Source organism: Desulfopila inferna (assembly GCF_016919005.1).
GTDB lineage: Bacteria > Desulfobacterota > Desulfobulbia > Desulfobulbales > Desulfocapsaceae > Desulfopila_A > Desulfopila_A inferna.
Map to the genome: position 1 here is coordinate 346,028 of NZ_JAFFQE010000001.1, position 230,686 is coordinate 576,713.

Genomic DNA, 230,686 nt, shown 5'->3' on the forward strand with positions numbered 1-230,686 from the left:
GCTAACCGCCACCTAACAAATTAAAGTTACTGCATATTCTTTACGATCGGGAATATTTTCAGGAGAATGTATGCTCTGTATAATTGATATGCAAAACGATTTTGTGGATGAGCAAAAGGGAAAAATGGCAGTCAAAGGTACCGACAAACTCATCAATGGCATCGTCATAAAATATATGAGTATGATAGAAATGGAGATATTATCCTCTATACCATAAATCTGCATGGCAATATGGATGTAGATAACAGGAGTGATCAGGAAAAAGATTGGGGACAGAAAATTGCTGATCCACTTAATGAAATGTTACACAACAAAATCAGAATAAAAAAAACATATCATGCCATATTTCCAGAGCACATGATACACATAAAGAATAAGTATGGAACAAGTGATTGTATGAAAAAAATTGAAATAGTAGGCGTAGAATCACATATCTGCGTTTTATCCAATGCTGTTGTCTTCAGCAATGAATTCCCCAGTTCAAATATCATAATAAATAAAAATCTGTGTTTGAGTTCCGATATGGATTTGCACAATATGGCAATGGTAATCATGGAAAAGTTAAAAATGGAGGTAACAGATTAAGATGGAATTATCCCACGAAAAACTGGTAAAAATAACCTCTCAATTGATTTACTGGATAAAAAAGATGATTGTGAAAACAGGAGGAAATAAAGCTGTAATTGGTATTTCAGGAGGTAAGGACAGTTCCATTGTCGCCGCTCTTTGCGTAGAAGCATTGGGAAAAGAAAATGTTTTTGGCGTGCTGATGCCAAATGGTATACAAAAGGACATATCTTATGCTCATGAAATTTGCGAACATCTTATGATAAAGAAGATTATTGCTCCTATAAAATCCATGGTTGAACTTTATCATCATATTCTTTCTGCAATAGACAAAGAGATAATTAATGAAATATCAAATCAGACCAAACTCAATCTACCTCCAAGGGTCAGAATGACACTGTTGTACGCAATCGCGCAATCAATAGACTCGAGTAGGGTCATCAATACGAGTAACCTTTCTGAAGACTGGGTAGGATATGCTACTATAAATGGTGATACTGCGGGAGCTTTTGCACCTATAGGATTGTTCACTACTGATGAAGTAATTCAGATTGGGCGTTATCTTAAAATCCCGGAAAAGTTTATAATCAAACCTCCGGAAGATGGGCTGACAGGCAAGACCGATGAAGATGTCCTGGGCTTTTCGTACAATACCCTTAACAAATATATACGCGATGGAAAGATAGATGATCCCGTAGCCAAGAATAAAATTGATAAGTTGCATAGGGAAAGCAGATTTAAGTTCTCACCGATAGCAATGTTTAATGCCGATCTGCCTATCAATTTAAATTGAAAAAAAATTAAAATAATCGCAACGGTTCACCGGAATTTAGTTAATTCTTGAAAAAAGTTTGGGTGTTCAGAAACAGATTCTGTTTCCTTCCTTTTCATGAACGTTCTTCTCACCCTGCCGCAAAAGGTTATTAGCCAAACCATCGATGAGTGTCGGGGTCAAGGTCGAAGTGCCATTTCTCGCAGAATCTGTGAGGCATGGGACTGACGTCAAGAGTGCTGGGTTCACTTTCTATGCAGTCCTGACTTTCCTGTAAATTCCATTCAATTAAATCATCAAATCCCAGGAACCTATCCTTTCCCAGCCGTCCTTTCAGTATTTTCGAGTGCGCAATAAACTTGAACACAACAGATTAATTACCCAAAGCGGCACCCTCGGCCCTACTCACAAGATCAGCCGCTAAACCAAGATCTTTCCAATGCACAGTCTGATAAAATTTCCGCTGAAAATGGAGCAACTTTCCAGCGCCTGTTTTGGAGTCCGCTATTGACGATCGCCCACTCCGATGCGATACTGAGAACTAACTCTACCAGATGAAAGAGATGCAAAAGGGGGAATGATATGATTATGGTAATTGTTAAATTCAAACTACCTAAAAAAATAACAAGATATCAAGCACTCGAAACCTTCCTGGGTACAGCTCCAAAATATAGGGACTTGAGCGGTCTTATTCGCAAGTACTATTTCGTTTCTGAAGATAGGAATACGGCTGGTGGGGTCTACCTGTGGAAGTCCCGCGAGGAGGCAGATTGCGTCTATACAGAAGAATGGAAGGCATTTGTGCGCGGAAAGTATGGCAATGACCCTATGATTGAATATTTAGAATGTCCGGTGGTTGTTGACAATATATCGAATGAAATAATCTCTGACACTGCAACCCATTACTGCAGTTGGGGGGAGAGTGCATAAGTGGAAGAAAAGCTCAGATTACAAATCATCGAAATGCTCCATGGCGATATCAACAGCCGTGAAGATGCTCCCACTAATTACGATGAATTTAAGAGAACAGGGACTCTGGAGATCTTTCCAGAATATAAAAACGGGCTTGCTTCGTATTGATGCCGGTCAGACACCCTTGATGGCTCACCGATAATTGATATCAAGAAAAGATCAGCTGAAAAGTGATGACAAATTATCCAGGAACACTGCCCCTGCCAATCTAGAAAGTGGCGGCATAAATAACATGAAAATAGGAGCAATGATTATGCAGCAAAAAACAGCTTTTGAAGAAAACGATCTGTCACTGTTATCAGTAAAAGATCATGTAGGCACATTAACTTTAAATCGTCCAAAACAATACAATGCTCTATCAAGACCTATGATTGCCTCTGTTTCCACAATACTGGACGAAATCAATGAGGATAAAAATATACATGTAGTTGTTCTTGCAGCAAACGGTCCTGGTTTTTGTGCGGGACATGATCTGAAAGAAATTTGCAATAACAGGAATGAAGATTATCTGGAAGCCCTCTTTAATGAATGTTCTCAAATGATGTTAAAGATTTTAAAGTTAGACCAGCCTGTTATTGCAAAAGTGCATTCCATAGCAACAGCTGCAGGATGCCAGCTGGTTGCAACATGCGATCTGGCAGTTGCTTCAGAAAAAGCGAGATTTGCAACACCTGGAGTTAATATTGGTCTTTTCTGCTCTACCCCTATGGTAGCCCTTAGCCGTAATGTGAGCAGGAAAAATGCAATGGAGATGCTGCTTACCGGCGATATATTTTCATCAGAACATGCCTCAAATATCGGATTGATTAATAAGGTTGTAAAAGAGGATGACCTTGACAAGGCTGTTGAAGAGCTTGCACTAAAAATCGCTTCAAAATCACCTTTGACCTTGGCAATGGGCAAACGAGCTTTTTATAAACAGCTTGAATCCGGGATCTCCGACGCTTATGAGTATGCAGGTGCGGTAATGTGTCAAAACATGCTGACAAACGATGCCGACGAGGGGATAAAAGCTTTTATTGAAAAGCGTCAGCCTGAATGGACAGGCACCTAAGCAGCTAAAAAGGCAACGCTTTTCAGAAAAATAATTTTACAGTTCTCCCCTTTTATCAAGAGAGATTTGCTCTGCCAATATGTTTCCATGATGATAAGGCAATAGTCGAGATATTTCCTGAGTATACGTAATAAAACCTGTTTTTGCTATTAAATAGTCGAGATATTTCCTGAGTATACGTAATAAAACCTGTTTTTGCTATTATATTGGATGCTATACTTTCATTATTTTCGCTTTTTTCAATCTAAGGTACTACGACCCGAGGAAGTTCCGTCAGGAAAGGATTCTGAGTCTCCCGGCAATGCAGAAGAGAAGAATGACTGCCAAAGTATTCATAGTAAGTGAATCATCCTAAGCGTCGGTATTGTATGGCCTCGGCCACGTGCTGCTTTTCTATTGAGCCGGAATCATCAAGGTCGGCAATGGTGCGGGCGATTTTCAGTATGCGGTGGTACGCGCGGGCGGAAAGTCCCAGCCGTTCGACACTCATCTGTAGAAGACTCCTGCCTGTATTATCGATTGTGCAGTATTTTTCTACCATACTCGGCGACATCGCGGCATTTGACCGTGATCCCTTCAATTGGCTGAAACGAGCTTTCTGAATGGCATGTGCCCGGTTGACCCGCTGACGAATTTCAGATGACGATTCGGATTTAGCCGTTGTATTCATTTCCGAATATGGCAACGCTCCTATTTCCAGATGCATATCCATTCTGTCGAGCAGGGGACCCGAAAGTTTTGAGATATAATTTTGAACCTGCACCGCGTTACAGATGCATCTATTGCCTCTGTCTCCGTGAAAGCCGCAGGGACAGGGATTATATGCGGCTACCAGCAAAAAATCCGCGGGAAAGGCCAGGGACATATTCACCCTGGCGATTGTCACCTTTCTGTCTTCTAAAGGCTGTCTCAGCATCTCCAGGAGGCGTTTTCGGAATTCGGTCAGCTCATCGAGAAAAAGTACGCCGTTATGAGCAAGAGAGACCTCGCCAGGCTTGGGATAACTGCCTCCGCCGATCAATCCTGCATCGGATATGGTGTGATGGGGAGCGCGAAACGGCCGTTGCGAAATCAGGGCAACATCCTCCGGAAGCGTCCCGGCTATACTGTGGATTTTGGTCGTTTCCAGGGCCTCTTCGAAGCTCAATTGCGGTAGTATCGTGGTTATCCTGCGGGCAAGCATGGTTTTTCCTGCGCCCGGAGGTCCTTTGAGCAGAACGTTGTGATTTCCGCTTGCAGCTATCTCCAGTGCACGTTTTGCATGCTCCTGCCCTTTGACATCCGAGAAATCAAGAGAGGAATCTTCTTCATGGGAAAACGTGGTATCAAAACTGTTTTTATATGGCTCAATCTCCCTTTCTCCCAGCAGATATTCCACCGCTTCATAAAGGTAATGAATCGGGATCACCTCGATTCCATCGACCACCCCCGCTTCTTTGGAATTCTCGGACGGAACCAGGATTCCTTTCATTTGTTGATCTCTGGCGTTAAGCACAACAGGCAGCATGCCGCGTACCCCTCTCACCTTGCCGTCGAGAGAAAGTTCGCCGACAATGGAATAACAGCTTAGCTTTTCCGGGGGAATAAGTCCATTTGCAGAGAGGATGCCCAGAGCTATGGGCAGGTCATAGCCAGCGCCTTCTTTTTTGACGTTGGCCGGAGCAAGATTGACGGTTATGCGTTTGTTGGGAAAATCATACCCACAGTTTTTAATCGCTGCCTTTACTCTGTCTTTACTTTCCTTTACGGCTCCATCCGGCAGGCCGACCGTTGAAAACATCGGCAATCCACTGGCGATGTCGACTTCGATTTCCAGAGAGAGACCTTCGACTCCGATAATTATGCAGCTATTAACTTTCGCTAGCATGAGGACTCAACACTTTCCTTATCCAGTTCAGCTGGGTTAGGCCGGTACATGGCATTCACTTCTTCCGTATAATCCCCATGTCTTTTATTATAGATATACAGCGGCTTCAGGATTTGCACTCCCACCCCGCCGTTTTTAACACACTCAACCAGCACCAGTGTGGCGGAATCAGCCTCGGGATAACTGTAGACCAGTCTTATACGTTTGGGCTGCATTCTTTTGAGAACAAGGCAATGCAGCAACTCAGCCATTGATTCCGCCGGAAAAACCAGAGAAAAAACGCCCTTGTTCTTTAAGGCATATGAAGCTGCTGCAATTATTTCGCTGATATTGGCTGACGCCTGGTGACGTGCCAGATATTCTTCATTGCCACTGCTGGTCCTGCCGCTGCCGACTCGGAAAAACGGCGGATTGCAGATAATATGAGAAAACCATTCACAAGGAAAAATTATATCAATTTTTTTCAAATCTCCAGCTGTGATGGTAAACTTCGAGCTGAAACCGTTGACGGTACTGTTTTTCCGGGCGACTTCAACAAGGTTTTGTTGTAATTCTAAACCGTCTATCGAGAGTATCTGGCATTTTTTCCGATACAAAAGTATTAAGCCGAGGATGCCGCAGCCGCAGCCCAGGTCGAGAATTTTAGACTTTTTTAAGGCAAGAGAGAAATGAGCAAGCAGGACGGAGTCAATGGAAAATCTATATCCATTTTTGTTCTGGAAGCAGGTAAGAGCTCCATTGAACAGGGAATCAGCTGTCATCTCTTTGGAATCATCCATAGTTATTTAAATAAAATAGCGGAACATTTTCAATTAAAAGGTCAGGCGCTCAACTTCTTTCTGTTTTTCTCTGAAAAAAGCAGCTTTTCCTTTTCATTTTCATGGAGAATGATATGATATTTTTTAAGATTTCTCTCGCTTTTGCCACTACAGATAAAACAGGAAATTCCGGATAATGCAAGTGGTGCTTCCTTTTGTTTTCGGCGGCGGCAAATACACTATGAAAAATTCCTGACGCAGACCGATAATATTCCCGGTATATACTGGTATTATTATCGTAATGCAGTATAAGTGTGGTTTTGTAAGTACTACTACCTAAAAAAATGTTTACTGGTACTGTGATTTAAAAAATCAGGACATAAATTCAGCCGGAATTTTATCTCATAGAGATGAACTTCCGGTTTCGTTTCTATTTTGCAATGGAGTACAGCATGTTTGATATTTTCATTAAAACCCATTTTGCCGGAGCTCATCATCTCCGAGACTATCCTGGAGAATGTGAACTTCCCCATGGCCACAACTGGAAGGTAAAGGTCACAGTACGGGCAAAAAACGTCGATGAGATCGGCATGGGTATTGACTTCAAGGTACTTAAGAAGCATGTCAAAGAGGTCGTTGATCGACTGGACCATCGCGATCTCAATGCAATGGATGAGTTTGCCGTCCTCAATCCGTCGTCTGAGCATATAGCCATCTTCATTTTCAAAAATCTCGTGGAAAAACTGCAGCATGACCGCTATTTTCTCTACAGCGTCACAGTAATGGAAACGGATACTTCCGGATTGACCTATTATGGTGATAATTCTGTTTCCAGGTAAGTGGATTGTCAGAAAACAATTGGTAGGAAACTAAATTGCATTCCAACGTCTTGGGCAGAGACTTCAAATTTGATTTGACTTTTTTGGCACTCCCGGATTCTGCATGCTTTTGCTCTACTATTTGAAATTAATGCAGGCAATTATCCATGACATTGCAAGGTAGTTTTAACTTGTTGGGGTTTGCTGCACTCACCGCCAACCTACCCTTTCAAATTTCGATTGCGGCAATCCGGTAGATGGTGCTGACGTAAGGAAGTCCAGCGCTTTTGCTCATCGCTATCCTGTTGTTTTTGGTTCTTTTTGAAAGACATTCAGTTGGATGAATCTGATTTTTTTTATTTTGTGGTGTTTATTTTTCGTAGCTAAGAGCACTAACCCAGCGGAGCTGGATAAGTGCCTTGGCAGTAGAGGTGAGTTCACGGATGTGAATATATTTTTGGTTTTCTTGTTTTTGGGGTGGTTTTTCAGGAGTAAGGCACTAAACTTCAATCATATAATAATCTTATGAATACTTTATCTCAAATCCATATCGGTGTTATCGGCCTTGGATATGTTGGGCTCCCTCTGGCGGTTGAATTTGGAAAGAAATATCCGACTACTGGTTTCGATCTCAAGGAAGAAAGGATTATTGAGCTCAATAACGGCAAGGATACAACACTTGAGGTTGAGCCTGAGGAACTGCAGGAGGCACGTCATCTTCGGTTCTCTTCTGCAGCGGATGACCTCCATGACTGCAATGTCTTCATTATTGCGGTTCCGACACCAATAGATACTGCCAAAAGACCTAATCTGCAATATCTTCAAGACGCTTCAAGTATCGTCGGTAAGCAACTCAAGAGAGGAGATCATGTCATCTACGAATCTACTGTCTATCCCGGAGCCACCGAAGAGGTATGCATCCCAATACTTGAGGAAGTTTCAGGACTCAGACTGAACAGCGATTTTTACTGCGGCTACAGTCCGGAAAGGATTAATCCTGGAGACCGAGAGCACCGGCTCACCAATATTGTCAAGATTACCTCGGGGTCAAATGCTGAGGCCGCCGAATTTATTGACTTGCTTTATAACAGTATAATTGCCGCCGGCACTTTCAAGGCCAGTTCCATTAAAGTCGCTGAGGCCGCCAAGGTTATTGAAAATACCCAGCGCGATGTCAACATAGCTCTGGTCAATGAGCTGGCACTTATTTTCAATAAACTCTCCATAAATACCTCCGAAGTTCTCCAGGCAGCCGGAACCAAATGGAATTTTCTGCCGTTTCGTCCCGGCCTGGTGGGCGGACATTGCATCGGGGTCGACCCGTATTATCTCACCCACAAGGCGCAGCAGGTTGGCTATCACCCTAATATGATACTGGCTGGGCGCCGCCTCAATGATAACATGGGGCATTACATTGCTTCAAAAATAATCAAACTCATGGTGAACAAGGGGATTGATGTTTCTAAGGCCAGAGTTCTGGTTATGGGAATAACCTTCAAGGAGAACTGCCCCGACCTGCGCAATACCAAAGTTGTGGACATATTTCGTGAGTTGAAGGAATACGGCATAGATGTTGCCGTCCATGACCCCTGGGTCAGCAAAGAAGAGGCACTTCGGGAATATGGCATCATACTGACCGATACCCCGGATGAAAGGAGCTATGATGGTGTTGTTCTTGCCGTTGCTCACAGTCTGTTTGCTTCGATGTCGTTTTCTGATGTCAAAGCATTGTGCAGGGAGAATCACATCATTTATGATGTGAAAAACATCTTTCCGCATGATCTCGTCGACGGCAGCTTATAACCAGACCTGTTAACAGCCGGGCCATACCTTTTGGAAGACATCCCAGTTGTGAAAAAAAATTGATGGACTCGTAAAAAATTGCCAGCGATGTCAGATCGCTAGACAAAAAGTTCGATATACATGGTGCAGTGCCAAAAACCTGCAACACGGGGGATCGGGCTTTCTCGAAGTCGGAGTTTAAAACCCGTAGGGGTGCTTATCGCGACGCCATCAGTGTTTCAATTCGACCAGGGTGGCTCCCCAACTGCCTGCTTTTTCATCTGCCAGCTGATAGTTTTTGACGATAGCGCTCTTTTCCAACACCGCGTGAACACCTCGTCTAAGGGAACCGCTGCCTTTACCGTGAATTATACGAATATGGTAGATGTTTTTTTTGCGGCACTCTTTAAGATATTCCGGAATCAGCGAACCGATTTCATTCGGCCTGAAGGTATGCAGATCAAGGGTTCCGTCAATCGGTATCCGGATATGTTCTTCCATGTCGTTTTTTTCCGTCATGTCTCTCCCTCATATTTTTGAAAGTCATCGATGTTACCGAGATGGACTTTGGTCCATCACGGCAGCAATCAAGCCATCGTCCTGAATGCAAGTTCAGCAGCTTTAAGTGATGCCCCAGGCCCTCCTAAGGCATGCCGAATATCCTGGAAATCTTTTTTCATATACTGACGTACATTTTCATCAAAGAGGATTCGAGCAAGCTCTATTTCAACGGCTGCTGAAGTTACCTGGTCCTGAAGAAGTTCGGTAACCACGCTTTTGCCGGCAATAATATTGACCAGAGAAAAGAATGGTATATTGATCAAAAACCTCGCGACAAAATAGGTTACCGGATCAACCTTATAGGTTACGACCATAGGAATATCCAGAACAGCCAGTTCCAGGGTAACAGTTCCAGAAGCAGCAACCACTGCATCACAGGCAGCCATGGTTTCATACCTGTCTCCGGAGAGCACATGAATATCAAGCTCATTCTGATAGTCCTGCAAACCATTCTTTTGTAGATCTGCTATACTCAAGCTTGATGCAAGCGGAATAAGAAAAGCGATTTCCTTGGAATATTTAAGCTGCATTCTTCTGGCAGCCTCCAAAAAAACCGGTAGAAGAGAGGAGATTTCCTTTCTGCGCGATCCCGGTAAAATGCCGACCAGTGTTTTACTAAAATCAATGTTGTATTTTCGACAGAATTCCGAGCGTTCCATGTTGACATGTACGGCATCAAGAACCGGATTTCCGACATATTCTGCGTTTACTCCTTTATTGCACAGGTACTCCTCTTCAAACGGCAAAATGACCCCAGCCGTATTCACGTATCTGGCAAGCTGATTTACTCGCCTTTTGCGCCATACCCAAACTTTGGGAGTGATATAGTAAAATACCGGAATACCGCATCGTTCCGCCTCTCTTGCCAGGCGGATATTGAAATCTGCAAAATCAATAAGAACAAGGAGCCGGGGTTTTCGGGCGCGCATTTCTTTTTTAAGAATACGCAGGGCGGTTAGTATGTCCTTCAGGACAGAGAAGATCTCGGTCAGTCCCATAACTGCAAGTTTATCTGCGTCACAGACAACTTCAACGCCAGCCCGTTTCAGCTCCCTGCCGCCCATTCCGAAAAAATGGAGACCGGGCCTCCCTTCTAGCATCGCCTTGACCAGACCGGCACCATGCAGATCTCCGGAGGCTTCTCCGGCAACGATCATAACGGAATCAGATGCCGAATGTATTGATGTCATTATGTCGGCAGGTGTCAAATTCCCAGATAAGCCTTCTGTATTTCGGGATTTGAGAGTAAGGAATCTGCCGGACCTGTAAGGTTGATCACGCCATTTTCCATGACATACCCTCTGTCGGCAATTTGAAGAGCCTGATTGGCATTTTGTTCAACCAGAAAAATAGTTGTCTCACTTTCACTATTTATCTTTTTGATGATGCGGAATATCTGTTTGATGATTAACGGAGCCAAGCCCATTGAGGGTTCGTCAAGCAGCATAACCTTAGGACGCGCCATCAATGCTCTGGACATGGCTAGCATCTGCTGTTCGCCGCCGCTCAAGGTACCGCCATCCTGATGTCTTCTTTCTTTCAATATTGGGAAAAGTGAGAAGACATAGTCGATATCCTCTTTGATTCCGGTATTGTCCCTACGAAGAAAGGCTCCCATATCAAGATTTTCCTTAACGGTAAGCATTGGGAATATGTGCCGACCTTCCGGAACCTGGCTGACTCCCATTTTCACTATTTCATCAGGGGTATTTTTCTGGATTTGCTTGCCGTTCAACAGGATCCTGCCGCTTCTGCAGCCGACAATCCCTGAAATAGTCATAAGAATAGTACTTTTCCCGGCTCCATTGGCGCCAATGAGTGTAACTATCTCCCCTTTTGCGATCTCTAAGCTCACATCTTTTATGGCTAATATATTGCCATAGCCGGCCTGTACATTTTCTAATCTAAGCATACTACTACTCACCTAAATAAGCCCTGATAACTGCAGGGTTTGAACGAATTTCCTCGGGAAGGCCTTCCGCTATCTTCTTACCGTAATCGACAACATATATCCTGTCGGAGAGACTCATCACAAGCTTCATGTCATGTTCTATCAGTAAAATGGCAAGTCCTTCTTCGGAGATTTCTTTTATCAGTTTATCAAGCGCCAGCGTTTCATAAGGATTCATTCCGGCTGCAGGTTCATCGAGAAGCAGAAGCGAGGGTTCGGTAGCCAGCGCCCTGGCAATCTCTAGTCTTCTCTGGGCTCCGTAGGGTAGATTTTTAGCATATTCATTAACCACATTATCAAGTCCTACCTTTTTCAGGATTTGATAGCTGATATCCACCGATTCCTGTTCTTCCCGACGTGTTGCTCTGTTTCTGAAGACAGCACCAAGAATGAAGGATTTTGTGCGACAATGACGTCCGATCATCACATTTTCCAGAACTGTCATTTGAGAAAACAGACGAATATTCTGGAAGGTTCTGGCCAGGCCGTGTTCGGTTACCTTGTTGGGAAGAAGCCCCTTGAGATTAACCGGAGACCCTCCATTCCTCGGATTTAAATGAACATCTCCTTTGGTGGGGATATAGATTCCGGTAAGACAGTTGAAAAAGGTCGTTTTCCCGGCTCCATTGGGTCCGATAAGGGCGACAATTTCTCCAGAATTGACTTCAAGGTCAAGGTTGTCAAGAGCACGTATCCCGCCAAAGTCCATGGTCATTCGAGATACTTCCAAAATTGGCTTGTCCATCTATTTCTACTCGCCTTTATTGAATTTGTATGTTTTGCGGATGACCCCGATCATTCCCTGCGGTCTGAATACCATCATCATTACCAGCACCGCACCGAAAGCCAGCATTCTGTATTCAGAAAGCGCCCGTAAATATTCCGGCATCAGGATAAGTATCAAGGCTCCGACAATAACCCCGACAATCGATCCCATTCCTCCAAGTACAACGATGGAAAGTATGATTGCGGATTCGAGAAAGGTAAAACTTGCCGGATTGATAAATGTTGTTTTCGCAGCAAAAACGACCCCCATGAGACCGGCCCAGAAGGCACCAAGAGAAAAGGCAACCAGCTTGGTTTTACGTTTATCCACCCCCATTGCCTGACAGGCAATCTCGTCCTCACGCAAGGCTATCCAGGCCCTGCCCAGGCGTGAATCCTGCAGCCGGTTGACCACAAAGATAGTGATGATCACGGCAATAATCATGAGATAATAAATGTAGACCATGGCATCGTTCAAGGACAACTCTATGCCGAAAAAGCCAGGTCGTGGAATATTGGAAATACCGCTCGGCCCTTGGGAAAAATCACTCCAGTTCTCTAGAATAAGTCTGATAATCTCCCCAAAACCAAGGGTAACGATGGCAAGATAATCTCCGCGAAGCCGCAGAACCGGGTATCCCAGCAAAATACCGAAAAAGGCTGCCAGCGCGCCGCCGATTGGCAATGCTGCCCAGAAACTTATTTCGAAATGGTAATGGAGAAGAGCATACGAGTAGGCTCCCACGGCATAAAAAGCGACAAAACCAAGATCCAACAGGCCGGCGAGCCCAACCACTATGTTCAGACCGAGGCCAAGGACAACATACATCAATGCCGTCGTCATCACATTGGTCTGGTAGGTAGAGACAAGAAATGGAAAGACAACTGCCGCTGCCAGAACCGCCGCCGCCAGAAAATTCCTATGTTTGGGATTCTCCAGTATACGCGTGATCAGCGGAGCTCGTATATTTTCAATTGCAGCAGTTGTTGCAGTAGTCCCACCCTCCTTTTTACTGAGCATCAGTCGAAAAAGATAAGACAGAAAAAAACTACCCACGGCGACATAGAGCATATTCTCCCAGCGCCAGTGAACAATTCTCTCAAGTGGATCAACCTTGATAACCAGCAGCGGGAAAGTCAGAAAAACAAACCACAGTGAGGTCAGGAAACAGCGTTTAATTTCTTTTGCGGAAAACATTTTTTATCACGCTCACACTTTCTGTGTTTCAGATTTACCTAGGATGCCGGAAGGTTTGAATATCAGGATCAATACGAGGAGAGAAAATGCAAAGACATCCTCATAGTCGCTGGAAACGTATCCTGTGGCAAAGCTTTCGGTAAGACCGAGAACAAGGCTTCCTAAAACAGCGCCGGGAATTGAGCCGATACCGCCCAGAACAGCAGCAGTGAATGCTTTGATGCCGGCAATAAATCCTATGTAAAAGTTTATCTGCCCGATGTGAGTGGCTATGAGCAAACCGCCGATAGCTGCGAGTCCGGAACCTATTATAAAGGTAACGGAAATAACCCGGTTGATATTTATCCCGACTAGCATGGCCATTGTTTTATCCTGCGAAGTGGCTCTCATCGCCTTACCAATCTGGGTGTACTTGATCAGAAAAGTGAGGATTAACATGACAACCGTGGTGACAATCAGGATGATAATATCGGTGGAACCAACAATGTGGGCATATGGTTCCATAAAATCAAAATCAGGTATCAAGGCAGGAAAAGGCAGGAAATCTGAGGTCTGGGCCAGCAGTACATAGTTCTGCAAAAATATCGACATGCCGATGGCGCTGATCAGCGGAGAAAGGCGAGGTGCGCCCCTCAATGGTTTATAGGCGATTTTTTCTATTGTGTATCCGTAGGCGCTCGACCAGATTGTCGCAGCGACGCCGGCAAGTATGATGATGGCAAGGAGCGGGAAACCATATATTGATAGCACCGTCGCGACGACAAAGGAGGTAAAGGCCCCGATCATATAGATTTCGCCATGGGCAAAATTGATAAGTCCGATAATCCCATACACCATGGTATAACCTAGAGCGATAAGGGCATAAATCGCCCCTCGGGTCAGTCCACTGAATAACAACTCAACAAAATAATCCATAGCAGCCACAAAAAAGAACCTGGTACGATCAGCCATAAAGAATAACAATCGTACCAGGTGAGATTAGAAATAGATCAGAAAATTAGAGCTCTACAAAAACACCGTCCTTAACCTGATATACGGAGAAGCCGACACCAACGGCGTCTCCTCTCTCATCAAAATAGATATTTCCTACCGGTGTGTTGACTTTCTCAGTCTGCAGCGCCTTTTTCAATGCGGCAAGTTCAGTAGAATCGGCCTTCTGAATAGCATTGACCATGGCAAGAGCGGCAGCATAGGCATTCTCAAAGAATGCACCGGGATCAGCCCCAAAAACTTCCTTGTGTTCATCAATGGCTTTCTGGGACAGTGGGTTGTCGGCATTATCTTTCGGTCCTGAAGCGTACGCACCTTCGGCATCCTCTCCGGCAACCTTGATAAAGGTTTGATCTTTTACTCCATCATCAGAGATAAAAGCGGTGTCCAGTCTTTTTTTCTTCATCATGCTGATGATCTTGGATGCTTCCGGGTGGTAGCCGCCAAACATAACAGCTTCGGCGCCGGAACGTCTGATTTTCTGGACGATGGCGGAGTAGTCAACCGCGCCGGGAGTGACACCTTCGAAAAGGACAACTTCAGCCTTTCCCGATTCCTCAAGATACTGCCTGGCAAATTCAGCAAATCCTTTACCGTAGTCCCCTTTATCGTGAACAACTGCAATTTTGGTATAGCCAAGCTCGTTGAGTGCAAATTCGACATCTACTTTAGCCTGTGCATCATCAGGAGCAATTGTGCGAAAGAAGTTTGGATAATCGCCGCTTTTGGTGAGATCCGGATTGGTAGCCGAAGGTGACATAACAAGAATATCGGCATTAGTATATATAGGCAAAGCCGCCTTGGTTGCACCGGAGCAGATATGGCCAAGAACCACATCAACACCTGCGGAAACAAGCTTTGTCGCTGTATTGGTGGCTACCTCCGGCTTACAGACATCATCTTCGATGAGCAGTTCGATCTGCTTGCCGTTAATACCTCCCGCGGCATTGACTTTATCAACAACAAGTTTGGCGGCGTTGATGCTGGGCAACCCATAAGAGGCCAGGTCACCGCTGTGAGGTCCGGCAACTCCGAATTTAATTGTATCTGCAGCCATTACGGTTGCAGCAGCAGACACGGTAAACATTGCGGCAGCTGCAACTGCCAATAATTTTTCGCTCGTTCTTTTTTTCATACATTCCTCCCGAAAAAGTTTTTTGGTAGGCCCTCTATAAATGATGACATTTTTATAAACTGCAATTAAATATCAGGGCTGAAAAACTTGGCAAACCCAAGTACTCTCTTTTACAAATATTCCGCAAAAATGGAAGAGAAAAGTTCTCAAACCTTCAAATTTCCTGCTTTCTACCTGCCCAAATGGTTAATATTCTCAATTCCGTATTCATACTTCTCAAACCTATCGGCTTTATCTATGCCCAACTGATGCGCCTGAGGGCATTCCTTTTCAGCCGGGATATATTGAGGAGGGAGACAATCAAAGCACCAGTTATATCCGTTGGCAATATAGCTATGGGGGGGTCAGGTAAGACTCCTGTAGTTATTTATATTGCCGAATTGCTGCAAAAGCGGGGATACAGGCCCGCGGTTGTCAGCCGGGGTTATGGAGGAAGGGCCACCGGAAGGGTGAATATCGTCTCCGACGGCACTGCCCTCCTGCTCAATAGTGAGGAGGCCGGCGATGAACCACGATTTATAGCTGAGTCAGTACCGGGTATTGCCGTTCTGACCGGAGCCCGGAGAGCGGCACCCTGCCGTTATGCTCTGCGGCACCTCAACTGCAACATAATTATACTGGATGATGGTTTTCAGCATATGCGTGTCCGCAGAAACCTCGATCTTGTCCTCTTTAACGGATCAGCTCTCTATGAAAATATGAGTGTTTTTCCCGGTGGCCTGTTGCGTGAACCACTCTCTGCATTGAAACGGGCAAATTGTTTTATTATTACCGGCTGTGCCGAGGAAGACGCTCAAAAGATCGATCTGTTTACCCGATACCTTAAGCAAAACTGGGACGGAACCCCACACTACCACAGTCATTTTAAGCCTCATCGCTACATTGACAGCGAGGGTCACAGCTATTCTCTACAGCATATCGGATACCCGGTGCTGGCATTTTGCGGAATCGCCTCACCACTTCGTTTCCGCAGTTCGTTGGAGCAGCTTGGCGTCGAAATAGCTGCTTTTCGAAGTTTCCGTGATCACAAAAATTATACTGAAGATATAATCCGCAAAATCGAGCGGCAGGCAAAGCTTTGTGGGGCAAAAGCACTGTTGACAACTGAAAAAGATCTGGTGAAGTTATCTGGTTCATCTCTATCACTCCCTCTGTACGCATTATCAATGAAGATAGAAATCGATACGGCTTTTGATGAGTATATCACCTCTCAACTGCGTAGACATGATATTACTGTTGCAACAGGTGTGTCCAGTTCATAATGTATATTCGTGTTGGGCAAATGTGGTTATTCTACCGTCATGTGTGCTTTTTTCCACATAGCCATCAATGATGCTCATTTGCCACCTGAAGCTATGTTGCTGTATTTGGGTTAATTATTTCCGCAAACAGCAAGTACAAAAATTAGTACTAAATGGCCTATTTTTTGCACTATATGGTATAAAAGCTAGAAATAAAAATGATTTCATATAAGGGCCAGACAATGCATTACTCAATAAATCCTTTTCAACATACAGTAAAAAAACCTATCAGCTGCTGCGGAGTAGGGCTTCACTCCGGCAGGATGGTTAACCTTCATATCAAACCCGCTCCGGCAAACACCGGTATCCAGTTCAGCAGAACGGACCTTCCACGCAATAAACCCATTCAGGCGCATATGAACAAGGTCGTGAATACTCATTTAGCCACCACTATCGGTGAAGGCAATGCGACTATTTCGACAACGGAACATCTTCTTGCCGCCATGAGCAGTTTTGGCATCGACAATGCTGAGATAGAAATCGACTCTGCTGAAGTGCCGATCATGGACGGTAGCGCCGCACCATTTATCAGCCTTCTGAAAAATGCCGGCCAGGAGAGGCAGAATGAATATCGTAAAATCCTGAAAATTACCAAAGAGATATGCTACAAAGACGGTGACAAGGTCATTAAAATTTCTCCATATCATGGTTTTAAAGTTACCGGAAAAATCGTCTTCGACGACACCCTGATAAAGGACCAGACATATTGTTTAGAGGTCAATACTGAGCGTTTCATACAGGAAATCAGCCGCGCCAGGACTTTCGGCTATGTAGAGCAGGTCGAAGAACTGTGGGCTAATGGACTGGCTCTTGGCGGAACTCTTGAAAATGTTATCGCAATTCACTGGGATAGAAATTCCGTTCTCAATGAAGACGGCCTCAGGTTCGAAGATGAGTTCATCAGACATAAGGTTCTGGATATAATCGGTGACATGACACTGCTGGGCTGCCCTCTTCTTGGACATATACAGGCACACAAATCCGGCCACACCCAGCATCTTGCCTTCATGCAGGCGATAGCCGAGGCACCTGAATGCTGGGAACTGATCGAGTTGAAGAAAAATGGAAGTCACTCCGTACTTGATCAGGTTTTTTCAAGCACCAGAGCTGCAAGCGAATTGATCATGCCTTTTTTGAAGCACAGGCCTGTTGCTGCTATACAGTCTTCGTAAGAATTAATCCATAATCACATAGAAGAATCAAGAGTGGCATCACCGTCAGGTGGTGGCCGCTCTTTTTTGTGTTCTTTCAATGGTGATGGCTTCGAAGATGCCCGCTCTTCTGCAATATCTTGCTAATCGAACTTTTCAATTAGCCATACGGAACTTAATGGCGACTTGTGAAATATTCTCTTTCTTGACACGATGAAGTTAAACACTACTCGTTATTAGACTTGAATTTTTAAAAAAAGTAGCATACCCTCAATCTTTCCGTAATCGTTAACTCATTAATTTCAGTACCGACACATATGAACAGAGAGCTTAAAAGAATAGTCATTACAGGAGTTGGACTCACATCTCCTAATGCCGACAATCTTACGGATTTTCGTGCTAAACTCCTCAGGGGCGAGAGTAATATTCAGGAGATTGATCTTCGTTACTTCGGTAAAGCTCCGGCAGGAATTTGCTCCTTTCCTGAGACTAAATACAGGAAGAAAAAAGAGAATAAGAAAGGGACGAGAGCCGGTTGCATCGGAGTCTATTGCGCCAATGAAGCTCTGGTCGATGCAAATCTCGACCTCAATTTCTACGACAAGGCTCGAATCGGTGTTTATGTTGGACTCACCGAACACGGTACGGTTGAAACCGAACAGGAAATATTCAATATCAGCCAGTATGACTATGATGTCGCCTATTGGACGCATCATCATAATCCTCGCACTGTCCTCAATAATCCAGCCGGTGAAATCACCCTGAATATGGGAATCACCGGTCCTCATTATTCCATCGGTGCAGCCTGTGCCGCGGGTAATGCCTCCCTCATTCAGGGTGTGCAGATGTTGCAGTTAGGCGAAGTCGACATGGCATTTGCCGGCGGTATTTCCGAATCGACAGGGTCTTTCGGGATTTTTGCCAGCTTCAAGGCACAGGGAGCCCTCGCACACGCCGACGATCCCCGCCATGCCTGTCGCCCCTTTGACATCAGCAGAAATGGTATTGTTGTTTCCGAGGGAGGATGCATGTTTACTCTTGAAACACTCGATAATGCCCTGCAGCGAGGAAGTAAGATTTACGGGGAGATAGTCGGCTATGGCATGAATTCCGATGCCAGAGATTTTGTGCTCCCGTACGGTGAGCGTCAGAGTGAATGCATGATCCTGGCACTGCGAAAAGCGGACCTCGTTCCCGGGGATATCGACATCATCAATACTCACGCAACCGGGACACGTCAGGGAGATATAGAGGAATGCAAAGCAATCCGCAAAACATTCGCCGACTGCCCTTCTACATTTGCCAATAATACCAAGAGCATAATCGGTCATGCCATGGGCGCAGCCGGCGTATTGGAACTGGCCGGCAACCTTCCTGCTTTCCAGGACAACATGGTTCATCCCACCATAAATATCACTGAACTGGACCCTGAATGCAATCTGGATCATCTTGTAATCAATGAACCGATTAAACTTCCTTCGATTAAAACCATATTGAACAACTCCTTTGGCATGGTTGGAATTAACTCAGCAGTCATAGTGAAAAAAGTGTGATAAAAGTAAAAATATCCTCTTTTGAAAAAAAACCATAAAAAAGATGCCTCACTTGTGGTATATGGGAAGGTTCATTTTTAAAAATTCGAATTTCATAAAATTTTTATACTATTACCGATATTACTTTTCAGAGAATGTAACTGGAGAAACACATGACACGTGAAGCAATTAAAGAGCTCATATTGGAGATTATCGCCGACATTGACGAAGATGCTGAATTTGATGACCTGGAACCGGACAAACCGCTACGTGATCAACTTGATTTAGACTCTATGGACTTTCTCGATATCGTGATGGAACTGAGAAAACGTCATCAGCTGCAGATTCCTGAAGAAGACTATCCCCAACTGGCAACCTTAAACAGTTGCGCGAACTATCTCGAGCCGCTGCTAAAAGACGCTTAGCTTTGTGAAAGTACCTTTCCTGATTATCGGCGGCGGCCTCTCTGGACTGGCCGCCGCCATACGTTTTGCCCGATACTCACCCGATGTTCTCCTCATTGAAAAACATAATCGACCCGGTGGATTAAATTCCTACTATTACAGGAACAAGGCTCTTTTGGAGACAGGGCTGCACGCCGTAACCAATTATGCACCGCCCGAGAAGAAACATGCCCCGTTGAACAAGCTATTCCGTCAACTGAAAATGAGCAGGAAGAACTTCGAGGTGTATCCCCAGTTTTCCAGCGAAATCAACTTTTCAGAACATCAGAAGGAGCTATCATTTTCCAATGATTTCAGGGTAATTCAGGAGGAGATTGCGAGCAAATTTCCATCCTGCAGAAGAGGTTTCATGCGGATGGTAAATGAAATTGATCAGTTTAATCCTTTTGTCAGCGCACCCTTTCGCTCGGCTAAAAAATTTATTTTTGGTTACCTGAAAGATGAGCTCCTCACTGAAATGCTGCTGTGCCCCCTGATGTTCTATGGATCAAGTGTTGAAAATGACATTGATCTCTCCCAGTTTGTCATAATGTTTCGTTCAATCTTTCAGGAAGGCATGTTCAGGCCTGCCGGGACTATGAAATCATTCCTCGATAAGCTTTGCCTGCATTACGAAGAACTTGGAGGCAGTTTCATGCTTAACAAAGAAGTGGAAAAAATACGACACCAGGGCGGAAAAGTTCTGGGCGTGGAAATGAGAGATGGCCAATTCATTGAATGTGACTTTTTACTTTCCACCATAGGTCTCTCCGAAACATATCGTATTCTGGGGGAAAAGGACCCCTACGACAAGGAAAAGAGGCTTGGTTTTATAGAGTCTATCTTTCTCCTCGACCGGGACTGTCCGACTGCTACCAGCAAAACAATCATTTTTTTCAACCGCCAAAAAAGGTTCGATTATGTCAGACCGGAAAAGCCTGTAGATCTGCACAGCGGGGTTATCTGCTTCCCAGGCAATTTTCGGGGAAGGCCTCAGCAGGAATTTCTAGAAGTACGCTCAACCCATCTTGCCAATTACAGTCAATGGAAACGGATCTCCGATGATCGTGACCAATATCTTCAAACTAAGAGGGATACGGCACATTTCTCAGCTAAGGTCCTGGAGAAATTCATTGGAAATTTTCAGCAGCATGTTATATACCAAGACACATTTACACCACTGACCATAGAAAAGTATACGGCTAAAAAAGAGGGGGCGATATATGGATGCCCTGCCAAGATCAAAGATGGAGACATAGGTTTTACCAATCTCTTTTTAGCGGGAACGGACCAGGGTTTTCTGGGCATTATAGGTTCGATGCTCAGTGGTGTATCAATGGTTAATAAACATATTTTACCCCGAATGTGATGGCCTTACCTTCCGTTTCTCAAGTTGTAAATGAGATTCATATCTGATACATTTTTATCAACGCCAACCATTTGAACAACAGTATTTCTAATATTATTATAGTCTTATGCCTGTATCTTTCGATTCTCTTGATGATAAATATGATGTTGTAATTATAGGGTCCGGCCTGGGGGGTCTTACCAGCGCCAATAGAATGGCCTATTGTGGTCATAACGTTCTGATTCTGGAGCATCACCATCAGCTTGGAGGCCTGGCCACCTGGTTTAAACGGAAGGGACATATCTTCGACGTCTCCCTGCATGGTTTTCCCTATGGAATGGTAAAGACCTGCAAGAAATATTGGAATAAAGAGATAATGAACTCTATTGTCCAACTGGAGAATATTGTTTTTGACAATCCTCAGTTTTCACTCAGGACAACGTTCAACAAAACTGACTTTACACAACTGCTGGAAAAGAAATTTGAAGTTTCACCTGCTCTTATCGACGACTTTTTCACGACCATTGGCGGTATGAACTTCTACGATGATCAGACGATGTCCACCAGAGAGCTATTCGAGAGGTTTTTCCCTCAACGAAGTGATATCCATCGGCTTCTTATGGAACCAATCACCTACGCCAACGGTTCCTCGCTCGACGACCCTGCCATCACCTATGGAATTGTTTTTTCAAATTTCATGAACAAGGGAGTTTTCACCTTCGAAGGCGGCACCGACAAACTAATTAATATGATGGTCAAGGAATTGGAAAAAAATGGGGTCACTATAGCAACTCAAGCCAGAGTGGATGAGATTCTTGTTGATAAAAAAAAGGTCAAAGGCGTAGTGGTCAATGGAAAAACGATTAGAGCCGATACGGTAATTTCCAACAGCGGCATAACCAATACGGTATCCGACCTGATCGACAGAGATCATTTTTGCTCTGAATTTCTGGAAAGAGTTGATAACATCCGGGTCAACAATTCCAGTTGCCAGGTCTATTTCGGCATCTCCAGGGGAAATTCCATTGATGACATCGGTGATCTTCTTTTTACCTCCACCGCTGAACATTTTGACTCCGAGGAACTGCTAGACGTACAAACCCAGTCAAAAACCTTTTCTCTCTATTATCCGAAGACCCGACCGGGCCACGACAGATATACAGTTGTCGCCAGCATGAACGCCCGATATGATGACTGGGCGACGCTTTCCAGTGAAGAATATGAGCACCAAAAAGATGCTCTTATCCAAAGAACTACTGCTGATTTAAAACGATATATTCCCGATATCGAGAAGAAAGCCGATTGCATAGAGGCAGCAACCCCTAAAACCTTCAATCGCTACACCCTCCACACTGCCGGAACCTCTTTCGGCACTAAATTCGAAGGCCTGGATGTATCCAGGACTTTATTTAAGGAAATTTCCGGTCTTTTCCATGTGGGGTCCGTCGGCATTATAATGTCGGGTTGGCTGGGCGCCATAAATTATGGCGTTATTGTCGCCAATGACGCCGATTGTTACTTAAGAGGTATCGAGAGGAAATGATGTTTGACTTTCAAAATCGCAATGTACTCGTCAGCGGAGCAACCAGAGGAATCGGCAAGGCCATAAGTACATCCTTTCTCAAGTATGGTGCCCGGGTGATAGGGATTTATGGCGACAACACTGCTGCTGCCCGGAAGTTTACCGAAGAACTTGAAGAACTTGCTGAAAAATTTACACTGTACCAGTGCGATATCTCCAGTCAGGTTCAGGTGAAAGAGTTGTATCGAAAAATTGAGAATGAATTTTCCACACTTGACGTTCTTGTCAACAATGCCGGGATTCGGCGCGATAGCGTGCTTGCGCTCATGGATGCGGATGACTGGTGCAGGGTTATAGATGTCAATCTTACCGGTTCATTTCTGATGGCTAAAGAAGCGGTTCATCTGATGATGAAAAAAAAATACGGTAGAATCATAACTATCACTTCACCCGTTTCCTATATGGGTTTCGCCGGGCAGGCTAATTATGCAGCCTCCAAAGCCGGTCAGGTTGCCATGACTAAAAGTCTGGCCAAAGAGACCGCGCGAAAGAAAATTACCGTCAATTGTGTCTCTCCCGGTTTCATAGATACTGATTTCCTCAATGATCTGGCGGATGATCAGGTAGCTGCTTACAAGAAAATGGTGCCGATGCGCCGATTCGGCAAAGCCGAAGAAGTTGCCGATGCAGTACTGTTTCTGGCAACACCAAATGCCTCCTATATCAGCGGATCGGTGCTTGAGGTTAATGGGGGATTGTAAATCTAACCCAGCTGAACTCAGTGGCAGTTTTCCAGGAGTAAGGTGCTGAAAGCCAAGCAGTATCCGCTTCACGGCAGATATGTGTATCTTCAAGTATTTACCCTACCCCTGCCCCGCAAAAAGTAATACTGCTTTTTTATACAGCTCAGCTGAGTTACTAGTTTTTTCACCGATTTCTTAATTTTTGAAAGACAGCCGTATTGATCTTTTATCCAAAAAGATTAGAATGAGTAGGCATACAAAAAACATTTACTGATTTTCCTGCTTTATCAATACGTTCTACTACTTAATAGGAATAAACACGTGCAACTATCAATCATCAATATGATTCTGCAGGCCGGTCCGATTGGTCATCTGGTCATGATCATTCTGCTTCTTTTTTCTGTTATCTCATGGTCGATCGTCTTTATGAAAGTCCGGCTTTTCCGCAGGGTCAAACGAGAATCAACTGTCTTTCTTGAACAATTCTGGTCTTCAAACAATCTTTCCGAAGCCAATGAGATGGCAGATAATTATCCGTACAGCCCGGAAGCAGCCGTTTTTACCGCAGGTTTTAAAGAACTACAGAAAATAAATCGAATCCGTACCCGAAAAGAAACTGCTGAAGCCAAGGAGATCCTGGAAATGCAGCTGGCTACCATGGATAACTTGAAAAGAGCCATCCGCAAGGCTGAATCTGAGGAAATAATGGATCTTGGGAAATCCTTGCCATTCCTGGCAACCACTGGAAATTCAGCCCCTTTTATTGGTCTTTTCGGCACCGTCTGGGGAATTATGGCGTCTTTTCACGATATCGGGATACGAGGCTCTGCATCACTTGCAGTAGTTGCACCGGGCATTTCGGAGGCATTAGTGGCAACGGCAGCAGGACTTGCTGTTGCCATACCCGCTGTTATTTTCTATAATCATTACTCAAGCAAGCTGGTGGACATAGACAGCAACATTCAGAATTTTTCAACGGATTTTCTTAATCTGGTTGAAAGAGATCTTCTCGGACGAATTTCGTAATACATTTCCATAGCGAGTACGAGGGCAAAAAAATATGGCGTTAATCAGGGGCAATGGACATAAAAAGCTGGTATCCGATATCAACGTGACTCCCCTTGTCGATGTGATGCTCGTTCTGCTCATCATATTCATGATAACCGCACCGATGATGAATGAAGGACTCGATATCGATTTACCGGAAACGACGAGTAAGTCCCTGCGACAGGAAGAGGAACCGATCGTTGTTACCATAGACAAGAACGGCAAAATCTTTATCAGGGAAATCGATGTACCGCAGCCTCTCTTAAAGCAGCAGCTGCAGAAAGAAACCAACAAAGATAATCCAATCTATCTCAAGGCAGACAAAAACGTAGCCTATGGAACAGTTGTCGCTGTAATGGCCGATATTAAAGAATCAGGTTTCGACAAGCTTGGCATGATTACCCAACCTCCTGTTAACCAGGAGTAACATATTGTGTCCCAGGAAATAAAAGTGACATTCATTAACAATCACGAATGGAAGCTGCCGTTTAATTTTGCTGTGGGACTGCATATAGCAGTCATTGCAGGTGCAATATATATACCTCAGTTTTTTGATAAAAGTCCTCCTTTCCCGGATATTTACACTGTTGATTTAATAAATATCGAGTCACCTTCTCCTCAAAAAAACGAAGCTCAACCCGTGCCGGCCAAAGCGGAAATACCTCCGTCCGAAAGCGAACCGGTTAAAGAAAACAGTGCAGCCATTATAGAAACACCACCGAAGCCGGCTGAAAAGCCGATCGAACCGGTTAAGCCTGTTTCTATAAAGCCCTTGAAAAGAAAACTAGTCAAGAAGGTAGTCGATAATACCGCAGCTGTAGAACAGAAAAAAAAATTGGATGAAATTAACAAGCAGAATCTTGAGGAAGTGCGCAGGGCCGAGCAGTTGGCTGAAGAGGCGGCCCGGCTTGCCGCAATGGAGGCTGTCAACCAGCTCAAGGATATGCTCCGGGAATCTAATACGGCGGCCGTAGCTAATGACGCCCCTCCGCGGACTGCTGCAAGATCTTCGTCTTCCAACAGCGGTAATGTTCTTGAGAAGCAGTATTATTCATCTGTATTCAGTAGATTGCAACCGCATTGGCAACTTCCTGAATATAAACGCTGGGATCAGGATCTTTCGGCCACAATTGTGGTCCGGATTGCCCGGGATGGTTCCATAATAGAACAGTATTTCGAGAAAAAATCAGGGGACAGGATATTCGATCAATTTGTGCTAAAGGCTCTTCAAGACGGCTCCCCTCTGCCGCCGATACCTGCGGCTATGAAAACAAACAATCTTGAATTAGGCCTGCGCTTTATTCCCGGTTCTATTGAATAATATACTAAATGGCAACTATTATGAAAAAACCCATTCTTTACCCGCTTATCCTGGTTTTCTTGTTCTTTATCTCCATCCCGGCATCCCATGCCCAGGAGCGGGTTTATCTGGAAATCGGATCCGCGGATGTGCGTAAGATACATTTTGCCATCCCCTGGTTTCACAATCGGCAATCCAGTGGAGAGGTCAACAAACTCGACAAGGATTTAGCTGATACTTTAGCTAAATCTTTAAAGTTTCATGGTGTTATAGACATAATTCCGACCAGCACGTACAATGGTGTCCAAAATAGCGATTGGAAAGGACTTGGCGCTGATTTTACTGTGCTCGGTGTTTATGAAGCCACAGGCAACTCGATCAGCATGGAGATGCGGCTGTTCGATGTTGCCAGTGATCAGATGATCCTCGGCAAATCATATAACGGCAAACTCTCTCAGAGTAAAGAAATGCTTTTTCGCTTCTGTGACAGCATCATGCATGATCTCACAGGCTCCAAAGGACTTGCCGACACACAAATCGCCTTCGTCTCCCATGAGCGTGACGCTAAGCGAAAAGAAGTTTATCTTACTGATATTTTAGGTCGGGATCTACGCCAGGTAACCCGTCACAAGAACCTGGTAGTCTCGCCGCGTTTTGTTCCTACCGACGGCAAGTTTTTAACGTATACCTCTTACCATACCGGTAACCAGAATCTCTATATCACCGATCTGCGTCAAAACAAGACCACGCGTGTGCTTTCCCAGCGCAACGGCATGAACCTGGCTCCCGGATGGTTTCCCGATGGCAGCAAGATGCTTATCACTCTCTCCTATAAAGGGAATCCTGATCTTTTTCTCATGAATAGAGAGGGAAAAATTCTGGAACAGGTAACCGCAAATGTAGGCATAAATGTTTCAGCCACTATTTCTCCGGATGGCAACCGGGCCGTATTCGTTTCCGACAGATCTGGTCGGCCGCAGCTTTATCTTATGGACCTCAAGACCAGAAATACACAGCGAATCACCTTTACGGGTTCAGAAAATGCCGAACCAAGTTGGCACCCGACAGAAGATCTCATCGTCTATTCGAGCCTGAGAAACGGCGTATATCAAATCTGTACAAAAAAACCGGGACAGGGCGCACCATCTACCCAACTTACCACGGATTTGAGTCATCACGAATCTCCGTCCTGGTCACCCGACGGCAATCAAATAGTTTTTTCGAAACAAGACGGCAGAGAAAACAAAATCTACGCAATGATGAAAAATGGTTCTTTCCAACGGAGACTTTTTAATTTTCCCGGAAGTCAGACCTACCCACGCTGGGAAGTCAATTACTAATTATACAAACTTAAAAAAGCCATGAAAAAGAAACTTGCTACCTTGTTCGCCCTCTTAGCTCTTTCTCCTCTCCTGACCCAATGTGCTACCCAGGATGATGTCAGCAAACTGAATTACCAACTGCGAGTCGTTAACAAGAAGTTGGAGGACATGAAGATGGGAACCGTCGGTCAGATGCAGCAGAGGCAGGCCTCCTCTTCCAGTCGAATTGACGAGCTGCGCCAGGAGATACTGGTTCTGCGCGGACAGCTGGATGAAATGGCGCACTACAACCGACAACTGACGGAGCAGAATAAGGAGCTTGATCTATCGTTGCAGCAGTATGCCGAAACAATGAACACCGAGATAGAAAAAGAAATAAAGGCGTTACAGACAAACTATCAGACAAAAGAGGCCAAGCTAGACGATTTGGAGAAATCCCTGACTCAACAACAGAAAGTGCTGCAATCCATTCAGGAATCCCGCATACAGGAAGCCCGAAAAAAAGCTGAGGCTGCCGCTCTTGCCGCTGAAAAGGCCAGAGCGCGCGCCAAAGCCTCAAGTCAGGCTCTTGCAAGTAGTAATGGCCAGGAGGTGGTGTCGATTGACGCCAATAAGACAAAAACGGTTTATGGCAATTCTGCAGAGAGGAAACCCTCACCACAACCAACCGTACAACCAGAGAAAACCGATTCCTCCGCTTCAGTGTCACCCCCTGAATCAACACCTCAAGCGACTCCTGACTCTTTAGAATCGGCCGATAAGGCGTATGCCGATGGAGATTTTGCCAAGGCGTATGATCTCTATGAAAAATATGCCCTGGAGCATAAAACCGGTGATAAAGTCATTACAGCCAAATATATGATGGGGGAAAGTCTTTTTAATCAGGAGGAGTACGACCAGGCTATTTTGCAGTATCAAAATATTATCTCCAATCATCCATCTCATGCACGCGCCGCTTCAGCACTGTTAAAGCAGGGGATGGCTTTTGAAAAAGTATCCGATTTTGAGACGGCCAAGATAATATACAAGAAAATTGCGACTGCATATCCTTCCTCACCTGAGGCGGAGAGAGCCAAAGAACGAAGCTCAAAGATAAACTGACGGGATTTTGTCTTTGAAAACCAGACTCGACGAATTGCTTGTCCTGCATAAATTGGCGCCTGATCTTAAGACTGCCAGAGCACTCATAGGTGCGGGACAGGTATTCGTCAACGATACATGCTCCGATAAGGCCGGCAACCTTCATGATCTAAAGGATCGTATACGGACTAAGCAGGGCTGCAGCTATGTCTCCAGGGGTGGCCTTAAGCTGGAAAAGGCCCTCTCCCATTTTAGCCTTGATGTAGCTGAGATGATCTGCGCCGATATCGGCGCGAGCAGTGGCGGCTTCACCGACTGCCTGCTTCAGCATGGAGCAGGCCGCGTCTACGCTGTTGATGTGGCTTATGGGCAATTTTCCTGGAAACTGCGGAAGGATCCCCGAGTTGTAGTTGTTGAAAGATTCAACGCACGTAATCTCAGTAAAGACCAGATCACCGAACCGCTCGATTTAGCAGTCATCGATGCATCCTTCATTTCCCTGACCACGCTCCTTCCTCCTCTTCTCCCTTTGTTCAGGGAAAAAATTCGGATCCTGGCCCTCATCAAACCTCAATTTGAGTTACCGAAAGAACTTGTTGAAAAAGGTGGAGTTGTCAAAGATGAATATTCTCACCAACAGGCAATTGCTGGAGTCGTCCGGTTTTCTTCTGCCCGCAACCTTAAGGTGGAGGGAGTCATTGAATCTCCGATTCTGGGACCGAAGGGAAACAAGGAATTCTTGATTTCGCTTACCGGAACGGTAATATGAACAGTTTCGTAACTAGCAAAGAGCTAAAAACCAGCAGTTTACCCTGAACCGTAACTGTTCAGAGGTAAGCACCCTGAAGGGCATAAACTCCGACTCCGGATGTGCGCAGGTAAATCGCAGGCTCAGGCTCCGAGCAGCGCGGAAAACTATAGTGTGCCTCCGTTTTCAGGCTGATCGCGTACAGATGGGGTACTGCTGAATACTTACCCGGTTTATTTCTCCAGTCTCTTGATTAGATCCAGCGTCTGTTCGGCATCAAGCTGCTGCTCATCTTCAAGATTACCTTCGCTGATCGCTGTTTCGAGATTTTTTCTGGAAAGTTCCAGCTTACCGTGAAGAAGGTCGTACTTTCCCAGATAATATTTAGTTTCAGCCGATTTCCCCCGGGTAGCACTGAGTTTCCCCAGATTGAAATATGCTTTGTCATATTCCGGTATTTCGGCGATCACATCTTTATACAATTTTTCCGCCTCTTCCAGCAGACCCATTTGAAAAGCTACTCCGGCAAGGGAATGAGCTGCATACATATTTGATCTATCGTTTTTGTAGGCAGCGGAAAGCGTGGTGTATGCCTTTTCGGTATTGCCGCTTTCAAATTCAATGATGCCCCGGTCCACCAGAAGTACATTCTTTTGACCTATGGTATTTATGACTTCTTCGATTAATTTGAGACTGGAGGCATAATTGTTTTCTATACGATCGAGCTGAGCCAGGCCATATTTCGCCATGATAATTTCCAGTTCGTCGGCTCTGCTGCTTGAAAGAACCGATGAACAATATTCACGAAGATAAAAACTATCTTTTGTTTCCGCCATTATCCTGTATTTGAACCGCAAAAAATCAAAATTATTTCCCCTGTTAAAACCCTCAATCTCCTTCTTATCAGAACTAACCAGGGTTTGAACATAATCCAGACGTGCTTCAGGATTAGGATGAGTCAGAAGATACTGCGGCATCATACTGGATCGATATCGAGCTATCTGCCGCATGGTCTGCAGCATTTTAACCTGACCGTCGGGGTGCCGCTCCATCTTTTTCATCCAGTCATAGGCCAGCAAATCGGCTTCTTCTTCATCCAATCTGCTGAAATGCAGTGCAGCACTCTGCCCAGCGGCCATGGAACCGGCAAGGAGTGCCTCCGTCGCTGCTCCTCCACCCAGCGCAAGAGCGGCCAGAACAAGCCCCATAGTCGCCAAAGAGATCTTTTTCCCCTTGCCTATCCTTGAAGAGATATGCCTCTTGACGATATGACCTATTTCGTGGGCAATAACGGAAACAAGCTCGTTCTCGCTATCGACTTTTTCAATAAGTCCGCTGTTAAAGAAAATCAGACCGGATGGAGCAGCAAACGCGTTGAAATCCTTACTTTTTAATACAAAGAAGTGATAATCGAAAAATTGAACGCCGGCAACCTTGATAACCTCCTCTCCAAGTTTTTCAATATACTGCTTAAGATCGGGATCATCGAGAACCTCGAAGCTGGATCGTACGGTGTAGAGCAGTTTTTCTCCGACCTCACGCTCCTCCCCGATGGTGAAACCATTACTTCTTACCGGTAAAAAACAGACCGACACAATCAGGTAGCAGACCAGTAGAGTTCGTTGTAGTGTCTTCATTTTTCTTTTAACCAGTGAATGAGTTTATCCATGCCCTCTTCAATGGAGACAACAGGCAGATAGCCAAAGTCTTGCTGTGCTCTGTCATGAGAAAAATAATGTGATCTGGCCAGTTGCTCTGCCAAAAATCGCGTCATTTTAGGTTCTCCACCTCGACGCAACAGCCTATGAGTCGTTTCCAATAAAAAGCCGGTGGTCCGGGCGGCGGGTAAAGACACTTTCCCGGTGACCGGCGGTACGTCCATTCGTTTAAACAGATCATTGATCCATTGCCACATCCTTACCGGTCTTTCCTGGCCTATAAAATAAGCTTTTCCAGACGCTGAAGCAGATGATATCAGGTTTTGCGCGGCCAGAAAGTGAGCCTGGGCGACATTGTCAATATAGGTTATATCCACCTTATTTGTGCCGTCTCCGACAATTTTCAGCGTTCCCTTGCGACCTCTTTCCAGAAGTCTGGGGACCAGATGAGGATCTCCGGGACCCCATATCAGGTGGGGGCGAATAGCACATGTTTTCAATACTTCCTGATCTACCGATAAAACCAGTTTTTCCGCTATCGCTTTACTCTTTGCATATCCACAAAGAAATTGCGACGCATAGCGCAGATTTTCGTTGCCGTTGATAATATCCTCTCTATCAAAGACCACCGATGGCGTGGATGTATGAACAAGAGCGGGAATACCGTTGAGCAGACAACCATCTATAATATTTTGTGTTCCCTGAACATTTATAGTGTAATATTCCTGCCATTGCCCCCAGATTCCCGCCAGTGCCGCAACGTGAAAAACCACATCGCAGTTGGTAAGGTGCTGCAAGATAAATTCTCTGTCACATATGTCGCCACGAAAGCACCGGATGCCGAGGGCTTCGAGTTCAGGATATAGGCTCCTGCCGAGAACCTGGCATTCGACTCCCTGGCGCAACAGAATTTTAATAATGGCTTTTCCGACGAAACCACCTCCGCCCGTTATGATAGCTTTATTCATTTCCGGCCTGCTAGTACGTTTTCTGCCCACACCGCCAGTTTTTCTCGGAATATTTTGGCGTTGTGACGTATATCCACTGGAAAAGAATCATGAAAAAAGTAGTGTTCAATATCACATACGAGAACCGACTCTCCGGCCAGATTGACCACCTCCTTAAGGATTTCATCATCAGAGCGTTTACTGCTTTTCTCTTTTTCCAGCACCAGAACCGGTAATTTCTCTTCCCCCGCGCCGACACCGACAAGGGCGCTGCGGAATATATCAGGATGATTATTGACAATGGCTTCACATTGAATGGTATATTTAATACCGTTTCGGGTTTTGACCCGGTGCCCTTTCCTTCCACAAAACCATAATCTTCCTTTGCCATCGAGGAAACCCGTATCACCCATCCTATGCCAGAAAAGGTCGTTATAGCGTGTTTTAGCCATCCGTGTTTCAGTGTCGTTGTTGTCATAAGCACGTGTCACTACATCACCGCTGACCATAATTTCTCCGATTTCTTCGGGTCCAAGAATCATGCTTTCCTTTACTTCAGTAATAATATTATCCGATAATCGGATAATTCTGATGTCAATTCCGGGTAGTGGTCTGCCAACACATGTTCCTCTCCCCTGCCGTGTCTGATGCCAGGTCTCTCCGACAACCTCCTCAGCCTCGATAGAGACGATCGGCAGACTTTCAGTGGCCCCATAAGGTATATGCACTTCGGCTTCGGTTGGGAGAATTTTCTGAACTCGCTGCAGTAATTCACCTGAAACAGGGGCACCGGCCATGAGCACTTTTTTTAAGGTTGGAAGCTTGATATTTCTTGAGAGACAATAGGTGCTGACAACGTTCCATAGTGCAGGTGAACCAAAGGAATAGGTAACCTGATGCCGCATGAGTGACTTCACAAATTTTTCTGGATTCACCCTTGCCGGTTTGGTTGCATCCATATCCGGTATAACAGCACAGGCTCCAAGGGCTGTCGAGAAGAGGGCAAACAGCGGAAATGCCGGCTGGTCTATATCACCCGCAACTATGCCGTAATAGTTTTTGATATGCTGGAGTTGTGCGGCAAAAACGGAGTGCTCATAACGGACTCCCTTGGGAGGACCAGTCGAGCCTGTGGTAAAGATTATAGCGGCAAGATCATCCTTTGCAGGCTGATAGACTGGATACTTTTTTACTTTTAAAAGTGTAGCATTATTGAGATCGGACCCGAAAATTCCCAACGAATTACCTAAACAGAATTTCAGCTTGAGTGAAGAGAAATGTTTTTTAAAAAGTGACAGAAAAAAATGGGCCTTGGCGATCCCGATAAATACCAGAGGCTCAACACCTGAAACACAGCGCAGAAGATTTTTGTATCCCATTCCCGGGTCAATTAAAATGACGGGTGAACCTAGTTTGAACAAGGCGAAGGTTAAGCAGATGAAGTCTGCTGAAGGCTTGACCATCAGCATGACCCTGTCACCAGGTTTTACTCCGCTTTTCCTGAGATACCAGGCATATTGATCCGACCGTTTTTCCAATTCGGCAAAACTCAGGCATTTTCCGTTTTTGGCCTCAATAACACCTGCTGCATCACCTCTGAGCAGTACAGCTTCGCTGAGGCTACCGGCGATGTTATCTGTTTTTTGAATATTAGCTGACATTGAGATTGAAAAAAGAATTCAAGTGAGGCCTGATAGTTTCATATCCATCTTCGAGAATATAGTGGCCCAGATTGTCAAAATAGTGCGCCTCCGCATCAGGAAAAAGGCTTTTCCATTGCTGATAAAACTCCCTGGTAAAACAGAAATCCTTCCCTCCCCAAAGCACAAGAAGAGGGATCTTCCTCTCTTTTATACGTCCAAGACCTTCTTCGATTTCAAGCAGTGTTCCATAGGAGGGATGGGAGGCTTCCAGAGGAATATCCATTACGAATCCATGGACGGCAATGCGGTTCTTCCATGAATCATAGGGCCGCAGGTAATATTTTTTGGTCAGCCCGTTTATCGGTTTGACGACAGCCATAAAGGTCGCCGGCCAGGCAAAACCGTTCAATCCTCTCACCAAAAATTGACCAATTATCGGCCAGCGACAGAGAGCAATTCGAAATGGAATGCGTTGCGACCGAAAAGCCGCAGTGTTGAGAACGACAATTTTTTCGATTTTTTCGGAATTTCTGACGGCGAATCCCATCCCAATCGCTCCGCCCCAATCATGCACCATCAACGAGCATTTGTTGATATCTAGTGAATTTAGGAGCTTGGTCAGGTTCTCTATATGCCGGCTCAGGGTATAATCATATTCCTGAGGTTTATCTGAGTAGCCGCAACCCATGTGGTCCAGAGCAATGACTCGAAAGTTATTGCGCAAATGCTTTATGACATTCCTGTAGTAAAAAGACCAGGTTGGATTGCCATGGACAGCTACGATAACAGGACCCTGCCCTTCATCTATATAATGGAGACGATGGCCGTCAATCCTGGCGTAATGTGATTTGAAATTGTATTCAGGATGCAAAATTTTTAAAGTAGTCTTTGTAATAACGGCATTGCCGCCGGATTATGTAAAATTCAGGGCGAAGCTCCGGGATGGCAGGATTAAAAGTCAGATATACAAGGCGGGAGGCCGGATTTTCTTATGATATGACGCCATCTTGATTCAAAAAACCTGATTTCAGAGCGTTCCTCTTCTGATCGTTCCCAACTGTTATGGAGAATTTCAATGTCTATCTATATTTACAACAGCAAACTGAATAAAGTAAGCGGAAATTTCTCTTTTGGGGAGAAAAATCCATCTCAAACAGCAGCCGCCTGCTTTTTTTCACCATAATATCTCCAGCCGGTGCAGACCGGAAGTTAGGCCTATCACAAACTCAGATCAAGTAAAAAAATAAAAAAAACATTGATTTTCATCTGTGCCTATGATATCAGCGTAGATAACGTGTGATAAGTCCACATAAAAATATTTTTATTTCTGTGGTCCTATTCCTTAACGCATCATTTTAAATTGGTACAATAGGGACTGTAAAAAGCGCACAATTTTTATTATCCGGTCAAAAAGTGTATCGGATTGTTATCATGGAGTTCTACCAAGAACTGAGTACAAAAGGAGTTACAAAAATGGCAGAAGGAACAGTTAAGTGGTTTAATGATTCAAAAGGTTTTGGCTTTATCGAGCAAGATGGTGGACAGGATGTCTTCGTTCACTACTCCGCTATTCAATCTGAAGGCTTCAAATCCCTTGAAGAAGGGTCTCGTGTAAGCTTTGAAATTGTAGACGGCCCTAAAGGTCCTGCTGCTGAAAATGTCCAGAAAATCTGATAGCACTTAAAGACCTAACCCAACCCCTCCGGATTCCTGGAGGGGTTTTGTTTTGCACTTCAAAGATTCTTACAACATTCGAATAAATTCCACCAGGGTTCTGACACATATTCCGGATGGTCCTCCTCCGGGGATATATGATTTTTCGGTAAATCCCCAGGCGGTGCCGGCGATATCCAGATGCGCCCAAGGCGTCTCCCCCACGAAAGCGTGGAGATATTCTGCAGCAGTAATAGTTCCTGCCGCCTTGCCCCCGGTATTTTTAATATCCGCGACTTTCGAATCTATCTGTTTTTTATAGTCCGGTCCCAGCGGCAGTCTCCATAGAGGTTCACCACACTTTTTTCCGGCAAGGATCAATCTATCAGCAAGTTTGTCGTCGTTGCACAGCAGGCCGGTGTGATGATGGCCAAGCCCCACTATTACCGCTCCGGTAAGAGTTGCAAGATCGATGACATAATCCGGGGTATATTTTTCAATTCCATAAGCCAGAGCATCGGCCAAGATTATCCTGCCTTCAGCATCGGTATTAATTATTTCAGAGGTTATTTTGTTGTAATGACTAATAACATCACCCGGTTTAAGAGCGGCTCCACCCGACATATTGTCCGTTGCCGGAACAATCGCAATGACATTGCACTCGGGTTTTTCAATACCAACAACATTCATTGCTGCCATCACTGCTGCTCCACCGCACATGTCGTATTTCATATCCTCCATTCCCGCAGCGGGTTTGATGCTTATGCCGCCGGAATCGAAGGTCAATCCCTTGCCGACAAGAAGCAGCGTTTTCGCCTTCTTGGAAAAGTGATATTCCAGAACCACGAGTTTCGGAGGAATATCCGAGCCCTTATTAACGGCCAGAATTCCGCCCATTTGCATCTTAATCAGCTGTTTTTTATCAAAAACGGTACATTTAAGCTGATATTTTTCTGCGAGTTCCTCTGCTAATCTGGCAAAACTCTCGGAGGTCCAGCTGTTTCCGGGCTCGTTGGCCATATCCCTCGCCTGACAGACCGAGAATGCCGCAGTTTTTGCAAGGGTGATTGCCCTGCGCAAGGATTGGAGATTTTCTTCAGCGATTATTCTCAGTTCACGAATTCCCTTATGCCGCTCTTTTCCTTTTTTCTCGGTCTTATATTTTTTGAAGCTGTAGTCTCCCAGTAAAATACCTTCGGTGAGACCATACACTGCTGTGTGCAGTGCAGATTTAGAAGGCATCTCGCACGGAACCACACATATTTTTGAAGCCTTCACTTTAGTGGCGAAAGCGGCAATATTTCCGCCTGCTATTCTCATTTTCTCCTGTAGCTCTTCATCACCGATGCTTTTATTGATTTTTCCAACGCCAATAAAAATCGTTCTCTTGCCTGCCGTCTCAGTCTCGTTGTCCTGGTCGTAAGCTAGCAGAACATCGTTCTCTTCCCCTTTGAAATCACCAAGGTCACAGGCCTTTTTCAAAACCTCGGACTGTAATTTGGTAATATGCGGTTTGTCCTTGGTTTTCTGACCAATGCAATACACCACTAAATCGGAGGCGTATTTTTTATTTACTTTCGAATTGATTACTATTTTTGTATTCTCCATATCTCTCCACTCCTTGGTGGTTAGTTCGTTTGGTAAGCCTGCCGAAAGCAATTAAGCCATAAAATTATAGAGAAAAACTATAATATCATTTTCCAGGTTGTCTCGATATTTTCATTTCAATGTTTTTAAGTTACAGTAGAATACACATGTTTCCCATGTCTTTCAAAATTCTGCCTACATAAACCATTTATGTGCTATTTACTATATCACCCGCCTCTACTGATTATTGAGAGTGGCAGAGCCCGGAACCATGCTTTATTACTTTAGCATGCATCTTCTGATAGTTTAGCCTTAATAGATACCTAAGTCATAGGAGAACTCCAGTGCTGAGCACCCTGATTATAGCTGTATCACTTGCAATTATAATTTCGGCTTTTTGTTCCATCTGTGAAGCTGTCTTATATTCTATATCTCCAAGCCAGGTAGAACTTCTCAATAAAACAGGACGTTCCTCCGGTATAATTCTGAGAAATCTTCGCAGGGATATAGATCAACCGATAACTGCAATTCTCACTCTCAACACGGTTGCCAATACGGTCGGAGCAGCTTTTGCCGGTGCTGCGGTAGCTAAACTCTATGGGGCTCACAGCGTATTATGGTTTTCTGCCTCTTTCACTCTCTCAATTCTTATCCTCTCCGAGATTCTCCCAAAAACCATAGGGGTCACATATTCCTTCAGACTCGCCCCATTGATTGCCATGCCGCTTTTCTGGATGGTATTTATGCTGAAACCGATAATATGGTTATGCCGATTGATAACGCGCCTCATCCCTCAGCAGCATTCAAAAGACAATATTTCAGCGGAAGAATTGCAGGCCATAGCCTCTCTTTCTTTACAATCCGGAGAAATAGACGTCGATCAGGCCAGAGTTATCAATAATGTGCTCATTCTGCAAAGTAAGATGGTCCGTCAGGTGATGACCCCAAGGACGGTAACTTTTTCTCTCAATGAAGACAACACCGTTGCAGAAGCAATGGAGCAGATACAACGACTGACAAGCCACAGCAGGGTCCCGATTTACAGCGGGGAGCCTGATAACGTAACGGGAATCATCATGCCGAAAGAGGTATTATTGGCAGCCGCACGCCAACAGTTCGACCAACGCCTCTCCTCTCTTAAGCAGTCCGTACATTTCGTTCCGGAAACAGCACCACTCAACCGGATACTCATAGATTTCTTTGACCGCAGACAACATCTTTTTATTGTCGTTGATGAATATGGCTCAATGACCGGGGTCATATCCATGGAAGATATCCTGGAAGAAATTGTTGGCCGGGAAATAATAGATGAATCCGATAGGGCTCTGGATATGCGGGAACTTGCGAGAAAGCAGACGCTGGAATCGATGAGACGGAGAAAAAATAACATTTGATGGAATCTGAAATAGCTTAGTTCAAAGAGGAAAGTTCCACTTGAACAACCATTTCATTTTTGTTCCTTTCAATGGTTACCGGCACGTTTTCGCCGATCGTATGGGTCTCCAGGATGTCTTGGATGTCATTAACCGTTCTGACCGGCTTTCCATCTATTTCCTTGATAATATCACCTATGATTATATCACCGCCATATTGCCTGGTTGGGCGAAGACCGGCCCTTTGAGCTCCGCTGCCTTCATTGACCCCGACAATTATCAGCCCTTCTATCCCGAGTTGACCGGCAATCCTGTTGTCGGTCAGTGAAACGCCGAGACCCGGTTTGATCAGGCGGCCATCTTTAATCAGTTGGGGAATGACCTTGTTTACCTCTTCCACCGGTACGGCGAAACCGATCCCTGCATAGGCTCCTGATGGGCTGAAGATTGCTGTGTTGATCCCTATCAGCCTTCCGGCACTATCCAGCAGAGGGCCTCCGGAATTTCCCGGATTGATGGCAGCGTCCGTCTGAATGACCCCATGAATGACCCTGCCGGTAATGGCCTTTATTTCCCGGTCCAGCGCCGAAATAATACCTGAAGTCATTGTCTGGTCGAGACCGAATGGATTTCCTATGGCAAAAACTTTCTGGCCTACCAGCAATGTTTCCGTTTCCCCAATGGGGATAGGCCGAAGCAGGCGCTCTGGTGCCCTGATCTGCAATACAGCAAGATCCTTGTCCGGAGCAGCGCCAAGGAGAACGGCATCCCATTGCGATTGGTCCGACATGGTAACCTGAATAGTGGTAGCATCACTGATAACATGAAAATTAGTCACAATTCTACCGCTTTTGTCCCAGATAATCCCGGACCCGGTCCCCTGGGGGATCTCTACGGCATTGAGTGAAAACAGATTTCTGCGCAGGGCCTTGCTTGTTATATAGACAACCGAAGACGAGGTATTTTTGAATATCTCAATGGTGTTGCTTTCATCCTCGGCCAGATCACCTCGTGCCATTACTGCCCGGGGTTCGGCATTTTCCCGGTTGATCCGCTCAAAGGGATTAAAGAGGAACCACAGACCGAGGGCAAAGACCAGCAGTAAAGCAAATGGAGATACCCTCCCGGTTGATCTATCTCTTTTCATACTATTATCTTAAAGAGTTCATGGATTAGAGATCTAAAAAGAGCTTTGCCACCCAGAAATAGACAAAAACTCCGATGATATCAATGGAAGTGGTTACAAACGGTCCGGTGGCAATGGCGGCGTCTATATCAAAACGTTTTAATATCAAAGGAATAAAAGCTCCGACTGTTGCCGAGACAACCATACAGGAAAATATTGATATCCCCACAACCAGGCCAAGCAGGGGCGGATTCGAATAGATAAAGAAGGTGACTATGCCCACCAACGAACCATACAACACGCCGAGAATAAGCCCCACCCTCAATTCCTTGAAGATGACCTTGACGAATTCGTTCATGTTGATCCTGCCGGTGGCGATGCCGCGTACAATGATAGTTGACGATTGTGTAGCGATATTACCGCCCATCCCCATCACGATAGGTATAAAAGAGGCCAGCGCCAATACCTTGATGAGCTCGTCTTCAAAGGCGCCGATAATGATCATTGCCATTATTCCGCCGACCAGTGAGGCAAAGAGCCAAGGTGCCCGGAGAAGAGCACTTTCCCGTGTTGATTTGAGAAGTATTTCTCTATCCTTACCAGCACCCGCCATTTGCAGAAAATCTTCAGTGGCCTCTTCACGTATGACATCAATAATATCATCGACGGTAACAATTCCTACAAGGCTGTAGGATGAATCCACCACAGGAACCGCGAGAAAATTGTACTGCGAGACGATATGAGCCACCTCTTCCTGGTCGGTATCAGTATTTACCGAAATGACCTTGTCGTTCATGATATTTTTAAGCTGCCTGTGAGGAGGATGCATGAGCAGTTCCCGTAGAGAAACCACACCGGATAACTTCCCTTCCCCATGGGTAATATACAGATAGAAAACCATCTCTTTTTCTTCACTGCGCTTCTGCACAAGTGAAATAGCATCTCCCACTCCTAATTCTTCATCCAGACTCATATAATCAGTGGACATCAAGCCACCGGCAGACTGAGGATGATACTGCAGCAGCTCATCGACTTCTTCCCGGTCCTTTCTCTCCATGTGCTTGCGGATATTGTCAGCTACCTCGTCCCGGAGCGCTTCAAGAAGATCAACGGCATCGTCAGAAGGCATATTGGTTACGACGTCGGCCATAAACTGTGCGGGGAGGCCTTCCACCAGATCAATCATGATCGACTCATCCAGCTCGCTGAGAAATTCACCTACCAGTTCCGTCTGCGCCACAATTCCAAAAACCTTCTTCCGTTCATTTTGGGAAAGGTGACGAAATACCCACGCTATATCGGCGGGATGGGTTTTGGAAATGAGTTTTCGCAGATGACCGGTGGCATTACGCCGATTCAGGCGTCTCACCATATCGAGTATGACGATTCCCTCATTGCCAATGAGTTCTTTTTTTGCTTTATCTTCACCAGACATAATATTTTCTGCCTTGCCGGGGCTCCGGAATTGAATTTTTGATCAGCTGTAGTATACTCAATGGACCGACTATACAACACCTATTTCACCTGCACAGTCAAATTGAATTCGCCAAATTTTTTTTCTCTTACTTCCTTTTTTTACACATTCATGAACCAAAAAGCCCGAAACTCCGAACTGGAAAATATCTTTACAGAGGCGGTAGCCTTTCACCAGAGTGGAAATCTTGAAGAAGCCTGCCGCATGTACTTAAGTATACTGGCAATACATGATTCTCCGCTGGTCAATTATAATCTCGGCCTTGCCTACTATGAACTCGAACGGTACGAAGATTCATGCCGATGTTATACAAAGGCCCTTGAGCACGCTCCGGAGGAAATAGACGTCCTCTACAATTTAGCACTCAGCTTAAAACAACTCAATCTGTTCGACGAAACTATAATCACCTATAAAAAAATCCTGTCGCTTAATGCAGAGGAGATTGACAGCCTATACAATCTGGCTTGTTGCTACAAGGATACACACCAGGATGACAAGGCCATTGCCCTCTATCTTCACGTTCTCGATCTTGATGAAAACAATCAGTCTGCCTTAAACAATGTGGCTTTTCTATATCACAAAAATGATGATTATTTCAATGCGAAGAAATATTATTCGCGACTGCTGCGTATAAATCCAGAACACCATGGAGCACGACACATGCTGTCCTCTCTTCATGGAGAGAATCGTCACTCTGCACCTCCTGAATATATCAGAGAAATCTTTGACGCCTACTCTGCACATTATGATATAAGTCTGGTATCCAAGCTCGAGTATTCCGTTCCCTCGAAACTACGGCAGATTTATGACCACATAAGCGATGGTCGATCCCGCTCACTGGCCGGTCTCGATCTGGGTTGCGGTACAGGTTTGGGAGGAGAAGCTTTCGCAGGGCTATGCTCAACGTTTACAGGTGTTGATATCTCTGAAAAAATGATCGAGGTAGCCGCCGGAAAAAATATTTATTCAGCTTTATACATCTCGGAAATTCATGATTTTCTCGAGGATTGCCTGGACAGATATTCGCTCGTCCTGGCTACTGATGTTTTTAATTATATAGGAGAGCTGCAATATACTTTTGAAGCGATAAATAAAGCGGCACAATCAGGCGCATGTCTTTGTTTTTCAACTGAGATTTCATTTGGCAGCGGCTATGATCTCAGAAAAACCGGACGCTTTGCCCATTCTCCTGAGTATATTCAAAACATATGCCGGCTCACGGGCTGGAAAATTTGCAGCCAGGAAAAAAACAACCTGCGTAAAGACAAAGGCAGGTGGGTTGAAGGAATACTCTACCTGGTGAGGAAATAAATCTGCTATTGAAAGAAAGAACTGCGCTGGGCAATCCAACATATCAGAAGACCTGCCGCCATGGCAATAAAACCGACATAGCGCAGCTGAGCTGCAGGTATTTCACTCAATTTCTTAAGCCACTCCCGCATCGCTTCCGGTGCGGCAGCGTAGGGTAATCCTTCTACAACCAGAACCATTCCTATGAGTAAAATGAGGAGCTTCATAAGCCACCTCTACCAGGAAGGACAGAAGATTACAAGCAAACTTTACGATCATCTTCCTTGTTCGAAAAAGACCAAATTGCATTGCTTTTTCAATACACACCTAATATTATGCTGAAGTAAGGTGATGGCCTCGCGAGAATCACGTGCGGGCATAAACTCCGACGGTATCATCGAGAACCGGCTAAAACGAGCATGGCGGTATTAGATTACCCCCTGAACAACAAAAGTAGTATTTTCAGATTTACACTGGATCAAATATGCCATTCATAAGGACGTAGATACAAGCAGGTACGCTATACTAATACAAGAAACGTATGGTGCCGCACCGGCAGCCATCAAGCTCTGTAAAATTTTTCTCATTCAAATTCTTCCCATTCCATATAGATGACAACTGCTAAAAATTCAAAATACAGTGAATCCGGGGTCGACATAGACAAGGGAAATGCCTTCGTCGAAAAAATTAAAGACGTTGTCGCCTCAACACACCAGCGGGGAGTACTTAACGACATCGGTGGCTTTTCGAGTCTCTTTGCGATTGATACCGAAAAATTCAAGCAGCCGGTACTTGTCTCGTCCACCGATGGGGTCGGTACCAAACTTGCCATAGCCCAACTCTGTGGAAAGCACAATACCATTGGAATCGATCTGGTCGCTATGTGTGTCAACGATATTATAGTCGGTGGCGCCACCCCTCTCTGTTTTCTCGACTATTTTTCTGTGGGAAAACTCGATATAGAGATAGCCGCTGAAGTTGTGGAAGGCATCGCTGAAGGATGCCGACAGGCCAAGTGCTCGCTAGTAGGCGGTGAAACAGCTGAAATGCCGGGACTTTACAAGTCAGGCGACTATGATCTCGCCGGTTTTACCGTCGGGATCGTTGATCGCGACAAAATTATTGATGGTTCTGGAATTCGGGTTGGGAACACCATAATCGGTCTTTCCTCAAGCGGACTTCACTCCAATGGTTTTTCCCTGGTGCGAAAAATCTGTTTCGAGGACATGAAACTGAGCGTCGACGATCACATTTCAGAGCTTGGTTCGAGCCTGGGTGAAGAACTGCTCAAACCCACCAGGATTTATGTACAGTCGGCACTCAATGTTGTCAAAAACTACACCGTCAATGGAATGGTACACAACACCGGCGGCGGTTTCATAGATAATGTACCGCGCATTTTACCCAATGGGTGCAAGGCCGTCATCGATCGCTCAAGTTGGGAAGTTCCTCCAATTTTTACTTTTCTCCAAAAAAATGGAGAGGTCCCCCGCGATGAAATGTATAGGACCTTTAATATGGGAGTCGGTCTGTTAATTATCGTAGACCGGGACCAGGCAAATGATATTCTCCACCGTTTCGAGGCAATGGGAGAGACGGCGTTCATCATAGGAGAGATAGCTTCACGGGATGGCGAAGAGCCACAGGTTGAACTGACAAATTAGCAGTTAATCTGTAACTATTCAGCAGCACACCATCTGTCTATCATCAGGACGTCCTTTTTAGCTAACCGCCCTGATCGTGGGCATATGGCGCACGGCTAAACAGTTACAGACAGTGGGTGGCCAAATAATGCGGAGTTACCTGAATAGTTAAGTTATTTAATAATACAGGGCTTTAGCTTCGAACACATCTGCTCTATAAATAAAAATGGGACCATGCCCCTTCAGGCTGGTCCCATTTTTATATCTCTTTCTTTACTTCTCGGAGATCAGCCGCCGCAATCGCTCTTCTCCCCTTTCATCTTCTGCAGGGCATGCGGAATGGCCGGCAAAACCACCTCGATATTTTCAATAGCGGCCTTCTTACTCCCAGGCAGATTGACGATCAGGCTTTCCTTACGAATGCCGCAAATACCCCTGGAGATAACGGCATTGGGTGTTTTGGCGAAACTCACCGCGCGCATGGCTTCCGCCATACCGGGGATTTCCTTGTCAATCACCTTGCGCATGGCTTCAGGGGTTATATCAGTTGGGGAAACACCGGTTCCTCCGGTGGTGACAATAAGGTCTATGCTACGATTATCAACCAGATCAACCAGTGTCTCAACAATTCTACTTTCAACGTCAGGGATGATCATATACTCATCAAGAGAATATCCCTCATCCTTCAGAATTTGCTGAAGCGCTGCTCCGCTGGTATCTTCTCTTTCTCCGACTGCGCCTTTATCACTCATCGTGATAACGGCGCAGCTGAATTTGTCGGCACCTTTTCTCATAAAATTGACATACTATAGTTTCCCAGACGGCACGCGCACATTGAGAGCCCCCTGGAGTCGGAGTTTATACCCATCAAGGTACTTAAGCAGTTACAGTTCAAGGTAAACTGCTGATTTCTAGCCCTTTGCTGAATAGTTACCATTATTCTTGAGATGAGGCGGCAATAATCTTTTCCGCGATCATTCCCGGAACCTCTTCGTAATGGGAAAATTTAATCGAGAAGGATCCAAGACCTCCGGTCATGGAAGTAAGATCGGTGGCATATGTTTGAATTTCCGCCATGGGCACCTGGGCATTGATGATTTCATATTTCCCATCGGAATCCATACCCATAACCTTGCCGCGGCGGGAATTAAGATCTCCCATAACATCGCCGACATTATCCTTACCTACTTTTATGGTGATGTCCATGATAGGTTCAAGCAGGACCAGTCCAGCCTCCTGAGCACCTTTTTTGAATGCCAGAGACCCGGCAATCTTGAAGGCCATTTCAGACGAATCGACATTATGAAAGCTACCATCCACCAGCGATGCTTTTATATCGACGACAGGGTACCCGGCCAGAACCCCTTTTTCCATGGCCTCCTGGATGCCTTTTTCCACTGCGGGACGATATTGCTGTGGAATCACGCCACCCACTATTTTGTCCTCAAAAACCAGACCACTTCCCGATTCGACCGGCTCAATCTCAATCCAGCAGTCTCCATACTGTCCCCTGCCGCCGCTTTGTTTTTTATGCTTACCCTGGACTCGGGCTTTGCCCTTTATTGTTTCCTTATATGGCACCTTTGGCCTGGACAGCTCCATCTCAACGCCATATTTTCTTTTGATTTTCGAGGCGAGAATCTCCAGGTGTATAGGACCGACTCCGGAGATCAGCACTTCTCCGGTGTTCTGTTCCCGGGAAAGTTTCAGAGTAAGATCCTCATCCAGCATTTTGGTAATAGAAGAAAACAGCTTTTCCTCATCACCTTGTTTGGCACTGACTGCAAAAGAGATTACCGGTTTCAATGGTTCCAGTTCCGGAAAAACAATGAGCGCTGAAGGATCACATAAACTGTCACCAGTTACCGTCTCCTTAAGTTTAGCTACTGCTATGATGCTTCCGGGGCCTACGCTGTCGACAGGCTTTTGATCTTTGCCTTCAAGCAGATAAAGCTGCCCGAACCTCTCCGAGGTCTTTTTACTTGAATTATAGAAGGTATCACCGGAGAGCACGCCGGAATACACCCTGAATATTGTCAATCGTCCTGCATATGGGTCAGCCATGGTCTTAAACACAATGGCTGAAAATTTTTCATCCAGTGAGGGCTCTCTTGAAACAATCTCCTCGTTCTCCGGATTGATTCCTTCAGCGGCAGGTCTGTCCGCCGGGGAGGGCATAAGCTCAATAATAGCATTGAGGAAGAGCTCTGTTCCCTTATTCAAAGTAGCGGCGCTGACGGTTACGGGAGCAATTTCGGACGTGGCGATTGCTTTTCTCAAACCTGCCAGCAGTTCTTCTTTGGTGAGTTCGCCTTCTTCGAGAAATTTCTCTATCAGCTCATCATCAGTTTCAGCTACACTTTCCATCAGGCTTTCCCGGTACATTTCGACGTCATCCAACATCTCCGCCGGAATATCGGTTTCAGTGACCTTGCCGCTGCCACCCTCATTAAAGAGATATGCCTTTTGCCTGATGATATCCACGATTCCCCTGAAGTTGTCTTCGGCTCCTATGGGAAGATGAATCACAACAGGATTAACAGGTAGTTGGGCCTTGATTTCGTCGATAGCTTTCTCGAAATTAGCTCTTTCACGATCCATCTTGGTAATATTGAGCAGACATGGCAGTTTTCTCTCTGCAATAAAATCTGCGAATTTTATTGTCTGCCCCTTGACGCCGAGAACTGCACCTATGGTAAAAACAGCGCTATCACAAACCTTGGTGGCAAACAGTGTTTCGTTAAGAAAATTGTCATCGCCAGGAGTATCAATCAGGAAAACCTGATGCTTTTTCCAGATGTAATTGTGAAAAGAATTGTTGATGGAGATATTTCGATTTATCTCTTCCTCCTCATAATCCATTGCCGAGGTACCGCTGTCGACCTGTCCCAGTCGGTTGATTTTTCCTGCAGTATATAGCATGGCTTCTGCCAGTGATGTTTTACCGCAGTTCCCATGTCCCACGATTGCTATATTCCTGACCATATTTATATCCTGCATGTAAATCTCCTCTAAAATAGACAGCTCTGCAATATTATTACAAGATTTGTTCAGTATTTAACAGAATGTTAACCTCTTATAAGAAATCCAACTAAACATATATTCAGTTTCAGCGAGCAAAGTCAAGCTTGTTTGAAAATATGCCATCATTTAAATACGTTTTCTCCGGGATGGCTGAACTTTTATTATTTCATGGATGATTTTATGGAATTCTTTACCAAGAATATGTATGTTTGGAGCCCCAGCCATAATCATTGTGCAGAAAAAGATAAACAAACCCGTGAAACGTATGTCTAAGGACAATACTACCATTGCCAAATCAGCCGGAACTGTCGGTTTTGCCGTCATGCTTAGCCGGATTCTAGGCCTTATCCGGGAGCAGGTCTTTGCCGGATTCTTTGGTGCGGGAACCGCAAACGATGCTTTTGTGGTGGCCTTCCGGGTTCCAAACCTGTTGCGGGACCTTTTCGGGGAAGGAGCTTTGTCCGCTGCCTTCGTTACCGTTTTCTCCGACTATGACCAGAATAAGACCAGAAAACAGACGTGGCAGCTTGCCTCCATCGTCCTGATTTTTTTTGGATGCGCACTCAGTATCATAACCCTTGCTGCGATATTGTATTCCGATGTAATTGTCGGTTTGCTCGCCCCCGACTTCGGTCTTATTGCCGGTAAAGAGGAATTGACCATACTACTCACCAGAATAATGATGCCATTTCTGGTTCTCATTTCTCTTTCTGCTGTTGTAATGGGCATCCTCAATACAAAAAATAAATTCTTTATCCCTGCACTTGCTTCAAGCTTTTTCAATCTGGGCTCAATACTCGGAGGTGTCAGCCTGGCTGTAATCCTGCCGAAATGGGGGGTTCCCGCAATTGTCGGCATGGCGATAGGAACCCTCATCGGCGGCCTGCTGCAGCTCGCCGTCCAGATTCCTGCTCTAATGAAATGCGGCTTTCGTTTTTACCCTCATCTGAATTTTCGTGATCCCGGGCTCATCAGAATTCTGAAGTTGATGATACCGGCTGTCATCGGCCTTTCCGCAACCCAGATAAATATATTTATAAATACCAATTTCGCCGCATCCTGCCCGGAAGGCTCAGTTTCATGGCTCCAGTATGCCTTCAGACTTGTGCAGTTGCCTATCGGGATATTCGGGGTGGCTATAGGAATTGCCGCAATGCCGCTTCTTGCCAGATATTCAGCCAACAAAAACCTCGACGGCCTCAGAGAAACTTTTGTATCATCACAGATAATGGTGCTGTGCCTGACCATTCCGGCTGCTGCAGGTCTCTTTTTTCTGTCCGAGCCTGTCATCAGACTGGTATTTGAACGTGGCGCGTTTACAGCATATGACACCATTGCAACGGCTCAGGCTCTTTCCCTCTACTCCATAGGCTTATTTGCCTATTCTTCCAACAAAGTGCTTGTTCCTGTTTTTTACGCCCTGGGAAAAACACGTTATCCCGTCATCGCAAGTTTTATCACCATCTGCACAAACATTCTCTTTATCACACTGACTATTGAATATTTTCAGCATAGAGCCATCGCCCTGTCAGTTTCCATTACCATGTTTATCAACTTTATTTTTCTCGGCGCGATATTGTACCGGGAATTACAGGGTTACTCCATCAGGTATGTCGGTTTTGCGATACTGAAAATACTCTTTGCAACCTCTATTATGTCCCTTTTTGTAGTGCTTTTACGGGATCTGGCATCTTCTCCTCTTTCAGGAAATCTGTGGCAGAACTCTGTCTCTCTGTTTGCCATCATTTCCGTAGCGGTGGTGCTCTATTCCAGTCTTATCTGCCTTCTCAAAGTAGATGAGTTTACTCAGGTAGTAACCAAAGTGAGGGCAAGATTCATCAAGCATCATTAAACGATTGGATTTATGCCTGTTTTTCTTCAAGACGTGCCTGCAGCTCCAATACCATTATACGTAATTCTTCCAATTCACTCTTTCGTACCAGATCCCTGATAATCAGCTCTTCCAACTCATTTTTACGGACCAGTTCCATACGATTTAATGCCTTTTCTACATATCGATCAACTTGTTTCTCGAGTCCGTCCATGGTCTTCTCTCCGTACTCGAACATTTCCGCGACAAATTTTCTGCCTTCCTCTTCCGACATGTTGCCCTTATCGATCATCTCCTTGGAAAGTTCCTCAAGCTTGTCTTTTGAAATTGCAGCAATTCCAATTCCGGTCAGTAGTGTTTTTTTGAGTAAGTCTTTCATTGCATTTTCCTCTTTTCTGAATAGTTGGCGGAGCGTTTTTTCTCATAGGCTGTGCTTCTCTTTAACACCTTTTACTTACAGATTTTTCAGCGGTTCATGCGCTTCAAAGAATCTTTCAGCCTGTTCAATAGCCTGCTCCATGGAAGTACTTTTTTGAACCGAACATGCCAGCTGATGTCCATACAGATATGATTCGGCAAAATAATGGGTGAACTGTTTTAACCTCCCCAGGCGCCGTTCTCTGGAAAATCTAAGCTTTAAAAGTGTTGAAAATCTCCGGTATATGTCTCGCAGAACAACTGGATCGCACTGACCATCAGAGAGTAAAGCACTGATTTCTGCAAATATCCATGGTCTGACTGCAGCACCTCTACCTATCATCAAACCATCCGCTCCTGAAATATTCAAACAGTTTTCAGCATCTTCCACAGTAAAAATCCCGCCGTTGGCAAAAATAGGAATGCCAATGCAGTTTTTGGCTTTTGCAATCCACTGCCAACGCGGTTTTCTACAGAATTTTTCGCGGTTCAGTCTGGCATGTATACTTATACAGTCGGCGCCCTCGCCTTCAATGATCTTGCAAAGCTCGAGGTACTTTCTTTCATCAAGTGTTTCGCCAAGACGGATCTTTACGGACAGAGGAAGATCCGTTGAACTTCTGAAAGCTGCAATAATCTTTCTGACCGCAACCTGGTCTTTCGTAAGCGCGCATCCTGCTCCTCTTTTGCGCAGCCTGGGAGCGGGACACCCGAGATTAATATCGATCCCCTGAGCACCTAGGCGGTGCAGTTTTTCAACGGCAGGGATAACCAGCGACTGGTCATGCAGAAAGAGCTGATAGAAGAGAGGATATTCAGCTGCCGATCTGATAAGGCTCGGGGAAACGCTTTCGTTATCCTGGGGTAGTCTTTTGGCGGAAAGCATTTCCGTAAAAAAAAGTCCAACTCCACCAAGCTCGGAAAGAAGACTTCGCAAAGCGGAATGAGACAATCCCACCATCGGGGCAAGAGCAAGAGGCGGATCGATCTTTAAATTTCTCAGTATTATCGGAGGAAGTGGGCTCACGCTGTAAGTCTGTTCATTAAAGATAAGATGGACTCTGCGCTAAGTGCAGACTTCGAAAAAGCTCGAAGTAACAAGTTAGTATCTGGAGCGGCGATGTAACAGCATATGCGATACGACGAAAGGGCCACTTCAGATCCACAACGACGCAGATCGAGCCTTGCGGATCCATCAGTAAAGTTAGTCTCGTAAAAGGTTGCCACGATGTGATGGCTGGATTAACGTCATCATTAAAGGAAACCTCTAATTTGCCGGATTGAGTACATCCGTAAGCTGATACTGTTCAAGTTCAGTATAGAATTTCACATGAACGGAAAATTCCTGGGCTCTCTCCTGCCGGCAATAAACCCCGACAACCAAACCAAAGCAGGCGATGGTTTCTTTCCCGGTGGAATTGAACTTAGATATAATTTGTCTGCCAAGCATTAAATGCGCATTTTCCCTGTTGGATATCCGTATTGAAAAAGAGAAACCACCTCGGGAAATATCCATCATTTCACCTTGAAAAGCGCGTCTTCCACCACTGTTTCCGTAAGGATCAAGTAATATGTTTTTTACTGGAATTCTGGATATATATCTCGCACAATCCCTTCTATCACTGCCTGATATTCTGACCAGCTCAGGGACGGAGTTCCTTGCCCGGCAAAACTCGAAAAGCTTTTTTTCAAGATGGTCAGCAACCTCTGCGGCTGACATAAAAATATCCCTTCGCAGTACCTGCATTCGGCTATACTTCAGGGCTTTTATATTCACTGTCCAAACAGAAGCTGAAAAAAAGGGATCAAGGCCGATAACGTCGCCGGGCTTCAAACGTTTTAAAAATGTTTCATCGCGCCCACTCCTGCAACTCAGCTGCACGGAACCCTCATTGAGAAAATAAAGACATGGGTCTATTTCTCCGGCAGATACGATTTTTTCATCTTTGTGGTAATCTTCATTTCGCCAGGAACTCAGAAGGTGATCTGATTCACAGTCTGATAGGCTTCTCAGCAGTTCTTCCCACAGCTCTAGCTGAAGTCCCGACACTGGCAGGTTCTTCTCCTCCTCTATGATTTCTGCTGCCCGAATAACATCCGGCAGCGCATCTGGGTTGATGTCAAGCAATTTGTCCCGAAGCATTTCGGCTGCCTGAAAATCTTTTTTACGTGAAAGATCGACGATTTTTTTATACACCAGTGAGCTTGCTTCTTCGACCTTTCCTGCCCGCAGCATAATTTCAAGTTTTTCCAGAAAACCATCAATTCTCTCTGATTCTCGTGCTTTTCCATGAAGTTCAAGGCCATAGCTCAGCACTTCAGACTCAGCCTGCTCTTTTTTTCGGTGGCGTATGCATGGTTCCAGGTAATTTATTGTCTCCTTGAGGGTACGATAGAGTTTCGGGGAGTGGTCAGACTCGCCGGACAGTTGCCTGAGCAGCTGTATAACTTTATCATAGGGATATGATCTTAGTGTTATGCAGGCCGCGTAGAGTAATTCTTGCCGCATTGCAACCGACAATGCAGACCGCGTATTGATCAGGTCGATCAGGCCGTCGGCCGTTTCCTCACTTCCATATACACTCAACTGCATTATCAGCTTAAGTTTCACCTCATCCGCAACCACAGGCAAAGCCTGGCTTAGACGCTTTTCAATTGTCTTGCCCCCAAGTCTGGCAATACAACTTACAACCTGTTGCTGAATGCGGATATCCGGATGAGCGAGATAGCCTTCGATCATCCGGTAGTAGTCAGGATTGCCCATTTCACCAATTAGCACGATAAGGTTTTTTACTGAATACCAGGAAAGATCCATTTCTATGAAGGCGTTCAGCGGCCGGACTAAATTTTCCCCAAAACCTGCTATCAAGCCAATCAGAAGAAAGTGTTCTCTTTCACTATTGCTGAAAACAAGCCGGTTGAGAAGATAAACCATGGCATTGTCACCGAGGCAATGCAGATGGCGAGCTGCAGATATTTTTTGGAGCTCATTTCCATAGCTGTACATCCGGAGGATACTCTCGAGGATATCTTTTGCGGCAATGTCGGAAAAAATGAGAAAAACAGGAACTGATCCACCACTGCTGTCAGTGTAGCTGGTGTTTCGCAGTTCCCATAGGAGGGAAATAATATTGTCAAAATCCTGCCACAGATTGCTGTGAGCAAAAATCCAGCAGGATTTTACGAAAAACTCGGCCATATCTGCAGTGATCCGGCACTCGCCTTGATTTTTTTCGAGTTCGGAGACATAAAGAGAGCACAAAAACTGCATCAAACGGATATTGCATTCCTTTAGAGAACATTTACAGACTTCACCCAATATGGCCTGGGCAACTGCACCGTGCCTGGCATCAGACAGATTGCTGAAGAGACACTCCAGAATTAACTCAGGCTTCTCTTTTTCTGTAGTATTTTTGTACCATTCAAAAAGATAGGGAGGCAGTTTTCCGGTGAACTCATTGTTTCGAAGAATGTCCAATCTTCCCCGTTGAAGATCCTCGAGGCCGTGCTCAAATCGGAGTAATGCCCTTTTTCTTTCGGCTTCTTCCAGGAGGCGAAAAGCTTTTTGTTTGGCATCGTCATTGTGCAGAGTGTTTGTATGCATCAGCGCCAGGAAGATTGATTGTATTTGAGAACTGAATAGTCCCTTTTTTTGAAACAATTCTGATCGTTTTCGCTTTTAACTATATATCTGATAAGCAAGTTTTGACAAACGTTTTTCTCATGGAGAGTTAAATCCTTGCGATTCATGCTGCCGCAGATAAAAAAAGGGCCCTGACACATCAGATGTCAGGGCCTTGGAAAAGAAAATTCGATATACTCCGAATGCTGGAAATAGTTACTTATACCGATTTCTTAGTCTGTATCTTTCCAGGAAATGCTCATTTCAACAATCGCCTAATCGACAGGCTCTCCAAATGGATTGAGTCCCTTGGCTGCAGCGACATCTACCGTAACGTAAAGGGCCACATTCGTACTGCCAAGAAATCCGCCGAATCCTTCAGAGAGTGTCACCATGCAGGTTTTATTAGGCTTGATGAATGCCAGCATAGTGCTTTCATAAGAAGCCTCTCCAACGAGTTTCCATTTATTGTTTGCCATGGAACCTTTAATGAAGTCTTTTAGTGAATTGAGCTCAAGTCTTCCGCTATAGTGATATATGCCTCCGGTAAATGAATCTGTGGTTATTGCCATGCTTTTGGAGCTGTCCCACTTAAGATCTGTGGGTAGAACAATATCCGAGTGACTGGCAATATTGTTGGTAACAGGAGGTGCATCGACATCCATTGAAGTTTCAGGTGTTGTAGAAGCACAGCCGTTTACCAGCACTGCTGTGATGAAAAAGAAAAAACAGACATAACACTTGCGAGATACTGTGCGACTCATATTTATCCTCCGATATTGATATTTCAAATTAACATAATTCCTTATGTGCAGGATACCGATGCTGCAAAAATATTTGTGTATCATACTATCTTAAGATAGCATGATGTTCATCAAAAATCTGATAAAACTAAAATGTCTTCAAGGACGAATTTACCGGGCATATTGAAATGTATGGTTTCTATGCGCCGGCTTATAAGGTAAACTATGGGACTGAAAAAAGACTCCTGCTGTCATTTGACATCCTGGCAACATTTAAGTCCAACATTCTTTCGAGATTGAAACTTTAATTGATAGTATATCATGGAAATAATCAGAGAAACTCTTTCCTACCCTATACGGCTTGGACAATTCCTGAAACTGATAAATGCAGCTCAGGATGGTTTTGAAGCCAGAATCCTCATTCAGGAAGGAAAAATCCGGGTGAACGGCGAGTTGGAGAAGCGCAGAGGCAGAAAGCTGCAAAAGCAGGATATGGTGGAAGTATCCGATGGAACTACCTACCTGCTGCAATAATTATGCAACGCATTTTCCATTCCCAAAAATCCCTGTGCTGTAAATTCACTTCTTCCGCATGGAGCCGAAACACTGCTGGCTAAATCAATGTGTTGTCCTGTTCCGATTCATGTGGACTCGGTAGCCGGCATCTTTGCACTGCCGGATTAAACACTCAACTTCTGCAAAAAATATCATTTATGATACTCTCTTCCAGTTTTTTCTCCAGAGCTTTTTATGCCTGTTCTCCCCTGCTGCTAGCCATTGTGCTCTTTCCCGGTTATGCCGGCGCTTTTTCAGCTGATCAATCTTTTGACATCTTCTTCTCAAATTCCATCGTCGGAAAGTTGGAGAGCTGCGGTAGCTGAGGTGCAGCAAAATTGGGCGGTCTGTCCAGAAAATATCATACAATTCTTACAATGTCAGAGCAGAGAAATGAGCCATATCTGTTGCTTGACGCCGGCAATGCTCTGTTTGATTCCAAAATCAGCAGAGAAACTGAGTCACGGGATTCTATAACAGCAAGAGCTATTGCAGATATTTATACAAAAATGCAGTACACCGCGGTTAATGTCGGTCCAAATGATATCGCGGCCGGTATTCCTTTTCTTCTTGAGCTTGATAAGGTGCCATGGATTTCAGCGAACTATTTCAATTCATCCGGTGAGCCGGTTTTTCAACCATATATCATCCGGAAGTTCGAAGGTCTGTCAGTAGCCGTTCTGGGGCTGGCACCTCTCCCGGATAATTTGCCGGACAACTATCATTATCAGGCCTGGGCGGATGTTCTACCACAACTCATTACGCAGTTAAGGGAAGAAGCGGATTTTATCATCCTGCTCTCTGCATTGCCTCAGCAGGAAAATGAAACAATCGCCCGGAGGTATCCTCAAATCAGAATCATCCTCAACGCCCTGATTTCCAATAGCAATACCTATCCTAGGCTTATCAACAATGCAATCATTGCTCAAACGGCGTATCAGGGTAAATACCTGGGACACATTGCCATCTCTAATGGAAAAGGGGCTCCATGGCAATTGAAGGACGACCAAAGCAAAAAGCGACTCGAGCAGCGGATAAGGGCTCTCGATTCCAGGATATCCAGACTGGAGAGGATATCCTCACAGGCAGAGAAAAAGCCGTCTACCATTGAAATATTATCTGCAGAGCGGCAGAAATTGAGGGATCAGCTGAAAAGGCATGACTCCGTTCAGGAGGGTTCTTCTCCGTCTATCTATTCAGCAGAATTTACGGCTTTAACCGCCAATCTTCCAGAAGAGAAAGGGATCAGTAAAATCGTGGCTGCGGTTAAAAGAGAAATCCAAATCTTCAATAATGAAAAACGCAAGGAAAATCGAAAAAGATACCAGCAGGAACAGTAGCAAAAACTCTCTGCTGGAAATCAGGGCGGTGAAAAAGCACCATAAGACTGATATGGGTTTTTTAAAAAACCTTTATTAAGCCCGCAAACAAACCGGAAAAAAAGACAAAAAAAGAGACTGCCCAATACAGGGCAGCCTCATTTCACTTCAAGGTATTCTTAATTCTTAACAGCCAAAAGCCTTCTGCAAATTAGGCACGGTCTGTTTTTTGCGGCTCATCATACCATCGATCCACATAGAGGTTCCCGCGAGTTTGCCGTCAAATGCCTTTTCTATCAAAGCAGGATCATCTGAAACAACTACCAGGTCTGTTCCTTCCTTAACTACGTCGGTAAGCATGAGCAGAACGGAATGGCGTCCATCTGCTTTTATCTCCTTCATTGCTGCAAGAAGATCCTCGCGGATGGCGGCTACCTGATCAAGGGTAGCGAGTTCCAACTGGCCGACTCCTACTTTGCTGCCCTTCATGTCGAAATCTTTGTAATCACGGAAAAGCAGATCTTTGGCAGGAACACCGTCTACTGATGACTTTGCTTTCAGCATTGCCATGAAAAGTTCTTCGGTATCTTCAACGCCGGCAATCTTCTTGAGTTCGGCAACAGCGGCTTTATCATCGTCGGTGCAGGTAGGTGATTTGAAATTTACGGTGTCGCTCAGGATGGCTGCCAGCATGCCACCGGCAACATCTTTGGGGATGTCGATGCCGGCATCTTTGAACATTTTATTCAATACGGTACCGGTACATCCCACCGGCTCATTTCTAAAAAGGATAGGATTGTTAGTGGTAACATCACCTATTTTATGATGGTCCACTATAGTTACTACATCTGCATCGCTAATATTCGCAGGAGCCTGGGCTTTATCACTGAAATCTACCAGGGCCACTGTTTTTCCGGCAGCATCGGTGATTTCTTCCGGGACGGCAAGACCAAACCTATCAAGCACCATTTTTGATTCAGGATTAAGGGCGTCTGCGGTAGACTGCATGCAGGCTTTAGCGTCCTGTCCCTGGGCGTTCAACAATGCAGCAAGACCGATGGCAGCCGTTACGGAATCGGTATCAGGGTTTGAATGTCCAACAACACAAATTGTCATGGTTTTTCCTCCGAATAAAAGGTTCAATAAAGTTTTAATATTTCAATTACTCACTGAGTGAATAATCATTCATTACTTTCAATTTCTAACCGGCTAGATTAGTTCCTCAATGAAATTCAGTCAAGAATAAAAAATGTCCCGCTTTCAATTCCTGAAGAATTCTTTCTCTTTAATTCTTTCTCTTTAAAACCGGGTGGATCAGCAAGATCAAAGAATTTATTCACCTGCAGGCGATCTTTGATGACAGAAAAGTCCAGGTGCGTTATACATTCAGATACAATGTCTCTTTATCCTCCAGATCATCTCTAACCTTCAATTATGAAAGTCAAAAAAACTGAAGGCACCGAAAAAAAATCCTCTACCGGAAAATCGAGTATATCGTTTCAGGTTATCACCATTGTCGTCATTATGGCAATGGCGCTTCTGTTCTTTTTCTGGCATCAGAAAAACTTCAGGGCCGTTACGGAAAACGAGGATAACAATAATCCTCTCACAGAGGAAATATCTATTCCAGAGCAAGTCGTCTCGATGGACGTCACTGAAGATGCTCGAGTTCCTGTACCTGATGCGGCCTCTTCCACCACGGCATCACTACCCACCTCTTCCGGCCCGGACGATGACGTAAAAGACATTCTCCCCGTTTCTGCCGAGGAAGCAATGATCGAAAACGAAGCTATCGCTTCTCTTCCTCAAGAGGATCCGGTGGGATCGGTTGATTCGACCTCGGCTACCTGTACAGAATCGGTTAAAACGATTCGGGAGTTTTATGCGCATCTGGATGAGCAGGATTATTTAAAGCAGTATAATCTCGGTCCTCAAAGTGAAGCTCATTTCACAGCTCTCGTTCAGAAATTGCTCGATAATCCTCCTGTGGTCAGCGGTGAAACGGATGATTTATATACAATTTTACAAAATACCGCCCATTTTTTCAGAATTATAGGAAAAAACAATATCCTGGCCCTGAAGGCGATACTGGATAGAGAAAGAAATCAGTTTGAAAATGTTCTCGCTCAATTTTACACCTTGCTGCACATTCCATCCTGTCCGGAACAGAATTTTAATCTTGAGGTTTCTCCGTCCCCGCTCTATGACTATGCCGGATTTTTTCTCAATACCATGGGGGGGAGATTGTATCTTTTCAGAAGGGACTCCATGTCGCGGATGGTCGTAAGCTATTACGCCATTATGCTGATAGACCAGGCTAACAAGAACGCCGGCAATCAGCATGGCATAGAACTCGATAGCGCCATTGATCAATTGATCGATGAAATTGAGTCTACCTCCAATACTCTGCAGTTGAAGAAAATCTATCTGGACAGGCTCTATACCCTGAAAGAAGAGTATCAATGAAAGATGGCGTCGTAAAAAACTGAACTCAACAATGAAACGGGTAAAGCAGTCTGTTGTCATAGCCGATATTGTATTGAGTTGTTTTTTGCAGTATGATTAATAGTTAGGCAGATAGATACCTTTCCTGCTAAAAAATCATTTTAAAGAACATATGAAAGCTACAAGCCTCAATAGCCAACTTTTCTCATATCTCGGTAAGGCGACAACTCCTTTTCATGCCGTCAAAGAAATATGCCTGATTCTCCAAAATAGCGGCTTCAGCTGTATCGATGAGAAAGAAGAGTGGGACATACAGCCCGGCAAACCATATTATTTCATACGTGATGGCGGATCCGTAATAGCTTTCAATATTGGAAAAAAAAATGACACCTCTTTTCGGATATTAGGTGCACACTCTGACAGTCCCTGCCTGCAAATAAAACCTCATGCGGATCTCTATGAAAAATCGTACCATAGAGTTGGCGTTGAGGTTTATGGAGGGGCGTTGCTATCATCATGGTTCGACCGCGAACTCTCAATAGCCGGAAGGGTCATTTTTCAGACAAAAAAGAATGAAATTGTTACCGAACTTGTAGATTTCAACAAAGCGGCAGCGATTATCCCCAGCGTTGCTCTTCATCTGGACAGGAAGGCAAATACCGAAAAATCCCTCAATCCTCAAACGGACATAACCCCCCTTATCGGCCTCACCGGAGATCCTCAACCCAGGCTGACTGAACAGGTAACGGAATGGATCAATGCCCAGCACGGCGAGAAAGTCGTCAATGAAATTCTGAGCTTTGATCTTTTCCTCTACGATTATCATAAACCCTGTTATGCGGGGATGAACAATGACTTTATCCTGAGCGGCAGACTTGACAATCTGCTCAGCAGCTTCCTTGCGGCAACAGCAACAGCATCCGCCGACAGGAACAATAGTTTTCTGTTTATCTGCAATAACCATGAAGAAGTTGGCTCAAATACTTCATCAGGCGCCCAGGGAAATATGCTGCTATCCCTGTTTGAGAGGATCTATCCCGATAATGAAAAACGTTATCGGGTCCTGGCAAATTCTTTTTTTATTTCTGTCGATAATGCTCACGCAATTCACCCAAATCATCCAGAGAAACACGATCCTTCACATGAAATATTTCTCAATCGGGGTCCGGTCTTAAAGATAAATGCCAGCCATAAATATGCCTCCACGGCCTCATCCAATGCCGTCTTCAAGTATCTTTGCCTTGAGGCCGGAGTTCCGGTTCAGGAATTCGTTATGCGCAACGACCTGCAAAGCGGCAGCACCATCGGTCCGATGACCGCAGCCAAGCTCGGTCTGAAAACTGTCGATATCGGAGCAGCGACTCTGGCCATGCACTCCGTCCGCGAAATGACAGGCAGCAGGGATCCTCATCTTCTCTTCCTGGTATTGCAGCATTTTCTTCTGTGTGACAACCTTCCTGAGATACAATCTAAATGAAAAACATGCCCTTCCAGATGGCCTTTCTGGGCTTTCTTTTCATCCTGGTGTTTCCCCTTTCAGCCATGGCCGAATTGTCAACATATGTAAAAAAATATAATGATGTTTCAATTTCCAAGGCTCAGCTGCAGAGGCTGGCTCAGTATGACCACCTTATCCGCTACTTCAGTAACTTTTCCTATTTCAAACCACGTTATAAGGTGAGTACCCACTTTATCAAAGCACTCATTCTGGCGGAATCAGGAGGCAATCCTTATGCCGTCTCACCCAAGGATGCACTCGGACTCGGTCAGATTCTCCACTCAACAGGAAAAGAAGCAGCAAGAAAGCTCTATAGCGACGGCAGAAATTTTAAATACATCAACAGTGACAAACTCAGAGACCTGCAAAAAGAAGATCTGTTTGATCCAGCTATAAATATTCTACTGACCTGTTATCTGATCTCTAAATACAATCACCTATTTGACGGTAAGCTGGATCTGGTGGTCTCCGCCTGGAATGCCGGCGAAAATGTCGACTCCCTCAAAATCGGTATGCCTGCTCCATACAGTGAAACCCATAATCTTATAGGAAAGGTGAACGGCTACTACATTTTCCTTTTGGACCAAAGGACCCGTTACTGAAACCACCCTGACGCTTTCATCATTATGGTGATTCAAAAATTGGACAAAAATTTCGTAATATAACAACGAGAACTCTGATTTCCTTCACTTTATTATTTTTAGACAAAGCTGCGACTCCGTTCTTCACGGTAAGGACATCTTGACAGAAGACCGGCGAAAGAGCATAGTTGTGATATTTTTTAAGCAGGCTCAATAAAGGTTTTCAAAATACGATAAACTCTTGGTCTGAAACGACGATTCGCCGTACCATCAAATATACAAGAACTGAAATTCAAGGGATATTATGAGCAACGAAGATAATAAAATTATCTACTCAATGATAAAAGTGAGCAAGTATTACGACAATAAACCGGTCCTAAAAGATATTTCTCTTTCGTATTTTTACGGGGCCAAGATAGGCGTTCTCGGGCTCAATGGTTCCGGAAAAAGTACTTTGCTGCGTATACTTGCAGGTGTGGATACCGAATACAACGGCAAAACCGTATTATCTCCGGGCCTGACAGTTGATTATCTTGAGCAGGAACCTCTGCTTGATCCAGACAAAACAGTACGTGAAATAGCTGAAGAAGGAGTAGCCGAAACGGTCCGTCTCATAGACGAGTTCAACACGATCAATGAAAAATTTGCGGAACCGATGTCGGACGACGAAATGCAGCAACTTATCGAAAAGCAGGCAGAGGTTCAGGAAAAACTTGACAGCCTTTCTGCCTGGGATCTCGATAGTAGACTTGAAATGGCAATGGACGCCCTGCGCTGTCCGCCTCAGGATACGCCCTGTAAGAATCTTTCCGGAGGAGAAAAGCGAAGAGTGGCTCTTTGCCGTGTTCTCTTGCGGAAACCCGATATCCTCCTTCTGGATGAACCGACAAATCACCTTGATGCCGAATCAGTGGCCTGGCTTGAACATCACCTCCAAGACTATGCCGGTACGGTTATCGCGGTAACGCATGATCGATATTTTCTCGATAATGTTGCGGGTTGGATTCTCGAGCTTGACAGAGCCGAAGGGATTCCATGGAAAGGCAACTACTCATCCTGGCTGGAACAGAAAGAAAGACGTTTGGCACTTGAGGAAAAGAAAGAAAGTCAGAGACAGAGAACTCTGCAGAGGGAGTTGGAATGGATCCGCATGTCGTCAAAAGGCAAACGGAGTAAATCGAAAGCGCGTATCAACTCCTATGACAAACTCATGGCTCAGGAAACTGAAAAATTGGTTAACGACCTTGAGATATTTATTCCTCCCGGGCCACGTCTGGGCAAGCTTGTGATCGAAGCAAATCAGGTAAGCAAGGGCTTTGCAGACCGCCTGCTCATTGACGCTATGAACTTTTCACTCCCTGCTGGAGGAATAGTCGGCGTTATAGGGCCTAATGGCGCCGGTAAATCGACCCTCTTTAAAATGATTACTGGAAAGGACGCCCCGGATAGAGGTGAAATACGGCTGGGGGATACGGTTAAGCTGTCTTATGTCGACCAGGAAAGGGATGCGGCTCTTGATCCCGAACAGACTATCTGGCAGAGTATTTCAGACAATCAGGATACCATCTGGCTGGGAACCAAGGAGGTCAACAGCAGAGCGTATGTAGGAAAATTCAATTTTTCCGGCTCCGATCAGCAGAAGAAAGTAGGCCTGCTATCGGGTGGGCAAAGGAACAGGGTGCACCTCGCCAAGATGTTGAAAGAAGGCGGCAATGTTTTGTTGTTGGATGAACCGACAAATGATCTTGACGTCAATACCCTGCGGGCACTGGAAGAGGCTCTGGAAAACTTCGGTGGGTGTGCCGTGGTCATAAGCCATGACCGTTGGTTTCTCGATCGCATAGCAACTCATATCCTCGCATTTGAAGGCGATTCAAAAGTCGTCTGGTTTGAAGGGAATTATTCCGACTATGAAAAGGATCGCAGGGCAAGACTTGGTGCTAAAGCCGACATCCCCCGCAGAATCAAGTATCGTCAATTGACCAGGTAGGAAAATAATTGATAAACTCCCGAGACGTAATGGTCGCACAGTTTTACTGCGACCGTTACGTTTGATGCTACAACTGCCGAAGCAACCGTAAAAGCTCCTCGAGTTCAACAGTTCTGTTCTGCGCCGTATCCAGTGATCCCTGCCTGCAGTCATTTTCAATATCGCTGGCTATTTCCCGTAACCCCTCTATTCCCAGGCTGGCCGCGGCACCTTTTATGGAATGTGCGGCTGCACATACCATCTCAGTGTTTTTAGAGCCAACACCTTTCTCAATGGAACGGTAATCTTTTGCAGAAGATTCTTTAAAGATATCGATAAGTTCCTGCAGAAGATCGCTGTCGTCCGCCGCCTGTTCCAGAGCAAAATCCCTATCCCACTTCAGTTTGTTCATCTCATCACCTTGTTCCTCAAGATATCTTGAAACCACCATCTGATGGAAATTATTTTTTAAAAAAAAGGAATGCCTGAATTTTTTTTATCCGGCTCAGCGGGGTTTGATGAAGGACTGATCGCAACTGGGAACCACGAGTTCTTCCTTTCCGATTCAGATCTCTCAATCCTTGCTGTGGGATAATTTCACTATCTCTTCAAAAGAGATCTTTCCCTTGCGAACCAGCGTCAATTCACCTTTTTCACAACCGACAATGGTAGAACACAAACCAGCTGGCGTAGCGCCGCCATCAATGATATGATCGATTTGACGGCCAAAGATGCGTGCGACATCGCCTGCAGTTGCAGCAGGCGGCTCTCCCGAGATATTGGCGCTAGTCGCCGTAACCGGCTTGCACCATAGGCTCAGCAGCCTTTTGACAATGGGGTCGGAAGAAACCCTGATGCCGATCATGCCGGTTCCCCCAGTCAGCAGTTGGTTGATCTTTTTTCCCGCAGGAAAAAGAAGGGTCAGCGGTCCCGGCCAGTATTTATCCATCAAGGGTACATAGCACTCGGGAATACCGGAGACCAACTGCGATAGCATGCCTTTATCTCCGGCCAGCAGGAGAATAGGTTTGTTCCGGTCTCTTCCCTTTATCGAGAATAATCTATGTACAGCTTTTTCATTAAACGGGTTTACACCTAAGCCGTAAAAAGTCTCGGTTGGGAAAGAGATAATTCCTCCCTGGCCGAGATACATAACCGCCTTGTCAAGCTCAAGGTCATCCTTTTTCTTCATTGCTTCTCAATTTGCCTGGCTTTCTCCTCTACCTCTTTTTCCATGGATTCTCTAAACTTAACAAGTTTCAGGGCAAGGTTAGGATCGGTCAAGGCAAGTATCCTAACTGCCAGTACGGCAGCATTTTTGGCTCCAGCCTTGCCGATTCCCATAGTGGCAACAGGGATTCCAGGAGGCATCTGCACTGTTGAGAGCAGCGAGTCCAGACCATTCAGGGAAGAGGAGTCAAGCGGAACACCGATCACGGGAATGTCGGTATGGGCCGAGATAACACCCGCTAGATGTGCAGCCATCCCAGCCCCTGCTATGATGACTTTGATACCACGTTTTTTGGCCCTTTCAGTCCATTTGACGGCACGAAGCGGTGTTCGGTGTGCTGAAGCGACAGTCATTTCGTAAGGAACCCCCATTCCCTGCAGGAAGGTGGCAGCCGCTTGCATGACCTGCAGATCGCTGTCACTTCCCATGACGATGCCAACCTGAGGTACGCTGAATTTCCGCTCGTCCCTGTTGAGTGCCTTGCCGCCGATGTCACGACGAAAATAGGATCCGGTCCAGCTAATCTGATCAACCGCTTTGTATGCTTTATTGATGGCATCCTCAAGATCCTTGCCGACTGCGGTTATGCCCAGGACCCTGCCGCCGCTGGTAACTGTTCTTCTGTTCTTTATTGCAGTGCCGGCATGAAAAACCTCAACACCTTGAACTTTCGAGCCTGCCGTCAGTCCTTTTATGACCTTGCCGGTCTGGTAACTTCCGGGATATCCGCCTGAAGACATGACCACACACACCGTGGGCCGAGGATCGATTTTCATTTCTATGGTGTCTAGATTACCGTCAATGCAGGCTTCAAAAATATCGACAACATCACTTTTCAATCTCATGAGCAGCGGCTGTGCTTCAGGATCCCCGAATCGACAGTTGAATTCGAGAACGGTTATGTCTTCACCGTCAATCATCAGTCCCGCATAAAGCATTCCCTTATAAGGCCGCCCTTCTTTTGCCAGTCCATTGATAGTTGGAAGCATCACCTGGTTCATCACAAAATCGGCAATTTCAGTGGTAACGACGGGAGCCGGTGAATACGCACCCATTCCTCCGGTATTAGGGCCTTTATCGCCGTCATAGATAGCTTTATGGTCCTGAGATGTCGGCAGGGGAAGAATGGTCTTGCCATCGGTAAAGGCAATAAATGAAGCCTCTTCGCCCTGCAAACATTTCTCAATAACAATCTTGTTTCCTGCCTCACCGAAGGCTTTTTCAGCCATAATCAGATCAACGGCTTCTTTAGCTTCTTCTATAGTATTGGCAACAATGACGCCTTTTCCCGCGGCAAGGCCGTCTGCTTTAACAACGATCGGTGCGCCCTGCTTCTCTATATATTTTTTCGCTTTTTTCTTATCCTTAAAGACCTTAAAGGGTGCTGTCGGTATATTATATTTATGTAGAAATTCTTTACTGAAGACCTTGCTTCCCTCAAGAATGGCGCTTTTCTGAGTGGGACCGAAAATCCGGAGGTCATTTTCTTCAAATAGATCAACGATGCCCTTAACCAATGAAGATTCCGGTCCGACAATAGTCAGATCAATTTCCTCAGCAATGGCAAAAGCGAGAAGTCCTTCTACATCGGTTGCAGCAATATCAACACATTCGGCAAGCTTCTTAATGCCGGCATTTCCGGGTGCACAGTAAATTTTTTCTACTTTGGGGCTCTGGTCAATCTTCCAGACAAGCGCATGCTCACGTCCACCTGATCCTATAACGAGTACTTTCATTGAGATGCTCCATCTTTTTGTGGTTAGAGCAACCTGCTCCCATATTGAATATGGATTGGCGTCGGAGCTCCGAATCGATAGTTTTACTTATGAATTAAGGTGAAGAAATATTTGATTACTATAGTAAGTAGAAATAGATCTATCAAATAGAATTTCTTATTACTTCTATTATTGACAAAAAACACGCAACGGTTTAAATCAATGAATGACCATTCATTTTTTTTTATCAACTTCCAGGTAATTATACAACCCCATCCTCCGGCTAATGAAGGCTGTTAACAAGCATGCAAAAATAATAACGGCTGCGACAAAGGTCTTTGCCAAAAAAGGTTTTTTCAATGCCAGAATATCCGACATTGCCAAAGAGGCAAAGGTGGCTGATGGGACGATCTATCTTTATTTCAACAATAAAATAGATATCCTTCTCTCTGTTTTTGAAGAAGTGATTGGATCAATTATCGAACAGACCCGAAAACTTCTTGAAGAAGAACAGGACCCCGGGAAAAAGCTGGAAATCTTCGTGATGAAGCACCTGACCACGATGAAAAAAAATAAATATCTTGCTGAGGTCCTGCAGATAGAGCTACGCCAGACCACAAAGCTAATCAAAGATTATCGTAATACGAAATTCAACGAATATATCGATATAATCGCTGAAATAATTATCCAGGGTCAAAAAGAAGGAATATTCCGTAAAGACATACTGCCTAATATCGCCAAGAGATCTATCTTCGGCTCTCTTGATGAAGTCTCAAGAGTTTGGAACGCCTCCCTCGAGACAAACTATTCTATTGAAGAAGCCGGTTGTCAGATGATAAAAATGTACGTCTCTGGAATTCTTGAACCAAACAATCAGCGATAGTAGAAAAACAGCAAGACAGTGACGTGGAGCAACACATTTCCACGCCTGCCTGTGGAATCGGTCCTGTTATGCGAATTCAGATCGATTGATCTCAATAACTTCAAACTCTCGGGTGCCTCCGGGTGTTTTGGTAATCACTTCGTCACCGACCTCTTTGCCGAGAATACTTCGGCCGAGCGGGGACATAACGGAAATCGAACCGTACTTCACATTTGCCTCCTCAGGTCCTAAGAGTTGATAGGTCAACTCTTCATCAGTGTCCATATCCAGAAGCTTAACCACCGTTCCAAAAACGGCTTTGTTGCAGGATACTTGTGAACAGTCGATAACTTCAGCCCGGGAAATCTTATCCCGCAGCTCCAGTATCCGTCCTTCAATATGGCCTTGTCTATCCTTGGCGGCATGATATTCGGCATTCTCTTTTAAATCACCATGTTCACGTGCCGTTTCTATCGCTCTTACAACATCTGCCCTCTCGACTCTCTCAAGACGCTGCAGCTCGGATTTGAGCTTGGCGATGCCCTTCTTTGACATGGGAATTCTCTCTATCATTATTACCTCTCCTATAAAAAAAATACCTGCATACCTAATAGCTTCAGGTTATGCAGGATAAATATTAATGCTACCAGCGATAAATCAAGGACAATGCTGCCCGGGTTTCCTCGTATTCGTCGCCATTTTGTCTTGTGAAGTTTCCTTTTAATAGATAATGCCTGTTTAGTTCAAGGAAAATATTCAAGTCAAATTCATGAATCTGCCTGTTATCCATCTCATATCCATAAGAATAATCGAAAGAACAGTAGCTTAATGGATCTTCAGGTCGGCTGTTAACATCAAAATAATGTTTAAAGTGAAGTGTGAAAAGGTGTTGCCAATAGTATTCAGGGCTCCAGTAAACACGGTCATCAATTCTGAATTCAGCTCCAAAATTATTGTCACGGCCGACATTTTCATCGGTATTCCTGATATTTTCGTAACTATATTTTATTTTAAACTGATTCATTTCCCCAAAAAGATGGTACATCGACCACAACTTGTATCGACTCTGTTCATTATTATCCGAATACATCCTGTAGCGGTAATCCGCTCCCAGAAACCATCGCGGAAATACATCATACTTCAGCCCGGTTTCAAGATCACGGGATATGATGGAATCTGTAACGGACCGAATCGAATCTTCAACAAGATCCTGTTCAAATCTTCCATACATTTCCAATGACTTATTCAAGCGCCTGATAAGTTCAAATTTATATAAAACTTCATTGGCTCCGGAACCGCTCGGCATATCCAGACCGAAACTTATATTAAGATCGACGGTATTTTCAAAATAAGTCGAGTAAGTCCCGATAAATCTGTCACTTTCTGGTTTGTAGGTATTGTTCCTGGCGGAATAGATGTTATGGAACAGGCTGGCGCTTATCTCCTGATCATAGGAAGGCATGAGCCATCCTTCAACCCCGAAAGAGTTCCTTTCCAGGTTGATATATCCGTCGCGTCCCTTGCGTGAGTCGGTATAAAAGGTCGTGGAAATTCGCGGTTGCCTTTTGAGCATGTTTGATTCGATGTACTCATCCAACCCAGGATACAGCGGTCCTCTCTCTTTCATCTGCTCGTAGAGTTCCGCCGCTTTTCCATAGAGTCCAAGTTTGTTATAGATATAGGCCAGATCAAAAAGGCTCTCCTGCGATTTCTCTTCCTCCAGCAACTCCAGATATTCTTTTTCTGCCTGGTGATATTGCCGCTGCTCCACGGCCTGTCTGGCGGAAAGCTCTTTTTGGATCAACTGCTGCCAGCGATATTTGCCGTACAGACTCGCAGCAATGTCATCCACGGGCTTTCCTATATTCTGAGCAAAAAAACCTGGCTCCATGACGGTTGAAAGTTTCTCCGGCTCCTCCGAATCCGAGAAGGACATCACCTTCCAGAATGGCTTTTTCAGAGGTGGAAGATGAAAGTTAATTTTTTCAACTTCCATCTTCTCCAGGAAAATCGTATCAACCGGAACGGCAAGAAGTGAGTCATATACTTCGATCGCCTGCTCTCTCTTATTCTGTGCCCATAATGACCTGGCAAGCAGCAGTTTTTTCCAGAAGTACATGTTTTCACTACTTTGATCCTCTGGTATAGCTGCAGTCTCGAGTCTCTTCTCCTCTACCTCTTCCTTTATCTCCACCTTTTCGACGACTTCCTCAAAATTGCCGCTCTTAAATTCAAGCTGGAGCTTGAGTTTGGCAAAATATTCCTGCTCAGGATATCCGGCAGCTATGGTGTTGACAATCTCCAGAGCTTCACTATGACGAGACAGCGATGAAAGCACTTTCACCTTCAGGATTTTAGCAGACAACGAGTCAGGAATAATCAGCAGCGCATTTTCCACATTCTTTAGAGCCTCGTTGTCCAGGGCATATGCATGGTAGATCTCCGACCTTTCCAGCAGGGCGGTAAAGGAAGTAGCGCCATTTAACGCAGAATTCTCATTTTCCGCAACTCTCTGCGATATAATATCACCAAGGACGAAAGCCTCTTCTACGGCCCATCCTAAACGATTCAACCGACTGACAGCCTCGAGACATTTCTTGTACATTTCACGATGAAAATACATCCTGGCCAGATACAGATCCGAGCGCCCGAGAAACTCTTTTCCTGCACTATACGTTGAATATCCGGGATGGCTTAAAACCAGGCGTTCTGCGTCACCATATTCTTCTTCACTGTTCAACAATTGGATTTTCAAAAAATGAATAGCTTCCGGCAAAGTTTCCTCATAATCCTCGAGATCGTCTATGCCATATCTTTTTGCCAGAAAATTAAGCCACAATTCCGCCTGTGATACCCGCCCTTCTCTCAAAGAGAGATCAATCAGCTTTTGAATAGCCCTGTCGGCGCTCATATCGCGCGCCAGCATTTGTCTCACTATCTGCTCTGCCTCAAAAACCAGGTCCTTTGCCAGCAGAGTATCGGCTCTATGAAAATATATTGTTGCCAGAGCTTCATTGTTGTCAGCAACCTTCAAAAGCTGGGAATACACCTTGTCGGCAAACTGGTACATGCCGCATTTTCTTAAAGCTTCTATATAGATGAGATTTAGGTCAATATATTGGAGAGAATATTTGTAACTCTGCGGAACATTATCCCAAATGGTTGTCACTGAATGTATCAAGCCAAGAGATCCGGCCAGACTGACGGCATCCCGTATGGCTCCAAGATCACTGCCATCATGTTTCAGGTAATCCATCAAAGTTGTGAGGCCTTGCTGTTCCTGTCCTCTCCGGATTTCAACATCTGCTTTGACAAGAAGGTATTTTTTGTTGCCATACAACCTTTTGTGCAACTCATAGAGCAGCGCATAAGCGCTGTCGAGGTCTCCACTCAAGCGGTATAAACCAGCCAGTCTGTAGGTGAGATCCAGGTTATCTCCGTCATGCTCATGAAGTATTTCCAGGACACGAATCTGCTGCCCGGTTTTCTCCTGCTCGTGGAGCAGGTCTGCCATCTCCAGGAATATCTCTTCCTTCTTCGAAGTAACCAGATCGAGGTCTTTCCACAACTGCCGGCCGGCATCATTTTCTACGATGGGAAGATACTGCCGGGCCAGTTCTCTGCGAATATCTCTGATGTTCAGGCGAACTGAACGATCCTGGGGAAAGCTGTTTGAATAGTGTTCATAATAAAGCAAAGCCTTATCGGGACGGCGCAGTTTTTTGCTGTATATGTCGGCTATTTGCAGAGCCAGATCCTTCGCTTTACTGTCTCGGGAATAGATCTTGATAAGATGAGGGAGTGCCTGATCGGGTTGTTCAGCCTTAAGATGATAGTCAGCTAAATTTTTATGGAACGGCAGATACCCCGGCTTAATCTCAATGTATTTTCTCCAGTATGGTGCGGCCTTTGCCGATAACCCGGGGTAATCATAAACCTGTGCAGCCTTATAAATATATTCGCTATTATCAGGGAAGTGCTCTACAAGCCGGTCATAATAAAAACGTGCTTTGTCAAGCAATCCTAATTTCGTGCTGATTCCGGCAAGATCTATAAGCAATGATGCATTGTTTTCCTGTCGTTGATACAATTGCTCCAGAAGCAAAAATGCACTTTGCTTATTACCTAACCCCTTAAACCCCTCGATGAGTCCTTTAATTGTCGCAGTCGAGAGAGGACCGCCGGGATCGGCTTCATATACTTGACCGAAAAACTCCACGGCTTTACTGAAATGTTTGTTTTCTAGAGCTGTAGTTCCCGCTGTGATAAGATATTCGAGATTGTCGGGTTCAAGCTCCAGCAATCCCTCAAGAGCTTGAGAGGCTTCATTCCATTGTTCGAGGAGGAGAAGGAGTTTGCAGTACTCCCATCTGGCTTCGACTATGTTCGGCTTTTCTTTTAATAAATTGCGATAGGCGTCTTTCGAGCTTTCAAGTTCATTAACACGAGCAAGTTGACGGGCTTTATCCCAGGTTTTTTTCCAGGATGGTCTGAGGGCACTCTGAGCTTCCGTTTCGATTTGAACTTGATGGATCGGTGCAACGGCAGGAACCGCAACCCTGGGGAATACAGCGCAGGCAACACTGAGTGCGAAAAAAAAATTGAGGAAGATACCGCTATCTTTAAAATTCACACGCACCATTGAGAAGAGTCTTGAATACTGAGTTTACGGGGTTTGCATCACTTTTGAACCCTTATACCATAAACCTGGTAAACTCTGCACAATATATCTTCTGCCTTGGGGTGTTTCCCAGGCGGTATCCTGATGACATATCTCCTTTGAGAAGGACTACTTCTCAGCTTCCCTCAAGAGGATATAAGTGACTGGCGATAGAGCGTCTAGTTTTTGTGTAAGCCTCGAGACGAATAACCGATCAATTTGGTCTAACCTGCAAAAAACCGTTATTCTCTGTGGTCATTATTGACGACGATTCTGTCTCCGTCGAAGAAGTCCACGATATCAGGCATTTCAACTTCAAGGTACTTTTTCATTTTCTTAAGCAGGTTTACTTCTATCTGACGAACTCTTTCGCGTGAAATATCGAATTTATCAGCAATGTTCTGCAAGGTCAGCGGCTCATCGGTCAGCAACCTTTCCTCAAGAATCATCTTCTCCTTTTCGTTTAGTTTATCCTTTAAGATTTCCAGAAGTTCACCAAGACGTAGCTGCATTTCCTTGCCGGCAACTGTGGACTCGATATTAGGACCTGAACTTGGGATGAAGTTCTTTTGCTCATCATCGGAATCAGATCTCACCGGAGATTCGAGCGAGACATCCCAGCTATCCATTCTCTGGCTCATTTCGACTACTTCTCTTTCTTTGACATTGAGACGCTGAGCCAGCAGTTTAGGTTCAGGATCAAACCCCTGCGCCTCGAGCAGCTTCTTTTCCTTATTCAGGGAAAAGAAAAGCTTGCGTTGGGCCTGAGTTGTTCCTATCTTAACAAGGCGCCAGTTGTCCATTATGAATTTCAGAACATACGCTCTGATCCAGTAGGCGGCGTAATAGGAAAACTTGACCCCTCTGTAAGGGTCAAATTTTTTGGTGGCCTGGACCAGGCCGACATTGCCCTCCTGGATCAAATCCATAAAATTCTGCATCCAGTATTTCTGGAAATCCATGGCAACCTTAACAACCAACCTGAGATTTGAAGAAACCAATCTGTAGGCGGCATTTTGATCCCCGGTTTCCTTGAATCTCGTTGCCAGTTCATCCGTCTCTTCCCGGGAAAGTAACTCATATTGGCTGATTTCCTGCAAATATCTGTGGAGTGCGGGATTGCTCAACGCCGGAAGATTCTCGTCGTCGGACATGGACACAAGCGGATTTTCCATTTCCCCTTCACTGTTAAGGGTGTAATTTTTTTCTTTTTTGGTTTTTGGCATATATATTCTACGGGTAACGTACTCCCCTCCATAAATGACTTTTTAACGATTTTATCTATGCATTATTGGTGTAAAAGATAAAATTGGACGTTAGTGCTATTCAATCCTACCATAATGAAGCCAAAGAAGAAAATTCTATTTTCTTCTTGCACTATTTGTGCTAATAATCAGGATTCTCTCTTCATCTTTTGTACCTTTGGAATTATCTTCTCTTTTTCATAAGAAAATATTATCGTGCATACTCATGTTCCAAGAGGCACTATTAAGGTCACCTTGAAAAATGGCCTTTTCACCCAATCTCTACGTTGTGCCGGGAAATTTTATTCTCGGAATATCAAAAGTTTGCCTCCGGTAAAATTTCCTGCCACGCGGGAGATCAGGCTTTTTATGACGCCATCAACTTTCCAGTCAGCCACCTAATTCTCAATACTCGAATGAACAACATCAGAAACTTCAGCATAATTGCCCATATCGACCATGGTAAATCAACTCTAGCCGACAGGATGATCCAGATGTGCGATCTCGTTACCGATCGGGAGTTCAAGGATCAGCTTCTCGACAGCATGGATATTGAGCGGGAAAGGGGGATTACCATCAAAAGCCAGACCATCTGTCTGCCTTATACAGCTGATAACGGCAAACAGTATATCCTCAATCTGGTTGATACTCCAGGACATGTCGATTTCAGCTACGAGGTATCACGGGCGCTGACCTCCTGTGAAGGTGCATTGTTGCTGATCGATGCCGCTCAAGGTGTTGAAGCACAAACCCTGGCAAACCTGTATCTGGCGATGGAAAACGATCTTGATATCATACCTGTTATCAATAAAATTGATTTACCGTCTGCCGAGCCTGAAAAAATTGCCGATCAGATAGAAGAAGATTTAGGACTTGAACGAGACCTTATCCAGCTCTGTTCCGCTAAAACCGGCCAGGGAGTCAAGGAAATTTTCGAGGCAATCATTAACCATCTTCCTCCACCTGAGGGTGATCCGGACGATAAGCTGCAAGCGCTCATCTTCGATGCAACTTACGATGCCTTTCGTGGTACCATAATTTCCTGCCGAATAATAAACGGTAAAGTCAAGCCAGGCGACACCATTGTCTTTATGTCAAACAACATCTCTCACCGGGTCGAGGAAGTCGGACTGTTTAAACTCAGGAAAGAACCGCAAAAGGAGCTGCAGGCCGGTCAGGTCGGTTATATAATAGCCGGCGTGAAAACCGTTCAGGATACCCGTCCAGGCGATACCATCACCCTGAAGAACGACCCCTGCCCCCGAGCTCTGCCTGGGTTCAAAGAGGCTCAACAGGTTGTCTTTTCATCTATTTACCCGATTTCAACAGATGAGTATGAGAATTTGGCGACTGCCCTTGAAAAGCTTCAGCTTAATGATGCCTCTTTGATCTTCCAGAAGGATTCTTCTGCCGCCCTGGGTTTTGGTTTCCGCTGCGGATTCCTGGGATTGCTTCATCTTGAGGTGGTCCAGGAGAGACTGGAAAGGGAATTCGATATATCGCTGATCCTCACAGTTCCTTCGGTGAAGTATCTTTTTCACCTTAATGATTCTTCAATAGTTGAAGTTGACAACCCGGCTCATTTCCCCGATCCCTCAGTCATTAGCAGAGTTGAAGAACCGTTTATCAAAGCAACTATACTTATTCCGGAAAAATACATGGGCGTAGTCATGACGCTTTGTATGGAACGTCGGGGGGAGAACACCAATTATCACTACCCGATGCCGGGAAGAATTGAATTTACCTGCGAACTGCCGCTCGGTGAAGTAATCTACGATTTTTACGACAAACTCAAATCAGTCACTCAGGGCTATGGGTCTTTTGATTACGAAATGCTTGATTACCGAAAGAGTAATCTGGTCAAGCTTGATATTCTGGTGAACGGCGAATGCGTAGACGCCCTTTCTCAGCTGGTTCACCGGGATAAGGCTCGAGCCCGCGGACTGCTGGCCTGCGAAAAGCTGAAAGAGGAAATTCCCAGACAGATGTTCAAGATAGCAATACAGGCCGCCATCGGAGGCACAATCATTGCCAGAACAACTATTTCGGCGCTGCGAAAGGATGTCACCGCAAAATGTTATGGCGGCGACATTTCACGTAAGAGAAAGTTGCTGGAAAAACAGAAGGCAGGAAAGAAGCGGATGAAAACCGTAGGAAACGTCGAAATACCCCAGAAGGCCTTCCTGTCGGTTCTCAAGTCCGATCAATGATCAATAGCCTTATCCGGCATCTGTGCTATGAGTGTGGGGAGTCATCGGGCGACGAAACAGGATCCTCTGTCAGAAACGCAGCCAAGGCATCTTTGAGTGCATCGGTTCCAAGACCTGATTTAGCTGAAAAGAGAATTCTCTCTGTTGCGGAAATACCCAGACCCGCATCAAGCAAAGCTGCGTTTCTGCTTCTCTGGTTGCCGGATAATTTATCGGCTTTGGTGTAGACGGCCAGGCAGGCTATGCCCTCTGTCCTCAGCCAGTCAAGAAGTTGTCTGTCGTGGTTCTTGGGAGGATGACGCAGATCGATGATGACCACCACACAACGCAGACTGTTGCGTTGTTCAAGATATTGGGCGATTAATTTCCCCCAGCTGCTCTGCATAGATTTAGATACTTTGGCAAAGCCATATCCCGGCAGATCCACCATATATACCTGGCCGTCGATCAGGAAGAAATTCAACCCCTGGGTTTTGCCCGGGGTTGAGCTGACCTTGACATAGCTTTTTCTGCCGAAAAGACGATTCAGCAGAGAAGACTTGCCTACATTCGATCTTCCGGCAAAAGCAAATTCCGGTAAATCCGGGGGAGGCAGCTGTGTTAATGAATGGGCACTGAGGAGAAACTCGGTCTCATGGTAATAGATCATTGGTTCTTTCCCATCCGTTTATATCACCTTGTTCAAGGAATATTCAATTATTCCTTCCGCTCCATTCTTCTTCAATTTTGGTATCAGATCACGTACCACGTCCTCTGAAATAACAGTTTCAACGGAGAACCAGTCCGTCTGGTAAAGATTGGCAATAGTAGGCGCATTGAGACTGGGAAGAATATCGACTATGCCCTGCAGTTTGCCTTCAGGTACATTCATTTTCAGACCCACGATTCTATCAGCCCGCAGTGAGCCCTGGAGAAGCATGGACATGTTCTCGATTTTCTCACGTTTCCATGGGTCATTCCAGGCATCCTTATTGGCAATGAACTGGGTATTGGACTCCATCAATTCATGGATAATACGCAGACCATGCGCCCGAATAGTGCTTTCGGTTTCGGTCACCTCGACCACCGCATCGGCAAGACCCGAAACGACCTTTGCTTCAGTCGCCCCCCAGGAAAACTCGATGTCGACATTTATATTTTTTCCCTTGAAGAAGCGCGTGGTGACATTGACCAGTTCAGTGGCAATTTTTTTCCCTTCAAGATCCTCCAGACACTGGATGTCGGAATTACCAGCCACTGCAATGATCCACCGTGTCGGTTTCCGACTTACCTTCGAGTACACCAGATCGCTGACTATCACCGCCTCTGACTGGTTTTCCATGATCCAGTCTTTTCCGGTAATTCCTGCATCCAGCATGCCGCTCTCTACATACCTCGACATCTCTTGAGGTCTGCATATGGAACATATCAGTTCCGGATCATCGATCTCCGGGAAATAGTTCCTGGCAGCAGGCTTTATCAGCCACCCTGCGCTTTCAAAAAGTGCAATGGTCGCTTTTTCCAGGCTGCCCTTAGGTAATCCAAGTTTCAACTGCTTCATGTTAAGCTCCAGACAATTATAGTTTTTTCGTAACTATTCAGTAGTTCAGGGCAAACTGCCGCTTTTTAGTACCTTACAGAATGTTTTCTTGTTTTTTTGCAAGAAAATAATCTGTCTCAAGGTTCTTATACCCTTAAAGGGGTACTGTAAAGGTCCGCTCAGCTGGGTTAGCTTCTTGCTGAATAGTTGCGGTTTATCTTTTAAAGGCCGATAACGGTATTTCAGTAAGAGTAAAATAAAACTGCTGTTGTGCTTTCAGCGCCTGCCTACGACAGTTTCCGCAACTATTTGGTATATACTTCGTCGGGATCAAAAATCAAATCGGCAATTACTTTCAGGCTATTGTTCTCAACCGCTCTGTAAAAGCAGGAGCCGTATCCCTTATGGCAGGCCGCGCCGCCAATCTGGTCAACCTTATAGACGACAGTGTCTCCATCGCAGTCGACAAGAATTTCGTGAATTTTCTGGATGTGTCCGGATGTTTCCCCTTTCATCCAGATCTTATTTCTCGATCTGCTCCAGTAATGCGCCGTACCGCTCTTGACGCTTTTCTGAAATGCTTCCTCATTGATATAGGCCAGCATGAGGATTTCACCCGTTTTATAATCCTGCGCTATAGCAGGAATAAGATTATCTTTATTTTTAGAAAAATCCAGATTTACCATTGCAACTGTAATCCTAAGCAAATGAAATTGATACCAGGAAAGGCCGACTTTCCTGGAGCACTGAGATATTTTTCCGAACGGAAGGCACTACATTATGCAGGTCCCTGTAATTTGTCAAGACTTGCCGTAAATATGTTATCCTCTGCTGCTATATATCTTTCCCGAAAGAATATTGCCGGACTTGCCGTTCATTTTTTTTATTTTATTAAAGTCTATAGTAGATTAAATGATACCTGCTAATTTACAAATCACTTTGGGCGAAAACAGATACCCGAACAACGATACAGTGGAGGAACATATGTCTGTCGTGAAAGAAGACTCTACAATCACCATCACCTATGAAGGCAAACTTGACAACGGTCATGTCTTTAAAAAAATTAATGAAGACGAGCCGCTCACTCTCAAACTGGGCAATCAGGAATTACCGCCGACTCTTGAAAAAGAGCTGGTGGGACTCAAGGAAGGCGAGTCGAAGACAGTGCGGCTATCCCCGGAAGAAGGTTACGGCGCCAGACAGAAAATATTGGTACAGGATCTGGGGCGGGAAACTTTTGGTGATAAAATTACACCTAAACCCGGAATGATACTGTCCTTGAAAGTTGAAAAAGATGGCGAGATGCATCAGGTTCCGGCAACGGTTATGGAAGTAACGGAAAAAAAAGTTGTGGTAGACTACAATCATCCTTTGGCCGGGCATCATCTTACCTATACCGTCACTGTTCTCAAGATTAAATAGCAATAACGCAGCCGATCAGCGTCTAGCCCCTCTTACTCCTGCCGGAGTCATCCCGTCGTGCCTTGCCATTAATTAAGGAATACCGGTTTAGGTATCCTGAAAAGGCTGAGGATCCCCCCGGACCTTCGGCAGGACCATCCCTCTTAAAATAGCCTCTGCATTTCCCTTCACTCTGATATTATTATTCTCAATCCTGTACATTCACACATCTGCATGTATAAAAAGCTACAGAACTCCCTTAACACTCAACACTATTAACGAGGTACAAGTATGCAGATTGAAGATGATGAAATACTACAGGGTTTTATTGAAGAATCTTTAGAGCATCTGGCCGATATCGAAAATGATCTTCTGGCTATTGAAGAAGCAGGGGCCAACATTGATGAAGATCTTGTAAACAAGGTATTTCGAGCTGCACACTCCATCAAGGGCGGTGCGGGTTTCATGGGTTTAAACGGCATCCAGGAACTCTCCCATGCCATGGAAAACGTGCTCGGAATGATCCGTGGCAAAAAACTCATTCCAACTCCTCAAATAATTAACATTCTCCTCCTGAGTTCAGATCAGCTTCGGGGAATGATTGAAGACATCCAAAATTCCAATGATGTCGATATATTTACCCATTTGGAACCGCTCAATGCCATTGCCGCCGGCACTTATAATCCTGATTCCTCGCCATCGCCGAAAAAAAGAGCTGCGGCATCCGCTGTTGACGACCAATCGACAACGGAAACAGAGCCGCTGCCGCAAAAGAAAACTGTCCTCCAGGAAAACGCAGGGGTCCAGTCCGTTCTTACTGATCAACCATCCCGGCAAATGGAAGCTTCTCGCAGTGAAGATGAAATTACCGCTGCTCAGGCCTCTGAAAAACAGGATGATGAGACAGTCGACAACAGGGAACCTGCTTTATACAATTCTCCGCAATTAGAGACTGCCTCGGTGAATGCAGAGAGTTTGGCTCAGGAATCGTCCTTTCACAAAAACAAAAGCCAGGGGGAGACCTCGCTGCGAGTTCATGTGAGTCTTCTGGATCAACTCATGAACCTTGCCGGAGAACTGGTGTTAAGCAGAAACCAACTCCTGCAGACTATCGGCTCGGAGGATTATCGCAATGCCGAGACGGTCGGTCAAAGAATAGACCTGATAACCTCGGAGCTGCAGGAAGCTATAATGCTGACGCGAATGCAGCCTATAGGTAATGTCTTCAACAAATTTCCCCGTGTGGTCAGGGATCTCTCCGGCAAACTCGACAAAAAGATAGATCTCACTATCGTCGGCAAGGATGTTGAGCTGGATAAAACCATCATCGAGGCGATAAACGATCCACTCACCCATCTTGTCCGTAACTCGGTAGATCATGGCATTGAAATGCCCGACGAGAGGAAGAAGCGGGGAAAATCGGAAAATGGACTGGTTATCCTCAAGGCCTATCATGAAGCCGGACAGGTTGTCATAGAAATCAGTGACGACGGCAAAGGGCTCGATGGTGAAGTTTTGGCGGCAGGCGCCGTCAAAAAAGGGTTGCTCACCCCGGAACAGGTTCAGGTCATGTCTGACAAGGAGAAGGTTAACCTTATCTTTCTCCCTGGATTTTCAACAGCCGAGAAAGTTACCGACGTATCCGGCCGTGGAGTCGGCATGGATGTGGTTAAGACGAATCTGGATAAACTCGGCGGGCATGTGGACATCATCTCCGAGGTGGGCAGGGGCACCACGATTTCCATTAAACTGCCGCTCACTCTGGCGATAATCCCCTGCCAGATAATCATGACCGGCGGCGAGAGATATGCCATTCCGCAGGTGAATCTGGAAGAGCTGCTGCGCATTCCTGCCGGCCAGGTCAAAGAAAGAATAGAGCGCGTCGGTAATGCCGAAGTAGTAAGGCTGCGCGGTAATCTTCTTCCTCTTATCAGATTAGCCGATGTCATCGGTATCGAAAGAACGTTCTTTGATGAAGAAGAAGGCATAGTCAAGCCGGACAGGAGAAAAATGATTTCCGACCGCAGGAGCCCGGAGCATCCAGCCTTCAGAGACAAAGGTGATTCAAAAAGAGTAGAATCCACAGATGATGATTCCCGGCAAGGCCGGAGCGGCAAAGACAGAAGGTATTCCGCTTCGAGTGCCCTTAATATCGTGGTTGTTTCCACCGGTGCCATGAAATATGGCTTGATTGTCGATAAGCTGCAGGACTCCGAAGAAATAGTCATCAAACCACTGGGCAGGCACCTGCAGCAATGTAAAGGATATGCCGGTGCGACGATAATGGGCGATGGCCGCATTGCTCTCATACTTGATGTCGGCAACCTTGCCCGTATGGCCAAACTGACCTCAATTGACGGCACCGACAGGGCCGGCGAAGTAGCTATAGCCCAGGAAGAATCCATTCGCGCCAAGATGGACAAACAGTCACTGCTGATATTCAGAAGCTCGGAGCAGGAACAGTTTGCCGTTCCGCTGAATCAAGTTGAAAGAATTGAGAAAATCAAACGTTCGGACATTGAGGAACTCGGCGGCAAAAGGGTTATGCAGTATAGAGGCGGCAGCCTTTCCCTGCTTACTATTGACGATGTTGCCATGGTTCAACCGCTGGCCGACTATGATAATCTTCTGGTGATAGTCTTCAATATTCGTAAAAGAACCGTGGGACTGCTCGCCATCGGTCCCATTGATGCCATAGAGATAGCTGTGGAAATAGATGATGTCACCCTGCGGCAGTCCGGTATAATGGGTTCCGCCATCATCGCCAAACATACAACTATGCTGGTCGATGTTTTTGATATCGTCCAGACTGTTTTTCCGGAATGGTTTGAGAACCAGCTGGTATTCGAAGCCGCAGGTGGTCCTGAACAGCTGCCCCCTACTCTGCTCATCGCCGAAGATTCCAATTTTTTCAGAAATCAGGTCAAAAGCTATTTGACTGAGGCAGGATTTGCAGTAATCGAGGCTGAAGACGGACAGATTGCCTGGGAACTTCTGCAGGAGCATGCCGATGACATAACCATGATAGTCACTGATATTGAAATGCCCAATATGGATGGATTTCAGCTGACCGAAAAAATCAAGACTGACCCACGTTATTCGCATTTTCCAGTTATTGCCTTAACAACCCTGGCCGGCGAAGAAGATGTTGCACGAGGTAAAGCAGTAGGCATCGACGAGTATCATATCAAACTGGATAAAGAAAGATTAATGGCATGCGTGCACGATTACGTAAAACGATATCATTGATCAGGCCGAGCCGGATTTACAGATGTTTTGATTGTCCGATTATAACTTCTTGAACGAGATAAAAATTATGAATGATAAAAAGATAGTTGAACTTGCAACATTTTATGTCGGCAACGCCCTGTGCGGCATGGATATCCTCAAGGTACAGGAAATAAACAAACTTATGCAGATGACCAAAGTCCCCCAGGCGCCTGAGTATGTGCTCGGAATTTTGAACCTGCGTGGTCAGATCGTCACCATCCTGGATTTAGGAAATAAACTCGGTCTTGGCGAAACCGATCTGTCGCAGGATTCCAGAAATATCATTGTCAACTCTACCGGAGGCAGTGTAGGACTACTTGTTCGGCAAATCAGCGATGTGGTTCAGGCTGATCTTACCAGAAAAGAGTATCCTCCGGCGAATATGGACGGAATTCAAGGGGAATTTTTTACGGGTGTCTACAAAACAGATACCAAGCTTATAGGCATTCTGGATGTCGATAAGGTTTTAAGTATAGAAGATTGAGGGCGTCGTAAAAATAAGCTCATACTTTCAGATCTTTAACTCGACATGTGAGGATTACCGCTTGTGGTAATTTTCGTAAGACTTTCGGTTCCTCCTCCCCCGTATCTCAACCGGGTTTCCAATGATTCCGGGCTGGTTGACGATTCAGCCTTTAAAGGAGCGATGGCAGAGGAATTTTTTATGGAAAAATATAGAATATGCTAAGGAAAAAATTACGGGTTCTCGTTGTCGATGATACCATTGTCTACCGAAAGGCTGTTTCCGATATCATGGAGGAACTACCGGAGGTCGAACTTGTGGGAGTCGCCCATAACGGCAAGATCGCCATGTCAAAAATCAGGACACTCAAACCCGATCTATTGACTCTGGATATTGAGATGCCGGTCATGAACGGGCTCGAAGTTCTGGCGGAAATCCAGAAAAACAATCTCAATGTCGGTGCCATAATGCTCTCTACCTTGACCTCTGAAGGCGGCGAGATGACACTGCGGGCTCTTGAACTCGGCGCCTTTGACTTCATTCTCAAACCGCAGAGCAAGAACCAGACGGAAGGAAAAAAGGAGATTAAAAGTCTTATTCATCCGATGATCAAAGCCTTTGCCAGATCAAGCCTGGCCTCGTCCCAGCTGCGCAAATCGAGTGTCTCAGCACCGAGCGGCAGGCCTCTGTTAAGAAGGCCGCTAGTGAGCGAAAGTATCGAAAGTGTAACCAGAGCGGAGGCAATACCATCTACCCATAGGGGGCGCTCCGAAATTATTGCCATTGGTGTATCAACAGGCGGTCCCAATGCTCTTACCCAGGTGCTTCCCAAACTTCCCGGCAATATCGGCATACCGATCATTATCGTGCAGCATATGCCCCCGGTGTTTACCAAATCGCTTGCCGCCAGCCTCAATAAAAAATGTGAACTCACCGTCAAAGAGGCTGAAGACCGCGAGTCCCTGCAGAATAACACGGTCTACATCGCACCCGGCGGAAAACAGATGAAACTGGTAGCCGGCGCGGACGGCCGCAACCGCCAGATTAAAATCACCAATGATCCACCGGAAAATTCTTGCCGGCCATCTGTTGATTACCTCTTCCGTTCAGTCGCGGATTACTATGTGAACAGATCAACGGCTGTGATCATGACAGGCATGGGCTCAGACGGAACTAAAGGCTTGCAGGTTCTCAGAAACAAGGGCTGTTTTATTATAGCACAGGATGAAAAAAGTTGCGTTGTCTACGGCATGCCTAAAAGCCCCATCGAAAGCGGACTTGTCGATATCGTTGCGCCGCTCGACAAACTTGCGGATGAAATATTGAAGACCCTCAAATAGTACATAAATCTTCATGGGATTTAAGTTAGAGCATGATAAAAATCACACCAAATGAGATAGATGCCATCTCTCGGTATATCTATGATATATCGGGCATATTTCTCGATAAGAATAAGACTTATCTATTTGAGACACGATTGAGCTCGATTGTTGAAGAGTTTGGATGCAAATCCTATTATGAATTGCATACCAAAGCAAAGGCCGACAACTCCAAAGTGATTGAGAGAAAAATAATAGATGCCATTTCAACCAACGAAACCTTGTTTTTTCGCGACAAAGGTCCCTTTGAATTGTTGCAGCATAAACTTCTGCCGGAAATAATAGATGCCAGAGCCCCAGGTTCATTAAATCTGAAAACGAACATAAAAATCTGGAGCTCCGCCTCATCCACAGGACAGGAGTTGTATTCGATTGCTATTATCATTAAAGAGCTGATTCCGGATTTGTCTCGATTCAACATCCGGCTGCTCGGCACCGATATCTCCGACAATGCGGTTTCTCAGGCGAGCTACGGTAAATACAATAAATTTGAGATTGAACGGGGACTTCCCCAGGCTCAGCTGCGAAAATACTTTCAGCCTGCCGGCGATTTCTGGAAGATTAGGGATGAAATCCGGGGCATGGTGAATTTTCGGAAAATGAATTTGATGGCTCCTTTTGTCGGCTTGGGAAAATTTGACATTATCTTCTGCCGCAACGTTGCTATCTATTTTACCCTTCAGGATAGAGTAAAGCTGTTCAACAAGATTGCTGACTGCCTCGCCGATGACGGCTTCCTGGTAATCGGCTCGACCGAATCACTAACCGGTGTATGTCCGCGATTCGTACCTAAAAGACATTTACGCTCTATCTTCTACCAGAAGAAATAAGGAGGTCAAAATCATGAATACCCTCTCTATCCTTGTCGTTGATGATGATCCTGTGATCAGACGCCTGTTGGAACAACGCCTCACAAAAGCAGATTACAACGTGGCTGTGGCTGAGGACGGCTTTAAGGCGGAAGAAATGCTGCAGCACAAACATTTTGATGTGGTTCTCACTGATTTGATGATGCCGGGCGGGATCGGCGGTATAGAAGTGCTCGAAATGGCGAAAAAAAAAGATAGCGACATCGAGGTCATCCTGATTACGGCTCACTCATCGGTGGACACAGCAGTGGAAGCCATGAAAAAAGGAGCGGTCGACTATCTGGAAAAGCCTATAAATTTTGATGAACTGTTCCTGCGAATAGATAAGATCATCAATATTAAGTTACTCATGCAGAACGCCAGAGATATCCATGAGGCTATGGGGGCTACCGAGCTCGCCGCTTCAGAGACAATTCAGCACCTGGAAATAATGGCTGCCAAACTGCAGCAGCGTCTCGATATGGTTGAAAATCAACTGCGCAGCACCGACCAGGATCCTGAATCGCGGATCAGCAACTCCCTGAATATTCTGGCCGGGCTTGAGTAGAATCGAAAGAGTCCGATCGGCCAGCTATTCTGATTCCCCCCTGTGTTTATCGGTGCCTGGTGTTTTTCATTCTTTTCCACTTCCAGGGGGCAACGGGCCGGCCTTTCCCCCACAAACCAGTGTGGGCGTTTCTGGCTTTTTTTTGCAGTCTTTTCCAAAAAGAACAGATCTTTTTGTTGCAGTAATAAACGTGAACCCAGGCATATCCTTTCTCCACCAACAGCCGGCTGACGTTTATATCCGAGATGTATACCTGCGCAATCTCTCTATTATATTTATCTAAATAGAGAGGTTCCAGATAAACTCTTTTGTTGAGCAATAATTCCTTCACGAAGGTTTTCGTCTCCCCTGAAAAGGGCTGATCCCATTCAGGCGTGTCGATTCCCCACAGCCGGATCAGCTTGGTGGTGTGACCACTTTTTATTACTATGGTGTCGCCATCCACTACTTTCACAACTCTTGCGGGATAACGGTCGGTCCGGATAGATGATGCCAGCACCGTAGAGGGGATTAATCCCTCGGAATATAAGCCAAGAGCAAGAAGTATTGAGAAAAGATAAAGAATATTACGGTTATCAAGAGCAGATAAAAGTACGAACATGTGTTTTCTCCTCAGGATATTTGGGAAAGCAACCAGGACCTAAAAATTCCGGAAATTTCAAAATATAAAAACACGATGCGGATATCATACCGAATTTATTTAACATCAGACAGGTCTTGAAACACAAGAACAAGAGAAAGATACGTTCCTTTTTTTAAAGTCATATGCTATATTGCAGGCCGAATGACAAATTAATGACACGCTCCCCCGAATAGACGGAATCATAACACCGAGCTGATGAGAATCAAACTTACCGAATCCGAAGAGGATACCCGGAATTTTCTTATAAATCTTCCGCTTTTTGATAGTTTCAATGTCGAGGAACTCGATACTCTCGCCAAACATATGAGCTATGTGCACCTGAAGAGAGGAGAGTATCTTTTTGTTGAAGGTGACAAGGGGAATTTCATGGGTTTCGTGGTTCATGGCGTGCTGGAGGTCCTGAAGAAATCTGAAACGGGAGAGAATATTGTCATTGCCAGGCTCACCCGGGGAAGCTCCATTGGAGAAATGGCCATCATTGACAAATCAACACGATCCGCTACGGTTGTTGCCGTACAGCCGTCAACAATGGTGACCCTGACGGATAGGGGTTTTGATATATTAGCCGATAAATCGCCGGGACTCGGCATCAAGGTCATTCAAAAAATCGCTCGTCTTCTCAGCTTGAATATGAGAAGAACATCCAGCAAGCTCGCAGATCTGCTTCAGAGTAAGTAGACATCGCCGGGTATTTGATATGTTTCCGTAGTGGGGAGAATTTAACGAAGCGCCAAGTCGCTTAGCACGTTTTTTCGAGATCAGGGCTCAATCCAGCTCAGTTGGTCTAGTTTACATCAAAAACTATTTTTCAAACGTTTTTCGCACTTCCCCTTTTCTCAGGGGGTAATGCTGTAAAGAATACACCTCTGCTGTGTTGGAATGATTATGAGTAGCAATTCTTCAGTCCTCTTCATCGACCAGAATGGACCGCACGTTGATGATCTTGTTTCTTCCCTGCGAGATTCCTTTGCCAATGCATTCCTGCATGCAGAGAATCCCAAAGAGGTTTTCGAGATAATTCAATCCAGACAGGTTGATGTGATTTTTCTCGATATCAACCTAAGTGACAACAAGACAGGACTGCAGGTTCTGAAGAAACTCACGGAAGCGGGAAAAATCCTGATTATAGCCGTCGTGCCTGAAGATGACGGCTATTTGAGGGCAAAGGTTATCGAGTTCAATCCTTTCTTTTATATCACAAAACCTTACGATCCCGCCGAAGTCCGCATTATTTTAAAAAGGGCTTTTGAAAAAGTTCATCATTTGCGCAAACTCAGGGAAAAACCTGCACTTGATAATTTTTGCGGCATTATCGGAAAATCATCTCCGATGACGTCACTGTTCGATTTGATTACCCGCATTGCCGAAGATGACTACGCCACCGTTCTTATCCGCGGAGAATCGGGCACCGGCAAAGAATTGGTGGCCAAGGCCATTCACAGCAAAAGCAATCGGAGAACAAGGAATTTCGTCCCTGTTAATTGTGCCGCCATCCCCGATGATCTCCTGGAGAGTGAGCTCTTTGGCCATACTAAAGGCGCTTTTACAGGTGCAAGCCAGAATAAACAGGGACGCATTCAGTATGCCGACGGCGGCACCCTTTTCCTCGATGAGATTGGTGATATGAAACCAACTCTGCAGGCTAAACTACTCAGAGTTATTCAGGAAAAAGAATTTGAGCCGGTCGGCGGACTTCAGGCAATACCGGTCGACACCAGAATCCTTGCCGCGACACACTGCGATCTTGAACAACTTGTGGCGCAAGGGATGTTCAGAGAGGATCTCTACTACAGGCTCAGTGTAATCCCTCTGAGCGTTCCCCCGTTGAAAGCAAGGAAAGAAGATATCCCGCTTCTCATCGAATTTTTCACAAATACCTATACCATAGAAAGAGGGCGGGAAAGGTTCATTTTTACGAAGTCAGCGCTGCAGTCTTTACTCCGCTACAACTGGCGGGGCAATGTCAGAGAACTGGAGAACCTGATTCAGCACATGTCGATTCTCTATACGGGAAAAACCATCGATAGTGAAGATCTTCCCGAGAAATATACTCTTGTGGAAAACCAGACCAACGAGGATATAAGCCATATTGTTCAACATCTATCCAATCCATGTCCACGGCCGGACATTACCGCGCCATTTTCAGGTTTTGATGACTTACAGCTGCACCAGCAAGTGGATTTTAAGGAGATGATAAGTGAATTTGAAACAAAGCTGATTCTCAGTGCCTTGCGCACTACGGGGGGAAACAAAAAAGAAGCCGCAAAGCTCCTCAACCTGAAACGCACCACCCTGTTGGAGAAGATCAAAAAAAAGAAGCTTACCCCCGACAACTGGTGTCTGTCGGGGAATGGGTAATTATTAAAGAGAGCACAGACTAAGAAAGTGCCAAATCATTTATTGGCGGAAGCTGGTAATTTACGTTATTTTTCAGGCAGCCAGCCGTATAATGTTGCTTTCGATTTTTTCCCTGATATCTTCACCCGCGGCAGGAACTAAAAGTATGTCGTGCACACCATATTTAACAGCTTTTATTACTTTTGATTTCGTCCATTTGCAACCTGCTGCAACAATAGGTGCCGAACTCATGGAGTTCACCTTTATGGTTATGCCGTAAGCCTGCTCGTTTACCTCCTGCATCACTATAAGAATAAGTCTCAGTTCGGAAGTGATATGGCTATGAATATTATCATTGAAAGAGATGCATTTTGAAACGACTCCGATGTGCTTTAACTCTACCTGAATCTTTTCAGCTTCAGCCGGATTATTTTGAATAATCAGGACTTCAATCGAGCCCGCCATCCCCTTACTCGAGGCCCGGGACTGTTCGGAATCTGGAGCAGGCTCGGCATTCCCATTATCGCCGTCGGCACCCTTACTCCTTGTGGTTTCCTCACTTGCCGCATTCTCATTTGCCAATATTGTGGAGATCTCTTCCAGCTTCAAGAGATCGGCGGGAAAAAGCATCGATAGTTTCCCATATTCCCGACCGGCTATCTCAAGGCTGCTGCTGCTCATATAATACTGTTGGCAAGGAATGACCTCATCGGAATCCGTGTCGACCTTCATGGGAGCAACTATCTCTAGTGCTTTTTTTACAAATCGAAGAGACTCGCTGAACTGTTCCTGAAAAACAGCGGTATAGACACCGGAAATTATATTGGCAATTTCACCATAAGCATCTTCTATATCCGGAGTAAAATCTTCTTCATTTACAGCTTCTTCGATTTCCGAAGGCGGCAGCATTATGAGAACGGAACCGATTCTCACGGCATCCTTGACGCTGACGAAGAGGAAAATTTCGCTCTCCTCCTCGGAAACAACATCCATATGAGCCAAAACCTGCTTGCCCATGGCCTCATCATGAAGGAATTCTTCCTTTGTTATACTCCTGTTGTCTGTTGATCCTAATTTTACCTCGATTCCCAAAAGGGCACTGACTTCTTTGGAGAGCGAATCTTTACACTGAGAAAGTAGTTTATCGACCAGCTTTTTCTTCTTTTTCAGATCGGCACTGCTCGTGACTGCCGTAGCCGGTTGCGGAGATTCCTTCTTCACCTCACCAGCGGCTTGCACCTCCTGGCTTTCCGGTGAGTCTACCTTTTCAACCGGGTCGTCCCCGAATGCAACTTCTGCTGCATTCTGTTTCCGGTCTTCTCCGATTTCTTCTGCAACTGCCGACTCATCTACAGGGACAGGGATCTCGAGGCCGAAAGGTTCAGCCGGAATGAGCACATCCAGGTTGCCCATCTGAGCTTCATCCAGCGCCATTACGGCTTTTACCCAATAGTACCATTGGTCCGGCAGGGGCTCATTCGACTCCACATCGACTTTAAGAGGAGCGATAACAACCTGCTCTTTCCTGACAAACCGGCAGTTTCTGGGATACATCTCCTCGAAAACCTTGGTATATGAACCTGCAATAATATTGGCAATTTCACCATAGGAATCTTCAGTCTCTTCCGTATAGTTTTCGCTCTTTATAACCTCTTCCAGTTCGGCAAGAGGCAGCATTATCAAGGTCCCACCAAGACGGATACCATCCTTGATTCCTAATATGATACTGCCGGTACCCTCAATTTCGCCGGTGATATCCATTTTGGCGACAATTTTCTTGCCAGACTGCTCAGCAAAATAATCTTCTTTGGTTATCAGCATGCTGGAGGGAGTGGAGACACAAAAATTCACCCCTAACAGGGAGCCGACCTCCTCCTGAACCCGTTCGCCGATGGTTTCGAGAATTTTATTGAGTTTTTGCTGTGCTTTCATCTCAGGGCTGGATCAATAATAGTGAGGTTGCTTGAATTCTCTGGTATTGTATCGGCAGGAATTGCTGAGAATTTAAGGATTTCTTCTTCCTCGGAGTGTTATCTTGAAGGGAAAGAGACTCGATGTTCATAGAATGAATCCTCTCGGCAAGGACCACCACAGACTGCCGATATACCAGCGGGCTGTTCATCTTCAGGATTCAATTTGCAGTTCAACACGGAATATTCCGCTTTCAGATTCAAAAAGAATGAGAATCCTCTCCGCACCTTTGATGGTATGGAAGCCATATTCTTTACCAGAAACAGTGGAGGGTAACGATAGGTTGATATCCCTGCCGTTTTCTGAAAGTATGGACTTCACGTTACCACCAAGCATATTGGCGATTTCACCGATTGCATCTTCCACATCTTCATTCATTTCATTAACTTCAATACCAAGAAAATTACCGGTAATGGCAAAAGCGACAGCATAAGGAATATGTACGGCCAGAACTCCCTTGTGAGTACCTGCAAGACCTACAACTCCGGTAATGGTATTTCCCAATAACCTGTTTTCTTCATTTACTTTTTCGGAAATGGTGATATCCATCATCACCATTGAAGTAAAAATCTCAAGGGTTGATTCAATGATCTTTTCGCGTAAATCCACAACTCCTCCAATATCAAGTGCCGCAAAGAAACTTTCTGTTTTTTCAATGAAACAGGTTGTTATTATGGCACCTGTCCGGCACGGGCCGGCTTTCTTATGAATTATCTGTTTTCCCCGCCTTTATAGCAGTGAAGATGTTTTTTATTAAAGTTTCCTGTAACTATTCTGCAAAGTACCAGAACCCAGCTGTTTACCTTAAACTGTAACTGGTTGGCAGTGCTTCCCGGTAAGGACCTTGCGGGCATAAACTCCGACTCCGGATATACCTTTGTTTCTCGGGCTGATCGCCTGCTGATGGAGTGCTGCTGAATAGTTACAATTTCCTTTTTAAGACTTTTTTACAGGTACCTCTTGGGGTTGGCTTATAAAAGCGGTCCAAGCACCTCATTGACCTTATCAGGCGTAAAAGGCTTCTTTATTGCCCCGACAGCACCCAGGGATTTGGCTTCACCGATAATATCATCACCGGTTTCCGTTGAAATCATCAGGACAGGAATATCCTTCATATTGTCTCTTGTGGATTTCTCCCGAAGAAAAGAGATACCATCCATATTCGGCATATTGATATCGCTTAAAACAATATCGACATGTTCGTTTTCCAACACTTCCAGGGCTTCAAGACCATCAGCGGCTTCAAAAATATTGTCAAAATCTATACCGGCCTGGCGCAACGATCTTCCAATTATTTTTCTCATTGTACTTGAATCATCAACCAGCAGAACATTCTTTCCCATTCAATCCTCCTGCACAATATGCTTTGTATTTATAGACGTTATTTACACGATGTTCTTTTTCTGTTTTCGGTTCCTTTCCTAAAAACCAATACATTAAATACCGGATTTCGAAAAAAAGAAAGCGAAGTTGCCGAAATGAATTCTGCGATAAAGAACCGTACGGCACAAACTCCGACTTCGAGAAGATTCGATAGTCCAGGCGCAGTCTTGAAACAACGTAGATCGAGCGCTTCACGAGTTCATCGATACAGATCAAAATGTATTTTATCTATATTATCAATAAGGACTAAACACCATGATCATGGATAAGTAATAGAAATCAGCCACTAAGCTTTGATAATCCCGCAAAATTTGTCCCGAAATCCCCCGGCGGCGAGATAAAATCAGATATTCAAGGTTTACTTTTTTCAAATCCTCCAAAAAAATATCTCAGATATTCAAATCAACAAACGCAAAATACTCAATCTTATTGGAACATTATTTGCAAAGCCCTAGAGCGATGCCTTAAATGAAACTTAAAATTGTTGCTCAAACTATGCGAAAATTCTTTCTATATATTCTGGCTGTTGTCATCTTTTCCCCACTCCAGTCGGGTGCCGTTGAAACTGAAATCCAGAAAATACGCAAGTTGGATCGTGGCGGAAGTACTCAAATTTACGTAACATTCGACAAGGTCCCTCAATTTTCCCATACGCAGCGAGGGAAGCGGGTCGATGTTATTCTTGATACCAACCTCTCAAATACCGAGCCCCTGGACTTTCCAGCCGACGACAAAGTTGTCAAATTTCTGACACAAGATAAAGATGGAAAAACAATACTCACCTTTTTCTTTCGTTATGAACCGCAAAAGGTAGAGACTTCCCCCTCTCAGGATAATTCTCTGGTTATTGATATTCTGCTGGGCAATGAATTCACAAAAGAATACCCTGAACTCACCTCAAGATTTGCAGGTCTCTCAGTAATTAAACGAAAGGATGCCGATTATACCAATCCATATGTTGCCAGCCCATATGCCGGAAACTGGAGATCATTTTTTTCACGATATGAGCCTGAAATACAGACCAGCGCTCCGTTAAAATATACCATTCCGCCTTTTCCGATTATCGATCTCATCCCGGATGTTCACAACAGTAATATGTTGCCGGCTGAATTTTTCTCCCTTTCCTCTCAGGGAAAATGGAAAGAAATGATCCCCCTTCTCCTGGAGCTGGTTGAGAGTACGGAGGATTTGATTACCAGAAAACATCTGGCTCTTGTTTTTGGAGAAATTCTCTTTCGAGCCGACGATTACGCCAATGCTTACCGGCAGCTCTATCTTCTCAAGGAAAGCTACCAAGATGAATACGTCGGCATAGCTGCCGCGTATCTTCTCGCCGCTTTGCGGGGTGAACATGAAGATCCCTACATAGCCTATTATCAATATGGTGAACTCGAAGATTCAATCAGCAATAGATTTCCGCTTTCACCATTTATTCTTTTAGCCCAGATTGAAACTGCACTCGCTACAGGTAAATTTGAGAGAGCCTATACCCTTCTGCAAAAAGATGATATCGCCTATCCTCCAAGACTCAAGGCCATGCGGGAATTACGCCAGGCCGATTACTGGTTCGCTACGGGGTCATACGTCAAGGCCTATGTCGGCTATCAGTTTTTTGAGGAAAACAACGTTCTTGAGGAGCAGCCATATTCTCTCAATGGATATTGCTACACCTTATACTCTCAGAAAAAATACCGGGAGGCGACCCAATGCTTCCATACCTTGAGTTCAATCATTCCGGGGCAAAGTCACCTGAGCAGGATAAGTCTGAAAAAGGCGCTGGCTGAGCTGCACTATAAGTCGGCCAGAGAAATGTATGTGACCTTTTCCACTTTGGAAGACACCTACTCCGGTACTGAAGTCGGCTACAGAGCCGCTGTCAAAAAAACCGACATCCGTTACCTCTCGCAGCCCAACTGGAGAACGACTAGTGCCACATATTATCGGAGACTTGCTGAAATGTCCGGCACCAGAGAGGTTGCTGAAGAAGCGGCTCTCAAGGAGGCGATAGTCTATTTTGAGCTTGGCGAAAACGAGCAGTGCATCGAACTGCTGCTCAATTTCCTCAGAAATCACCATGCCAGCAAACTTAAACAGACCGCCATGGCCCTTCTCATCGAAATACTGCCGAAACAGCTCGAGAAGCTTTTGGCTGAGGGCAACTATGTCGACGCCATTGTCCTGGCTAAGAAAAACAGGGAGCTTTTCCAAAACAGCTGGGTGGATATCGAACTGTTGAGCCTCCTCGCCAAATCATATCATGAACTGGGAATTTATCATGAAGCCGGAAAGCTCTATCTCTATTTATTGAAAATAGCGGAACAGGCGGAAAAGGAGAAATATTACCTGCCCCTCCTTTCCATCCTCTACGCCCAGGGAGAGCATGAACTGGTCGAAGATCATGTATTGCAGTACAACTACAATTATCCGAGCGGCAGTGACAGGCAGGAAATCTCTCTCATATATCTTCAATCTCTGGTGGCAGCCGGAAAAAGCGAACGGGCGCTTACCCTGCTCTCCTCTCCCCTGCCGGATGAACCCGAGGTCCAGGAAATTGCCGCAAGAGTTTATTTTAGCACAAACCGATATGCTCGAGCCATAGAAGTGCTCACTCCAGCCTGGAAATCCGGTGAGCTTCACTCAGATGACTCTCTTTTCATACTTGCTGAAAGCTTTTACCAGGAAAACCATCATCAAAGCTCGGAAGAGCTTTTTCTACGCCTCAAGGAAAAGACAAAATTTTTTGACCAGTCCCGACATAGATTGGCGATGATTGCCAGGGAAAGAGAGGAAACAGAGAAGTCTTTAAAGCTCTTCAGGGAAATTGTCGAAAAAGGGAATGACCCATTATGGAAAAAGTTAGCTGAAAAGGAACTGGAGTTCCATGAAATCGATAGACAATATTGATAGTAAACAAACTATTAGACACTAAACGTCGGAGAATACAATGAAGAGCAACTCGATATCTGATCAAAACTTTGCCCTATTGCAAAAAGTCCTGGATCTCCGTGCCGGCAATGAAAAGGTTATCGCTTCAAATATTGCCAACAGTGAAACTCCCGGATATACACCGTCCCGGTTCGAATTCCAAAAAGAATTACAACATGCAATCGACAAAGGATCATTTTCCCTGAAAACCACACATGCTTCACACATACCTGTCACACCCGGCAATGTAGGCGATGTCAACGGACGTATCATTAAGGAAAACAGCGACATCGGCATCGGTGATAAAAACGGTGTCAGCCTCGAGCAGGAGATGCTCGCTCTTTCCGAGAACGAACTCCTCTATGAGACTGCGGCGCAGCTCCTCAGTAACAAACTGACTTTAAGGAAATACATCATACAAGGCGGCCAGTAAAAAGGTCGTCAAGGAGAGAGTAATGGATATTTTTACATCTATGCAAATAGGCGCCTCGGCCCTTAAGGCCAACAGTATCAGGCTCAATACCATCAGTTCAAACCTGGCAAATATTGAGACCACTTCCACGCCTGAAGGCGGACCATACAAGCGTAAATCCGTCAATTTTCAAAGTTCTCCTCTTTCCTTCCAGGAACATCTTGATTCAAATCTCCAAACTACCATCCAGGGAGTAAAAGTGTCTGAAATCCTTGAAGACAAAGAACCGCCGCAAAAAGTTTACAGGCCGGAGCATCCCGATGCCGATGAAAACGGCTATGTTGCCATGCCCAATATCAATGTTCTCAAGGAAATGGTTGATATGATGTCGACAACGCGCTCCTACGAAGCCAATGCCACAACGATAAAATCAGCCAAACGCATGGCCATGAAGGCCCTGGAAATAGGGAGATAATCCATGGAATCCTCAATAATTGTCGGGGGCAAGCTCCCCCTTGCCCTGCCGAAGACAGACGGTATCGAGATAACCCAGGCTAGAGAAAATTTCGGTGAACTGCTCAGCAAAACCATAGAACAAGTAAACCAGACGAGTTTAAAGGGCGATATTGCCATACAAAAATTGCATACAGGAGAGGCAGAGAACCTACATGAGGTGATGATAGCCACGGCAGAGGCAGACATCTCCATCCGTATGCTTGTACAGATGCGCAATAAGGCATTGGAAGCCTATAATGAAATCATGAGGCTGCAAATATGATGGCGGCATAAGCGCCCATGCATCGAAGCCTCAAAGTTCGAAATCAAGATTAATTGACCCGGGATCATCATCTCAATAACAGTTATTTAACAAGGATTGACCGATGGCTGAAGAAACTTTACCCGCGGGAGAAACTACTTTACCGACAGCTTCATCCGAGCAAGCGATCGAAAGAAAGAATCTCACCACGCTCATCAAAGAGTGGCCTTTATCGAGGAAACTGGCCCTGGTGGGCGTCATTCTGATTTCCGTTACCCTTTTCGGCATTCTGATCTTTCAGGGAAAGAAGGCGGATTACCAGTTGCTGTACGCTAATCTGGCCGAGAATGATGCCGCACCTGTGGTTGCCTGGCTCAAAGGGGAAAATATCCCCTATGAACTGAAAAACAATGGCCGGAATATCTGGATTCCCGCAGCCATTCTTCACGAGACCAGACTTAACCTCGCCGGAAATGGTCTGCCGGCAGGAAACGGAGTGGGGTTTGAGGTATTCGACAAACAAAGTTTCGCCCTTACCGACTACGTACAAAAAGTAAACTATACCCGCGCTCTGCAGGGTGAGCTTTCCCGCACAATCGCCACACTGGAGCCGGTGGTCTCAGCCCGGGTTCACCTTGCACTACCTGAGAAAAGATTATTCAAGAATCAACAGAAGCAGGCGACAGCTTCCGTGATACTCTCACTGGCCAAGGGAAAAACACTGGATCAGAAGCAGGTCCAGGGCATTGTTCATCTGGTGGCCGGATCGATTACCGGTCTAACTCCGGAAAACATTACCGTAATCGATTCCAATGGCATGGCACTTGATGCCGGGCAGAAAGAAGATGAAGATAAATACTTCTCCGTTGATATGCTGGCGTACCAGCAGGAAGTAGAGCAGCGGCTGGAGATACGCGCTCAGGACCTGCTCGACCGAACCATGGGCAGAGATAAGGCAATGGTTCGTGTCAGCGCTGCCCTGGATTTCTCAAAAGTGGAAAAAACCGAGGAGCTTTTTGATTCAGAAGAACCGGTAATCCGCAGTGAACAGATAAACCAGGAAGAGAACGGCAAACCTGCGCCGGCCGGTATCCCCGGAGTTCAGTCAAATCTTGACGGCATCGATCCGCTTCAGGCTGAAGCGAGTTCCAATTCGAGAACCTCACGCACAACCAATTATGAAATCAGTAAGACCATCAGCAAGATAATAAACCCGGTGGGCACTATCAAGAACCTCTCCGTCTCGATTCTCGTTGCCGACAGGGTCGTTCCGGCGAGCGAAAATGCTGCGCAGACAGTTGTACCGAGAACAGACGAGGAGTTGAACTCACTGCAAACCATGGTAGCCACAGCACTGGGGCTGAACGCCGAACGCGGCGATCAGATCAATGTTCTGTCGATGCCGTTCACGGAAGCGCCCAGGGAAGTAATGGTCGCCGAAAAACTGCCGGACAATCTGCTTTATGAGTATCTCCCCTTTGTCAAAATCGGGTTGTTTGCCTGCGGTGCACTTATGCTCTACCTTCTGCTGGTGCGCCCTGTGATTAAAACGCTGCGCGGTGAAGTAAAAGAGCACTACAAGACCGTGGAAGCACTGGAACTGGAACAGCAGCAGACCGCCAAAGCTCTGGCGATGGAGAAACGCGAGGCGGAAGAGCTCATCTCCGAGGATCCTCTTGTGTTAATTCGCCGAAAGGTTATGGAAAACCCGACACCTGCGGCGCATATTATAAAAAACTGGCTCCAGGAAGCATAATACATGAGTATTGAAGATCTCAGTAATATTAAAAAGGCTGCCGTTGTCCTGATGTGTCTTGGTGAAGATGCGACCGCCAAGATATTTCAGGAGTTTACTGACGATGAAATTCGTCGGGTTACCAAAGCGATGGCGGTCATCGATCATATCCCCAGCGATGTCAAGGAAATGGTTGTGAACACCTTTCTCGAAGCCGAGAAAAAATATGCCGGTCTTTTCCTTAAGGGCAGTGACTTCGCCAAACTCGCGCTTGCCAAGACAGAAAACGAAAGAGCTGACGATCTTCTCGATCAGTTCATTTCGGGAACGGAATCACGACCGTTGGAAACCATTGCCATGATGCAGGCAAGAATGGTCGCCGGCCTCCTGGAAAAAGAGCATCCCCAGACCATCGCCCTCATCCTCTCAACGCAGCACGTACAGCATGCCGGCGAAATCCTTTCCTGGCTGCCCGAAGAATTCCAGGCCGACGTCGTTTATCGCATTGCAAAACTGGAAAAGGTATCGCCCGAGGTTATCTCGGGAATCGAGGAGGCCCTCAACAAGGAACTCGGCAGCAATATAGGCAGGGAGCAGCGGCAGGTTGGCGGCCTCGATAAAGTTGTCGATCTACTCGGCCACCTGCAGAACAATCTTGATGCCGATATCCTGGAGACTATAGAAGAAACCGATCCCGAACTGGCTGAAGAGATTCGCAAACGAATGTTCACCTTCGAGAATCTTGTCGGTCTGGACGGCAGATCTCTGCAGATGATCCTTCGGGAAGTAAACAATGATTCGCTGACCATGGCTCTGAAGACCGCATCCGATGAAATGAAAGAGAAAATCTATGCCAACATGTCCATCCGGGCCGCCGACATGATCAAAGACGATCTGGAAGCCATGGGTCCGGTGAGGCTGTCGGAAGTTGAAGCCATGCAGCAGTCGATCGTTAAGATCGCCATGAAGCTTGAGGAAGAAGGTAAGATTGTACTCAACAAGGTCGGAGGCGACGAATTTGTCTAAGGTGATCAAGGACTCAAACGGGTTTGTTCCCGTCAAAATAATCGCTGGCGAAATTGAGCGCCCCCCGATCTGGGAGGATCTTGCCCAACGGCTAGAAAGGGAAAGCGAGGAATCGATGCGGCAGGCCAGTCAAGACCAACCGGCAGACAACCGGGACTCAGGCACCGGTGCAGACGATTTCTCATCGTTCGATGATTTCTCCTCTCCGGAAACGGCGACTGAAGACTGTGGCGATCCGGACCAAGGGGAAATACAAGAGACCCAAACGCCCTCAATTGATATAGACGCTTTAACCGAAGAATATTTCAATAAAGGAGTACAGGCAGGTATCGAACGGATGGAAAGCGATTACGGCTCAAGTATCAGGACCCTCCAGTCGGCCTGCGAACGACTCAATTCCGTGCATGAAATCATCCTTAAAAACAGTCTTGAGGAAATGCACAACCTGGTTCTGAAAATTGCCGAAAAGGTTATCCGGCACTCGGTAGCTTCACAGGAAAATACTATTATCAGAACCGTGGATGAAGCGATTCAGCTGGCGGTAAAATCTGATGAATTCATCATTAGAGTAAACCCGGATGATTTTGAAACAATCAGCTCCCGTTCGGCAGATTTTATCAACGGCATAAACGGTCTGGAAAACATCATTGTAAAATCCGATCCGGCAATCGAACAGGGCGGCTGTCTTGTGGAGTCATGCAATTGCACGGTGGATGCAACAGTGGCAAGTCAACTGGAACTTATTTCAAGTGCAATCAAGCAGAAATGATAGGTGGTCCCATGCCATTAAAGCCATCCTCTCTTGAGAACCTGCAAACCATAAAGGTGTATGGCAAAGTGACCAGGATAGTCGGCCTGGTCATAGAGGGACACTGCCCGAATTCCACCATCGGATCTCTTTGCCGGATTTCCACTCTGGATAAGGATTCCGGAATATATGCCGAAGTTGTCGGATTTAGAGATTCCCGAGCCCTGCTAATGCCGCTGGGGACAGTTCGTGGCCTTGGTCCAGGAAGTACAATACGGGTCATCAGGGATGCTGCTACCATCAAAGTAGGCGATAATCTTCTCGGCAGGGTCATAGACGCCATGGAAGAGCCCCAGGATGGCTTGCCTGTCCCCCTGCTCAGTACGGAGATGAGCCTCTATGCCGATCCTCCCGGACCGATGGAGAGAAAAAATATAACCGACCCTCTCGATCTGGGGATCAGAGCGATCAATGGCCTGCTGACCTGCGGTATGGGACAGCGTATGGGAATAATGGCGGGATCGGGCATAGGCAAAAGCGTCCTTCTGGGAATGATGTCAAAATACGCCCGTGCTGACGTCAATGTTATTGCCCTGATAGGAGAGCGCGGCCGGGAAGTGCGTGAATTTATCGAACGGGATCTGGGAAAAGAAGGTCTGGCACGCTCTGTTATCGTGGTAGTTACTTCAGACCAATCCCCGCTTTTGAGAATGAGAGGGGCATTTGTCGCCACCACCATTGCCGAATTCTTCTGCAGGAAAGGCAAGAATGTGCTTCTGATGATGGATTCCGTTACCCGATTTGCCATGGCAATGCGGGAAATTGGTCTTGCCGTGGGCGAACCGCCGACCACCAAAGGCTATACTCCCTCGGTATTTGCCACCTTGCCCCGACTCCTGGAAAGGGCCGGACGTTTTCGTGACCAGGGGTCGATCACCGGACTCTACACCGTTCTGGTCGAAGGTGATGATATGACTGAACCGGTCGCTGATTCGGTCAGATCAATACTTGACGGACATATTGTTCTCTCCCGGGATATTGCCGCCAGAAATCATTATCCCGCAATCGACGTGCTCAACTCCGCCAGCAGGGTTATGCGGGATATTGTCACCGCCAGACACCTCGAACTCTCCGGCAAGGCAAGAAGCATCCTGGCCACCTACGCAGAGGCCGAAGATCTGATTAATATCGGTGCCTATACCGGCGGCTCCAACTCTCAGATCGATTTGGCCATCAGCAAGATCGAGGCAGTTAATTCTTTCCTGCAGCAGTCTTTTGACGAATCAACCTCGCTGGAAACCACCAGGGAAGAACTCGGCATTCTTCTTAATGAACGCAAGGGTGAGCAGCCTTTTCAAAAACGAAGAAAAAATGACCGCTGATTTCGACGGCTAAGCCATGAAGCCTTTTTCCCTGACCGCAGTTCTTCAATACCGCAGGCAGCTGGAAGATTCAGCTGCAACCAGACTCGTTCATGCTCAGCTTGAGCTCCAGGCAAAGCAGCAGGAGTATGACGAACTAGTGGACCGCTATACCAAGCTCCTTGCCCGCCTCGACCAATTACAGGACGGCGGAATTACGGTAGAGGATCTACTGCAATATGAGAATCATCTCAGCTGGCTTAAAGGACAGCAGAAAAAAGTTGCCGATGAGCTTCATTCAGCCACCGTGAAAGTAAGCCAAAAGCGGCGTCTTGTTGTTGACAGACGACGCGACAAAAAGATCCTCGAAAAATTGAAAGACAAACAGAATCGTGAATGGCGGCAGTATCTGGAAAAGAAAGAAGCGGCACAGCTTGACGAAATTGCAGTTCTAGCCCATGACCGCGATCAGCAGAAAACATGAACACTCAACCTTCACTCAACGAGATATTATGAAAATGTTCCGAGAGTTACAAAAGTATATATTCCTGACTGCATTGCTCTTTTTCATCTCGACCGTGCCCTGTGCTGGCGAGGAAGTTACTGATGATCAATCGTATCAGTCGGTGGAGGAAAGGCGAATATATGCGCTGATGCAGGAAGAGCGCGAAAAAGTCTTTCAGGAGAAGAAAGATTTAGAATTACGAGAAAAGGAACTAAAGACTCTGGAATTATCAGTCGATAAGAAGCTTGCAGAGATAGATAAAAGACTCGCTGAGTTAAAAAATATGCGCAACAAGATCGAAGCGCTGTTGGCGGAAAAATCAACTGAAGAGAAAAAGCGAATAAAGGATTTGAGCGCCATCTATGAAAAGATGGCTCCACAGCGAGCGGCACTTGCAATGTCCGGAATGGCTCCTAATCTGGCCACCGAGCTCTTGGCAAATATGAAACCAAAGGCAGCTGCCGAAGTCCTGGACATGCTGAACAAACAGACAACATCAGAACTGAGTACCGTATTTACAACCATACAAATAGAGTGAACTCATATGGAAGCATTCGCCGTCGCCCCCGCACCACCTCAAGCTCGTCCATCAAAGAGCAGCCCAAATACCGAGCCCAAAGACGGCGAATCCTCCTTCGCTCCCAAGCTAAGCAAGGCAATCGACGACAAAGCAAAGTTACAGGAAACTAAGGATCCCAGCACCTTTAAAAGCATAGATTCAAGCCCTGAGAAAACAACGGCGGCCAAGGAAGAGAGCAGAGACAGTCATCTCAACGAAGAAGAAGATCCTGCCGGAACTACTGAATTCAGATATCCAGATGAGTCAATACTCCCTTTTGATATACAACAGATTGGCAATGTGTTGCCGGCTGAGCAACCGCAAAGAGGAGTTGATGGCCGTCCTGCTCGGTTTTCATCTGCTGCTGCCGCCAATGGAATTTCCATATCGGGAAAGCACGAGTTCTCCACCCAGCCATATTCCCCCATTTTGCCTTCACCTGCAGATCGGGATGCCGTCATAAAACTCATTATACCCGCTGATCTTTCGACAAGAGCGGGATTACGAACTGGAGCGGGGAAAACAGCAATATTCAACTCATCCTCCATGGCTGTAAAACCTGTAGCCATGGCTCCTTCTCAGCCACTCTTTCAGTCACAGGACTCCGCCTCTGCATTGAATCTTTTGCAGATTAACGATTCCATCAGCATGTCGCGAGGGAATGAGCGGGTGCCTACCTCATTACTGCAAAACAATTTACCGCTGCCCACTGCGGAAATACCTTCGGGACCTGCCGCACCTCCCCTTTCAGCCGAAAAAATTATTGCAGGACTTACGGAAATACCTGTTCAGCTGAAAGGCACATCGTTGAGAGACAATGCCTTGTCACTGCGCCGTGAAATTAGCAGCCCTCAGCTTTTCGAGGCACAAATTCAGAACCTTGATTCAGGCAATTCCCGGAATAACCAGCAACTTCTTGACTCCGGCAGTGAAGCGCCGGCACAACCCACCCTTTCCTCTCCGATGAAATCAGGCGAAAATTCAGAATCATCCTTTTCACAGTCACTGAGCAATCTCTCAACGGACAAGAGCCAAAGTCTCGGTGAGACCATGCGTCCAGGAACTTTAATATTTACCCAGCCTGCCCATGAGAATGCTGTGCTGCAGCAGGTTGCACAGAAATTTCGAATCTCACCCAACCTGCAGGATTCAAAGCTGGTGTTGAAACTTCATCCTGCGGAGCTTGGCAGTCTGAAAATCGACATCCAGCTGAAAGATGGGGCCATCAGCGCCAGCATTCTGGCACAGTCTCAAAACGTTCTGGAGATACTGGAAAAAAATCTGCCTAGATTAAAAGCGTTAATGGAAGACCAGGGCCTTTCTGTTGGAGAAATTGCTATCAGCCTTGATTCCGATGTACCTGCGGATCATAACCTTTTTGAAGATCAACTCGCCCGGGAAAACACCTCCTTTTCCAGTCCCGACAACTCACGATCAGGGCTCTCCTTTGAGTTGGAGCAGGAGATTGAAGAGGGCAAGGTAGCCGGAATATCTTCTCAGTCTGGTGTAAACGTAAAAATTTAGGAGCTCCGCATGAGTTACATCAATAATCTGTTTCCTTCTCCGGCAACAACTCCAATCGCTGCCGAAGGTACCAAAAAATCAACCGATATCATGGGCAAAGAGGATTTCCTTACTTTGCTTGTAGCTCAGTTGCAGAACCAGGATCCCCTCAACCCCGATGATCCGACGGAGTTTACCTCCCAACTTGCACAATTCAGCTCGCTCGAGCAGCTTTTCACACTCAACGAGTCTATGGAAAATCTGGTTACATCCAATGCCAATGCAGACCGTTTTGCAACATTGCAAACCATCGGCAAAAACGTGGTCTATCATGACAGCAAGTTTGAATATGATGGAAACGGAGAAATTGAACTGGGCTATCAGCTTGACGGTGAAGTAACGCAGGCAGAAATAACCATTCAAAAGAATGGTGCCACGATTGCCGTTATTGATGGTACTGAACTGACAAAAGGGAATCATTTTCTTGCCTGGGACGGCATGACCGACTCCGGCACTCAAGCCGAGAAGGGATCATATACCTTTGCTGTTTCAGTGAAAGCGACAGAGGGAGAAAGTGTGGCTGCAGCCCCATTGATAAAATCCGAGGTAACCGGTGTTGATCTTACCGGTGAATATGGCGGCAAATTGCTGACCATGGCGGGTGAGGTTTCTTTTGCATCAATTCTCGGGGTCTACGACAAAGGCTATACCACCGATAACGAGGGCGTCGATGAAGGCGAAGGATAAGGTTATCCAGCTGGAAACCCTTAGAAATGAGGCAGGGAAAGACTCTTCTGCCGTTAAATACTTGATCATTGCAGTTTTCAAATAAAGATACATCGAAAAAATATAACATATCGCTGATTTACCTGAGATCACGGAAGAGAACCGGTTCAATTCAGCTAAAAACCTTTAACGGAAAGAGAAAATTGTTTTCTTGAAAACAGTGACGCTCAACATGGAGGAGTAAATTATGGGTATTTCAAGTGCACTGTACAGTGGTGTCAGCGGACTCAATACCAATTCTCAGGCAATGACAGTGATAGGCAACAACCTGGCAAATACCAACACGCTGGGCTTCAAAGGAGCCAGGACAATTTTTTCAGATCTGCTGTCCAGCACCATCAATGGCTCCGGCGGGACATCCCAGGTCGGACGAGGCGTCAATGTTTCCAAGGTGGACAATATCTTCAGCCAGGGAACTTTCGAGTCGACGGAATCCGGACTCGATGTAGCTATTGAAGGGGACGGTTTTTTCCTGGTCAGCGAGGTGGGCAACGACACCAACTACTATACACGGGCCGGTGCTTTCCGCTTTGATGAAAATGGATTTCTCGTCAACCCTGAAGGCTTCAGGGTCCAGGGAAAAAGATTTGATGTTGACGGTAATCTGGTAGCAGGAGATCCGGAGGATATTCGCATCGGCAATACCGGACTTATTGCCGGAAATATGACTACCGAGATGACGCTTAATACCAATCTCGATGCTGCTGCGATAGCGCCGGTGGGTGATTTTGATTATACCAATGCGGATACGTTTAACTATTCATCATCTACCCAAATATTTGACTCTTTAGGCGAACCGCATCTTGTTACAACATATTTTACCAAAGATGCGGTGGACAACACCTGGAACTGGAACTGGTCAGCGGAGGATGTCGACGGTAATCCAATGGGTTCGGATCTTACCGCCGGCGGTGCCGAACCTCCGGCGGGTATCATCACCTTCGCCAATGACGGCACAATGCTGGCGGGAGGTGGTCCAAATAATATCGGCCCTATCGACTGGGGTAATGGTTCCGATGCCGGCCAGGCGGTCGATATTACTTTTGACACAACTCAGTTTAACAGTGCATCTACGGTCATATCGCAGGTACAGAACGGATTTGCAGCAGGAAATCTGACCAGCGTGGACATAGATGGGAAAGGTGCGGTTATCGCTTCCTACTCCAACGGTGAACAAATTGCAGTGGCCAATCTGGTTCTCGGAAAGTTCAACAACCCCAACGGACTGGAACTGGTCGGGAATAACCTTTTCACAGCCAGCGATGCATCAGGGGTTGCCCGGGTAGGATTACCCGGCCCTGAACTCGGCAAGGTATTCACCAACTCACTCGAACAATCGAATGTGGATATGGGAGCGGAATTCGTCCGTATGATCACGGTTCAAAGAGGTTTTCAGGCCAATTCAAAGATTATAACCACGGTGGATGAACTTCTTGGAGAACTGATTAATTTGAAACGCTAAAAGTCACATTTTTGACACTACAGAAAGGGAACTGAGGTAAAAGTCAAATTTATCGAGGTTCCCTTTTATATTTTACCAAACATATTGGTTTATTGTTGTTTTATTATCTTGCGTCCAGTTTTTCAGCTATGGTACGAAAATCTTTTCTTTCATAAATAACCAAGTACGATATTTTATGAACAACTCAAATATGATCTAATCTTTTCTATCTCACCGATTTCGATGGAATTATTCTGTCTATATTTATATCTCTTCATTCTCTTGCTTCCTTTTTTCATGGAGGATGATCCTTCTCGTCAATTTCATCCAGCTCTGTCAGTATCTTCTACTGGAATGTTTATTGCACAGCCCTGCGTATCCAGAACGACTGAATCATATATCAGGAAAGAACAACAACATCTACTTGATAGCAAAGTAGTAATACAGAAACACGCATTCCGGAGGATTGTTTTTTGGATCTCTCAACCATATTAGGAATTGGCGCAGCTTTTGGCCTCATGCTGATGGCTATCCTCCAGGGAGGACCGCTTTCGATCTTTGTCAATGTTCCTTCCCTGATGATTGTTTTTGGAGGCACCGCCGGAAATACACTGGTCAATTATCCATTCAGTGATGTTTTTGACGCCTTCAATGTAGCCAAGAAAACCATCCTCTATAAAGAGCAGTCGATAAATAATCTTATCGTTCAACTTATGGAGTTTGCCAATAAAGCACGTAAGGAAGGTATTCTTGCTCTTCAGGGAGCCATGGAGAATATCAACGACGAGTTTCTGATCAAGGCCATGCAGATGGCAGTAGATGGCCAGGAGCCTGAAACCTTGAGAAACATGCTCAACACGGAGATCGAATACATCCAGCAGAGACATGAAAAAGGCGCCAATATTTTTCTCTCCATCGGCACCTACGCACCGGCCATGGGAATGGTGGGAACGCTTATAGGACTGGTGCAGATGTTGCAAACCATGGACGATCCGTCCTCCATCGGGCCGGCTATGGCCGTCGCCCTGTTGACCACCTTTTACGGCGCTGTCATTGCCAACGTCATCTGCCTGCCCATGGCCGGCAAACTCAAAATGCGCTCCGAGGCAGAACTGCTCACCAAGACCTTGATAATTGAAGGAATGCAGTCGATTCTTTCCGGCGAGAATCCTCGCATTATGGAACAGAAACTGCATGCCTTCATCGCACCTAAACTGCGGGAATCCACTTTCAAAAAGTAGGGTTTGACAATGTCTGAAGAACAGCAAAAACAAGAAGAGCAACGAAAACAGAAGCGGTCCTCGCCGAGTCGCGGTGCACCAATGTGGATGGTGACATATTCGGATCTGGTGACCTTACTGCTGACCTTTTTTGTTCTTCTCCTCTCCATGGCAAGTCTTGATCCGGTCCGCTTTACCCAAGCATCAAGTTCTCTTAAGGATGCCTTCGGAATGCATGCCAACCCGGCTCAGGTAGAATTTGAAATACCGGTGCTCCCCTCTCCTCCGGTTACAAAATTTTCGCCTATGCAAAATGAAATGACCGTCAAAATCTATAGACGCATCAAAACCAGGATCGATGCAGATAATCTTTCTCAGGAAATAGATATCATCAACAAAGACGGCGAAACAATAATTCTCCGGGTCAAGGATACCATCCTCTTTGATCCCGGTGAAACGAAGATATCTCCACAGTCATATCAGCTGTTGCGTTATATCGCTGACATAATACGTCCTTTGCCTTTACGGCTGCGAATTGAGGGACATACGGATTCACTGTCGGAGAGTGGAGCTGAACTGGGAGAATGGGATGTTTCGATGGCCAGAGCTGTTTCGGTTATGCGGTTTCTGAAAAAGGGAGCCCTGCTTCCCCTGGACAGAATGAGCGCCATAGGCTATGGACCCGACAAGCCGATCTCCATTAGCAATACTCCTGAAGGTCGAAGGCAAAACAGGAGGGTGGACTTTGTCCTCCGCGCCAAAACAGGTATGGATGCGGAAGAGTCTAGAAATCTGGAGACTCGGATTCCATTTTAGGAGTCAGATAAATGAAAATGCACATACAGGGACAAAACACCAATGGCTGAAAAAAAAGGGATACAAAAACAACCGGAAACTCCGGAATCCGGCGGCAGCAAAAAGCGCATAATAATAATACTGGCATCGATCATTCTTTTGATCGTTCTTATAGGTGCCGGAGTGAGCCTTTTTTTCTTCCTCAAAAGCGAGGGCGAGGAAGACAAAAAACCCTCTTCCGTCCTTGAGGTGCCTGTACCTGAGTTGCAGAAAAACACCAATATAGGCCCGATGATAGATATCAATGATTTTATTGTCAACATCATCAGCGCTGAAACCAGCCACTACGTCAAGGCATCATTTACTCTGGAGCTATCAAATGAAATAGTCAAAGAGGAAGTTGTTCAGCGTATGCCGCAGGTAAGAGACTCTATTCTTCTCTCCGTCGGTAATAAAACCTACGATGAACTTCAGGATCTTCAGGGAAAGAAGCAACTTAAAGCCGAGCTGGCCAGTAAACTCAATGCCATCCTGGTCTCCGGCAGGATTAATTCCATTTATTTCACTGACTTCGTAGTTCAATAATACATACCTCCTGGACGCCATTTTGGAAGCTATTCTCAGTAAAAAAGAAATCGCCGACCTCCTGAAAGCTATCAAACAGGGTCAGGTATCGCTGGATCTCGACAAGAATGGGCGAAAGCATTTCACTAAAGATTGTATTCCTCTGAATCTTTTCCAGGCAAATACCTTCAGCGATGAACTAAGCAGGCTGGCGAATTTCGACATCATTCTTGATAATTTCTGCCAGAATCTGGCGATTACCCTTACGAATAATCTGCAGAGAACCTTTTCGATCAGCAGATCGCAAATCGACTCTTCCCATTTTCTTGATTTTTTGCTTGAGAATAAAGATGTAGGAGCTATTGCGGTCCTCGATATCTCTCCCTTAAAACATGGAGCATTACTCCTGGTCGACTCTCACATGTGCTTTTCCATGGTTGAGATAATTTTGGGAGCATCTACGGAAATCGAACTCATACAGCCGAACAGGAAGCTAACCTCCATAGAACTGAATATCATCCAATCCATCATGCTCAAGGGATGTGATGATCTGGACAGGGCCTTTGCTCCCCTGATCAACCTCAAAACATCTTTAATCAAGGTTGAAAGCAACAGCCGAATGGTTTCAATAACCGATGCCGATGCCGAAATACTCATAGGTACTTTCGAGGTGCGCGTCGGCGATCAGACAGGTGAAATGAAAATCGTTTTTCCCCTGTCCACCATCGATCCTCTGCGGGAAGGTCTCAAGGACCTCCTCAATGTCAACAAAGCCAAACAGGGCATATGGACAAAGGTTCTCGAACAGGAGGCCTATAATATCTACTCTGAACTCATTGCTCAGTCGGGAACTATCTCGATGTCCGTCGGTGATGTCTTAGAAATGAAAAAGGGCGATACTCTATTTCTTGACTATAACCTGAACTCCCCTCTCAAGGTTCTGGTTGAGAACAAACATAAATTTTTCGCGATACCCGGCACACATAATGGCAAAAAAGCTATAAATATAACCGGCGTCAAAGATCAAGGAGCATAATTATGGAGACACCTAAGTCGGAAAAAAGATCTGCACGACCAGACCCGGAAGAGCTTAAGGAACTGCTGGAAAAGGAGTCCGATTCTGCCGATGACATGCCGCGCCAGGGCAATGGCTCACTCTCATCGCGCGGGCTGGATTTCCTCTACGATGTACCTCTGCAGGTTTCTGTTGAGGTGGGCCGGTGCAAGATTCTGCTCAAGGACCTGCTCAGCATGTCGGAAGGTTATGTAATTGAGCTTGAAAAGCTGGCCGGCGAACCACTTGACCTGTTCGTTAATTCGAGACTGATCGCTCATGGTGAGGCTGTTCTCGTCGGCGAGAAATTTGGTATTCGTTTAACGGATGTGGTCAGTACCAGCGACAGGGTTGAAAAACTGGGTTGAATATCATGTATCCACGAACTGTTACTATACCTTCCTTTTCATTCCTCGCAACCGTTGTCTCCAGCAGTTGTGCGCATGCAGCCGAATACGATGCGGTGAGCTCCGGCTTGCGCATGCTCTGGGGACTGCTGATCGTATTAGCAATAATGTTCGTGCTGTATACCTTGCTCCGCAAGCGCGTTTCTGCATTCCAGCAGCAGGGTAAAGGTATTATAAAGGTTATCGAAATCAAACATATTCCACCCAAAAAATCATTGCTGCTGATAGAGGTTCGCGGCAGGGAGTTCCTGGTTGGAGCAGGAAGTGATGCCATAACCACCATCATTCCTCTGCAGCATGGTGCATCCTTTCCCTCTATCCTTGAAAAAACTCAAGAGAAACGGCAGCATCCATGAAATCTTCAGCACCTGCTCTTTTCCTTGCGGCGATAACGCTTCTTGCTGTTATTGCGCTGCCGTCAATCTCTACGGCAGTCGGCCTGCCGACCTTGACCTTCGGTGTTGAAGACGCCGAGAGCACCACCCAGGTTTCAAGCGCTCTACAGGTTCTTTTTCTCCTCACCATATTATCGATTGCACCTGCGATTCTGCTGATGATGACCAGTTTCAGTCGTATTGTCATTGTTCTTGGCTTTGTCAGAATGGCAATGGGAACAAACAATATGCCGCCGACTCAGGTTGTAATCGGGCTTTCCCTGTTCCTGACCTTCTTTATTATGTCGCCGACCCTGAACGCGATTAACAACGAGGCCCTACAGCCCTATCTCAGCGAAGAGATCAGCCAGCAGGAAGCACTTGAAAATGCCCTCGAACCTATGCGTGACTTTATGTTTTCCCACGTCATGGAGGCGGAACTTGCTCTCCTCAGCGATCTGACCCTGGAAGCTGAGCCTCTAGACAAGGAGGATATTCCCACCATGACCCTGATCCCGGCGTTCATGCTTTCCGAGTTGAAGAGAGCCTTTCAGATGGGATTTATGATTTATATCCCTTTCCTGGTCATTGACATGATCGTGGCCTCGGTGCTGATGTCCATGGGGATGATGATGCTTCCGCCGGTAATTATTTCCATGCCCTTCAAGCTTCTGCTATTTGTTCTTATCGACGGCTGGGGCCTTGTCGCCGGATCACTGCTGAAGAGCTTCGGTTAGGAGTAACAAATGACATCTGATCTCGCTGTAAATGTATGCATGAAAGCCATCCAGACGATTTTTATGTGCGCCGGACCAATGCTTATTGCCGGCCTGATCGTTGGCCTGATAGTCTCCATTCTCCAGGCGGCCACCCAGGTAAATGAACAGACCCTTACTTTCATCCCCAAAATTGTCTCTGTTTTCCTGACGCTGCTCCTCTTCGGCCCCTGGATAATTAATACGCTGACAAATTTTTCTCTGGGGATCTTTGAGACCCTTGCCACGTTTTAAGGGATCCAGTGTATCTCGATCTCCTGCCGGTTGAACAGTTTCAGAACTTTGCCGTCTGCACTTCCAGAGTAGCCGGTTTTCTGACGGCAATACCGGTATACTTCGGAGCGCAGACACCGATGAGGCTGAAAGCAGGACTGGTCATAGCACTCTCCCTCGTCCTTTTTCCGCTGCTGCAGCCTTATGTTGTCGATGTAGATTTCAGACCACCGGCATTTCTCCTTCTGGTTATCAATGAAACCCTGCTCGGCATGATGATCGGTCTCATCGCTCGTTTTATCTTTATATCGGTCGAGTTTGGCGGCACTATTATCGGCTATCAGATGGGATTTGCGGCGGCAAATATTTTCGACCCTCAAAATCAGCGTCAGACCGCACTTATCTCACAATTCCAGAACGTATTTGCAATTTTGATTTTTCTTTCCCTGGACATACACCATTATTTCATCCGGACTGCAGTTCATTCCTATGAAGTTCTGCCCCCAGGAAATCTCAACTTCAGCGGCGAGGCCGTTCCCTATCTTGTCGAGCTTTCCACCAGGATGTTTATCCTGGGCGCTCAATTCAGTGCACCAATCCTCGTTATCCTGTTGCTGTCCGGGCTTATCCTGGGCATTCTCTCCCGCACCTTTCCGCAACTCAATGTATTCCTGCTCTCCTTCCCCATCAACATTGGTATTTCTTTCGCCGTCATTGGTTTGACTTTAGGACTGGTAAAGATCCTTTTAAGTCGGGAATTTGACATGCTGCCGGATCGAATGTTCTCCCTGCTGCAGTATCTCAATTGATGGCATCGCGATAAGCACCCGCGTAAGGGCATAAACTCCGACTTCGAGAAAGCCCGATCTCCGGCGTTGCCTTGTACATCGATCTTTTTATCTAGCTATCTGACATCGTGATGACTTTTCACGAATCCATCTCAATTGATTTAATACTACTTTTTTCCGTAATTTAATCTGGCGTTTTTCTTGCAGCTAGCAAATCTTGTCACACCATTAACAAAATGATCTATTTAACAAAACTCAATGAGTTTTTTATATGGCGGCAGAGAACCAGGCAGGCGAACGCACCGAAGAAGCAACGGCAAAACGGAGGAATGATTTCCGTGAAAAAGGCCAGGTTGCACAAAGCAAAGAAGTGCATACTGCCGCCATTTTCACCATTCTTCTTCTCTTTTGGGTTTTATATCTCCCCATATTTATAACTGAATTCACAACCATACTGACACTGATACTGGAGGCCGGCGCCGATATCATCATAACACCTGCCAAGACAATGGAGCTTGCTTTTTACCTGGCACAAAAGCTGGGTCTGCTGCTCGCCCCCCTCTTCGTCCTTGTTCTCATAATCGGTTTTTTTTCGTCTTTCTTCCAGATTGGCTGGCTTTTCACCACTAAACCGTTTCAGCCTGATATTAACAAGTTCAATCCCATTACCGGTGTTGGCAGAATCTTTTCTAAAAAATCCATCGTCGAACTGATAAAGTCTATTTTTAAAATCATATTAATAGGATGGGTCGCTTACTCCACTGTCGCCAATAATTTCGAACAGGCCCTCACTCTGGTGGACAGCAGCATCTCCGAGACCTTGAGATTTTTAGGGAGGACCGCAGGTGTTATTCTTGCCAAGGTCTGTGCCGTACTCATTCTGCTCGCCTTTATCGATCTCATCTTCGTCCGCTATGAGATGGAGGAGAAGATGAAAATGACCAAACAGGAGGTAAAGGAGGAACATAAGGAATCCGAAGGCGATCCTCTGGTCAAATCTCAGATTCGTGCTATACAGCGCCAGATGGCGCAAAAGAGGATGATGGCAGAGGTCCCGCATGCCGATGTCATTATCACCAATCCCACCCATATTTCTGTTGCTGTTCGCTATGATTCCGGCAAGATGGACGCTCCCGTCGTGCTGGCAAAGGGAGCCGGGGTCATCGCCATGAATATCCGCACGATAGCCAGGGATAACAATATTCCCATCATCGAAAACCCGCCTGTGGCTCGCTTATTGCATACTGTGGAGCTGGGTGCTGCCATTCCTGAAGAACTTTTCAAGGCAGTCGCTGAAATTCTCGCACATGTCTACTCATTGAAAGGAAAGAGCATATAATGGCAATCTCCGGCCTGCAGAACAGATTCAACGTCAACCAGCTGAAGTTTTTTGCGGGAAGAAGCAACGTTGTGGTATCGCTGGGTTTCGTTTCTATTCTGATGATCATGATCATCCCTTTGCCGCCGCTGCTCATCGATCTTTTTCTTTCGGCCAACATCACTCTGGCCCTGCTCATACTGGTCATCACCCTATATACCGTCAAGGCCGTGGAGTTCTCTATTTTCCCCTCCATTCTCCTTACCGCCACTCTATTCAGGCTCTCTCTCAATGTGGCCTCGACGCGCCTGATACTCCTCAGGGGAGATCAGGGACCGGAAGCAGCAGGAACTGTGATCCAGTCATTTGGCCAATTTGTGGTGGGAGGCAACTATGTTGTCGGAATTGTCGTCTTTGCCATTCTCGTTCTCATTAATTTTATGGTTATCACCAAAGGCGCCGGCAGGGTTGCTGAAGTGGCCGCACGATTCACTCTCGACGGTATGCCCGGTAAACAGATGGCCATCGACGCCGATCTCAATGCCGGACTTATCGATGAAGACCAGGCACGGCAGAGGCGGGAAGATATATCCAACGAAGCAGCCTTTCACGGCGCCATGGACGGTGCCTCGAAATTCGTCAAGGGTGATGCCATAGCTGGCATTATCATAACCCTTATCAATATTGGCGCGGGATTTGTCATCGGTGTCCTGCAAAAGGGCATGCCGATCGCCGAAGCTGCACAGATTTATACCATCCTGACCGTGGGGGACGGCCTGGTCGGCCAGATACCGGCGCTCATTATTTCGGCATCCGCCGGTTTGCTGGTCACCAGGGCCACCGGGAAAAAAGACTTCGGCACCGATCTTCACACCCAGTTTACCACCTATTCTATTGCCTTATGGGTCGTTGCCGCAATTCTGCTGATTTTTGCCTTGATTCCCGGTCTGCCCTTTCTGCCTTTTCTGGCAATCTCCATTTCGCTCGCAGCGCTGGCCTACTATCTGGATAAAAAGAAAGTAACTGAGGCGTTGATCCCCGAAGAGAAAAAAGAAGGACCTCCGGTACGCACCACCGAAAATTATGAAGAAATGCTCAATGTGGATCTCCTCGAGCTTGAGGTCGGCTACGGACTTATCCCCTTCGTCGATTCCAATCAGGATGGGGAATTGCTGACCCGCATTCAGTCAATCCGTAAACAGTTCGCTATCAACAATGGGTTTATTGTCCCTCCGATCCATATAAAAGACAACCTGCAGCTCAATCCCAATCAGTACACCCTCGCCCTGAAAGGCATTCAGGTTGCCGAAGCGGAGATTCTTCCAGGGTATTTCATGGCAATGGATCCGGGCATCGTTACCGAAAAGATTCCCGGAATAGACACGGTCGAACCGGCATTCGGCCTGCCGGCAATCTGGATCAGTGAGGATAAGAAAGAAAGGTCCCAGATAGCGGGTTATACCGTAGTCGACTGTACCACGGTCATGACCACGCATATTACCGAAGTCATAAAAAAACATGCTCATGAACTCATCGGCCGGCAGGAAGTACAGAACCTTCTCGACAATCTCCTGAAATCCTATCCCAAACTGGTGGAGGAGCTGGTCCCCGCTGTCCTCTCCCTGGGGACCATCATGAGGGTTCTGCAAAACCTGCTCAGGGAAGGCGTCTCCATACGTGATCTTCGTACAATTCTTGAAACAATGGCTGATTGGGCTCCTGTCACCCAGGATACCGATATTTTGACAGAATACGTCCGCCATGCCCTTTCCCGGACTATCTGTTCACAGCTTGTCGATAATGGCGTCATACCGCTGATGACCCTTGCCAAGGAGGTGGAGGATAAAATACAGCAGGCTATCCAGCATCGTGAGCAGGGCAGCTATCTTGCAATAGACCCGCCAACGGCACAGAAAATACTCGATGCAATCGGCGAGACAAGTAATGTTTTCCAGGGAGGCCATATGCCTACCCTGCTCGTTGCTCCGCAGATACGGCCTCATGTACGCAGTTTGACGGAGAGATATTATCCGGCGCTGACGATTATTTCTCATAATGAGATCGCGCCTGATTTGAAAGTTAAATCTTTAGGGACAGTGACGATCGATGCAAGTTAAGGTTTTTGAAGCCGCCGACATGGCATCCGGGCTGAGAAAAGTACGTCGGGAACTCGGACCCGATGCATTGATACTTTCAACCAGAACCGTGAAAAGCGGCAAGCTGGGACTCCTCGGCAAAAATACTCTTGAGATAACGGCAGCCATCGACAAGCAATGGCCGGAGCCTCCTCCGGTTTCGGGCAATTCGGCATCCCTTTCAAGAGCCGACAAAGCGTATCGTCATAACAGTCAAAACAGCAGCAAAAACGTAAAAAATACCGCTGAAAATGATGCCGGGCTCTCCCCTCACCCTGCTGTGGCAGCTTCAGGCCCGGGAGGCGGATTCGGCAATCCGACGGTGGATTCTCCGGCACTGCTACGTGAATTTGATGAACTCAGGAATATGGTCAAAGGCCTTGCCGGCGAAATATCACGGATCAGTTCCAGCGCTCCTCCACTAGAAACTCCAGCAGGCAGGTTGCCAATACATAACCTTGAGCACAAACTTCGTTCTTCCTCGAGCGGAAACATCGTTGAAGAGATTTTACTCAACCGGGGAATCACCAATGAGGCGGCTCGAATTATTTCCACATTCGCAGGTGAGCGCCTCAATGAGGCTGATCTGGCGGATGCCGGTAAGGTCTATGGGTTCCTGCATACTACCCTCGCCGATATATTGACGGTGAACACTCCCGACTTCAGCGACAACAGCACTCAGAAAAGAATGGCCTTTGTCGGGCCGACAGGGGTCGGCAAAACCACAACTCTGGCCAAAATCGCCGCCAAGTACCTGTCCTCGCAGTCGAACTCCATCGCCTTGATAACCATCGACACCTACAGAATCGCCGCGGTAGAGCAGTTGAAGGTATATGGTGAAATCATGCATCTTCCCGTAGAGGTGGTGATCACACCACAACAGCTTAAAGAGGCACTTGACAAACATCGCGGCAAAGAGCTTATTCTCATAGATACGGCAGGCAGAAGCCCGCACGATGCTCTGAGCATCATCGATCTGCAGAGTTTCTTGCCCCCCGAACTGGAGATAGACAATTACCTTGTGCTCTCCGCCACAACCCGTGACAATGAGCTATTGGAGGCATATGCCCAGTTCAATCAAATTCCTCTGCACAGCACTATTTTTACCAAGATAGATGAATGTTCCAGACTTGGCGTACTGCTGAATATTCAGGTTCAAAACGGCAATCCTATTTCCTATGTCACCAACGGACAAAGAGTACCCGAAGACATACTGGAAGCAGACAAAAACCAATTAGCACAACTAATAATTCCATCTCCCAACGGAATCGTACATGATTAATCAAAAACAATCATCAGCCGATCAGGCACAAACACTGCGGGCCATCAATACCGGAAAATCTGCGGAAAGCATCAGCCGAAGCAACGAGGCTTTCACCCAGGTATTTTCCATCACCAGCGGCAAAGGCGGTGTCGGAAAGACGGCTGTTGTCGCTAACACCGCCGTTACTCTGGCCAAGATGGGGAAATCGGTCCTTATTCTTGATGCCGATCTGGGGCTTGCCAATGTCGATGTGGTTTTCGGGTTGGCTCCCCAATTCAATCTTAACCATTTTTTCTCCGGTGAACACGAACTTGAAGATATAATGGTCGAAGGACCGTACGGAATAAAGATTCTGCCGGCCGGATCGGGCATACAGAACTTCACCAGGCTGGACGGGCATCACAAAATGAGGCTGCTGGACGGCCTCGACACCATGCATGAAGATTTCGATTTTGTGCTCATCGACACCGAGGCGGGCATCTCGGAGAACGTCACCTATTTCAACACGGCGGCCCAGGAAATACTGGTGGTCACCACCCCGGACCCGACCGCAATTACAGATGCCTATGCCCTGATGAAATTGCTCTCCACCCAGTTCCATGAAAAACACTTCAATCTCATCGTCAACCAGACGCAGAATGATGAAGAAGGCCTTGATGTGTATCGAAAAATCACTATGGTCGCCAACCGTTACCTTGATATCTCCATCGATTATCTGGGATCGATCCCTGTTGATAAACTAATGATCGACTCTATACGAAAACAGAAAGTCTTTGTTGACATGCATCCTTCTTCTTCCATTGCCGATGCCTTCTCTTCATTGGCTGCCCGATTGTGTTCTGAAAAAACAACGACGCAGCCAAAGGGTAATCTTCAGTTTTTCTGGAAGAAACTCCTTAATCTGGGCAACAGGGAGTAACTATGATTTATGCTAAACAGAAGCACAGCGAAGATAAGTCCAAGCTGATTCGGGATAATATAGAGCTTGTCGATATTCTGGTTGGACGTATGGCAACACAGGTTCCGGCATTCATGAATCGCGATGATATGCGCAGCGCCGGACTGATGGGCCTTATCGATGCCGCCAATAAATTTGATACTTCGAAGAACATACTCTTCAAAACCTTTGCGGAATACCGGATTCGCGGCGCAATTTTCGATGAGATGAGGAAACTTGACTGGTTTTCCAGAACCCTCAGAGACAAACAAAGCAGGGTCTCCAAGACCATGTCCTCCCTGGAGAACAAACTCGGACGCGACCCCAGCGAGGAAGAAATGGCCGGAGAAATGAAGCTTGGTCTGGAAGAATACCAGAATCTTCTCGGTCAGGTCTCCCACCTGGGCTGCGTCAGCCTGCACGAAGCACTGGACAACAGCGGAGAAGGACGTCAGTTTATTGATGAACTTGTTGATGAAAGCAAAGGCTCATCACCGGTCGATATTCTGGAAAACAGCGAAGTGACTGCCATCATTGCCGATATTCTAGGCAATCTTCCGGAAAAAGAGAGACTGGTCATTTCACTTTATTATTATGAAGAATTAACGCAGAAGGAAATTGCCGAAGTCCTTGGGGTATCCGAAGGGAGAATTTCCCAGTTGCACAGCCAGGCACTCATTAATCTGAAAAATAAGGCTCGGACACGGCTTCACTAGTAAGAATTCAGCTCTAACGGGAAAAAATTATCATGATCCATATTGATACGGAAATACTCCTAACCATCACTCTTTTTCTCTGTGCGCTTATTACCATTCGTTCGATGTATTTGAGAAGACTTCTCATCAGGGACAGGACGAAACTTGGTGAAGCCCTCACCGCCCTCGATTGTGCCGCCGCTGAACTGGAAAAACTACGGCAAATGCAAAAACGTTTCCAGAACTTCAAGGCAAACCTCAATCAGGCAGAACTCGCCACCAAAATCCAGCAGCCCCGTTTGGAGTTAAGCCGGAAAAACGGCGAGCTGCGCACTCCCGAGCGTTATCAATATATTCATTCACTGGCTGAAAAAGGAATAAACGCCTCCGATATCGCCTCCATCCTCACCATATCCAACCAGGAGGCCGACCAGCTGGTCGCTCTTGCCAATCTTTCCCGGAATTGAGTTTCTCTGAAACTCCCTAAAGCCGACATCCAATTCCCCGGAGGGGTAAAGTCGTATAACCGGTGGTTTCAACCACCGGACCTTGAGACGTTTACGGATAATTGATGTTCATTTCTCGTTTTTTATCACTGGTTTTGGGAAGTAAGGTACTAAAGATAACCCCTGTCCCTGCCGATATACTACTGACTCAGAAAAACCATCAACATCAACAGAAAAGGAAATCATGGTCTCAGGTAAATACAGCGCTCTCTCCGGTGCCATAGCACGAGAACAGAGTATCGCCAATACATCTGCCAACCTCGCCAATGTCAGCACCATCGGCTATAAAAAGACCCGGATGAGCTTCGAGTCGATCCTCAAGGAGGAGCAGCAGATCGCCGATACCAAAGGTATTAACTACAGCAGAGTAAAAGGGAATTATATTGATTTCTCCCAAGGTCCTCTGAAGGAAACCGACAGCCCTTTGGATGTTGCCATAATGGGAGACGGATTCTTCAAAATTCGCAGTGCCCAGGGCGACCTTCTCACCCGTAAGGGAAATTTTGTCCTGGACGATACAGGCAGACTGCTCACTGATACGGGAATGCCGGTTTTAAACAATGGCGGCGGTGAAATTTTCATCCGGGCCGAGGATACCGCTTCCATCGTTATCGATCGGGCCGGCAATATTACCGGCGTGGGTGCCAATGGCGAGCAAACTCCCTTCGGGCAGCTGGCCATCGTCGATGTTGACGACAAATCGCTCCTTGAAAATGAACTTGATACCGCTTATTCGGTACCGCCCGAAGCGCTGGAAATACCCGCCGAGAATTTCCGTATATCACAGGGCAGTCTGGAAGTTTCAAATGTTAATATGACCGATGAAATGACCAAGATGATATACGACAATCGCCTGTTCCAGGCTTACCACAGTGTCCTGGAGAGCTATTCGAAACTTGGTGAGAAACTTGAAGCGCTGGGCACGCTTGCCTAACCCGGCCAAAGAATGATGTGAGCTATTCACTATCGCAGACAGATACGAGAAAAGAGAGGAAATGATTCGATCACTCTATACCGGCACGACCGGCATGAATTCCCAGCAGTTGAATATCGATGTTATTGCCAATAACCTGGCCAACGTCAGTACTACCGGATTCAAGAAGTCCGTTAACAATTTCCAGGATCTGCTCTATGAAACCATAAAAGTTCCGGGCAGCCCGACATCGGCGGATACCGAATCACCCACCGGTATCATGGTGGGACTTGGAGTGCGGCCCTCTGCCGTTGCCAAGGTATTCAGCCAGGGAGAGCTGATCCAGACCGAAAATGAGCTCGATGTCGCCATCGAAGGCGACGGCTTTTTCCAGATAGAGCTTCCCAACGGCAACACTGCCTATACGCGTGACGGTTCCCTCAAGCGCGACAGTGACGGCAGGATCACCAACTCCAATGGCTATCCGGTGCTGCCCGCCTTGACCATACCGGAAGGCTCCAGACAGATCACCATAAGCGATACCGGTATTGTCAGCGTCGTTTTGGCAGGAGACAGAGAAGCCACCGAGGTCGGCACCCTGGAGCTTGCCGTCTTCACCAATAATGCCGGACTTTCCGCCGCAGGCAATAATCTCTATCTTGAAACCGGCGCTTCAGGGGCTCCCGCGGTCTCCAATCCGGGCGACGACGGTTTCGGTCTGCTCATCCATACATTTCTCGAGGGATCCAATGTCAATATAGTCCAGGAACTCGCCAATATGATCACTGCCCAAAGGGCTTACGAGATCAATTCCAAGACCATCCAGACTTCGGATGAAATGATGCAAGCCACAAACCAGTTGGTGTAATATGTTACTAAGATATTTTCTGATTTTACTTTTTCTCGCTATCGGCGTACCGGCCCATGCGCTGGAAATCTCTTTTCTCCCTAAAGCAGATGTTTCCGATAAATTTATAACTCTGGGAGATATTGTTGAATTCGATACGGATGATGATCTGACTCGTGCACTCGCCGACCAGGTAATTTCCAAATCTCCCGAACCGGGCGAGCAGAAATTTCTTCGTTCCGCGGATATCATCAAAAATATCATCCGCAAAACCACGCTGTCCAGATCGACTCTCTGGTCCGGGTCCGCGACAGTAAAGGTTTTTCGTCAGGGAGTGCGGATAGTACCGAAGATGATAGAGAACGAAATCGGCATCTATCTGAAGAATAATAAAAATCAATTGCCGGATGCAGATATTCGCTTTGTTTCAGGAGCAATGCCTCTCCCTTTTTCGGTTCCAAAAGGCGATCTCACCTGGGAAATCATTCCATCGAGCCCTTCCATTATCGACAGTACCCGTTTTGCCGTTATCATTCGGGTTGACGGCAGGGTGAGAGAGAATTTATCGATACCGGGAAAAATCGAGGCCATTGCTTCCACGGTGGCCGCTACCACTCCCTTGGAAAGAGGTGCAATTATCACCCCGGACAACATTCACCTGGTCCGCACGGATATCACCGAGCTTAAAAATCCCTGTCTCGACCTCCGCTCCATTCTCGGCAAGCGGTTGACCCGTTCGGTCAGAGCCGGCAATGTCATCAATACCTCGGATGTCGAGTTTCCGGCAATTGTCCAAAAAGGGCAGCTTGTCAAAATTTTCATCAGACAGCGCCGATTAGTTCTGACAGCTACCGGAATTGCCAACATGGACGGCAAGCTCAACGAAGTGATCAGGGTCCGCAATGCCAGCTCCAATAAACTTATTTATTGCAAGGTTACCGCACCTGGAATCGTGGAGGTTATTATCTAACATGAAAAACTATATTATCATTGCCGTACTGGTCCTGCTCACCTCCTGTTCAGCAAAAAACTATTCGGACCTGACCGAAATTCCCGAGCCTCTGGAAGAAATTCAGCATGCCGATGCTCAACCGCAGGGTAATGGTTCCCTGTGGTCGCATCGTACCGATTCCATCTTTGCGGATCATAAAGCCCGGAGCATCGGCGACATTGTCACCGTGACCATTTCCGAGCAGGCGAGCGCCACCAAGGAAGCAACTACAAGTTCCGGTAAATCATCAAACTGGAATGCCGGCATATCCAATTTTTTCGGGCTTGAAAACGCCAAGTTCATAACCGACAGCTCTCTCAGCCCTGATCTCACCAATCTGATCAATACCAGTGCCAGCAACTCATTTGACGGCAGCGGCAAAACAGTGCGCACCGATGATCTCCGGGCCTCACTGACAACCCAGGTTGTGGGCAGATACACCAACGGAAATTTAAAAATCCGAGGCGGCAAGGAAGTAACGGTCAACAATGAGGTTCAGGTCATATATATCACCGGAATAATCCGGCCTGTCGATATTACCGCGGCTAACACCGTCGATTCCGAGAAAATATTGAACGCACGCATCCACTACACCGGCAAGGGCGTCATTAGCGACAAACAGGAACCGGGGTGGCTTACCCGGGGTATCGACCATATCTGGCCATTTTAAGTAAATCGAAACCATTATGAAATTCACTCAATTTTCACGAACCCTGCTTATTACCATCACCATTTTCTTTATCGCAGCAACAGCCAATTCGGCGCGGATAAAAGACATCGCCAACCTGCACGGCGTACGGACCAACCAACTGATCGGATATGGTCTGGTCACCGGTCTCAACGGCACCGGTGACGATATGAAGAAGACCACTTTCACCCTGCAGGCCATATACAACATGATGGTAAGAAACGGTATTTCGATTGATCCCAAGGAACTTGACGGAGTCAAAATCGACAATATTGCCGCGGTGATGGTTACAGCCACCCTGCCGCCTTTTTCACGGCCCGGCAGCCGGATCGATGTGCTCGTTTCCTCCATGGGCGATGCAGACAGCCTGGCCGGCGGCACCCTGTTGATGACGCCGCTCAAAGGGGCCGATGACAACGTCTATGCCGTTGCTCAGGGACCATTGTCCATCGGCGCTTTTTCCTTTGGCGGAAAAGCCGCCAAAGCTCAGAAAAATCATCCGACCGTCGGCAGAATATCCAACGGTGCGATAATTGAAAATACCGTACCGGTAGAACTCGGCGAAGATGGAAAAATAGTCTATCAACTCAATAATGCCGACTTCACCACTGCCACCAGGATGAGCGATTCCATCAATCGGATTTTTGGTAAAAATACTGCGTTTCCCAATGATTCAGGCACGGTAATTGTTCATATACCGGAGTCTAACCGGGACAACGTCGTCTCCTTTGTTTCCGAAGTCGAATCCATTGAAATACTATCCGATTCCGTGGCCCGCGTGGTTGTAAACGAGCGTACCGGAACCATTGTCATGGGGAAAGACGTCAAGCTCTCCACCGTTGCCGTCTCGCACGGCAATCTCAGTCTTGTCGTCAAGGAATACGAGGACGTTGTTCAGCCAAATCCGCTTGGCGAGGGTGACACCGTCGTCACTCGGGAAACTTCGCTCGAAGTCGTCGAAGAAGAAGGCCGGCTTACGGTCCTGGATCTTCCCCATGGCGTGAGCATCGGCGAAATAGCGAGCGCCCTCAACGCCATCGGCGCCACTCCTCGCGATCTCATCGCCATATTTCAGGCAATCAAGGCATCCGGCTCCATGCAGGGTGAACTCATAATACTATAACTTTTTTTATATCATGAATCTCCAAATAGACCCGAGAATTACCCAGTCCGTTACACCGACCTCACCTTCGGTTGCCCCTGACAAGGCTAAAAACGATAAACAGCTTCGTCAGTCAGCCCGAGAATTTGAGGCTATATACATAAATGAAATGTATAAAGCCATGCGAAAAAACATTCCTGAAGGAGGCCTTCTGGAGAAATCCTCCGCCACGACAATGTTCGAGGAAATGCTGGATATGGAAATGGCGCGAAAAACAGCAGCCGGGAAGGGTATGGGAATCGGTGAAGCGATGTATGATCAGCTGAAAGGCAATATCAAATAACAGTGGTTGCCCAAGAATCTGCCCAGATTATCCGCCGTTTCTTTTTTCCTACCCCAGCTGAGCTGGACTCTTTACAGTACCGGTATAAGAACCTTTAGACACAAGAAAATAAATCTGTAAGGTACTAACCCCGTTAAGCCGTAAACGGCCGGGATAAGCACCATGGTTGTAGATGTAGTTTACTGATTTCAAATACATTTCCCGTCTTCTTGTATTTTTTGTCAGCTTTTGTGGAGTAAAGTACTAAAGTTTTCTGCAACAAAGCCGATATAATAAATAGAGAAATATAAAGAAAACATGCATGGATGCATGATTCTTTTTCGCAAGGAGGCGGCAGAGTGGTTAATTCTATCAGTAACAGCTTTGTGTTGGATGCGATGGCAGCCAACGCAGATCATCGCCCCCGGGAACGGGTAGATAAAAGAAGAGAATCCGGTTCACAAAAAGCAGCCATGGATACAGTAACACTTCAACAGAGCTCAACACCGGCCGCAACATACTCCACTCCTCTTTCTTCCGGAGAGATTGCCGATAAAGGCGACGAAATGCTCCGTAAACTTGTTACTACCCTGCTCGGTGAACAGGGTGCCAACTCTGTCATAGCCGCTGCTGATTCGGTGATCGATATAGGCGAAATCAGCCGGGAAGAAGCCGCTGAACTTATAGCGGAAGACGGCTATTTTGGTGTTGGACAGACATCGGATCGTATAGTAAAATTCGCCATAGCTATGGCCGGCGGCGATGCCGGCAGGCTTGATGCAATAAAAGAAGGTGTTGAAAAAGGTTTCAATGAATCCCTTGAAGCATTTGGTGGTTCACTGCCGGATATATCCCACACCACCTTTGCCGCGGTAATGGAAAAGCTTGATGCCTGGGCTGCTGAGGCAGATGGCAAATAAGCTCAAACAATCGGGTGACGATATGAGTATTGATTTTTTTGGAATCGGCGGACCGGGACAGATTGGTGATTTAAAGAATACACAGAAATCACAATCGGGAAAAAAGACGGAAGCCGTACAGAATCCGGACCAGGTACAATTTTCAGCAGTGCTTCAGGATGTGAACAAGGCAAAACAGTCTGAAAGCACCATAAGTGCGGAAAGAGCAGCAAAAGTGCAAGCTCTCAAGGCACAGATTGCTGAGGGTTCCTACAAACCTGATCTGCATAAGGTCGCTTCTTCCCTGCTGCAGTTCATTGTCGAGGAGAAATAATGATGAATGCCGGAACCACGCGTGAAAATCTGCTGGCACTGAAAGATGCGATCATCCAGGAGAGAGAGCAGGCAATAAACCTCAACCTTGACGGCATGTACACCGCCATGAAGGCCAAGGAAGATCTGATTCAGGTTCTGGCGCATGTCAAAAGCATCGATAAGGCCGACCAGCCGCTCGCCGAACATATCCGGCATGAAAACCGCAGGAATGCCTTTCTCTTTAAATCCACCCTCGGCTGGATAAGGGAGACCATGGAATTCTTCGGCAAGAGAACCTCGTCTTCAACCTATTCCGCAAATGCCGGTACCGTCTCTTCGGAAACAAACGGCAGATTGCTCTCGGGACGGATCTGATATGGGCGGTGGACTCTTTTCCGCACTCAATGCGGCGCGGACCTCACTGGAGGTCAACCAGAAGTCGATCGAGATAGTCGGCAATAATATCTCCAATGTCAATACCCCGGGATATTCCCGACAAAGCGCTACTCTTTCCACCTACCCCGCTGTCAATTTCGGGGATTTTTTTGTGGGTCAGGGAGTAAAGGTAAGCGATGTCCGCCGCGATCACGACGTCTTCGTCACCAACCAGCTGCGCGACAAGGTGGTCGACCTTGGACTCTTTAACGGCCAGACCCAGTCCCTTAATGAACTTGAGCGTATATTCAATATTTCAGAGGAGAATATCGCCACAGATGTCGACAGATTTTTCGACTCCTGGCAGGAGTTGTCCGCCAGTCCCAGCGATCTTGTTCTCCGGGATATCGTCATTCAGCGCGGCGAGCTGCTGTCCACCAATTTTAACAATACCGCCAACGATCTGCAGACCGTCAGAGAAAACATCAACGACACCATCGTTTCCAAGGTAAGCGCCATCAATTCCAAGATCGAGGAGGTTGCCGACCTCAATCAGACAATCTTCAATATTGAAATACGCGGACAGACTGCCAATTCGGCACGGGACAAAAGAGACACGCTGGCCAATGAGCTTGCTGCCGCTCTCGGCGCCGAAAGCTATGAATCGCCCAATGGCATGCTCTCGGTCAATCTGCCGGGAGGCCTGCCTTTAGTCCAGGGCACCGAAGCCATGACCATCGAACCGGTTTCCTCTGGCGCCGACATGGACCTGGTCCTGCACGCCGGCGGAGTAACGCGATCCATCAATGAAAGACATCTTGGCGGAGAATTCCAGGGAATGCTTGAAATGCGCGACAATTTCATCCCCGCACTTCGGGACGATCTGGACCGCCTCGCCTATGAAATCAGCAGCCAGGTCAATCTTCAGCATGCAGCAGGTGTCGGACTCGATGACAGCACCGGTCTCAGCTTCTTCTCCGGTCCCACTGCGGCATCGACAACGCCACCGGCCCCGCTGCCCGCTGATTACCTCAATGCAGCACGAAATATGTCCGTTGTACTGGCAGACTCTAATCAGGTCGCCGCCGGCATGGGCTCACCGGCTGCCCCGGGTGACAATCGCAACGCCCTGACTATTTCAAATATTGGAGAAACCTACCTTGTCGGCGGAATAGACGATTTCAACTCTTACTATGGCAAGATGACCTCCAGGGTAGGCATACGCACCAATCAGAACGAGCTGAATTTCCAAGGCTCACAGGATGCCGTCAACCAGCTCGAAAATATGCGGGACGGTTTGGCCGGCGTCTCCCTTGAGGAGGAAATGATCGATCTGATTGTCTATCAGCGGGGTTTTGAATCCTCAGCCAAATTTTTATCCACCATTGACGAGATGATGGGTTCCCTTATCAACATCAGACGATAAATTGCAGGTCGTACTCCTTCTGCCGCTCCACAGAGGTATAGCATATGAAAGTCACGGAAAATACAACCTACAGAATGCTGCAGACAAATCTCGACCGGATTACCGGCCGTCTGGAAGACTTGCGGATCCAGGGAGCAACCGGCATAAAGCTCAATAAGCCTTCCGATGATCCCTCAGCCATCCGTCCGGTGCTCACCACCAGAACGCAGCTTCGCACTACCGACCGCTACCTCGAAACGATGGGTGTCAGTCTTGATAAGATGCAGGCTACCGACGGACATCTGGCGCATGTGGAAAATATCCTGCAGCGCGCTAAGGAAATCGGCATAAACTCCGTTAACGAAAGCCTGAGCCCCCAGGATCTTAATACTCTTGCCGATGAAGTAAATTTCCTTAAAGACGAACTTTTAGACTCTGCCAACGGTGTCATTGACGGAAAATATATGTTTGCCGGATATCAGGAGCAGACAAAACCGTTCGTCGAAAATACAGGGTATACAGATGCCGGCTATGATCCTTTAGATTCACAGACGTGGCCGGTTTTTTATATGGGAGACGGCAACTCCACACAGCTGGAGATTACACCGGGAGAACTTCAGGAAGTTACTCTGACCGGTAATGAACTCTTTATGGGTATCAGCAACGTCTCCATACAAGCCCAAAGTAATACACCGACAAACGGTTTCGACTACCAGTCGGATAAAGGTGTCGATGTTTTCAGCGTGTTGCAGCGTCTGGAAGATTCCATCAGAGCCGGTAATGTCAACAATGCACCTCCAACCACACCAGGCGACGGCATACAAAAAGGTCTCGCCGATCTGGACCTTGCCGCCGATCAAAACAGACGCTTGCGCAGTCAGCTCGGCAACCGTGCCCGCCGGGTGGAAAATGCAATCCAGAGCCAGGAAACCGTGAAAGCCGATCTGGAACAGATTCTCTCCAGATACCAAGATGCCGACGTGATTGAGACTTTCAACGATATCATAAAACAGGAGACGGCTTTTAAGGCGGCGTTGAATATTACCGCTAAGGTATCAGATATCTCGATCCTCGATTATGTCTAGGCCCTTGAACATTATATAAGAAATTTGAGTAACACCCCGTTCTTTCCCAAGAACAAGAAAACATCTATAGGTGTTTATGTGCCTAGAAAAAATGATGAGCAAATCATTTGACTTCAATCTCCTGAATGGATAATATATCATAAAATAAGCTGCTGTAGTTACTAGCTATTCACTAAAAATTGAAATCGCTTTCGCTTAAGTGCGGATTGTCGTTCTTCCAGGAGAGGACCATGCTGGTTTTGACCAGGAAAGCCGGTGAGGGTATCGTCATAGGCGATAATATCACCATTAAAATCATAGAGGTAAAAGGCGGAGGGATCCGTATAGGCATCGATGCCCCCAAAGACCAGAAGATATACCGTCAGGAAGTTTATGAGCGCATATCGGCGGAAAACCGGGAAGCGGCGCTTCACTGGCAGCTTGATGACCTAGACTCGCTCATGCCTGCCCAACATAAAGACAATAAAGATAAAAAAAAGTAATGAAAAAAATACAGACTCGTTTCGGCAAAGTTGAATACGACCCGAATAAACTCCTCCACTTCCCGGCGGGACTGATCGGTTTTCCGAATCTTCATAATTTCATTGTCATGCCCAATAAAAAGGAAGGTCCGCTCTTCTGGATTCAAAGCGTTGATGATCCCGATATCGCCTTCGTCCTCACCGACCCGACCAATTTTTTTCTCGACTATTCGGTCATTCCCGAGGAAAGCGAAAAGAATCATCTACAGATAGGCTCTGCCGATGAATGTTACGTCGTCACGGTGGTGACCGTTCCTCCCGATCATACCATTACCCTCAATCTGGCCGCCCCTATCCTCTTCTCGCCTAAAAACAACAGAGCAATACAGGTCATTCTGGAAAACACCGAGTATAAAACCAAGACTCCTCTGCCCTCCCTCGACAAAAAAGAAGCCAGAGAGGCCAGGGAAGGAAATGGTCCCTGAGTCTATCCATCAGGGCTTACAGTACACACCGAACAACGAAGCCTCCGTGAAAATACACAGAGGCTTCGTTGCTAAAGAGCTGTTCTGTGGAGTTTATGATCAGGCTGTTCTGGTGATTTGCCTTGTGTGTTTCACTGAAGGAGTATACCCCGCTATCACGGTCCTGCCTTCATTCAACCTGGCTTGTTCCGATCTGGCTACCGCCACAACCGCCTGAAGCCGGGGCATAAGGGCTTCATTTCTCTCAAGGAGAGTATGAACTAACTGCATCCTTTCGACCAGCAGAGCGTTGTCCTGCCATTGTTGCGGATCATCTCTGAAATGAGAGAGCCATACCTCGTCATTTTTCCGTGCCGCCGACTGCATTTCTTCCAGTTCTTCGGCATAATGGCCTATCCCCGAATATTCGCAGGTATCGAGCATGCGCACAAGATTATCGGAGTGGCGCAATATGGCCGTGTACTGTTCGATGGAATATTGCAAACTCTGCTCTACACTTTCTTGTATCGTTTCCATAGCCACCACTTCCGGAATCACTATAAGGAAGCCGCAAAGCGCTCGCCGTGCTCATTATGGACCGCATGTTTTTCCAAGGCATAGATCTTTGCCGCCTCGGCCCAGGTTCCGCGCAAACCTGAGAGAAGATCCTCGACGGTTTCCAGCGCCTGACGATTATTTTCGCGGTTGGCCCGGCTAAGTTCTCGGACCATAAAGCCATAGAGCGCGTCAAGGTCTTCGGCAATTTTGCCTCCTACCTCATGGTCAAGGGTATTGGCAAATTCACAGACAATTGCCATGGTCTTGCTGATATTCTCGGACTTGTCCGCCATGCGGTTCTCGTCCATGGCCTTCATGGCCTGGCGACAGAATCGGATCGCTCCGTCATAGAGCATGATGAGAATACGCTCCGGGGTAGCATTCAGTATCTGGTTGTTCTGATATTGATTTACATAGGCATTCATATTATTAACCCTTATTCATCATATTACTTAATATGTTCATCTGCTGTGACAGAAAGGTACTTTGCGAGTTCATACCACTGATCAAGCTTTCCATTGCCGTAAATCTGGCTCTTAAAGTTTCCTCTTTCTGTTCCATGCGGGCCTCCAGAGAAAGGATCCGCTGATCAATCCGCCGCAGATTACTTTCAGTACTTTCCTTACGGCCAGCATATAAGCCGGTGGCCGTATCCGTCATTTGTTCAAGGTAAGTCGCAAACTCAGCACTGATGCCATCGCTGTCGGATGTGCCGGAAAATAGGCTAACTACCCCTTCATAAATATCGGTCAAAGCATCCGACAAAGCCGTGCTATTCACGGAAATCGTACCATCGCGCTGCGTCTCAAAACCGATCTGCGACAGTGAAGAGAAGGCGCCGCTTCCGCTTTGCCGAGAAACCAATATATCCTGTAAGTGCCTCTTTATTGATCGAAAAGCTGAATCATTCCCCCAATCGGCTGACTTCTGTTCGGCGATATAGTTGATAACACCGTTATACGCATCAACAAGTCCCTGAATTTTTTCCTTGGTTGCATCTTTGTCAACTGAGACATTGACCGTTGTGCTGACATTCTGGTCAGCTTTAAAGAGTTCAAGAGACAAACCAGGAAGGGAGCTGTCGACACTATTGCTGTCACTGTAGACATCGATGCCGTCAACTACGATATGAGCCTGCTGCGCCACTTGAGTATTCGTCATCGTCGGGTTGGTGTCGGTTCCACCACTCAGCCCGGAGCTGTCAAGTGAAAATGAATCGGAAACACTCTCCCCGGTCAAAATCAGGCGGTAGGGAGTCGCCGTGCCATCATTGATAATAGTCGCCTGAACTCCCAAGTCAGAATTATTGATAGCCTCGGCAATGCCCTCCAGGCTGTTGTTCGTGCTGTCGATTGTAATTGAGGTAGACACACCGGCGACTGTCAAATCCAGCGACCCCGTGCCGAAAGTTGCCGATGTTTTATCGGCATACCCCTGGCTGACATCCTTTTGCTGTTGAGCGAGATCAACAACCGTCACCTGATAAGACCCAACGTCCGCAATCCCGCTGGCCGTAGCCGACAGATAATCCTCGGTGCTGGTTTTGACGCTGGGTGAATTGAGTTCTGCTGAAGTATCTATTGCTTCGGCTTTGGCAAAAAACTCCTGCAGTTTTCCATCCAGTTTGGAAAAGACATCCAAACGGCTTTTAAAATAGGATTGATCGTTTTCCAGGCGCTTGATCGGCGAACGTTCGATCCTCATCAACTCGGATATGATGGCGTTCGTATCGAGACCGGTTGCAAGACCACCGAAGGTAATAGCCATGATTCTTCCCTCTTTTTTTAGCCCGAACCGTATTGCTCAGCTCTGTGTATCAACAAGATTTCCACGCAGGCCCTTCAACTGCTCGGCCAGTTCGCGCAGCTCTTCCGGCGGAATCTGACGGATCACCTCGTCGGTGTCCCGGTCGACCACCTTGACCACCATTTCACCTGCCTCGCTGTCATTTTCAAAGCGCACGCTGTACAGCCCGTCTTCGGTCAGCGCCTTGATCTGGCTGAGCAGTTCTTCCGGCTGAATCTGTTTCTTTTCCGGCTGATCGCTCTGGGGTTGTTCTTTGACCTGTTTGCGTGCGTCGCGCACCTGATCCGAGCCCTTGTTCAACTGGAACTGACCGGCATTCGGTAGATTGACCGCTTCAACATTCATATTTTTTTACCTCCCCCGCTCTTGGTAGGGAAAAACGGGGCCGGGAAACCCGGCCCCACGGATGTGCAACGTAGGGACGAACCGGTATGTTCGCCCAAGGGGTTGACCAGATTAACCCAGTAGGCTCAACGCGAGCTGTGGGGCCTGGTTGGCTTGGGCCAGGATCGACACCCCGGCCTGCTGCAGAATGTTCTGCTTGGTCATGTTCGAGGTTTCCTGAGCGATATCCGCATCCAGAATCCGCGAACGGGCCGAGGTCAAGTTCTCGGAAACATTGGAGAGGTTAGCTATTGTCGATTCGAAGCGATTCTGCACTGCACCCAGGTCGCCACGGATTGTATCGATCTGACCGATAGCTACGTCAACCAAAGAGATAGCTGAGCCAGCAGCAGCTCTTGTGCTCACACCTGTATCGCTTATGACCGTACCACTTCCAAGAGTAGCCGCATCCGCTGCAGTAATATTTACAGAAATTGTCTGGCTCTGATTAGCGCCAACCTGGAATACGGCTTCATTGCCTCCTCCTGAGAAAGTACCGTCTAACAATGTCTTGCCGTTAAAAGAAGTTGTATCCGCAATACGATCAATTTCACTGACCAGCTGGGCATACTCGGCATCAAGTGACAGGCGATCTGCATCCGTATTGGTATCGTTAGCCGACTGCACCGCCAACTCACGCATCCGCTGCAGAATGTTGGTGGTCTCTTGCAGGGCTCCTTCAGCCGTTTGGGCAAAAGAGATGCCGTCATTGGCATTCCGCACCGCCTGGTTCAGGCCGCGGATTTGCGCGGTCATGCGGTCGGAAATAGCCAGACCGGCAGCATCATCCTTGGCGCTGTTAATGCGCAGACCGGACGATAGGCGCTGCATGGATTTGTTGAGATCAGCTTGGGAAGTACCCAGATTCCGCTGGGCGTTCAAAGAAGCAATGTTTGTGTTAATGGTTAATGCCATGATGTTCCTCCATGAATGTTGTTTGCGGGCGTCCTTGCCCTGTTATAATGTTGTTGTGGAATCCTGCGCTTACCCTTTGACTTCACCTCCTTTCTGCGCTCTATTGATTCCATCTGAACTTCTTGTCGGCTGGTCCAGAATATTTCTTTAGATTTTTTTTATCGCTTTTTAATCAATTGATGAAAGATAGATTTTTTATCTTCAGTCTTGTACCTCTATATTATATATGCTATTGTTATTATCAAGAATCTCAATGATCTATTCCAATGTCTTAGCCTTCGAGCAGACTTCGGTTGATTCTGTAGAAAAAACTTTTTTCTGTAGTTTTGTCGCATGTGAGTCTACCTTTTTGTTCAGCTCTCAGTATAGTTTGTTAAATTAACTTGTCGGTATCAATCGACTTAACAAAAAACACGAAAAGGTCTATCTGCATTACCTTATTTTCTGATCAAATACGAATACTTGCTAATATCCGGCTAGACACTGGCAAGGATACGTTAAGAGTTGAGCTGAAATAACCGACTGCTGACAGGCTGAGGGAGGGAAATTGTGTCATTGAATTCAAAGAAAGTTCTGGTAACCGGTGCTGACGGCTTCATCGGCTCTCATCTGGTTGAGATGCTGATCGGCTACGGTGCCGAGATTCGAGCCCTGAGCTATTACAATTCCTTCAACAGCTGGGGATGGCTTGAAGAAGTGGACGGCATCGATGCGGTCGACGTTGTTTCCGGCGATATTCGTGATCCTTTTTTCTGCCGGAAAATAACGGCAGGCATCGATTATATTTTTCATCTGGCTGCACTGATTGCCATACCCTATTCCTACCAAGCGCCAGGTAGTTATCTTGAGACCAATGTCCAGGGAACATTGAACATCTGCCAGGCAGCCCTGGATAATGACTGTCAAAAAGTACTACAAACGTCGACCAGTGAAGTATACGGCACGGCACAGTACGTCCCCATCGACGAAAAACATCCGCTGCAGCCCCAGTCTCCCTACAGTGCGAGCAAGATCGGAGCAGACGCCGTTGCCATGAGCTATCACCACTCCTTCGGGCTGCCCCTGACGATCGTCCGCCCCTTCAATACTTACGGTCCCAGACAGTCAGCCCGTGCCGTTATCCCCACCATTATTACCCAGATTGCCACCGGAATGGAGGAGATCAAGCTCGGCGATGTCTCCCCGACCCGTGACTTCAATTATGTCAAAGATACCTGCCGCGGCTTCATTGAACTGGCAGGCTGTGATGCGGCAGACGGCAAAACGGTCAACATCGGCTCCAATTTCGAAATTTCGGTTGGAGAAACCCTGGAATTGATCAAAGAACTGATGAGCAGTAACGTTCGTTTCATCACCGAGAAGACCCGCCTGCGGGCTGAAAATTCAGAAGTCTTCCGCCTCTGGTGCGACAATACGCTGATCCGTGAACTGACAGGCTTCAAACCTGAATACGATATGCGCCGAGGCCTGCAGGAAACAATCGATTGGTTTACCAGGCCGGAAAATTTGGCACGCTATAAGGCGGAAATCTACAATGTTTGAAGACATCTTTGAATTTATCCGCGCACAGTTTGGCCATGCGGATTGTATCCCCCTGCACGAGCCTCGTTTTGCAGGAAATGAAAAGACCTATCTGAACGACTGTATCGACTCAACCTACGTTTCCAGCGTCGGAGAGTATGTCAACCGCTTCGAGTTGGCAGTAGCCGAGCTTACCGGCAGCCGCCATGCCATTGCCGTGGTCAACGGCACCCAGGGGCTGTTTGTGGCGCTCAAGGTAATCGGCATCGATACTGGCTGCGATGTACTAACGCAGTCACTGACTTTTGTCGCGACTTCAAACGCCATTCACTATAGTGGTGCCTCCCCGGTTTTTATCGATGTTGATAGCAAAACCCTCGGATTGTCACCGGATGCGCTGAAAAATTTTCTGCAAAAGCATACCGAAATCCGCAACGGCCGGCGCGTTAATAAGGTCAGCGGCCGAAGCATTGCTGCCTGCCTGCCTATGCACACCTGCGGACATCCCTGTCGAATAAGAGAAATTGCTGAGATATGCGCCGATAACCATATTGAACTGATCGAAGATGCGGCGGAAAGCCTGGGCAGTTTCTACGCAAATAAACATACCGGTCGCTTCGGTCGAATTGGCGTTTTGAGCTTTAACGGCAATAAAGTGATTACAACCGGCGGCGGCGGCATGCTGATTACGGACAATGAAGAGCTGGCGGACAAACTGCGCCACCTGACTACCACCGCCAAAGTACCGCACCAATGGGAATTCATCCATGACCAGATCGGCTACAACTTCCGCATGCCGAACCTGAATGCGGCTCTGGGCCTGGCACAGGTAGAACAGTTAGGTTCCTTTCTGGAAAGCAAACGGCAGTTGGCCAAACGCTATCGAGAGTTCTTTAGAAATAGCAAATTCACCTTTATTAATGAGCCATCGGGCTGCACGTCAAATTTTTGGCTTAATACCATACTGCTGCCAGACGAAAAACAGAAAATTGATTTTCTCGAACAAGCCAACCAGCATGGCATAGGCGTCCGTTCTTTATGGCGGCCCATGCATATGCTAAATATGTATAAGCATTGTCAACGGGACGCTCAGAGCAATGCAGAAGACATATATCGCCGTGGGGTTAATCTTCCCAGCAGCGTGAAAGGCTAACTAATGGATAAGATAATTTTAATCGGCGGCGGCGGCCACTGCACTTCATGCATCGATGTCATTGAGCAAGAGAATCGCTTCCAAATTGGTGGAATCGTTGATTTGCCGGATAAGATTGGTGAAAAACAACTCGGCTACCCGATCATCGGGCGAGACGAAGACCTTCCACGATTATCCGAAACCTATACGTTTTTTCTTATCACCCTGGGGCAGATCAAGACCCCGCAACGACGCATCGCCCTCTACGATTTACTGCTCGAACTGCAAGTCAGTCTGCCGACAGTTGTCTCCCCGCGTGCCTATATTTCACCTCACGCACACATTAATGACGGTACTATCATTATGCATAATGCACTGGTCAACGCTGGGGCCACAGTCGGTGCCAACTGTATCATCAACAGCTGCGCAATTATCGAACACGATGCCCGGATCGGTGATCATTGCCATATCTCGACCAACGCTGTTGTCAATGGTGGCGCAATAATTGCAGGAGAATCCTTTGTTGGTAGTGGTGCAGTAATCAGGGACAATATCCGAGTCGGGCGCCGTTCACTTATCGGCGGCGGAGCCAATGTTATGGAGGATGTCCCCGAAGACACGTTCTATACGGGAAGAAAATAGCAGCAAACATCAAGGAGACAAACGTTGGAATCGGTTTTTATCATCGCCGAAGCCGGAGTGAATCATAACGGCGACATTGAGCTGGCCAAACAATTAATTGATGTTGCAGCTCAATCCGGAGCCGACGCTGTCAAATTTCAGACATTCACCGCGGATGCACTCCTGAGCCATAATGCCCCCAAAGCAGAGTATCAGCAGCAAACGACCGATACCGCCGAAACCCAGTATGCAATGATCAAAAAACTGGAACTGGACCGCAGTTCCCACCAATTGCTGCTGGAGCACTGTCGCCGAAAAGGTATCATGTTCCTTTCCTCCCCATTCGACCTGGAAAGCATAACCACCCTTGATGAACTCGGGATTGAAATTTTCAAAATTCCCTCGGGTGAAATCACCAACCTGCCTTACCTCCGAAAAATAGGCAGCTTAAATAAATCGTGCATACTCTCTACCGGCATGTCAACCATTCAAGAGGTAGAAACAGCTCTACAAGTTCTAAGCGACGCTGGAACGTCAAAAGAATTGGTAACCGTTCTGCATTGCAATACCGAATACCCGACGCCCATGAGTGACGTCAACCTTCGCGCCATGCAAACCATGGCAGACCTGCTAGACGTTAACATTGGTTACTCAGATCACACTCTCGGAATAGAAATTCCGATTGCCGCCGTCGCCATGGGAGCGAGGGTCATTGAAAAGCACTTCACTCTCAGCAAAGACCTGCCGGGCCCTGATCATCAAGCGTCTCTTGAACCCCGGCAACTAAAAGAAATGGTCATCGTGATTCGCAACTTGGAGCAGGCACTGGGGGATGGGCACAAACGACCGACTCCGTCAGAAGAAAAAAACAAGTCAATCGTCAGAAAAAGCATTGTAGCAAAAAAATACATCAGACAAGGCGAAGTGTTTGATGAGGAAAATTTGACGACCAAACGGCCAGGCACTGGCATCTCACCAATGATGTGGGATAAAATAGTCGGAATCTCCGCTAACACAGATTTTCAACCCGATGAAATGATAAAGCTATGAAAAAAATCTGTGTCTTTACCGGAAGCCGGGCAGAGTACGGATTACTCAAGCCTTTGCTTGACGAGATTAAGCAAGATTCCAGCTTGAAACTGCTGCTCCTTGTTTCCGGAATGCACCTTTCAGCGGTATTCGGCAACACATACAAATTGATCGAATCAGACGGATTTAAAATCGACAGGAAAGTCATGACGCTCGACGATGGGGGCACCCCCCTTGCCACCTGCCGCTCAATCGCACATGGCATCGTCGGTTACACTGAAGCCTTTAGAGAGTTGCAGCCGGATATTCTCGTACTTCTTGGCGATCGGTACGAAACATTTGCAGCAGCAACAGCAGCTCTGGTTTCTCAGCTCCCTATTGCTCACATCCATGGCGGAGAAACAACCCAAGGAGCTATTGACGAGGCGTTTCGACACTCCATTACCAAGATGAGTCTTTTACATTTTACCTCAACTGAAAACTATCGACAGAGAGTTATACAATTAGGAGAACACCCGGATCATGTTTTCGATGTAGGTGCTATTGGACTTGAATATCTTGATAAAGGTGACTTTCTTTCAAAAAATGAATTAGAAGACGCTCTAAATTTCAGATTTGGCAAAAAGAATGCTCTGGTAACTTTCCACCCCGTAACTCTCGAACCAGGACGCGCAACACAACAATTCAGCCAACTCCTAGCAGCCTTGGACGACCTTGAGGAATTGAAAATTATTTTCACTAAAGCCAATGCAGATCCAGAAGGGCGAAATATCAACCAGCTAATAGATGATTATGTTATCAAAAACCCAAAAAGGACAATTTCTTTCACTTCTATGGGACATCAACGATATCTCAGCAGTATGAAAATAGTTGATTTAGTTATCGGTAACAGCAGCAGCGGTATAATAGAAGCTCCGAGTTTCGGCGTGCCAGTGATAAATGTCGGAAGCCGCCAACAAGGGCGAATCAAAGCAGCCAATATTATCGACTGCTTGCCGGAGCAGAAAAGCATTCTTGAAGCCTGCAAAAAAGGACTGAGTCAACAATTTAAGAATCTAGCTAAAGCGGTCGATAACCCTTATAGAAAGAAGGATACGGCATCTCAAATCAAAGAAATCATCAAAAAAACAAACGCTACCAAACGGTTGAAGTCTTTTTACGACATCCCCGCAAACACAAGCAGCTCAAAATCATGAGAAATTGCAAAAAAATAAGTATTCCCTCTCACTCCACAATCAAAGAAGCAATTGAAACTATTGATAAAGGAGTGATGCAGATTGCCTTGGTTGTAGATGATGATTGCCTTCTCGGCACCATCACTGATGGTGATATCCGACGTGCTTTCCTGAATGGTAGCAAGCTTAACGATAACATTGAAGGACTCTACAACACGTCCCCTCTTACCGGTAGGAATGATCAATCGCAAGAAGATCTGGTTCAACTGGCCCTGACCCGCGGCATAAAACAATTACCGATACTTGATGAGGATGGGCGATTAATCGGCATCGAATATATTGACGATTATCTGCGCGGACCGGAAAAACCAAACTGTGTGGTCCTTATGGCCGGCGGACTTGGGACCCGTCTGAGGCCACTCACCGCCGAAACACCGAAGCCGATGCTGACTGTCGGCTCCAGACCGATTCTGGAGACGATCCTGGACAGTTTTTCCCGTTACGGGTTCCGCAATTTCTACTTCAGCGTGAATTACAGGGCGGAAAAAATCCGCGAGTACTTCAAGGATGGCAGCCAATACGGTGCCAACATCTCTTACCTGAATGAAAAAGACCGGCTCGGTACAGCAGGAGCGCTCAGCCTGTTACCGCAGGATATCAGTGAGCCGATCATTGTCATGAACGGTGACCTGTTGACGAATGTCAACTTCGACCAATTACTCAATTATCACCTGCTGGCCAAAGCCGACGCGACCATGTGCGTACGTGAATACACTTTGCAGATCCCCTATGGCGTTGTCGAAACCGAAGGAGCCAGAATTCTGGGCATCGAGGAAAAGCCGACACAGAACTTTTTCGTCAATGCCGGAATATATGTCTTGAGTCCAAGTGCTCTGCAGTTGATCCCGCAAGAAAGCTATTTCGACATGCCGCAATTGTTTCAGTCTCTGGTTAAAAGCGATCGAAAGGCCTGCTCTTTTCCGATCACCGATTACTGGATGGATATCGGCCAACCAAACGACTTCGATCAGGCGAATTCGGAGTACGACGAGGTCTTTGATGTTTAAAGGACAGCGGATTCTGGCTCTGATTCCCGCACGTGGAGGAAGTAAAGGTCTGCCGGGGAAAAATATCCGGAACCTCCACGGCAAGCCACTGATCGCCTGGAGCATTGAAGCCGCCATGAAAAGCAACTATATCGACCGCATAATTGTCAGCACCGATTCTGCGGATATCGCTACCATAGCTGAAGAGTATGGAGCGGAGATTCCCTTCATGCGTCCGACTGAGCTGGCCGCGGATAATTCAAGCGGTATTGATGTCTGCCTCCATGCCCTGGAATGGTATTCCAACAAAAGCGATATTTACGATCTGCTGTTAATTCTGCAACCAACCTCTCCACTCCGCACAGCCTCAGACATTGATGCCGCAATCGAAACATTGGGCGCCAAACAGGCCAAAGCCGTGGTCTCGGTTTGCGAAACGGATCACCATCCCTGGTGGAGCAGTCAACTGCCGCAAGATGGGAACATGGAAAACTTCATACGCCCAGAAGTTTTGAATAAGAACCGGCAGGAACTGCCGAACTACTACCGACTCAATGGAGCTATTTATCTCATCGAAACGAAACTCTTAAGAAAAACACATTCATTTTATGGGCCCGATACCTTTGCTTACATTATGCCTCCAGAAAGATCGATTGACATAGACTCTCTTCCCGATCTCCTTTTGGCCGAGGCCTACCTTGCAAAATGAGATTTATGCATTGATCTGCGTGAGCAGTTGACGGGCAGCACGATTCGAAGAATCCTGCTCTAGAACCGCTTCAAACATCATACGAGCCCCCTCTTCGAGGTCCAGTTCAAGATAGCGACGACCGACTTTCAACATAACCGACAAATCAGTATCAACCCGTTCGAGATAATCTGCATATAAATTTAAAGACGTTTGATGCTCGCCAAAAATCCATAGCAAATCAGCATAATACGGTAAATAAGCCACTGAAATGCCAGCCAGGCACTCTGCGATTAACCGCGCATTATCTAAATCTTGATTCTGCAGTGACAAACTGAGCAGTCGTTTCAATGCTTCTTCAAGAACAGCCATGTCCTGGCTCTGTTCTTCCTGGGCATCAACAATATGTCGATATTCACACAGTGCCTGTTCTGGAGCACCCTCCAGTTCAGCCAGATACCCTTTTGCAAGGTGGGCAAGAGAGGCTGCTTCAGCCTCCTGAATATGATCTAGACTTTCAGACATGTGACGCAAATTATCCAGTCGCCCCTGCCTGTACATGGCCTGCAATTTTCCGCGGACCTGGCCCAGTTGAGAGAATTCACGTGCACGCTTCAAGTGCCCAGTCTCCTGCAAAAGCAGAATGTCCTCGAAGCTTTTCTCCAGCGTCTCAAGCAGGTGAGCTTCCTGAGCAGAGAATTCTTTATGGGGGTGTCTATGTCGCCAAACAAACGCACGACCCGGCTGAAAATCACTCCGCCACTGAGTAGCCAGCTTACTCAGGTCCGGGTCTTCTTTTTCCTCTTCAAGCCGAGATTCTAACCTGTTAGCGGCGTTACTGAGTATATCAACCAATCGATCAGCACTGTCTCGATATGCTTCATAGTAGATGCGCCCTATGCGTTCTGCATCCTCTTCACTCCAGTCACGGTCCTGGTCGCCCTGGGTTATTTTGAGAAATTCCCTGATGCCCAGTTTTTTGAGCAGCTGAGAAAAGCCCGCGTACTCACTGTTCAGCGTATTCTCAATACGATCCATCTTGATCCTATATTTACGATTACCCTTCTTCTTGCCTCGGCGACCAAAAAAGGCTTCATTGGCTCTCAATGCTCCAACAGATAGTTTACGTATGGCCCTTATACCTCTTTGAGCTTTTTCCAGCTCGGCAAGCATTGCCTCATAATGTTCGACACGTCTCTCAGACGTTTCAACAGGCAACCAATTGATTAAACTTTGGTCAGCTAGAGCTGAAGACATTTCAAAGGTAATATCCTCATGCGAAGTAAACTCAACGCATTTTATTTTCGTGGCACTATGACTCAAATTGACTATCTGGCAGCCATTATGCTTGGCTCCTTCAGCCTGCGCCTCAATCTGAGTTGCGGCAAAATGAAAATCGGGGGTTGTTTCCGCCGACCAACCACCATTTGTCTCAACCCATAATTTTCCCATACCTAGTTGAGGGCCAGCTTTGCGCTCATTACTGCCGGAAGCATGGGTATATCCTTCCCGGCTGTGACACAGGTCGACGCCTGCAAGGAGTATACGCGAAAACCCCATGTTTACAGCCAGGGCAAGGGCGCTATTGGTAACAGTCGGTCCGGGAGCATCGAGGAGATCTTTATTGAAAGTCGAGTCCCATGGCAGCCTGGGTCCTAGAAAAAGGCTTCTGCCACCCCATTGCCCCAATAAGGCACTCACGACATGATACTTGTGAACAAACACCGTTTTCTCTGACAGTTTCAACATCTCCTTACTGATATCAAAACTGATCATATTTGGATCAACAGAGACAATTATATCCGGTGAGAGATCGACTTCAAGCAACCGCCGGGCAATTCGCGAAACAGCAATAACGACCATTTTCTCGCGATTCTCTTGTATCCATGGCAGCACATCATCAAGAGAAGGCCCGCCGGCGAGAATGATTGCTGTCTGACCAGCGCATTTATTCAACAGACATGAAGCTGATGTTCGATTTTCCGGAAGGTTCTCAAACTGCCTCAAATGAAAAAGCTCTGCTCCCAGTTCGGCATTATGCTGCCACTGAATCTTTTCCAGCTCTTCCCGCAGTTGATTGGTTAGCTGAAGATAATCCGGTAAACGGCCGTCGGCCGCTGCAAAAGAAGGCGCAGTTTTTAAATTTCCGAGATATACAAAATTCCTGTATTCTATCTTCTCGGCACACTGAAGCCATTTATCGGGAGTCGTTATATCAATTTTTTTATGGAACCCCTTTTCAGGAATTATTTCCTCTAAGCGGTCATAAACCTGACCTGGTTCCACGAAAATATAATAACTCCCCTCAGGCAAACCAGACTCAACCAAATATTTTGGCAGCAAGCCACTGTCACTACCCGGGATGATATACAGACTGTTTTCTTGAAATAAATCCTGGTTAAAATGATTCTCATAAGAGGCTCTGGCACCAATTCGGTCAAAAGCAAAACCATTGACATCAAAAAGATATTTATCGCCAAACGAATTTTCCAAAAACGGCCCTAAAGTGTTTTCCATGTATATAAACAACCTCCTTCATATATGGGCAAATTAAACAATTTCCGCACCAGTTCTTACCCAAATAAATATTTTTTCAGTATGGTTTGCACAAAAGCTTTTCCGAAAGATCCTGTTCCACCAGTTACAAGAATAGATTGATTTGAAAGCATTATTTTTTTTGCCTCTGCTTATTACTGTAAATAATTTTTTATATGATTCCTATTGCTTCTATATTTTGAGCATCCTTCAGGTCGCATATTACCATAAAAAACTTTATAGATAAGATCCTCTTCCAATCAATAACTCCTTCGTCTGGAAGAAGATATGCAATCACAAAATGACGATTGAGTTATGAATGACAAACGATTCCGGTTATTAAAAATGTTTCTTATTTATTATCGGTTTATATTTCGAAATCCTTAGAATGAAATATTACTTAACTAACTTGAATTATATTATTCTCAATGCTAATGTATGGTGGTCGGGTGGAAGGAGATAATTTTATCTAAAAAGCTTTTTAAATAGCAGTTTATACTATGACCACCAACAAAAGTATTCTCCAGGATATTCCGGACTCAAAGCCTGTACGGGTTTTTCTTCCTCTAAAAAATGTCAGAGAGAGATACCGGGTACAGGGCGTTTACCAGAAATCGTCCGCTTCCGTCTTCAGTCTCTTTTTCAAACATGGATTACTGCCGGTGGAGAATATAGATACCTCCAAACCATGTATTGTGAATATTGACATGGGGGGGCCTTCGGTATCCCTTGAGGCCAATATTACCAAAATCGTCGACTCCCGGCAGCTTGTAATGACAGCAGTCAAATCGATGAGTCATGAGCAGATGAGGGAATTCTTCCGGGTTGACGCCGTCACCAGCGTTATCGGGCGGGCGTTTCTCTCTCAAGCAAAAGCAAACGACGGCAAGAGCTGGGTCTTAAAAGGAGCAACAATAGACATCAGTGGAAGCGGCATCCTGGCGAGTTTTCCCGAAAAACCTCCGGAAAACCAAACTATTCTTCTGGAAATTACTCTTCCGACCGACGAACCCCAAGTTGTTACCGCCCTGGCACGCCACGTCAGGACGGTGAAGACAGCCGACAAACAATATGACGTGGCCTACCACTTTGAAGAAATAACCACGGAAGACAGGGATAAAATAATCGGCTGCTGCCTGGAAATTCAAAGAAAGCTACTTCGTCTCAAGGTTAACGTTAAAGATCTTTAGTGACTTACATCTAAAAGGCCGGCGTTAAAATGGAAAACGAATAAATTAATTGGACAACTATGAGCTGCTCTCTATATCCAAGGCACTTATACCCTCTTTTAAGGTGCTGAAAATCGTGGACTCTTCATCTATAGCCAACATAGTCAATGCAATCAAGGGTAGCCAGCCGGCTATGATAAAACTGACCGTCAAGGGCGGTAATCAGCATCAGTATGAATGCACCTTCAAGGAGGACGAAGCGCCGAATTTCTTCCTGGTTTTTCCACCTGATACCCTGCCGGATGGTATTGCTTTGAAAGCGGAACATCTAGTTTCCATAGCCCAAAAATCGTCTTCCCTTTCTCTAAACACATCCATTATTGAGAGACAAAACGATACCTTGCGTTTAAAGGCTAATGGAACCCTTGATCCGGCAAGTCTCAGAGAATATTTCCGGATCAATACCAGTACCAAAATCGTTGCCTCCTACAGAACAAATTCCCAGCATAGTTCCTCCGCTGACTGGACTATCAGCGGACAGACCCAGGACATATCGGGATCCGGAGTGCTGGCGCTCTTCGGTGACGAACCGAAAAATAAAAATCATATCATTGTTGAAATCCTTCTTCCTCACCAGAATGTGACCATTAACGCGGTAAGCCATATCGTACACAAAAAACGCCTTCGCAATGGACGCTGGCAGGTTTCCTTCCATTTCGACACGATCTCCACTAAACATCGTGATTCAGTTATCACCTATTTGCTTGGTGTTCAGCGCCAGCAGCTGCGTGATAATGTGCGTGCGTGGGATGAATAGTGGCCGTTCATGTCAGGGGCTATTCCGCCTGAATCGACGAACTCGGTGATTTAATCCACAGGTTTCCGCAGGTATATAATTTCGTATTCCTGAGGATGCTTTCTGATACTGCGAGTTCCGGATCCATCAATCCAGTAAGAAATTGTTTTTTCCAAATAATCCAGGAGTGTGTCGGAGAATTGCAATTTTTCCTCAGATCAGGTAAGCGCAGACTCCGAGGCCTTTTCAGGAAATCAAGCACGGCCATATATTTAATATCGGAGTCTTCGCTTACCTGCGAGCATTGATTTTCTGAAAACAACGCCGAGATGGGCGGTAAGTGAGTGAGCTCACCTGCTCGATGAAGTCTGGGCAACGTCAAACAATCTCGTTTATCATTTTTCAAATGGTTTCCAATTGGTTGCGGAATTTTTGATGGAGAGACAACAATACAATCAATATCATTATTGGTTAAATAGCGATAGATGCCATATCCACAAGGACCAGCTTCGTATGCAAATCGAAGTACAGCTCCTTTCGATATGAGTTTGGGATAGCTTTATTTAATTGATTCATGTTGTTATCAATCTTTCCGTAGTATCTGACCTCACCAGTACTACCGTCATCAGCTATTCCAATTGAAATTGAGTTTTTGTGAACATCTAAGCCGATATTCATTATCATTTTTTTCAAGACCTCCCTCCTTGGTTTTGGCTCTGAGTTGGTTTTGTTGATTTCAACTTAACCCACGTTTTTGCAAGGAAGGCAGGTCTATTTTGCTTATGTGGTAACCATGATATCTAGTCCGGCAGTCTGAAGCCATCTAAGTTTCTGTAGTAGTCAGCTCTTCTTTTTCTTAACACATCGATCAATCCTGCCGATAGGAAAGTATGCACTCTATTTCTCCGCTCTCAGGAATTCTTCCCCTCGGTTCTTCCACTTCCGAATCGGGATCCAGAGGAAAGCACAGTCAGCCTCAACTGGGACAAACATTCAAGGCTGTCGTGGTTGAGACAAAGGGCTCATTTACGTTTATTCTCGAGATCGGCGGCAATAAAATTACCGCGCAGTCCCAGACACAGCTGTCGATCGGCCAGACACTTCAGCTCCAGGTGATGTCCACTGCACCGCAGGTGGAGCTTAGAATTTTAGGTGATTCCACCAATCTCCTCAGCGGAAAATCGATAACACTGCTGGGGAAAAATATCGACATCAAAGCGCTTTTCGAATCGCTGCACCAGGTCTCACCATCTCCCTTGAGCAACCTCAACTCATTAAGCAGACAAACGCTTGAATCCTATTTTCATTTCAATCAGGAGGGTTTGCTGGGCAAAGACGGCGGCGGTCTTTTAAAGAGCTTTATTGACAGACTCGGCCTGTCTTTTGAGGCGCTGCTCGCCAGAGGAGAGAAAAACAATGCACAGTTGACCTTGAAATCCGCACTGCTCGAACTGGCACAAGCCTTTAAGGGGGCCGGACACCTGGCAGAAAGTACCAACAAGCTCTTAAGCACCATCGAACTCTATCAGCTGATGCAGCTCCAGTTGGAAAAGGAAAATATCTTTATTTTTCCACTTCCTATGCCTTTTCTCGAAAAAGGTTATCTTCTTGTCGAGGATTTCCACAGGGAAAGCGATACCGACGATAGTGAGACCGACAATCGCTTTTCCCTACATCTTGCCCTGGAAGGGTTGGGCAACCTACGCATTGATCTCCTGCAGAGCAAGCAAGGTATCTACATCAAATTTATTTGTGATTCTAAGGATAAGCTGCAGTTTTTAGAACAATTCTCGAGCGATCTCCTGCCCGATGTAATCGACAGGAATACTCTGAAAATTTCATTTTCTCAAGAACATGTCGATCCGGCGGCAGATCTGTTGAGAAGACTGGTGCCGGAAGGTGAATCGATAGTCAATACCAAGGTATGATATATATGGAGAGAAAAAATATCCCCAAAGCCGTAGCAATTCTTTATGACGACGACAAAGGTGCGGCACCGAAAATTATCGCGGGCGGACAGGGAGTCATTGCCGGCAAGATCATAGAAACAGCGAGAGAGGCAGGAATCCACATCCAGGAAGACCCGGCTCTAGTCGAGCTGCTCTCCAAGGTACCGATAGGCGACGAAATCCCTGTCGAGCTTTACCAGACGGTTGCCGAGGTTCTGGCCTTTGTCTATAAGGTGAACCAAAAATATCAAGAAAAAATGGCTGACAAAGGGTATTAGCGAAATCGCTTTCCTTGTAAAACAGCTATAGTATCCTTACACTTATCCTATTAAAGATCGCCACATAGATGCGCCCTGCCGGCCGAGCTGCTGAGACTCAAAGTTACCCCTTGCTAAGGAGAGTACACATGGAAAGCGGCAACAGTGGAATTTTCTCCCCTTTCACCATCAAAGGATTCACTTTTAAAAATCGCCTTGGCGTTGCGCCGATGACACGCACTTCCGCAGACGAGGCGTCGATCCCGCGCCAGGACGTTCTCGATTTTTTAGTGCGGCGCGCCAGGAATGGTGCCGGACTGGTATATACCGAGGCGCTGGTCACCGATTATGAAAGCGCTCAGGGCTACCCAGGGCAAAGCAGGATCACCAACAGCAAGCAGATCGAGGCGTGGAAATCCGTTGCCGAAAAAATCCGGGAACATGGCTCCGTCGGCATCATTCAGCTTTTCCATTGCGGCAGGATAGCATATGAGGGTGTTAATCCGGCAAACCGGGTTATCGCTCCCTCCCCAATTTCTCCAGTCCAGGGTAACTCGCTGACCGGCAGAAAATATCCTCTTCCCGATGAAATGAGCAAGTTTGACATCGACCATGTCATAAACGGTTTTGTCGAATCGGCAAAAGGCGCCGTCGAAGCCGGTTTTGACGGCATTGAAATTCATGGAGCCCACGGCTATCTTATCAGCCAATTTCTTTCGTCATACTCCAATAAGCGGAATGACTACTATGGCGGTACTTTGGAAAATCGTTTCCGTTTTGCCTGTGAAATTATAGAGAGTGTCAAAGCAGTGGTCCCGGATGATATTCTGCTTTTCTTCAGAATTTCCAACTGGGGAATTGCCGATATGGAAGTCTCGCTCTTCGAGGACCAGGTTGAATGGCAGCAACTGATAACGCTGCTGTCACGCCAGGATATCGATGCCATCTCCGTTTCCGCCTATGATTTTCAAAAGAATGAATTCGGCACCGATTATACCATGAGTCAGCTGACCCGCCAGGTCACCGAACTTCCACTTCTCATTTGCGGAAAGATATATGACCACAGGACAGCCGAACTGGCCCTGCAGGATGCCGACTTCGCTCTCTCGGCAAAATCAATGTTATTGAATCAGCATTTTGTCGAAGATATCCGGAACCAGCGTGAGTTGAAACCATACAGTGCCAAAGATGCCGACATCGCCTATACCGGCGAAAAGCTTCTTTAACTTTGATGGCGTCGCGATAAGCGCTAGACTTCTAGAAAGCCCGGTCTCCCGCGTTGCAGATTCGGCCTACACTCCTGATATTTTCAATATATGATGGATCGTTCCAGGCAACTTCAATGACTTTTCTCGAGATGGGAAATATGACAAGCTCGTAAAAACCTCAAATATTTTCGGTATCCGTCATTCCGGGACCAGATCGGAGTCCGGGACCGGAATGACAGAGAGAGCACGTCGGGGGGTTTTATTAGTCCATCAAAAAGTGAATGGATATTTATATGCAGCAAAAAACACAATTTCAATTTTTATTACCGGCAATCCTTTTCTTGTTGCTGATCTCCTGCACGGGAACTGACAATCCTGTAGTTGAAATCAATGAATTTATTGCAGCTGCAGAGAAGAATTTCGAGAGAAAAGATACCGGCAATCTAAAGAAACTTATCTCAAACAATTATCATGATTCAAAAAATTTCTCCCGCCAGGATATTGCCCGGATTATTGCCGGCTATTTCCTCCGTCGCCCGAGCATATATGTATTGACGAATCCAAGAGAAATTTCGTTGGCAGGTAATCAAACTACCGCACGCCTGACGCTCTATGTGGCGGTATCCAGAGAACCACTGCTTGAAACAGATCTTGAACTGGTTCAGGCCGAACGCTATCGGCTTGAGGTGGAGTTGCAAAAAGAGGGAGGGGATTGGCTGCTAACTTCGGCGGCTTTAAATAGTATATCGGCCAACGAGTTTATCGACAGCTATAATTGATGGGCTCGTGAAAAGCTTATCTACGTCGTTATGGATCTGCACCCGTGTGGGCATAAACTCCGACTTCGAGAAGCCTGATATATGATTATCCCCGGATGATTTTTCGCAAGACTGGATCAAATCCTTCTAAAGCAATGCAGGCGAATCAAGTCCTTTCCGAGTTGTCTGGTGGTTGGATTGTTGGGGATCGCTACGCTCACCGCCAACCTACCTTTTTAAAAAAAAAAATGATCTTTGATCAATATAGCCCGCATTCTTTCTATATAAACGCAAAAAAGGGATACAGCATAATTGCTGTATCCCTTTTTTTTCTACTGGCGGGGCCGACGAGACTCGAACTCGCGACCTCCGGCGTGACAGGCCGGCATTCTAACCAACTGAACTACGACCCCGCATGTCGTATATTGTGGTGGGCGGAACAGGGCTTGAACCTGTGACCCTCGGCTTGTAAGGCCGATGCTCTCCCAACTGAGCTACCCGCCCGCTCATTCAAGCGTGGATGAGTATTTACCAATTAAGCTCATCCCCGTCAAGCAAAAAAGACAGAAAAAAATTAATGTGGTGTGTTCTGTGAAGCCGCTTCGATCTCACCATATACACTGCTGCCCGGAACATTTTTAAATAACGATTCCCCTTCCTTGACAACTATCGCATGTTCAAGCACTTCGTCCATATGATCGACAAGATCAATGGTCAGGCTCTTCCGGATGGTCGGGGCAACATCCTTCAGGTCACGTTCGTTTTCCTTGGGGATGAGAACATGGGTGATGTTGCCTCGTTTGGCGGCCAGCAATTTCTCGGTCAACCCACCAATGGGCAGGATCCTGCCGCGCAGGGTAATCTCACCCGTCATTGCCAGCTTATGCCGCACCGGAGCTTTTAACAGCGCCGAAACCAGTGTTGTCGCTATGGTTATGCCGGCCGAAGGACCGTCTTTGGGAATTGCCCCCTCGGGTACATGTATATGAATATCAAGCTTCTGATAGAAATCCACATCCAGGCCTAAAATATCCGCCCGGGAACGTACATAACTGAGAGCAGCCCTGGCCGACTCCTGCATGACCTCGCCCAGCTTACCGGTAATAATCAGTTTGCCGGTGCCCGGCATCAATGTTGCTTCAATCTGCAGCAACTCTCCGCCAACCTCGGTCCAGGCAAGTCCCGTGGTCAATCCAATGGAGTCCTTTTCCTCGGCGAGGCCATAGCGATATCTCGGCGTACCCAGGTGCTTGAGGACAGACTGTACTCCAATTCTGTATTTTTTGTCCTTGGCCTTCTTTTTAAGCCGGTCGCGCGCTATCTTACGGCACAGAGAGGCAATGGAACGCTCAAGATTTCTTACTCCTGCTTCTCTGGTATAGCGTCTGACAATTTCGAGGATGGCTCCCTCTGTCAGCTTGATATCGTCTTTATTGAAGCCGTTGGCCTCAAGCTGTTTCGGCACCAGATAGCCTTCGGCTATTTTCAGCTTTTCCTCTTCAGTATAGCCGCTGATGGAGATAATTTCCATGCGGTCTTGCAGAGGAACCGGGATGCCATGCAGACTATTTGCCGTGGTTATGAAGAAAACGCCCGACAGGTCATAGTCAAGATCAAGATAATGATCATTGAATGCGACATTCTGTTCGGGATCAAGAACCTCCAGTAGAGCAGCTGAGGGATCACCCCGGAAATCCATGGACATTTTATCTACTTCATCCAGACAGAAAACAGGGTTCGACACATTGACCTTCTGCATCGACTGGATTATTTTCCCCGGCATGGCTCCGATATAGGTTCTTCGATGACCGCGAATTTCAGCTTCATCCCGTACGCCGCCCAGCGAAAGCCGGACGAACTTACGGTCCATGGCACGGGCGATTGATTTGCAGATCGAGGTTTTACCGACACCAGGAGGGCCGACCAGGCAGAGGATGGGTCCTTTAATCTTCTTTACCTGGGTCTGGACGGCAAGATATTCGAGAATGCGCTCCTTCGGTTTGGAGAGTCCGTAATGATCTTCATCCAGGATCCTCTCGGCCGTGTTGATATCCAGATTGCTTTTCCCTTTTTTCTTCCAGGGAAGGCTGATGATCGCCTCAATATAATTCCTGACCACCGTGGTCTCGGCGGACATGGGCGGCATGGCCCGGAGCTTTTTCAGCTCCTTCAGGGCTTTCTCCCTGGCCACCGTCGGCATCTTCATCTTGTTGAGGGTTTCTTCAAGCTCGGTGATATCGTCCATACCATCCTCGCCCTGCCCCATCTCGGTCTGGATCTCACGTACCTTTTCACCAAGATAGTAGTTACGCTGGGTTTTACCCATCCGGGTCTTTACCTTGGCGTCTATGGTTTTTTCGAGTGCGGCAAGCTCAATCTCCCGATGGATGATTTCCAATATCTTCTCGATGCGTTCCTGTAAGGTTCGGCACTCAAGAATAGACTGTTTTTCTTCGGTTTTGATAGGGAGGTGGGCGCAGATTACATCGACCAGTTTTCCCGGCTGCTCGATTGATTCCAGAGACTTGATGACTTCCTTGGCAATTTTCTTGTTTATCGAGGCGAATTCGCTGAAATATTTCCTCAATTCCCGCTCATAGGCAACCACTTCCCTGGTAACTTCCTCCTCTTCTTCAAATTGACGTACTTCAACCTGAAAAAAGTTGTCATTCGGTACGAAAGAGACTATTTCTCCTCTCCCCTTACCTTCAACCAGCGCTTTGATAGTTCCGTCGGGAAGACGAAGAAGCTGCATCACCACAGCAAGTGTTCCCGTGGTATAGACGCCGTCTTCTTCAGGTTCATCAATGGTTGAATCTCTTTGAGTAACCAGAAAAATCTCGGTTCTCTTCTGCATCGCATCTTCCAGAGCCTGGATAGATTTCCTTCTTCCCACTACAAGAGGCGCAACCATATGCGGAAATACAACGATATCCCGGAGCGGCATCAGAGGATACAGTTTTGTGGTATTGTCATTACTGGGCATTACTTGATCTCCATAATATACTTACACCTGGGCATTTAAGCATTTCCTGCTATTTCCTCTTTTTCGCTCTTCTTATAGAGGACAACAGGATATTCACCATTATTTATCACCTGCTCACTGATCACGCATTCCTGGACATTCTTCTTGGAAGGTAGATCATACATCACCTCAAGCATCGCTGCTTCCATGACCGAGCGTAGTCCTCTGGCCCCGGATTTTCTCTTGAGCGCCTTGCGGGCGATGGCGGTCAGGGCTCCTTCCGTGAAACGCAGCCTTATATCGTCAAATTCAAAAAGCCTGGTGTATTGTTTGGTCAGAGCATTTTTCGGCTCCTTGAGAATACGCACCAGATCTTCTTCGAGAAGCTCTTCCATGGTGGCTATGACCGGAAGGCGGCCGACCAGTTCAGGAATAAGTCCGAATTTGAGAAGATCCTCCGGCTGTACGGCGGCGAGCAGTTCTCCAAGTTTTTTGGTGGATTCGCCAATGACATTGCTGCCAAATCCGATCGATTTTTTACCCTTTCTGCGACGAACTACACTCTCGAGACCGACAAAGGCGCCACCGCAGATAAAGAGGATATTAGTGGTGTCGATTTTGACCAGCTCCTGCTGAGGATGTTTTCTTCCCCCTTTGGGCGGAATGGAGGCGACGGTCCCCTCAATAATCTTGAGAAGTGCCTGCTGTACCCCTTCGCCGCTGACATCACGGGTAAGAGAAGGACTGTCCGATTTTCTGGCGATTTTATCAATCTCATCGATATAAATAATACCTCGCTCGGCTTTTTCTATATCATAATCGGCAGCCTGGAGAAGGTTGACCAGGATGTTTTCGACATCGTCGCCCACATATCCGGCTTCCGTCAGGGTTGTAGCGTCTGCCATGGAAAAGGGGACATTCAGGGTGCGGGCAAGGGTCTGCGCCACCAGGGTCTTTCCGGATCCGGTCGGTCCTATAAGGATAATATTGGACTTCTGCAGCTCTACCTGATCCTCACTCTTGGGAGCATCTATTCGTTTATAGTGGTTATGAACGGCGACGGATAGTACCTTCTTGGCATAATCCTGACCTATTACATATTCATTGAGGCGATCGTTTATTTCCCGGGGCTTCAGGTTTTTTTTGACAGCATCTGCACCATCATCAGTACTGTTTTCATCCTGGACGATCTCATTGCACAGATCGATGCATTCGTCACAAATGAAGACATCAGGCCCGGCGATCAACTTATTAACTTCGTCCTGATTTTTTCCGCAAAATGAACAATTGCATTCAGGCCCGCTTTTTTCCTTCTCACTCATTTATTTTTCCTCTGCTATTTCTTCTCGCTTATTGAGTACCTTATCAATTAAGCCGTAACTCTTTGCTTCGTTTGAGCTCATAAAATAATCACGTTCCGTATCTTTTCTAATTTCTTCGATAGGTTTTTTCGTATGTGAGGCCAGAATCTGGTTGAGCTCTTCGCGCATACGCAGAATTTCACGGGCGTGGATGTCGATATCCGTTGCCTGTCCCTGAAATCCACCCATCGGCTGATGAATCATGATTCTAGAATGCGGTAGAGAATATCTTTTACCGTCGCATCCCGCTCCAAGAAGCAAAGCGCCCATGGACGCGGCCTGGCCCATGCACAGTGTCGCTATATCACATTTGACATATTGCATTGTATCATAGATTGCCATGCCTGCGGAAACAGATCCACCGGGAGAATTGATATAGAACGTAATATCCTTTTCGGGATCATCGGCCTCAAGAAAAAGTAACTGAGCAATGATGACATTGGCAACCGAATCATCAACCACGGTTCCCAGAAAAACAATGCGCTCCTTGAGGAGACGGGAATAAATATCAAAAGCACGCTCTCCACGTGGGGTCTGCTCTACTACCATTGGTACCAGGTTCATTTTTATCTCTCCTTGAAACGACACGACTGCAGCGGTATCGAACCTGCTGCAGTCGCTTGTTTAATCAAATTCCAATCTCCGGGAAACGGAAACCAGAAAGCTGTATGATAAAGTCCGGAAGGATATGTATCAACTCCCCTCCGGTGTCTGTTCTTCTTCAACCGGAGCAGCTTCCGGTTCAATGTATTTCACCTCTTTACGCAGGAAATCGAGAACTTTTTCGTTGAGAAGTTCATTCATCAGGGGAAGCAAATCGTCACGGTTGCCGAAAAATTCTTTTACCTGGGCCACGGGCATATTATATTGATCACCAATGCGCTTGAAGCCACGATCCATATCTTCGTCCTTCAGCTTTATTTCCTCTTTCTCGGCAATTTTCTTCAGGATGAAATCACCGCGGACGCGCTGAGCGGCTACAGGTTCGTTACGCTGCGCAAGCATTTCCCGGTTGAGACCGGCTGCCTCAAGGTTCATACCGCTTTTCTCGAGTTGCTCTTCGGTCTGCTTGATCATCTGCTCTACTTCAAAATCAACTAGTTTTTTAGGAACCTCAAACTCGTTCTCTTTTAAAATAGCCTGCATTATCCTGTCAGTCAACTGGCCCTCGGCACTTTCCTCTCTCTCGCGCGTGAGTTTCTCGCGAATGGCAGTCTTGAGCTCTTCCAGGGTATTGAATTCCTTACCGACATCCTTAGCGAATTCGTCATCGAGCTCGGCTAGAATGCGTTCCTTGATGTCCTTTATGGTAACCTTGAACTCAATTGTTTTTCCGGCAAGTATAGGATTGGGATGTTTTTCAGGGAATTCCACTTCATGGCTTGCCTCCTGGTCTTTACTCATACCGACAAGCTTCTTTTCAAACTCTTCTCCCATCTGCCCGGCACCTACTTCGACGGATGTGTTTTCGTTCTTGACCTGCTTCATCGGGTTGCCTTTATGGAACCCCTGATAGTCAATGATCACGATATCGCCTTCTTCCGCGGGACGATCTTCGGAGGATTTCAGAGGCGCCATCTGGCGGCGCAGATTTTCGATTTCCTTGTCGACATCCTCATCGGTGACATCGGTTTGAGGCCTTTCAACTTCCAGTTCCTTGTAGCCTGTAACCTCGAACTGCGGTCGTACGTCTACCTGAGCCTCATAGGTGAAGGATCCATCTTCGTTATAAACATGGTTGAGTATTTCCGGATGAATAACCGCGTCGATATTTTCCTTTTCGATCACATCAAAATAGGTATCCTGAACAAGCTTCTCCCCTACCTCGGCTTCAACTTGCGGTTTATAGGATTTTTCAATGATCGAACGTGGAACCTTACCTCTCCTGAAGCCCTTCATCTTGGATTCTCTCTGCAGCTTGTCATAGGCTTTCTTAAGCTTCTTACGAACATCTGTCTCAGGCAGAGTAACTGTAACTTTTCTAGTAAGAGTTCCTATCTCTTCAACCTTTACATCCATCTGTTTTCATCCTTTTGACTGTGTTCTGCATAATCGTTTATCGGCATACGTAAGTTCGCTATGGGCGATCCGCCATACCGATCCGCAATACAGAAGTTATTTTTATGAAATAGTATTTATAATTCAGCCTGGTGCGAGAGGGGGGAGTCGAACCCCCACACCCAAAGGCGCTAGATCCTAAGTCTAGTGCGTCTACCAGTTCCGCCACCCTCGCAACTAACTGATTCTACTTACTTTTCACCTGAACAAACAGGTCAGTATAACATTTTATCATCATATTTGCGAAAACAAAATGGACTGGTCCCGAAAAAGTCTGACGCGCCAGGTGAATCATTTGTAATTCACAACTTTAGTCGAGTCAAGGTATTCCAAGTGATTAAATCAACGAATCTTCAGAGCGAAGCAAACTTTTCTATTCTCTCGGGCAGTACTTCTGCAGTAATCCACCATATCAAAATCTGATAATCTCATAAAAAGTTGTGACGATGCCATATGGCTGGATAAAAAGTACGATATATGTTTTTGGCAAGTACCTTCGCCTATACAGTTAAGCAGTTAAGTTCAACTTTTATACAGCGAACCGGGATTATTCGATTTTGGACGACTTTTCTTATTGCTTTCCAAGAAGGTCAAGAAGTGCTAAATTCTTGCCAAATCAGCAGTTAATGGATACTATCTTAATTTGCATTTGACGAACCTTCTGTTCTCATTGCTGATGATGCAAAGGTTAATTTCAGGCGATTATAGAGCCACCTGTTTTAGTATTCTCAGATTGTTCCTGTTTTTTGCAGGAAAAAAGACTCCGTCTACGAGATACTGATAAAAGCTCAATTGGGTTAGTTGAAAGGACAGTAAACCTAAACAGACATTTGACAAAAAAATCAGAGGTTATTATGGATTTCAAAAAGATATTGGCAGCACTTTCAATCTTAACGGCGGCACTTTGCAGTCCTGTAATCGGGGCCACAAACATGCAGGATTCATCCTCCAATCTCGACTGGCAGGTCCTCAATCAATGGCAGCTTCCCCAGAGCCCTGTTGACATAGTGCACTCGCTTGATGGCAAATACGTTTTTGTTCTCACCAGCGAGCATAATGTTCTTGTGTACACCGCCGACGGCAAACTGGAAGGAACCATACCGGTAGACAAAGGAGTGAATGCCATAGATATTGCTCCGAGGGCTGAAATGCTTTATCTGATCAATGGCGAAAAAAACAGTTTCACAACCATTTCCGTCAGCTTCATCAGAGAGATCAACACTGCCGGAGCCCCCATCCGCGGTCCGGAAAATGCCCCGGTAACCATCGCCCTGTTCACTGATTTCGAATGTCCATACTGCAGCAAGATTGAACCTTTGATTGCTCAGGTTCTTGAAAGGAATCCCAAAAATGTAAGACTGGCCTTCAAAAATATGCCTCTGCAGTTTCATAAATTTGCAGATCCTGCCGCACGCGCCGCACTCGCTGCTGAAAAGCAGGGAAAATTCTGGGAATTTCACGATGAACTTTTCTCCGCCGAAAAACTCAGTAACAAAGTTATTGAAGACATAGCCGTTAAATTGGATCTTGATCTGGAACAATGGAAAAAAGATATGGAATCCCCGGTAATCCGGCAAAAAGTTCATACCGACATCCAGGATGCACAAAAAGCCGGAGTTACCGGCACCCCCACCATTTTTATAAACGGTAGACTTCTGCAAGACAGAAGCCTACAGGGATTTCAGCGGATTATTGATGAAGAATTAGACAAGAAATAACAACGAACTTCCTAAGCTCGATCTATGTCGTTGTGGATCGAGCTTTCTCGGGGTCTGCGTCAAGTGGCAGAGTCCATCTCGGCAACTTCAATGAATTTTTACAAAATTATCAACAAATGACAAACGATTTCAGCTGTGATCTACACTTCTCGGATAACAGTAGTGCTGCATTGCTTTTTGGTGATTTGAACAGGAACCTTCAAACTATAGAAAAAGTCGCGGGCCTGAAGATAAATGCTCGCGGCAATGACCTTAATATTGTCGGTCAGGAACATGAGGTCAAGCTGGTCAAAGATCTGCTGCAGCAACTTTATGACATGATCGGCAAGGGTTATCCGGTATATTCATCGGATATCGCCTTTGGCCTGCGGATTCTCGAATCCACACCATCGGCAAAGCTTGATAAGATTTTTCTTGATAAGGTATACGTGACCACGCAGCACCGGGTCATATCTCCCAAGACCAGGAATCAAAAAATATATATAGATGCCATTCGCCAAAACGATATTGTCTTCGGCATCGGCCCCGCAGGTACCGGCAAGACCTATCTGGCTGTGGCCATGGCCGTTTCGGCCCTGGTCAATAACCAGGTCAGATCAATCATTCTGACAAGGCCGGCGATCGAAGCAGGCGAAAAGCTTGGTTTCCTGCCGGGGGATCTGGCCCAGAAAGTGAATCCTTATCTGCGGCCTCTTCACGATGCCCTTAATGATATGTTGGGGGCCGATAAATGTGCCGATTTGATCGAAAGAGGAATAATAGAGATAGCGCCGCTGGCTTTCATGCGCGGCAGAACGCTCTCGAATGCCTTTGTCATACTCGATGAAGCGCAAAACACCACCAAAGAACAGATGAAGATGTTCCTGACCAGAATCGGCTTTGACTCTCTGGCGGTGATAACCGGAGACTCCACCCAGGTCGATCTTCCCATACCCAAGCATTCCGGTCTTCTTGAAGCCAGGAAAATACTGAAGAACATAGCCGGCATACAGTTTTGCAGCTTTGCCAAGGAAGACGTGGTCCGCCACCCTCTTGTGCAAAAAATTATCGAGGCTTATGAAAACCGGAAGTAACGGGGTGATCGGAAAGTAAAGGGCAGACTTTTACAACATTGACAGTCTCATTTCTACAGGAACAATAACTTCAAAAATGTCTGTTGTTATCTCCAATCATTACGGCTCTAAACTGCCGTTGCCCGAAACAAAAATCCGGTACATTGCCGAGAAGCTATTAAGGGAGGTGGGCTTTGCCAGGCACACTCTCTCGATTTTGCTCACCGACGATACGGAAATACGCAGACTTAATCATACTTACCGCAATATAGACAAGGCGACAAACGTGCTCTCTTTTCCGTTTGCCGATGGCCTTGAAGAAGATCTTTCTGCGCTTCCCATTCAGGAGCTTGGCGATATCGTCATCTCACTGGATACGGCGGCAAAAGAGGCAGAGGAGTATGATCAAAGGCTGATTTACAGAATAGCCTGGCTGACAGCCCATGGCCTCCTCCATTTACTAGGCTATGATCACGAACGTTCTCCGAAAGACGCCGAGTTAATGTTTGAAAAGGAGAAGGATTTACTCGAAAAAGTGTTTATCAACAGGAGCCGAACAATGCCACAACTTGCCATCAATGTAGATCATGTCGCCACCATCCGCCAGGCTCGAGGAGGGCGGGAACCCGACCCTGTTTTTGCAGCTTCGCTATGCGAGCTTGCAGGCGCAAGTGGAATTGTTGTTCATCTAAGAGAGGATAGGCGCCACATTCAGGATAGTGATGTCTATCTCCTTAGGAAAACAATCAAGACAAAACTTAACCTTGAAATGGGCGCTAATAAGGAAATTATCGATATCGCCCTGGATATTGTTCCGGATATGATCACCCTTGTTCCGGAAAAACGGCAGGAGCTGACTACTGAAGGCGGCCTCGACGTTATTTCTCAGAAGAAAAAACTAGCCAGGGTGGTACAAAAATTCGCTGAGGCTGATATTCCCGTTTCCATCTTTATCGATCCCGATTCCGAACAAATACGCGCTTCTTATGATATCGGGGCCAAATATGTGGAAATTCACACCGGCCGCTACTGCGATGCCATCAATGAAGAACAGATGCGCCAGGAGTTTTTCTTCATTGCCGATGCAGCAGAGGAAGCACACCAGCTTGGACTTATCGTCAATGCAGGACACGGCCTGGATTACCGGAATACCGCTCTAATAGCAGCACTCGACACCATAGATGAGTTGTCCATCGGACATGCAATTATATCGCGGGCTGTTTTTACCGGACTTGAACAGGCAGTCAAAGATATGCAGATTATCATCCTGAACGCGCAAAGCCTGCAACTTTAGCATTATTTAAATCTCTAATATTTTGAAATCTACCATTGTGATGTCGGTCCATCCGATTTTGAACGGCCTCGGAATGATCGTGTGATGAGGATTCAGGGGAATAGAAACCCATTCATTGACAATCCCGGCTGGGCTAATCTTATTTGGCAAGAGCAAGTCCATTAATCGAATAAGGATAAATAATCCATTTTTATATGAGATTGAGATGCTCATCGATAACCTACTGTCTCGAATTGCATTGCTTTTGTTAGCTTTTCGAAGCACTCCAACTTCGTATATACAGTAGTCATCTTTACATGATGCAACTACTTTTACAGGAATATTGCCGGTGAACATAGATGCCAATCCTATTGCAGAAACAAGCCGCATTTACGTATAATGCAAGAATATTTGACAATTAAAAGCTCTATTATTCAAACAAAATTATCGTTTAATGTGGAGAGGAGAGTGCTATGGAAGCGACCCAGATGGACCAAATACACGAAGATATCGTAGAGACAATACGTGAACCCCTTTTGATACTGGATCAAGACCTCAGGGTGATCTTAGCCAGCCGTTCCTTCTATGAATTTTTCAAGGTAAAACCTGAAGAGACTGTGGGGCAGCTTATATATGACTTGGGCAACAAACAATGGGATATCCCAAAGTTGCGTGAACTGCTGGAAAAAATCCTTCCCCAAAAAAACCCTTTTAACAACTATGAGGTTGCACACGATTTCGCCAGCATCGGCAGGCGCACAATGCTGTTGAACGCCCGACAAATTGAACAAGCGATGGGCAAGAAACGGATCATCCTCCTGGCTATTGAGGACATTACCGAGCGTAAAAAGATAGAAGACGGCCTCGAAAAGACCCGAAAAGAACTGGCGATCATCAAAAAAACCGCAGATGAAGCCAGGGAATTTGCTGAGAGCATTATAAACACCGTGCGTGAACCCTTAATTTCCTTGGATCAAGACCTCAGGGTGGTCGCTGTCAGCCGTTCCTTCTATGAATTTTTCAAGGTAAAACCTGAAGAGACTGTGGGGCAGCTTATATATGACTTGGGCAACAAACAATGGGATATCCCAAAGTTGCGTGAACTGCTGGAAAAAATCCTTCCCCAAAAAAACCCTTTTAACAACTATGAGGTTGCACACGATTTCGCCAGCATCGGCAGGCGCACAATGCTGTTGAACGCCCGACAAATTGAACAAGCGATGGGCAAGAAACGGATCATCCTCCTGGCTATTGAGGACATTACCGAGCGTAAGCGGGCAGAAGAACAAAAGGACAGTTTAGTTTCGGATCTTCAAAAAGCATTATCAGAGGTAAAGACTTTGCGAGGTTTTCTACCCATCTGCGCTAACTGTAAAAACATACGTAATGATAAAGGGTACTGGGAACAAATTGAAAACTATATTCATGATCGCTCTGATGCCGAATTTAGCCACAGCATTTGCCCTGAGTGTGCAAAAAAGCTTTATCCGGATTTTGACTTATATACCACTAAGGAGTGATTGGCAGCACAACCAAGCTCATTCAGTCGACGCAAAAGTCCGCGCCGCTGATTTATTCGTTAACATTGCCACCTCGAAGTTCTGAATATCCTACCAGTACCTCTATTTAACCTTATTCCTGATAATGTAGGGACGGCTAAGCATAAAGAATTGCCCAGAAATGGAGCAACTGGCAACCCAAGATTTCCAAAGATTCCCTCTGATGTCTCATACCACCAAATAGATCTTGGGGTATACTAAAATTCTGGCGGTTCCCAAAAGCTCCTAACAAAAACAGGAGCAGCAATATGAAATTTTTTTAAGCAATCCCAGAGGCGGTATCACCGCACCAACTCCAAAAATTTCTTGAATGGGCAAAGAAAAGCAACTAGATTGCCGGACACTAATGGATAGAAGAAAGAAGATCGCATGATTATTTGGGCAAGATTACAAGCTCATGCGCTATCACATATCACCTACGATATAAAGAAGGACAATATGAAAAAGCTAGTTTTACTGTTATTTCCATTGATCACATTGTTTACGTTACAGCTGAGTGGAGCAAAATCTGAGCCATTGCATACAGACTACCCTCATTGGAATTTTGAAAACAGTAAAACATACAGCAAACTCGAAAGAATTAATTCCTTTATAGAACAAAACAGGAACAAAGAATTTCTGGCGATATTTGACTGGGATGGAACCATCTATAACGAACACATTCCTGTTAAGGAGTTGAATGACGCGAGATATTCAGGACAGGCTGCATATCATATTTGGACAGCAATAAACAGCGACGCCTTTCCTTTTAAACCTTTTCCAATGTTCTGGACTAAAGATGGCAAATTCGCTGAGAATGTAATTGAGAAGAACAATTTTCTTGAGGGGCATGCAAATGTAACAGCTAACGGTTACAGCAAGTTTACACAAATACCACTTTTTACCTCCGGGATGACTCCTCAAGAGTTCGAAATAACAATCGATGAATATCTTAAACAGTACAGGCCAGATCAATATGCTTTTTTGCCGATGCTCGATGTTCTACAAAAAATGCTGGATGAAGGTGTAAATGTTTGGATAATTACTGGAAGCAATCACTACTTTGTCGGTTATGTGCTCAAGTATATACAGGAAAATATAAAATATTCAGGTGATAAATACTATAATTTTCAAAGTATCCTCTCACCAACGGAAAAAAGTGTGATGCATATCGCCGGAAATGGCATGAAATTAATGCATAACAAGAGATTTTCCGCAGTATACGATAATACGTTTACTCAAAATCCTGAGAAAAAGCTTTATATCGTCGATAGGGAGGGAAAGGAAATTGTAGTCAAAAACCTTGAAAAATGGTCAAAGGCAAAAACCTTATTTGTTGCCGGCAACAGTGACGGGGATTTGTGGGATTCTGAGTATATTCTTGAGAGGAGCACCAAAGGTTTTGGAATTGCGGTGAACCCTACTCAGGGAAGTAAGCTTAGGAATTTTTCTAAGCATCATGAAAAACAGATAGTTTTGCTTAACGCCAAGGATTTATTATCTCAACAACAATAGGGATCTGCCAGGACCAATATTCTAAATGCCAAGATAAATTCTGGAAGGTTCACCGGCATCCCCGCCTTATCTTTCCGAGCAGGAAGAGAGGGGTGAAAAACGCCCACCTGGTGACCGTACCGCTGGGCAGAGGCGGCATCCAGGTAGCTATGAAAAAGGTAGTCGATCAACTCGGCATTAAAAAAAAATCTCCTGCCACTCGCTTAGGCACTCCTTTGCAACGCATCTGCTGGAGGCTGGCGTTGATTTCCTCGAGTTACAAAAAATCCTGGGGCATGTCTGTGTTCTGACCACATCACGCTACACCCATCTCACTTCAAAGACCAAAAACAACGCCTGCCAGGCGATCAACTCCCTGGTAGACACCCTTGATATCCGCTGGGGAGGTGCAAAATGATCCTCCTCTCTGCCATCATAGATGAATTTGAGAACGGTTTCCTTTCGCAATATAAAACTCTACTGCCCGGCCATAGAAAAGCCCTGCATACGATAAAGCGGTGCAGAAAAGAGCATGGTCCGCACATGCTGGCTAAGTGCACCGGTCATGATTGTGAGAGCCGGATGTATATTCCCCATTCCTGCGGGCACAGAAATTGCCCCCATTGCCAGAACCACGAAAACTGGCAATGGATCGAAAATCAAATGGAGAAACGACTGCCGGCTCCGTATTATTTTATGTGCCAAGGGTAAAATAAAATACGGCCTCCTTGTCGATCTCTCCCTCTGCCCAAATTTCTCCACCATGGCGTTTGATCACTCTGTGGACAATGGAAAGTCCGATACCCGTCCCGGGGAATCCACTTTCGCTGTGCAACCGCTGAAACGGCTGAAATAGCCTGTGGGCTTGCTCCATGGGAAATCCCGTACCGTTGTCGCGAAGGAAGAACACCATTTTTCCATTTTTTTGACAACTGCCAAACTCTATGTTTGCTTCAGCCTTTTTACCAGTATATTTCCAGGCGTTGTTAAGAAGATTAGCCAACGCTATGTTGATGAGCTGCGCATCCCCTCGCGCTTTGAGATCATTGGCAATACGAATTTCGACATGTCTTTCCGGATACTGCTGTCCAAGCTCTCTAGCCACGGCTTTGGCCATGGAACTCAGATCGATTTCCTGAATGACCACCTCTTGCCTGGAGATGCGTGACAAACGCAATATGTCATCAATCAGAATGTTCATTTTACCAGCCCCTGCGGTGATTCTCTGCAGATATTCATTCGCCTTGCCGTCCAGTTGCCCGGTATGGTTGCGCAAGAGGGAGCTGAAGCCGATTATGGCGCGCAGCGGAGCACGCAGATCATGGGAGACGGAATAAGAGAATGCCTCAAGTTCCTTATTCGCGGCTTCAAGGGCCTCCTCGGCTTTTTTACGCTCTGTAATATCATTTGCAGCGCCGAACCATTCTAATATCTCGCCCTTGTCGTCCAATAGTGGAACCGCCTGCGAATACACCCACCCTATAGAGCCGTCTGCTTTAATTATTCGATGTTCAAGTTTGAATACACCTCGGGTTCTTATTGCCTCATTTGTGGCTTTATATACCCGTGGCTGCTCTTCAAGAGGAATATATTCATGAAGCCAGTTACGGTTGTTATTGTCTGTGTCGGTGAGAAAATTTTGGCTCCGAAGTCGTCGCATTTCACTCCAATCGGAGTTCATAGAATATAAAACGTCTGAACTGGCCGCTGTCAGCGCTCGGAGACGCTTGTCACTCTCGCGTAGGTCTTCCTCTGATTTGCGTTGTTCGGTCAGGTCATGAACCGATAAGAAGATGAGCCTTTCTCCGCCGGCTGTATCAACCATCGTACCGTTGTAGGAAAAGACCTTTTCCCAGCCCTGGTCGCGCCGTCGGATACGCAGTTCGAGGCCGCGCAACGTTTCGCCTCGCTTTATCCGCCGCATTGGCCATTCGTCAAACTCCAGCAAGCGATTACCGTCGGGAGTCAGCAGGTCGTACGTGGCCGAAGTCTTTTCCAATGACTCGATGCCCTCTTCGGGGCGTGTGAAGCCATGCATTTTGCGTGCGGCCGGATTCCAATAGATAATCTGTTCGTCCTCGGAAGCAATGATAACACCTTCCTGGAAGTGCTCGAGCGCCAGGTTCCAGCGCTCTTCGCTGCGCTGAAGGGCCTCCTCAGCCTGCTTGCGTTCGGTGATATCCTCAATGATGGCAATTTCGTAGTCAGGGACGCCCTGTGCATTGCGCACGAGCGACAGTGTGAGCCTACCCCACACATGGTTTCCATTTTTATGAATGAAACGCTTCTCCACGATATAGCTTTCCAGTTCCCCGGCTGCCATTTTTTGAAAGGGAACAAGGTCCAGTGCGAGATCGTCTGGATGAGTAATCAGCGGCCAGGGGATTCGTTGCAGCTCTTCATTGGTATAGCCGAGCATCCGGCTGAAGGTGTCGTTTATCTCTATCCAGCGAGCGTCGTGGAAACTGACTCTGCCTATACCGACAGCTGCCTGCTCGAAGATGGACCGGAATTTCTCTTCACTTTCCCGAAGGACTTCTTCTTTTCGTTTAGGCTCGGTGATATCGCTCAAAACACTAATAAGCCGAATCACCTCGCCTTTGTTATTATATTCGAATTTCCCGAAACACTCTATCCAGCGCCACTGGCAATCATTGAGGCGTCTGATACGATACTTCCCTGTGAATGGAGTATGGTTCTGCACACTCGCCATGATCTCCTGATGGAGACGAGGTATGTCCTTGGGATGGACTACCTCGCGCTCAAAACGCTCACTGTCAACCGGTGGATCCTGGGGTGAAAGCCCGAAAATCTCGAACATCCGCTGGTTGTCCCAGATAGGCCTGTCATTTTGCACATCCCATTCAAAGACCCCGAGCTGGGCGGCGTCAGTAGCCAGGCGCAGCCGCTTTTCACGTTCCATAAGCATATTCTCGGCCCGCTTGCGTTCGGTAATGTCAAGATTGATTCCCACCCAGCAGTCGATTTCGCCATGGTCGTTATGCACGGGACGTCCGATAGCCAGTACGTGGCGCATAGAGCCGTCTTTTGCTCGAAAGCAGTGTTCCCGCTGGAAATCTTCTCCTGATTTTATACAGCGGAGCCAATGCTCTCGCGTTGGTTGGCGATCCTCCGGAGGTAAAAGCTGCAGCCATCCGAACTGCAGCAGCTGCGGCAGGGTCATGCCGGTCATTTCCAGGAATGAATCGCTGACAAAGGTGCACGCGCCGGCAAGGTCTGCCTGCCAAATGCCATAGGGGATGGCTTCTCCAACCGTGCGATAACGCAATTCGCTCTCACGCAGCGCCTGTTCGGCTTGTTTGAGTTCCTCGATATTCATTGCCACGCCAAACCACCGTACAATCAGGCCCTGATCGTCTTTGATTGGACGGCCGATAACCCTGAACCAAACATACAAACCATCATGTCTGCGAACCCGATACTCCAGGTCATAGAGGGATTTTCCAGTCACCGCCGACTGCCAGGCAGCCAACGCCCGCGCCTGATCATCTGGGTGAAGTAACTGGTTCCAGCCATCGCCGAGATGCTCGCTCGTGGGTACGCCGGTGAACTCCTCCCATTGTCTGCTCTGATAATCGCAATATCCGTCCGGGCGCGTGGTGAAGACCATTCCGGGAATTGATTCCAATGCCTGCCGGTGAAAGGAAAGGTTTTTTCGCAGATCCTGTTCCGTCTTGTTGTGATTCCCGCTGCCCCTGGCATAGCTAAATATATACTCCTTTCCTTCGAACACAGCATGATCAAGCACCAGCTCAACTTCGTACTCACTGCCATTCTTGCGATGATACGTGGTTTGCAGGATAGCGGACTTTTTCTCTCGCAGCTGCTGCCACTGCTGTTCAAACTGCTCCATCGTGAGGACCGGGAGCACATCATAAATGGTCATGTTCAGCAGCTCTTCCCGCTCGTAGCCCAGATTGTCGCAGGTGGCGGCATTGGCATAGCAGATCCTGCCGTCCTGGGTGAACCAGGTAATCATTTCAGCCGTCACATCTATAGAAAACTGAGTCAGTTTCTGCATTTCCATTGGTTCTGTAATTCTGAGAGTTCCTTCAACCGTAGATCGTGAGATGAAGTGGTGTCAGCGAAGGAAAGAGTAGATTGTTTGTTTTTTTCCAACGGGTTTGATGCCTCAAGACATATCCAATTTCCATCAATATATCAACTTAACTAGTTCACAAACTTAAATAGACAAGTACCTTGGCTCCTGACAATCGTCAATGATAAAGAACCCCATGAATCCGGAAACAGTTTGAGCCATTCAAGTTCGGTGTGAGTGGATATACGTGTCCGGGGCTTCCGGGTCTAGTCAAATGTTGATGTAGAAAATTAACATGTTTCCTGACAGGGTGGGACCGGCGAAACAAAGAGAGTTGATCGGAAAGGAAGTAACTGACAATTCAAGATTTCCAAAGATATTATCACAGCCCCTTTCAGTATTCATGCTTTCTACTGTTGCCGCTAACGGGCGAGGAGCAACCCACGCTCATTTAGGGGACACTTATCCATAAAGAGTTTCAATCCACCTGATTGCTTCTGTGTCATTTACCTTTCCTAGATACCGTTGAGTTGTCGAGAGATCCGCGTGTCGCAGAATGACTTTGCTGACAATTTCTATTGGAGTACCGGATCTGGAGGCATAGGTGGCTGCATGACGCCTGAGATCATGAGGCCGCAATGCTATTTGGACCATGTTACCTACCTTTCTCACCATCGTCCAAGCGGCAACGTAGGAAGTTGGAAAAATTCGTATATACAGTAGTAACCTCTATTTCTATTAAATCTACAGATGACTAAGATTGGTACAGGTAATCTACGTGTAGTCGTGATACTTATGATTCGGTATTTGCCGCCGCCACAATCAGATGTCCTTGAAGCTGAAGTGGACATTGCACCATGACACACATATCCGTTATCCATCAGCAGTGGCTAACCCCAGCAGCTCGGATATCTCAGGAGCTTTCCTTATTATCTTTTTATATCCTTTCGACCCTTCCACGTTTTGCAGGCAGATCAGTAATCCCGGGTTGGCCGAGCTATATCTCTTCCGGCAGATCATTTGCCTGGATACGGCAGGGCACAAATCTGTGCAGCGGGGTACCGAAACGATCGCGATTTGTGTTTTTGGTAAGACGGTTGACGTTCACTCCATAAACCTTTCCGTCATAGAGAAGCCCAAAGCCGTGCGGTATCATGACCGTTCCTGGTCGTACCTGCTCTGTGACCTCGAGCTCTCCTGTTTCGCTGCCGGCCTTGGTTGTTATGCGCAGCTGCTGACCATCAACAAGATTCAAATTCCTTGCGTCCTCAGGGTGAATGGCAATGGTACAGGCGCGTTTTCCCTCATTCCATTTCGGGTCTCTCATGAGGGTGTTGGCGTTGTACTGCATATGACGCCCTGCCATGAGAAGAAAAGGAAATTCATCTGTTAACGCTATTGCCTTTTGTTCCTGCTGTGGCGAAAGGGAGATTACCGCTGCTGCCATTTCTTCAATATATATTTCCATTTTTCGCGACCTTGTTCGCAGACCGGCCATCGGTTCTGCGGTGTCTGCGAGTCCGAGCCAGATTCCCTGCGGATTATCGAGAACGGCGCGATACATACGGTCTCCCTGGTCTGGTCCAGCGGCAAAGTTTGCCCGTACGCTATTTTCCTTGGCATCTCGCGGCAGGGTCATCAGCATTCCCCATAATGCCGCCTTGTTTGCGCTGTCCCATTGCTCACCAAGGGTTTTGGCAAGAATAAATGGCATAGTCTTGCGGATAGCTGGCTCCGCCGCAGTCCACTGCATGAGTTTTGTGCCAAATACAAGGCGACTTTTTTGCGCAGCTTGATGAACGTCTTTCGGGATGTCAGGAATCAGCCCCATTTTCTCTGCGAGAAGGGTAAAGATCTGTGCGGGTTCCAGGCACTCACCGGGAGGATCCAGGGCTGGTTGTCTCATCTGGAAAAACACTTCGGGATAGGTCCATGGAAAGAAGGTCCCATCCCAACATTCATAAAGAGAACGTGAAGGCAGCACGTAATGGGCAAAGCGGGCTGTTTCGTTCATGACGATATCGGTGACGACCAGTAAATCGAGGGCGGCGAAAGCCTTTTCATAGGCTGTAGTGTCAGGGTAAGCTCTCAGGGGATTACAGCCATTGACGAGAATTGCCCGTAAATGCTCCGGGTGATCATTCAGTATTTCCTCCGGTACAACTGCAGGCGGATAAAAACCGGCCGCAGCGGGAAACATTCCGGTAGCAACCGTGCGCCAGACTTTTACCGACCTTTCATCGGCATGTCCACCCATTGGCCGGATCATTCCTGGAATGACATTGCCTCCCCGAACTCCATAAACTCCGCACAATGCTGCCAGGATCGTCAAAAGATAGTAAGCGAGTCCGCTTTGCCTGTTCATATATATGCCGAGATCAGGGTGCATGCACCAGCGCTTAGTCGTCAGTAACCTGCAGAGTTTTTCGACCTGATCCCTGTCCAGCTGGCAGACCTCAAGCGCCGCATCCACCTCCAAGTCATTAAACCAGCCACGTATCGAAGCGAATCCCTCAACATGCTTCTGAATATACTCTTTATTCTCCCATTCATTATTGAGAATGATAGTAATCATGGCCTTGAGAAGCAGAGCATCCGTGCCAGGAGCAACAGGTATGTGTATGTCAGCAATCTGAGCTGTCTCGCTCTTTCTCGGGTCAACTACCACCAATTGTTTGTGGGGATCCTTGGAAATACTTCTGAGTACTCTCGGAGCCTGTGGCATCTGATGGCTCTGCATGCCGTTCCAGCCCCAGGCGACAAGCACCTCTGTTTCATGTTCATCTGGAATCGTCAGGATATGTTGACCACCAAACACACGTCCGTTGACCCACCATGCGCCACTGAATTCCTGCCCGGCGGAAGAATAAAAGTACTGAGAACCGAGCGCCCTCATGAGGCTGACACCGAACCCTGCTTCAAAATGTCCGCCCTGCATGCTGGCCCCCATATACGCTAAACTGCGTGGACCGTAGTCGGTACGAATCTGCAGGAGTTTGTCACTGATTTCCGCAATAGCCAATTCCCAGGATATTGGCACAAACTGGTCTCCAATTCGTTTGAGGGGCTGCGTCAACCTGTCCTTTTGATGTTGGTAATACATGACATTCATCCCCTTGCGGCAGACATATCCCTCGCTTCGTGGATTCTCCCTGTCCGGTCGAACTCCTGTCATCCTGCCATTATCAATGAGAATCTCCAGACCACAGTTTTGAGCGCAGAGTACACAGCTTGACTTTTTCCATTCTTTCATCGGCAGATCCTGTGAGCACGGTTAAGTATTATCCTTTTCATGACGGCTTACAAGTATGTTGATACTTTTGGTATACAGGTAAGATATCAGTTGCGTCATTTTATATAAAGTGGCATTTGTGACAAATATCGCGCAAAATGAGCCATAGGTGAAACTGTAAACAATGTAATAGGTCAGCAGGGAGAATTACTTGAAGTTTACTTTTCTTATAACGGAGGATTGTTTTTATTCGGGAGTAATCGGCTTGCTCGACACCTTTGGTATTGCCAATCTCTGGCATCAGAAACTGACAGGCTGTCGAGAAAATCGTTTTGAGGTGGAACTGGTTTCTGTCGATGACGGACCTGTGACTGGCAGCGGTTGTATCGAACTTAAGGCCCACAGAACTATTAAAGAAGCTGAAACCCCCGAATACATTATTCTGCCGCCGGTATGGCCATCGCCCAACATGGGCAGGCAACTAAATGACACAGTCACGGATTGGCTTGTGAGAAATAACAAAGTTGCAGTCCCCATTGCTGCCGTGTGCACCGGTTCTTTTCTGCTTGCAGAAACAGGTCTGCTGGATGGCCGTCTGGCAACCACGAACTGGCAGTTCGCGAGAAAATTTCAGCATCTGTTTCCGAAAGTGAGACTCAAGCCGGAAATGATTTTAACGGAAGACGATAGACTGATTTGTACAGGTGCTGCTACGGCCTACTTCAACCTGGCCCTGAGGCTCATTGAGCGGTATGGAACCGAAGATCTGGCAAAAGTGTGTTCAAAAGCTCTCCTTATCGAACCAAACCGAACGAGTCAGGCTCCGTATTTTCTTGAGCACCATAAGATAAAACATAATGATACTGATATAATGAAAGCTCAGGGGTTCATGGAAGACAATTATAGAGAATTAAAAGTAGTGAATGAAATTGCAGATTTTGTCGGCATAAGCTCCAGGCATTTCAAGAGACGATTCAAACAGGCGACAGGGTACTCGCCACTTACCTACCTCCAAGACATCCGAATCGAACAGGCAAAGAAAAAACTGGAGTCCACGATGGATAGTATCGAAGAAATAACCCAACAGATAGGTTATGAAAACACCAGCACTTTTCGTAGGTTATTCAAGGACAGGACCAGCCTGAGCCCCAGGGAATACCGAGACAAGTTTTCAAGGAGAATATGAATGGATACGTTACACAATTCTATTTACAAACTACTGAGAACAAAGATCGCATTATTGAACGTTTCCAGAGTACTTTTCAGATAAAAGAGAAGCAATATTGAGGTGTGAATTGGCAATATTAGAATATCAACATTGAGCCATGATTAGGACACTTCCTGGGAGGTTAAGACGGACCGGCTGACCACATGAATTGATCGAAAATGGAGTAACTGCAAAATAGAGCTTTCCAAAGAAAACATTAACCTCAGTCGTGAGATGGCATAGCTGAGCTTCTTCCTGAATTGGTAAGATAAGAAGTCCTGCAGTGTTATACAGTAAACTCGATACCAGTTGTAAAGAAAACTACTGGATCTTAGAGAATTTTATTCCGGAAGATTATTCTGTATTTCAAGGGAATGCTGTACATCCCGAAGATAAAGCGGACCAGTATTGCACATGGTGTAATACTGGTCCGAGGGAAGGGCAATAAGGAAAGCCGGTACCGATAGTGGACTCACTTCGGCCATACTTGGTAAAGAGACTGCAGGAGGTTTCGAAAGGTATGCTATGGACAACAAGGAGCGGAGCGCAGATTTACAGATCTGAAAAAAATTATAAAATTGGCCCGAGAAAGAGCAGGAATTGATAGACATATTTATCCACATTTGTTAAGACATGCTTTTGTTACTCACGCCACTCAATTAGGTGTAAATCTCCGCACTCTGCAATACGCAATGGGACATACGTCGAGCAAGACAACAGAGATTTATACCACATTGGGAGCAGAAGCTATAAAGCTGGAAATTACTGGAAAGTTTGGAAGGCTTTAATACCTTATTAAATTCGATCGACCGGAAACCCTTTGCCTGGGTGGTGGAATTGGTAGACACCCGGGACTTAAAATCCCGTGGGCTTTGGCCCGTGCGAGTTCGACTCTCGCCCTAGGCACCATAAGATAGTCCAAGAACTTCCATCAAAGTTTCTTAAAGCCTCATCCCGCAAGGGTTTGGGGCTTTTCTTTTGTTTCCGCCCTATTACATTCCTAAAATATCCATTGCCAGAAGTGTGCTCTGTCCCCGAGTCAGACCCCATTGTTTTTTAACGGCAGGATCAGGGAGAGCTTATTACGCTCCTTTACCAAGGAAGCCCCGATATGCTCGGCGAGAACATTTACTTCGGTATTGTGATATTCTTCCGGCACAAAACTCTCACAACCCTGATCCAGATGTATCATAACACCTTGAGGTACGGCTACGGTCTCAAGGTGCACCATGCTCCCCTCGGCACTTGCAACATACAATCGGCATAAAATCAGATAAAGGAGCGACTCTAAAGAGAGAAGGTGCGTCTGGACTTTGAGATTCGCAGGGCAGGTGTAATCTACTTTAATATTTTTCATAGCCGCATGACGTGCGGTCAGGGCGACGACAAGGGAAAGTACCTCGTTCAGGTCTGCCTGGGATATCGGAGAATCACCGCTGTGCGCGTATCTATTGAGGTTTTGGATAATTATATTCGACCTTGAGACCTGCCTCATGATGGTGGACGCGGCAGTCTTCACCCGCTGCGGCTCCATCCCTCCTTGCTGTTCGGCCATTGCAGCGAAGTCGTCGAGAAGGCCCGCATTTTCATTGATGATAGACAAGGTATTTTTTAACTCATGGGAAACTGCTGCCGATACCTTCCCGAACACCTTCAGGCAAATTTCATTTACTTCATCTTTCCTGTTCATGAGCTCTCACAGTTCTTTTGGGATCCCTACGAACTTTCGCTGTTCGTGAGACAATTTGATCAATACCGGTAACCCGAGGCTTCACAATCAATCTTCATCTCCGGCGGTTTTAGACCGATAGGCATCTTCGATCTTTTCAATCAGCCGGTTCAGGTCAACAGGTTTCATGATATAGTCGAAGGCGCCTAGCTCCATTCCTTCGCGACCGACGCCAAAGGAGCCATGACCGGTCAGGATTATCACTTTGACGTCGGCATAATCATCCTTTAGCCTGGCAAGCACCTCCAGCCCGTCAAGATCCGGCATTTTGAGATCAAGAAGCAGTACATCAGGATGCTCCTCCTGCACAGCCCTCAGGGTCGCCTCACCGGAATTGACCATTACCGTTTTGAAATTTCTCAACTCCAGCCGGGTAACGAGGGTGGAGGCAAACTCCACTTCATCGTCGGCTATCAGCACTTTTATATTATCTTTATTGCTTTCTATCATCTTCTTCACTTTGTAATGGTATGGTTATGGTGAATGCAGTCCCTTTACCGAGGTGAGATCTTACAGTAATGTCTCCTCCCAATTTTTTCACAAGCCCGTAGGTAATCGACAGACCAAGCCCTGTGCCTTTTCCCGTTTCCTTAGTTGTAAAAAAAGGTTCAAAAATTTGCGAAAGTACCTCCTCCCTGATACCGGGGCCGTTATCCTGAATGACAACGCGGACATCACCGGCAATTAAATGAGTAAGTATGGTAATTTCACCATCCTTGCCGATGGCGTCAATGGCATTGTTCAAAATATTGAGGAAAATTTGCTGGAGCTGTATACGGTCACTGACGATCTGTGGTAAATCATCCTGCAGCTGCAGCTCCAGGCGTATTCTATTATACATCAGGGAATTTTCCAGAAACTGCAGCACTTCTCTGATCACCTCATTTATATGCAGTTTTTCGACGTATACATCCGTGCGCCGGGCAAAACCCAGAAGCCGATGAGTAATAGCCTTGCAGCGATCCACACTGCCGTTGACCGCGGTAAGGCAGTTTTTTATGGTCTTCTTATGCTCGAAATCCGGTGACATCATGAGGAGATCCTCAATTAGTCCGGTTTTCTGATTGATTATGGCCAGTGGATTGTTAATCTCATGTCCGACCCCTGCTGCAAGTCTGCCTATGGAAGCGAGCTTATCGGTATGTTCCGCTTCTTTCATCATAGTAATTTGTATTTCATCCGCCTTGCGGATAAGAGTCGTTAGAAGAGTGACCAGAGTAAGAATGACAACAACACTGATTATCATGCATGCTAAAACAATGAAAATCACCCTGTTGCGGAAAAGAACCCAGTCGTCCTGGTGGATATACTGTTTTTTCATAAGAACGAGAAACCATGGAGTTTCCTCTATCTCACCAATGGCATAGAAGATATTTTCACCGGAACTGCTGATTCGATGAATGACGCCTGGAGTTCTCTCAAAATCAGAAGGAGAAAGTGTATTGCCATAAAATTCAGAGGATGTCTGCAGATAGCCATCCTCGTTAATCAGAAAAAGATCATCGGAGGCATTTGTTTTAATGGTATTGACAAACCGCTGCAGAGTTACGGCATCGATGGTGGCCCGCAGTATCCAGAGTTTGCGGATGGTTGGATCAAAATTGCTGACGGCAATGGCAAAATGGGGGACCTGCCTGTAGCCGGTATAGACCTGGCTGATATGAAGCCCTCTTTCGTATACCTGCTTAAACCATTGTTCCTGAGAATAGTCGGTTCCTAAAAGATCATACGGGCCGTGATACGCCTGCTGGATGCCCTGCTGATCGATGACGCCAAGGTCAGCGAAGAAAGGGTATTGCCGTTTTAATCTGGAGAAGAGTTCCTCGAGATTATTACCTGCGATCAATTCGGAGTAGCGATCCCGTCGTGCGGCAAACTGCACCACCGATTTAAGGTTTTCCACCAGCTGTTCAATGGATCTGATTGACCCATCCAGTTGCCATTCCAGTTGCTGATGTTCGTCTTTCTGAAGCAGATCCTTGAAATTATAATATCCCAGAACAGCAATGGTTATTACCGGTCCCATGGTAATGGTAATCATGATGGCAAAAAGTATCAGACGAAAGTGGCCATAGCTTCTTCTGTCCAGCCCCAAGTCGATGGAGCTTTTCATGGCTTTGGGAATAACTTTCTCGGCAAAAGCTGCGGATTTTTTCATAGCGCCAGGTCACCCTCGTCCTTCAGTATTTCCCCCTGATGCAGTTCACCGGCAAGAAATTTGTCTATTATGCTGCGCCAGCCGCCGATAATACCATCCAGCACCGCCACTTTTTTCCAGATCAGGAAATTATAGTGCAACTCCTCTATGCCGCCGCAAACCATATCGGAGATATTTTCCTCCACAATCATCTGACACAAGGCTTCTTCCGAAGGCCGCTCCATGATGATGGTTCTGGGATTACCGACCATTTTCCCCTCTTCAAAACGGACTATGAGAATTTCTGTTGCAAGATCGAAGCGAGGCGCAACATAATCTCCCTGTATCGGAATCAGCAGTTTTCGCATGCACCCTCCCCCTAATCCTGCAGCCCGTAATTTTTCATTTTACGCCAGAGTTTCATCCTTCCCCAACCCAGGCTTTCAGCGGTTCTGGTCTTGATTCCTTTATTCTCCTTAAGAGCATCGATGATCATCTGCCGCTCGATATCCCCCCAGCTCTCGCTGCTCTCTTCATGTTCCGGAACAACCACCCTCTCCTTCCACCTGCCAGGACCAGGCCGAGTTCCCTCGACTTCCGGGTGAGAAACATCTTCGTTCTGTTTTTCAAACAGATATGGGGGAAGGTGTTCTTTGTTTATCTTTTTACGTTTGCAGATATTCACCGAATATTCGACAATATTGCTCAGCTCCCTGACATTGCCCGGATAGTGATAATCAAGCAAGGGCTGCAGAGCATTGGGCGAGAACCCAACGATTGTCTTACCAAGTGCTCTGGTGAATTTTTCCCGAAAATGATCAAGCAGGTAGCGGACATCTCCTTCGCGTTCCCGCAGAGGCGGAAGATGAACCTGAAGAACATTGAGTCGATAGAAGAGGTCTTCGCGGAAGGTTTCCCTGCGTACCTGGTCTCGCAAGGATCGATGAGTTGCCGCAACAATTCTGACATCTACGCTGATCTTCTCCTCTCCTCCCACCGGCACAAACTTTCTGTCATCCAGAACGGTGAGCAGTTTCACCTGAAGCGATAAAGGCATATCACCAATCTCGGTGAGGAAAAGTGTGCCTTTGTCGGCGAGTTTGAACATACCGGGCTTATTCCGGGTCGCCCCGGTAAAAGCGCCTTTCACATGCCCGAATAGTTCTGACTCAAGGAGCCCTGAAGGCAGGGCTCCGCAGTTGACCTTGATGAAGGGAAAACGGGCTCTCGAGGATTTCATATGAATGATTTCAGCTATCTTGTCTTTGCCCGTTCCGGTTTCGCCGGTTATCAGCACCGAGGCGTCGGTCTGGGCCAGCAGCGGAATCATGTCGAAAACTTTCTGCATCTTGGGACTGTAACCAATCAGCTCGATGGCATCGTGATCACGCATCACCAGGTTTGTCTCTGACACCCGGGCGGATATATCCTCGGCGATCACCAGCAGGCCGCAGTTGACGCCGCCCTCCCGCCGCAGGATCGACACGGTATATTGCACCGGGATCTTGCGGCGATAACAGGTAAGAATATCCCCGGTGACCGAAACCGCCTCACCACTCTGCAATACCTGATTATACAGCTGGCAGCGGGAATTCCCGGTATTGCTGCGCACTACCAGCTCGCCGTGTACGCCTTTTACTTTAAGGGCGTCGTAGCCGGTTATCGCTTCCATTAGCCGGTTCATGGCAACGAGCCGGAGGTTCTCATCCAGGATCATTACCGGATGAGGAAATCCCTCCAATAAGGTGGCAATATCAAGGTCAACGGGTATTTTCATAAAGGTTTGACTTCTCAAGACAAGGGTATCGAAACCTGCATGCCCATCAACGGCCAGATCACCGTAACCGCCAGCCAGGTAACCAGCATCAATAAGATGCTTGCAGGAACACCATACATCACAAATTCAGCGGTTGTAAACTGCTTCGAACTATAAGCAATGGCATTGGGCGCCGCTCCGACAAGCAACAGGAAAGGCATGCCGGCAACAACCAATGAGGAAAAAAGGATCACTTCTCCTGTAACTCCCAGATAGGGTGCTATAACCAAAGCAACCGGCAATGATATGGCAATGGCTGCCACATTCATGATGAAGTTAGTCATTATCATAACAAAAAAAGCCATGCCGAGCACGAAAACAATGCCGGGGGCATCCTTAAAGAGCTGCAGCCAGTTCACCGCCAGCCATTTGGCAGCTCCGGTCTCCCACAGACAAAACCCTATTGACATCGCTCCTGCAAAAAGAAGAATAATATTCCAGGGAATCTCCTCCAGGTCTTCCAACGTAAGAATACTGAGGAGAAAGAAGGCGATGGTTGAACAAAGCATTATGCCCGTCTTATCAAGACCGGAAAGTGCGGGAATGAAATTCTTCAACGCAATTACCAGGATTGTAGCCAGAACCAACATCACCGTGGCAATCTCACTGCGACTCCAGGCTCCCAGCTCCGTATACATTCGACCGGCACGCTCTTTCAGACCTTCAATTCTGCTTTTTTCAGGACGGCAGAGTATCATAAAAAAGCCCCAGAGCAGAAAGACCATAAGCCAGCCAATCGGGAACATATACATGCTCAGCTCGAAAAAACTGATATCCACATTCATTATATCTTTATAGAAACCAAGTGCCACGGCTCCCCGGGCGGCACCCAGCAGGGTGATGATACTTCCTGCGCCCGCCACATACGCCATACCGATAAACAATCCCTTGCCGAATCTGGTTGGTCCTGTCTCCTCACTGTAGAGAGAATGAATCGTCATCAACAGCGGAAACATGGTAGCCGCAACCGCCGTATGCGCCATAAAATGAGCGAGAGCGGCTGTCATGACGAAACACCCCAGATAGATCATGCTGGTTCTTTCTCCGACTATGGAGAGCATCTTGTAAGCGAGCCGCTTGGTCAGTCCGGTCTTGGTAAAAACCATGCCGATGACGATCGAACCGAAAATAAACAATACTGAAGGATCCATGAAGTCTTTAAATGCGGCACTGGGACTTCGAATTAGAAAGAGGGCCTGCAGAGTTCCTATGGCCAGACTGGTGATGCCTATGGGCACTACTTCAAAAACCCACCAGGTGGCCGCCAAAGCAAAAATAGCCAAAGCTCCCTTGGCCTCCTTGTTGAGAACAAAATGCTCACCCAGGGGATCAACGGCATCGGGCCAAGGCGGACACCAGTAAATCAGGGAAAACAGACCAACACCTAACATTATAAAGAAGGTTCTCTTCCAATCAAAGGCGATTCCCTTTTCCTTCTCTTCTTTAACTGCAACCACTTCTAGGGCAGTTTCGTGTGATTGTGACATCATTTTCACCTTTTTGCAGGAGATATCGACATGGTTCAATTTACGATTTCAACTGGCTCTCTCCTGAAATCGCCGAACGCGAAGACGGAGCTATCCTCTACAGATGATGGAATATTTTCCACCAGCCGTTAAACCAAAACCGAGCTATGTTACCCCTAAAGTTAGTGCTGACCGCTAATGGTCACCACGCTTTACTCTTCAAAATCTTTTCGATCTCTTTCTTGGACTGTTTCCGCAAAACCAGGATCCGCTTATGTTTAGCCTCTTCTATTTTCTTCAACAGATCCTGCATATCTACAGGTTTTTCCAAATAATCCTCGGCGCCCAGCTTCATCGCCTCAATACTTGTTTTGACCGAGGCATGTCCGGTAAGGATGATTATTTCCGCCTCGGGATGATTTTCCCGAATTTTCTTCAGCGTCTCTAGTCCATCCATGCCCGGCATTGCCAGATCCAGCACAATGGCATCGAACTCCTGTTTATCCACCAGATCAACGGCATCTGCTCCTCTGGTTGCCCCTGTTACCTTGAGGCCACGGACCTCCAGTCTCTGGGAAAGGGTATGGATAAAATCTTCTTCGTCATCCACCAGCAGGACTTTTGCGTTCAAGTGTTTCTCCATATCAATTCGCTCCTCGTATCTGCTCCACTTTCTTTATTTGGTTTGAATCAAATGCATTGCCATGCAGTTTTTCATTGGCTTTTTTTATGGTTTCGGAGAGTTCTTCAATATCCACCGGTTTATTCATGTAGGCGAATGCTCCGAACTTCATGCATTTCTCCATATCCTCATTGGTGCCGTGACCAGTGAGAATGATCACCTCGACCTCGGGGGCCAGTTCTTTGGTTCTGCGCAGTACCTCGATACCATGCAGGCCCGGCATCTTCAAATCCAGAACCATGATGTCGGGACGGTCTTCTGCTATCAGATCAAGGGCGTCACTACCGTTATATACCCCATAGGTTCCAACATCGCGACTGATCAGGCGCTGCGCCACAGTCTGCACAAATTCCTTCTCGTCATCAACGAAAAGCACTTTTGAAGGCAATTCAAATTTTTGCCTGCGATAGATCGATTCATTATAGTCGGCACCTCTGGTCACATTCACCTGGCCTGCGCCACCGGCCTTTGCTGCCAACTCACTCAGCTCTTCGACCAGTCTGTTGAAGTTGTACACGCTCTTCTGCACCACAAGGTTTATTCTGCCCTCCTCTACGCTAACCTTTACCTTATGGCCATTGTTGAGGAGGATCCGCTCTACCTCGACTTCGATTTTGAAATCATCGATAGCCCGTTGAGATTCGGCAGTGCGCAGAACCGAAGTAGTATGGTATCGTTTGGTGATTTCATCGACCAATTCTTCCTGCTTCTTCCCCGCCGCAGGAATTACGAGGTCGTAGAGTGATTTATCATAAGCTTCTTTCTGAAAAAGAAAATCGGACCAGCTATAGGCACTGAAATCATGATTCCTTACTGCTCTTTTGGCCTCCTTCAGTGACATACCCTCCAGCACGGCGCGATCGATCCGAGACTGTTTTTTATTGACCACAAGCACCTTTAAAACATGTGCTATGCGTTGTGGAATCAGCAGGGTGAAAAAACCATGAAACAGATACGCGGTATGAGTATCCAGGACTTCGGCAAGAACCGAGCGCATCCTGTTTACCATGAGCTCTCGCTCCAGAGTAAACTGGTTGAATACAGATGTTTTTCCATACATCATTTCTTTTATTTTATCAGGATGAACGTTGTGCTCGGTCGCGGTATCGGCTATAAACTTTTCATCCGCATATATCTGTAATTCAAGGGCAGTAGAGAGTTCACCAATAACCCCGGCAACAGGAGTATATTTACAAGGAAACATTGCAATTGATGACATGATGGACCTCTTTGGGTAAAATTAAAAAACTTAATGTTTAAACCTGCATCAATTTGTCTCTTGTATTGCATAACGTGTGCCATAATTTTCCATAGAGATTAATTATATATTTCTCACTACTTAACCAATACAGCCAGCTTCCGGCGCACACGTAACAAAATGTATCACAGCACTGTACTGTATCTTTATGTATCGTTATGCACCTATGACAATACTTGCATCATATCAACCGATTCAGGCCAATTTCCCCTAACTTGACCTTTGTCTTTCAATTTTCTTCTCGGCTAAATATAAACCGGGGCAAGATGCAGTAAAACATATGCGGGGCATAGCAATTCGCGCATCGAAGAAAAAATACAACTACAACTGGAGCCTGCATATGATTCATGAAAACGATCAATGCGTCGATAGATGCGCTTTGCCAAACAGTTATAAACGGCCCGGCCCCATTACTCATTTAGATGAGTAATAAATCAAAATGGAATAATCCGTTTATGGTATGATTATTGCTGGCTCTTTAAATTGCAAGGAAGAATATATAAACCAAGTCTTACTCTGTCCGAAGCCTTAGAAATAGATTTACTAAACCGGTGATAATCACCCTGCGGTAGGCGCGACATGAAGACCAGATTCGGATCTAATACAGAATTGTTTGATCGGCTCATTCAAGTTCTTTTAATCTCCTTCGTCTTGATGGGTTTTCCAGAAGATATCAAGGCAGTACAAAAAACTTTGAGGATCGGTGTCTTAGCCACTAGAGGCGCAGAACAATGCTTAAACGATTGGACGCCCACCGCAGAATATCTCACCCGGCAAATCCCCGATTATCGTTTTGTCATCGTACCTCTTGAGCATAACCAGATTATTCCTAGCGTTAAAAACCAGCATGTTGATTTTGTCTTCGCCAATTCATCCTATTATGTGGAACTGGAGCAGGAATATGGTGTCAACAGGATTGCAACAATCAAAGAGATTCGACTCGATCGGGTTTTTTCGAAATACGGAGGCGTTATTTTCTGTCGCTCAAACCGCCGGGATATCAAAGCATTATCTGATCTAAAGGGGAAATCCTTTATGGGGGTTTCGGAAGGCTCCCTGGGTGGATGGCAAATGGCCTGGCGCGACTTACAGGAGAAAGGAATAAGACCGCATCGCGACTTCAGGAGTGTCAGTTTCGGAGAAACCCATGACGAGGTTGTCTATGCCGTTCGTGATGGTTTGGTTGATATCGGCACCGTCAGAACCAACACCCTTGAAACGCTCAGCGCTGAAGGTAAAATCAATCTCGAAGATTTTTTCATTTTCCCACCGCTCTTCGATCCGGAGGTCACACCCCCCTATTTCTGCTCAACCAGGGAATATCCCAATTGGCCTATGGCAAAACTCAAGAATACGCCCGACGAACTTGCCGAAAAAGTGACGGTGGCCCTTCTCGGAATGCAGCCGGATTCACCGGCGGCACTTGCAGGTGAATATGGAGGTTGGACAATTCCACTTAATTATCAGCCTGTCATAGAGGCGATGAAGGAGCTTCATCTGGGACCATATCAAAATTCCGGTCAGGTGACTTTTTCCGACCTATTGCGCCAGTACAGCCATTGGATAGTCTTCTTTTTTGTAATATTTTGCTCGCATGTGATTTTCACGCTTTTGGTTATGAAACTTAATCGCAAGATTAAATCTTCCCATTCCATCCTCAAGAAAGAAATGGAGCTCCATAAAATAATGGATAAGGAACTGGGGCTGGCCAAAGAACAAGCCGAGGCGGCCACCAACGCCAAAAGTCAATTTCTTGCCAATATGAGCCATGAGATTCGCACCCCGATGAATGGGATTATAGCCGCAACCGAGTTGGCCCTTGAAGAACCCGATACCGATGAAGTCAAGCATTACCTCCAGATTGTCCAGAACTCGGCATATACCTTACTCGGAATAATCAATGATATCCTTGATTATTCTAAAATCGAGGCCGGTCAGCTTGAACTCAAGGATCGGGTATTCCGGCTTGACGAGATGTTTGATGGAGTAATGGATGTATTTATCAATCAAGCCTCGGAAAAAGGGATAGAACTTTTGGTTGATATTGACAAGAATACACCGCGAATATTACGCGGAGACTCTTTGCGACTTCAACAAATCCTCACTAATCTGATTAGCAATTCCATAAAATTCACCGCCGCGGAAGGCACCATCATAGTCAGTGTCAGAGTCGCAGACAGCAACGAGGTACTGAATGATGACCAGGTAATGCTTTTCTTTACTGTAAAAGACGCGGGCGCCGGTATCTCCCCGGATTACCTTCCCCTGCTCTTTGAGCCGTTCACCCAGGGTGATGCATCATCGACCAGGCAGCACGAAGGAACCGGGCTGGGTTTGAGTATCTGTAAAAAATTTGTGACAATGATGCACGGAACAATCGGAGTAGAAAGTGTGTTGGGAGAAGGCAGTACTTTTTACTTTACCGTAAGGCTGCAAATTGCAGCGACAATACTCGGCAGCTTGTTCGAGGTGCCGCAGGATATCAGAGGCATAAATATTCTGGTTGTCGATGACTGTGCTGAAAGCCGAAGTATCATGTCAAAGATGCTGACCTCGCTGGATTTCCGGGTTGAGACCCTTAATTCCGGCGTTGACGTCCTGCGGAGGCTGGGGGCAGATGCCAAGGCGGCAAAAAATGAAGTGGATCTGATCTTGATGGATTGGAAAATGCCCGCCATGAGCGGCGTGGAGGCGGCTCATAAAATTCGCAATGATCTCGGTCTCAACCTGCCGATTATCATCATGACGGCATATCCGCGCGAAATACACAAAAGCGAAGCCGAACAGGCGGGAGCAAACGGCTTCCTGACTAAACCCATTTTACAATCGACTCTTTTCGATGCACTCATGGACGCTTTCGGCAAAAACGTTATTCCTAAAAATGGCGCTCAACCCCTCTTCACCACAAAAGCTTCCATTTACAAACATCATCTGAAAGGAAGCAGGATATTGGTTGCCGAAGATAATCCTACCAACCAGGATGTGGTCAAAGCCATGCTCAAAACCGCCGGCATCATCGTCACCATGGCAAACAACGGAGAAGAGGCCGTTGAAAAGGTGGAAAATTATGAGTTCGATGCAGTTCTCATGGATGTTCAAATGCCGAAGATGGATGGCTATCAGGCGACACAACACATTCGCTCCATGCCCGGCGGTCAGACCTTGCCCATCATTGCCATGACTGCGCATGCCATGAAGGGCGATGAAGAAAAATGTCTGGAAGCCGGGATGGATGGCTACATCGCCAAGCCTCTCAAGCAGGATCGTTTCTTTTATACAATTTGGCGTATTTTACAGAAAAAAGTCGCAAAACCGGATAGGCTCATTGCCGATGCAACATCCTCAGATATCGATCCCTCTAGTCAAGATAGCGAAATACCATTTCAAAAAAACAACATTAGTCCAGAACTGCTCCCTGGCATAGATATAGAGGGGGTGCTGCGATCAACCGGGCTGGCTTACCCGGCATTTGTGGAAATTCTCCTGGGTTTTTATCGGGACACGGAAGATACCTCCGCAAAAATACAGGATGCTGTGGAAAAAAATAACAGAGAAGATCTGCAGACCCTGGCTCATAGCCTGAAGGGCAGTGGAGCCAATATCGGGGCGGCTTCTTTGGCAAAGATGGCGCATGAACTTGAACAGGCCTACCAAAATCGCCCCGCCGCTGAAAATCTTGGTGAACCAGCCGGGGGACTCAAAAAGGAGCTTGAGCGGGTTCGAACAGGTATTGCTTTGTTGCCAAAAAAAGAAAAAGACCATCCTGAAAAACGCCCCAGTCTGCATGTGAAAAAAGATTTATCGGCTTTTCTCTCTGTTCTGGCGGAAGCCGTGGAACGAGCAGACCCTTCTGAAATTCTGGGAATTCTGACAGAGATCAGTAAAAACACAACCACACAGACAGCTTCAAACCGGCGTCTTTTTCTGGACCTGGAAAGGCACATTCGCCGCTATGATTACGACCAGGCCCTTCTCTCAATAGCAGATTTACAAAGGAGCATGGAAAATCAAAATGAATGAATCGCAATCTTTGATTCTAATTGTTGACGATAATGCAACTAATATAGATGTGCTGGTGCGGACTCTGGAAAAGGAACATCGGCTTGGAATTGCCAAAAATGGCAAAAATGCGCTCACCTACGCTATAAAATTTCAGCCGGATCTCATCCTTCTGGACATCATGATGCCTGAGATGAATGGCTATGATGTCTGTGCCAGACTTAAGGAAAATCCAGATACCAACGGCATCCCGGTTATTTTTATTACGGCCAGAAGTGCTATGGTTGATAAGACAAAAGCCTTTGAAATTGGCGCGGTCGATTATATTACCAAACCTTTTCATGCAGCTGAGGTCAAGGCCAGAGTAAAGACTCATCTCACCCTGGCAGAAATGAAAAACAGGCTCAGCCACCAAAATGAGCTGCTCGAGCAAAAGGTTGAGAAAAAGACCTCGGAGATCAAGGAAATGCTTCAGGGCAGTATTCTGAGCATGTCACTCATGTCGGAGATCCGGGACCCTTATACCGCCGGGCATCAACAACGCGTTGCCCAGCTGGCCTGCGCCCTTGCCAGAGATTTGGGATTATCTGCCTCAATTATTGAGGGTATTCGTATAGCCGCTATTCTCCATGATGTCGGAAAAATCAGGACTCCGGTTTCAATCCTGACCAGAACCGGGCAGCTCCTCGATGCTGAAATGGCGGTGATCAAAATCCATTCGCAGGTAGGGTTTGAAATCCTAAAAAATATCCCCTTCCCATGGCCCTGTGCCCAAATCGTTCTGCAGCACCATGAGCGGCTCGACGGCAGCGGATATCCTTTTGGGCTCCGCGATAACGATATCCTTCTTGAAGCAAAGATCCTGGCAGTTGCCGATGTAACGGAAGCGATCAGTTCATTCAGACCTTATCGACCCGCTCAGGGAATCGATGCGGCCATGAATGAAATCAAAAAACATCGAGGCACAACCTATGATGCCGATGTGGCTGATGCCTGTCTAAACCTCTTCCAAACAAGCTCATTTCAGTTTAACGATACAAACGACAGAGCCCTTACGCCGCCAGCAGATTCAACCATGTCGGTGTCTACAATTGTCGATTAAGCAGATGGGCTGAAAGAATCGAGAAACCTTAACGGTAAATCTACCATTCAGATAAATGAGCACCCGATTCAGCTGACAGATTGCCGGCTCGCCACCATCGGAAAGGAAAAAACCGCATGAATTTAAGCCTCAGATCAAGAATTATCTGCCTATTTTTCTCTATGGGATCAATAACATTGGTCGGAGGTGTCGTCATGCTCAGGTACACTCACCAAATCGACTCAACACTTCACGAATTAGTGAGAAAAGAGCTTGTCCTCTACCAAATCGCTGGAGACATGGAGCTTGCACTGGCCAATCAAAAAGGTTTCCTCACGTATTATCTCGTTGATGGAGATGGTAAATGGCTCGAGTCTCTGGGAAAATATCGCCAGGTTTTTCAACAAAGTCTCGACCAGGCATACCAATTGGAGCCCAGTGGAAGGCAAAAAGAAACTCTTGATCGTATTGCCATGAAATACAAGAGCTACATAGAGGCAAAGGATGTCGTAGTTGAGAATTATAAAAAAACCGCCTTTGGGGTTCAACCAAGCATATCGTACCTTCATGAGCAGCAACGGGATGTTTTTTTCCAACTCCTGGAACGCTGTCGAGCATTCAGCTTTGATCAATGGAAATCTCTTGTAGAAACGGAAAATATTACCATCCAGCGCTCCAGCAAATTAAGAGCAACGGTTTATGGCGCCATTATTCTTTTCATGAGCTTATGCGGGCTTTTCCTTTTTGTTCTCTACAAACATATTCTCGGCCCTATTCGCGGACTGGCCATTGAGACGGGAAGCTCGCCAAAGGAGAGCACCAAAGATGAAGTTGTTTCTTTGAGCCAATCCTTAAAAGGGATGATGAAGGATTTTGATGAAACGCATGATGAACTTGCGAAAAGCAGGAAACATCTTCTCCAGGCTGAAAGAATGGCAATGATCGGCGAACTGGCTGCCGGGGTCGCGCATACCATTCGGAATCCTTTCACTTCAATTAAAATGAGGATGTTCTCCCTGACCCGCACTCTTGATCTTGCCGACACCCAGCATGAAGATCTCAAAGTCATCTCTGATGAGATTGGCAGGATAGACAACATCGTCCAGAATTTCCTTGAATTCGCCAGACCGCCAAAACTCAAGCTGGAAGAATGCCGAGTCTCCGACTTGATTAAATCAGTAATAATATTAATGGAATACCGGCTGAAAGAGTACGATGCCGAGCTTCGTTATATCAGCCAACCGGATCTTCCCAGGATCATGGTCGATGCCGACAGGCTCAAGGAAGCGCTGGTCAATCTCATCACGAACTCCTGTGAGGCAATGGGTCGTGGCGGTATTATCGAAATAACGGAACAACTGGAGAGAGATCCCGAAATGGGACATATTGCCGTTATTACCCTGCGAGATAACGGCCCTGGTATACCGGAATCGATTCGCTATAAAGTTATGGCTCCATTCTTCACCACCAAAGAAGAAGGCTCAGGCTTGGGACTCAGCATAGTCAACAGGATCGTCAAGGAACACAGAGGAAAGCTGCTGCTCTCCCCATCATCCGAAAAGAACGCTGAATTCATCATTAAATTACCAGTAAGAGGATATATTCATGAGCCTGATACTCATAATTGATGATGACATTCAGCTGTGTCGAAGCTTTACCAAAATCTTATCTCAGGATGGTTATGCCACGGCAACTGCCACCAGTGGACAGCAAGGCATAGAGCGCGTCAAAAACCTTCAGCCGGACGTTGTGATCCTCGATATCAGACTGCCGGATATCTCCGGCATTGAGGTGTTCGGTAGAATTCACGAACTTTACCCCAAACTGCCTGTGATAATCATCACAGCCTTCGGCACCACCGAGACCGCAATCGGTGCCATCCAGAAAGGCGCCTATGATTACATCTACAAACCTTTCGATGTTCCGGAGATGCTCCTGCTTGTCGAAAAAGCCGTGATAGCCGGACGCTGCATGACCACCCCGGTGGAATTCAATCCGGTCCTGGAGAACCTCTCCAATCGTGAAGCATTAGTGGGGAGCAGCAATGAAATGCTTGAGGTATACAAGGCCATCGGCAGAGTGTCCTCAACCGATGCCACCGTCCTGGTCAGAGGGGAATCGGGTACAGGGAAAGAACTGGCCTCCCGGGCAATTTACAACCACTCCCTCCGCCTCGATAAACCCTTCATGGTAGTCAACTGTGTGGCCATCCCTGAAACGCTCCTCGAAAGTGAGCTTTTCGGTTATGAAAAAGGTGCCTTTACTGGTGCGACACACAGAAAGGTTGGCAAAATTGAACAGGCTCGGGGCGGCACTGTTTTTCTTGACGAAATAGGTGACATGCCCCTGAGTATCCAGTCAAAATTTTTGCGCCTCCTTCAGGAAAACAGCATAGAGAGACTTGGCGGCAAAGAACCTATTGACGTTGATGTGCGGATCATCGCCGCTACAAATAAAGATTTGGAAAGTGGTGTTGCAGCAGGAACATTCAGGGAGGATTTGTACTATAGACTTCGGGTGGTGACGATAACCATGCCTTCCCTGCGCAGGCGCAAGGATGATATCCCCCCCCTTACCCAGTATCTTCTGGCAAGGTTTTCAAACGATATGGCAATCGACAACCCGGGTATCAGCGAAGAAGCACTCCGAAAAATCATGAAATACGACTGGCCCGGCAATATTCGTGAACTATCAAATACTCTGAAAAAATCTCTCATTTTTAACAGGGGCGCACCTATATTACCGGAAGAGATTACCTTTCATGAATTGAGTCATACAAAAGACCAAAACCAGGAGAATGGAGACATAGCCGGTGTCCAGCAATGGATACGGGCGACACTTCTTGCCGGGAAAGAACATAAGCCCTATGATAGCTGCCTGGATCATGTCGCATCGCTTTTGGTCCGTGAAGCGTTAGACATAAGCAATGGAAATCGTTCAAAGGCTTCGAAATTACTAGGTATTACGAGACCGACCTTGCATGCAAAAATGGAAAAATACAATATTATCTGCGGATTTAACAGTCAGACATGAAAGACCTCATCGAGCTTCACCCTCAGCAGCGGGATTCAGCCGCGAACAGCCGTATCATTTCTTTCAACGATCCGATACTCGAGGCACTTTTCTCGATTACATGAATATTACCGCCGATTTCAATTTCGCCAATCCATTCATCATACGCATGGAAAACAATCTGAACGGCTGGCCTCTGCAGCAGAATTTCCTCAATCACCTTCCGGTCGCTAGCACTTAGCACTTCCGGATCAATGACAATGACATCAGGATAAAAAGCATCGGTTAAATTGCGGATAATCCCCAAGCCACTGCCCACGCATAAAACAGTATGTCCGTCTCTCTCCAGTTCTCTTTTTATAAAATCCCTGACATAATGGTTTATATCGGTCACCAAGAGGCGCAATTTTTGCGATACAATCATGCCTTATTCCTCCACTGAACAGCTTTTGCATTACTGTTTTAAAATTCTGGCGAATGCGAGCCTTGCCGGTCTCTCAAAATTTTGCACAAAGCGTTCCATATCTTTGATTATCGAAGATTTGGATCCCAAAGATATCCACACTGTGAAACTGTAAAGAGGGCATGGCACAAACTATGCAATAACAATATCAGTCACATGTACTTGACACGGTGAACAATGATTTGCTTTCCGATTGCCCTGATACCCAGGGTTTTCCAACGAGCAGAGGGAAAAATTCATGTCGAAAATGATGATCCAAAACAATGTCCATGAAACAATTATGCGGAACATTCCACTGGGATTTCTTATGGTTAATCGTGATGGCGTCATCATTGAATTTAATGAAGTGGCTGAAACTATCACCGGGTTTGCAAAATATGAAGTTATAGGAAAACCTCATTGTGATTTTTTTCATTGCAATTCAGGCGCTAATACCTGTCTTCTTCTGGAACCCGGATGGGACATATGTAAAAATATTGTAGAAACTGAAAGCAGTTTTTTTAATAAAAAAGGGAAGCAAATAATCATATCCGCAACAATCTTCCCTCTTAAGGATGATAATGGCAACTTTCAGGGAGCGGTGAAATTGTTCAGAGATATTTCCCGACGTTCCAAGATAGAAAGAGAGCGTAAGAATATTCTGGCGATGTTTGCGCATGATATAAAAAACCCTGCAATTGCCTCGGCTCTATTTGTCACCAGAATTCTAACGGATAAAGCCTGCGCACTGACAGAGTGTCAGAAGTCCTGCCTCGATATCGTCCACGAGAACATCACTAAAATTATCGATTACACAGATGACTTTCTGACATTCTCCTTATTTGATGAGAAGCAGTATCTTCCCGAGAAGAGGCCCTATGACATCGTTGCGGGAATACTGCAGGTAATTGAATCGGAAAAAGCTGCAGCGGAAAAAAAACAGGTGACAATCGATTTCAAACAACCGATGAAGCCGATAATAATCAGCGCGGATGAAAAGATGCTTGACCGGGTTATTTCAAACTTACTTGGTAATGCTCTTAAATATTCCACATCTGATGGAACCGTTACCATTTCAGTCATTCGACAGAACAATGGTATCCATCTCTCCGTAGCCGATGCCGGCATCGGCATTCCTGACCAATCAATTCCTTATATATTCGAACCGTTTTTTCGCGTTAACAACGGCTGTAGAGGGACTGGACTCGGTCTGGCTATCTCAAAAAGCATAATTGAAGCTCATAAAGGGCAAATATATGTTGAGAGTCGTTTGGGAAAAGGAAGCACATTTCATTGCATCCTCCCCGTAGAAGCAGCTTAACTCCCATAGTTTTTATAAAGTATATCGGTACCTCGAATCAGAGTATGTGTTCAGCTAAGTTTCCGACAGAAAAATTTCCCTTTATCCTATAGCCCCTCGTGTCAGCTTTTTTTACATAGTGTAAACCTGTCTGACGCTCCTTCTCCTGCAACTACTCCGATCCGGCGCCAAGCCCCCCACATCTACACACAACAATACATATACAACTGTAATAACGTACATTTAACATTAATTGTTTTTCCTTATCATATTGGCATATCAGTTGCGTATACCATTGTGGAGTGAGTGCAAAACACCTATAGCTTCAAAGGGCAGCGAACTATGCTTAAGGGTTGGTATTATAATAAAAAAAACGGGCAGCGGCTCCTCTCAGTCGGGGAGATAGCAGACGCCTGCTGTTGCTCGGTAGACAAGGTGGAGGATTGGTTTGCCGGCAAGTTACTCTATCAGACAGAAGGTGTTTATGTAGATTCCGGGGAAGTTGTAGCATTTCTGGTAAGAAACAGCATGCCTGTTTCTCCCGCCCTCCTGCCCCCGATATCGCTGAAGATACTTTTCATTTCGCCGGATGCCACCGAGATCGTCAATCAACAGGAGAACATTGACCTCCTTCTCAGTTACTTCAAAAGCAGGGCAAACATTCTCGTTGAGAATTCATCGGCCGGAAAATTTGCCGATCTGACAATCCTTACCTTCGTACCGGATGTTGTTGTTTATTTCTTACCTCTTCATGACAGGACGAGCAACAATACGCTGACACTCCTGTCAAGTTTCCCGGAACTCAAAACTATCCTTTTTGTGAATGACACGGATCGGAAAGCAGTGGAGAACGCCCACTCTATTTCGACAGCGCATCTTATCATCAGCAACACATTGCCCAGTGATCAAGTGACAGCACTACTTCGTTCAACTTTCGGCAAGGCCTGAGGATACGCCATGGAAAGGAAACAAAATTATTACCGAACAATCACCAAACGTCTTTTGATTATTTTCTTTTGCCTGAGCGTCCTGCCCATAGTCAGTGTCGGATTGAGTACCAAGAATGCAGTCGAGCAAACCAACATCATAAAACTCCAGGAGATTGCCGAAAGCACTATAGAGCATAGAACTGAAGTTATTTCGCTGTTTCTAAAAGACAAAATTCATCTTCTCACCATGATAGTCGGCCTCTATTCCGAAGAGTTTCTTTCTCAACAGGAGAATCTTGATCAACTCTTTCTGGCAGTGGCGCCGAAGGGAGATATCGTCGATCTGCAGGTTATTGATGTAACAGGAACACAGCATGCCTATGTGGGTCCCTACCGGGCTATGATCGCGGGTAAAAAATATGACAATTCACCCTGGTTCCAGGAAACACTCATCAGCGGAGTCCACATAAGTGATGTTTTTACCGGATACCGCAACGTCCCTCATTTTGTCGTCGCGGTAACGAATCCACTGAAAAATTATGTGCTCAGAGCAACTATCAACTCCAGTATTTTCAACGCATTATTGCTCTCAGCGCAATTAGGTCCACAAGGAGACGCTTTTATTGTCAACCGTAATGGCGAGTTTCAGACGCCAAGTCTGCAAGGAGCAGACAAGCTGACAGAAACCGAAAAGCAACTGATTTCTTTCGATGCTCCAAAAGGATCCATTGTTACCGCAACTGATGTCTATACAACGCGCTGGATCGACAACAACCGCTGGTTGATGATTATCAAGGCAAATATCACCGATACATTAGGTCATTATTTCGAAATCAGAAACCGCATCATCATCATTGTCGTCATTGTCTCGCTCCTGGCAATGGCTGGTGCGACTCTGGCAAGTTTCACCATTTCCCGCAATCTCGAGCGGGCAGACAAAGAACATGCCGCACTCAGCATGCAGTTTGCCCAGGTAGAAAAAATGGCAACTGTGGGCCGATTGGCTGCGGGTATAGCTCACGAGATCAACAACCCCCTGCAGATGATTACCAGCCAGGCGGGCTGGATCGAGGAACTGCTACCTGAAGAAAACCCGGGGCATATCAAAAATTACAGCGAATACACAAAAGCGGTGGAGCAGATCAAATATCATGTCCGCCGAGCCGGCACCATCACCCATCGACTCCTGGGATTCTCCCGAAAAATGAGCGACCAGAAAGAGCGCGTCAACATCAATGATCTCATTGAAGAGACAATATCTTTTGTTGAGCGGGAGGCCGAATATCACAACATAACCATCGTCCGGCATATGGATTACAACCTGCCCCCTACCATGACCGACGGACCTCAGCTCCAGCAGGTTTTCCTCAACCTGATCAACAACTCAATCGATGCCGTCGATCATAACGGAGAAATCGAGATACAAACCGGTCTCGACAAGGACGGTAAGCTGATCATTACCTTCAGCGACAGCGGGCCCGGCATAGCAGGTGAAAACCTGCAGCATATTTTCGATCCCTTCTTCACCACCAAGGATATTACCAAAGGCACGGGCCTGGGACTCTATATCAGCTACGACATTATCAAGAAACTGGGAGGATCTATTTCGGTTGCCAACGGAACCAAAGGGGGTGCCGTTTTTACTATCTTTCTACCCATCTTGGAGAGAAAAGGGATTCCCAACTGAGTGAAATCCATGAACCAATTGAGAATGTAATAAATTAACACGACCTTACAAGGAGGAAACCATGAAAGAATTCAATGTATTGGTAGTAGATGATGAGCAGGAGTTTCGAGAACTGACAGTCAAGAGACTGAACAAAAGAGGCATACAGGCCAAAGGCGCCGAGAACGGCCTCGATGCCCTGGAAATACTCGAGAAAAACAATCAAAACGACGTCATTCTGCTGGACGTCAAAATGCCCGGCATCGACGGCATTGAAACACTCAGGCAAATACGCGCAAAATATCCGCTGATGGAAGTCGTCCTGTTGACAGGCCATGCCTCGGTAGATTCCGGCATAGAGGGCATGAAACTGGGCGCATTTGATTACCTGATGAAACCAATTGAACTCGATCCACTGCTGGAGAAGCTTGGTGAAGCGTATGAGAAGAAAAGGATGCATCAGGAAAAAATTGAGCAGGCACAAATAAAAAAATTCATGTCCATGCCTACTTAACGCTTTTTAAAAATTGGTATTAATTATCCTCACGATAAAAATTTAAAGGGAGCACACTTGCCATGAACTATTGCAGGGAATTTTACCGGATGCTGATCAGCGGATCTCAGGCATATGCCCGCTGGGATCTAGAAACGTCAACCACTATACTAAAGAGTAAAAAACGACTTACTGTGTTGTTTCTTCTGCTTCTGCCTATTCTTATCGGCGGTATAGCAATCGCCGCCGGAGGAGACGGGCTGCCTGAAATGCTTGGTGGAAAGAAGGCCTATATGCCGTCTTTTTACACGAATACTATTTTCTTTGCCTCGATCTTTGTGGGGCTTTGTGCGGGTCTCATCACCGGTTGCATAGGCGCGGGCGGCGGCTTTATCATCGCGCCGGCACTGATGAGCGTAGGTGTAAAGGGTATTCTGGCCGTGGGGACCGATCTTTTCCATATCTTTGCCAAGGCCATTATGGGAAGTGTCCTTCACAGGAAACTAGGCAACATCAACGTTTCGCTGGCGATAACTTTCCTGATAGGATCGATCACCGGCGCAACCCTCGGCGGCATGCTGAACCGCTATCTCTACGACCTCAATCCTGTTCTCAGCGACCTCTTTATTACTTCAGTATATGTTTTCATGCTTGGCTTCCTCGCCTTCTACGCCATGGCGGATTATCTCAAAGCCAGGAAAGGCGAAGCATTGACGGAGGGAAGTCCCCAAGAAGAAGAAATTGCCCCGATGGGCAGGCGTTTGCAGTCGATCAATTGTCCGCCGATGCTGACTTTCGATGAGGGTATAACTCCTGGCGGAAGAAAAATTTCTGCGATCTTTCTGGTGATCAGCGGTCTGGTAGTCGGTCTCGCAGCTGCGATCATGGGCGTCGGTGGCGGCTTTCTCACCTTTCCCATCTTTGTCTATGGGCTTGGAGTTTCCAGCATGACCACCGTGGGAACCGATATCTTCCAGATAGTTTTCACCGCCGGGTACAGTTCATTGAGTCAATATGCCTTCTATGGGTTCGTTTTTTATACATTGGCCATGGGTATGTTGCTCGGGTCTTTGATTGGCGTACAGATCGGCTCTCTGGTCACCAAAGTGGTACCGGGTATCATGATCCGCGGTTTTTTTGCCTTGGCGGTCTCTGCCGGTTTTATCAACCGATTCTTCGCCCTGCCCGAAAAACTGCAGGGACTTGGCTACATCCAGATCTCGAAAGGAACCGGCGCCATACTCAGCACTGTCGGTAATATCCTTTTTTTCGCGGCAATCGGTGGATTCGCTGTTTGGGTGTTTTATGTATTTTTTACCAATCTAAAAAAACTGAGAGTGGAGGAGTACTGATATGAGTATGCAGAAAAAATTAAAGACACGCGGCATATTAATGCTTGTGAGCTTCTTTGTCTTACTTGGAATCATATTCAGCCCTGTTTTTCCAGGAAACGTCAATGGACTTGGTTTCATGGACAATTTGTTTAATAAAATTTCAAAAGGATCGGTCTATTTTATCCCCTCAGCTATCGAGAGCAGCGAGCAATATTCGGGGCAGGTAATCAATGTTGCTTTTGCCATGGATACGGAGCAGCAGGCCTCTGATACTGCCGAACTTTTCAAGGCGAGCGGCGCCGAAGTCAGTCTTTCGGGCACTGAACTATCGATTAAAGGTGATATGGGCCGAATTCTAAAAACCAGCCTGAATGATGCCAATCTCATGTTTCAAAATAAGGGAGCACCGCTCAATGAAGCTTATGGTTTTGGTGAGAAGCAGGTAATGTTTAACTGGTGGAAGGCTTTCGGCGGCATTATCAAAGATCTTAACAAGCAGAAGAGCTTTAAAGAGGCTAAGATATTTGATACAATACAAAAAAAAGCACTTGAACCTGCGTACAACTACTATGGAGTCGACAGCGGAAACTACAAGGATTATTTCTTCCTGATCGTCGCAGCGCTTGCCTTTTATGTTATCTATACTCTCTGGTATGGATTTGGTATCATGTACCTCTTCGAAGGTCTGGGTCTGCAGATTGGTCATTAAGGCAATGAACGCCCTTGAGAGTCTAAGCCCCCCCATAATAGGGGGAAAGAGGAAACAAAACCACTCTCATCCTGCGCCTTGTCCAAGGGGGATGAGAGTGATTCTACGCTATCCGATATCTACCCAGCCATTCTTTTTTTGTGAGGCAGAGTGACCATGAAGCTCAAGGTTGTTTCGTATTTTAAAAAACTACTGTCTCCTACTCAACTTACCCCGCAAGACCAGGAACAGCTCAATATCGCTTTTATACAACGCTACCGCCATTTCCGCAGCCTGTTAACAGCCAACAACAACGCCCTTCAGGCAATGGCTGACCTGGAGAAACTCTATTACAGCGGCGAGAGCTACCGGATGGCGGCGGTTCGATCAAAAATCACCACAATTCTGGTGAATGTCTTCAAGATGATCCGCAATCTGGTGGAGATGTCCAACGGCAGATATAGGACATTGGAAACAATATTTGAGAAAATCGGCGACGATATTGACCAAATCATTGAAAGGAAGCCTACGTTCAGGAAAGGGCCCTTTATCATCCCCCTGAATCAGGTAAGAACATCGACCCGGGAACAGACCGGCGACAAAATGGCTCATCTTGGAGAAATATCCCGCTTACCCTCCATCCATGTGCCACAAGGCTTTGTGATAACCGCTTCTGCGACTAGACATTTTCTCCCACCTGAACATATCACCGAGATAAACCGCCGACTGCAGATTCTCGAACCCGACGATCATGACGGTTTGTATAAAACCTGTGCCGAACTGCAGAAAATTGTCCTGGAGACCCCTCTCCCCGGCGACTTGGAAGAATTGCTGCAACACCATTACGCGCTCCTGGAAAAAACCGCATCGCCTGGTTGCCTGGTGGCCCTTCGCTCCAGTGCTCTGGGAGAAGATACCATCGGAGTCACCTTTGCAGGGTTGTACCGTACGGCATTGAATGTCGACAAAAGTCATCTGGGCGAAGCCTATAAACAGGTCATTGCCAGTAAATATGGCCCCAAGGCTATTGCCTACAGACGCAGGCGCGGATTCAGACACCAGGATATAGAGATGTGCGTGGGCTGTCTTGTCATGATTGATGCCTCGGTCAGTGGTGTGACCTATACGAGCTATCCCTGGGAAAACGGAGAGACAACCGTCAGGATCGTCGCGGCACCCGGCATCGCCAAGGGAGTGGTGGACGGCACGACCCCTTCCGATCTCTTTCTGGTCAGTCGGGAGCATCCGCATCCTGTTATCTGCTCGGAGACCAGGCAAAAGCAGCAGGAAGAGGGCAAGTTCCTGTCGGACGTTCCTCTGCTCTCCCGTGAGCAGCTTATAAAAATAACGGAAACAGCACTTCTTCTTGAATATTATTTTGAACAGCCCCAGGACATTGAATGGTCCCTTGATCACCGAGGAAAGCTCTACATCCTGCAAAGCAGACCGCTTGCGGCACAAAAAGAAAAAGTCGTGGAAGAGGATATACCTAACAAGACAATTATACCCGTTACCAACAATACACCATTCTTCCACGGTGGCCTTTGTGCGAGTGAGGGAATAGCGTGCGGCAAGATTTACAAAGTTGATTCCCCGGAAGAAATGAGCCGCTTTCCTAAAGGTGCCGTGCTGATGGTGGAGTATCCCGTTCCCGACTGGGCTCCCCTGCTTAACCTGGCCACCGCAGTGCTTGCCAGTAGTGGCACGGAAGCTGGACACTTAGCCACGGTGGCCCGGGAATTCGGTATTCCCGCCCTCTTCAGTCTTCCCGATATCGTGCAAACTCTGGAAAACGGCACCTTGATTACGGTTGACAGCACTGAGCGCACCATCTATCGCGGCTGTATAGAAGATCTGATCAGCAGAAAAAAACCAAAAAAGGATATCATGGCAGGCAGCCCGGTACAGCGTATCCTCACCGAAGCACTCCAGCATATCACACCGTTGAACCTCACGGATCCTGCATCGCTGAATTTTAAGGCATCCATGTGCCAGACACTGCACGATATCACCCGTTATTGTCATGAAAAATCGGTTTCCGAGATGTTCAAATTTGGTGAAACCTACAAGTTCGATAAAGGTATGGCCAAGCGCCTGGTTGCTCAGGTGCCGCTTGAATGGTGGGTAATCAATCTGGCCGACGGTTTCCGGGAAGGAATTGACGATTCGCAGAAGGCCGTCCATATCGATGATATTGTCTCGGAACCAATGCTTGCAATCTGGCAGGGAATCTCGGCCTTTCCCTGGTTGGGTCCGCCCGCCCTCAGCACCAGGGGCTTTGGCTCGATTATCCTACAGTCGGCAATGAGGCCTGACCTTGAACCGGCCATGGCATCAAGACTTACTATTAAGAACTATTTTCTCATTTCCAAACACTTCTGTAACTTCAACGTACGCCTTGGTTATCATTATGCTATGATCGAGTCATATCTCAGCGACCTTTTAACTGAAAGCTACATCACCTTCAGGTTCAAAGGGGGCGCAGCCGACTTGAGGCGCAAGACTGTGAGAGCAAGATTACTCGCCGATATTCTGAAAGAATTTGATTTCCGTGTTGAGCTGCGTTCCGATACCCTGCTGGCACGCATTAAGAAAAAGCCGAAAGATTTTCTGATAAAGCGGCTGCAAATTCTCGGCTATCTCACCCAGCATACCCGACAGCTGGATATGGTGATGAACAGAAAAAACGCGGTTGAACACTATAAAGAGAAATTTCTCGACGATATCAACATAATGTTATCCTCCATACCACCCTTTTCAGAAGAGGCATGACATGAACCACAAAATAATGCTTGTTGACGATGAGGTTGATTTTCTTGAAATACTATCCAAATTTTTCCGCAGGAGAGGCATCGACATGATCACCGCCGATTGCTGCCTGAAGGCCTTGGATTGGCTGGGAAAGGATGCCTTCGATGTAGTGGTGATGGACGTGAGTATGCCCGGAATGAACGGTCTTGATTGCATGATGGAAATGAAAGGAATACAGCCCAACCTCGAAGTTATTATTCTCACCGGTCATGCTTCGCTGCATTCAGGTCTTATCGGCATGAAAAAAGGGGCTTTTGACTACTGCCTTAAACCGATCGATTTCGATGAGCTGCTGGAAAAGATCATATTGGCCAGAAAAAAAGCGTCAGAAAATATGGAATAGCAGTGCCCAAAACCTGCAGCAATCACTTCCTCATTGCCCTCCACCACCTAACACAGGCATGATATTTGCTACAGTCAATAGTAATCCATTACACCATAAGAAAATGTTTTTACTTTCACCCGTTCAGCGGAAGGAGATGAGTTATGGTAGATATTAAAAGACTACTGGCCTGTGTCGATTTATCCGATTTTTCAAAAACAACCTTGGAACACGCTATTTTGCTCTCAAAACGGTTGGAGGCGGAAATCATCGTTTTACATGTTCTCAATGTCAGGGATATTGAGGCGGTGAGAATGGCAAGCGAATATTTCCCTGAGGTCGTCAATATGGAAAACTATATTGAAGACAAGAAAAGACAACGCTATCATCAGGTTGATGCCATGATTCACAATGATTTCCCAGAGGAACATCAGGATATGAAGATTCTGGTTCAGATCGGTAATCCCGTCGAGGAGATACTGGATGTCATACAGAATGAAAACATCGACCTCGTTGTTATGGCCAATAAAGGTAAAAGTAATCTGACACGAACTTTTTTCGGATCAATTGCAGAGAAAATTTTCAGACATTCCCCGGTACCTGTTATAAGTATTCGGAAACGTTCACAGTCCTTTCGAAGAACGTAATTGCCTCACTGTAGAAAGGCCGGCGGATTTCTGAAGATGACGAAATCCGCCGCTCCCTATGATTATCTGAAAACAGAATTTTCGGCATATTCTCCCATTTCACTGATCGGTAAAGCCTTGCTGAGATTTATGCTGAGTTCGCACGTACCCTCTTCGAGATTATTCTTTATCTGAAAATTACATCGTTTCCCCAGATTCAACATTTGACGGTTCTCTCTCAAGACCGTTCCCCATATAGTTTGAATTCCATACTGCCGCGCGATATCGATCAGATTGAGCAGGAGTTGCGCTCCGATCCCCTGTCCCTGCCAGGGATCCCCGACAATAACCGAAAATTCAGCATTGGAAATATCCGGATCGGCGATAATCCTCGCCACTCCCAGCATCTTTTCAGGAGAAGCGGAGGTATCAATGGCGACCAGGGCTATATGGCGGTCGTAGTCTATTTGGGTCAGTGTCGCCAGCATCTCCGGAGACAGTTCCTTAATGGAGGAAAAAAATCGAAAATAGACGCTGGTGGGTGAAAGGGTTTGAAAGAGGATTTGAAAGAGATCGGCATCCTCTGGCCGGATCGGACGGATTAGCAGATGCAGCCCGCTTCTGGTAGTGGTCCATAATTCATATTGTGCCGGATAGGGACTGATCACCAGATGCATGGGCGCAGGTTTCAGCGATGGCTGCAGACGGATTCTGGCATCCAGAGCCAGCAATTTTCCATCTTTCACTATCACGGGATTAATATCCAGTTCGGCAACTTCGGGTATATCTACCACCAGCTGTGCAATACTTTGGATTATTATTTCCAGAGCTTCCATATCAACCGGCATGAGATTTCTGTAGCCTCTCAGCAGCCTGGCTACTTTGGTCTCTTCAATAAGTCGTTTTATTAAACGACGATTCAGAGGGGGCAGGGCCAGAGCCCGGTCACAAATTACCTCGGTAAAGATGCCGCCCGTGCCAAAGACCACCACAGGACCGAAAGCCTCATCACGCTTTGCTCCGATAAGAAGCTCAAGATCCGGGTTCTCGATATATCGCTGAACCGAGACCCCTTCGAGTCGAGCATGCGGAGCATATTTCCCGGCAGAAGTAAGCATTGCATGATAGGCGGAGCGAGCCTGTTCTTCATCGTGAATATTTAACTGCACCCCTTTGACATCTGTTTTATGCGGTATGTCCGGTGAGAGTATTTTAAGCACCACCGGCCAGCCGATCTTTTGTGCCGCTGTAACTGCCGACTCCGCAGAATCCGCGCTGATAATCGTATTAAAGGGAATGTTGTACGCCTCTAAAATATCTCTTGCCTTTGCTTCTTCCAAAAATCCCTCCGTAGACAAATCGGTGGTCTGTACAATTTTGCGTACCTCTTGGAGGTGGCACTCAAAAGGCTGTTCGAACCGCGAAGGAATCTCCCTGAGCATTTGCACATTGCGGGAATGCTGCACCATATAGCTGAAGGCGTTGACCGCTCGCTCCGGTGTACTGTAGGTCGCCACCCCTGCGTCATTGAGCACCTGCACGGCGGATTCCACATCCCTCCCGCCCATCCAGACAGCGAAAACCGGTAGAGATCCTCCTTTAATCGAAGCAATTAGTTGGTTTGCCACCGCCAGTGGTTTGGTTATCGCCTGTGGTGCCAGAATAACCATGAGGCCGTGAACATTCCTGTCTCTCAGCAGAATATCAACGATCCGACCATATGTTTCTGCTGATGCATCCCCCAGAAGATCGACGGGATTACGCTTACTCCAGTGACAGGAAAGAATTTGGCTGCAGGCTTCAATTGTTGTGCTACTCAATTCAGAGGGCTCAAGGCCGTATTTGGCGATGGCATCAACAGCCATGACTCCAGGTCCTCCACCATTAGTAACTATCGCCATTCCCGGGCCTGATGGTTTTGGATATTTGGCCATCAGCTCAGCACAGTCAAACAATTCTTCGATGGTACGGACCCGCACCACGCCTGCGCGCTTGAAGGCCGCATCATAAATAGCATCCTCACCAGCCAGAGCACCGGTGTGCGAGGCCGCCGCCAACGCCCCTGCCTTGCTGCTGCCTGCCTTGAGCACAAAAATAGGTTTGACTCTCGAAATTGCCCGGGCTGCACTCATGAACTTGCGGATATTGGTCAATTGCTCGACATAGAGCAGTATGCTCTTCACCGATGGCTCTCTGCCGAGAAAATCTATCATATCGCCGAAATCCACATCGACCATCGAACCAATGCTGACGAAATGACTGAAACCGATTCCTTCCTTGAAGGAAAAATCAAGAATAGCCGTACAGACAGCGCCGCTTTGAGACACAAAAGCCAGATTTCCCTTTAGAGGCATGCCGGCAGCGAAGCTGGCGTTGAGATCGCAATGGGGAACCATCACTCCCAGGCAATTAGGGCCGATAACACGTATTCTTGCGGAAGAGGCTGCCGCTGCGATCTTTTTCTCAAGGGATGCGCCCGACTCTCCGGTCTCTTTTCCGCCCGCGGAAATCACAATCACAGTTTTCACCATAGCCGCACTACACTGCGCAATGATCAGAGGAACCTGCTCTATCGGCACCGCTATGAGAGCAAGATCCACAGGCTCACGCAGGTTATCGATGGCTGGTATCACTGCTCGACCCATAATTTGCTGATATTTCGGATTTACCGGAAAGAGATTCCCCTTATAGCCGCCCTCGATAAGATTCTTCATTAAGGCCATGCCTATTCGTCCAGGTTGATCACTGGCACCGATAACAGCAACGGAAGACGGGTGAAACAGTCTGTCAAGATTGTAAATGCTCATAAATCTGCTCCTGTTAACTCCATTTCAATAATTAAATAGAATTGGTTTTTACTGAGTATCAAACAGCGTTGTTCTAATTTGAAAGCATTTACTGCAGAAAGCATTCCCGATGACCACTTTAGTTCGTTCTTCCGATACTGCAATTCCGGCATATTCCAGATATTGTCCAAGCGCCTGGAAATGTGTCTTCTCCTTGAAAGCAAAAAAATCTTTACATACTGTAAATCATCCTGACACAAAGCAATCTCGAATATTTCACGAGTGAGGCAGGTTAATGGGCGAGGCGTCTCGGGCGAAGCTGTAGTATCTAACGCTAGATTTTTATAACGCAGTACATGATCCCGCCAGGCTCTAAGGAAGGGTTACAAAGCTTTTTTACTAACTGTTACCGTAAGTACCAATACATGTATCTTAAAATAACCATTTCATAAATTGTTCGGGAGACAAACTGTCACAATTCCGGCAAAGTTGTTGACATTTAAATATCATTACAGCAATGTAGAAAAAAATTCTTTTCCACGAGAGGAGGAAATTTGTCTATTACTCTCCTGATTGTCGGTCTTGCCATCATTTTTCATTTCGGTGCGGCTGTGATCGCGGTTCGCCTGATTACGATCACAGGCCATAAAATTGCCTGGCTTTTCGTCACTGCTTCTATCATTATCCAGCTCTTTCGAAGAGTGCTACACTGGTGGCATGAACTTTCCATGCCGGCGACCGGGTACTCGAATTTGTATGATATAATGGGGTTAAGTATCTCTGTTTCCATGTTTGTCGGTTTGGCCTTGATTGCACCCCTTTTCCGATCTATTCGCCAATCAGAAGAGGCGATGAAAGCTGCGATGGTCAAAGCCGAAGAGGAAAAGGCCAAAACGGAATCAATCATTGCCGCAATTGGTGACGGCGTCAGCATCCAGGATCGTGATCTCAGAATCATCTACCAGAATACCACCCATATTTCATATTTTGGCGCTCATCAAGGAGAGCTCTGTTATCAAGCATATCAGCATGTTGATGTTCCATGCGGGTCATGCCCGGTGTTGAGCTCTTTTCAGGAAGGAAGAATCCACACACCGGAAATGATTTTCCCGGGTAAAAATGGCCCATCATATTTCGAGATCACTACTTCTCCACTGAAGGATGCCGACGGGGAAATCATCGCAGGTATTCAAGTGGTCCGCAACATAAACCGAAGGAAAAAACTGGAGAGGGAAAAGGAGAGTCTTATTCATGAACTTCAGAAAGCCTTGGAAAACGTCAGGACTCTACACGGTTTGCTTCCAATTTGTGCCTCCTGTAAGGATATCCGCGACGACCAGGGATACTGGGAAAAGCTTGAAGAGTATATCGAAAATCGTGCCGAAGTAACATTCAGTCATGGCCTCTGCCCTAAATGTGCAAAGAGGCTCTATCCAGAGGTGTTCAAAGATAATTGACCACCAGCCTCTTTCTATATCGAAACAACCGACGGATTTCTCAACTAGTGTAAAAATCATTGACACCGCAGTTTTAAAAGAATGCGTTCATCCGGCGCATAATTATCAAACTCTCTGCAACGTTTACTGAAGATCGCTCACCACAATCTTAATCATCGACTCGGAAAAATATAAATTAACAAGTTATTATTATTGTCTTAAATCCACACAACTGGGTGAAACGATACTTCTCCACGTTTGTCGAAAGAAGCACATTTCTATCGACAAAACCCATTAGCACCATTTCCTCACAAAAGTGTTGCTCTGGCACAATCCATGCTTAAAAAGAAACTTGCGGAAAGATAAATAACTGCAACAAGCAAAGCGGTTGCGAACTCTTCAAGCGGATAATCGCCCAGGCATAAAACTACACTAACAGGTTTTCATAATGAGGCAGAGAGTTATAATGCAAGGAGATGCTCCCGCACGCAAAGAGGAGCGGAAAGAATCGATATCTATCACATTGGAACCCTTCTCCAGGTTTTTCCGCCTTGAATCGAACAGCGGCATACTGTTGCTTGCCTGTACGTTGATCGCCCTATGCTGGGCCAACTCCCCCTGGGCGCAGAGCTACTTTGCGCTACGTCAGACAGTTTTTTCCCTGCATCTTGGTGACATTTCTCTGGCACAGCCTATCATTCTCTGGATTAACGATGGCATAATGGCGATTTTTTTCTTTGTTGTCGGTCTTGAGATCAAGCGGGAGGTATTGGTGGGTGCCCTTTCCAAACCGGGACAGGCCATTCTCCCTATCGCCTCTGCTTTCGGGGGCATGCTGTTACCGGCCGGGATTTTCTGGATTTTCAATGCTGGGACTGAATCTGTGCACGGCTGGGGTATTCCCATGGCCACTGACATCGCCTTTGCCCTGGCCGTTTTGACCCTGTTAGGGGATCGGGTACCCGCCTGGATAAAGGTTTTTCTCACCGCCACGGCCATCGCTGACGACATAGGCGCCATCCTGGTCATCGCCCTTTTCTACTCCCACGGGTTTTCTGCCATTTGGCTGGCTGCAGGTCTAGGGTTCTGGCTGATGATGTGGGGCGCCAACCTGCTCTCCTTCCGGCACCCACTGGTCTATGCAATTGTTGGTTCCCTCATGTGGGCAGCTTTTCTCAAGTCCGGCATACATTCCACCTTCGCCGGAGTCTTGGCCGCCATGGCCATACCTTCCCGCTCACATACGAGACCCGACGAGTTTCTCACCAAAGGGAAACACCTGCTGCAGCGATTTGGGATGTGCTCTGTCGACGGGGCCAGCAACTCCCTCGGTAACAGGGAACAGTATGCTGTCCTGGTGGGACTGAAATCCGCCTGCTGTAAGGTAGAAACTCCTCTCCAGTACTTCCAGCATACTCTTCATCCCTGGGTGTCCTACATCATTATACCGCTCTTTGCCCTGACCAACGCCGGTGTCGACCTTTCCGGCATCGAACTGTCAAGCTTGATGCATCCGGTGGTGTTCGGCATCGGAGCCGGACTCCTCCTCGGCAAACAGGCAGGTATTTTTCTCACCGCCTGGGTCATGATCGGCTCTGGCCTGGCATCCAAACCGTCAGATGTGGAATGGCAACATATTTATGGAGCCGCCTGGCTGGGAGGGATTGGCTTTACCATGTCCATTTTCATCGCCACCCTGGCCTTTTCCTCGGAAGAACTTCTCGCTTTGGCTAAACTGGGTGTTTTAAGCTCCTCGCTGATTGCCGGTTTGATCGGCTGGCTCGTTCTACGCTTTACTGTCCCACAACGAATCAAAGAACAACCTGTACAACTGCTAAGCGATAACCTGAATTGAGAAGCGAACTATCGATTTCCAGGAAGTACCTGATATGGTGGTAACAGGAGAATGCCTGAATCTTTTTTTCGATGGTGGTTTAGAACCGACATTCCTGTCTATTTGCGGACTCGAAGCTATGCCTGGCATGATTCATGCTTAGTCACTTGCATATTGTTCTCTTGTCTTTTCGCAGGAAAATAATCTGTTTAAATTTCTTATCCAGCCTAGCTGGGTTAGGATAATTGATAGCTGGGAACACAGGTGAGCTGGAATGAATACTACCTTTTTGATCAGCCATGACAAAACCAATGCTCGAACAGGACGTGATCCGGCAATGTCTTTCCCATTCCTCCCTTTTCAAGGGCATAGATGAAAGGGCATTGCAGCCGATACTCGACTCCGCCCGCCACCTCGCCATCGATCAGGGCCGGTATGTCTTTCGTCAAGGCGAAAACGCCGAAGGATTTTATATGGTCATCGGCGGTGAAGCCGAACTGACCGTGGATCTGGAAAACGGTGAGCCATTGATAGTCGGCCGTATCGGGACGGGTGGTCATTTCGGCGAGACCTCCCTGCTGACCCACAGCCGCCACCACTCCGTCAACGCCAGAGCTTTAACCGATCTAAGCCTCGCATATTTTGACAAGGAAGTCTTCCATTCGTTGTTTCTGACCAATACCGCCATCGGACAGCAGCTTTGTGGCTCCCTTGCCCATCGTCTGCGTCTCTCCTTCCGTGATCACGCCGGCTTGGCGGTCTCACTCCGCAAGAGCCCAATGGGGTTCGGTCACAACCTTGATCCGACCTTTTTCGCCCCCTCCCCGTCCGAACCGGATGGACGAAAAGGCACCGTCAATGAACATCGGCTCCGCCTACCTGAATCAACCCTGTCGCGCCAGATAGTGAATGCTGTCAGGCGCTTTGGCGACAACCTTGAACCGGTGCTGCTGACAGGAGAAACTGGAACCGGGCGAAGAATGATTGCCCATGAAATTCACCGCGCCAGCGCCTGCAAAGCCGGTCCTTATATCGAGATGGATATCCGTGACATCGATCCGATGAAGCTCGAAGGAGAACTGTATGGGTATGAACACGATAGTCCGGCATTCACCCAGATAGCTCAGCTGGGAATTTTCGAGCGATTGCAAGGGGGGACGGTGGTTATCTATAATGCCGAAAACCTTGAACCCGATTTTCAACGGCAGCTGGCGGCCACCCTGAGAAAAAAGACCTTTACCAGGATCGGCGGGGAAGCCTTAATGGCACTGCGCTCCAGGATTATCCTGATTTGTACCGATGCTCACCGCCGTCAGGAGGGTTCGAACCGGCTGCTCCCCGGCCTCTTTACCCTGGTGGCGAAACAGCATTTCCAAGCGGCCCCCCTGCGCATGCACCGTCGCGATATCCCCCGGCTGGTCCACTATTATCTTAAACGTTACAATCGTCAATACGGCAGGCACATCACCCAGGTCGACGACCGCACCCTGGGAATGTTCATGAATTACGACTGGCCGGGCAATCTTACCGAAATGTCCAGTGTCATCCAGCGAGCCGTGATTCTCGACAGGAACAATGAGCCACTGACCGACCGGATGCTCCTGGGAGTACCGCGGTCGGAAGGCAAGTGGGAATTCAATCTGCTGCGCCTGCTCCATATTCGACGGTTTATCACCAGCCGGTATTTTCCGGCATTGCCCAGGGCAATAGTGGGCATATTCTTTCTCGTAGTGCTGATGACCCTGTTCTTCGGCCCGGAGAGTGGTGAGAAAAATATCGGTCTGACCCTGAGTTGGGTAGTTGGCTGGCCTCTTCTCATTTTCGGTTTCTTCTTTTTTGCCCGAACCTGGTGCAGTGCCTGCGGACTGTCCTTTCCCGGCTGGCTGGCACAGCACGTGCTCAAACCGCAACGCCCCACCCCTCAATTGATTAAGTACGCCTCCGGCTGGATCATGACTATTCTCTGCATCCTTCTATTCTGGATCGAAATCGCCTGGGACGCCTATCAGTCGCCCCGGCTCACCGCCGGTATCATTTTTGTCATCACCCTTGGGGCATTGTGCTGCAGCATGTTGTACAAACGGAGGGTCTGGTGCCGCTATCTCTGCCCGTTGGGGGCGATCAACGCCCTGTTTTCCATGCCCTCGATCCTCGAACTCCGGTCAAACACCCATGTGTGCATGAATCGCTGCACCGATCACCTCTGCTATACCGGCGGCGACGACAACGCAGGATGCCCGATGTTCCGCCATCCCTTTCTGGTGGATAACAACCGGGATTGCATCCTCTGCGGCCAATGCATAAAAAACTGCCGGCTCGATTCTATCCACCTCAACCTCCGCCTTGCCCCCCAGGAGCTTTGGAATCAGCAGTCACCGCGCCTGGAAGACAGTGTTCTGGTGGTGAGTCTGGCGGCGATATTTTTCCCCTTCACCATCCACCACAACTCTCCTGATGCTATAACAGGATGGCTGGCACTCCCCGACAGTCCCGCCCTTGCAGCCACAATCTTTTTTTTCGCCTGTATCCTCATATATCTCGGCGGCTATGCCTTTTTGTCGCGGATCATGGCACATGTCACCGCTAATACCACCAAGACCACTGCGTCCATCCTGGGATATGGTATGATCCCGCTGGTTCTCGGAGCCTTCATGGCCGCCCACCTGGAAATCTTTGTCGCCGGACTGGGCCTGCTGGCTGAGAATGGCAGGTACCTCATGGGGATGAGCGGTACCTATCACCACGCCCGCATCATCAGTCACGATGCAACCACCATCTTACAGCTGATCACTATCAGCGGCGGACTTTTAGCCTCGCTCTATGCCACAAAACGCATCATTATGCGTCTGCAGGGGACGCAGGAATATTCCCGGCAAACGTTCTGGCTCCCCGGTCTCCTGCTCTGCCTTTCTGCTGTTGCCTATCTCTATTTCTGCTGATTGAGCAAACGGCTAATGTGCTGAAGCGAGTTCCTCGGGATGTATATTGCGCAAGAACCCCCGCCGGATGCCCGCCGGCGCCTTTGTCTTTCCTGATTTCCCTGGCATACTTGTTGCGTAAGCTAATAGGAGAGCAGACGAGGGGCGATAGTGGTGAAATGCGCCGAATTGGTGGGCGAAAAAACCGGCCTCCAGTTCATCGACAGAGAAATCATAGAGTATATTGCAGGGAATGCGGAATTACGGCAATCCACGGTAGAGAATTTCGACGAACGACATCCCGGTGTCATGAGCAATATCGGAGCGCTGGCCTTTGGCGAGATCCTTCTCGATGGATGAATACCTGCGTCATCTCATTTCCACGGTCTACACCCTGGCCGATGACGGTCCGACAATTTTCATCGGCCGGGGAACACACCTGATCCTGCCTCGGGAAAGGGTTCTTGCTATCCGGATCATCAGCTCAAGGAAACAACGCATTCGACGGACTGCAGAACTCTTAGAGATCAGCAGCGGTTCTGCGGAGAAAAAAATTGCAGCCGAAGATAGGGTGCAGACAGATTTCTTCAAGGCTAATTTCAGGAAAACCTCTGCCCCGCCGACGGAATTCGACCTGATAATCAATCGTGATTCTTTCTCACGAGCAACCTGGGCCGCCGATATCATTGTCGAGGCCTATAAACTGAAATTCGGCGGCTGGTAGGAGAAGCGATTCCTGCTCTGGAAAAGACACCGGGAGCAGAAGATTGCTAATCACTGGACAAGAAAGTATGCTGAAGTGATCCTACATGACTGCTGGTGTAGTAGCAGGTTTGTGCTGCAGGTCCTTATAAAGCGTTTTTCCCGGGAAATACCTGAAGGGCATACGCGCATGTGCGGTTGTCTGCATATTACCACCGAAACAGCCAATCTGGCCCGCTTTCTGGTTTCAGGAGGCGCCGACCCGGTTCTCACCCTGGCACCATAAGATAAAAGCCCAGGCTGCGTTTTCCGAAACCTGGGCTTTTTTTGTCTCTTTACTCCGCTGGAACTTCCGGCCTGGCTACTGCAATTGCAAATCTTTCCGGCTTAAGATATTTTTCGGCATAAGCTGTCATCTCTTCCACGGTAATAGACGCATTGTCTTCTATTATCGTTGTCGGCCACTGCAGCTGTTCCGGATAGAAAAAAGATTGGGAAAGCACGGTATCGAGCCAGTAGCCGTTGGTCCGGATCCTGTCTCTCAACATAGTCATCAAAGGATTGCGGGCTCGCACCAGTTCCTCCTCCTGCACTCCGTTTTGCTGAAGTTCATTGCTGATCTCCAGTACCGCTTTCTTTACAGCTTCGATGTTTGCCTCATCTACAACTAATCGCGCATACATAACGCCGTAATCGGTGAAATACCTGCTTGAATAATTGTATACTGCCGGTGAATATGCCACTCCGAGTTTCTCACGAATGGCCAGACGTATTCTATCCTCGAAAATAGAGGACAGCATGCCCAGGCGACGGACAACACTCACATCTTCGAAGCCTACGGTTTCCCAACCAAAAACAACCAGGGAATTATCCAGCTGTGAAGGCACCTTGATTTCTAGATTTTCTCCTTCGGGAAAATCTATCTTTTCTTCCGCAGGCCGATAATGTTTGCCCTTGGGTAATGTTCCGAAGTACCTGTTGACAAGGTTTAGAATTTCTTCTTTATCAAAATCGCCAACTACGGAGATCCGCGGAGTGGATTTATCAAAAATAGGCATAATCCACTTTTCAATCTGAGGCAGCTCGACCTTTGATACCTCCTCCCAGGAAGGCATGCCGAATAAAGTATTGCCACCAGCGAAAAACGGCCTGATCCGGAGCTCTTCAGCCCCCCGTATATCCTTGGCCATCGAATCATACGCCTGCCTGTAAAGCACCATGGTATTGCGGTAGGCCTCCTCCCTCAACCCTGGATCCTTAAAGAGCGTATGCAGTGTTCCCATAAGAAGTTCCGCCTCTTCGGAGAGGGATTTTGCCGAGAAGACAAACTGGGTCGTTTCTATATCGAAGTTATACTCGATGGAGCTGCCGGCAAGTGCATTTTCTATGGCGGATTCCGTCAGCTTGCCGCTGCCGGACCTCGCTATCACCGATTTAGCGACCATCGCTAAGCCCGGTTGAGGTTCATCCTGCTGACCTGGGCCGAATTCGAGTCGCATTTCAAACTCATTTTCCTTGAAATCGGTCTTCTTCAAGTTGAGAACCACACCATTTTCATAGAGGTACGATTCCGCATCTATCTCGCTATAGATCCGCTTTTGCCACGGCTCCACAGGTTCCATTTCGAGAGCCGCATAGGGAAATACTTCTGCCTGGGGTTCGACATATTGGGCGACTTCATGCGCCTCGGCATCCTTATAAATACCAAGGATATACTGCTCCGGATTTTCAGATTCGATCAGGACATCCCCCATGACTTCTATCCTTTTTTCCCGACGGTCCATCAACCCCCTGAATGCCGAATTAATATCCGTAACATTAAAGGCTTCTATAGCAGGAACATATATTTCCCGTTCCTGTTCAGGAGATTGAAATACTCTGTTGTTGTTCAAATTCCAGGTTATCTGCTGGGCAATAGTCCTCGACTTGCGTCCCTGAACTTTTTGTGCCTGAGAGTCAAAATAGGAAACCAGTTCCCGTTTAGCAGTAGCGAGTTCTCCTTCGGTGATTCCGTACACAAGAGCCTGGCGCAGTACATTTTCCAATGTCCGCAGGCTTTCCTGCCAGCGCTCCCGGGAGGTAACGGCCGAAAGCCCGGAATAGCCGACCCTGTCAAGTAAATTTCCGGAATATGCCCGGGGGCGCGAAAACAATCCTGTTTCGCTCTCGGCGATCTTCTCCAGGCGCCGCTGCACAATCATTGTGGAGATATATTCTTTGAGTGATTGGATCTGGTATTCATAAGAATCACTCTCTTTTTCCTTGTCCCAATAGGATTCTATAGACATTTGAACATTGCCGGCATCGGGCTCAAAGTAATAAAAAGAATAGAGTCCTCTCTTCTCAAGCTCCCCAAAATCCGGACATTTCGGAGGCGCTCCTTCTTCCTCGATAGAGGTAAATCTGTCCGTTATAAGTTCTTCCACCTCTTTTTTGTCGATGTCCCCCACCACCACAAGGGTCATGTTCTCGGGTCTATACCACTTGTCATAAAAACTTCGGAGAGCCTCACCTGTGGCGGCCTTGATAGTTTCGACCTCACCGATGGGTTCTCTCTCGGCAAGAAGAGTCCCCTGCAAAGCATTTTTTCTACTGGCGACATTCATTCTATAGGAAACCGAATCCCTGGCTAATTTTTCAGCCAGTATAATTCCACGTTCATCCTCCACCTCGGGCTCAAGAAGGAGAGCCTCCCTGGCGTAATCGGAGATAACGAGAAAACCTTTTTCCAGTTCCACCTTTTCGCCTTTGGGCAGCACTATTGTATAAATAGTGCGATCATATCCTGTGGAGGCGTTGGTATCTGCGCCGAATGCCATGCCTAGTGACTGAAAGTATTCAACGAGTTCACCAGGTGAAAAATGTTTGGTACCATTGAAAAGCATATGTTCGAGAAAATGAGCGTAACCCTTCTCATCGTCATCTTCATGAATTGATCCGGCGCCAATGAAAAAATGAATGGCGACACGATCCCTGGGTGTGTCGTTATTCATAAGGATGTAGCGGAAACCATTGTCCAGCTTTCCGTGATGGACCGCTGGGTCGGGGGCCAGATCACTTTTTTCATGGGGCCAGAGCCGCGAGAAACATTCAAGTTTCGGGTCTTGGCCCAAACCGACAGGTACAAAAAGGGTTACACCTGTTCCAAAAAATCCCAGAAATATCAGGAAAACCGCAGCTAACCTGTTAAATGAATTCTTTTTAATCATTTTTTACCTTTTCTTAAGCTGATTAACAATGAAAGCGGACACATGCCGCCGGCGTTGTAGATCCTGTAAATTTTTTTTGCCATTAGGTCCGGGATCGGATGTCTTGATGACGGCTCCGGAACGACACGGCTTTGAAATAGTGTATATACGAAGACAATTTTTTCAATCTTGAGGAGGTCGCGATAAATACCCGTACAGACATAGACCGACTTCGAGGAAGTTCGATCTCCCGCGTTGCAGGTTGTGGAAACCTTCGAGATACTATCTTTATTGTCGAAGGCTATCTTAGAGCAACGCGCAACTTTTCCAGAGTCCATCTCAGCAACCTTGATGATTTTCTCAAGATATTATCAATCCCTGTTTACCGAAAAGGAAGATAATTAATACGGCGTCGGCTCTTTTTTGCTGACAGTTAACAGAACGCACTGCAAACTCCAAGATACAGTGACACCTCGAGTCATCACTTTTCAGGGTCATTACACCATTCATCGATGATTTCACCGACCGCACAACAAGTCATCATACTGATATTTAAATATATATTTCAATCTCTTTTAAAAACAGTTTCCGGCACATCCTTTGCTAATGCAGTGTAGTACTATTTGCGTTGGAGTTCGTCATCACTCCATCTCTGTTACTTTTTTTTTTATTTGAAGGAGGAAATTGAATGTTACAGGCAAAGGAAAATATGTCCGGTTATAATAACAAGCCGGTCTATATTATGAGTGGTTTGCTGCTCATCTACGGTCTCATTACCATGAGCGGTGCTTTGCTGCCCCTCATGCAGTCTTTGAGCACTCACAAGACCATGGATTTGCAAGTTTCCATGAGTCTTATCATTGCCGCAATCGGTATAACCGGGGCGGTAATCAACAGCGTACGCACCCCCGGCAAAACGCTGTTGGACAGGTTTTTTCTGCAACCGCTTGGCGGAGTAATCCTGCTGTTGGTGCTGGCGATGTTTATTCGCTGGTACGCCGAGCCCGCGGTTAAAATTATGAGTTCTTCGCTTGAACCTGTTCTTGGTTTCAAGATCTACAAGGTGCTCAATCTCAATTACGTCATTCTGGGTCTGCTGGTGGGTGTTATTGTCACCAACACCATGGGAATACCCCGTTTCGCAGCACCAGGTGTAAAATGCGCCCGCTTCGTCCTGAAAATGGGTGTAATTATGCTGGGAGCACGGTACAGCTTTGCCGAACTGGCAAAACTGGGTGTCTACTCGGTATGGCTGATCGGCATTTTTGTTCTCGGCACCGTTTTCGTGGTCCTCTGGCTCGGCAAGGTTTTTAAACAGCCCAAGACCATGACCGGCGTACTTTCTGCCGGCATGGGGGTCTGCGGTGTTTCGGCAACGGTTGCCGTAGCACCTGTAGTAAAGGCAAAGAGCGAAGAGATGGCATATACCATCGGTACAATCCTCTCTTTTGGGATAATCTGCATGTTTATCTTTCCGACGGTCGGTAAACTTGCAGGAATGAATCCGGTCCAGTTTGGTGCCTGGGCGGGAACAGGTATTCTCAACTCCGCACAGGTAGCCGCGGCTGCTCTGGCATTTAACGCTGTTGATATCAAAACCCTTAAAGTCGCTGAAATTTTCAATATAACCAGGGTACTTTTCCTTCCCATAATCGTATTGGTTCTGGCGACCTGGTTCGGCAAGGACAGTGGTCAGAAACTCAGCTTCAAATCAGTTGTTATCGATAAATTCCCCATCTTTATTCTCGGATTTCTGTTACTTTTCGGGCTTTCTTCGGCCGGGTTGTTCTCTCCGCCGCAGCATTACAAAGGAAAATTTATCGATGTGAGTTATAGTGACAGATCCCAGGTCACATCAGAAGAGTGGAATGCTCTGGATAGCGCTCTCGAGGAAGGAGTCTTTACCAACCTCACACCAGCGCAGATGGAAGCTGTTGAAGATCTTCACAAACAGCGTCAGATTGCCGGGGATTTTGAACAACGAGACAATAAGTCAGCCTTCCAGACTACCGGACGGCAGCGTATGACAGAACTTGAGAGCATACTCTCTGCAGTAAAAGCCAAGCAGATCGAACTTCCCAAAGAAGTAGTCGGTACCTTGAAACATGCTGTAAAACAGGTACATAAAACTTCGAAAACCGTCACGGTATTGACGGACTTTATGATCTGGTTCTTTGCTTTCGGACTTATCGGCCTGGGTATGCAGATCACCAAAAAGGCGATTTTTCAGGCAGGCGGATGGCCTCTTGTCATCGGCGGTATTTCCGGTGTGCTTAAAGCCGTTCTCTCATTCTTTGTCGTCCTTTGGCTCGTCAAGGATGTTGTTTTACATTGATAGGAGGAAAATAATATGACAAAAGATAATTTGAACAACAACGACAATAACGAGAATGTAGATGAACTGGAGGAAAGGGCATTATCGGTCTTCAGCAGTGAACGTGCTGAAGATCTAACTGCTCTGGTATTGTGTCTGATCACAACCTTTGGTGTGCTGCTTTTCACTAAGTGGCTTGTCTAATATCAACTGAGGCCGTATATTGTCTTTGATTTTAATGTATGCGGCCTTTCGATAACTTTTATCAGTCTGTCCGGGTCTTTTAAGTCCGGGCAGACTTATTATATTGAAAACAAATGTTTACATCAATATTACTTTGCAGTCACGGCAGTGAAGGAGCTCAGAAAGCGGAAAAATATGTCTTCGAAAAATTAATCCCTTCCTTCCCCGATGCCGAGATCACCCTTCTCACTATCATTGATAAAGACTGGAGTACCATGTCCAGCGATGACTGGCTCAACACCTCAACTACCAGAACCGTCTTCAAAGACTACGTTCAGGAGCAGCTTGGCCGGGAAATTGATGAAGACTGGCACCGGATCAGGAAAATCTACCCTACAAGCCAGGCCGCACGATTTATGAAAGTGGTCGGCGGCATCGAAGAGACGATTGCCGAAGTGGCGGCAAAACTTCACTGCGATCTTGTCGTGCTCGGCGGCATCAATAAAAAGCCGATGCGTCTTCTTTCCGTGACTATGCACAAGGGTCTGGCGGCTACTGTATCCAATGATGTGCTTCATCCACTTCTCCCCTGTCCGCTGATGGTCATCGCTAAATGATACTGAAAGAGTATGATTTCAACCTGCCCGTCCGGCAAAACGGCAAACCGCTGGACATCTCGGCCCGTCTCAACAGTGAAAACATGCTGCGGCTCAATCCGCACTGGAACTTCAAGAAACTGATCACCGATCAGGATGGTTTTTCGGCTGAGATTGTTGATCATGCAACCGACAAAGAATTTTCGCTCAAAGGTTCGCTGCAGCATATCTCCCCTCAGGACATATCACTTACTCTTGAAAACGGAGACATAACGTCAATCCGCATCAGCCCGGACGGCGACACCTTTAAAGCCTGCGTCACCTACCGCACCGAACAAATTGATGAGACTGTCGAATATTTCGTCATTATGTGGCTGCGCAGCATAAAGCAATACCTGCGCCTATATCATAAACGCACCATCAACACCCTGTTTTTTCGCTTTCTGATGAACCGCATAATTTTGACAATGAATCCGTCACAGCGAAAAATCTGCCTCATGCTTATTCGGCTTACGGTGCTGGAAGTTATTGTCATTGTGCTTATAATTGCGGGGTACTTTTTCTTCAGGGAATAGCGGCTGCAGCACGCGGTAATCCAGCAGTTAAGGATCCAAAGAGCTTTTACAAAATATTCCTGCGCCTCCCAGCCCGCAACTTATCAACCACACTGCAACCTTCCGCATATTCGTCACCGTGTATGCTCTATCTTTGATGCTTTCTCTGTAATTTCTGTTAAACTCTATCGAGCTAAGATTCACTAATTAAAAGGTGGCGTCGGAATAAGCACCAGTAGGGGCATGGACCGACTTCAAGGAAGCTCGATCAACTGCACCTGAACTTGCCATCTGACATCCGTGACATTTTTTTGGAGATATTATCACGGTAACAAAATAAGTTTTTCCTGCATATATTCTAAGAAATAGATATCTACCTGCTTTTCAGGCCTTTATTATTATGCCTCAATCAAATATCAAGAAATCCATGACCCTGCAATCCCGATTTCTCCTGGGTCTTGCCGCCATCCTTCTGTTTTTTGCCGCTGTTGCCTCCGGACTCATATACTTTTATCAGCAAAGGGCACTGCAGGAAGAAATTTACGAGAAATCCGGCCTGGTAATGACCACCATGGACGCAAATCGGAGCTATGTCCGGGAAGTGCTCCGCCCCAAAATGTATTCTCTTCTCGGTGAGGATGAATTCGTTCTTGAAGCCATGTCCTCTTCCTATATCAGCAGGAATGTCATGGAGCGATTCAGCTCCTCTCTTGAAAACTTCTACTATCGCAGAGTTGCCATTAACGCCAGGAATCCGGATTATGAGGCGAATCAGCTGGAACGGGAAATGATTCATTATTTTTCCGACAACCCCGGCGTTGAAGAGTGGCACGGTATAGTGAAAAAAGACGACGAAAAGCATTTTATGCGTTTTCAGCCTGTATATACTGAGGAATCATGCACCCGCTGCCATGGCGATCCAGCTCTCGCGCCTCAGGAAGTAATTTCTCAATACGGCGATAAACGTGGTTTCAACAGAGCTCCTGGGAATATTTACGGTGTTATCAGTGTTACCGTCCCCGTCGATATCAATCTCAACAGGATTAAGGAAATTGCCTTTTCCGTTTTTATTGGAGTTGTTCCTTCAATCGTTATTCTTTTTATCGTTATCAGTCTGTTCTTTAATCGCGTGATTGTGCAGAATCTCTCAAACATGCTGAATATATTCAGATCTAATCTTAAGGATGACAATACGGCCTTTTCTCTGCCCTCATCCGACTCAGTCGACGAGATCAGTGAACTAACAGAAGTAGCAAAAAATATGTCTTCGGCACTTCACCGGAATCAGCTTAAGCTGGAAAAATTTGCCAACGAAATTCTTCAGGCCAAAGAGAGGCTTCAGTCTGTTTTCGACGGTATCACCGATCCTGTTGTCCTCGTCGGCAGTGATCAGAGAATCAAGGTAGTCAACCAGGCTTTTTTGCAAAGATACGGCTTGAGTCTGGAGGAAGTTCTGGAAACCGGCATAGGGGAAATACATTCCACTGTCGACTGCCCTCTGACTATGTGTCCTGACATATTAAACATTCTGCCGAAAAATCCAGTTTCCAAGCAGGTTACAACGCAAGCTGGGGAAATATTTCTGATATATTTTTATCCGATACTCAATGAGCTTTGTCAGCCGGAAAGCGTGGTCTGCTACCTCAAGGACATTACCAGCCAAAAACAGCTGGAACACAAAATCCAACAGACGGAAAAAATGGTCTCACTGGGACAGCTTGCCGCAGGAGTGGCCCATGAGATCAACAATCCTCTTGGCGTAATTCTCTGCCATGTGGAACTTCTGGAAGAAGAAAATACCCTCACTGAAGAGGCGGCATCCGACCTTCAGATTATTAAAAAGCATGCCGGCAACTGTCAGAAGATCATTGCCGATCTGCTCAATTTTTCCAGACAGCGAAGCAGCATTAAAACCAGTTATTCGATCAATAACCTGATCAGGGAGGTTGTATCGATTTCCACGAACCAGCTGGAGCAGCAAAATATTGCCTTGGATCTTGAGCTCGATCGAACAGTTCCTGATATAAATCTTGACAATGACCGTCTCAAACAGGTCATTCTCAACCTTATCATTAACGGCGCGCAGGCTATAGAGGATGGCGGCAGCATTAATATCGCCACGCACTACAGCAAAGAAGAAGAGGTCGTAAAAATTGTGATAGAGGATGACGGCACCGGCATTCCGCCTGAATGCCTCGAAAAAATATTTGATCCGTTTTTTACTACAAAAACTCCCGGCTTCGGTACCGGTCTTGGGCTATCAGTCAGTTACGGCATAGTTCAGGATCATAATGGGGAAATCAGTGTGGAAACTAAAGCAGGCGAGTTTTCCAGGTTTATTATTACCCTGCCGGTAAACAATAATGTGATGGACTCATAAAAACTTCGATGACCTTTTTTAGAGATTATCATGGATAACAACTCTTTACTTATAACGGATGATGAAAAGGATATGCGCAACGGCTTAAAGCGCATTCTTGAAAAGCGTTTTGATACCCTGGATATTCTGACGGCGGCTTCCGCCGAGGAAACGCTGGTCCTGCTGCACAATAAAAAGATCGATATCCTCCTCCTTGATATCAAGATGACGGGGATGAGCGGGCTTGAGCTGCTGCGATTAATCGGCAGGGAATTTCCCGAATTGACGGTGATCATGATGACCGGATACGGTTCCATTGAAACTGCGGTGGAAGCCATCAAACTTGGGGCATACGATTTTATCACCAAGCCCTTTGAAAGGGAGGTAATTTACCGCCTCATTCACAAATCCATTGAACGTAATCAGCTGCTCAAGGAAAATTCTGCTCTAAAACGGCAGGTCAACAGCCGGAACGCCATGGAGGGCTTCATCGGCCAATCAGCGGCAATGCTCAACTTCCTTGATAAACTCATGACGGTTGCCCGGACGCATTATACCACCCTGGTCCGCGGTGCCTCCGGAACCGGTAAGGAATTGACAGCCCGGGCCATTCATCAGTTGAGTGCGCGCCATGACAAGCCGATGATTACCGTCAACTGCCCTGCCATCCCCGAACATCTCCTGGAAAGTGAACTTTTCGGGCATAAGAAAGGGGCTTTCACCGGAGCAAGTCATGATCAGATCGGGCTTTTCAAGGAAGCAGATGGCGGCACCATCTGTCTGGACGAGGTCGGCGATATCCCGCTTTCCGTGCAAAGCAAACTTCTGCGTGTTCTGCAGGAAGGCGAAATTAAGCAACTTGGGGCAACCAGAACCGAAGAAATTGATGTGCGCGTAATCGCCCTGACCAATCTTGACCTGGAAGATATGATAGAAAAAAGAACATTCCGCGAAGACCTCTTCTATCGGTTAAATGTTGTATCAATTTACACTCCCTCCCTCTCGGAAATTACAGAGGATATTCCATTATTGGTAAACCACTTCACCACTCAGGTTTGCCGGGAGTTGAACATTGAGAGGAAACATTTTGATACTGCGGCCCTGCACATTCTGGAGAAAAGAAATTGGCCTGGAAACGTCAGGGAACTGCAGAATTTTGTGCGCAGGACAATTATGTTTGCCGAGGGAGATACAATAACCGCGAAAGATCTCTCCAATGATATCGAGACAATGGCAAACTTACCGGACCGTAAACAGTTTGACAATGTCATATCAGAGGATATTATAGATTATAAAAACGCCAAGGAACGAATGCTCGATGGTTTCACACAGGAATATGTCAGATCGATTTTGAAGAAAACGCAGGGCAATGTCTCTCAGAGCGCCGAGCTCTCGGGATTGTCCCGTACAGCCCTGCAGAAAATTCTCAGGAGATATGATATTTCCTCATCCGATTTCAAAACCACAGGTTCGTAATATAAGTGATTGATGAATACGCCAAAATAGCACCTTATTACGAAAGGATACTTGGGAAAAGGCTTTATTCGATCCGTAAAAATATCCGAACCTTTATCCATTATCAAGGTCACAGGAGAATTATAGATATGTGCTGCGGTACCGGCAGGCAGCTGGAGATGCTCAAAGAACCAGGCATGGATCTGTATGGTGTCGATATATCGCTGGCCATGATTGATGAAGCGGCACAGCACGAAATTACCTTCATCAATAAAAATGCATTGGACGTAGATCTGCCCGCGGAGAGTTTTGATGCAGTCATTCTAAGCTTCTCCCTCCATGAAAAAAATGATTATGATCGCAACATCCTGCTCGATACATCCTGGAAACTTGTTCGGCCCAAAGGTCACCTCATTATTAGTGATTACTGCCGGGTACCGACCACATGGCAAGGATTTCTCTGGGGTAGGATATTGATTCCGCTTCTTGAGAGGCTCGCAGGGAGAGAACATCACCGTAATTACTCCTCCTGGATGAGCGGTGGAGCGCTGGAGAAACATATTGAACCTATTGCCGCCAGGAAGAACATTATTTCTCAACATTTTAATGGCACGATATCGGTATGTTCCATACAAAAGGAACCATATGCCGAGAAAGTTTTTCGTGCCGTTAAACTCATTCAGCAGAGCTGAATGAGTTTCTGGGTGGGTATATTTAAGCTGAACCCAGCAGAGCGGAGTGGCTGTTTTTCAGGGGTAAGTCTGGATAAGTGCCTTTGATGTGGGACCAATTCACGCATTTTATAGGTTTTCGCTTTTTTATCTCTTGCTGCGGTTTTTTAGGAGTAAGGCACTGATGGTTTTGACTATTTCGGAGGTACTATGAGATTGTATGGAAAAACAGCCCTGATACCCGGTGCATCCAGACCCGTAGGAAGAGCCATTGCCCGTAAACTTGCGGACGAAGGCGCCAATCTCATACTTCCCTACCACGACTGGCCTGAATCTTCCCAGGAAATGCTCGATGAATTCAGTGATCGAGGATCTTCCGTTCTGGCCATGTCGGTCGATCTGACCAGGGAGGAAGAGATAAGCAAAATGATGAGGAAGGTGGATGAGCAGTTCGGCAGTGTGCACTATCTCGTCAATAATATAGAACGCGGAGGAATGCCGGTGGTCCATGGCTCCTACAACCATGAGCATAATATCGGTCAGTGGGATCTCGAGGTAAACACCACCTTAAAGGCGAAATGGCTGCTTTTCTACTGCTGTCTTCCCCTTTTGCAGAAGGCGGATTCTGCGGCAGTTATTAATATTTCCTCTATTGCTGCTCTGGTAGGGAGAAGCGGCCCCGCCGAACTGCTCTTCAATGATGGTTACAGCGCTGCGAACGGCGGCATTTCTACCTTTACCAAAACCTGGGCGAGGGAAGCGGCTCCCAACATCCGTGTCAACGAATTGATGCTGGGCCTTATCCGCAACAGGCATGGAGAAAACACCAGGGGGTGGTCGAACCTCAATGAAACCAGCAAAAATAAGATCTACGATCACATCTTATTGAAACGTACCGGGTTGCCCGCCGAGGTGGCCGAGACGGTATTTTTCCTGCTTCATCAGGCCACTTATATTACCGGCGCCGTCATCCGTATGGACGGCGGATATGTATTGGGCGGGGAGAAAACCACAGATATGCCGCACGGTATTCTGTAAGCTTTTTTAAACTACATCAGCTATCATCATGCTGCTTGAAGATGCAGGCGCTCAATGGCCTGTTTGGCAATTGCAGAAACCTTCACCTCTTGTAAAGTATAATCCCAATATAAAATAAAGGAGCCACTGTTGGCGAGCAGGCTCTGCAATTCATCAATGACTTCAATATTTCTGCACATTCCCAGGCACATTGCCGCAAGCCCGCACACTGTATTATCGAGAGCGTCCAGATAATAGCGCAGATCGGCGTCGATTCCTTTAACAACCATCTTCTGCTGCCGCACTTTGAGCAGTCTGGCCACACCCCACAAAACTCCCTGCTGCAAGGCCGGCAGTTCTATAAAATTACCGTCCTGAAAGATCTCCGGTCCATCCTGCCTCATGTAGGATATAAGCATATGGCTGTATTCGGAAAACAGCATGTTATCCTGAACCATGACTTCGGCCATTGCTTCGGGTATTCCCCACCCTATTCCGCCGGATTCATCATTTAGATTCCAGAGAAATCTGCGCATCACAATTCTTGCCGACTCCGGGTCCTGTGCTGCAAGGCGCGGCACAACTTTGCCAAAGGCGCTTACCGCATGCCATTTCGTTTTTTGACTATGGCACAGGGCTGTAAAAAGATGGTTGATAATCTCTTTTCCTTCATACTGAGGCAGCCGTGCTGCAATAACCGGCCATGGTTCATTTTTCAGCATGGAAAGGATGGTTTGTTTGAGTTCTCGGCGCCTCATCATCGCTCTCTTTAGAGGAAATTGAAAAATGGTATGTAGAGAAAATTAATCAGTTTTCTGAAGAGTTCCAGCGAAGAACATTGCGGAAGGGATGTAAAACCAGGGAGATCGGGCTTTCTCGAAGTTGCTATGCCCATTCGGGTACTTGTCGTGACACCATCATTTATTGATCTTGCAAAAAGTGGGAATCATTTATTCAAGTCATCAAGATACTTCATGCCTTCCATCATAATCGCCATAAAACCGCCGATTATTTCTTTCTTGGCATCCCGGGCACTGATCCCCTGAACAAAGATAAACCGTCCTTTCTTCATGGTAAGAATCTTGAAAAAGGCGTCTTTGCCGCTCATCGAATTGCAGACAGCTTCAATTATCTCACCCTCATGGAATTTAATTATTCCATCACAGTCTTCAGCCTCAAAGGTCAGGGTGCCCGATTTTTGAATATAGTTGATCATCTGGCAGAGATCTATTGGCGGCATGTCGGCAATATGGCCCGACATTCCCGAACCGAGCTCAACCGCCCTCTTCATGTTGATATCGGTGATACGCCGCACCATCAGCTTATAGAAGAAAACCTGCAGGGCCGGAAACCTTTGGAGAATATGCCTGAAGTTCTTCTGGTTCATGGTCGCTATCCGGCACGGCTGGGTCGCCATGATAGTCGCCGAAACACGTTCACCGGTCAAAAGACTCATTTCGCCGAAAACATCCCCGGCCTCCATTTCATTCAAAGCTACGCCTTCGGCGTCAATAACCTCTACCGATCCCTTCAATATGATATACAGATTTGTTCCGGGCTCGCCCTTCTGAACAATGGGAAAACCGTAATCATAATCCTTGAGTTCCAGCAAGGCGGCGAGATCAAGAAGATCATCGCTGGAAAGAGAGGAAAAGGTGTCGATCGAGCGCAGCAGCCCGGCAAACTCGCTGACCACGTTAATTTTGGTTTTCCTCTCGGCGGCCGCCAGCAGCTTCATCTGTAATGTAGCGAATTCTTTATCTTTCTTGTACTCGAAACGAATAATGCCGGTGCAACCTCCGCACTCGAACCTGTTCTTTTTAGTGGTCCCTTTCTCCATTTTCTCGAAAGAGACCTCTTCCGTGGTCACGCCAATTACGTCTTTTGCAAGCACCAGACAGGTAGATTTTCCTACAGGGAAAGTCAGGCTCAATCCCTCAACAGCAAATTCATCACCTGCATTATATAAAGGACAGTGACTTTCTTCGGTTACGACAAAAATTGCGTTTCTAAATTTCATTATCACTCATTTTTGATGATCTCGTACACTTTTGTCGGAGTTGCAGAGATGCACTCCGGAAGGCATTTTCAGACAGCCTCCCAAGAGTAGAAACTGAAACGGCGATTTAGCAGTACATGTTTAAGATCTTCCTAATAAAAGGTAAATAACTACCCCCAGAGTAATACCACCTCCAAAGACAACGGGGAGTATCTTTTCTACTTTAAGCTCATCTCCATCGACCAGGGTCTGCATGTAAGGCGTACCACTGACCCACCATACTCCCATAAAAATCCCGATAAGTGCCATATCCCGCCAGGACTGCTTATATATCATATATCCGGCAAGCAGTATAAACGGAACAAGAAACCAGGGGTTTGAAAATAATCCGGCAGCGTCAACTTCCCTGATTTGGTCAAGGAGATGTGTCGAGTCAATTGCCGCTGTAATAGATTCCCAGATACCTGACATATAATCACCTTTTTATCAAATGATGTCCAACCCGCCACGGTGTTACCAACTGGTGCCATATTCAGCCTTGATGCTACAAAGGAGAAGCCTTTGCCAATATGCCACGCCTTTCTTGATAACATATCTTACTCATCTCCGCAATTAAACCCTAAACTCAGCAGCGAAGCCGTATGTTTTTTGTGATTAGCGGTCCTCTTAAAAAGCTCCATCTATCTACCATATCTTTCAACCATTTACCAAAAAATAGTTGCCGTTTTTGATGACAACTGCCTTTCACTGGTTTACTATTCGATCCTGCCCTCATTCTTTGATGGCCTATTACATAGTCCGATATACGTCCCGAAACAGTGGTTCGCCGCCTCGAAATCATATTGGCAAACCTTCTCATGAAATGAATGATCCCGATTTTCATTGGCGTGCAAGACCCGATACTTGGGCAGGTCTTGTCTCTACAGGTGAATATGTGAATGGCTTATGTCCTGAATCTTTTATAAGAGCCAAAATAAAGAAATCTCTAAGACTGAATTCAAAATGTATCTTTGCATGATCAAAAAACTCGCACTTCTGTCCTCTTCTCTACTGATTATCTTCTTGCTTTCCTCATGCTCATCTTCACGCCTTCAGCATGTAAGAATTCCATCCCCTATCGACGAAGACGAACTCAGCAGCCGGCTTTACCTGCTGTATGACACCTGGAAAGCGACTCCTTACAAGGAAGGTGGCCTCAGTAGAAGCGGCGTCGATTGTTCAGGGTTCGTTTATCTGATCTATCGTGACCTGCTGGGGTCTGAACTGCCGCGGACAACCGCAAAACAGATGGACATCGGCAGGGCTGTATCTCTCTCCTCCCTGCGCTCAGGTGATCTGGTGTTTTTCAAGACAGGATGGTTGTCACGACACGTCGGCATCTATCTGGAAGAGTCTCGTTTTCTACACGCTTCAAGCAGTAAGGGAGTAACTATCTCCAGTCTCCGGGAAAAGTATTGGAAGGATGCTTTCTCTATGGCCAAACGTATTGACTTAAGGTAAACCAAGGCAAATTGTTACGCAGCTATCCCAGCCCTCCAAATATCTAACCCCGCCAAACTGAATTAGCCGGAAATCGATTGAGGAGATTTATTTATATTTTTTGTTTTATTGTTTTTTGCACCCCTCAGGGGGAACTGAACTGAGTGGCAGCTTTTCAGGGGTAAGGCACTAGCCCAGCGGAGCTGGATAAGTGCCTTGGCAGTACAGGTGGATTCACGATTGTAAATGCATTTTTCGTTTTCTTGTTTTTAGGCGGTTTTCAGGAGTAAGGCACTAAATGCTATGAAAGATATTCGAGCAAATCCAATGTATCTCTTCCTGATGGTTCTGACCATCAGCTCAACCATGGGTCTTCAGGCGTGGAGGACACTTTTTGATAACTTTGCAGTTAATGTCATTGATCTTGGCGGCAGTCATATAGGTCTATTGCAATCCATCCGGGAGGTACCTGGTTTTTTGGCCCTTCTGGTGGTCTATTTTCTCTATATTCTCAAAGAGCATAAACTCTCCGGCTTATCGGTCCTGATCCTGGGGCTTGGTATTGCCGCAACTGGTTTCTTTCCGAGTTTCTATGGTCTCATATTTACAACGCTGATCATGAGTTTTGGGTTTCATTATTATGAAACGACAAACCAATCTCTAACCCTGCAGTACTTCGATAAAGTTCAGGCACCTTTGGTATTCGGCAAACTTCGCAGTCTGGCTGCGGCTTCAAATATCTGTGCAGGCGTTTTGATCTTCATTCTTGCTCCATTTCTTTCCTATACCCAGCTCTATCTTTTTTTTGGTTTTCTCGTAATCGCTGCTGCGTTATGGAGCATGGCTCAAAATCCCACAAATACTACCATCGTCCCGCAGCATAAAAAAATGATTTTTAAGAGGAAATACTGGCTTTTCTATTGCCTCACTTTCCTGGCTGGGGGAAGAAGACAGATATTTATGGCATTCGCGGTTTTTCTTCTGGTAAAAAAATTCGAGTATTCTGTGTCGGAAATAGCATTTCTCTTTCTTATCAACAATATTGTCAACTTTTTCCTCAGCCCGTTCATTGGAAGATGCATTAATCGATATGGTGAAAGAAAGATACTTTCCCTTGAATACTTCAGCCTTATCATTATATTTATTGCGTATGCTTTGGTGGATTCCAAATTTATTATAGCGCTTCTCTATATTGCCGATCATATCTTCTTTAATTTTGCTATTGCCATACGCACTTTTTTTCAAAAGATTGCAGAGCCTGAAGATATAGCTCCCAGCATGGCGGTTGGTTTCACCATCAATCATATAGCTGCGGTTGTTCTGCCCGTCATCGGCGGGCTGTTGTGGCTGATAGATTACAGGATTCCCTTTATCGCAGGTGCGGTACTCAGTCTGGTTTCGTTTCTTTTTGTGCAGTGTATCACGGCAGAACTCGAAAAGAACCAGGACAACGAAAAATCACCTCTCCAGAAACTATGATATCGAACAACTCAAACATCATCCTCATAGGCATGCCGGGCTCCGGGAAAAGTACCGTAGGCGTAATTCTAGCCAAACTGACTTCTAAAGGATTTATCGACGGTGATGTTCTCATCCAGACAACCGAGGGAAAAACGCTGCAGGACATAGTCAACGAGGATGGGCACATGGAGTTGCGCCGCATCGAAGAACGGGTGCTGCTGTCGATCAACTGCGACAATCATGTTATTTCCCCGGGAGGAAGCGCGGCCTACAGTTCGAAAGCCATGAATTATCTGCGTTCAAACGGTATCGTAGTCTTTCTCCATACTGACCTGGAAACACTGAGAGCGCGGATTAAGAACTATGAGACCAGGGGACTGGCCAAGGGACCGGATCAAACCTTTGACGATCTTTTCCGGGAAAGAATGGCCTTATATACCGAATATGCCGACATTACTGTGGAAACCAGTAGTAAAGCGCAGGAAGAAGTGGCTGAGGAAATACTCCGGCTGGCTCTGCAACAGGGAAATAATCTGTAAGGCACAGAAGTATATCAGCAATTTATCGGGAATGAAAAAGCATACCAGCAACTTCCAACATGCACGGTTGGCAAAGGAATACAGGACGATCCGTGCTATGATAAAAATCTATTGCCAAGCGCACCATACCTCTTCTATCGATATTGAACTCTGCGGGGAGTGCCTCAAACTACGTAACTATGCGCAACAGCGATTACAGAATTGCCCATTTCAACAAAACAAGCCGACCTGCGGTAACTGTACCATCCATTGCTATAAAAAAGAGATGCGGGAACAAATCAAGACCGTTATGAAGTATTCCGGTCCCCGGATGATTTACCGCCACCCAATCATGGCCTTTCGTCACCTGCTCGACGGACGGAGGAAGCCTGAAAGTGCAGAAAAATGAATAAATCCTTATCATGAATGTTTTTATTTCCGGCTCTTCTTCGATCCTGGCGTCGGCGCTAATCGAATCCTATTTCCAGAAAGGCTGTACGCTTTTCATCAACGATGAAATGCCTGAAGAGAGTGAGACAACAACAGATTTTCTTGAGAAAATAACAAATGGACAACATATGGATCTGGTCCTTCTCCTTCATGGAGAAGATTTTTTAACCGGCGGCCTGAGCCGAAGTAACCTACGTAGGAGAGCGAAACTGCAGATACAGTACACCACCAGTATCTGTCAGTATTTCAGCAGCCTGCCCCGCAAACCCCAAACCATACTGCTGGGATCATCCGCGCTGATCTACCAACAGGCAATGCAGGAAATGGCTGTCGAAAATTCACCCGCCGGCGGTGATTTTCCCGCTGATTTATTTCAACACTTGGAATCCTCAACCAGATCCGCAGAAATGAGTGGAATTCGAGTCCTCCACCTTCGTTTCGGCCAGCTCGTTTCCAGAACGGCAGAACCCGCTTTCCCACGACTTCCATTGTTCCGTCACTTTGTACCCTCGGTTTTTCAGGAGTCGAAATGCATGATAAGCTGGGTGAGCCAGGAAGACGCCATACGGGCAATCGCCTATATTTTGCAGGAAGAGGGAATTTCGAGTCCGGTGAATATCACCTCTGGAGATGTTCTTCCGAGATCTGAATTTTTTAAGACGGCAGTTGCAAAATTCAACCTGCGTAGAACTTTTCCCCTGCCGGCATCCCTCATTCGATTGCTCTCCGGCCGGGAAGCCGCAGACTTTCTGAAGGCAAGCACAAGGGTGATCCCCTTAAAGCTTATGGAATCCGGTTTTCTTTTTGAGGATATTTCCCTGCAGGAATACCTGCTGAAATAAAGATAACTCCGGCAAATACCGCGCCCCTTCCGTGCAGAAGGGGCGGGTTTTCGATTCAGTAAAAAACCTACCTGCCGGTGATGAGTTGAAGAGCTTCCTGGTAACGTTGCTGGGTTTTTTCCACTATTTCCCCAGGCAGTTTCGGCGGCGGTGGAGTTTTATTCCACTGCAGCGAAGAGAGGTAATCCCGGAGAAACTGTTTATCGTAGCTTGGCTGTCCTTTACCCGGCATATATCCCTCAAGAGGCCAGAACCTCGATGAATCCGGAGTAAGCACCTCGTCAATCAGGATGATTTCACCATTGTACTCTCCAAGTTCGAACTTTGTATCAGCTATGATAATCCCTTTGCTGCGCGCATAGTCAGCAGCTCTGGTATAGAGTTCAATACTGGCATGTTTAATCTTTCTTGAAATATCGCTGCCGATAATTTCCTCCATCTCCTGATATGAGATATTGACATCATGATCACCGATTGCAGCCTTAGTGGAAGGCGTGAACAGCGGCTCAGGCAGCTTGTCCGATTCCTGCAAGCCATCACCCAGATCAAAGCCACAGACCACATGATTTTTCTGGTAGGCATTCCAGAATGAGCCGGAAAGATAACCGCGCACAATGCATTCCACCGGTAGAGGCTTTGTCTTTTTGACAAGCATCGAGCGGTTCTCCAACTGCTCGCGGTATTGTCTGCACACTTCAGGATACTCATCCACATCGGCGCAGATAAGATGATTTTCGACCACATCTTTGAGCAGATCAAACCAGAAGATAGAGATCCGGGTAAGTATTTCTCCCTTGCCGGGTATGGCATCATCCATCACCACATCATAGGCGGAAATCCTGTCAGTGGCGACCATAAGCAGTTTGTCGTCATGTCCGTCGATGGCATACATGTCTCTTACCTTGCCCCGATGAACGAGGTCCAGGTCCGGGCATTCCGTGGTAAGTAATGGAGTTGTCATTTATTTTGCTCCTATCTGTCTGTTATAGTTTTCCAGCTTGATGGCATACTAAGCCAACAAAAGAGAAGTCTGGCCATTTTACCGTCAATTCCGGGCGTAATCCAGGTTGACGAAACTCATAAATCTGAGCAATTATAAATATTTTCTCATGTATTTGCAGTAACAAGAGACACCCAGGTCGCCACAAATAGAGCTACGCTTATAAATCCGTTCATCGAGAAAAATGCGGCGTGTATGCGAGATAGATCCGTAGGCCGCACCAAGCGATGCTGATAGAAGAGTGCGGCCGCCGCCAGCGCTATTCCTATATAGTAGAAGATATTGAGCTGAGCCTGAATCCCGGTCACGATAAAAAGAAGAAACGCCGATATGTGAAAGACGCCGGCCAGCCTGAAGGCATTTTTGCGACCCATTCTTGACGGCAGGGAATACAGTCTGGCCTTGCGGTCGAAATCGGCATCGAGACAGGCATAGATGGTGTCGAAACCGGCCACCCAGAAAAGCACGGCCAGAGAGAGAGCAAAAGGGTAGCCAACCAGACTGCCGGTAACGGCAACCCAGCCGCCAAGCGGAGAAAACGACAGGGCCAATCCCAGTACCAGGTGACACAGAGAGGTGAATCTTTTGGTCAAGGAGTAGAACAACGTCAGAAACAGTGCAAACGGCGAGAGGATCAGAGTCAGCATATTCAGATTGTAGCAGGCGAAAAAGAACAGCAGTCCTGCCCCGATCACCATGGCCCATGCTTCGCCAAGCCTTATCTGCCCAGCCGGAAGGGCCCGGTCCGCGGTCCGGGGATTGACTCCGTCATACTCTCGGTCAACAATACGGTTGAAACCCATTGCACAGGTGCGTGCACCAATCATGGCTAGTATAATCCAGGTAAAAACGAAGAATTGCGGAACGCCTTCAGCGGCCAGAAAAGCACCCATAAGGGCAAACGGCATAGCAAAAATGGTGAGCTTGAATTTTATCATTTCAAGCAATATTGACAACTTCTCAAACATTCCCGTCCTCTTCCCATCTTTTTCTGCCGCTGATTTCGACACCGAGCTGATCTGCCAGACGCCAGCAATAGGTCTTGGCAGCCTCCTCGAGCGTTTTCGGTTTAAGATAAAAACCGGGCATGGTCGGCATTATCATTGCCCCGGCATCATGGGCCGACAACATGTTTTTAAGATGTGTCCTGTTCAGCGGCGTTTCCCGCACTCCGAGTATCAGTTTTTTCTTTTCCTTGAGCATCACATCGGCAGCCCGATGGATGAGATTCTGACTCAATCCGGCGGCGATTGCACCAAGGGTTCCCATGGTACAGGGCAAAACTATCATGGCATCATACCGGCTTGAGCCGGATGACGGGGCTGCAGCGAAATCATCAATTGCAAACCATTTTGAGATACCTTTTAAATCCGAAGGTTGCAGCTGTTCTTCGTGCTCCAGAACCTTCTCTCCCGATTGCGAACAAATTCCATGGATGACCAGGTTACTGTCGCTTTCTTGCAACATATCAAGAAAGGGCTGCAGGAAAAGCATACCGCTGGCCCCAGTGATTCCTACAAGGATTTTTCTGCATTGAGATTTATACATTATAAAAGAAACCGGACCCTTAAATTTTTTGCGCAAGTGCAGGATAAAATCGAAGCGGAAGAGCCTGCCGACCGGCTTCTCCCCTGTCGATAAGATAGCTGAAGAACTTTTCCAGGGCCAGACATTTTGATTCACAGAGGTCATATTCCAAAGCCCGCAAATACGAATAACAGGCATCAGAATCCATCGGTATTCTGGGCGCCACCCTGGAACAGATGGAACTCATCTCTTTTTTGCCCTGCTCCCGGCAGCTTACCAGAGCTTCCTGCACTTCTTCCACTAATGATCCATGTTCTCTGCAGAATTCTTCCCGGACAACACACACCGAAAAAACAAACGGCAGTCCTGTCTGTTTATTCCATATCTCACCTAAATCAAACTGATAAGCATACATGCCGTCCGAAACAAGGCGGAGGGCATCGTCACCAATGGCGAGCACCGCCTGACAGGAATTGCTGATATTCCCAAAAACTTCACCCACTATATACTGCGGCTGTATACCGATAAATTCTTCAAGGATGATCTTGACCAGACAGACGGAAGTTTCCGATTGATTACTGAGCAGTACCAGGGTGTTGTCAAGCTGCTCCATCGGGGTATTGGAGAAGAGGAAGACCGAACCTACCGGCCCGGTAGAACTTATGGAAAGATCACGCAGAATCCGATATTTCTCCGGCCGGGCACAATATTCATAAGATGATACGAAACCCAGGTCGATTTTCTCGGATGCCAGCATCCGGTTGAGGACCGCCGGCTGATCTTCAACGACGATAAAACGCTCGTCGGTGACCGTCCTTTTCCAGACCTCATAGATAGGAGCGGTATTGATATAGTTTACCATCCCTATTCTGATGGCAGAGTTGCTCTCGGATTCTTTGGAATTCATATTTTCTCAAACGGATGTATCCAGTTTATATTGCGAAACCCATTTCCATAGATCAGTTCTTCGAAAATTTCCCTTTCTGTTGACCCGGTTATTTCAGGAAGATTATCCATCTCTATTTCTAAAAACACAGGCTTCTTACCTTTTTCAAGAGTTCCATAGTCACTTTCCCGGTGAAGTGCCCGGGCTCCTCCCAGTGTCGCCATGGCCAGCAGCACGGAGGGACTGACTTTCGGGTGATGCGCATGCAGGATGCGCATTTCTCCCCACATGTTCGGATCCTCATTGGATGCCCGCGAATCTGTGCCGATTCCAGGCAAAATTCCGGTAGCCAGCATCTTCTCCAGGGGAGCGGGTCCGGTTCTCAAAAATCGATTGCTTCCCGGACAAAGACATACCTTCGTTCCATGTTTGGCCAGCATCCCGATTTCCTCATCGTTCACATGGACACAGTGGACGCAGAGAGTTTTCTCATCAAGCACTCCAAGTTTGTCCAGATAATCCACGCTGCCTGAAAAATCCCCCGAGGGAAGCAAAGTATTATCCCAACTTTCTCGTTTTTCAAGAAATTTCCGAAAAGGGCCGCTTTTTAAGCTGAGCAGAGTTTTCTCGTCCCCTGTTTCAGCGAGATGAATGGTGAAAATCTGCTTATTCGCCCCGGCCCTGTTCTTCAAAGCGATGAGAAGATCAGCGGAGGTCGAATAAGGCGCATGAGGCGACACTGCCTGCCGCTCTGGAAGAGCTGAGATCTGTTGCAATATTTCAGACGTTCGCTGCCGGGTTGGAGCCAAGACTTCCACAATCGAATATATTTCAGGAAGGGATGAATCGGGAGGGTGACGGTCTACAGGCAGGTTGCCGATATCAGCCATCAGAACCACACCGGCCCTCTTTTGGCTCTCTATCATGTCTCTTTTTGCCCGGCTTATCACCTTGTCGTCATATTCCAATTGACGATCGGCAAGCAACGCCTCAATCCAGTCAACCATGGAGCCATCCGGCGGAGGCTGCTTCATCCCGGTTACATGGGAGAGTTCGAGATGGATGTGACAGTTGATCAGCGGAGGAATGACCACACCTGAAAGCGCCACGGTTTCACAGTCTTTCCAGGCAGCAGCTATAACAGCGGATGATCCGATATCAAGGATGCCCTCGGAGTCGACCACTATGGCCCCATTCCTGATAATATCTGAGCCTATCGGTAGAATTAAGGGAGCGGTGTAGACAAGGGGGGATGGCATGGCCATTTCATTTGATGTGAAAGGATGTTATGCAGATTGGGCCTGCGCGTCAGATTTCAGTTGCGACCGCACTGTAATCCATTAATCGCTGCTGCGGGAGAAACCCGGCATCTTCGACAATACGCCTTATCTCCTGTTCGGAAAGCCTGAAACTGACCCCGGCCGCCGCCACCACATTTTCCTCGATCATGGTACTCCCGAAATCATTAGCTCCGAAGAAGAGCGCTAACTGGGCGACTTTCGGTCCCTGGGTCACCCATGAGGCCTGAATATTGTCGAAATTATCCAGATAGATGCGCGACAGCGCCAGCATCCGCAGATATTCGTATCCGCCGGTCCTGACCGACACTCCATCTTCGAACAAGGCGGTATTATCAGGCTGAAACGGCCAGGGAATAAAGGCCGTGAACCCCCCGGTTCTATCCTGCAGTTCGCGCAAACGACGTAGATGTTCCAGTCTCTCGTCCATGGTTTCAACGTGCCCGAACATCATGGTTGCAGTGGTGCGCAGGCCTTTGTGATGGGCTTCCTCCATAACTGCTATCCACTGGTCGGCATTGCACTTGTTCGGCGCCGCAAGGGATCTGACCCGATCGGAAAGTATCTCAGCCCCACCGCCGGGAATAGAATCCAGGCCGGCGTTAATTAACCTGTCCAGTATTTCCTTGATCGACAGCTTGGAAACCTCGGCAAAATGGCAGATCTCAGGCGGAGAAAAGCCGTGGAGATGAATCCCCCTCCCCTTGATAAAGCGCACCATCTCTTCATAATACTCGATGGTCAGCTCTGGATGAAGGCCACCCTGCAGAAGGATCTGGGTGCCTCCCAGCTTCTTGGTTTCCTCTATCTTCTCGGCGAGTTCCGTAAAGGAGAGCAGCTTACCGCTCTTATCTTCAGGCTTCTTGTAAAAGGCGCAGAACTTACATGCCGAGATACAGATATCGGTATAGTTGATATTGCGATCTATAACGTATGTTACTTTTTTTTCAGGATGTTTCAGCTGCCGTATATGATTGGCCAGAAAGCCGAGCTGGTGGAGCCCTGCTTCCTGTTCCAGACGATGGAAATCGGCATCGTTTATTCTCTTGCCGGCACGTATTTTTGCAGTCAGATTTTTCACGTTCTTTTTCCAGGGCTTTTGCGTTATGGCCTGTTGATGATGTTGTACAGGGTGTCCCGTTCGATAGGAGTACGGCCTGCTTCTCTGATCAGCCTGACAAGGGTGCCGGATCCTATGGCCTGTTCGGTTTCCGCACCGGCCATATGGGTGATGACCTCTTCCTTGACGGTGCCGTCCATATCATCGGCACCAAAGGACAAGGCAATCTGTGCAAGTTTGGGACCAAGCATAACCCAGTAGGCTTTTATGTGGGGAAAATTATCAAGCATGAGCCGGGCAACCGCCATGTTTTTCAAATCGTTTATTCCGGATGTGCCGGATATTTCTGACATTTCGGTATTCTTGGGATGAAAGGCCAGGGGAATAAAGGCAAGAAAACCATTGGTCTCATCCTGAGCGCACCGCAATGCGTCAAGATGTTCCAGACGCTCCTCGTAGGTTTCTATATGACCGTAGAGCATGGTGGCATTGGTGTATAGACCGTTGCGATGGGCTATTTTGGCGATCTCCAGCCAGTCATGGCCCGAAAGTTTTTTCTCGCAGGTCAGCTTGCGTATCCTCGGGCTGAAGACCTCCGCCCCTCCTCCGGGAATGGAACCCAGCCCAGCCTCTTTAAGCATTTCCAGGGTTTCATCAACCGGTTTTTCGGCAAGATCGGCCAAGTGGGCAATCTCGACACAGGTAAAGGCCTGGATATGAACTTCCGGCCGGACCTCCTTGATACCACGCAGGATATCCAGATAATAGACAAAAGGCAGATCCGGATGGATACCGCCCACCATGTGGATTTCAGTGATGGGTTCATCGAGTCGTTGCCGGACCTTCTCCTTGACTTCCTCCACGCTCATCTCATAAGCGAGACTCGACTCCTTATCTTTACCAAAAGCACAGAACTTGCACAGGTTGGTACAGATATTAGAGTAATTTATATGCTGATTATAGATGAAGTAGGCATTGTCTCCATTTTTGCGATACCTTACAATATCGGCAAGATAGCCAAGTGCCAGAATATCCTGGCACTGGTAGAGCTGCAGGCCGTCTTCCAGTGAAAGTCGCGTACCGCTTTTAATCTTTTCAAGAATTCCTGCTAAACCGGCTTGTTCGATGCTTGATTCCATATCCACAAAAAAAGCCGGGTATGTAACCCGGCTTTTCCCTATATATTTAATGTAGAGGCCGTCAATCTATAAAAAATTTCAGCTTCTCCCTGCGGCTTGAATGCCGCAGCCTGTTCAATGCTTTCTTTTCAATCTGCCGAATCCTCTCCCTGGAGACATTGAATCTTTTCCCTATCTCTTCAAGGGTATATTCTGCTTTTTCGCCAATGCCGAACCGC

Annotated in this window: 211 protein-coding genes, 4 tRNA genes and 2 pseudogenes (1 of these 217 only partly in view); 140 read left to right on the forward strand and 77 right to left on the reverse strand. The window is 46.6% G+C overall.

The features are described 5' to 3' along the window. Positions 1-70 precede the first annotated feature (70 nt). From JWG88_RS01410 to JWG88_RS01435, 6 genes are all read left to right on the forward strand, one after another. Positions 71-217 carry a hypothetical protein gene (locus tag JWG88_RS01410; RefSeq protein WP_205231899.1) on the forward strand — a complete coding sequence of 49 codons (147 nt, stop codon included), beginning with the start codon at positions 71-73 and terminating at the stop codon, positions 215-217. A gap of 14 nt (positions 218-231) precedes the next feature. Then, positions 232-585 (forward strand): isochorismatase family protein, encoded by a 354-nt coding sequence (locus tag JWG88_RS01415; RefSeq protein ID WP_205231900.1) that lies wholly within the window; start codon positions 232-234, stop codon positions 583-585. 1 nt (position 586) lies between these two features. After that, a complete protein-coding gene (gene nadE / locus JWG88_RS01420; RefSeq protein WP_205231901.1) occupies positions 587-1,360 on the forward strand; it encodes an NAD(+) synthase in 774 nt (257 codons plus the stop codon). A 561-nt stretch (positions 1,361-1,921) separates the two neighbouring features. Continuing rightward, complete coding sequence (locus JWG88_RS01425) at positions 1,922-2,269, forward strand: YdhR family protein (RefSeq protein WP_205231902.1); 348 nt, start codon at positions 1,922-1,924, stop codon at positions 2,267-2,269. After that, complete coding sequence (locus tag JWG88_RS01430; RefSeq protein ID WP_205231903.1) at positions 2,270-2,419, forward strand: hypothetical protein; 150 nt, start codon at positions 2,270-2,272, stop codon at positions 2,417-2,419. Between the two features lie 145 nt (positions 2,420-2,564). Beyond that, positions 2,565-3,365: an enoyl-CoA hydratase gene (locus JWG88_RS01435; RefSeq protein WP_205231904.1), complete on the forward strand. Its 801-nt coding sequence runs from the start codon at positions 2,565-2,567 to the stop codon at positions 3,363-3,365. A 346-nt stretch (positions 3,366-3,711) separates the two neighbouring features. Here JWG88_RS01435 and JWG88_RS01440 read toward each other — a convergent pair whose 3' ends face one another. Then, on the reverse strand, positions 3,712-5,232 hold the full coding sequence (locus JWG88_RS01440; RefSeq protein WP_205231905.1) for a YifB family Mg chelatase-like AAA ATPase: 1,521 nt from the start codon (positions 5,230-5,232) through the stop codon (positions 3,712-3,714). Next, positions 5,226-5,993, reverse strand: coding sequence for a tRNA1(Val) (adenine(37)-N6)-methyltransferase (locus JWG88_RS01445; protein WP_205231906.1), 768 nt, complete (start codon positions 5,991-5,993; stop codon positions 5,226-5,228). Before JWG88_RS01445 ends, JWG88_RS01440 begins: the two co-directional genes overlap by 7 nt. A gap of 449 nt (positions 5,994-6,442) precedes the next feature. Here JWG88_RS01445 and queD point away from each other — a divergent pair, with 449 nt between their 5' ends. After that, on the forward strand, positions 6,443-6,829 hold the full coding sequence (gene queD, locus JWG88_RS01450) for a 6-carboxytetrahydropterin synthase QueD (protein WP_205231907.1): 387 nt from the start codon (positions 6,443-6,445) through the stop codon (positions 6,827-6,829). Positions 6,830-7,333: 504 nt separating this feature from the next. Further along, the gene (tviB, locus tag JWG88_RS01455; RefSeq protein WP_205231908.1) at positions 7,334-8,611 is read left to right on the forward strand and encodes a Vi polysaccharide biosynthesis UDP-N-acetylglucosamine C-6 dehydrogenase TviB; all 1,278 of its coding nucleotides are present in this window, start codon (positions 7,334-7,336) and stop codon (positions 8,609-8,611) included. Between the two features lie 210 nt (positions 8,612-8,821). On the opposite strand, the gene JWG88_RS01460 is transcribed toward tviB, so the two are convergent. The 7 genes from JWG88_RS01460 to JWG88_RS01490 all read right to left on the reverse strand — a co-directional run bounded on the left by JWG88_RS01460 (position 8,822) and on the right by JWG88_RS01490 (position 15,190). Then, the gene (locus tag JWG88_RS01460; RefSeq protein ID WP_205231909.1) at positions 8,822-9,109 is read right to left on the reverse strand and encodes a Smr/MutS family protein; all 288 of its coding nucleotides are present in this window, start codon (positions 9,107-9,109) and stop codon (positions 8,822-8,824) included. A gap of 68 nt (positions 9,110-9,177) precedes the next feature. Further along, complete coding sequence (lpxB, locus tag JWG88_RS01465; RefSeq protein ID WP_205231910.1) at positions 9,178-10,341, reverse strand: lipid-A-disaccharide synthase; 1,164 nt, start codon at positions 10,339-10,341, stop codon at positions 9,178-9,180. Between the two features lie 14 nt (positions 10,342-10,355). Next, positions 10,356-11,063 carry an ABC transporter ATP-binding protein gene (locus tag JWG88_RS01470; RefSeq protein WP_205231911.1) on the reverse strand — a complete coding sequence of 236 codons (708 nt, stop codon included), beginning with the start codon at positions 11,061-11,063 and terminating at the stop codon, positions 10,356-10,358. A gap of 4 nt (positions 11,064-11,067) precedes the next feature. After that, positions 11,068-11,847 (reverse strand): ABC transporter ATP-binding protein, encoded by a 780-nt coding sequence (locus JWG88_RS01475; protein ID WP_205231912.1) that lies wholly within the window; start codon positions 11,845-11,847, stop codon positions 11,068-11,070. Between the two features lie 6 nt (positions 11,848-11,853). After that, positions 11,854-13,065, reverse strand: a complete 1,212-nt coding sequence (locus JWG88_RS01480; protein WP_205231913.1) for an ABC transporter permease subunit — start codon at positions 13,063-13,065, stop codon at positions 11,854-11,856. 12 nt (positions 13,066-13,077) lie between these two features. After that, complete coding sequence (locus JWG88_RS01485; RefSeq protein ID WP_205231914.1) at positions 13,078-13,980, reverse strand: branched-chain amino acid ABC transporter permease; 903 nt, start codon at positions 13,978-13,980, stop codon at positions 13,078-13,080. 82 nt (positions 13,981-14,062) lie between these two features. Beyond that, positions 14,063-15,190 (reverse strand): branched-chain amino acid ABC transporter substrate-binding protein, encoded by a 1,128-nt coding sequence (locus JWG88_RS01490; RefSeq protein ID WP_205231915.1) that lies wholly within the window; start codon positions 15,188-15,190, stop codon positions 14,063-14,065. Between the two features lie 182 nt (positions 15,191-15,372). Here JWG88_RS01490 and lpxK point away from each other — a divergent pair, with 182 nt between their 5' ends. The 13 genes from lpxK (at position 15,373) to JWG88_RS01555 (ending at position 28,748) form a co-directional block, all read left to right on the forward strand. Beyond that, positions 15,373-16,452 carry a tetraacyldisaccharide 4'-kinase gene (gene lpxK / locus JWG88_RS01495; RefSeq protein ID WP_205231916.1) on the forward strand — a complete coding sequence of 360 codons (1,080 nt, stop codon included), beginning with the start codon at positions 15,373-15,375 and terminating at the stop codon, positions 16,450-16,452. Positions 16,453-16,649: 197 nt separating this feature from the next. Next, positions 16,650-17,663, forward strand: coding sequence for a UDP-3-O-acyl-N-acetylglucosamine deacetylase (gene lpxC / locus JWG88_RS01500; RefSeq protein ID WP_240194215.1), 1,014 nt, complete (start codon positions 16,650-16,652; stop codon positions 17,661-17,663). A gap of 296 nt (positions 17,664-17,959) precedes the next feature. Then, entirely contained in the window at positions 17,960-19,195 is a 1,236-nt protein-coding gene (locus JWG88_RS01505; RefSeq protein ID WP_205231917.1) for a beta-ketoacyl-[acyl-carrier-protein] synthase family protein, read from the forward strand. A 152-nt stretch (positions 19,196-19,347) separates the two neighbouring features. After that, entirely contained in the window at positions 19,348-19,599 is a 252-nt protein-coding gene (locus JWG88_RS01510; protein ID WP_205231918.1) for an acyl carrier protein, read from the forward strand. 4 nt (positions 19,600-19,603) lie between these two features. Further along, a complete protein-coding gene (locus tag JWG88_RS01515) occupies positions 19,604-20,986 on the forward strand; it encodes an FAD-dependent oxidoreductase (RefSeq protein ID WP_205231919.1) in 1,383 nt (460 codons plus the stop codon). Between the two features lie 106 nt (positions 20,987-21,092). Continuing rightward, a complete protein-coding gene (locus JWG88_RS01520; protein ID WP_205231920.1) occupies positions 21,093-22,508 on the forward strand; it encodes a phytoene desaturase family protein in 1,416 nt (471 codons plus the stop codon). Next, a complete protein-coding gene (gene fabG, locus JWG88_RS01525; RefSeq protein ID WP_240194216.1) occupies positions 22,505-23,248 on the forward strand; it encodes a 3-oxoacyl-ACP reductase FabG in 744 nt (247 codons plus the stop codon). Before JWG88_RS01520 ends, fabG begins: the two co-directional genes overlap by 4 nt. A gap of 303 nt (positions 23,249-23,551) precedes the next feature. Beyond that, positions 23,552-24,256, forward strand: a complete 705-nt coding sequence (gene tolQ, locus JWG88_RS01530) for a protein TolQ (protein WP_205231921.1) — start codon at positions 23,552-23,554, stop codon at positions 24,254-24,256. Between the two features lie 34 nt (positions 24,257-24,290). Continuing rightward, positions 24,291-24,704 (forward strand): protein TolR, encoded by a 414-nt coding sequence (tolR, locus tag JWG88_RS01535; RefSeq protein WP_205231922.1) that lies wholly within the window; start codon positions 24,291-24,293, stop codon positions 24,702-24,704. Between the two features lie 24 nt (positions 24,705-24,728). Beyond that, positions 24,729-25,598 carry a TonB C-terminal domain-containing protein gene (locus JWG88_RS22050; RefSeq protein ID WP_205231923.1) on the forward strand — a complete coding sequence of 290 codons (870 nt, stop codon included), beginning with the start codon at positions 24,729-24,731 and terminating at the stop codon, positions 25,596-25,598. A gap of 20 nt (positions 25,599-25,618) precedes the next feature. Continuing rightward, a complete protein-coding gene (locus tag JWG88_RS01545; protein ID WP_205231924.1) occupies positions 25,619-26,917 on the forward strand; it encodes a beta-propeller domain-containing protein in 1,299 nt (432 codons plus the stop codon). Positions 26,918-26,938: 21 nt separating this feature from the next. After that, positions 26,939-28,000: a tetratricopeptide repeat protein gene (locus JWG88_RS01550; RefSeq protein WP_205231925.1), complete on the forward strand. Its 1,062-nt coding sequence runs from the start codon at positions 26,939-26,941 to the stop codon at positions 27,998-28,000. A 13-nt stretch (positions 28,001-28,013) separates the two neighbouring features. Then, positions 28,014-28,748 carry a TlyA family RNA methyltransferase gene (locus JWG88_RS01555; RefSeq protein ID WP_306793033.1) on the forward strand — a complete coding sequence of 245 codons (735 nt, stop codon included), beginning with the start codon at positions 28,014-28,016 and terminating at the stop codon, positions 28,746-28,748. Positions 28,749-28,960: 212 nt separating this feature from the next. Here the strand turns inward: JWG88_RS01555 and JWG88_RS01560 are convergent, their stop codons facing one another. Genes JWG88_RS01560 through JWG88_RS01575 form a run of 4 tightly spaced genes read right to left on the reverse strand, consistent with a single transcriptional unit; the run spans position 28,961 to position 33,846 of the window. Further along, positions 28,961-30,364, reverse strand: a complete 1,404-nt coding sequence (locus JWG88_RS01560) for a beta-barrel assembly-enhancing protease (RefSeq protein WP_205231928.1) — start codon at positions 30,362-30,364, stop codon at positions 28,961-28,963. Next, positions 30,361-31,353, reverse strand: a complete 993-nt coding sequence (locus tag JWG88_RS01565; protein WP_205231929.1) for an NAD-dependent epimerase/dehydratase family protein — start codon at positions 31,351-31,353, stop codon at positions 30,361-30,363. The genes JWG88_RS01560 and JWG88_RS01565 overlap by 4 nt, the downstream gene beginning before the upstream one ends. Further along, positions 31,350-32,993, reverse strand: a complete 1,644-nt coding sequence (locus JWG88_RS01570; protein WP_205231930.1) for a fatty acid CoA ligase family protein — start codon at positions 32,991-32,993, stop codon at positions 31,350-31,352. The genes JWG88_RS01565 and JWG88_RS01570 overlap by 4 nt, the downstream gene beginning before the upstream one ends. Beyond that, positions 32,983-33,846: an alpha/beta fold hydrolase gene (locus JWG88_RS01575; protein ID WP_205231931.1), complete on the reverse strand. Its 864-nt coding sequence runs from the start codon at positions 33,844-33,846 to the stop codon at positions 32,983-32,985. The genes JWG88_RS01570 and JWG88_RS01575 overlap by 11 nt, the downstream gene beginning before the upstream one ends. A gap of 602 nt (positions 33,847-34,448) precedes the next feature. Here JWG88_RS01575 and JWG88_RS01580 point away from each other — a divergent pair. Further along, on the forward strand, positions 34,449-34,649 hold the full coding sequence (locus JWG88_RS01580; RefSeq protein WP_205231932.1) for a cold-shock protein: 201 nt from the start codon (positions 34,449-34,451) through the stop codon (positions 34,647-34,649). Positions 34,650-34,718: 69 nt separating this feature from the next. On the opposite strand, the gene JWG88_RS01585 is transcribed toward JWG88_RS01580, so the two are convergent. Continuing rightward, positions 34,719-36,236 (reverse strand): leucyl aminopeptidase, encoded by a 1,518-nt coding sequence (locus tag JWG88_RS01585; protein ID WP_205231933.1) that lies wholly within the window; start codon positions 36,234-36,236, stop codon positions 34,719-34,721. 323 nt (positions 36,237-36,559) lie between these two features. On the opposite strand from JWG88_RS01585, the gene JWG88_RS01590 reads away from it, so the two are divergent. Next, positions 36,560-37,609 carry a CNNM domain-containing protein gene (locus JWG88_RS01590; RefSeq protein WP_205231934.1) on the forward strand — a complete coding sequence of 350 codons (1,050 nt, stop codon included), beginning with the start codon at positions 36,560-36,562 and terminating at the stop codon, positions 37,607-37,609. Between the two features lie 16 nt (positions 37,610-37,625). Here JWG88_RS01590 and JWG88_RS01595 read toward each other — a convergent pair whose 3' ends face one another. Both JWG88_RS01595 and mgtE read right to left on the reverse strand, forming a co-directional pair. Continuing rightward, positions 37,626-38,735, reverse strand: a complete 1,110-nt coding sequence (locus JWG88_RS01595; RefSeq protein WP_205231935.1) for a S1C family serine protease — start codon at positions 38,733-38,735, stop codon at positions 37,626-37,628. A 25-nt stretch (positions 38,736-38,760) separates the two neighbouring features. After that, entirely contained in the window at positions 38,761-40,149 is a 1,389-nt protein-coding gene (gene mgtE, locus JWG88_RS01600) for a magnesium transporter (protein WP_205231936.1), read from the reverse strand. A gap of 150 nt (positions 40,150-40,299) precedes the next feature. On the opposite strand from mgtE, the gene JWG88_RS01605 reads away from it, so the two are divergent. Continuing rightward, on the forward strand, positions 40,300-41,499 hold the full coding sequence (locus JWG88_RS01605) for a tetratricopeptide repeat protein (RefSeq protein WP_205231937.1): 1,200 nt from the start codon (positions 40,300-40,302) through the stop codon (positions 41,497-41,499). A 5-nt stretch (positions 41,500-41,504) separates the two neighbouring features. Here the strand turns inward: JWG88_RS01605 and JWG88_RS01610 are convergent, their stop codons facing one another. Next, a complete protein-coding gene (locus tag JWG88_RS01610; protein WP_205231938.1) occupies positions 41,505-41,705 on the reverse strand; it encodes a DUF2065 domain-containing protein in 201 nt (66 codons plus the stop codon). Positions 41,706-42,089: 384 nt separating this feature from the next. Between JWG88_RS01610 and purM the strand changes: the two genes are divergently transcribed. Beyond that, a complete protein-coding gene (gene purM, locus JWG88_RS01615) occupies positions 42,090-43,142 on the forward strand; it encodes a phosphoribosylformylglycinamidine cyclo-ligase (RefSeq protein WP_205231939.1) in 1,053 nt (350 codons plus the stop codon). Positions 43,143-43,408: 266 nt separating this feature from the next. Here purM and JWG88_RS01620 read toward each other — a convergent pair whose 3' ends face one another. Beyond that, positions 43,409-43,915, reverse strand: a complete 507-nt coding sequence (locus JWG88_RS01620; protein ID WP_205231940.1) for a MogA/MoaB family molybdenum cofactor biosynthesis protein — start codon at positions 43,913-43,915, stop codon at positions 43,409-43,411. Between the two features lie 142 nt (positions 43,916-44,057). Then, positions 44,058-46,121 carry an elongation factor G gene (gene fusA, locus JWG88_RS01625; RefSeq protein WP_205231941.1) on the reverse strand — a complete coding sequence of 688 codons (2,064 nt, stop codon included), beginning with the start codon at positions 46,119-46,121 and terminating at the stop codon, positions 44,058-44,060. Positions 46,122-46,410: 289 nt separating this feature from the next. On the opposite strand from fusA, the gene murJ reads away from it, so the two are divergent. Continuing rightward, positions 46,411-47,997, forward strand: coding sequence for a murein biosynthesis integral membrane protein MurJ (murJ, locus tag JWG88_RS01630; protein ID WP_205231942.1), 1,587 nt, complete (start codon positions 46,411-46,413; stop codon positions 47,995-47,997). A 10-nt stretch (positions 47,998-48,007) separates the two neighbouring features. Here the strand turns inward: murJ and JWG88_RS01635 are convergent, their stop codons facing one another. From JWG88_RS01635 to JWG88_RS01650, 4 genes are all read right to left on the reverse strand, one after another. Beyond that, positions 48,008-48,355 (reverse strand): phasin family protein, encoded by a 348-nt coding sequence (locus tag JWG88_RS01635; RefSeq protein ID WP_205231943.1) that lies wholly within the window; start codon positions 48,353-48,355, stop codon positions 48,008-48,010. Positions 48,356-48,430: 75 nt separating this feature from the next. Continuing rightward, positions 48,431-49,420 carry a tRNA dihydrouridine synthase gene (locus JWG88_RS01640; RefSeq protein WP_337833094.1) on the reverse strand — a complete coding sequence of 330 codons (990 nt, stop codon included), beginning with the start codon at positions 49,418-49,420 and terminating at the stop codon, positions 48,431-48,433. A gap of 240 nt (positions 49,421-49,660) precedes the next feature. Next, on the reverse strand, positions 49,661-51,997 hold the full coding sequence (locus tag JWG88_RS01645; protein ID WP_205231944.1) for a cyclic nucleotide-binding domain-containing protein: 2,337 nt from the start codon (positions 51,995-51,997) through the stop codon (positions 49,661-49,663). A 293-nt stretch (positions 51,998-52,290) separates the two neighbouring features. After that, positions 52,291-52,779, reverse strand: a complete 489-nt coding sequence (locus JWG88_RS01650) for a hypothetical protein (RefSeq protein WP_205231945.1) — start codon at positions 52,777-52,779, stop codon at positions 52,291-52,293. 300 nt (positions 52,780-53,079) lie between these two features. Here JWG88_RS01650 and JWG88_RS01655 point away from each other — a divergent pair, with 300 nt between their 5' ends. Both JWG88_RS01655 and JWG88_RS01660 read left to right on the forward strand, forming a co-directional pair. Next, positions 53,080-53,292, forward strand: a complete 213-nt coding sequence (locus JWG88_RS01655; RefSeq protein WP_205231946.1) for an RNA-binding S4 domain-containing protein — start codon at positions 53,080-53,082, stop codon at positions 53,290-53,292. A 398-nt stretch (positions 53,293-53,690) separates the two neighbouring features. Beyond that, positions 53,691-54,653 (forward strand): bifunctional UDP-sugar hydrolase/5'-nucleotidase, encoded by a 963-nt coding sequence (locus tag JWG88_RS01660; RefSeq protein WP_205231947.1) that lies wholly within the window; start codon positions 53,691-53,693, stop codon positions 54,651-54,653. Between the two features lie 165 nt (positions 54,654-54,818). On the opposite strand, the gene JWG88_RS01665 is transcribed toward JWG88_RS01660, so the two are convergent. Next, positions 54,819-55,748 (reverse strand): manganese-dependent inorganic pyrophosphatase, encoded by a 930-nt coding sequence (locus JWG88_RS01665; RefSeq protein WP_205231948.1) that lies wholly within the window; start codon positions 55,746-55,748, stop codon positions 54,819-54,821. A 318-nt stretch (positions 55,749-56,066) separates the two neighbouring features. Between JWG88_RS01665 and JWG88_RS01670 the strand changes: the two genes are divergently transcribed. The 4 genes from JWG88_RS01670 to ettA all read left to right on the forward strand — a co-directional run bounded on the left by JWG88_RS01670 (position 56,067) and on the right by ettA (position 61,146). Next, complete coding sequence (locus tag JWG88_RS01670) at positions 56,067-57,098, forward strand: hypothetical protein (RefSeq protein WP_205231949.1); 1,032 nt, start codon at positions 56,067-56,069, stop codon at positions 57,096-57,098. 151 nt (positions 57,099-57,249) lie between these two features. Beyond that, positions 57,250-58,554 (forward strand): M18 family aminopeptidase, encoded by a 1,305-nt coding sequence (locus tag JWG88_RS01675; RefSeq protein WP_205231950.1) that lies wholly within the window; start codon positions 57,250-57,252, stop codon positions 58,552-58,554. Beyond that, positions 58,551-59,177: a lytic transglycosylase domain-containing protein gene (locus JWG88_RS01680; RefSeq protein WP_240194217.1), complete on the forward strand. Its 627-nt coding sequence runs from the start codon at positions 58,551-58,553 to the stop codon at positions 59,175-59,177. The genes JWG88_RS01675 and JWG88_RS01680 overlap by 4 nt, the downstream gene beginning before the upstream one ends. Before the next feature lie 283 nt (positions 59,178-59,460). After that, entirely contained in the window at positions 59,461-61,146 is a 1,686-nt protein-coding gene (ettA, locus tag JWG88_RS01685; RefSeq protein ID WP_205231951.1) for an energy-dependent translational throttle protein EttA, read from the forward strand. 67 nt (positions 61,147-61,213) lie between these two features. Here the strand turns inward: ettA and JWG88_RS01690 are convergent, their stop codons facing one another. The 3 genes from JWG88_RS01690 to purD all read right to left on the reverse strand — a co-directional run bounded on the left by JWG88_RS01690 (position 61,214) and on the right by purD (position 64,092). Next, positions 61,214-61,537, reverse strand: a complete 324-nt coding sequence (locus JWG88_RS01690) for an Hpt domain-containing protein (protein ID WP_205231952.1) — start codon at positions 61,535-61,537, stop codon at positions 61,214-61,216. A 162-nt stretch (positions 61,538-61,699) separates the two neighbouring features. Beyond that, positions 61,700-62,317, reverse strand: coding sequence for an L-threonylcarbamoyladenylate synthase (locus JWG88_RS01695; RefSeq protein ID WP_205231953.1), 618 nt, complete (start codon positions 62,315-62,317; stop codon positions 61,700-61,702). Next, positions 62,314-64,092: a phosphoribosylamine--glycine ligase gene (purD, locus tag JWG88_RS01700; protein WP_205231954.1), complete on the reverse strand. Its 1,779-nt coding sequence runs from the start codon at positions 64,090-64,092 to the stop codon at positions 62,314-62,316. The genes JWG88_RS01695 and purD overlap by 4 nt, the downstream gene beginning before the upstream one ends. Before the next feature lie 265 nt (positions 64,093-64,357). Between purD and JWG88_RS01705 the strand changes: the two genes are divergently transcribed. Further along, positions 64,358-64,954, forward strand: a complete 597-nt coding sequence (locus tag JWG88_RS01705; protein ID WP_205231955.1) for a TetR/AcrR family transcriptional regulator — start codon at positions 64,358-64,360, stop codon at positions 64,952-64,954. A 66-nt stretch (positions 64,955-65,020) separates the two neighbouring features. Here JWG88_RS01705 and greA read toward each other — a convergent pair whose 3' ends face one another. From greA to JWG88_RS01720, 3 genes are all read right to left on the reverse strand, one after another. Then, the gene (gene greA / locus JWG88_RS01710) at positions 65,021-65,506 is read right to left on the reverse strand and encodes a transcription elongation factor GreA (RefSeq protein ID WP_205231956.1); all 486 of its coding nucleotides are present in this window, start codon (positions 65,504-65,506) and stop codon (positions 65,021-65,023) included. Positions 65,507-65,576: 70 nt separating this feature from the next. Next, positions 65,577-69,566 (reverse strand): tetratricopeptide repeat protein, encoded by a 3,990-nt coding sequence (locus JWG88_RS21820; protein ID WP_205231957.1) that lies wholly within the window; start codon positions 69,564-69,566, stop codon positions 65,577-65,579. A 269-nt stretch (positions 69,567-69,835) separates the two neighbouring features. Beyond that, on the reverse strand, positions 69,836-70,819 hold the full coding sequence (locus JWG88_RS01720; RefSeq protein ID WP_205231958.1) for a sigma-70 family RNA polymerase sigma factor: 984 nt from the start codon (positions 70,817-70,819) through the stop codon (positions 69,836-69,838). A 434-nt stretch (positions 70,820-71,253) separates the two neighbouring features. Between JWG88_RS01720 and lepA the strand changes: the two genes are divergently transcribed. Then, positions 71,254-73,047, forward strand: coding sequence for a translation elongation factor 4 (lepA, locus tag JWG88_RS01725; protein WP_205231959.1), 1,794 nt, complete (start codon positions 71,254-71,256; stop codon positions 73,045-73,047). A gap of 25 nt (positions 73,048-73,072) precedes the next feature. Here the strand turns inward: lepA and yihA are convergent, their stop codons facing one another. The 3 genes from yihA to hisI all read right to left on the reverse strand — a co-directional run bounded on the left by yihA (position 73,073) and on the right by hisI (position 75,252). Further along, positions 73,073-73,696 carry a ribosome biogenesis GTP-binding protein YihA/YsxC gene (gene yihA, locus JWG88_RS01730; protein WP_205231960.1) on the reverse strand — a complete coding sequence of 208 codons (624 nt, stop codon included), beginning with the start codon at positions 73,694-73,696 and terminating at the stop codon, positions 73,073-73,075. Positions 73,697-73,714: 18 nt separating this feature from the next. Continuing rightward, positions 73,715-74,587, reverse strand: coding sequence for an ATP phosphoribosyltransferase (hisG, locus tag JWG88_RS01735; RefSeq protein ID WP_205231961.1), 873 nt, complete (start codon positions 74,585-74,587; stop codon positions 73,715-73,717). Positions 74,588-74,871: 284 nt separating this feature from the next. After that, positions 74,872-75,252: a phosphoribosyl-AMP cyclohydrolase gene (gene hisI, locus JWG88_RS01740; RefSeq protein WP_205231962.1), complete on the reverse strand. Its 381-nt coding sequence runs from the start codon at positions 75,250-75,252 to the stop codon at positions 74,872-74,874. 298 nt (positions 75,253-75,550) lie between these two features. On the opposite strand from hisI, the gene JWG88_RS01745 reads away from it, so the two are divergent. The 6 genes from JWG88_RS01745 (at position 75,551) to JWG88_RS01770 (ending at position 82,495) form a co-directional block, all read left to right on the forward strand. Continuing rightward, positions 75,551-75,988, forward strand: a complete 438-nt coding sequence (locus JWG88_RS01745; RefSeq protein ID WP_205231963.1) for an FKBP-type peptidyl-prolyl cis-trans isomerase — start codon at positions 75,551-75,553, stop codon at positions 75,986-75,988. A 270-nt stretch (positions 75,989-76,258) separates the two neighbouring features. Beyond that, positions 76,259-79,216, forward strand: a complete 2,958-nt coding sequence (locus JWG88_RS01750) for a hybrid sensor histidine kinase/response regulator (protein ID WP_205231964.1) — start codon at positions 76,259-76,261, stop codon at positions 79,214-79,216. 67 nt (positions 79,217-79,283) lie between these two features. Next, on the forward strand, positions 79,284-79,721 hold the full coding sequence (locus tag JWG88_RS01755; RefSeq protein ID WP_205231965.1) for a chemotaxis protein CheW: 438 nt from the start codon (positions 79,284-79,286) through the stop codon (positions 79,719-79,721). A gap of 197 nt (positions 79,722-79,918) precedes the next feature. Continuing rightward, on the forward strand, positions 79,919-81,040 hold the full coding sequence (locus JWG88_RS01760) for a protein-glutamate methylesterase/protein-glutamine glutaminase (RefSeq protein ID WP_205231966.1): 1,122 nt from the start codon (positions 79,919-79,921) through the stop codon (positions 81,038-81,040). Between the two features lie 32 nt (positions 81,041-81,072). Continuing rightward, positions 81,073-81,909: a CheR family methyltransferase gene (locus JWG88_RS01765; protein ID WP_205231967.1), complete on the forward strand. Its 837-nt coding sequence runs from the start codon at positions 81,073-81,075 to the stop codon at positions 81,907-81,909. Positions 81,910-81,922: 13 nt separating this feature from the next. Beyond that, the gene (locus JWG88_RS01770) at positions 81,923-82,495 is read left to right on the forward strand and encodes a sigma-54-dependent transcriptional regulator (RefSeq protein ID WP_205231968.1); all 573 of its coding nucleotides are present in this window, start codon (positions 81,923-81,925) and stop codon (positions 82,493-82,495) included. A 46-nt stretch (positions 82,496-82,541) separates the two neighbouring features. Here the strand turns inward: JWG88_RS01770 and JWG88_RS01775 are convergent, their stop codons facing one another. Then, complete coding sequence (locus JWG88_RS01775; RefSeq protein ID WP_205231969.1) at positions 82,542-83,096, reverse strand: thermonuclease family protein; 555 nt, start codon at positions 83,094-83,096, stop codon at positions 82,542-82,544. Positions 83,097-83,333: 237 nt separating this feature from the next. On the opposite strand from JWG88_RS01775, the gene JWG88_RS01780 reads away from it, so the two are divergent. Together JWG88_RS01780 and JWG88_RS01785 are read left to right on the forward strand one after the other, a co-directional pair. Then, positions 83,334-83,816: a cyclic nucleotide-binding domain-containing protein gene (locus tag JWG88_RS01780; protein WP_205231970.1), complete on the forward strand. Its 483-nt coding sequence runs from the start codon at positions 83,334-83,336 to the stop codon at positions 83,814-83,816. Between the two features lie 207 nt (positions 83,817-84,023). Next, the gene (locus JWG88_RS01785) at positions 84,024-85,496 is read left to right on the forward strand and encodes a sigma-54-dependent transcriptional regulator (protein ID WP_205231971.1); all 1,473 of its coding nucleotides are present in this window, start codon (positions 84,024-84,026) and stop codon (positions 85,494-85,496) included. 72 nt (positions 85,497-85,568) lie between these two features. Here JWG88_RS01785 and JWG88_RS01790 read toward each other — a convergent pair whose 3' ends face one another. From JWG88_RS01790 to JWG88_RS01800, 3 genes are all read right to left on the reverse strand, one after another. Then, positions 85,569-87,407 (reverse strand): hypothetical protein, encoded by a 1,839-nt coding sequence (locus JWG88_RS01790; protein WP_205231972.1) that lies wholly within the window; start codon positions 87,405-87,407, stop codon positions 85,569-85,571. A gap of 192 nt (positions 87,408-87,599) precedes the next feature. Beyond that, positions 87,600-88,055, reverse strand: a complete 456-nt coding sequence (locus tag JWG88_RS01795) for a chemotaxis protein CheX (protein WP_205231973.1) — start codon at positions 88,053-88,055, stop codon at positions 87,600-87,602. 362 nt (positions 88,056-88,417) lie between these two features. Next, the gene (locus JWG88_RS01800; protein ID WP_205231974.1) at positions 88,418-88,789 is read right to left on the reverse strand and encodes a response regulator; all 372 of its coding nucleotides are present in this window, start codon (positions 88,787-88,789) and stop codon (positions 88,418-88,420) included. Positions 88,790-89,297: 508 nt separating this feature from the next. On the opposite strand from JWG88_RS01800, the gene JWG88_RS01805 reads away from it, so the two are divergent. The 41 genes from JWG88_RS01805 (at position 89,298) to JWG88_RS02005 (ending at position 125,521) form a co-directional block, all read left to right on the forward strand. After that, positions 89,298-91,733, forward strand: coding sequence for a tetratricopeptide repeat protein (locus JWG88_RS01805; RefSeq protein ID WP_205231975.1), 2,436 nt, complete (start codon positions 89,298-89,300; stop codon positions 91,731-91,733). A 40-nt stretch (positions 91,734-91,773) separates the two neighbouring features. After that, entirely contained in the window at positions 91,774-92,187 is a 414-nt protein-coding gene (flgB, locus tag JWG88_RS01810) for a flagellar basal body rod protein FlgB (RefSeq protein WP_205231976.1), read from the forward strand. A 22-nt stretch (positions 92,188-92,209) separates the two neighbouring features. Continuing rightward, the gene (gene flgC / locus JWG88_RS01815; protein WP_205231977.1) at positions 92,210-92,641 is read left to right on the forward strand and encodes a flagellar basal body rod protein FlgC; all 432 of its coding nucleotides are present in this window, start codon (positions 92,210-92,212) and stop codon (positions 92,639-92,641) included. A gap of 3 nt (positions 92,642-92,644) precedes the next feature. Next, a complete protein-coding gene (gene fliE / locus JWG88_RS01820) occupies positions 92,645-92,944 on the forward strand; it encodes a flagellar hook-basal body complex protein FliE (RefSeq protein ID WP_205231978.1) in 300 nt (99 codons plus the stop codon). Positions 92,945-93,047: 103 nt separating this feature from the next. Further along, positions 93,048-94,679, forward strand: coding sequence for a flagellar basal-body MS-ring/collar protein FliF (gene fliF, locus JWG88_RS01825; protein ID WP_205231979.1), 1,632 nt, complete (start codon positions 93,048-93,050; stop codon positions 94,677-94,679). A gap of 3 nt (positions 94,680-94,682) precedes the next feature. Then, positions 94,683-95,684, forward strand: coding sequence for a flagellar motor switch protein FliG (gene fliG, locus JWG88_RS01830; protein WP_205231980.1), 1,002 nt, complete (start codon positions 94,683-94,685; stop codon positions 95,682-95,684). A 1-nt stretch (position 95,685) separates the two neighbouring features. Continuing rightward, a complete protein-coding gene (locus JWG88_RS01835) occupies positions 95,686-96,453 on the forward strand; it encodes a FliH/SctL family protein (protein ID WP_337833102.1) in 768 nt (255 codons plus the stop codon). An 11-nt stretch (positions 96,454-96,464) separates the two neighbouring features. Continuing rightward, complete coding sequence (locus JWG88_RS01840; RefSeq protein WP_240194218.1) at positions 96,465-97,814, forward strand: FliI/YscN family ATPase; 1,350 nt, start codon at positions 96,465-96,467, stop codon at positions 97,812-97,814. Positions 97,815-97,830: 16 nt separating this feature from the next. Further along, positions 97,831-98,277 carry a flagellar export protein FliJ gene (gene fliJ / locus JWG88_RS01845; protein WP_205231983.1) on the forward strand — a complete coding sequence of 149 codons (447 nt, stop codon included), beginning with the start codon at positions 97,831-97,833 and terminating at the stop codon, positions 98,275-98,277. A 28-nt stretch (positions 98,278-98,305) separates the two neighbouring features. Further along, positions 98,306-98,836 (forward strand): MotE family protein, encoded by a 531-nt coding sequence (locus JWG88_RS01850; RefSeq protein WP_205231984.1) that lies wholly within the window; start codon positions 98,306-98,308, stop codon positions 98,834-98,836. 6 nt (positions 98,837-98,842) lie between these two features. Beyond that, positions 98,843-100,381 carry a flagellar hook-length control protein FliK gene (locus JWG88_RS01855; RefSeq protein ID WP_205231985.1) on the forward strand — a complete coding sequence of 513 codons (1,539 nt, stop codon included), beginning with the start codon at positions 98,843-98,845 and terminating at the stop codon, positions 100,379-100,381. Between the two features lie 9 nt (positions 100,382-100,390). Then, the gene (locus JWG88_RS01860; protein WP_205231986.1) at positions 100,391-101,107 is read left to right on the forward strand and encodes a flagellar hook assembly protein FlgD; all 717 of its coding nucleotides are present in this window, start codon (positions 100,391-100,393) and stop codon (positions 101,105-101,107) included. Between the two features lie 226 nt (positions 101,108-101,333). Beyond that, on the forward strand, positions 101,334-102,608 hold the full coding sequence (locus JWG88_RS01865) for a flagellar hook protein FlgE (protein WP_205231987.1): 1,275 nt from the start codon (positions 101,334-101,336) through the stop codon (positions 102,606-102,608). 452 nt (positions 102,609-103,060) lie between these two features. Next, the gene (locus tag JWG88_RS01870; protein ID WP_205231988.1) at positions 103,061-103,828 is read left to right on the forward strand and encodes a motility protein A; all 768 of its coding nucleotides are present in this window, start codon (positions 103,061-103,063) and stop codon (positions 103,826-103,828) included. Positions 103,829-103,837: 9 nt separating this feature from the next. Continuing rightward, the gene (locus JWG88_RS01875) at positions 103,838-104,623 is read left to right on the forward strand and encodes an OmpA/MotB family protein (protein WP_205231989.1); all 786 of its coding nucleotides are present in this window, start codon (positions 103,838-103,840) and stop codon (positions 104,621-104,623) included. Positions 104,624-104,665: 42 nt separating this feature from the next. Beyond that, entirely contained in the window at positions 104,666-105,187 is a 522-nt protein-coding gene (locus JWG88_RS01880) for a flagellar basal body-associated FliL family protein (protein ID WP_205231990.1), read from the forward strand. A 22-nt stretch (positions 105,188-105,209) separates the two neighbouring features. Then, positions 105,210-106,202 carry a flagellar motor switch protein FliM gene (locus tag JWG88_RS01885; RefSeq protein WP_205231991.1) on the forward strand — a complete coding sequence of 331 codons (993 nt, stop codon included), beginning with the start codon at positions 105,210-105,212 and terminating at the stop codon, positions 106,200-106,202. Positions 106,203-106,204: 2 nt separating this feature from the next. Next, positions 106,205-106,588: a flagellar motor switch protein FliN gene (fliN, locus tag JWG88_RS01890; RefSeq protein WP_205231992.1), complete on the forward strand. Its 384-nt coding sequence runs from the start codon at positions 106,205-106,207 to the stop codon at positions 106,586-106,588. Between the two features lie 5 nt (positions 106,589-106,593). Continuing rightward, positions 106,594-106,983, forward strand: a complete 390-nt coding sequence (locus JWG88_RS01895; RefSeq protein ID WP_205231993.1) for a FliO/MopB family protein — start codon at positions 106,594-106,596, stop codon at positions 106,981-106,983. After that, a complete protein-coding gene (gene fliP / locus JWG88_RS01900; protein ID WP_205231994.1) occupies positions 106,980-107,738 on the forward strand; it encodes a flagellar type III secretion system pore protein FliP in 759 nt (252 codons plus the stop codon). Before JWG88_RS01895 ends, fliP begins: the two co-directional genes overlap by 4 nt. A gap of 9 nt (positions 107,739-107,747) precedes the next feature. Continuing rightward, the gene (gene fliQ, locus JWG88_RS01905; protein ID WP_205231995.1) at positions 107,748-108,011 is read left to right on the forward strand and encodes a flagellar biosynthesis protein FliQ; all 264 of its coding nucleotides are present in this window, start codon (positions 107,748-107,750) and stop codon (positions 108,009-108,011) included. A gap of 8 nt (positions 108,012-108,019) precedes the next feature. Beyond that, entirely contained in the window at positions 108,020-108,799 is a 780-nt protein-coding gene (gene fliR, locus JWG88_RS01910; RefSeq protein WP_205231996.1) for a flagellar biosynthetic protein FliR, read from the forward strand. 250 nt (positions 108,800-109,049) lie between these two features. After that, the gene (gene flhB, locus JWG88_RS01915) at positions 109,050-110,117 is read left to right on the forward strand and encodes a flagellar biosynthesis protein FlhB (protein ID WP_205231997.1); all 1,068 of its coding nucleotides are present in this window, start codon (positions 109,050-109,052) and stop codon (positions 110,115-110,117) included. Further along, complete coding sequence (flhA, locus tag JWG88_RS01920; protein ID WP_205231998.1) at positions 110,117-112,213, forward strand: flagellar biosynthesis protein FlhA; 2,097 nt, start codon at positions 110,117-110,119, stop codon at positions 112,211-112,213. The genes flhB and flhA overlap by 1 nt, the downstream gene beginning before the upstream one ends. Then, the gene (gene flhF / locus JWG88_RS01925) at positions 112,203-113,513 is read left to right on the forward strand and encodes a flagellar biosynthesis GTPase FlhF (protein ID WP_205231999.1); all 1,311 of its coding nucleotides are present in this window, start codon (positions 112,203-112,205) and stop codon (positions 113,511-113,513) included. The genes flhA and flhF overlap by 11 nt, the downstream gene beginning before the upstream one ends. Then, positions 113,506-114,414, forward strand: coding sequence for a MinD/ParA family protein (locus tag JWG88_RS01930; RefSeq protein ID WP_205232000.1), 909 nt, complete (start codon positions 113,506-113,508; stop codon positions 114,412-114,414). Before flhF ends, JWG88_RS01930 begins: the two co-directional genes overlap by 8 nt. 2 nt (positions 114,415-114,416) lie before the next feature. Next, entirely contained in the window at positions 114,417-115,148 is a 732-nt protein-coding gene (locus JWG88_RS01935) for a FliA/WhiG family RNA polymerase sigma factor (RefSeq protein WP_205232001.1), read from the forward strand. Positions 115,149-115,180: 32 nt separating this feature from the next. Next, positions 115,181-115,594 (forward strand): hypothetical protein, encoded by a 414-nt coding sequence (locus tag JWG88_RS01940; RefSeq protein WP_205232002.1) that lies wholly within the window; start codon positions 115,181-115,183, stop codon positions 115,592-115,594. Positions 115,595-115,817: 223 nt separating this feature from the next. Next, complete coding sequence (flgF, locus tag JWG88_RS01945) at positions 115,818-116,567, forward strand: flagellar basal-body rod protein FlgF (protein WP_205232003.1); 750 nt, start codon at positions 115,818-115,820, stop codon at positions 116,565-116,567. A gap of 61 nt (positions 116,568-116,628) precedes the next feature. After that, positions 116,629-117,414 (forward strand): flagellar basal-body rod protein FlgG, encoded by a 786-nt coding sequence (gene flgG / locus JWG88_RS01950; RefSeq protein WP_205232004.1) that lies wholly within the window; start codon positions 116,629-116,631, stop codon positions 117,412-117,414. Between the two features lies 1 nt (position 117,415). Beyond that, positions 117,416-118,363, forward strand: a complete 948-nt coding sequence (gene flgA / locus JWG88_RS01955) for a flagellar basal body P-ring formation chaperone FlgA (RefSeq protein WP_205232005.1) — start codon at positions 117,416-117,418, stop codon at positions 118,361-118,363. A gap of 1 nt (position 118,364) precedes the next feature. Then, complete coding sequence (locus tag JWG88_RS01960; RefSeq protein ID WP_205232006.1) at positions 118,365-119,054, forward strand: flagellar basal body L-ring protein FlgH; 690 nt, start codon at positions 118,365-118,367, stop codon at positions 119,052-119,054. 16 nt (positions 119,055-119,070) lie between these two features. After that, positions 119,071-120,195 carry a flagellar basal body P-ring protein FlgI gene (locus JWG88_RS01965; RefSeq protein ID WP_205232007.1) on the forward strand — a complete coding sequence of 375 codons (1,125 nt, stop codon included), beginning with the start codon at positions 119,071-119,073 and terminating at the stop codon, positions 120,193-120,195. Between the two features lie 13 nt (positions 120,196-120,208). Next, the gene (locus tag JWG88_RS01970) at positions 120,209-120,517 is read left to right on the forward strand and encodes a rod-binding protein (RefSeq protein WP_205232008.1); all 309 of its coding nucleotides are present in this window, start codon (positions 120,209-120,211) and stop codon (positions 120,515-120,517) included. Positions 120,518-120,855: 338 nt separating this feature from the next. After that, positions 120,856-121,416, forward strand: a complete 561-nt coding sequence (locus tag JWG88_RS01975) for a hypothetical protein (protein WP_205232009.1) — start codon at positions 120,856-120,858, stop codon at positions 121,414-121,416. A 22-nt stretch (positions 121,417-121,438) separates the two neighbouring features. Then, the gene (gene flgM, locus JWG88_RS01980) at positions 121,439-121,729 is read left to right on the forward strand and encodes a flagellar biosynthesis anti-sigma factor FlgM (protein ID WP_205232010.1); all 291 of its coding nucleotides are present in this window, start codon (positions 121,439-121,441) and stop codon (positions 121,727-121,729) included. After that, positions 121,729-122,085: a flagellar protein FlgN gene (locus tag JWG88_RS01985; protein ID WP_240194219.1), complete on the forward strand. Its 357-nt coding sequence runs from the start codon at positions 121,729-121,731 to the stop codon at positions 122,083-122,085. Before flgM ends, JWG88_RS01985 begins: the two co-directional genes overlap by 1 nt. A 1-nt stretch (position 122,086) precedes the next feature. Further along, positions 122,087-123,511 (forward strand): flagellar hook-associated protein FlgK, encoded by a 1,425-nt coding sequence (gene flgK / locus JWG88_RS01990; protein WP_205232011.1) that lies wholly within the window; start codon positions 122,087-122,089, stop codon positions 123,509-123,511. 44 nt (positions 123,512-123,555) lie between these two features. Next, positions 123,556-124,575, forward strand: coding sequence for a flagellar hook-associated protein FlgL (gene flgL, locus JWG88_RS01995; RefSeq protein WP_205232012.1), 1,020 nt, complete (start codon positions 123,556-123,558; stop codon positions 124,573-124,575). Positions 124,576-124,805: 230 nt separating this feature from the next. Beyond that, the gene (gene csrA / locus JWG88_RS21825; protein WP_205232013.1) at positions 124,806-125,057 is read left to right on the forward strand and encodes a carbon storage regulator CsrA; all 252 of its coding nucleotides are present in this window, start codon (positions 124,806-124,808) and stop codon (positions 125,055-125,057) included. After that, positions 125,057-125,521, forward strand: a complete 465-nt coding sequence (locus tag JWG88_RS02005; protein ID WP_205232014.1) for a flagellar assembly protein FliW — start codon at positions 125,057-125,059, stop codon at positions 125,519-125,521. The genes csrA and JWG88_RS02005 overlap by 1 nt, the downstream gene beginning before the upstream one ends. 99 nt (positions 125,522-125,620) lie before the next feature. Here the strand turns inward: JWG88_RS02005 and JWG88_RS02010 are convergent, their stop codons facing one another. From JWG88_RS02010 to JWG88_RS02030, 5 genes are all read right to left on the reverse strand, one after another. Continuing rightward, positions 125,621-126,037, reverse strand: coding sequence for a hypothetical protein (locus JWG88_RS02010; protein WP_205232015.1), 417 nt, complete (start codon positions 126,035-126,037; stop codon positions 125,621-125,623). Positions 126,038-126,057: 20 nt separating this feature from the next. After that, entirely contained in the window at positions 126,058-126,483 is a 426-nt protein-coding gene (gene fliS, locus JWG88_RS02015; protein WP_205232016.1) for a flagellar export chaperone FliS, read from the reverse strand. Positions 126,484-126,487: 4 nt separating this feature from the next. After that, positions 126,488-127,825, reverse strand: a complete 1,338-nt coding sequence (fliD, locus tag JWG88_RS02020) for a flagellar filament capping protein FliD (protein ID WP_205232017.1) — start codon at positions 127,823-127,825, stop codon at positions 126,488-126,490. A gap of 36 nt (positions 127,826-127,861) precedes the next feature. Beyond that, positions 127,862-128,209, reverse strand: a complete 348-nt coding sequence (locus JWG88_RS02025; protein WP_205232018.1) for a flagellar protein FlaG — start codon at positions 128,207-128,209, stop codon at positions 127,862-127,864. 111 nt (positions 128,210-128,320) lie between these two features. Beyond that, positions 128,321-129,163 (reverse strand): flagellin domain-containing protein, encoded by an 843-nt coding sequence (locus JWG88_RS02030; protein WP_205232019.1) that lies wholly within the window; start codon positions 129,161-129,163, stop codon positions 128,321-128,323. A gap of 549 nt (positions 129,164-129,712) precedes the next feature. On the opposite strand from JWG88_RS02030, the gene JWG88_RS02035 reads away from it, so the two are divergent. From JWG88_RS02035 to JWG88_RS02065, 7 genes are read left to right on the forward strand one after another with little or no spacing between them, the layout of a single operon-like run. Continuing rightward, positions 129,713-130,705: an NAD-dependent 4,6-dehydratase LegB gene (locus JWG88_RS02035; RefSeq protein ID WP_337833095.1), complete on the forward strand. Its 993-nt coding sequence runs from the start codon at positions 129,713-129,715 to the stop codon at positions 130,703-130,705. Further along, positions 130,698-131,837, forward strand: a complete 1,140-nt coding sequence (locus JWG88_RS02040) for a LegC family aminotransferase (protein WP_205232020.1) — start codon at positions 130,698-130,700, stop codon at positions 131,835-131,837. Before JWG88_RS02035 ends, JWG88_RS02040 begins: the two co-directional genes overlap by 8 nt. A 3-nt stretch (positions 131,838-131,840) precedes the next feature. Next, positions 131,841-132,458 (forward strand): acetyltransferase, encoded by a 618-nt coding sequence (locus JWG88_RS02045; RefSeq protein ID WP_205232021.1) that lies wholly within the window; start codon positions 131,841-131,843, stop codon positions 132,456-132,458. 24 nt (positions 132,459-132,482) lie between these two features. Next, positions 132,483-133,487 (forward strand): N-acetylneuraminate synthase, encoded by a 1,005-nt coding sequence (gene neuB, locus JWG88_RS02050; protein WP_205232022.1) that lies wholly within the window; start codon positions 132,483-132,485, stop codon positions 133,485-133,487. Then, a complete protein-coding gene (gene neuC / locus JWG88_RS02055) occupies positions 133,484-134,662 on the forward strand; it encodes a UDP-N-acetylglucosamine 2-epimerase (RefSeq protein ID WP_205232023.1) in 1,179 nt (392 codons plus the stop codon). The genes neuB and neuC overlap by 4 nt, the downstream gene beginning before the upstream one ends. Further along, positions 134,659-135,708 carry a nucleotidyltransferase family protein gene (locus JWG88_RS02060; protein WP_205232024.1) on the forward strand — a complete coding sequence of 350 codons (1,050 nt, stop codon included), beginning with the start codon at positions 134,659-134,661 and terminating at the stop codon, positions 135,706-135,708. Before neuC ends, JWG88_RS02060 begins: the two co-directional genes overlap by 4 nt. Next, positions 135,701-136,396, forward strand: a complete 696-nt coding sequence (locus JWG88_RS02065) for an acylneuraminate cytidylyltransferase family protein (protein WP_205232025.1) — start codon at positions 135,701-135,703, stop codon at positions 136,394-136,396. The genes JWG88_RS02060 and JWG88_RS02065 overlap by 8 nt, the downstream gene beginning before the upstream one ends. 3 nt (positions 136,397-136,399) lie before the next feature. On the opposite strand, the gene JWG88_RS02070 is transcribed toward JWG88_RS02065, so the two are convergent. Together JWG88_RS02070 and JWG88_RS22095 are read right to left on the reverse strand one after the other, a co-directional pair. Next, positions 136,400-138,892, reverse strand: a complete 2,493-nt coding sequence (locus JWG88_RS02070) for a 6-hydroxymethylpterin diphosphokinase MptE-like protein (RefSeq protein ID WP_205232026.1) — start codon at positions 138,890-138,892, stop codon at positions 136,400-136,402. Positions 138,893-138,960: 68 nt separating this feature from the next. After that, positions 138,961-139,044, reverse strand: a pseudogene (locus JWG88_RS22095) (polysaccharide biosynthesis protein); the annotation flags it as partial. 366 nt (positions 139,045-139,410) lie between these two features. Here JWG88_RS22095 and JWG88_RS02075 point away from each other — a divergent pair. Both JWG88_RS02075 and JWG88_RS02080 read left to right on the forward strand, forming a co-directional pair. Continuing rightward, positions 139,411-140,100 (forward strand): flagellar brake protein, encoded by a 690-nt coding sequence (locus JWG88_RS02075; protein ID WP_205232027.1) that lies wholly within the window; start codon positions 139,411-139,413, stop codon positions 140,098-140,100. Positions 140,101-140,149: 49 nt separating this feature from the next. Continuing rightward, a complete protein-coding gene (locus JWG88_RS02080) occupies positions 140,150-140,896 on the forward strand; it encodes a PilZ domain-containing protein (protein ID WP_205232028.1) in 747 nt (248 codons plus the stop codon). Between the two features lie 450 nt (positions 140,897-141,346). Here the strand turns inward: JWG88_RS02080 and JWG88_RS02085 are convergent, their stop codons facing one another. Next, positions 141,347-141,568, reverse strand: coding sequence for a hypothetical protein (locus tag JWG88_RS02085; protein WP_205232029.1), 222 nt, complete (start codon positions 141,566-141,568; stop codon positions 141,347-141,349). A 197-nt stretch (positions 141,569-141,765) separates the two neighbouring features. Here JWG88_RS02085 and JWG88_RS02090 point away from each other — a divergent pair, with 197 nt between their 5' ends. The 4 genes from JWG88_RS02090 (at position 141,766) to JWG88_RS02105 (ending at position 145,068) form a co-directional block, all read left to right on the forward strand. Then, positions 141,766-142,803 (forward strand): TP0910 N-terminal domain-containing protein, encoded by a 1,038-nt coding sequence (locus tag JWG88_RS02090; protein WP_205232030.1) that lies wholly within the window; start codon positions 141,766-141,768, stop codon positions 142,801-142,803. 5 nt (positions 142,804-142,808) lie between these two features. Beyond that, on the forward strand, positions 142,809-143,102 hold the full coding sequence (locus JWG88_RS02095; protein WP_205232031.1) for an EscU/YscU/HrcU family type III secretion system export apparatus switch protein: 294 nt from the start codon (positions 142,809-142,811) through the stop codon (positions 143,100-143,102). Between the two features lie 128 nt (positions 143,103-143,230). Continuing rightward, positions 143,231-144,307: an oxidoreductase gene (locus tag JWG88_RS02100; protein ID WP_205232032.1), complete on the forward strand. Its 1,077-nt coding sequence runs from the start codon at positions 143,231-143,233 to the stop codon at positions 144,305-144,307. 263 nt (positions 144,308-144,570) lie between these two features. After that, complete coding sequence (locus JWG88_RS02105) at positions 144,571-145,068, forward strand: hypothetical protein (RefSeq protein ID WP_205232033.1); 498 nt, start codon at positions 144,571-144,573, stop codon at positions 145,066-145,068. Between the two features lie 315 nt (positions 145,069-145,383). Here the strand turns inward: JWG88_RS02105 and JWG88_RS02110 are convergent. The 7 genes from JWG88_RS02110 to JWG88_RS02140 form a co-directional block, all read right to left on the reverse strand. Continuing rightward, positions 145,384-145,460: transfer RNA gene (locus JWG88_RS02110), tRNA-Asp, on the reverse strand. Positions 145,461-145,475: 15 nt separating this feature from the next. Then, a tRNA-Val gene (locus JWG88_RS02115) sits at positions 145,476-145,551 on the reverse strand. Between the two features lie 70 nt (positions 145,552-145,621). Then, complete coding sequence (gene lon / locus JWG88_RS02120) at positions 145,622-148,033, reverse strand: endopeptidase La (RefSeq protein WP_205232034.1); 2,412 nt, start codon at positions 148,031-148,033, stop codon at positions 145,622-145,624. A gap of 35 nt (positions 148,034-148,068) precedes the next feature. Continuing rightward, positions 148,069-149,334: an ATP-dependent Clp protease ATP-binding subunit ClpX gene (clpX, locus tag JWG88_RS02125; protein ID WP_205232035.1), complete on the reverse strand. Its 1,266-nt coding sequence runs from the start codon at positions 149,332-149,334 to the stop codon at positions 148,069-148,071. Then, positions 149,335-149,937: an ATP-dependent Clp endopeptidase proteolytic subunit ClpP gene (gene clpP / locus JWG88_RS02130; RefSeq protein ID WP_205232036.1), complete on the reverse strand. Its 603-nt coding sequence runs from the start codon at positions 149,935-149,937 to the stop codon at positions 149,335-149,337. It lies immediately after the preceding gene. Between the two features lie 129 nt (positions 149,938-150,066). After that, on the reverse strand, positions 150,067-151,392 hold the full coding sequence (gene tig / locus JWG88_RS02135) for a trigger factor (RefSeq protein WP_205232037.1): 1,326 nt from the start codon (positions 151,390-151,392) through the stop codon (positions 150,067-150,069). 129 nt (positions 151,393-151,521) lie between these two features. Continuing rightward, positions 151,522-151,606 (reverse strand) — tRNA-Leu (locus tag JWG88_RS02140). 679 nt (positions 151,607-152,285) lie between these two features. Here JWG88_RS02140 and JWG88_RS02145 point away from each other — a divergent pair. The 9 genes and pseudogenes from JWG88_RS02145 to JWG88_RS22105 all read left to right on the forward strand — a co-directional run. Next, positions 152,286-153,149 carry a thioredoxin domain-containing protein gene (locus JWG88_RS02145; RefSeq protein WP_205232038.1) on the forward strand — a complete coding sequence of 288 codons (864 nt, stop codon included), beginning with the start codon at positions 152,286-152,288 and terminating at the stop codon, positions 153,147-153,149. Between the two features lie 116 nt (positions 153,150-153,265). Next, entirely contained in the window at positions 153,266-154,222 is a 957-nt protein-coding gene (locus JWG88_RS02150) for a PhoH family protein (protein ID WP_205232039.1), read from the forward strand. 76 nt (positions 154,223-154,298) lie between these two features. Beyond that, positions 154,299-155,495 carry a pyridoxine 5'-phosphate synthase gene (locus JWG88_RS02155; RefSeq protein ID WP_205232040.1) on the forward strand — a complete coding sequence of 399 codons (1,197 nt, stop codon included), beginning with the start codon at positions 154,299-154,301 and terminating at the stop codon, positions 155,493-155,495. Positions 155,496-155,522: 27 nt separating this feature from the next. Further along, a complete protein-coding gene (locus JWG88_RS22100) occupies positions 155,523-155,660 on the forward strand; it encodes an endonuclease (protein ID WP_205232421.1) in 138 nt (45 codons plus the stop codon). Between the two features lie 287 nt (positions 155,661-155,947). Next, entirely contained in the window at positions 155,948-156,994 is a 1,047-nt protein-coding gene (locus tag JWG88_RS02165) for a PAS domain-containing protein (RefSeq protein WP_205232041.1), read from the forward strand. A gap of 408 nt (positions 156,995-157,402) precedes the next feature. Then, entirely contained in the window at positions 157,403-158,527 is a 1,125-nt protein-coding gene (locus tag JWG88_RS02170; RefSeq protein WP_205232042.1) for an HAD family hydrolase, read from the forward strand. A 92-nt stretch (positions 158,528-158,619) separates the two neighbouring features. After that, the gene (locus tag JWG88_RS21575) at positions 158,620-158,817 is read left to right on the forward strand and encodes a hypothetical protein (RefSeq protein ID WP_240194220.1); all 198 of its coding nucleotides are present in this window, start codon (positions 158,620-158,622) and stop codon (positions 158,815-158,817) included. Further along, positions 158,757-158,924, forward strand: a complete 168-nt coding sequence (locus JWG88_RS02175) for a site-specific integrase (protein WP_240194265.1) — start codon at positions 158,757-158,759, stop codon at positions 158,922-158,924. Before JWG88_RS21575 ends, JWG88_RS02175 begins: the two co-directional genes overlap by 61 nt. Then, a pseudogene (locus tag JWG88_RS22105) lies at positions 158,921-159,205 on the forward strand (transposase zinc-binding domain-containing protein); the annotation flags it as partial. The gene JWG88_RS02175 and the pseudogene JWG88_RS22105, both read left to right, overlap by 4 nt. On the opposite strand, the gene JWG88_RS02185 reads toward JWG88_RS22105, so the two are convergent. The 3 genes from JWG88_RS02185 to JWG88_RS02195 all read right to left on the reverse strand — a co-directional run bounded on the left by JWG88_RS02185 (position 159,201) and on the right by JWG88_RS02195 (position 165,819). Then, a complete protein-coding gene (locus JWG88_RS02185) occupies positions 159,201-162,554 on the reverse strand; it encodes a PAS domain S-box protein (protein WP_205232043.1) in 3,354 nt (1,117 codons plus the stop codon). The pseudogene JWG88_RS22105 and the gene JWG88_RS02185 sit on opposite strands and share 5 nt — an antisense overlap. A 474-nt stretch (positions 162,555-163,028) precedes the next feature. Next, positions 163,029-163,286, reverse strand: a complete 258-nt coding sequence (locus tag JWG88_RS22110; protein WP_353740652.1) for a site-specific integrase — start codon at positions 163,284-163,286, stop codon at positions 163,029-163,031. Positions 163,287-163,563: 277 nt separating this feature from the next. Continuing rightward, positions 163,564-165,819, reverse strand: a complete 2,256-nt coding sequence (locus JWG88_RS02195; protein WP_205232045.1) for a molybdopterin-containing oxidoreductase family protein — start codon at positions 165,817-165,819, stop codon at positions 163,564-163,566. 190 nt (positions 165,820-166,009) lie between these two features. On the opposite strand from JWG88_RS02195, the gene JWG88_RS02200 reads away from it, so the two are divergent. The 3 genes from JWG88_RS02200 (at position 166,010) to JWG88_RS02210 (ending at position 167,914) form a co-directional block, all read left to right on the forward strand. Then, positions 166,010-166,984 carry a GlxA family transcriptional regulator gene (locus JWG88_RS02200; protein ID WP_205232046.1) on the forward strand — a complete coding sequence of 325 codons (975 nt, stop codon included), beginning with the start codon at positions 166,010-166,012 and terminating at the stop codon, positions 166,982-166,984. Positions 166,985-167,574: 590 nt separating this feature from the next. Then, a complete protein-coding gene (locus tag JWG88_RS22115; RefSeq protein ID WP_371927031.1) occupies positions 167,575-167,793 on the forward strand; it encodes a tyrosine-type recombinase/integrase in 219 nt (72 codons plus the stop codon). Between the two features lie 34 nt (positions 167,794-167,827). After that, a tRNA-Leu gene (locus tag JWG88_RS02210) sits at positions 167,828-167,914 on the forward strand. Between the two features lie 130 nt (positions 167,915-168,044). Here JWG88_RS02210 and JWG88_RS02215 read toward each other — a convergent pair. The 8 genes from JWG88_RS02215 to JWG88_RS02250 all read right to left on the reverse strand — a co-directional run bounded on the left by JWG88_RS02215 (position 168,045) and on the right by JWG88_RS02250 (position 176,054). After that, positions 168,045-168,695: a sensor histidine kinase gene (locus JWG88_RS02215; protein ID WP_205232048.1), complete on the reverse strand. Its 651-nt coding sequence runs from the start codon at positions 168,693-168,695 to the stop codon at positions 168,045-168,047. Positions 168,696-168,782: 87 nt separating this feature from the next. Further along, on the reverse strand, positions 168,783-169,184 hold the full coding sequence (locus tag JWG88_RS02220) for a response regulator (protein WP_205232049.1): 402 nt from the start codon (positions 169,182-169,184) through the stop codon (positions 168,783-168,785). Next, the gene (locus JWG88_RS02225; protein ID WP_205232050.1) at positions 169,168-170,892 is read right to left on the reverse strand and encodes a sensor histidine kinase; all 1,725 of its coding nucleotides are present in this window, start codon (positions 170,890-170,892) and stop codon (positions 169,168-169,170) included. Before JWG88_RS02225 ends, JWG88_RS02220 begins: the two co-directional genes overlap by 17 nt. Next, entirely contained in the window at positions 170,889-171,239 is a 351-nt protein-coding gene (locus tag JWG88_RS02230; RefSeq protein WP_205232051.1) for a NifB/NifX family molybdenum-iron cluster-binding protein, read from the reverse strand. The genes JWG88_RS02225 and JWG88_RS02230 overlap by 4 nt, the downstream gene beginning before the upstream one ends. Before the next feature lie 11 nt (positions 171,240-171,250). After that, complete coding sequence (locus JWG88_RS02235; protein WP_205232052.1) at positions 171,251-172,648, reverse strand: sigma-54 interaction domain-containing protein; 1,398 nt, start codon at positions 172,646-172,648, stop codon at positions 171,251-171,253. 14 nt (positions 172,649-172,662) lie between these two features. Continuing rightward, complete coding sequence (locus JWG88_RS02240; RefSeq protein ID WP_240194266.1) at positions 172,663-174,078, reverse strand: SLC13 family permease; 1,416 nt, start codon at positions 174,076-174,078, stop codon at positions 172,663-172,665. 277 nt (positions 174,079-174,355) lie between these two features. Then, positions 174,356-174,796: a response regulator gene (locus tag JWG88_RS02245; RefSeq protein WP_205232053.1), complete on the reverse strand. Its 441-nt coding sequence runs from the start codon at positions 174,794-174,796 to the stop codon at positions 174,356-174,358. A gap of 1 nt (position 174,797) precedes the next feature. Further along, a complete protein-coding gene (locus tag JWG88_RS02250) occupies positions 174,798-176,054 on the reverse strand; it encodes a response regulator (protein WP_205232054.1) in 1,257 nt (418 codons plus the stop codon). Positions 176,055-176,672: 618 nt separating this feature from the next. On the opposite strand from JWG88_RS02250, the gene JWG88_RS02255 reads away from it, so the two are divergent. The 4 genes from JWG88_RS02255 (at position 176,673) to JWG88_RS02270 (ending at position 184,206) form a co-directional block, all read left to right on the forward strand. Continuing rightward, entirely contained in the window at positions 176,673-180,113 is a 3,441-nt protein-coding gene (locus JWG88_RS02255; RefSeq protein WP_205232055.1) for a response regulator, read from the forward strand. Continuing rightward, a complete protein-coding gene (locus JWG88_RS02260) occupies positions 180,106-181,194 on the forward strand; it encodes a response regulator (RefSeq protein ID WP_205232056.1) in 1,089 nt (362 codons plus the stop codon). The genes JWG88_RS02255 and JWG88_RS02260 overlap by 8 nt, the downstream gene beginning before the upstream one ends. A gap of 194 nt (positions 181,195-181,388) precedes the next feature. Then, the gene (locus tag JWG88_RS02265) at positions 181,389-182,801 is read left to right on the forward strand and encodes a sensor histidine kinase (RefSeq protein ID WP_205232057.1); all 1,413 of its coding nucleotides are present in this window, start codon (positions 181,389-181,391) and stop codon (positions 182,799-182,801) included. After that, positions 182,779-184,206, forward strand: a complete 1,428-nt coding sequence (locus JWG88_RS02270) for a sigma-54-dependent transcriptional regulator (protein WP_205232058.1) — start codon at positions 182,779-182,781, stop codon at positions 184,204-184,206. The genes JWG88_RS02265 and JWG88_RS02270 overlap by 23 nt, the downstream gene beginning before the upstream one ends. A 22-nt stretch (positions 184,207-184,228) precedes the next feature. Here JWG88_RS02270 and JWG88_RS02275 read toward each other — a convergent pair whose 3' ends face one another. After that, the gene (locus tag JWG88_RS02275) at positions 184,229-184,609 is read right to left on the reverse strand and encodes a hypothetical protein (protein WP_205232059.1); all 381 of its coding nucleotides are present in this window, start codon (positions 184,607-184,609) and stop codon (positions 184,229-184,231) included. Between the two features lie 277 nt (positions 184,610-184,886). Between JWG88_RS02275 and JWG88_RS02280 the strand changes: the two genes are divergently transcribed. From JWG88_RS02280 to JWG88_RS02320, 9 genes are all read left to right on the forward strand, one after another. Further along, positions 184,887-185,948, forward strand: coding sequence for a PAS domain-containing sensor histidine kinase (locus tag JWG88_RS02280; RefSeq protein ID WP_205232060.1), 1,062 nt, complete (start codon positions 184,887-184,889; stop codon positions 185,946-185,948). Between the two features lie 321 nt (positions 185,949-186,269). Next, a complete protein-coding gene (locus JWG88_RS02285; protein ID WP_205232061.1) occupies positions 186,270-186,875 on the forward strand; it encodes a hypothetical protein in 606 nt (201 codons plus the stop codon). A gap of 9 nt (positions 186,876-186,884) precedes the next feature. Next, positions 186,885-188,543 carry a sensor histidine kinase gene (locus JWG88_RS02290; protein ID WP_205232062.1) on the forward strand — a complete coding sequence of 553 codons (1,659 nt, stop codon included), beginning with the start codon at positions 186,885-186,887 and terminating at the stop codon, positions 188,541-188,543. Positions 188,544-188,604: 61 nt separating this feature from the next. Continuing rightward, positions 188,605-189,036, forward strand: coding sequence for a response regulator (locus JWG88_RS02295; RefSeq protein ID WP_205232063.1), 432 nt, complete (start codon positions 188,605-188,607; stop codon positions 189,034-189,036). 62 nt (positions 189,037-189,098) lie between these two features. Next, positions 189,099-190,367: a sulfite exporter TauE/SafE family protein gene (locus JWG88_RS02300; protein WP_205232064.1), complete on the forward strand. Its 1,269-nt coding sequence runs from the start codon at positions 189,099-189,101 to the stop codon at positions 190,365-190,367. A gap of 1 nt (position 190,368) precedes the next feature. Beyond that, positions 190,369-191,058, forward strand: coding sequence for a hypothetical protein (locus JWG88_RS02305; RefSeq protein ID WP_205232065.1), 690 nt, complete (start codon positions 190,369-190,371; stop codon positions 191,056-191,058). 156 nt (positions 191,059-191,214) lie between these two features. Beyond that, positions 191,215-193,809, forward strand: a complete 2,595-nt coding sequence (locus JWG88_RS02310; RefSeq protein WP_205232066.1) for a PEP/pyruvate-binding domain-containing protein — start codon at positions 191,215-191,217, stop codon at positions 193,807-193,809. 1 nt (position 193,810) lies between these two features. Continuing rightward, entirely contained in the window at positions 193,811-194,191 is a 381-nt protein-coding gene (locus JWG88_RS02315) for a response regulator (RefSeq protein WP_205232067.1), read from the forward strand. Positions 194,192-194,334: 143 nt separating this feature from the next. Beyond that, a complete protein-coding gene (locus JWG88_RS02320) occupies positions 194,335-194,817 on the forward strand; it encodes a universal stress protein (protein ID WP_205232068.1) in 483 nt (160 codons plus the stop codon). A 62-nt stretch (positions 194,818-194,879) separates the two neighbouring features. Here the strand turns inward: JWG88_RS02320 and JWG88_RS02325 are convergent, their stop codons facing one another. After that, positions 194,880-197,603 carry a bifunctional acetate--CoA ligase family protein/GNAT family N-acetyltransferase gene (locus tag JWG88_RS02325; protein ID WP_205232069.1) on the reverse strand — a complete coding sequence of 908 codons (2,724 nt, stop codon included), beginning with the start codon at positions 197,601-197,603 and terminating at the stop codon, positions 194,880-194,882. A 533-nt stretch (positions 197,604-198,136) separates the two neighbouring features. Here JWG88_RS02325 and JWG88_RS02330 point away from each other — a divergent pair. From JWG88_RS02330 to JWG88_RS02355, 6 genes are all read left to right on the forward strand, one after another. Continuing rightward, entirely contained in the window at positions 198,137-199,039 is a 903-nt protein-coding gene (locus JWG88_RS02330; protein ID WP_205232070.1) for a PAS domain-containing protein, read from the forward strand. Between the two features lie 445 nt (positions 199,040-199,484). Then, complete coding sequence (nhaA, locus tag JWG88_RS02335) at positions 199,485-200,873, forward strand: Na+/H+ antiporter NhaA (RefSeq protein ID WP_205232071.1); 1,389 nt, start codon at positions 199,485-199,487, stop codon at positions 200,871-200,873. Positions 200,874-201,151: 278 nt separating this feature from the next. Further along, on the forward strand, positions 201,152-203,791 hold the full coding sequence (locus JWG88_RS02340) for a sigma 54-interacting transcriptional regulator (protein ID WP_205232072.1): 2,640 nt from the start codon (positions 201,152-201,154) through the stop codon (positions 203,789-203,791). Positions 203,792-203,941: 150 nt separating this feature from the next. Then, positions 203,942-204,130 (forward strand): nucleoside/nucleotide kinase family protein, encoded by a 189-nt coding sequence (locus JWG88_RS21830; RefSeq protein ID WP_205232073.1) that lies wholly within the window; start codon positions 203,942-203,944, stop codon positions 204,128-204,130. Further along, complete coding sequence (locus JWG88_RS02350; protein WP_205232074.1) at positions 204,123-204,494, forward strand: cytidylate kinase-like family protein; 372 nt, start codon at positions 204,123-204,125, stop codon at positions 204,492-204,494. Before JWG88_RS21830 ends, JWG88_RS02350 begins: the two co-directional genes overlap by 8 nt. A 111-nt stretch (positions 204,495-204,605) precedes the next feature. Beyond that, positions 204,606-204,758, forward strand: coding sequence for a hypothetical protein (locus JWG88_RS02355; RefSeq protein WP_205232075.1), 153 nt, complete (start codon positions 204,606-204,608; stop codon positions 204,756-204,758). A 49-nt stretch (positions 204,759-204,807) separates the two neighbouring features. Here JWG88_RS02355 and JWG88_RS02360 read toward each other — a convergent pair whose 3' ends face one another. Next, positions 204,808-207,681, reverse strand: a complete 2,874-nt coding sequence (locus JWG88_RS02360; RefSeq protein WP_205232076.1) for a M16 family metallopeptidase — start codon at positions 207,679-207,681, stop codon at positions 204,808-204,810. Between the two features lie 667 nt (positions 207,682-208,348). On the opposite strand from JWG88_RS02360, the gene JWG88_RS02365 reads away from it, so the two are divergent. From JWG88_RS02365 to JWG88_RS02400, 8 genes are all read left to right on the forward strand, one after another. Then, complete coding sequence (locus JWG88_RS02365) at positions 208,349-209,995, forward strand: YeiH family protein (protein ID WP_205232077.1); 1,647 nt, start codon at positions 208,349-208,351, stop codon at positions 209,993-209,995. A gap of 15 nt (positions 209,996-210,010) precedes the next feature. Next, entirely contained in the window at positions 210,011-210,178 is a 168-nt protein-coding gene (locus tag JWG88_RS02370; protein ID WP_205232078.1) for a hypothetical protein, read from the forward strand. A gap of 113 nt (positions 210,179-210,291) precedes the next feature. Next, positions 210,292-210,774: a universal stress protein gene (locus JWG88_RS02375; protein WP_205232079.1), complete on the forward strand. Its 483-nt coding sequence runs from the start codon at positions 210,292-210,294 to the stop codon at positions 210,772-210,774. Beyond that, the gene (locus JWG88_RS02380) at positions 210,771-211,328 is read left to right on the forward strand and encodes a hypothetical protein (protein ID WP_205232080.1); all 558 of its coding nucleotides are present in this window, start codon (positions 210,771-210,773) and stop codon (positions 211,326-211,328) included. The genes JWG88_RS02375 and JWG88_RS02380 overlap by 4 nt, the downstream gene beginning before the upstream one ends. Positions 211,329-211,707: 379 nt before the next feature. Then, positions 211,708-213,687 carry a c-type heme family protein gene (locus JWG88_RS02385; protein WP_205232081.1) on the forward strand — a complete coding sequence of 660 codons (1,980 nt, stop codon included), beginning with the start codon at positions 211,708-211,710 and terminating at the stop codon, positions 213,685-213,687. A 30-nt stretch (positions 213,688-213,717) separates the two neighbouring features. Continuing rightward, on the forward strand, positions 213,718-215,142 hold the full coding sequence (locus JWG88_RS02390) for a sigma-54-dependent transcriptional regulator (protein WP_205232082.1): 1,425 nt from the start codon (positions 213,718-213,720) through the stop codon (positions 215,140-215,142). Between the two features lie 5 nt (positions 215,143-215,147). Then, positions 215,148-215,813: a class I SAM-dependent methyltransferase gene (locus JWG88_RS02395; RefSeq protein WP_337833096.1), complete on the forward strand. Its 666-nt coding sequence runs from the start codon at positions 215,148-215,150 to the stop codon at positions 215,811-215,813. 189 nt (positions 215,814-216,002) lie between these two features. Further along, positions 216,003-216,830 (forward strand): SDR family NAD(P)-dependent oxidoreductase, encoded by an 828-nt coding sequence (locus JWG88_RS02400; RefSeq protein ID WP_205232084.1) that lies wholly within the window; start codon positions 216,003-216,005, stop codon positions 216,828-216,830. A gap of 26 nt (positions 216,831-216,856) precedes the next feature. Here the strand turns inward: JWG88_RS02400 and JWG88_RS02405 are convergent, their stop codons facing one another. From JWG88_RS02405 to JWG88_RS02415, 3 genes are all read right to left on the reverse strand, one after another. Next, positions 216,857-217,570, reverse strand: a complete 714-nt coding sequence (locus tag JWG88_RS02405) for a DVU0298 family protein (protein WP_205232085.1) — start codon at positions 217,568-217,570, stop codon at positions 216,857-216,859. 185 nt (positions 217,571-217,755) lie between these two features. Beyond that, positions 217,756-218,829 (reverse strand): cyclic nucleotide-binding domain-containing protein, encoded by a 1,074-nt coding sequence (locus JWG88_RS02410; RefSeq protein ID WP_205232086.1) that lies wholly within the window; start codon positions 218,827-218,829, stop codon positions 217,756-217,758. A gap of 120 nt (positions 218,830-218,949) precedes the next feature. After that, the gene (locus JWG88_RS02415) at positions 218,950-219,279 is read right to left on the reverse strand and encodes a hypothetical protein (protein ID WP_205232087.1); all 330 of its coding nucleotides are present in this window, start codon (positions 219,277-219,279) and stop codon (positions 218,950-218,952) included. 543 nt (positions 219,280-219,822) lie between these two features. On the opposite strand from JWG88_RS02415, the gene JWG88_RS02420 reads away from it, so the two are divergent. From JWG88_RS02420 to JWG88_RS02440, 5 genes are all read left to right on the forward strand, one after another. Further along, a complete protein-coding gene (locus JWG88_RS02420) occupies positions 219,823-220,308 on the forward strand; it encodes an NlpC/P60 family protein (protein WP_205232088.1) in 486 nt (161 codons plus the stop codon). Between the two features lie 282 nt (positions 220,309-220,590). Continuing rightward, positions 220,591-221,766 carry an MFS transporter gene (locus tag JWG88_RS02425; protein ID WP_205232089.1) on the forward strand — a complete coding sequence of 392 codons (1,176 nt, stop codon included), beginning with the start codon at positions 220,591-220,593 and terminating at the stop codon, positions 221,764-221,766. Continuing rightward, a complete protein-coding gene (locus JWG88_RS02430) occupies positions 221,763-222,287 on the forward strand; it encodes a shikimate kinase (RefSeq protein WP_205232090.1) in 525 nt (174 codons plus the stop codon). The genes JWG88_RS02425 and JWG88_RS02430 overlap by 4 nt, the downstream gene beginning before the upstream one ends. A gap of 31 nt (positions 222,288-222,318) precedes the next feature. Beyond that, positions 222,319-222,675: a nitrous oxide-stimulated promoter family protein gene (locus tag JWG88_RS02435; RefSeq protein WP_205232091.1), complete on the forward strand. Its 357-nt coding sequence runs from the start codon at positions 222,319-222,321 to the stop codon at positions 222,673-222,675. A 13-nt stretch (positions 222,676-222,688) separates the two neighbouring features. Beyond that, positions 222,689-223,558: a DUF1731 domain-containing protein gene (locus JWG88_RS02440; RefSeq protein WP_205232092.1), complete on the forward strand. Its 870-nt coding sequence runs from the start codon at positions 222,689-222,691 to the stop codon at positions 223,556-223,558. A gap of 67 nt (positions 223,559-223,625) precedes the next feature. On the opposite strand, the gene JWG88_RS02445 is transcribed toward JWG88_RS02440, so the two are convergent. From JWG88_RS02445 to JWG88_RS02480, 8 genes are all read right to left on the reverse strand, one after another. Next, the gene (locus tag JWG88_RS02445) at positions 223,626-224,519 is read right to left on the reverse strand and encodes a phosphoribosylaminoimidazolesuccinocarboxamide synthase (RefSeq protein ID WP_205232093.1); all 894 of its coding nucleotides are present in this window, start codon (positions 224,517-224,519) and stop codon (positions 223,626-223,628) included. A 146-nt stretch (positions 224,520-224,665) separates the two neighbouring features. Next, on the reverse strand, positions 224,666-225,526 hold the full coding sequence (locus JWG88_RS02450) for a UbiA-like polyprenyltransferase (RefSeq protein WP_205232094.1): 861 nt from the start codon (positions 225,524-225,526) through the stop codon (positions 224,666-224,668). Next, the gene (locus JWG88_RS02455; RefSeq protein WP_205232095.1) at positions 225,519-226,106 is read right to left on the reverse strand and encodes a UbiX family flavin prenyltransferase; all 588 of its coding nucleotides are present in this window, start codon (positions 226,104-226,106) and stop codon (positions 225,519-225,521) included. The genes JWG88_RS02450 and JWG88_RS02455 overlap by 8 nt, the downstream gene beginning before the upstream one ends. A gap of 19 nt (positions 226,107-226,125) precedes the next feature. After that, complete coding sequence (locus tag JWG88_RS02460; RefSeq protein ID WP_205232096.1) at positions 226,126-226,992, reverse strand: menaquinone biosynthetic enzyme MqnA/MqnD family protein; 867 nt, start codon at positions 226,990-226,992, stop codon at positions 226,126-226,128. Beyond that, positions 226,989-228,230 (reverse strand): amidohydrolase family protein, encoded by a 1,242-nt coding sequence (locus JWG88_RS02465; RefSeq protein ID WP_205232097.1) that lies wholly within the window; start codon positions 228,228-228,230, stop codon positions 226,989-226,991. The genes JWG88_RS02460 and JWG88_RS02465 overlap by 4 nt, the downstream gene beginning before the upstream one ends. 49 nt (positions 228,231-228,279) lie before the next feature. After that, positions 228,280-229,350: a cyclic dehypoxanthinyl futalosine synthase gene (mqnC, locus tag JWG88_RS02470; RefSeq protein ID WP_205232098.1), complete on the reverse strand. Its 1,071-nt coding sequence runs from the start codon at positions 229,348-229,350 to the stop codon at positions 228,280-228,282. 23 nt (positions 229,351-229,373) lie between these two features. Then, a complete protein-coding gene (gene mqnE / locus JWG88_RS02475; protein ID WP_205232099.1) occupies positions 229,374-230,468 on the reverse strand; it encodes an aminofutalosine synthase MqnE in 1,095 nt (364 codons plus the stop codon). Between the two features lie 61 nt (positions 230,469-230,529). Beyond that, positions 230,530-230,686 carry the final stretch of a sigma-70 family RNA polymerase sigma factor gene (locus JWG88_RS02480; protein ID WP_205232100.1) on the reverse strand. The gene runs 1,172 nt beyond the window's last position, so only the last 157 of its 1,329 coding nucleotides appear in the window; its start codon lies off the right edge, out of view; it ends in the stop codon at positions 230,530-230,532.

Bases quoted from the DNA above. Each gene is read 5' to 3' on its own strand.
- JWG88_RS01410 (WP_205231899.1), top strand. From the start codon at position 71: ATGCTCTGTATAATTGATATGCAAAACGATTTTGTGGATGAGCAAAAG.
- JWG88_RS01415 (WP_205231900.1), top strand. From the start codon at position 232: ATGGATGTAGATAACAGGAGTGATCAGGAAAAAGATTGGGGACAGAAA.
- nadE (WP_205231901.1), top strand. From the start codon at position 587: ATGGAATTATCCCACGAAAAACTGGTAAAAATAACCTCTCAATTGATT.
- JWG88_RS01425 (WP_205231902.1), top strand. From the start codon at position 1,922: ATGATTATGGTAATTGTTAAATTCAAACTACCTAAAAAAATAACAAGA.
- JWG88_RS01435 (WP_205231904.1), top strand. From the start codon at position 2,565: ATGCAGCAAAAAACAGCTTTTGAAGAAAACGATCTGTCACTGTTATCA.
- JWG88_RS01440 (WP_205231905.1), bottom strand. From the start codon at position 5,232: ATGCTAGCGAAAGTTAATAGCTGCATAATTATCGGAGTCGAAGGTCTC.
- JWG88_RS01445 (WP_205231906.1), bottom strand. From the start codon at position 5,993: ATGACAGCTGATTCCCTGTTCAATGGAGCTCTTACCTGCTTCCAGAAC.
- queD (WP_205231907.1), top strand. From the start codon at position 6,443: ATGTTTGATATTTTCATTAAAACCCATTTTGCCGGAGCTCATCATCTC.
- tviB (WP_205231908.1), top strand. From the start codon at position 7,334: ATGAATACTTTATCTCAAATCCATATCGGTGTTATCGGCCTTGGATAT.
- JWG88_RS01460 (WP_205231909.1), bottom strand. From the start codon at position 9,109: ATGACGGAAAAAAACGACATGGAAGAACATATCCGGATACCGATTGAC.
- lpxB (WP_205231910.1), bottom strand. From the start codon at position 10,341: ATGACATCAATACATTCGGCATCTGATTCCGTTATGATCGTTGCCGGA.
- JWG88_RS01470 (WP_205231911.1), bottom strand. From the start codon at position 11,063: ATGCTTAGATTAGAAAATGTACAGGCCGGCTATGGCAATATATTAGCC.
- JWG88_RS01475 (WP_205231912.1), bottom strand. From the start codon at position 11,847: ATGGACAAGCCAATTTTGGAAGTATCTCGAATGACCATGGACTTTGGC.
- JWG88_RS01480 (WP_205231913.1), bottom strand. From the start codon at position 13,065: ATGTTTTCCGCAAAAGAAATTAAACGCTGTTTCCTGACCTCACTGTGG.
- JWG88_RS01485 (WP_205231914.1), bottom strand. From the start codon at position 13,980: ATGGATTATTTTGTTGAGTTGTTATTCAGTGGACTGACCCGAGGGGCG.
- JWG88_RS01490 (WP_205231915.1), bottom strand. From the start codon at position 15,190: ATGAAAAAAAGAACGAGCGAAAAATTATTGGCAGTTGCAGCTGCCGCA.
- lpxK (WP_205231916.1), top strand. From the start codon at position 15,373: ATGGTTAATATTCTCAATTCCGTATTCATACTTCTCAAACCTATCGGC.
- lpxC (WP_240194215.1), top strand. From the start codon at position 16,650: ATGATTTCATATAAGGGCCAGACAATGCATTACTCAATAAATCCTTTT.
- JWG88_RS01505 (WP_205231917.1), top strand. From the start codon at position 17,960: ATGAACAGAGAGCTTAAAAGAATAGTCATTACAGGAGTTGGACTCACA.
- JWG88_RS01510 (WP_205231918.1), top strand. From the start codon at position 19,348: ATGACACGTGAAGCAATTAAAGAGCTCATATTGGAGATTATCGCCGAC.
- JWG88_RS01520 (WP_205231920.1), top strand. From the start codon at position 21,093: ATGCCTGTATCTTTCGATTCTCTTGATGATAAATATGATGTTGTAATT.
- fabG (WP_240194216.1), top strand. From the start codon at position 22,505: ATGATGTTTGACTTTCAAAATCGCAATGTACTCGTCAGCGGAGCAACC.
- tolR (WP_205231922.1), top strand. From the start codon at position 24,291: ATGGCGTTAATCAGGGGCAATGGACATAAAAAGCTGGTATCCGATATC.
- JWG88_RS01545 (WP_205231924.1), top strand. From the start codon at position 25,619: ATGAAAAAACCCATTCTTTACCCGCTTATCCTGGTTTTCTTGTTCTTT.
- JWG88_RS01550 (WP_205231925.1), top strand. From the start codon at position 26,939: ATGAAAAAGAAACTTGCTACCTTGTTCGCCCTCTTAGCTCTTTCTCCT.
- JWG88_RS01560 (WP_205231928.1), bottom strand. From the start codon at position 30,364: ATGAAGACACTACAACGAACTCTACTGGTCTGCTACCTGATTGTGTCG.
- JWG88_RS01565 (WP_205231929.1), bottom strand. From the start codon at position 31,353: ATGAATAAAGCTATCATAACGGGCGGAGGTGGTTTCGTCGGAAAAGCC.
- JWG88_RS01570 (WP_205231930.1), bottom strand. From the start codon at position 32,993: ATGTCAGCTAATATTCAAAAAACAGATAACATCGCCGGTAGCCTCAGC.
- JWG88_RS01580 (WP_205231932.1), top strand. From the start codon at position 34,449: ATGGCAGAAGGAACAGTTAAGTGGTTTAATGATTCAAAAGGTTTTGGC.
- JWG88_RS01585 (WP_205231933.1), bottom strand. From the start codon at position 36,236: ATGGAGAATACAAAAATAGTAATCAATTCGAAAGTAAATAAAAAATAC.
- JWG88_RS01595 (WP_205231935.1), bottom strand. From the start codon at position 38,735: ATGAAAAGAGATAGATCAACCGGGAGGGTATCTCCATTTGCTTTACTG.
- mgtE (WP_205231936.1), bottom strand. From the start codon at position 40,149: ATGTCTGGTGAAGATAAAGCAAAAAAAGAACTCATTGGCAATGAGGGA.
- JWG88_RS01605 (WP_205231937.1), top strand. From the start codon at position 40,300: ATGAACCAAAAAGCCCGAAACTCCGAACTGGAAAATATCTTTACAGAG.
- JWG88_RS01610 (WP_205231938.1), bottom strand. From the start codon at position 41,705: ATGAAGCTCCTCATTTTACTCATAGGAATGGTTCTGGTTGTAGAAGGA.
- purM (WP_205231939.1), top strand. From the start codon at position 42,090: ATGACAACTGCTAAAAATTCAAAATACAGTGAATCCGGGGTCGACATA.
- JWG88_RS01620 (WP_205231940.1), bottom strand. From the start codon at position 43,915: ATGAGAAAAGGTGCCGACAAATTCAGCTGCGCCGTTATCACGATGAGT.
- fusA (WP_205231941.1), bottom strand. From the start codon at position 46,121: ATGCAGGATATAAATATGGTCAGGAATATAGCAATCGTGGGACATGGG.
- murJ (WP_205231942.1), top strand. From the start codon at position 46,411: ATGTCTAAGGACAATACTACCATTGCCAAATCAGCCGGAACTGTCGGT.
- JWG88_RS01635 (WP_205231943.1), bottom strand. From the start codon at position 48,355: ATGAAAGACTTACTCAAAAAAACACTACTGACCGGAATTGGAATTGCT.
- JWG88_RS01645 (WP_205231944.1), bottom strand. From the start codon at position 51,997: ATGCATACAAACACTCTGCACAATGACGATGCCAAACAAAAAGCTTTT.
- JWG88_RS01650 (WP_205231945.1), bottom strand. From the start codon at position 52,779: ATGAGTCGCACAGTATCTCGCAAGTGTTATGTCTGTTTTTTCTTTTTC.
- JWG88_RS01655 (WP_205231946.1), top strand. From the start codon at position 53,080: ATGGAAATAATCAGAGAAACTCTTTCCTACCCTATACGGCTTGGACAA.
- JWG88_RS01660 (WP_205231947.1), top strand. From the start codon at position 53,691: ATGTCAGAGCAGAGAAATGAGCCATATCTGTTGCTTGACGCCGGCAAT.
- JWG88_RS01665 (WP_205231948.1), bottom strand. From the start codon at position 55,748: ATGACAATTTGTGTTGTTGGACATTCAAACCCTGATACCGATTCCGTA.
- JWG88_RS01670 (WP_205231949.1), top strand. From the start codon at position 56,067: ATGAAAGTCAAAAAAACTGAAGGCACCGAAAAAAAATCCTCTACCGGA.
- JWG88_RS01675 (WP_205231950.1), top strand. From the start codon at position 57,250: ATGAAAGCTACAAGCCTCAATAGCCAACTTTTCTCATATCTCGGTAAG.
- JWG88_RS01680 (WP_240194217.1), top strand. From the start codon at position 58,551: ATGAAAAACATGCCCTTCCAGATGGCCTTTCTGGGCTTTCTTTTCATC.
- ettA (WP_205231951.1), top strand. From the start codon at position 59,461: ATGAGCAACGAAGATAATAAAATTATCTACTCAATGATAAAAGTGAGC.
- JWG88_RS01690 (WP_205231952.1), bottom strand. From the start codon at position 61,537: ATGAACAAACTGAAGTGGGATAGGGATTTTGCTCTGGAACAGGCGGCG.
- JWG88_RS01695 (WP_205231953.1), bottom strand. From the start codon at position 62,317: ATGAAGAAAAAGGATGACCTTGAGCTTGACAAGGCGGTTATGTATCTC.
- purD (WP_205231954.1), bottom strand. From the start codon at position 64,092: ATGAAAGTACTCGTTATAGGATCAGGTGGACGTGAGCATGCGCTTGTC.
- JWG88_RS01705 (WP_205231955.1), top strand. From the start codon at position 64,358: ATGAAGGCTGTTAACAAGCATGCAAAAATAATAACGGCTGCGACAAAG.
- greA (WP_205231956.1), bottom strand. From the start codon at position 65,506: ATGATAGAGAGAATTCCCATGTCAAAGAAGGGCATCGCCAAGCTCAAA.
- JWG88_RS01720 (WP_205231958.1), bottom strand. From the start codon at position 70,819: ATGCCAAAAACCAAAAAAGAAAAAAATTACACCCTTAACAGTGAAGGG.
- lepA (WP_205231959.1), top strand. From the start codon at position 71,254: ATGAACAACATCAGAAACTTCAGCATAATTGCCCATATCGACCATGGT.
- yihA (WP_205231960.1), bottom strand. From the start codon at position 73,696: ATGATCTATTACCATGAGACCGAGTTTCTCCTCAGTGCCCATTCATTA.
- hisG (WP_205231961.1), bottom strand. From the start codon at position 74,587: ATGAAGCAGTTGAAACTTGGATTACCTAAGGGCAGCCTGGAAAAAGCG.
- hisI (WP_205231962.1), bottom strand. From the start codon at position 75,252: ATGGTAAATCTGGATTTTTCTAAAAATAAAGATAATCTTATTCCTGCT.
- JWG88_RS01745 (WP_205231963.1), top strand. From the start codon at position 75,551: ATGTCTGTCGTGAAAGAAGACTCTACAATCACCATCACCTATGAAGGC.
- JWG88_RS01750 (WP_205231964.1), top strand. From the start codon at position 76,259: ATGCAGATTGAAGATGATGAAATACTACAGGGTTTTATTGAAGAATCT.
- JWG88_RS01755 (WP_205231965.1), top strand. From the start codon at position 79,284: ATGAATGATAAAAAGATAGTTGAACTTGCAACATTTTATGTCGGCAAC.
- JWG88_RS01760 (WP_205231966.1), top strand. From the start codon at position 79,919: ATGCTAAGGAAAAAATTACGGGTTCTCGTTGTCGATGATACCATTGTC.
- JWG88_RS01765 (WP_205231967.1), top strand. From the start codon at position 81,073: ATGATAAAAATCACACCAAATGAGATAGATGCCATCTCTCGGTATATC.
- JWG88_RS01770 (WP_205231968.1), top strand. From the start codon at position 81,923: ATGAATACCCTCTCTATCCTTGTCGTTGATGATGATCCTGTGATCAGA.
- JWG88_RS01775 (WP_205231969.1), bottom strand. From the start codon at position 83,096: ATGTTCGTACTTTTATCTGCTCTTGATAACCGTAATATTCTTTATCTT.
- JWG88_RS01780 (WP_205231970.1), top strand. From the start codon at position 83,334: ATGAGAATCAAACTTACCGAATCCGAAGAGGATACCCGGAATTTTCTT.
- JWG88_RS01785 (WP_205231971.1), top strand. From the start codon at position 84,024: ATGAGTAGCAATTCTTCAGTCCTCTTCATCGACCAGAATGGACCGCAC.
- JWG88_RS01790 (WP_205231972.1), bottom strand. From the start codon at position 87,407: ATGAAAGCACAGCAAAAACTCAATAAAATTCTCGAAACCATCGGCGAA.
- JWG88_RS01800 (WP_205231974.1), bottom strand. From the start codon at position 88,789: ATGGGAAAGAATGTTCTGCTGGTTGATGATTCAAGTACAATGAGAAAA.
- JWG88_RS01805 (WP_205231975.1), top strand. From the start codon at position 89,298: ATGAAACTTAAAATTGTTGCTCAAACTATGCGAAAATTCTTTCTATAT.
- flgB (WP_205231976.1), top strand. From the start codon at position 91,774: ATGAAGAGCAACTCGATATCTGATCAAAACTTTGCCCTATTGCAAAAA.
- flgC (WP_205231977.1), top strand. From the start codon at position 92,210: ATGGATATTTTTACATCTATGCAAATAGGCGCCTCGGCCCTTAAGGCC.
- fliE (WP_205231978.1), top strand. From the start codon at position 92,645: ATGGAATCCTCAATAATTGTCGGGGGCAAGCTCCCCCTTGCCCTGCCG.
- fliF (WP_205231979.1), top strand. From the start codon at position 93,048: ATGGCTGAAGAAACTTTACCCGCGGGAGAAACTACTTTACCGACAGCT.
- fliG (WP_205231980.1), top strand. From the start codon at position 94,683: ATGAGTATTGAAGATCTCAGTAATATTAAAAAGGCTGCCGTTGTCCTG.
- JWG88_RS01840 (WP_240194218.1), top strand. From the start codon at position 96,465: ATGCCATTAAAGCCATCCTCTCTTGAGAACCTGCAAACCATAAAGGTG.
- fliJ (WP_205231983.1), top strand. From the start codon at position 97,831: ATGAAGCCTTTTTCCCTGACCGCAGTTCTTCAATACCGCAGGCAGCTG.
- JWG88_RS01850 (WP_205231984.1), top strand. From the start codon at position 98,306: ATGAAAATGTTCCGAGAGTTACAAAAGTATATATTCCTGACTGCATTG.
- JWG88_RS01855 (WP_205231985.1), top strand. From the start codon at position 98,843: ATGGAAGCATTCGCCGTCGCCCCCGCACCACCTCAAGCTCGTCCATCA.
- JWG88_RS01860 (WP_205231986.1), top strand. From the start codon at position 100,391: ATGAGTTACATCAATAATCTGTTTCCTTCTCCGGCAACAACTCCAATC.
- JWG88_RS01865 (WP_205231987.1), top strand. From the start codon at position 101,334: ATGGGTATTTCAAGTGCACTGTACAGTGGTGTCAGCGGACTCAATACC.
- JWG88_RS01875 (WP_205231989.1), top strand. From the start codon at position 103,838: ATGTCTGAAGAACAGCAAAAACAAGAAGAGCAACGAAAACAGAAGCGG.
- JWG88_RS01880 (WP_205231990.1), top strand. From the start codon at position 104,666: ATGGCTGAAAAAAAAGGGATACAAAAACAACCGGAAACTCCGGAATCC.
- fliN (WP_205231992.1), top strand. From the start codon at position 106,205: ATGGAGACACCTAAGTCGGAAAAAAGATCTGCACGACCAGACCCGGAA.
- JWG88_RS01895 (WP_205231993.1), top strand. From the start codon at position 106,594: ATGTATCCACGAACTGTTACTATACCTTCCTTTTCATTCCTCGCAACC.
- fliP (WP_205231994.1), top strand. From the start codon at position 106,980: ATGAAATCTTCAGCACCTGCTCTTTTCCTTGCGGCGATAACGCTTCTT.
- fliQ (WP_205231995.1), top strand. From the start codon at position 107,748: ATGACATCTGATCTCGCTGTAAATGTATGCATGAAAGCCATCCAGACG.
- flhB (WP_205231997.1), top strand. From the start codon at position 109,050: ATGGCGGCAGAGAACCAGGCAGGCGAACGCACCGAAGAAGCAACGGCA.
- flhA (WP_205231998.1), top strand. From the start codon at position 110,117: ATGGCAATCTCCGGCCTGCAGAACAGATTCAACGTCAACCAGCTGAAG.
- flhF (WP_205231999.1), top strand. From the start codon at position 112,203: ATGCAAGTTAAGGTTTTTGAAGCCGCCGACATGGCATCCGGGCTGAGA.
- JWG88_RS01930 (WP_205232000.1), top strand. From the start codon at position 113,506: ATGATTAATCAAAAACAATCATCAGCCGATCAGGCACAAACACTGCGG.
- JWG88_RS01935 (WP_205232001.1), top strand. From the start codon at position 114,417: ATGATTTATGCTAAACAGAAGCACAGCGAAGATAAGTCCAAGCTGATT.
- JWG88_RS01940 (WP_205232002.1), top strand. From the start codon at position 115,181: ATGATCCATATTGATACGGAAATACTCCTAACCATCACTCTTTTTCTC.
- flgF (WP_205232003.1), top strand. From the start codon at position 115,818: ATGGTCTCAGGTAAATACAGCGCTCTCTCCGGTGCCATAGCACGAGAA.
- flgG (WP_205232004.1), top strand. From the start codon at position 116,629: ATGATTCGATCACTCTATACCGGCACGACCGGCATGAATTCCCAGCAG.
- flgA (WP_205232005.1), top strand. From the start codon at position 117,416: ATGTTACTAAGATATTTTCTGATTTTACTTTTTCTCGCTATCGGCGTA.
- JWG88_RS01960 (WP_205232006.1), top strand. From the start codon at position 118,365: ATGAAAAACTATATTATCATTGCCGTACTGGTCCTGCTCACCTCCTGT.
- JWG88_RS01965 (WP_205232007.1), top strand. From the start codon at position 119,071: ATGAAATTCACTCAATTTTCACGAACCCTGCTTATTACCATCACCATT.
- JWG88_RS01970 (WP_205232008.1), top strand. From the start codon at position 120,209: ATGAATCTCCAAATAGACCCGAGAATTACCCAGTCCGTTACACCGACC.
- flgM (WP_205232010.1), top strand. From the start codon at position 121,439: ATGAGTATTGATTTTTTTGGAATCGGCGGACCGGGACAGATTGGTGAT.
- JWG88_RS01985 (WP_240194219.1), top strand. From the start codon at position 121,729: ATGATGAATGCCGGAACCACGCGTGAAAATCTGCTGGCACTGAAAGAT.
- flgK (WP_205232011.1), top strand. From the start codon at position 122,087: ATGGGCGGTGGACTCTTTTCCGCACTCAATGCGGCGCGGACCTCACTG.
- flgL (WP_205232012.1), top strand. From the start codon at position 123,556: ATGAAAGTCACGGAAAATACAACCTACAGAATGCTGCAGACAAATCTC.
- csrA (WP_205232013.1), top strand. From the start codon at position 124,806: ATGCTGGTTTTGACCAGGAAAGCCGGTGAGGGTATCGTCATAGGCGAT.
- JWG88_RS02005 (WP_205232014.1), top strand. From the start codon at position 125,057: ATGAAAAAAATACAGACTCGTTTCGGCAAAGTTGAATACGACCCGAAT.
- JWG88_RS02010 (WP_205232015.1), bottom strand. From the start codon at position 126,037: ATGGAAACGATACAAGAAAGTGTAGAGCAGAGTTTGCAATATTCCATC.
- fliS (WP_205232016.1), bottom strand. From the start codon at position 126,483: ATGAATGCCTATGTAAATCAATATCAGAACAACCAGATACTGAATGCT.
- fliD (WP_205232017.1), bottom strand. From the start codon at position 127,825: ATGGCTATTACCTTCGGTGGTCTTGCAACCGGTCTCGATACGAACGCC.
- JWG88_RS02025 (WP_205232018.1), bottom strand. From the start codon at position 128,209: ATGAATGTTGAAGCGGTCAATCTACCGAATGCCGGTCAGTTCCAGTTG.
- JWG88_RS02030 (WP_205232019.1), bottom strand. From the start codon at position 129,163: ATGGCATTAACCATTAACACAAACATTGCTTCTTTGAACGCCCAGCGG.
- JWG88_RS02040 (WP_205232020.1), top strand. From the start codon at position 130,698: ATGTTTGAAGACATCTTTGAATTTATCCGCGCACAGTTTGGCCATGCG.
- JWG88_RS02045 (WP_205232021.1), top strand. From the start codon at position 131,841: ATGGATAAGATAATTTTAATCGGCGGCGGCGGCCACTGCACTTCATGC.
- neuC (WP_205232023.1), top strand. From the start codon at position 133,484: ATGAAAAAAATCTGTGTCTTTACCGGAAGCCGGGCAGAGTACGGATTA.
- JWG88_RS02060 (WP_205232024.1), top strand. From the start codon at position 134,659: ATGAGAAATTGCAAAAAAATAAGTATTCCCTCTCACTCCACAATCAAA.
- JWG88_RS02065 (WP_205232025.1), top strand. From the start codon at position 135,701: ATGTTTAAAGGACAGCGGATTCTGGCTCTGATTCCCGCACGTGGAGGA.
- JWG88_RS02070 (WP_205232026.1), bottom strand. From the start codon at position 138,892: ATGGAAAACACTTTAGGGCCGTTTTTGGAAAATTCGTTTGGCGATAAA.
- JWG88_RS02075 (WP_205232027.1), top strand. From the start codon at position 139,411: ATGACCACCAACAAAAGTATTCTCCAGGATATTCCGGACTCAAAGCCT.
- JWG88_RS02090 (WP_205232030.1), top strand. From the start codon at position 141,766: ATGCACTCTATTTCTCCGCTCTCAGGAATTCTTCCCCTCGGTTCTTCC.
- JWG88_RS02095 (WP_205232031.1), top strand. From the start codon at position 142,809: ATGGAGAGAAAAAATATCCCCAAAGCCGTAGCAATTCTTTATGACGAC.
- JWG88_RS02100 (WP_205232032.1), top strand. From the start codon at position 143,231: ATGGAAAGCGGCAACAGTGGAATTTTCTCCCCTTTCACCATCAAAGGA.
- JWG88_RS02105 (WP_205232033.1), top strand. From the start codon at position 144,571: ATGGATATTTATATGCAGCAAAAAACACAATTTCAATTTTTATTACCG.
- lon (WP_205232034.1), bottom strand. From the start codon at position 148,033: ATGCCCAGTAATGACAATACCACAAAACTGTATCCTCTGATGCCGCTC.
- clpX (WP_205232035.1), bottom strand. From the start codon at position 149,334: ATGAGTGAGAAGGAAAAAAGCGGGCCTGAATGCAATTGTTCATTTTGC.
- clpP (WP_205232036.1), bottom strand. From the start codon at position 149,937: ATGAACCTGGTACCAATGGTAGTAGAGCAGACCCCACGTGGAGAGCGT.
- tig (WP_205232037.1), bottom strand. From the start codon at position 151,392: ATGGATGTAAAGGTTGAAGAGATAGGAACTCTTACTAGAAAAGTTACA.
- JWG88_RS02145 (WP_205232038.1), top strand. From the start codon at position 152,286: ATGGATTTCAAAAAGATATTGGCAGCACTTTCAATCTTAACGGCGGCA.
- JWG88_RS02150 (WP_205232039.1), top strand. From the start codon at position 153,266: ATGACAAACGATTTCAGCTGTGATCTACACTTCTCGGATAACAGTAGT.
- JWG88_RS02155 (WP_205232040.1), top strand. From the start codon at position 154,299: ATGTCTGTTGTTATCTCCAATCATTACGGCTCTAAACTGCCGTTGCCC.
- JWG88_RS02165 (WP_205232041.1), top strand. From the start codon at position 155,948: ATGGAAGCGACCCAGATGGACCAAATACACGAAGATATCGTAGAGACA.
- JWG88_RS02170 (WP_205232042.1), top strand. From the start codon at position 157,403: ATGATTATTTGGGCAAGATTACAAGCTCATGCGCTATCACATATCACC.
- JWG88_RS02185 (WP_205232043.1), bottom strand. From the start codon at position 162,554: ATGGAAATGCAGAAACTGACTCAGTTTTCTATAGATGTGACGGCTGAA.
- JWG88_RS02195 (WP_205232045.1), bottom strand. From the start codon at position 165,819: ATGAAAGAATGGAAAAAGTCAAGCTGTGTACTCTGCGCTCAAAACTGT.
- JWG88_RS02215 (WP_205232048.1), bottom strand. From the start codon at position 168,695: ATGAACAGGAAAGATGAAGTAAATGAAATTTGCCTGAAGGTGTTCGGG.
- JWG88_RS02220 (WP_205232049.1), bottom strand. From the start codon at position 169,184: ATGATAGAAAGCAATAAAGATAATATAAAAGTGCTGATAGCCGACGAT.
- JWG88_RS02225 (WP_205232050.1), bottom strand. From the start codon at position 170,892: ATGAAAAAATCCGCAGCTTTTGCCGAGAAAGTTATTCCCAAAGCCATG.
- JWG88_RS02230 (WP_205232051.1), bottom strand. From the start codon at position 171,239: ATGCGAAAACTGCTGATTCCGATACAGGGAGATTATGTTGCGCCTCGC.
- JWG88_RS02235 (WP_205232052.1), bottom strand. From the start codon at position 172,648: ATGAAAATACCCGTTGACCTTGATATTGCCACCTTATTGGAGGGATTT.
- JWG88_RS02240 (WP_240194266.1), bottom strand. From the start codon at position 174,078: ATGTTAGGTGTTGGTCTGTTTTCCCTGATTTACTGGTGTCCGCCTTGG.
- JWG88_RS02245 (WP_205232053.1), bottom strand. From the start codon at position 174,796: ATGGAGAAACACTTGAACGCAAAAGTCCTGCTGGTGGATGACGAAGAA.
- JWG88_RS02250 (WP_205232054.1), bottom strand. From the start codon at position 176,054: ATGTCATCAATTGCAATGTTTCCTTGTAAATATACTCCTGTTGCCGGG.
- JWG88_RS02255 (WP_205232055.1), top strand. From the start codon at position 176,673: ATGAAGACCAGATTCGGATCTAATACAGAATTGTTTGATCGGCTCATT.
- JWG88_RS02260 (WP_205232056.1), top strand. From the start codon at position 180,106: ATGAATGAATCGCAATCTTTGATTCTAATTGTTGACGATAATGCAACT.
- JWG88_RS02265 (WP_205232057.1), top strand. From the start codon at position 181,389: ATGCTCAGGTACACTCACCAAATCGACTCAACACTTCACGAATTAGTG.
- JWG88_RS02270 (WP_205232058.1), top strand. From the start codon at position 182,779: ATGAGCCTGATACTCATAATTGATGATGACATTCAGCTGTGTCGAAGC.
- JWG88_RS02275 (WP_205232059.1), bottom strand. From the start codon at position 184,609: ATGATTGTATCGCAAAAATTGCGCCTCTTGGTGACCGATATAAACCAT.
- JWG88_RS02280 (WP_205232060.1), top strand. From the start codon at position 184,887: ATGTCGAAAATGATGATCCAAAACAATGTCCATGAAACAATTATGCGG.
- JWG88_RS02285 (WP_205232061.1), top strand. From the start codon at position 186,270: ATGCTTAAGGGTTGGTATTATAATAAAAAAAACGGGCAGCGGCTCCTC.
- JWG88_RS02290 (WP_205232062.1), top strand. From the start codon at position 186,885: ATGGAAAGGAAACAAAATTATTACCGAACAATCACCAAACGTCTTTTG.
- JWG88_RS02295 (WP_205232063.1), top strand. From the start codon at position 188,605: ATGAAAGAATTCAATGTATTGGTAGTAGATGATGAGCAGGAGTTTCGA.
- JWG88_RS02300 (WP_205232064.1), top strand. From the start codon at position 189,099: ATGAACTATTGCAGGGAATTTTACCGGATGCTGATCAGCGGATCTCAG.
- JWG88_RS02305 (WP_205232065.1), top strand. From the start codon at position 190,369: ATGAGTATGCAGAAAAAATTAAAGACACGCGGCATATTAATGCTTGTG.
- JWG88_RS02310 (WP_205232066.1), top strand. From the start codon at position 191,215: ATGAAGCTCAAGGTTGTTTCGTATTTTAAAAAACTACTGTCTCCTACT.
- JWG88_RS02315 (WP_205232067.1), top strand. From the start codon at position 193,811: ATGAACCACAAAATAATGCTTGTTGACGATGAGGTTGATTTTCTTGAA.
- JWG88_RS02320 (WP_205232068.1), top strand. From the start codon at position 194,335: ATGGTAGATATTAAAAGACTACTGGCCTGTGTCGATTTATCCGATTTT.
- JWG88_RS02325 (WP_205232069.1), bottom strand. From the start codon at position 197,603: ATGAGCATTTACAATCTTGACAGACTGTTTCACCCGTCTTCCGTTGCT.
- nhaA (WP_205232071.1), top strand. From the start codon at position 199,485: ATGCAAGGAGATGCTCCCGCACGCAAAGAGGAGCGGAAAGAATCGATA.
- JWG88_RS02340 (WP_205232072.1), top strand. From the start codon at position 201,152: ATGACAAAACCAATGCTCGAACAGGACGTGATCCGGCAATGTCTTTCC.
- JWG88_RS02350 (WP_205232074.1), top strand. From the start codon at position 204,123: ATGGATGAATACCTGCGTCATCTCATTTCCACGGTCTACACCCTGGCC.
- JWG88_RS02360 (WP_205232076.1), bottom strand. From the start codon at position 207,681: ATGATTAAAAAGAATTCATTTAACAGGTTAGCTGCGGTTTTCCTGATA.
- JWG88_RS02365 (WP_205232077.1), top strand. From the start codon at position 208,349: ATGTTACAGGCAAAGGAAAATATGTCCGGTTATAATAACAAGCCGGTC.
- JWG88_RS02370 (WP_205232078.1), top strand. From the start codon at position 210,011: ATGACAAAAGATAATTTGAACAACAACGACAATAACGAGAATGTAGAT.
- JWG88_RS02375 (WP_205232079.1), top strand. From the start codon at position 210,292: ATGTTTACATCAATATTACTTTGCAGTCACGGCAGTGAAGGAGCTCAG.
- JWG88_RS02380 (WP_205232080.1), top strand. From the start codon at position 210,771: ATGATACTGAAAGAGTATGATTTCAACCTGCCCGTCCGGCAAAACGGC.
- JWG88_RS02385 (WP_205232081.1), top strand. From the start codon at position 211,708: ATGCCTCAATCAAATATCAAGAAATCCATGACCCTGCAATCCCGATTT.
- JWG88_RS02390 (WP_205232082.1), top strand. From the start codon at position 213,718: ATGGATAACAACTCTTTACTTATAACGGATGATGAAAAGGATATGCGC.
- JWG88_RS02400 (WP_205232084.1), top strand. From the start codon at position 216,003: ATGAGATTGTATGGAAAAACAGCCCTGATACCCGGTGCATCCAGACCC.
- JWG88_RS02405 (WP_205232085.1), bottom strand. From the start codon at position 217,570: ATGATGAGGCGCCGAGAACTCAAACAAACCATCCTTTCCATGCTGAAA.
- JWG88_RS02410 (WP_205232086.1), bottom strand. From the start codon at position 218,829: ATGAAATTTAGAAACGCAATTTTTGTCGTAACCGAAGAAAGTCACTGT.
- JWG88_RS02415 (WP_205232087.1), bottom strand. From the start codon at position 219,279: ATGTCAGGTATCTGGGAATCTATTACAGCGGCAATTGACTCGACACAT.
- JWG88_RS02420 (WP_205232088.1), top strand. From the start codon at position 219,823: ATGATCAAAAAACTCGCACTTCTGTCCTCTTCTCTACTGATTATCTTC.
- JWG88_RS02425 (WP_205232089.1), top strand. From the start codon at position 220,591: ATGAAAGATATTCGAGCAAATCCAATGTATCTCTTCCTGATGGTTCTG.
- JWG88_RS02430 (WP_205232090.1), top strand. From the start codon at position 221,763: ATGATATCGAACAACTCAAACATCATCCTCATAGGCATGCCGGGCTCC.
- JWG88_RS02435 (WP_205232091.1), top strand. From the start codon at position 222,319: ATGAAAAAGCATACCAGCAACTTCCAACATGCACGGTTGGCAAAGGAA.
- JWG88_RS02440 (WP_205232092.1), top strand. From the start codon at position 222,689: ATGAATGTTTTTATTTCCGGCTCTTCTTCGATCCTGGCGTCGGCGCTA.
- JWG88_RS02445 (WP_205232093.1), bottom strand. From the start codon at position 224,519: ATGACAACTCCATTACTTACCACGGAATGCCCGGACCTGGACCTCGTT.
- JWG88_RS02450 (WP_205232094.1), bottom strand. From the start codon at position 225,526: ATGTTTGAGAAGTTGTCAATATTGCTTGAAATGATAAAATTCAAGCTC.
- JWG88_RS02455 (WP_205232095.1), bottom strand. From the start codon at position 226,106: ATGTATAAATCTCAATGCAGAAAAATCCTTGTAGGAATCACTGGGGCC.
- JWG88_RS02460 (WP_205232096.1), bottom strand. From the start codon at position 226,992: ATGAATTCCAAAGAATCCGAGAGCAACTCTGCCATCAGAATAGGGATG.
- JWG88_RS02465 (WP_205232097.1), bottom strand. From the start codon at position 228,230: ATGCCATCCCCCCTTGTCTACACCGCTCCCTTAATTCTACCGATAGGC.
- mqnE (WP_205232099.1), bottom strand. From the start codon at position 230,468: ATGGAATCAAGCATCGAACAAGCCGGTTTAGCAGGAATTCTTGAAAAG.